Here is a 220634-nt window from a genome sequence, read left to right as displayed (position 1 = left end):
GAACGCCTGATCAGCCGTTACCGGCTGACACAATCCTTAAGAATAACCTGCTCGCTGGCGGCATCCCCTGTCGCCAGATAGCTGACGGTCGCGTTCCAGCCCTTGGAACGCAGGATATATTTTCCGCTCGAGCCGATGGACTCATAGCGGATACCAGACCCGCTTGCCTCCTGACGCATGGGCACAAGCGAATTATCCACCAGCATTGCTGCCGCTCCGGGCCCGTCGGATGAGTTGAAATATGTCACCGGCAGAGGAATGTTGTTTTCGCAGGTGAATGTCACTGACAGAATGTCGATTTCCGCCATTGCCGCGGACGCTGGAACCATCACCAACACGCCGCAGACAAAACTACGCAAAATCCTCATTTCCCAGACTTCTCCTCAACAACCGAAGCCAGAGCCTCGGCCCGCGCGGCAAGTTCCGCCAGCGTGTCTGTCACCGAAGGCGGAACCACGGCGACTTCTACCCGCTCAGGTTCCGGCGGCGGTGCATTACGAAGACGGTTCAGTTCCGCCTCCATATCTGCCAGCTTTGCCTCAACTGACTTGACTCGATCGTCCGCCGCGGCGGATTTATCGGCAAGCATCAACCCCGCCATCAGCAACATGCGCGCCTCGGGCATACGCCCGATCTGATCCGACAGAACCTGAGCTTCATCATCCAGCAATTTAGCTGCGGCATGCAGATAGCTTTCTTCGCCTTCCTGACATGAGACTTCGAATCCACGACCGCCGATATGAATGGTAACTTCGGGCATCACTCAACCTCCCCTTCCGTCAGGTTGGCACGGGCAAGCAACGGCTCCAGCCGCGCCAGAACAGCATGCGCTTCTGCCGCGTCGGTCGCGCGCGCCGCGCGGGTAGCCTCCAGTTCCGCAGCGGTGGCCCGGTTCAGCAAATTGGCATCGGACAATCCGTCGGCGGCTGCCGCACGCAATTCTTCGACAGACGTGCGCAATTGTTCGTTGGCCTTGCGCAAACGCTGCAAATCCCCGTCCAGTCGAGACATGGCCGTTCCATGGCTGGCCCGTTCCGCGCGCAGCATTTCCAGCTCTGCGCTCAATTCTTCGATGCGTTCACTGTCTGCAAGTTCCGATGTCAGCCGGTTGTTTTCAGCGCGCAGCCGATCCAATTCCTCGGTGTTTCCCGCCTGTTGCCGCAATGTTTCCAGTTCGACCATCAGGGGTTCGACATCCTCAACCGCATCCAGTTGATCGCGCAGCGCCTCGATTTCGGCCTTTAGTGCGGATGCCTCATTTTGGTCTTCCAGCGCCGACTTGGCGGCTGCCAATTCCGCTCGCGCCGCTTCGACTGTTGCCAGTTTTGACGAGGCTTCGGCAAGTTGCGATCGCAAATCTTCCGCTACGCTGGCGTCAACCGAACTTGCGCGAAGCTCTTCAATCTCAGATCGCAAAGCTGCGCTGTCCCCGTTAGTCGCGTTCTCTTGGCGCAGCGTGTCGATTTCCGCTTCATGACGCTCTTTCAGCGCCCTGAGCCTTTCTTCCAGTTGCGCGTTGGCAAGCTTTTCCTCGTCCAAGGCTTCGCGCAATGCCGAATCTTCACCACCAGAAGCCGGGGATTTTTCGCTTAGTACATCCACGCCGACGCTGATCCGCTCCATCGCGGCAGTAATCCGACGCTGCAATTCCTCGATCTGACTCATGCCCCTGTCACCTGTTTACCAAGGTTCATTCTGTTGCGCAGCCGCCCCGAATCGGAATTGGCTGCGATCAGCATTAGTTTAGCGGAATGCTGCGGGAAATACCCCCCTCTTTGCTTTCAACCACTTGGCCACAACTCTTGAAGCACACATGACCTGTCACGCCGGGTTCCACTTGCACTTTGGAGGGTGGATGGTATTGAGCGCGCAATCTGCCTGTAATCCAAAGGAATAACGCCCGTGGACCTGACTGCGCTGCGCAATGCCAACCCTGAACACTGGGACAAGGCTGCGGCTATCCGCACCCTGACCCTTGATGCTGTCGCCGCCGCCAATTCCGGCCATTCCGGTATGCCGATGGGCATGGCCGATGTTGCGACCGTGTTGTTTGAAAAACACCTGAAATTCGACGCCTCGGCCCCGAACTGGCCGGACCGCGACCGGTTCATCCTGTCTGCGGGTCATGGCTCGATGCTGGTATACTCGCTGCTGTATCTGACCGGCCACGCGGATGTGACACTGGAAGAGATCAAAAACTTCCGCCAACTGGGTGCAAAAACCGCGGGCCACCCCGAAAACTTTCTGATCGACGGGATCGAGACCACCACTGGCCCACTGGGTCAGGGTATTTCGAACGCCGTTGGTTTCGCCATGGCCGAGGAAATCCAGCGCGCCCATTACGGCAAGAAAGTCGTCGATCACTATACCTACGTGATTGCGGGCGACGGCTGTCTGATGGAGGGCGTCAGCCAAGAGGCGATTACGCTTGCAGGTCGTCACGAGCTGAGCAAGCTGATCGTATTCTGGGATAACAACAACATCACCATCGACGGCACCGTTGATATCGCCGACCGCACCGATCAGGTGCGCCGCTTTGCTGCCTCGGGCTGGCATGTGATCGAGATTGACGGACATGATCCCAAGGCTATCGACGCCGCCATCGTTCAGGCGAAAAAGTCGAACAAGCCGACCATGATCGCCTGTGAAAGCCACATTGCCCTGGGCCACGCCGCTCAGGACACCTCGAAGGGCCATGGCGCGCTGACCGATCAGGGTCAGTTGAAGGATGCCAAAGACGGCTATGGCTGGCCGCATGATGCTTTCGAAGTTCCGGCAAACGTGAAAAATGCATGGGAATCCATCGGTTCCCGCGGCGCGGCCGAGCGCGCCGCGTGGGAAGAGCGTTTCGCGCAATTGTCCGAACGCAAGCAGGCCGAGTTCAACCGTGCCTATTCGTTTGAGGCCCCCAAGAAACTGGCCGGTGCCATTCGCGCGTTTAAAAAGCAGATGTCGGAAGATCAGCCAAAGCTGGCCACCCGCGCGTCGTCCGAAAAGGTTCTGAATGTCGTGAACCCGATCATGACCGAGACCGTCGGCGGTTCGGCCGACCTGACCGGGTCGAACAACACAAAATCCGCCGATATGGGTGTGTTCCTGCCGGAAAACCGCAAAGGTCGCTACATCCACTACGGTATTCGCGAGCACGGCATGGCTGCCGCAATGAACGGTATGGCGCTGCACGGCGGCATCCGCCCCTATGGCGGGACCTTTATGGCCTTCACCGACTATGCCCGTCCGTCCATGCGCCTGGCGGCCCTGATGAAGGTGCCTTCGGTGTTCGTCATGACCCACGACTCGATCGGGCTGGGCGAAGACGGCCCGACTCACCAACCGGTCGAGCATCTGGCCATCTCGCGCGCGACGCCGAACACCTATGTATTCCGCCCTGCAGATTCCGTTGAGACTGCGGAATCGTGGGAACTGGCGCTGACATTCAAAGACAGCCCTTCGGTCCTGTCGCTGACCCGTCAGGGCGTGCCGACCGTACGGACCCAGCACAAGACCAAAAACCTGACTGCTCAGGGCGCTTATGTTCTGGCCGAGGCCGAAGGCAAACGTCAGGCCATCCTGATCGCCACCGGTTCCGAGGTCTCGCTGGCGATGGAAGCCAAAGCCATGCTTGAGGCCGAAGGCGTCGGCACTCGAGTTGTGTCCATGCCTTGCATGGAACTGTTCGCCGAACAGGACGAAGCCTATCGCAAGCGCGTCCTGCCCGCAGGTGCAGTTCGCGTTGGTATCGAAGCCGCAGTTCGCGCTGGCGGCTGGGACCGTTGGCTGCTGGGCGAGCGTGGCCGGGAGGCCAAAGCAGGCTTTATCGGCATGTCCAGCTTTGGCGCATCAGCCCCAGCAAATGAGCTGTACAAGCATTTCGGCATCACCGCCGAAGCGACCGTTGCCAAAGTCAAGGAACTGCTCGGCTAATATCGGGTTTACGGAATCAAAAAGCCCCGGCATCGCCGGGGCTTTTTTTGTCATACGAAAATTATGACTGATTGCATGCCATCAACGACAAGATCGCCTTGGGTATTCCAAACTCGCATGACCTGAGAACTGTATCCGTTGTGACCTGCGGTCAGTTCATGTTCCAGCATCCACCAGCCGTCCCGCGTGTGAACATCCTCGGACAACACGTTGAAAATCCAATTCATTGACGAATTTACGCCGGGCTTCTTCAGAGTTGGATAAATTGCCGGGGGCGGCAGATCGGCTATGGAAATCAACCCTTCAAGCGTACCGTGCATCCTCTCGTCCCGGTGGCGTGCCCAGAGACGAACGTAACCCCGCTCAGCACCTTCGAAAGGACGCGCGCCTTCGATCAGCCTGACGTCGAAGTTGTCCAAAAAAGCGACAGGTGGCCGGGGCAATCCGGGCGGAAAATAGTGTTCAGTCTGCTCCGGATCCCCAGCCGGTTTCGGCGGGCGAGAGAAGGCCACGTGACTGTCTTGCGGCGCCCCAAAGGAAAAAGTCCCAACTGCTGCGGCATTCCCATCGATCTCGGCCCGAGCGCTGATGATCGTGACATTGCGGCCCTGCCGCAGGATTTCCGATTTGATCGTGGGGGACGTGCCGATTGGCGCAGTAAAGTTGATCAACGCCGATCGTAGTGGTGGTAAGCCGTCCACCTGCGCGCGTGCAGCAGAAAGCAACAAAGCTGATGAAAACCCGCCATAGGTTGTCCGGCCCTGCATCCAGTTCGCAGGAACAGGATAGCCCAGACCGTCTTCACGAGCCTCAACTGCATCCAGTACATCGGACAAATTTGGTTCTGACATGATCATCCCGTCACTTACTTCGCAGGCGATCATATCCTGCCGCTCAGCGCGAACTACTGCGACCCCACGTCACGAATGATTTTTGCCTCAGTGCTCTTTTTTCGTCCCGGCCAGACTGTTCCAAACAGGCGCGATGACATTGATCACGAGCGGTATCAAAATTAGCCCCAGCGCAAGGCCGAATATCCCGTCCATCGTCGCTTTGGCAATCCACTCGACAACGCCGGTCCACTGTTCAGACACGGCATGCCCTGCGGCATAAGCCCAGTCGTGAATGTGGTGGCCCAGCCAGCCAAAGCCTAACACCTCCAACCCATGAACGATGATCGATCCGCCAACCCAAAGCATCGCTGCCGTGCCGACCACGGACAGCAGCTTCAGCAGATATGGCATTCCCTTGACCAGCCCACGCCCCAGCGATTGCGTAATGCCGAGTTTTCCGTTCTTGGCCAGAAACAAACCCACATCATCCATTTTCACGATAATTCCGACTGATCCGTAAACGGCGACCGTGACCCCGATCCCAACAACAGCCAGCGTTGCAGCCTGCATCCAGACATTGGGTGCTTCGATGGCCGCCAGGGCAATCGTCATGATCTCGGCCGAAAGAATGAAATCGGTTTTAATCGCCCCCCTGACCTTTTGTTCTTCTAGATGACCGGGATCACGGATGGTCATGTCCTCTTCGATCACATGACTGCCGTGGGGAAACAGAACGTGAAAGATTTTCTCGGCCCCCTCGAAACACAGATACGCCCCGCCGATCATCAGTAGCGGGGTGATCAGCCACGGCGCAAAGTTCGCAAGCAGCATCGCGACGGGCAAAAGCAGAACCAGCTTGTTGAAAAACGAACCGCGCGCGATGCGCCAGATAATCGGCAACTCCCGCGCTGGGGCGAACCCCTGAACGTATTTCGGTGTGACGGCCGCGTCATCGATGATTACACCGGCGGTCTTGGCCCCGGCTTTGCCAGCTGCCGCTGCCACATCATCGATCGAGGATGCCGCAACCTTTGCGATGCCCGCCACATCATCCAACAAAGCCAGAAGACCACTCATCCGCGTTCCTTTTTGCTCATCCTGCCGCAACAGGAACCTAAACGATCCGACGCTTAGCGCAAGCGTTAGCGCAATCGTCGAAAGTTTGCGCTACCATATTCATTTTAGGGCGATTTTCCCCTTTCTGAGCCATCAGGCCGGGTCTATACGGCCTGCAAGTTTCACGTCTTTCGGAGTCGCATAATGACCATCAAGGTTGGCATCAACGGATTTGGCCGTATCGGCCGCTGCACCCTGTCCCACATCGCAGCCTCGGGGCGCGACGATATCGAAGTGATCAAGGTTAACGCCACCGGTCCTCTGGATACTGCTGCCCACCTGATCAAATACGACAGTGTTCATGGCCGCTTCCCGGGCGAAGTGACCATCGGCGACGGAACCATGAATTTGGGTCGTGGCGATATGCAGATGTTCTCGACCTATGACATGGGCGAACTGGATTGGGACGGCTGTGATGTCGTTCTGGAATGCACCGGCAAGTTCAATGACGGTGAAAAGGCCAAGGCCCATCTGGAACGCGGCGCAAAGAAGGTTCTATTGTCTGCTCCGGGCAAAAACGTGGACAAGACGATTGTCTTCGGCGTGAACGACGATCAGCTTGAAGCGGGCGACAAGATGGTCTCGAACGGTTCCTGCACCACCAACTGCCTTGCGCCTTTGGCCAAAGTTCTGGACGACGCGTTTGGAATCGAACATGGCATCATGACCACGATCCATGCCTATACCGGCGACCAGCCAACTCTGGATCGCCGCCACAAGGACCTGTATCGCGCCCGCGCTGCAGCGATGTCGATGATTCCCACAAGCACAGGTGCCGCCAAAGCGCTAGGAGAAGTGCTGCCGCGCCTCAAGGGTCGCCTTGATGGATCTGCGATCCGGGTCCCTACCCCGAATGTTTCGGCCGTTGACCTGACCTTCCGCGCGGGCCGTGACGTCAGCGCCGAGGAGGTAAATGCAGCTGTGAAAAACGCAGCCGAAGGAAAGATGAAGGGTGTTCTGGGGTACGAGCCCGCACCCCTGGTGTCGACCGATTTCAACCACACCAACGAAAGCTCGATCTTTGCACCGGATCAGACCCGCGTCGTCGAGGACCGTATGGTACGGGTTCTGGCCTGGTATGACAACGAATGGGGTTTCTCCGTCCGCATGGCAGACGTCGCGGTCGCCATGGGAAAACTAGGCTGAATTCTGCCTAACCCCTTGAGAGACAAAGCCCGCTCAGGTTATCTGAGTGGGCTTTTTTGTGCTTCGGGATAGACATGACCAATCAACTCGCAATCTGGCTTGCTGTTCTGATTCTGGGTGCCGTGATGCTCGACTACGCACTTTACGGCACAGAGCATCTACTTTTTCTTGGAAAAAAATTCTACGAATTTTTGGATTGGCTCGCCTTTTGGCGCTGACAAATAATGCCTGTTGACATTTTTCCAGTAATTGTGATGTTAGCGCTAACTTTTTGCTGAACTGCACAAGAAAGGCTGCGCTATGACACTCAGACTGGCAATCAACGGCTTTGGCCGGATCGGGCGCGGTGTGCTGCGTGCGGCTATGGAAAGCGGTCGCACGGATATAGAAGTTGTCGCCATAAACGACCTGTCCCCGCCTGAGATGAACGCCCATCTGTTCGAGTTCGATAGTGTGCATGGCCGCTATCGCGCACCGGTGACATTTGCACAAAGCCAGATGGATGTTGGCGCCGGGCCCATCCGGCTGAGTAGCCATCGAAACCCCGAAGATCTGGACTGGTCAGATGTTGATGTCGTTTTGGAATGCACCGGCGCGTTCCGCACCTACGAAGACGCTGCCCGGCACCTGAAAAATGGCTCGGGCAAGGTTTTGATATCCGCCCCTGCCCGCGGGACAACACACGTAAAAACGGTCGTATTCGGCGTTAACGATCACGAGTTGACCGCAGATCATAAGATCGTTTCAAACGCGTCCTGCACCACAAATTGCCTGGCACCGGTTGCTGCGGCGCTTGATGCAGCCCTTGGCATCAGACACGGCTCGATGACGACCGTCCATGCCTATACCGTCAGCCAACCCGTTCACGACACCGCAACCAAAGACCCCTATCGTTCGCGGGCCGCAGCCCTTTCGATGATCCCCAGCACCACGGGCGCGGCTGCCGCAGTTGGCCTTGTACTTCCTCAATTGGCCGGAAAATTGAACGGCCAGGCAATACGGGTACCGACGCCCAACGTTTCTGTTGTGGACCTTGTTGTCGAAGTGTCCCGGAAGACAAGCGTCGACGAGGTGAATGCTCTGCTTGCCAGTGCAGCCGTTAAGATACCGGGCGTTCTTGCCGCAGAAAACCGGCCTTTGGTCTCGGTGGATTTCAACCACGACCCGCACAGTTCAACCGTTTCGCTGCCGGAAACCACCGTGACAGACGGGACGCTGGTGCGCGTCCTTGCCTGGTATGACAACGAATGGGGGTTTTCCAACCGGATGCTAGACACCGCCGCAGCGATGGGAGGTTTATCCCAGTCTTTCCAGCAAAGCGGTGTTCACGCGCGGCGTGACGAACTTGGACACGTCCCCGCCTAGACGGGCGATTTCCTTGACCAGTTTCGAGGCGATGGCCTGATGCCGTGCCTCGGCCATCAGGAACACCGTTTCCACGGTATCATCCAGCGCGCGGTTCATGCCGACCATCTGGAATTCGTACTCGAAATCGGCAACCGCGCGCAAACCGCGCACGATAAGCTGCGCACCCACGTCATGAGCACAGTCAATCAGCAGATTTTCGAACGGATGGGCCACAATCTCGGTGCCGGTTTGTTCCGTCAGCCGGGCGCATTCCGCCTCGATCATTGCCACTCGCTCTTCCAGCCGGAAAAGTGGCCCCTTGTCGCGATTGATGGCCACTCCGATCACCAACTTGTCCACCAAAGCGGTAGCACGACGGATGATGTCGATGTGACCCAATGTAATCGGATCGAAGGTTCCCGGATACAATCCAACCCGCATGGTGCACTCCTGCGCAACAATATTTCTGCGCAAGCAAACACATCTTTGCCGCAGGTGCAAGAGGCGGGAATGGTCAGGCCGAAATCAGTGGCCCATGATCATGCCCTGCAAGGCATCCTTTTCCATTGCAAGTTCAGTGAGTTGCGCCTTAACAACGTCCCCCAGCGTCACGATGCCGACAAGCTTGCCTTCTTCTACGATCGGCATGTGGCGAAACCGCCCCTGGGTCATTTGCGCCATAATGTCCTGAACCGAAGCCTGACGGGTCGTCGTAACCAGTTCTTTCGTCATATAGGCGCTGACAGGCTGTGACAGGCAATCTCCGCCACTTGCCGCCAGTTCCCGAACGATGTCACGCTCGGACAAAATGCCAACTGCCGTCTCACCCCCATCTTCTGAGACAACAACCGTACCGATCCGTTTCTCTGCCAGTATTTTAGCTGCTTCGGAAACGCTTGCCGACGGGCTTACCGATACCACGCCCACAGCCCCCTTGGACTTCAGAATGGCCTGAACAAGCATATACAACACCTCCGAAATTATTTTACGTTTTCCAAAGCGTTGCCCGATTGTGGCAGCCTGTCAAGGTGAAGCCTCGGCCTCAAGCCGCGCCACTTCATCGCGGATACCTCTTGTCAGCGCATTCGCGAAACGGTTCAACCGTTCGTTGCGCTGGTCCCCCTGATGGCGTACCAGATAAAAACTACGCGTCAGACTGACTTGATCCGTCAGTATTTTCCGCAGTTTCGGATGGAACGGCAGGGTAAAGTCGTGGGCCACGCATACCCCTGATCCATGTGACACCTGCCGCAACTGAACGGAGACCGAATTCGATGCAAGCGCGACACGGTCAATTCCAATGTCATTGAGATAATCAAGCTCGCGATCAAAGATCATATCCGGAATGTATCCAATCATGCAGTGACCCTTGAGGTCCGCAAGGGATGTAATTTCAGAATGACGGTCCAGATAGTCCTGCGTCGCCACCATATGCAATTTGTAATCGCTTATTTTCTGAACCAGCAATTTCCCGGCTGTCGGGGCACTGACTGTCACGGCCATGTCCGCCTCGCGCCGGGACAGGTTGATAATGCGGGGAAGCGCCAGAATCTGAATATCCAGATCAGGGTTTGCCTCGCTGATTTTTGCACACACCTGCGGCAGCAAATAATTTGCACTTCCGTCCGGTGCTCCGATCCGGATCTGGCCGCTAAGAGACTTTGTCGGCCCCTCCATAGCTCCGGCGGCGGCACGCATGGCCTCTTCGGCCTGCATTCCGTGTTCCAGCAAACGTTCACCGGCCGGGGTCAGTACATATCCTTGCTGAGATTTGACAAAAAGCGGCGCATCCAGAGCTGACTCAAGTCGCCCGATCCGCCGACCGACGGTTGCGGGGTCCATCTTCAGCAACCGACCCGCTGCAGAAAGGCTCTCTTCACGCGCGACAGCCAGAAACACCCGCATATCATCCCAGTTGGGTTCCACTCTTGCATCCTTGCATTTTTGCAAAACACTTTTGGAACATTGCCTCTGTTCAGGGGATTTCTGCAAGCCTATGGTGCGCACAAATTTACCGGAGGAGATTGAGATGCAGGAACTGTCCCACTTCATCAATGGCGAGAATGTCGCCGGTACGTCCGGCCGTGTCGCCGATGTCTTTAACCCTGCGACTGGCGAAGTGCAGTACAAATGCCCGATGGCCAGCGCTGCCGAAACCACGGCCGCGATCGAACAGGCCGCTGCGGCGCAACTGGCGTGGGGCGCGACAAACCCCCAAAAACGCGCGCGCGTCATGATGGCAATGGTTGGCCTGATGAACCGCGACATGGACAAGCTGGCCGAAGCTCTCAGCCGCGAGCACGGCAAGACCCTGCCCGATGCCAAGGGCGATCTGCAGCGCGGTCTGGAAGTGGTTGAATACTGCATCGGCGCACCGCAGATGCTGAAAGGCGAGTTCACCGACAGCGCAGGCCCAGGTATCGACATGTATTCGATGCGTCAGCCGCTGGGCGTTGTCGCGTCGATCATGCCGTTCAACTTCCCCGCCATGATGCCGCTTTGGCATGTCGGGCCTGCCCTGGCTTGCGGTAACGCAGTGGTTCTGAAACCTTCCGAACGTGACCCCTCTGTCCCGCTGATGCTGGCGGAACTGTTTGTTGAGGCAGGTCTGCCCAAGGGTGTGTTCCAGGTCGTGAACGGCGATAAAGAAGCTGTGGACACACTGCTCGACAGCGAAATCATTCAGGGCGTGTCTTTCGTGGGCTCGACCCCGATTGCGCAGTACATTTACGCCCGCGCCACTGCGAACGGCAAACGTGCACAGTGCTTTGGCGGCGCAAAAAACCACATGATCGTCATGCCGGATGCCGATTTGGATCAGGCTGCCGACGCTCTGGTCGGCGCTGGCTTTGGCGCGGCAGGCGAACGCTGTATGGCGATTTCCGTCGCAGTTCCGGTCGGTGAGGAAACCGCAGACGCCCTGATCGAGAAACTGATCCCCCGCGTCGAAAAGCTGAAGGTTGGCCCCTATACAGCAGGCGACGATGTAGACATGGGCCCCGTAGTTACCGCCGCCGCCAAAGAGCGCATTCTGGGTCTGATTAATTCCGGTGTGGAACAAGGCGCAAAGCTGGTCGTAGATAACCGTGACTTCTCGCTTCAGGGCTATGAGGACGGCTTTTTTGTCGGCCCGCACCTGTTCGACAATGTGACGCCGGAGATGGATATCTACAAACAGGAGATTTTTGGCCCCGTCCTGTCGACTGTTCGCGCGGGTTCGTACGAAGAGGCGCTGAAACTGGCCATGGACCATGAATATGGCAACGGCACCGCGATTTTCACCCGCGACGGCGACACAGCCCGCGATTTCGCCAGCCGTGTGAACATCGGCATGGTCGGCATCAACGTACCGATCCCGGTTCCGCTGGCCTATCACACCTTTGGCGGCTGGAAGAAATCCATGTTTGGTGACCTGAACCAGCACGGCCCGGATTCGTTCAAATTCTACACCCGTACAAAAACGGTTACCTCGCGTTGGCCCTCGGGCATCAAGGAAGGTGGCGAGTTTAACTTCAAGGCCATGGACTGACCGTAGTTCCAACAGTTCAAACAAACAGATCAAATCCCGGCCTAGCGGCCGGGATTTTTTCTAAGCGGGCTTTTGCCGAGTAGAAGACTGCAAAAGCTGCCTCACAATAAGTTCAGTCAGTGAGGGCTGGAAAAAACCGGGTAACGTGCTTAGTTATGCTGCCAAAATTGCAAATTGAGCAGAATTACCGGAGGCACCCTTGTCCCAGTCCCGTATGACCCGTCGCGCCGCATTGTTAGGCGTCGCATCAACACTGGCAACGCCCGCGCTTGTCCGCGCGCAAAGTCTGGATGCCTTTCCCGAAAGCGAAGACGCAATCGGCACTCAACTACCGGTGCGGAGGAACGTTTCGTCCTTTTCGCAACAAAACTGGCAGGATCACTTTGACAAGTTGGGTGTCGGATGTTTGCTCGCCGACATAACCAGCCGGGCAGTGCACTATTGGGGCGCTGACGGAACCTATAGGCTGTATCCAAGCTCAGTACCTCAAAGCGAAGAGTTGACCAAGCGCGGCTACACCGAAGTTGTTCGCAAGCGTGAAAACCCCAGCTGGACGCCAACAGCGGCAATGCGGGAACGCGATCCGTCGCTTCCGGTCCGTGTCGAAGGCGGAGAAACTAACAATCCGCTTGGCACACGCGCAATGTATCTGACCTGGCCTGCCTATCTGGTTCACGGAACTCATGATACGCGCAAGATTGGCCGCCAAAGCTCATCCGGCTGCATCGGTCTTTATAATCAACATGTCGAGGAACTGTACGAGCTTGTACAGATCGGAACTCAGGTCCGACTGGTCTGAATGCAAAAGCCCCGGCCTGATACAGGACCGGGGCTTTTCATTGGCTACTTTGAATTATTCAGGCAGCAGCACTTTGTCGACAACGTGAATTACACCGTTGCTTGCGACGATGTCTGCTTGCACGACATCGGCATTGTCCACCTTGACGCCGTTACGCGCATTAACGCTGAGCCGTTCGCCCTGAACAGTCAAAACCTTGGCGCGCTTGCCAGCAATATCCCCGGACATGATTTTTGCCGGCACCACATGGTAAGTCAAAATGGATACCAGTTGATCCTTGTTCTCGGGCAGCAACAATGTCTCAACAGTGCCTTCCGGCAATGCAGCAAAAGCCTCGTCCGTAGGAGCGAAAACCGTGTACGGCCCCTTACCCTTCAGGGTGTCGACCAGTCCGGCCGCCTGAACCGCTGCGACAAGTGTATTGAACGAGCCTGCTGAAACGGCTGTATCAACAATATCCTGATTTGCCTGCGCCTTCAGTGGCAGTGCAAGGGCCATTGCAGCGGCGGCCCCGATAAACGTACGACGAAACATTTCAGTGATCTCCTCTGGTGCTTGTTATGCAGAGAGGTACGGCATGACCGGAGATCCGGATCACTTTGGGTGCAATTTTACTTTTTCTGAACCCAGATACTCTGCGCCCGCCCTTCTTTCAGGAACGGCAGCGCTTCCATCGCGTCGGGGCGGTCTTGCTGCAAATAGTACCCGGGCCACAACATTTCATAATCACCCGATTGCAGCATCGCGTGAAGCACATACTGTTCCCCCCATCCCGGGCAATCGTAGAAGAAACGCTTGGGATATTCGTAAGGCAGAAACACATCGTGGACGTGGATGACAACGCCGGGCTTGAGTGAAGGAATGATGCGGCAGAACAGGTGCGCCACATCGTTGCTCATCCGCACGACGTGGCTGGAGTCGATAAACAGAACATCCCCCGCCTCCAGCTGATCAAAAAGGGCGGGATCAACCTCTTCCAGCCGCTTCTGTTCAAACTGATCAACAACGTGCGCGATGTCTGCGCGCGGAAACGGGTCTACTGCGGTGATGCGGGTTTCAAGGCTGCCATCAATCACTGCCTGCCGCGTGACCCGTGTAGAGTTCCCGCAACCGACCTCGATCACATGTTGCGGCCTGAACCGCCGGATCATCAGATACAACGCATCAGCATCGGGGCTGTCGTAATAGCCGTTGTTTACGCGGTACCCTGTCTGGTTTTGTTGAGGGTCCTTGAGGGCCGAGAGCGCCCCGGCGTGAACCTGATATTCCTCGACCAGTTGACCGAGATCGAAACCGTCCATCCCGGGCGACAAAGCATAGGCCGGGCGGGTCAATCCCCCTGCCCGCTCAAAGGCGCTCAACCGCTCGTGCTCATCCCGTTCTGTAACCCGGTCGATCAACTTGACGCCAAACCGATCGAGGAAGGCATTTGTACGTGGAAATTTCCTGGGTTTCACGCGACGGCTCCATTGCGACGATTGCATCTGGTCCTTACCGCCGCTTGCCCTGCAACTGCAAGCATCTGTACCGCAAACCCTTGGCAAAAAGAAAAATTCCGTATTCACTGGTTCAAATTCCAGACGGGAGGCGGAAGATGCAAAAGGACTTCACCCTGGGAATCGAAGAGGAATACCTGCTTGTCGACAAGGATTCCCTTCAATTGTCCGAGGCGCCCGAGGGCCTGATGCAAGCATGTCAGAATGACTTTGAAGGTCAGGTCAGTCCGGAATTCCTGCAATGCCAGATCGAGGTGGGAACCCGCCCACATTCCACGATAAAGGGCGCTCGCGAAGACCTGAAGCGATTGCGTTCCTGCGTTTCAAAACGTGCCTCCGAATACAATCTGGCCCCGATTGCAGTATCCTGTCATCCTTTTGCGAACTGGAAAGATCAGCACCACACCCGCAAGGAACGGTATGACGCCTTGCAACACGCATTGGGCGGCGTCGCGCGTCGGATGCTGATTTGCGGGATGCACGTTCACGTTGGTGTCGAGGACAAATCCCTGCGCGCTGATCTGGTGCCCCAATTGTGCTATTTCCTGCCGCACCTTCTGGCCTTGTCTACCTCCTCGCCTTACTGGAATGGCGAGGATACGGGGCTTTCTTCGTACAGGCTGACGGTTTTCGACAATCTTCCGCGAACCGGCCTGCCACCGGTTTTCACAAGTTGGGCCGAATACGAACGCACAACCGGCATACTTGTCGAATTGGGCGTAATCGAAGACACGACCAAAATCTGGTGGGATCTGCGCCCGTCGCACCAATTTCCAACGCTTGAGACACGGATCATGGATGTCCAGCCCCGGCTGGAACACGCCCTGTCGCTGGCCGCGATGGTTCAGGCGCTTACGCGGATGCTCTGCCGCCTGAAGGCCCGCAATCTGCGCTGGCGTTCCTACGACCGCTTCCTGATTGGTGAAAACCGGTGGCGTGCGCAGCGTTATGGTGTCGGCGAAGGTTTGATTGATTTCGGGGACCGTTCAATCAAACCGATGTCGGAACTGATGGACGAACTCATGGGAATGCTGGCTGAAGATGCCGAGGCGTTGGGCACTATGACAGAACTTGCGCGCCTGCGGCAGATCGCAAATAACGGCACCTCGGCCACCCGCCAGCGCCGCGTACACGCCGAAGCCGTCGCAAATGGTGAAGACCCCGGCAAAGCCGTGGTGAAACATCTTATCGAGGAATTTCATATGGATCTGTGATCGCGCTCAGATCACACGCAACATGTTTTTGATCTTGCGGCCAACCGGTTCATAGAAATCAGGATCCTTCCAATACCCGTTGTGCGAAAGCGGATTCCACGACGTAAAGATGTTTCCGGAATTTATCGAAACGTCACGAAGTTCGTTATTTGCTTCCAGTTGATCATAGGCCGGTGCGCAATCGCGCAGCGGATAACCCAGCACGTCGTGCTTGTCGAAAAAGTTGTACCACCACGTCCTGGGCTTTAGCGCATGCGGCAGTTCGGAATTCGGCGGATCAATCGGTTTGATCAGGTTTTGCGGATAGGCAAAAAGAAAAATCGGAATATTGCAGCCAAAGGTCATGATCCCTGCAACTGTCTGCATATTTCGGACGGGCGTATTGTGCAGGGTTTGCCCGGTGTGCCGCAGGTGGCTTTGCAGATCGTAGATGTAATTCGACATGATATGCCCACCAAGGGAATGGGCCAGCAACAGCACCGGTGCACGATCGCCTACCTGCGTTCTTACATCCTCCATCACCCGGTCGATCTCGGCATGAATGGCCTCGTAGGTTTTGTCGCTTCCATCCTGTGTTTTGCGATACGAAGCCGCATCCGACAAATTGTGAACCACGAATTCCCGGACGTCATCATAACCGGTTCGCCGTTTTATTTTTCGGAGATAGCGGTTCTGGCGCGGTTGCAGAACATGGGCCCAGACGATTTCACGCCACGCAACACGGTTCAGATCCGGCCCAACAAACCGCCCGACCTGTTTGTGAAGATCGCGGGAAAATGTCACGGCAGACGATGGCAGAGGCGTTCCCGTAAATTGACTGCCCATGCCGTGAATAATCACAACTGCCATTTTGAAATGCGACATACCAATTCTCCTCAAAAAACTCCCCAAAATATACGTCAGACCTCGGCAAACACCAAAACACCCCTTTGGTAAGAGGCTGTCCGATTGCTGCCGCTGCAAAATTTCTGTAAGGATTGCGAAATAAACAATCGTTCAATTCATACGCTGCAAGGGAGAGAGGCCATGGATTTCGCGCTGACCGAGGAACAGACAGCCATATTCGACATGGCCTATGCGTTTGGGCAGGAAAACATCGCGCCTTTCGCCCGTCAGTGGGAAGCTGAAGGAACAATCCCCAAGGATCTGTGGCCGAAGGTGGGCGAACTTGGGTTTGGCGGTCTGTATGTGTCCGAAGAAGGCGGTGGGTCCGGTCTGTCCCGGCTAGACGCAACTCTGGTATTCGAGGCCCTTTCGATGGCTTGCCCCTCAGTCGCGGCGTTTCTCTCCATCCACAACATGTGCGCGAAAATGCTGGACAATTTCGCCGATGATGACCTGAAATCCCGCATCATGTCGGATGTGCTGAGCCTGAATACGGTTCTCAGCTATTGCCTGACCGAACCCGGTTCTGGTTCCGATGCCGCGGCCCTGAAAACCCGTGCGGAACGCTCCAACGAAGGATACACGCTGAACGGAACCAAGGCGTTTATCTCGGGCGGCGGGTATTCCGATGCCTATGTCTGTATGGTGCGCACGGGCGAAGATGGCCCCAAAGGCATTTCGACGGTCTATGTCGAGGACGGCACGCCCGGTCTCAGCTTTGGCGGGCTTGAGCAGAAAATGGGATGGAAAAGCCAACCCACCGCTCAGGTTCAGTTCGACGACTGCAAGATTCCATCCGGAAACCTTGTCGGTGTGGAAGGCGACGGGTTTAAGTATGCCATGATGGGTCTGGACGGTGGGCGTCTGAACATCGCTTCATGTTCATTGGGTGCTGCGCAGGCCGGACTGGACATGACACTGCAATACATGTCCGAGCGTAAGGCTTTCGGAAAATCCATCGACCAGTTTCAGGCCCTTCAGTTCCGCCTTGCCGACATGGAAATCGAAATGCAGGCGGCGCGCACATTCCTGCGTCAGGCCGCCTGGAAACTGGATCAGGGAACGCCAGACGCGACAAAATTCTGCGCCATGGCCAAGAAATTCGTGACGGAAACTGGATCAAAGGTTGTCGATCAGTGCCTTCAACTACATGGCGGATACGGGTATCTCGCCGATTACGGGATTGAAAAGCTGGTCCGCGACTTGCGTGTGCATCAAATCCTTGAAGGCACCAACGAGATCATGCGAGTGATCGTTTCGCGCAACATGCTTGCCAACCGCTGAGGACATCATGGCTGACATTGATATCCGCGTTGCCGGTCGCGCCGGTCGCATCACGCTGACCCGGCCACATGCTCTGAACGCGATGAGCTATGACATGTGCATGGCGATCGACACCGCAATGCGCAATTGGCGCGAGGATGACGACATCGATCTGATTGTGCTGGATGCCGAAGGCGAAAAGGCGTTCTGTGCGGGCGGCGATATTGCCGAGTTGTACGAGACAGGCACCAACGGCGACTTTGAGTATGGCCGCACCTTCTGGCGCGATGAATATCGTATGAATGCGATGATCTTTGAGTATCCCAAGCCAGTGGTCAGTTTTCTTCAAGGCTTCACGATGGGCGGCGGCGTCGGTATCGGCTGCCATGGGACGCACCGGGTCGTCGGGGAAAGCTCAAAAATCGCGATGCCCGAATGCGGAATTGGTCTTATCCCGGATGTTGGCGGAACACTGATGCTGGCGCTCGCGCCCGGACGCAGCGGCGAATATCTTGGAATGACGGCAGGCCGAATGGGTCCCGATGACGCCATTTTTGCGGGCTTCGCAGATCACTACATCCCGCAGGAGAATTGGGGCTCCCTGATTGCAATGCTTGAGGCATCGGGTGACGCGAGCCATATCGAATCCCACGCGCAAAAAGCCGACCCGGGCAAACTCCGGGACGAACAGCCAATGATAGACAAGCATTTCTCAGGTGAAACACTCGGTGATATTCTGAATTCTCTGCAAAACGATCAAAGTGAATTCGCTCAGAACGCGCTTAAAGCGCTAAACCGAAACTCGCCTATATCCATGGCCTGCACCGCCGAAATGCTTCATCGCCTGCGCACGCCATCGCTGACCATCCGCAAATCTCTGGAACTTGAGTACCGGTTTACGCACCGTGCGATGGAACACGGAGATTTTCTGGAAGGAATCCGCGCTCAGATCATTGACAAAGACCGCAACCCTGATTGGCAATACGCCGACATGGACGTGCCCGGCGTGGCCGTTTCCAAAATGCTGCAACCCCTTGGCAAAGATGCCCTGACATTCGAGGAGGATTGAGAGATGAAGATAGGTTTCATTGGCCTTGGCAACATGGGTGCGCCAATGGCGGCCAATCTCGCAAAAGCGGGCCACGAAGTCATCGGTTTTGATATGGCGGATATCTCGATCGATGGCGTCGCGATGGCAGAAACTGCAGCAGGCGCAGCGGCGGGTGCTGACGTTGTAATTACGATGCTACCTAATGGCCGCATCCTCCGCTCAGTCGCCAACGAAATCATCCCCGCAATGGTTCAGGGCGCCGCATTTGTCGATTGTTCGACGGTGGACGTTGAAAGCGCACGAGCTGTCGCCGACCAGGCCACTTCCGCCGGATTACTTTCGGTGGATGCCCCGGTTTCCGGCGGCATCGGAGGCGCTGCAGCGGGTACACTGACCTTTATGGCCGGTGGCTCAGACGACGCATTCGCCAAGGCGGCCCCGCTTTTCGACATCATGGGTCAAAAGGCAGTTCATTGCGGCGAGTCGGGTGCGGGTCAGGCTGCCAAAATCTGCAACAACATGATCCTTGGCGTAACCATGATCGCCACATGCGAAGCATTTGCGCTGGCTGACAAACTGGGCCTTGACCGGCAGAAAATGTTCGATGTCGTCTCAACCTCTTCCGGCTACAGCTGGACCATGAATGCATATTGCCCTGCTCCGGGTGTCGGACCACAAAGCCCGGCCGACAATGAATATTTGCCGGGATTTGCCGCAGAACTGATGCTCAAGGATTTACGCCTCAGCCAACAGGCAGCCGAAAGCGCCGATGCGGACACACCGATGGGTCAAGCAGCAACCACGCTGTACGAAACTTTCGTCGAGCAGGAAGACGGACAAGGTATGGATTTCAGCGCCATGCTGCCAAGGTTCGAAAAACGCGGTCGCAGCTAACGCGGTCGCTCTGGCGGTTTCTTGCCTGCCGGTCGAAAACCGCTGCCCGGCGCCCTATCTTTCCTTTGTGAATACGCACTAAACCTGCGTAATCCGTCGATGCAAAGGAGTATGGGAAATGAAGGCGCTGGTCCGCACTTTGATGGTTGTTGTTCTTGCCCTTGGTCCGGCTGCCAGTTGGGCAGGTAACGGGAATGGTAAGGGAAAAGGCAAAAACAAGAACAGCCTGAAAGTGGAGCGCGTCTCACCGGGCTATAGTACCGTCGGCAAGCAAGCCTATCATTGCCCGCCGGGCCTCGCGAAAAAGGCTGTTCCATGTGTTCCGCCCGGACAGGTGAAACAGCGCTACCGGGTTGGTGACTATATCACGCGGGATTATGTCTGGATCAATGATCCCTATCGGTACGGGTTGCGCCGCGACGGGTATTACGTGCGGGCCGGGGACTACGTCTACAGTGTTGACAGCGACACGCACAAGGTTCTGAACCTCATAGGCGCAGTGGCGGATATCCTCAACTGAGGAAGCTGAAATCCAGACCGTGCCATAGCGAGAATTTCCGAAATGGCACGAACTGGAAAGCTGTCACTATTCCGCAGCTACGCGTTCCGGATTCAACATCGACTTTAGATAGTGCCCGGTATGGCTGTGTGTACACTCAGCGACATCCTCAGGCGTGCCCTCAGCTACAATCTGCCCTCCTCCGTCACCACCTTCGGGGCCGATATCAATGATATGATCCGCCGTTTTGACAACATCCAGATTGTGTTCGATCACGACAACCGTGTTCCCTTGCTCGACCAGTTCGTGCAACACTTCCAACAGCTTGCGCACATCTTCAAAATGCAGCCCCGTGGTCGGCTCGTCCAGAATATACAGCGTGCGCCCCGTAGACCGCTTGCTGAGTTCCTTTGACAGCTTCACCCTTTGCGCTTCACCGCCCGACAGCGTCGTCGCCTGTTGGCCCACCTTGATATACCCAAGTCCGACGCGTGCCAGCGCATCCATTTTGTCCCTGATGGACGGCACCGCCTTAAAGAACTCCTGCGCATCCTCGACTGTCATATCCAAAACATCGGCGATGGATTTTCCCTTGAACTTGATCTCAAGGGTCTCGCGGTTGTAACGCGCGCCCTTGCAGGTTTCGCAGGTCACATAGACATCGGGCAGAAAGTGCATCTCGATCTTGATGACACCGTCCCCCTGACAGGCTTCGCATCGTCCGCCTTTGACATTGAAACTAAAGCGGCCCGGCTTATAGCCGCGCGCCTTGGCCTCTGGCAGCCCCGCAAACCAGTCCCTGATCGGGGTAAACGCCCCGGTATATGTCGCAGGGTTTGATCGGGGGGTTCGCCCAATCGGGCGCTGGTCGATATCAATGACCTTATCCAGATGCTCCAGCCCCTTGATCGTCTCACAGGGTGCAGGCGTCTGACGCGCCCCGTTCAGGCGCATCGAAGCCGTCTTGAACAACGTCTCGATGGTCAGTGTGGATTTTCCACCACCGGACACGCCCGTGACACATACAAACTTGCCCAAAGGGAAGTCTGCCGTGACATTTTTGAGGTTGTTGCCCGTGGCCTTGACCACCGACACCTTCTTGCCATTCCCCTTTCGCCGGGTTGCGGGCACTGCAATCTCACGTGTTCCGGCCAAGTATTGCCCGGTGATCGACGACGTGTCCGATGCAATATGTTCGGGCGTTCCGTGGCTGACGACCTCGCCGCCATGCACCCCTGCCCCCGGCCCGATGTCGAACACATAATCCGCCTCGCGGATAGCTTCCTCGTCATGCTCGACCACGATCACGGTATTGCCCTGATCACGCAAGTTCTTGAGCGTTCCCAGCAGTCGATCATTATCGCGCTGGTGCAATCCGATCGAAGGCTCGTCCAACACATAAAGAACGCCGGTCAGACCTGAACCGATCTGACTGGCCAGACGAATACGCTGGCTTTCGCCACCTGAAAGGGTCCCGCTGGACCGGGACAGCGTAAGGTATTCCAATCCAACGTTATTCAGGAATCCCAGTCGTTCGCGTATCTCCTTGAGGATGGCACGCGCGATCTCGTTCTTTTGCGCGCTCAGGTGGTTTGGCGCATCTTCGATCCAGCTCAACGCCTCACGAATGGACATTTGCACCACGTTACCGGCGTGCATCCCTGCAATCTTGACGGCCAGCGCCTCTTCCCTCAGGCGGTGACCCCGGCATGTGCCGCAGGGGCGGTTATTCTGATACCTTTCGAACTCTTCACGAATCCAAGCGCTGTCCGTCTCACGGTAACGACGTTCCATATTCGGGATGACGCCTTCGAATGTACGGGTCACCTGATAAACCCTGCCGCCCTCGTCATAGCGGAACTGGATTTCCTCATCCCCGGACCCGTACAGGAAAACCTGCTGCACTTTCTCGGGCAGGTTCTTCCACGCAGTGTTCTTGTCGAATTCATAGTGCCGGGCAATCGCTTCGATGGTCTGGAGGAAGTACGGCGACTTGCCTTTGCGCCATGGGGCCAAAGCGCCATCATAAACTTTCAGGGTCTGGTCCGGCACCACGAGGCGCTCGTCAAAAAACAACTCAACGCCCAGCCCGTCGCAATCCGGACATGCCCCAAACGGAGCATTGAACGAAAACAGACGTGGTTCGATCTCTGGAATCGTGAACCCACTGACCGGACAGGCAAAGTTCTCTGAGAATGTAAGCCGCTCTCCCTCGCCTTCACGTGGTGCGGTCTCCAGAATCGCAATGCCATCCGCCAGATCCAAGGCGGTGCGCAAACTGTCGGCCAGCCGGGTTTCCATGCCTTCGCGCACGACAAGACGGTCAACAACAACGTCAATGTCATGCCGGAATTTCTTATCCAGCACAGGTGGCTCGTCCAGTTCATAAAACTCGCCATCGACCTTGACCCGCTGGAACCCCTGTTTGCGGAGCTCAAGGAATTCTTTTTTGTATTCGCCTTTACGGTCGCGCACGATGGGGGCCAGCAGATAACCCCGTGTCCCCTCCTCCATCGCCATGATTCTGTCGACCATGTCCTGAACCTGTTGTGCCTCGATCGGCAATCCGGTTGCAGGGCTGAAAGGTGTTCCCGCGCGCGCAAAAAGCAGGCGTAGATAGTCATAAATCTCGGTCACCGTGCCAACGGTCGAGCGTGGGTTTTTTGATGTGGTCTTTTGTTCAATCGAGATTGCCGGGGAAAGGCCGCTTATGTGATCCACATCCGGCTTTTCCATCATATCCAGGAACTGGCGTGCATATGCCGAAAGGCTTTCGACATAGCGGCGCTGCCCTTCGGCATAGATGGTGTCAAACGCAAGTGACGACTTGCCGGAACCGGACAGGCCAGTGATCACCACCAGCTGATCGCGCGGGATATCCACGTCGATATTTTTGAGATTGTGCTCGCGCGCGCCGCGCACCTCAATATTCTTCAGCTCAGCCATTTCGGCCCCCAACAAACAAGTGTCCTAGAGATAGGCGAGCTGAGCCGAGACTCCAACCGAAAAATGCGAACGAATGGTGAACAAGCAATAATTCACCCGGTTTGCCTCATTCGTGGCTTTTCCGAGCCAGCGCCCAGGCGACGATCGGAAAGTTCGGGTCATTGTCCAGAACATCCGTGTCCGGTTTGAAAACAGGTGGCCATTCAGGTTCCAAGTTTCGAAGGGCCGCCTGGCGATTCCCCCATTGCTCGGCCTTTATTGCGGATGGATCAAACCCTGCTTCAAGCAGAAGGTTCTTCAATCCTCGCGCCGACCAGCGCGAGCAATCCTGTGGAGCCGCATGAAATGGCACAAAAAATGGGACAGCCAGCCAAAAGTATCCGCCAGGCCGAAGCATCTCAAGAACGTTCAGCGTGGCCTCATACGGTCGGTCCAGATGTTCCCACACCTGATTGGCGACAATCAGATCAAACTTCAGCACCGCACCCCGTTCATCCAGAAATGGGCCCACGCAGATATCATGTTGCGGCAAGCGGAACTGACGATAGCTTTGAAATCCGAATTGCTTGCCCCACTTTCCCGAGATTTCAGCAACCTCCAGATTCTGCGGCCCTAGGGAACGGATCATTCTTTTACTACGCCGCGCCATCACGACGCGATTCAAACTGGCCAAAACTCACCCCTGACATTTTGCGTTTTCGGAAATAGCCGCCACGTGGTGGTCAGACGTTTTCCAGAGGATGGAATGCAGCAGAATACCGGTGATTCAAGATTTTCCGAAACGATTCACGCCAGATTGGGGCCGCTTGTTGGCAAAATCACCACGAAGCGCCCGGTATGGGCAGTATTTTTCGCTTCTTTGAGGAAAGTGGCGCGGTTGACGGGGCTCGAACCCGCGACCCCCGGCGTGACAGGCCGGTACTCTAACCAACTGAGCTACAACCGCGCATTAGGGTCTTTTCCTGATCCATTTGCCCGGATCAAAGGCTGACAGTGTGGCGCGGTTGACGGGGCTCGAACCCGCGACCCCCGGCGTGACAGGCCGGTACTCTAACCAACTGAGCTACAACCGCTCACTGTCCGTTCATCGCTGAACGTTTGGGTGTATTATGGCTACACCCCGGCATCGTCAAGCGGCGTTTCCAACTTTTTTCGCGTGTTCCGCTTTTTTCCTGATCACCGGTTCTTTCCATCCCAGTGTGAACGGCATGCCAATGGCGGAAAAAATCAACTCTGGCCGGCAAACAGATAAGATGATGATGTCGCTGGTTCAGGCAAATTTTGAACGATTGCAGCAAAAGCACCAAACAACCATGGCATGAGTCAGCCCGTAAAACCGTCAGACATTTGTTACGTTTCGAGAATGTCACAACCTCACTGTTTGCAGCTGCAATAAACGCGTCGGGCCTGTCGAAAGTATCAAAAAAATACATTGTGACACAAACGCCAGCTCATTCCCTCACAATTGCCGCATCTGGCACTATGTTCTTGCATCGAAAGAAAATAGAAGGTTTAGACCCATTTGGGGGCGTATCACTCTGGAACTAACAGACTTTCTGCAGGTTGCCTGAGAAACAGTTTGCAGACAGCCAAGCCGCAGAAAACTATGGACTTTTGAGGTGCACATAGATGTCAAGTACGGTAAATGATTTTGGTTCAAATCTTACTGGTAAAGCATATGTTGATGGATTGATCTGGGGATCATCCTGGAACATGAACACAAATTTCGGCGGTGCAGCTGGAACACTAACGTATTCGTTTGACCCAGGGCTGCATACTTTTCAAACTTGGGAAAAGAACGCCTTTCGGGAAGCCATTGCAACGATCGAGACGATCATCCCCGTCGACTATGTCGAGGTTCCTTCCGGAAATCCCGGTTCAATCTACGCCGAGAATTTTAGGTACGCGCTCGTACCATCCAACTTTTTTCCCGTCCCGGGTGTAGCTGGCGCTCATGGGGCACCGGGAAGCAAGCTTCTCACAATTGGCGGCAAAGATACGTTGTATGGATTGTTTTCATACGACTCGTTTGTGTGGACACCCGCCTCTCTGCAAAAAGGCGGCCAAGGTTTTGAAACCATCATGCACGAGATGCTTCATGGGCTCGGGATCGCCCATCCGCATGACAACGGTGGCACATCATCTGTGTTTCCCGGCGTTTCGTCGTCTTTTGGTGACTATGGCACAGATGGGCAAAACCAGGGTGTTTACACCATCATGTCATACAACGCGGGCCACCCGACACATATTCAAACCATTTCAACCGCGTACGGACACTCCTCAACTCCGATGGCGTTGGACATAGCCGCGCTGCAAGCCATTTACGGGACAAAGGCACACAACACAGGAAACAACGTCTATACACTTGACGACATTAACAAGGCCGGGACCTCGTGGTCCTGCATCTGGGACACCGGCGGTACAGATACAATTTCTGCTCAGAACGCGAATCGGGGCGTTTATATCAACCTGAACGATGCTGACCTGACGGGAAGCGATGCCGGGGGCATCCCCTCATACGCAAATGGCATCATTGGTGGTTTTACAATTGCCAATGGGGTCAAAATCGAAAATGCGATCGGCGGAAACAGAAGTGACGTGATCGGCGGCAACGAGCTTGGCAACCAAATCAGCGGCAACGGCGGTAACGATACGCTTCGTGGCAACGGCGGCAATGATACCCTGCGTGGCGGCAGCGGTCATGACAATCTGTTGGGCGGCACAGGGTCGGATAGAGTCTATGGTGATAGCGGGCACGACAAACTCTACGCCTCCACTGGCAATGATTTCCTGCAAGGTGGCGCCGGGCTGGACTGGTACATAAACAACACCGGCACACGATCCTCCGTGAACCTCAACATTTCCACAGCGCAGAATACCGGGCTAGGAAACGACACCATCCAGGGTATTGAAAACCTGCAGGGGGGAACAGCCTCGGATGTCTTCATCGGCACCGGAGCAGCCAACATCCTCAAAGGGGCCAAAGGAAAAGATCACCTGTTCGGAAAGGCCGGTGAAGACCATTTGATTGGCGGTTTGGGCGATGACATCGTTAACGGTGGCGCCAACAATGACACTCTGTACGGTCAGGATGGTCAGGATTTTCTGGTTGGTGAACAAGGCCGGGACAAGTTGTTTGGTGGACAAGGTGCGGATCATTTTGTCTTTAAAGACATCGGCGACAGCGCCAGCAACAGCGTTCAGGCTGACGTGATCCGTGACTTTAAGTCCGGTGTGGACAAAATCAACCTGCGTCAAATAGATGCCAGCACAGTCTTGTCCGGTGACAATTCATTTACCTTTGATGGTCAAAGAAAGACTGGAACTGACGACGAAGGTGAAATCTACTTTAGAAAATCCGTCGCCGACAATCACACGCTGGTCTACATCGACAACGACAACGATACTGACGTTGAGATGGTCATCAGACTTATCGGTTTACATAACCTTACAGCGGATGACTTCATCCTCTAACCGGCTGAATGGAGCCATATTGCCAATTCGGCAGGCACCAAACACAACATCCGCATCTGATAGCTGCCCCAACTTAATAATTGGGGCAGCTGATCAACCGGTTTCATGCTCCTGTTTCCTGCGAAGTTTCAGGGCAGCAATTCACTTCTTATTTCCTATTGCTGCCCTTCAACATTCGCCTACGCACCCCCTTGCAGCACTCTACAAGTAGCTGTAAGACCCCCGATCAAGGGTGATTAGCTCAGTGGTAGAGCGCTTCGTTCACATCGAAGATGTCAGGAGTTCAAATCTCTTATCACCCACCATTTAACCCACTGTTTTTCAACAAAATAAAACAAGAAACCATTTCGGGAAAAAAGTGTTCTTTGGTCCCGAGAACCTAATTGACCCTAATTTGGATTACTTGCCTTTTGCTCTGGACGCTGGGGTAATCTCTGCGGGGCTGGCACATCATGACGCTCCAACCACTCTTTGATCACTGCCCAGTGGTCCTGAGCTCCTGCCGTGAACCGCATTGAATGCAAGTCATTCATCCGGCGCTGCAGCTGCGCAAACCACTGGATCTTGAGCTTCAGCCCGTGGGACTTAGCCCAGGCGCGCAATGCCGATTCCCAGTCATCCACGCGGCGCTCTTCAAGCGCGATTCGCAAATCATGGGGAATTGTGTTGGGCCAGATAGGCATGCGCGCTCCTGTTTGATAATCATCTGCGATACTCAAGTCATCTTGAGCATCAGATTTTCCGTTTCGCTATACTCAAGCGACACTTGCGCAGGGCCCTTATTGTTTGTCCAGCCGCGCCAACAAGGCGCGCTCAATTTCCAAATTCTGCTCCAGAACCGCGCGGCGCTCATCGTCCTGACACGCTTCAAGCTCAGCCTCAAACTTGGCGATCTGGCGAACATAGGATTCACGGACTGCAGGCTTCATGGTCGCTCCTAATTAATCTTACGCAGATCGGCCTCAAGCTGAGATCCACGACGAGCCTTCCAAAACTGGAAGGGCCCCACGTAGACCGCAAAAGATGAACGGTCTATCTCGAAACCCAACAGCCACATGCCCGGCCTGAAATCAATGTGCATCGCTGCTGCTCCTTTACTGGGGCTTCCATTCTTTAAGTGCGGTTGTTGAACTAACGGATCGAGAACGCCAGGCGCCGCAGCAAACGCACACCCACCAACCGGCCATCATCTCTTGATCGTGCGCTCGATCATCAACCTGGGTGCCCCAATGATGCAGCCCAAACCAGCAACGTATGCGCATTTCATCCGCTCCCTTATGTGGTCATTTGGGTGACAACCCATGCCAACATCAGCCGGCAGAACGTTAGTGTTTCGGAATCATCCCAATGTGCGGGCGGATCCTTGAGGACTTCGACCAACGCTTGAACTGGCCAGCTATCAACCAAACAGCGCTCATAGAACTGCTCTGCCGTTTCGCCATCGTTTACAAATCCAATCGGCATGTGGCCGCTCCTTATTGTGAACTTCAAAATGGGGGGCGGTAGGTCCAGTTCCGCCTTGCAGCCTGTCGGTTTTGATGAGTCGGTCGGCGGCCAATCCCCGCACTGGTATTCCTTTTAGCGCCAGTGTCGCCCCCATTATTCCTTTTTGTTAATACCGCGCGTCCCGACGCATCCGGTCACGCTCATATCCCGCCACATCACCAATCCCCTGGGAATAGCAGTGCCGCAACGGGGTCAGCAAAGCCGAACAAGGTCCAGTAGAGTTCAGTCGACACGTGCAGTGACCATCGGTGATCTCGTCGCAAAGAGCCCAGCCCTCACTGCGGCGCGGCTTGTATCTCTTGACCTCTCCCCGCGTCGGCATCGCGCCAGCCTCCCTATTGTGAATCTCAGAACCTATCCAAAAAAGGCGAAACGAAGGGCCAAAGAAAATTGGATGTCATATTGATTAATACACCCAAAACCACACCCCAAATAACTTGAAATTTGGACAGCGCGTGAGTTTTCCGCTCCCGCCAGCCATATGTGCGCAGCCACCGAAGCCCTTTGTCCGTTAGAAAGTATGTCCCAGGCTGTACTTGCTTCAAAGACGCGGCCACAAAAGTGAGGTGATCCACGAGACCAGCGGCAACTAGTTTATCTATTGTATCTCCAACGTCTTGGTTTTCATTCCTAGTTTTTATTTCGTGAGGTGCTTTGCCTTGATGAATTTGCCTCATGATCGGGCGAATAATTTCCACATCAAGAAGCGACCTCGGCTGTATACCTTGCTGATCCATTAATCCCTCATTTCAATTTTCTTGCCGCCGAACCAGTAGCCTTAATAACTTGATCCCGCACCCAATGATCGGGCACCTCAGCGCCCACTATTTCCCTAACGCGCGCAACGACAGCGCTACGCTTCATCTCCGGCGTGCGCCACAGTGAAACAATTGTCTCGATCTGCTGGGCCGTGGGAACCGGCCAGACCGGCTTTGCTCCCCGCGCCTCTTTCTTTTCTACCGTGACGTTTACCGGCTCAAGCTTGCGCAGATCCCGGATGCTGTCATCAGTCGGGCATGTCCGGGGTTCGTGCCCTGGGATTTCGAACGTGACACCCCGCTTGGCGATGGCCTTCATCGGCACGATCGGCAGCAAGTTCGACTGCACCAGAATGACGGTATCGCCCTGACGGAACACGAAGTCAGCTAAATCCTCGTCTTCAAGAACCCCGTCGAGTTCGTTGTGCGTGATGACCTTTTCAGCCCCAGCCGCAAACAACGCTTTTTTCTGCGCAGGTGTCCCGATTCCCATCTTCATGGGCGGACGTTGCCCCGAATTATCTACAGGTTCCACTTTTTTCTACACTTCCGTAGTGAATAGGTCTTGTTATGTAGATATTAAGTACGTAGATTGTAGTCAATGTTTTTGTAGATAATTAGGGAACGACGATGGCGCACAAGCTGATGAAACCTGCCGTAAAGGTCGCTGAAACACTTGCGCCCCTTTCGTCTGGGAAAGTGCCGCAAGAAATAATTGTGCTGGATGCCGAGACGGTCAGCGTCGTCGCCGAGATCGATGGCGTGGACTACATCCTGACGATGATGCGCGTGCCCCGCCAACGCCAAAAACCAGCAACACAATAAGGAACCATGATGGCTGACCACTTAAAAACGATAGGAGAAATCTGCGACACACTGCGCAACGATATCGGGCAAACTTTCAGCCCTCGCGTTGTACGCCGCGCCGAATTTGACCTGTCGAATTTCGAAGCGCAGGAAAGCGATATACCCGGCATCAAGACCGAGTACGTCAATCAAAGTGGCCCCGGAATCTGCGGCGACGATTTTACCGGTGTGATGGCATACCCGCTGGGCGACCATCTGTTTGTCATCGAATACGCCACTTAACAAAAGGGAACCCAGCGATGACCGAGACGATGATTATCGGATCACCCGAACACAAAAAATATATGCGAGATCAAGCTGAATCTCATGTCCGTGATGCCATGAAGAAGATCGAAGACGCTGGCGTGTTCTCGGACGATCAGAAAGCCGCGCTCAGATCGGCTTTCTGGGATATTTTTCACGCGATTACACGCACCATCTAAAGGGACACATTCGCCCTAATATTATTGGAAACTTCCTCAATAAGATGCACATTTTTAACCCATCAGGGTTGACTTTTTGCACATTTATGTGCATATTAAGAATGTGCAGAGGGGGCGGGATGGTCCCGCCCCGCACAGGAGGAAAGAGAAAGATGAAACTTCAAATCGTCTCAATCGTCCTCCAGATCATCACAGTGGTGGCTCTGGTTGCCAACATCATCCACCACTGGTGATTTGGGTGGTCGCCCCCGGAAACGGGGGCGGCTATCCCCAAGATAGGGGTTGCGCTATGAAAGCACAAGATTTTCTGGCCTGGACCAAACAAACCGGCCTCACCTCTGCACGTCAGGCGTCCGAGGCTCTCGGAGTGCACAGGAATGTCACCCAGCCGATGTATTCAGCTGCAAACAAAGGTGACGATGTGCCCGTGAAGCGTACCGTGGCCCTCGCGATGTCAGCAGTGGCGCAAGGCCTGCGGCCCTGGGATGAATATGAAAGGTGACAACATGCCGAAAAAACTGACTTACGTATCAATAGCACTATCTGTGCTTATCCTGATCCTGATCGTCGTTAATTTCGCGGTTCAGTGATCTGCCAAAACGAAAAAAGCCCGCTGACAAACGTCAGCGGGCTTTAAGTTACAGGGACAAAGTTTCCACCCTATTCGGCTGAATGAGTGAAGCTTATGCGCCTCCTTTACGCTGATATACGCCGCGCCCCGGCGCGGGGATTACACATCGTCGCCGATGTGAATCTCGATAAAGCCATTGTTCGGAAAGGTTTCGATTTTGCTGTCGGCGAAAGTGACCACGAATTCTGACCGGTAGATCGCAGGCGTATCTGTATCGCCCTGCTGCCAGTCGTATTGCAGAGTACCTGCGGGGCCATCGACGCTCGCATCCCGCTCAAACAGCAATTCGTTGGTAAAATAGTCCCTCACATTGAATTTGGCATTCGCCCCATTCAGCGTGCTGCCGGACGGCAAGACAACCTGGTACCGGATTGCGGGACTCGTGTCCCCTTTCTTCAGGAAAAACTGTTGGTTCATTGGATTAGGTTTCCGCTATTGTGTTAAGAGACGATCGCGCCTGAATTCAGGCTATCGTTCAATGATCCGTCGTTTACGCTTTCGCTGGGGAATGCGACGCGGCCGCGGCTGGATGAATCCCCAAGGACAAGCCCGGAGCCGATGATGTCTGGGTCCACAAAGAGGTTCCCAGATAGGACCACGGGACCAGTGGCGATAGTGCCGGACCCGAACAGATCCGCGTCGACCACCTGCAGGCCGGTGATCTCTACAGCGCCCGCAGAAACCAGTCCCGCAGTGAAAGCATCAATGTCGATATGCGTGGCACCCGTGATGCCTTGCGCAGGGCCAGCGCCGAGATTGACAGATCCCGCTTCAAACGTGTCCGCGTCATTATGGGTTGTCCCGCCGATGTTCTGGGGTGGTGCGCTGCCCTGACTGACCGCACCTGAACCGATACCATCCGGATCGACGTACAGCGCGCCTGTGATCGTCACACCACCGGTCTGGATGCCGCCTGACCCGGTCGAATCCGGATCGATGTGAACCGTGCCTATGATGGTTACAGCGCCAAGCGAGATAACACCCGCCCCGAAGCTGTCCGCGTCTGAGTGCCCTGCCCCAGTGATGTTCTGCGATGGCGCTGAGCCCTGAGACACCGTTCCGCCGCCAAAGGCATCAGGATCGGCATATTCGGCCCCTGCAATCGATACCGTTCCCGGAACAATCAAGCCGCTTGGGAACACATCCGGATCGAGGTGCAGCCCGCCGGTGATGGTGACTGCGCCTGGTGACACATCCCCAGCCCCGAAGCTGTTGGCGCTGCTGTGCAGGCTGCCAGTGATCGTGACCGGCCCCGCGCTGATCGACCCTGCCGGGAAGGTATCAGCATCGCTATATGCCGCGCCCGTGATCGTCTGCGCGCCGGAACCGGGCGTTTCCACGCGGATGATGACAACACCGTCGCCACCCTTGCCGGAATCTGCGCCCCATGTGGAACCGCCACCGCCGCCACCGAGGCCATCCGTACCCGGATTGCCTTCGTTCGGTGCGTAGTCGGAGCCAGCGCCGCCGCCGCCCTGACCGCCATCGTTGGTTGCTGTTGCAGCAGCACCCCAGAGGGCACCGCCACCGCCACCGCCGCCATACCAGTCGTTTGAGCCGGTGATATCGTCTTGAACACCGTCGCCACCCTGCGCGGCTTTCGTTGCGTGGTCCCAGTCGTGACCCGCTTCACCTGCGCCACCGCCACCACCGCCGGTACGTTCAACCGCCGCTGGCTCGAATCCTGCACCGCCACCGTAACCGAGCCCCGGCGAAACTGCCGTGGATGAACCACCGGTCCCGCTGCTGGATGAACCACCGCCACCGGACCCGCCGTCCTGACCATCACCGGAGCCACCACCGCCGCCACCACGCGCACGATCTAGCTCCGCGCCGCCCTGCTTGGTGATCGTAGAAGCGCCGCCATCTGTGCCCGCGTTGTTGCCGTTTACCGAAGCACCGCCAAGGCCGACAGCGACATCATAGGTCGCCGCGTCGACGGCTTGTGCCGCGCGTGGCAGGACTTCACCGGCCCCGCCGCCACCTGCAGCGCGGTAGTCGAGCGAACCGCCGGCACCACCACCGCCGACCAGCAATTCCCGGATATCGCCCGCCGTGCTGAATGTAATCGTGCCCGCGCCGGTAAACTTGTAAACGTCGTGATCGGTGCCGCCGATATTGACCGTAGTTTTCGAGAATGAACCGGTCGCGCCACTAACAACCGCAGAGGGCATCAGACGGCCCCAACCGCCTCAAAGGCCGCAATCAGGTCCGCAAGTGCCTGGGATGTCCGGAATGGATCAGCCTTTGCCGCAGGAATAAAGTGCTTGTGACGGATCAGACTGAAGGTCAGCGGGGCGGTTCCGTTGGTTTCCATCCCGATCAGATCATCCGCCGTCAAGCTCGACAGCAGCGCGGCCATTTCCACATTCCACGCTGCCGCCTTGACCTCGATATCGACAGCCGCCGCCTGATAGGCAGCGAGTGTGGCAGGCCCGCCGAGAGATGCCATGAACGCCTCAGCCCCCGCCTTTTGCTTGGCACCTTCGGCCAGAGCTTCCGCAGTGGTGATCTTGGCGGTTGCGAGACCCTCCTGAACTTCGTGCAGTGCCTTGTAGGTCAGATCGCCAGAGGTATCGCGGACATGGCGCAAAGCATCCGCCGCCGCGATTGAGGCGTCGACGGCTTTGGGCATGATGGTAGGGAAGCGGGACAGCGCCATGGGTTCACCTCGATAGGTTGTCAGGGGGAAAGAAGCCCGCGCCGTTACAGCGCGGGCGGTTCGGCAGGTCAGCCGCCGAAGAAATGCGCGAAATCAGGATCGGCCTTAGCCTGCGCCATGATTTCATCCGGCGTCAGGTCAGCGACGCGGTTGCCGTTTCTGGTTGAATAGTCCGCACCGTTCCAGCTGATGCTGGGAACCTTGGCCGATGGCGCAATGTTGTCCCGGATATCAGCAACATCCGAGAACACGTTGATGCGCGGAATTTCGATCCCCGGATGCGCTGGAGGCACACGGGGGAATTTCACCAGCGTGTTGCCGACGATTTCCATCTGCGAAACGCCAAAGGCACCAATGCCCCAGATGTGCGAATTACAGATGAGGTTTTCGACGATCCGGATCAGCCCGTGTTTTTGAACCTCTGAGCGACCGTCGCCACCGATCCACAGGGATTGCGAAACACTGTCATTCGCGCCATAGCGATTACCCTGGAAAATGAAGTTCTTTCGCAGGGTAATCAGGGGCGTGACCGCACCGCCAGAGCCTATGATCTGGATCGCGTCACGATGATCATGGTTTCCGGCCACACCGCCAAAGTCGTGCAGGAAATTCAGTTCAACCAGCAGGTCACCCACCTCATGCGGGTTGATCCCGTCCGACCGGATATCGTGTATCTCATTCAGGCGGATGACGCCACTCTTGCCGCGCGTGATGTATATCCCGCGCGTGTGTTTGCGGAACTGGTTTTTCTCCAGATGCACGCGATCCACATCGATGACCCGAAGCGCAGTAGCCCAGAAACCGGCAGCGCCATTCTTGTCGCCTTCCAGATCACTATTGATCAGCTTCAGGTCGGAGCCATTGGACAGCCGGTTTGCCTCATGCCACTCATATTCACCGCCATAGGCGTATCTGGAACGCAGCCCGTCGAACGTGATGTTGTCGCAGTTGTCTGCATAGATGCCTGCAAACCGCGCTTTATTGCTGAAATCAGCCGACCGAACAACAACTTCGCCGGTATACTTGAAGTTCTTCGCGTGCAGCGGGCCGTAATCAACCGGAGCCAACAGCAGCACGTCGCCGGGAACCGCAACATTCAGCGCCTGCTGCAACTCGGCCGCATCACGAACGTTTGGCGTCGTCGGTGTCGGTTTGGGAGGAACGGGGGTTGGGGTTGGGTCTGGCTTCGGTTCTGGCTCAGGCTCAGGGTCCGGCACTGGTGTGGGCTCAGGGTCGGGTTGAGGATCTGGCGTCGGTTCCGGTTCAGGTGTGGGCTCTGGTTCGGGAACCGGTTCCTCTGATGCGTCCAGATCGACAATGTAGAATGGCTTCCAGTCGCCGGAGTCGTTGGACACGTAATGGATGCCGTCCTTTTTCAGCATGGCATTGTCACCCTCCCGGATGACCCGACCGTTTTCAGCATCGCGAATTTCGAAGTTCGTGATTTTCTTAGGCATGACTGCCTCCGATATGAGGGGGAAAGAGGGTGTGGCTCACGCTTTACAGCGTGAACCAGCCTGCGCCATCGACCGTGTAGGTGATGTCGCCCGAGTTCGGCGTGACCGGGAATCCGGTCTGATTGGTATCCAGGAACAGAACCAGCCGCGACGTGCCCTCGACACCGGTGTCGATGTAGAGAATGACGGCCTCGCTTTCGTCACCCGTCGCGCTCGACCAAGTTACGTCGGCGGAATCGAAGGTGCCGTTTGTCGCGCTCTTACCGGTCAGGTTGGCCGATGTTTCGACGCGCGCCGCAGCAGGCAGATCGGACAGAAATTCATGCGCGGCAGAATAGGTGTAATCGGCCAGATCGACCAAAACAGCCTTCACGTTGCCACCGATCATGTCGATGTTCGCAGCGCCGCCGAGCAACGCCTCCTTGTATTTCGGATAGATGGCGTTTGCCATGTCCGCTCTCCTTTGATGGTGTTGTGATAAACGGCGTACCCCGCCGCCGGGTTACATCGGGCTGCCAGCCGGTTCTTCACGCGGAACAGCTTCGAAAAAGTCAGTGCCAGCCGCGACGATGCAGCTGATACCATTGGGATTGGTCAACAGGACGGTATAGGTGCCGTTTTCATCCGAGGCCCACACCTCCAGCACGGTCTGCGCACCCCGTGATTTCTGCAAGCCACCGAACCGTAGGCGCTCGCCATACTTGCTTTCGAGATTGGCAATGACGTCACCGCGTTGGGCGCAGCTTGCCGCAAAGGCGGGCTCCGCGAACACAAGCAGTGAGGCCACCAACCATTTCACGACGGACACCCGTGATCTTCGCAGGCTTTCGCCATCTCCAGCGTCCATTCAGCGAATGGCCTGTCATTCTGAACCAGCCAATCGACTGTTGGCTGCGTCAGCGGTGGGGTGCGCGCCACATCCTTGAACTGTACGCCATCACTTCGGGCCGGATCGCACCCTGTCAGTAAGTTCGCGGTGCAGAGCATCACCGCTAAGGCCGTGAACCTCATTGCGTCTCTCCCTTGCTTTCAGAATGGTTTCGATACGGCGTTCGCTGGCCTTGGCGCGGTCATCCTCAACCGCGTCCGCGCGCAGCCAGTAGATGGCCCCCGCGATGACCAGAGCCGCCGCAGCCCAAAGACCCAGCCGCCGCCATGGAAGCGCACCCAGTAGAGCGGGCATCAGCCTCGCTCCCTGACCGAGTACCCGGCCAGCAATGGCATTAGCGCCGCGATCCATTCCTCCGCAGGAATCTCGACCGTTGCGCCCGGCAGAACAGTATCCAACACGAAATGGATGGCCGCGATTGCGCCGTGCACAAGGAAAGTTGCCAGAATGACTGCCAGCATCTTGCGCGTTGGCATCTTTCCGGACTGTGTAACCAGAGTCTGTTTCATTGCTCAGTCCTTTCGATTGAACAGGCTGCGAAAGAGGTTTTGAAGGACGGCAAACCAATTGACTTTAACGGCTTTGCCCGGTGCCGACTGTTTCGGTGCTGGGATGCTGGCGGCTTCTGCGTTGGCCCGGGCCATCCGAACGGCACGATCAATCACGCCAATATCTCCGGTCTGCACGCCGGGCTGATCCCCCATGACGCGCCGGGTCCAGCCCTTTCCGAAGCTCGACCAGTGGCGAAGGCCCCGAAGGAAGCGCATGCGACGCTGGCATAGAGCAACGATCACTTCTTGCGGGTCGGCCATGTCCAAGGCCTCAAGGGTGTTCAAGCCAATCACGCCATCCGCTGCCACGCCAAGAACCCTCTGCAACTCCTTGATCGCGCGGGCTGGTCCGGAATTCACCGCATAGTCTGCCATTGCGTAATCGAGCCCTGACGGAAGTTGCGCGGCCCGAACTGCGTCAAGGTACTGAAACTGGATGATCCGTTCCGCCACTTCCTTAGAAATGCCCCGGACGTTCTTTTTCGGTAGCCCCTTGCGCCGGTTCCAGGCGTCATAGGTCCGCTGCGTGATGCCGCGGTCCGTTGCCCCGCCGGGGTCGTTCGGGTGGTTCACATAGCCGCCCTCAGAAAGGCCGATCCAGTCCAATATTTGCCTGTAATTCCCTCGCATGGCTTACCCCCAATCCAGAAAGCCCCGCTGGCGGGGCAGTTCGGTGAAATGTCGGATTCAATCAGCGCTGGAAGAGGTTCTTGATATCGTCCCGAGTTTCTTTCTGAGCATCCTCCAGACGCTTCAGGGAACTCCGAAACTCTGCCATATCGCGCATTCTCTGTTCATCCCGGCTTTTCAGCGCGGTTTGAAGCGCCGATATTTGTGCTTGATTGGTGAAGATGCGCCGGACGCACCAGAATGCGCCGCCGAGAACCGCAACCACCACCCAGTTCACGACGCTCTGCGCGCCGCCTTCGAATGCCTCACGAAATGTCATGCCTGCCCGTACCCTTTGCCATCAGTAGGTTGCGGGCTTTGCTAGCCCCTTGTTGACCAGTTCATCATTGATGCTGACCACGCTCTTTTCGTCGCGATAGAGTTTCCCGAGCCAACGCCCGTATTTCCCCTTGCCAGTGCCATCCTTGTAGGTGTGCATGACGATCTCTTTGCCGAGGATCTGTTCACGCAGCCAATTGCGCGAGATTTTACCCTCAACCTTTTCCGACCCGCGAACCTCTGGCGCATTGATGCCATAGAGGCGCACCTTCACTTTGCGCAGCCAGGAATGAAAACCAAGATCGACGTCGACGGTGATGGTGTCCGCGTCGTATACGTCGGTCACCTTTGCTCGATAGGTGTACATGGGCATATCACTCCTTCGGCCAATACGTGTCGTCGTTGAAGTTCTCGGGAACCGGGGTCATCGCCTCAATCGCATCGGAAGCAACGCGGATTGCCTTTGCTTTTGCCCAGAGCGCCATCCCGGCATCCCATTCTGCAAGCTCTTCCGACGTCCAGTTCGGGCGCTGCTTGTCGTTCAGTTCATTTGCCCGGGCATTCAGGTTTTGCTGCTTCCACTCGGGGATAATCTTGAGAATTCGACGCCGGGCCTCTGCCTTGACCAACTGGATGATCTCCAGATCCTTCTTGCCCTGCTCGACGGCACGTTCAGCCATGATTGCCGCTTCTTCCTCGGCAGAAATCGCGACTTCCTGACCCTTGTCCATACGTGTGAGCGCCATCTTAGTTTCTCCCGTACAGATAGAATTTGCCGCTGATGTTGCCGGTGCTGGCATAAAGCTGAATGGCATCGAATGCTGCATCCGCTTCACGCCGACCACCGCCATGCACGGTGACCATACCGCCGGTCGTGTCCCGGTGGCGCATGACGGTGGTGATTTGGGTGCGCTCCGCAGAGCCCGGATTGAAGACGAAGATTTCGCCGCTGATTGATCGGATCAGCGTGTTACCAGCACCGCGCGTAAACTGCATTTTGCTGTCGGATGCATCGAATTGACCAATGCCCGTGCCGTCGTTCGTGCCGCCGAAATCCCAGGAATAGTCAGAAGGTCCGGAATCTTTGTTCGCGCCTCCATCCGTCGAGGTCCGGCCAGCCAGATGATCGCCTGAATTCTCGAAAATTACGTTCTCGCACCGGATTAGAGCATGGTCGAAACCCGCAAGATCAACCGGAATGATGACATCGGCCTGATCGGTGACGTCATAAATCTGGATCAGTGAATCTGTGGCGCCATACCACCGGCCCCAGCCATTCCCGTCCGTGGTCTTGGTGCGCGTTTTCCAGACTGGCACGCCCTGATCCAGCTGGACCGCCTTTTGCCAGATGTACTGACTGGCGGTGCCCTCATTGGAATTCCCGACCAACAAGCCAAAGGAGCCATCCAGATCTGGAAAAGGATTGTCGCCCGCAGTGGCAGATGCGTGCGCCCCGCCATACCCAAAATACTGACCCGCCAAATACAGCGTATCAAGATTGACTGCGTCGAACGCAGTACCCATCCCGATCGGAATATCGTTCGACCCGTCATAAAGCATCAGGGTCAAGGTGCCGGAGACATCCCGCACCCACATCCCTCCTGCCGAAAGGTATGACGGTCGCGTTGCCCCGGAATGAGTGGATATCAACGTCGCCCAGAGATTATTCAGAATAACGGCCAATGCGCGGCCGTCCGGATCGTCGACCACAATATCCGGAAATTGATGTTGCGCCATTTTGTCCTCTTAGTTTTCCCGTCCGTAACCCTTGGCGATCCAGTCAAACGTGCCGGCAATCCCGGCTGCTGCTGCGTCGACAAACTGAAGATGAAAGCCCGTGCGGCTCACGTTGGTAATTTTCTCGATCGCACCGGACGGCAAATCTTGACCGGTGACGTTGATCGCCGGGCGTTCCTTGAACGCAGGCTGGAATGTGATCTGGATGCCGGTATCCGGAATGGCCAAATCGCTGCCGCCTTCCACCCGGTCCGGCATGTCAATCAGCACCGACAAGCGGCTGACCACGACCTGAACCTGCGGATCGAAGCTTTCGACCACCAGCTTGAACTTGTATGCTCGCGCATCGTGATTGCCTGCCCGAAATTCCTGCCATGCCGACCAGACAGGCGATCCGGCCGGATCATCATTCGTGCTCTGCATCATCAGCTTGGCCGACCAGGACGCATCACTGACGTCACCGGTCAACGACCCCAGCTGAGACAGGTTCGGCCATGTGGACAGCTTTGCACCGCCGATATAGCCGTTCGCCTGCACGTCGGCGCTGATCCGGCTGGTGAAAATGCCGGTCAGGTCAACAACCTCTTCGAATTCGTACTCGCCGATCGGGACCACGCCGCCCTGTTTTATGATCTGGCCAACCTGAGACAGTGCCGGCCATGCCGAAAGCGGATCAACTGCCCCGAGGTATAGGCGGCCGCCATAGGGAACCAGATCGACCACCGTCGCGCTGGAAAACGCTGGATGCTCGATCAAGGATTTGACCACGTTCAGCCCAAGCACATTGCCGTCCGAAACCGTCACTGCCATGGCATTCGGGCTCTGTTGGTCGAAATGACCGATGCCCCTGATCAGGTAGGAGCCGGTCAGAACCGGAACCGTCACGGATCCACCCTGAACGGATGTCACCAGTTTCGAGGCTCCGGACCAGCCGCCGGTATTCCCGGGCGCCAGGTGGCGGATCTCATAGTGCTTGACCAGCGGGTCATTGGCATCCCACGTCAGCGTCACACTTCCGGCCACTGCATCCGCCCGGAACTCCTGCACGTCCAGCGGCTGCGTCAGAACTGAATCCCAGGAATCCTGATAAACCGCAGGCGGCGATATCAAGCCAGCGGTGTTTTCCCGCAGCAGCTCGATCGTGTAGGGCCCGAGGTTCGGAACCGGTACATCGAACTCTTCGGTCTGAAACAGGCCGTGATTGGTGACGTTTCCAGCGGCATCCTTGAGCGCCACGTGATACTGCGCCGTATCGAACCGATCGTGCTGCGCGATCGTGATGCGAAACACGACCCGGGCCGGGCCGTACAGGACAACCGGATCGATCGCGCTGGCAACAGGCGAGGCTGGCAACAGGATCTGGCGGGGCTGCACATTGGTGATGTTTGGCACATAGGCCGGGATCGTACCCTTATCCGCGCCCAGCACCGCCGGCGCAGCCGGAACGCCGGTCAATGTCGCCGTCAGGTCACTGTTATGGCGAATGGATGTGACGAGGATTTCCATACTTTCCTGCGCCATATCTTCGATCAGCACCAGATCATCGGCGGCAACCCCAGATGCGTCGCCCGATGCGCCCTGTGCCACAGTCCATATGCCATCGACTGCAACAGGCGGCGCACCATCGAAGATCAGTTCTTCCCCAAGTTTCGTGCGAATGATCACACGATAGCTGGACCCTGCCAGCGACAGGAACTCGTCCAGAACAAACGTCGCAACCGAATTATCCGGATGCAGCGTCAGAGTTTTGATCCGGCCAGACCCAACGCCAATCAATGGCACGTCGTGAACAAACCGAACCTTGTCGCCCATGGTGACCTTCAGGTGATCGATATCAGTTTCCCATGTGAACTCTTCGGGCCGTAGAACCCCCTGCGCCAAGTGGTACCTGCCCAGACGCCAGGCATTGCCGCCATTAGTCGCATTCTTCGGCAGTACGACGCCTGGCAGCTCCAGCGTTTCCATGTTCGTGGCGTTGGATGCGTTGTATCCGTCCGCATAGACCGGGATTTCATCCTGCTGCCAGTCCAGAGCCTCAGAGGCACAACGCACCAGAAACCCGTGAATCTGCTTCGGAAAGCTGATCTTGCCGTTAAAGCCTCTTGAATTGTTCGGGCCAAACTGCTGGATAATCCCCCCCGCCCCACCGTCCCGCACGATCGAGTATTTCAGATCCCGCATCGTGCGCCGCGCGCGGCCGCTGGCACAAATCAGGTCCAGCACGTCCGCAACGGTTGTAGGCTGATCTATCACCGCGTCGCAGGTCCAATGCGGCTCCTGGTCCGCCCAATCCGTAAGATCAGCCTTATGGATGCGATCGCTTGCAACCGGGTCGCGCAGCATCGGCCCCATCAGCGCCCGTGCATACACCCATGCCGGATGGCGAACCGGCTTCAGGACGGACCAGGCCCCTCCGCTCCACGTCCGCCCAAGCTGCTGCACGATGCCGTTCAGGTTGTCGATCTGCCCGTTCAGCTGCTCGCTGGCTTTCACGCGGATCGCCACTTCGGCAATATTGTTGTGACTTGGCAGCCCGCCGGCCTGCACGGACTGGATGCCTGTCAGATAGAGATCGTCTTGGATCTTATTGTCATTCAAATCCTCATCAATTCGGGTAACTTCAATTTCGTACTCATCCGGTGATGGCAGCGGGAACGAATGTGTGAAACGGATTGAGGATGTCGATTTTCCCCAATGCTTTTCAGTACCAACATCAGTCCATTGTGCTGTGCCCTTTTTCCGGTACCGGTACCGGACCCGACCGAAATGCGGGTGCCTGTATCCGCCATCGTCAAAGCGCACCAAGCCCTGAAACGTCACATCAACAGTGACATAGGCCGTGTCCTTTCGGGTGAACCGACTCACCGGCTGGGATGTGTTCAGCCGCACACTATAGGCGTCTTCTGCCACATCGTGCGGATAGAGGGTCAGTTTCTCCGCGCCGGATCGCCACGCCTTCACCAGCGGCGCGATCTCCGGCATGTTCTTGAGCGTCTCTGTCGCGTCCACATTGATGAACTCGATCTCAACGTTGTCGAATTCCCATATCGGGGTTGTGCCAATCTTCAGGCTTTCCAGCGCAACCGGGCCATAGCCGAACGTGTAACGCCCCCGGTAGTGGATGTTCTTGCCTTCGCCTTCCGTGAACCCCTGCGCCGTTTTGGGCGGGAACATCAGATGGCGGCCCAAAACTGTCGGATAGACACCATAGGGGTTTTCGGCATTGGCCGACCCGGTGATCGTGTAGTTTGGCGTCTCAGCCAAGGGGCCAGTATTCGTCTGGTTGGGTGGGCGGATCAGGGCGTTAATCGCAAGTGATCCGACCACTGTTACCGCTGCATATGTAACGGCATAACCAACTGTACCAGCGGCGAAAAATGAGCCCGCGAAAGCTGCCGCTGCTTTCGGCAATACTGCCGCCAGGACAAGCCCCAGTACTTCACCCTGAACCTTCGGCCCAATCAGAACATGGCTACCCGCCTTCGGACGCACCCGATGCCACTGATCCATCGGAACAACGCTGGAATTGATGCCGCGGCTGATCACCACTTGAACCGACATCAGAAAGCGCTTGTCGATATCCGACTGCCGAACGATTTCAGCAACAGTCAGTCCCTCAGCGGCTTTTGAAGCCACGGGCCTTCCGCGCAAGGGGTGCTGATAGGCTGCAACCTCAAACGTGTCAGCCGCCATAGACATAAATCCCTTCCAGCCGGTCGCCCCAATTGGCTGACCGGAAATCTTCAATCAGGCTTTCGCCGGTTTCCTGTGAGGTGTGCAGCATCAACCGCCCCCCAAGGGCGTAGCCGACATGCAGCTCGTAGCCACGTACCCTGAAAGACAACACCGCACCCTCTATCGGCGTTTCCACTGGGCGCCAGTCCCGCCTCATGCGGGCCGCAACATCCATGCGGGCCGCAACGGTCATCGGGCACAGAGGGTCAAACAGGTCGCGACCATGACGTTCCCGCTGCAGAGCCAGAACCAATCCGAGACAGTCATAAGTCTCAGGCCCCCGCCCCAGTTCCTGGTACGGAAGGCCGATCCAGTCATCGGTCCACATGATGTGTCTCTCAGAACAGCCCGGGCGCATTTGAAGGGTTCATGGTCATGTGGCCGAACGGGGTCTCCAATATCGGCTCAACCCCTAACGTGCCGCCAATCCGTACCGCATCATATTGGGCTGCGCGCATCTCTACGTTAATAGGCCCGATCTCGATCTTATCCGGCGTCGACGCCAGAACCCAAACGATTTGCGCCTGCACAAATCCGGTGACACCACGCAGTGCTGCGACCAGATCCCGAACTACGTTATCTGCTGTCCAGTTGATCACCGGGATCCCTTCAGCCTCTTCATCCGGCAGGCTGATTTCAAATGCCCAAGGCTGATAGACTTCACCCTGGTGGGTGATCGGCTCCCAGTTCGGCACAAGGTTGGTGGAACCAGTCCAGTCTGCTTGCGTCAGCTTGATCAGCGGCAGTACAACCTCATCGGTTTCCTGCCCATGCATCGCGCCCAGCATGCGATTGCTGAGTGTCGACCTCATGGGAGCATCTCCAGATCAATCTGAATGACAATGTGTTTCCCGGCCTTGGACGCCCGATACGGCTTTCGAAACCGGAACGTCTTCAGATCACCGGTAATCGGATGCGTCGCATCGAACGACAACGCCCCACGACTTAGATCGGTTTCGAACCAGGTTCGAAAAACGGCAAACTCCGCGCCTGTCAGCCAGGGTAGCGCAAACTGAATGTTTGTCGGGACCGCCGTGAAACGATTGCGGGTTTTTACGGGCCCCGAGTCAAATTCAGTTCTGACCACGGAATCCACCGGCTCTTCGCTATATGTCCCGTCAACCGGGCAGAACCGGATACTTGCAGGCCAAGTCGGCATTATGCACCTCGCGCCTTATCCCGAATACCAAAGCGCTGCTGAAACGCCTTTGAATACCGGCCGCTGAGCAGATCGTCATTCACCACTTCACTGATCATGACCCGCAGACCGCGACCGTCATCCGATCGCGCGGTCTGAACACGCGCGCTTGAATGGTTTTCGATCGTGACGCTGATCGGGACATTCACATCCCCACCACCATTGGCACGCACCCCAAGGTCACCTCCCGGCATGCGAACCAGCGGCATGATTGCCTCTGCACCTGCCTCCCCCATCAACCCGGTGCGGCCGCCTGCCATTGGAAACAGAGTAGGGCTGCTGACAACGCCGCCCTTTGCAAAAGCGGTGACTGCCGATCCACCGGAAAACACGTTGCCCTTGGCGCTGGGGAAAATGCCATTGAACAGACCATCGAACACGCCGCTATCTGACAGCTGCCTGAATGCGGTCTGCGATGCCATGCGGATCAGATCTTGCGTCAGGGCCCGGGCCGCATCACTTGCATTGCCGGATCCTGTCACGAAGCTGGTGAAGGCACTTTCAAAACTGCTTTCAAGGTTTTTCGCCATACCCTCCAGCTTGTTGACGCTTTCATCAAGAGCCTTGATCGCGCGATCCTTGACTTCGTTGGTGATGATCTCCGGGAACTGTCGGTGCAATTCATTGATGCGTTCCAGCTCCTGCGCATACCTTTCTGCTTTGCTGAGGGTTTCCTGGTAAAGGCGCTTTGCCTCATTCAGGTCGGGGTTGGAGCGCGAACCTCTGCGCCGAGTGCGTGGCGGCTTATAGCCTGGGCGGTTCTCTTTAGGGACCGCACGGTCTTCTGTAATTCGCCCGGCATTTCCGCTTTCATTCCGAGGATCGAAAAAATCAACATTGCCACCGGTGATCCGGTCAAAGCTTTCCGATCGGGCGATTTCCAAAGCTTCCGCCAACTCATCCTTAAAGGCTCTGGCCGCCTCGGTGCCGTCATTCAGATTTGACTGATAATCGACCGCCGACAACTCAAGGGCTTTTAGAGAAGCCTCGACGAGCTGGTCATAAAACTCTCTCCCCTCATCCTCGGCATCGGCAAGGTTTTCTGAGGCTGTCTTGATGAAATCAGCCAGCTCGATCATCAATTCGGCTTGCTGGCGCGCACCCTCTGCCTGTCCGATCTCTGCAAACCGGGCCACAACCTCACGGGCCTGATCATCCGTAATACCAAGAATATCTGCCAGATCATCGAACCTACGGCCTATGGGTTCAAGGCCGTCGAGTCTCCCCTGAAGGTCCGTTATTTTTTCAGTAAGAGCGTCCAGCTCTTCAGCTGGTGTATCCGAGCTGAAGTTCAGAGCCGAAAAAAATGCCTCGCGAACACCTTTCAATTCCTCTTCCAGCGAACTTACAGCATCCTCATAGCGCCGAATGTCTTCCGGCGCCAAGCCAAACACATCGGACACTCCCAATTCCCCGGCGATGCCGCGTGCTGTGTCATCCAGCGCACTCTGCGCCCTGATTTGCGCCATTTGCTGATTGATTTCGAAGATCGTCCGGGCTTCATCTGCCAAGGAACCGTAATCATTCAAGAGTGAAGCCGGACTGGCCGCAATCAGGGATTGTGCATCCTTGAGAGATTTGATCGCGTCGGTAAGTTCCTTGATACCGTCTTTCGCCGTTTTGGCGCCGCCACCAAAATCAATCAGATCAGTCGCAAGCGGAAGCAAAATGCCAGCCAGAACACCAGCCGCAATGCCAGCCGTGCCGAAACCCAAGGCGAGATCAGGCAGCTGAATGGCCAGCGCCTTTACGAAATCACCTGTTGCAGTGGTTTGCTGGGCAACCTGAGAGAGTTGCAAGGAGACGTTGCGCAAGCCGCCGTTGGCGAAGGATTTTGCGCTTGTATCGGCCTGCTGAAACCCGCGTTCGATCGCACGCTGTGGCCGCTTGAACTTCTGTTCGATGTTCTTCGCAGTTTTGTTCATACGCGCTTCTGCAGTCGCAAGCTGCTTGGTCAGCTTGTTCAGCGTAATGCCGATTTCGGCCTGAAGGCCCGCTTCATCCAAAGGCATCAGAACCCCTCAATCCCCATTTCCGCCAGGCGGTCATCATCGATATCCGCCTCAGCCTTTCGCGGTTTGCCGGAATACCCATCCGAGCAGGCGACGAATTCCCAAAGGGACATCTCATCGATCTGCCGCGGCGTGAAACCCATCACTGCGCCTGATCCGTAGAACTTGCTGAATCGCCATTTTCCGGGGGGCTTTCCGCCCCCTGAGGCTCCCCCACGGGGTCATCTTCCACCCCCAGAAGAGCAGCCGCCAGAACCTGCAGCGCCACCACCTTGAACCCGATGATCGGGTGAAGTTCGATCATGTCCAACACGAGTTTCTTGGCTTCTTTCTCATCCATGCCCCCGCCGATCAGACCGAGGCGAAGAACATGGACAATGTCATCAACCCGCCAGCTTCCGATGCGCAAACGGTTGAGAACTTCTTCCGGCCCGGAATCGAGCGCGTCCTGCAACGCCCGAAGCCGACCGATTGGAAGGGCAAACTTGTGTTCGCCCCCATTCCAGCTCAACTCGATCATTACGGTTTCTGGGTCCGCGTTGGCGTGCCGTCGAACTGAATATCCAGCGAGGCTGTGACCTTCTGGCCCTTGGTCCGGGCATTGCTCAGATTGGCCAGCAGCGCGGCGCCCTGCTCGTATTCGGTGTCACCGGATGCTGCATTCAAATGCCCAATGCGGATGTTTTTCGTCGCCGACGAATAGTACCAATCCAACATCTCTTCGTGGGATTCCTGCGCCCAGACGCCGGTTCCCGACACGCTGACCTCGATGCTACGCACCTGCTTTTCGACCGAAAGCGGCAGGCTTTCGTCGGCACAGTCCGGGATCTCAGCCGAGTCGATCTGCGCAGTGCGAGTGATATCAACATCGACCAGCCCGCAAATGCGCGCGTACTGACCAGGTGTTGCGGTTTCCAGTTCAAGAACCAGTTCCTCGAACTTTGCTGTTGTGGCCTTTGCCATAGGTTAGGCTCCTTCTGAGGGAATTGGGCGCTTCACAGCGCTCGGTCACGGCCTTGCCCAAGGGCCGGGATATGGGCCACGGGCTATTTGCCCGTTTTCTTTTCAACCAGCGTCGCCGTCTTGGCCGCGATCGCTGCGTCGATCAGCTCTTGCGGGTAAGTTTGAGGCTTTTCGCTTGCCTTCACTGCCCATCCGGCATTGGTTTTGCGAGAGCTGTAGTTGAAGTCCTTCTGAAAGATCGCTTTTGCCATTTTCTAAGCCTTTTTCATTGCCCGGTTGACCGACGCCCGAATATTGCCTCTTACGCGAGACTTGTTTGCCCGAAAGACAGGCCAAAAGTACGGATTTGCCGAGATCTGCCCTGTCGACTTGCCGCTTTTGTGAAACCGGGGCGCAGTGCCAAATTCAAACCACCGGGCGACAGCTGGGAACCCATCAATGTCGGAATATTCTTCGGTCCGGGCAGTGGCGTAGATGGTAATCGAGATCTTGCCGAACTCTCGCTTATTGACGGTTCCGATTGTCAAGCTGCCTTTTGGGGCCTCACCCCATGTCCAATCCACGTCAATCTCAGGGATTGGCTTGAGAGTATTCATCTCGGCAACGATCTTCGTTGCTTCCTTTTCGAGTTGCTTCCTCAGTTCCTTACGGACCAGCTTCGGTACCTTCGCCAGCCTTTTCCGCAGATCGGCTGAACCCTTGACCATGCGCCTATTCCTCGACCAGTGCAGTGACGACAACGACACCATGCGTGGTCAGCGGATCCTGATCCGGAAATACCCGCGTCTGCTCCACCCGGATCGTGTTCAACACATATGGCGAAGGCAGGCTCAGCGCCTGTTCGTGCAACGACCTGCGCACGGCGTCCACCAAAGCCCGGCAGGGATGCGTATTCCCTCCATCACGCGACCAGCAGTCGACCTGCTGTGTCGCCCTGATCCCATCCACGCAGTCCGCCTCATCAGGGATGGTGTCTCCCGGCCCCATTGTTATCCGGGGGAACGGATCGCTCGACGGGGGGTAGTCAAATACATCCGTTCCGACGATCGCAGCGACAGCGGCATCGGCCTTGAGCGTGTCAATGATGAGTTTTTGCAGCTCAGCCGTGACAGACATCAGACAGCCACCCCGCTTTCGGCAACGATGTAGATCCACAGCCGATCTGTGAGATCATCGATTTCCCGAATGTTGTAATCCACTCCGCGACGCACATCGCGCATCCGCCAATCGGTTGTGATCTGCCGCGCATCCCGGCTTTGCCGGATCTTGATCTTGAAAATGGACCGGCCCTGCAACCGGGCAGCGTCCACCGCTTCGGACCCTCGCGAATAGATGAAATCCGCATGGCAGCGATATTTTTCTTCGAACCCAGTGCCGACGCCACCATAACTGTCCGGATTCTCAATCGGCTTGCCGAACGCAACCAGATGCCTGAGCCCACCGCTCATATGCGTACCCAACGATAGGGGCTGATCAGGTTTTTGACCCAGCTGTTCATTTCGGGCGAACCCTGCCCGCCCCGATCGTCAAACATCTGGCGCACCATCTGCATGACCGCCAGTTTCAGGGCCCACGGCACATCCTTGGCGGCCCCGAAGCCTGCAGTAAAACTGACCGTCACCGGCGCCGGATGATTCTGACTGGTAGCCGGAAGTGTGAAGTTGCGATCGATCAACACCATCGTGCCAAGTTCGACGGAATGGAAGTTCACCTCCTGCGCCGGCAGAATCTGCTGCGTGTCGCTTTCATCCAGGTATCGGATTTCCACATTGGTGACATCCGGAACCGGCAGAACAAAGCAACGCTCAAAACAGGCGGCCTCCACCTTCCACGTCTGGCTAACCATGCACCGACCGAGCACCCCCCGAAACCCGTCCAGATGATCGGTCGCCGCGCGGATGTACTGCTCGATCAACAGATCATCCTCATTGTGATCGATCACGCCGTTCCGTTTGCACTCATCTCTTGTGACGGGCCTTTCGGTCGCTTTGGTTTCGAGGGTTGGTCGGAACATGGTGGATTACTTCTTCGCGGTTGCTTTGCCGTAAGGCTTGGGGTCGAGACCCATTTTCTTTGCCGCTTCCGGCGTCATCGACTGACGTCCTGCCACAGAAGGTTTCTTCGCGGCTGGTTTCGCGGCTGGCTTGTTCTCTGGTGTGGTCATGGCGACCTCCTCTCTGGTTTAGGGACACGCTGACGATGCCAACCACAGGGGTTCAGCATCGCAAGCGTGTCCGGCGTTTCCACCGGACACTCTTTGCGACCAAAGGCCGCCTTATGCCATTTGAAGAACCTTCAGCGCCTCAGGGTTGTTGACCCCGCCGCCCACGCGCTTCGTGGTGTAAAAATGCACATAAGGCTTGTTCGTGAACGGGTCGCGCAGAACCCGCACACCTGACCGATCAACGATCAGATAGCCACGCTGGAAGTCACCAAATCCAATCGGCAACGCAGTCGTCGCAACATCGGGCATACCCGGCAATTCTGTGATGGGATATCCGAGCAACTGGGCTGGTTGACCTGCCGCAAGAGATGGTTGCCAAATCATGTTGCCATCCGCGTCTTTCAACTTGCGGATCATCCCCTGCGTGGTGCGGTTCATCGTGAAACGTGCGTTCATGGTGAAGGCCGTCGGCAGCGCATAAACCAGGTCGATCAGATCATCTGTCGCGATCGCAGCGGCGCCCGCAGCCGCAATGGCTTCGATGGAACCCAATGGGTTCGTGTTCGCATTGGAACCGCCAGTTACAAACGTCAGGAAACCGGCAGGCTTATTTGCCCCGGTGCCAGCGATGAAGGCCAGGCCTTCCTGAAGTGCGAACTCGGTTTCCACCTCACCAGCGATCCACTGCTCCAGATCGATTTCACCATCGTCCAGCATTTGCTGCGTAGCCGCCGGGTTTGCATAGATTTCACCCGGATTGTAGGCCATGGGCCCAAACTGCGGTGTACCGGTTTCGCCCCGGGTTGCAGTCTCACCAACCCAACCGGAAGCCGTACCACGCAGGTTGTAAAGCTTGGTGAACCCTGCGGTCGAAATCGTGATCATTCCCGCGATCTGACGCATTGCGGAAACTTCGATCAGCTTGTCGGTGATCGTGCGATCCCATTCTTTGGGTGCGACGTAGCCACCCTCTGCATCCGCGCCTTTGTTCAGCGAGGCCTGAACATCACCTCGACGAACATGCGCACGGAACGCATCGGTATATTCTGGGTCCGGTGCGGCCCGGCTTTCACCGCTCAGCATCTCCATCGCGGCAATCTTGGCATTGTATTCATCGACAGACGCCTGCAACGCCGACACACTGGTGTTGATCTTTTCCAGTTTGTCCGTGGTCACCACGTCGTCAAACTTCGAGGCGATCTCCTTGTCTTTTTCGTCCAGAGTCGCCTTGAAATCAGCGAAATCGCCCTGCAGCGCTGACAGAAGCGCCTTGATGTCACCGGGCGCTTCTGCACGCACAGCGACGATCCCCCGCGCCTTGGCGGGAACCTTGAAGTGTTTCATCTTTTCGTCCTTGTCAGGTTTTGATGATGTCGCGCAGCCCGTTGATCATGGCTGCGATTTCGTCAGCGTCGTGCGTGACGGTTGGGGCAGCGCCTGGCATGCCCCCTTTTGCATCGGCCAGAAGCGCGCGGCGTTCTGACCTCGGCATTCCCGATTTGGCGAGTTGCACGTCAAGCCGCTTGGTTGCGTTGACATTGCGCAATGCTTCCGCCTTTGTTTTGTCTTCTGTCACTGCATCAGCAGGCAGGAACCCGTCCGCGAGACCGTTTTCCACGGCACTCTCGCCATTGAACCAGGTCTCGCCATCCATCCATTTCACAGCTTCTGCCTTTGTGGCACCAGATCGATCAGAATAGACGGTGGCCATGGCATCATCGAACGGTTCGAGCGTTTTAGCAGCTTCGGCGAGATCGTGGCGATTGCCGATGGTCACCGCCCACGCATTGTGCACCATCAGGAAACCGGCTTTTCCGATCTGGATGTCATCACCGGCCATGGCAATGACGGACGCCGCTGACGCAGCCAGTCCCAGGACGCGCACAGTCACTTTATGAGGGTGCGCGCGCAGCATGTTGTAAATCGCAACGCCCTCGAAAAAATCACCGCCCGGGCTATTCAGGTCAACAAATACCTCCTGATCACCGATCGAGCGCAAGGCGGCGGAAACCCGTTTGGCAGTAACCCCGCCACCAGTCCACCAATCCTCACCGATAACCTCAAGCATCGAGATCGTATTGTCCGGTTCAGATTTAGCGCTGATGCCGGCGTTCCATTTAGCCAGCGCATCCGGATCCGGTTCAAATGCGCAAACAGACGGAAGGCGCCCGGCCGTGATCTCAGGTAGCTGTCGAAGTGTCATCGTTGCCTCCTTTGCCGACCAGCCCCGGAGGCGGCGGCGGTGCTTCATCAAGTTCTTCCAGATCGGACAGTTCGCGGACCTCTTGCCACTTCATCCACGGCTGGTGTCCACCAGCGCCCAATGCCTTGGAGAAGAATTCGGCCTGATCGGTCATTGAACCTCGCAGCAGCGCGCCGGCATTGAACTTGGCCTCGTATTTGTCAGCGTCTGCTTCACTCAAAAGATCGCGCTCAATCGCCTGCTCCCAGGCAACAAACCATGGATTCAGGCCAAAGCGGACGAACAGTTGACCCAGCACATCGATGCCGGAGCCCCAGGACGTATCGTCAAGGGCCAGAAGCGGGCGAGGCACACCGAACGGGCGCGCGATATCCTCAATCTGGAATTTCCGGTTCTCGATGCCCTGACTGTCCCGGCCAGTCTGGGCCACCCCCTCCATCGTCATTCCCTCTTCCAGAATCTTCCAGCCATGGGCACTCTCAGCCCCCTGACCTTCATCCATACTGGCTTGCAGGCGCCCGTATGCTTCGGGCGACAACTGCCCCGGGTGCTTCAACACACCGCCAACGATCATACCGTTCCGGAACAAACGGGCAGCAGCTGTCTGGGCTTGAATGGCCAATCCAATTGCTTCCGCCGACTGCTTAACTAGCGAAAGGCCAGTTTTGCCGTCCTCCGACAGGCCGAACCGCACGTGAAAAACCTCACGCTGCTGCAGCACCAGCTTGCCGCCGTCCGGCTTTGTGAACGTGTATCGCAGCGTAAAATCGGTGTTCTGGTCGATTTTCGGCGTCCCGAAGTTAAGCGGGATCAGCTGGGAAACCCGGTCGCCCCCCCAAATGATGCGCGCAAAGGCGCTGCCGTTCTGCAGCGCGATCTGCTCCATGAACGATTTGAATTCAAAGGCAGTCTGCCAGGCGTTCGGCTTTCGGTGCAGCACTCGATACAAAGGATGATCTGTCGCGTTCTTCTTTGTGCCCTTGATCTGCAGATGCAGCGGCAACATGCCAATCGAGAACGACAGCAGCGATACACACCGCATGACGGTGGTGTTCTTCATGGCGCTTTTAACCGAAACGTTTGCCCCGGATTCCGTCATTGTCCCCGAACCGTTCCGGATGAACTCATAAAATGCCGGATCGTTCAGGCCGTAAAACGCCCCCGCTTCACCTGCCATTGCCCGAACCGACTGCTGAACCGACGCATCCGGCGAGGCTTTGCGAAGGAAGTCAAAAAATGCCATATTCTCCTGCCTACACCGTCAGAATGCCGCGTTCCTGATAGACGGATTTCCCTTTTCCGACGGGATTCCAGCTCATCAGCTGTACGCAGTTGAAAAAAGCCATGAGTGGATCGATTTTTGCCGATCCGCTTTGGGCCTTCGTTACGATCACCGCGTTACCGCGGGGCTCTGTTTTTGCGTTGCCGACGCACCATTCCATGATGCGCTGCCCGCAATGGATCAGCGTTCCGTTCTTCAGTTTGACCGGGGCGGCCTTGATTGCGGCGTGCAACTTATAGCCCTGCGGCACCGCCCTGATGTCTTCAATCGCGAACCCGACCTCGATCAGCGCGTCGATGATCTTCGCCACGCCCTCCGGATCCATTCCGATTCCGTCTTCATCGGGAAGGAGCCCGGCCGAACGAAACTGCAAGCACCAGTCGACGATTTCGGGAATTGCCTCATCTTCTAGGTTGTCGACAAAGGTCAGATCGCCGGTCCGTTCCAACGCTTCCAGTTCAGGCGCGATCACTTTGCGAAGCTCCAGCACGTCCCGATCGGCCCAAGCCTTGCCCCAGAACTGCCATTTCTTTGTTTCGCTATGGCGCCCCATCACACCAAAGCCCAGCAAATCGTCCAGCCCGCCACCATCAACGCCAACAACACAGACATCCGAGGTGGCCATGATCGATTCCAGCGTCATGTCCTTGCCAGCCTGGGCCCAATAGTCGGCACCAACCCACCGGCCCGTATTCAGGCCCACGCCGATCTCGACATTCAGGTGCTGCGAAGCAAAGAGCGCAACACTCTCCATCCCCTCACGCTCGGCCTTCCGAAGGTCGTTAACCAGATCCTCCAAAAAGACCGAGCGCCCGAGGTTCGGATTGACGAGATGCCATGTGTTCGGATCTCGCCATTTCTCCTTTTCCGCCATTTCGCGCGGCAATTCGTACATGACCGCCAGCATCGGCAGTCGGATCTCACCGTCGCGAACGGCGCGGGCCGTTTGCAGCTCCTTTTCGAACTGGCCGGTCGGACGTTGCTTCGACTGCGTCGTGATCTGAAGGAAGAATCCCTCAGGTCGCGATTTCAGCCCGCCCCGCAACTCGATGAAGATATCGGGCGCTTTGTGCTGGCTGCCCAGAACATGGGTTTCGTCGACAAGGATGTAACACCCCTTCGATCCCGTCACGACGCTGCCATCCGCCGACAGGATCATGATCACTGCCTCTGTTATCAGATGCGTGATCTGTTTCTGATGCAGTTGTGGCTTGAACAGCTTCGACAACTGATCATCCAGCGCGATAATGCCTCGGATCGTTTTGAATGCGATGCCCGCGATCTTTTGCGTCGGCGCAATCAGATATAGTTCCGCCTGCGGACGCTCATTCATGATCGCCGCCGTCAGGATTATCCCGGCCGAGATGGCTGATTTGCCGTTCTTCTTCGGCACCAGCAGGAAGAATTCCCGCAACATTCGCCGCTTCGTTTCGGGGTCATAGCTTCCGAAAATGACCCGAACGAAATCGAACACCCAATCGTCGCAAATCTCGCCGAAAGTCGGCGTGCCTGGTAGATCTGGAACCTTGAACCGCTTGAAGATCCGCAGAGCTTTTTCCGCAACCTCATCAAAAAGCGGAAGATCCGGGATCATCGAAAGCCCATTCAGGATTCGATCTTCCCAGTCCGGAACGGACGTGTCCCATTCAGGATCAACGCCCATATCCTCGAATTCCGCAGCGAAATCCAACATTAGTGCTGCATTCCCGGTTTCAGATCATCACCCCAGCCATCGCTGGATCCGTCAACAACCTTACCGGCATCTTTCAGCGCCTGTTCTTTCTTACCCAGAGGGGGCGATTTCTTGGTTTGCTCCTGGGCATCCTTGATCCGGCCAGCCGTCAGCATCAGATCGTTTTTCTCGATCATCTGGTTCAGAAGCCGCATTGCGCCGACGTTTCCGGCCTCGGCCTGCTCGATGACCTTCTCAAAGCGCATGGCATCGAGGCGATCCCGCTGGATGTCACGACACTTAAGCTCGGAAAAATAATACCGTCTCAGCGTGGGCCCCGAGCAGTGAATGGCGTTGGCAATCCTTTCATTGGACCAACCGAGAGCAAGTAACACCATGACTTTATTGCGGTTTTTCTGGGTCGGCTGATGTGCTGGCCGCCCCCTCTTACCGTTGGGCAGCCGAACAGGATCGCCAAAGAGGTCGAATTCTTCGTCGGCCAAGAAAAAAATCTCCGAATGATGGGGAGGCGGGTCTGGGCGGAAAGCCCTTCCAGACTTTCGACCCCCCCTCCCCTTTAGAGGTCGCCGCGCTTCTCGCGGCTCTGCTTCACCTTGTCGTGCCATGCCTTCGACACGACCTGCCAATTACCTCGATCCCAGAAGAGTTCGAGGTCACCACGGTCTGGCTCTTTGTGATCAACCACAGGACTGTCAGGCGCCGGGTGTTTTCCCAACAGCGGCACACCAGTCTGCGCGCATCGCAACATGTCGCCACGATCCACCGCTTCCTGCATCTTCTCTTTGATGAACTGGGCCCGCGCCCGCTGCCAAGCAGCCGTGTTGATCGGTCGATCTGATCTGCGCGGAGATCCTTTTCCCGTTTCCGGTCGATCCCGATGCAATCGTGACCTACCCTTTCGCAAACGCGATGGAAGGCCACGCCCTTTCAAGGCGCCCATTTACATCTCAACTGTCCTGATAAAGAGAAACGCCCGAGGCGGGTTTCTCCGCTTCGGGCGCACGTTTGGTGACTGCAATATGTCAAGAGGGCTAGAATTTCGTCAAGTCTTTTTTTGCCAGGGCTGTCTGTCTGGCATCATGTCATTCAGCACAAATGCCGTCAGGTGCGTTATTTTCAATGCCTCCCTGAGTTCCAACAATGCACCGTACCAACCCAAATAGGCACGGCGCGATCGAGCCACTGCATCTACCGATGGCCAAACAACGCAAGGGCAATACCTGATCTCATCATATACAACCACGCCTTTGCGGTTTCTTCTGGGCTGGGCTGGCCAGCCTTGAGCGCCAAGCTTGGCTGAGTTTTCAGTTTTGGCCCTTTTCCCATACCGGTTTTCTGTGGTCGACACAGGGTAGTAGTGAGGCTTTGCATCCGGCATCCAGTCCGGTTGCTGGCCAGCTCTAGCCAATTCCGCAACATTGATAGCCATGCGTCTGCCGCCACAGTATTCCGGCAGGGCAGCGACAGTCGAAGCCACTATTTCAGCGTCATGATGAGGATAAGATTGACCGCCTCCCTGAACACGGCACCCAAGCTCAGCCTGCACCATCATCCTGTAAATCGGATCGACCGCCGTATAACTCAACGAACTTGCGATCTCATCAAAGTCGAGGCTGGCCAATTCCCTTTGGAACGCCCATTCCAGCAAAGCCTGAATGCCGATTTCCTGCTTACCTTTGCCTTTTGCAGCCAGCGCAGTCTGCGATCTGGCCGCCTGCAAGCCCATATCATGCATCATTTTCCCTCACCTCACTGCCCGTAACACTCAACCGTCTACCGTTTCGATATCGTTTCGCTTTTCGTTTCGCCCCAAGTCCCTATTTTCATTAATCTTTCTTTGTGAAATAGAGTTATGTAACAGTGAAACGGTAATTTTCTAAACTGATTACACACGCGCACACTTAGCGTGTGTACCGCCCAGAGCGTTACGCCGTTACACCTCAATTTCGGGAAATTATTATTGCGTAATATCAACGCCTTTCCCCCGTAACTTAAAGCGAAACGATAGCGAAACGCTTAATACCAAACCGTTACGCATATTCTGGCCCTTCCTCTTGCGCCGGTGATGTTTCTTTCCATCCCGGAAGGAGCCGCGCGGGAACGACAAGGCCACGAACCGGCCTGCCACTCACCCGCACGGTCCCGGGTGCTGGATGTACGTCTGTGATGGTGTCCAGCGCTGCCCTATGACCGCCGCCACGCCATCGTGTCCCGGCCAGCGCGCGATCCAGCAGCGGGTTCTGACCGTTTGCGATGAACATGTCGTGCTGGTTGTTTTTGCCTGCCAGCAATCGAATACCGAGACGCCCCAGCAGCTTGTTGTCATAGGGCTCCGGATCACCATCCACGTCCTGCATCCGCTCCAGCAGTTCGGACACGGTGACAACGCCACCATGGTCTTTATGCAGAAGTGCCGAGAATATGGTGCGCAAGCAGCGCTCACCCTCACCCTCTTCCTCTGCCTCTTTGGACTGCGCGATCAGCGGCTGCGCCAGTTCCTTTGCAGACTCCAGACGGGCGAGGTCCGCCTTTCCCGTCGATGGGTCGACCAAAGGCGCGTCAAACAGCATCAAATCCCATCCCGCCAGGATGGCTCCAATCGTATCGCCGGAACGGGCCCGCGCGCCGAGGCCCTGAACCAATCCGTTATACACCCGGAACGTCTCATCCCATCGTGCCGGTGCCAATTCCAACATTCGGCGCCAGACTGCGGGACCAATCTCTTGCGCATCGTGCTGCAGCTCAGCCAGCAAAAGCGCCTGGTCAGCCGGTTCCGAGCTTTCTTCACGCTCACCAAGGGTCAGGATTACAAACCTCGATCGATCTGCACTGGTCATGGGCGCAGGAATGATCGACGCCAGAAACCCGGCCCCGTAAAGCTCGAACCGAATGCCGGAATGATCAGACGTCCCGCGCTCAACCTGCGCCCCTTCAGCATCGGACATCAAACGGAACAGGGCGATAACCTCGGAAATCGCACCGGTATCATCAGCTTCGGCCTCATCGAATATCCGCGCCACAGCCATTCTGTTGGTTGTCTGTCGGATCGCGGCCGCACTGGTCGAGTTCTTGACGCCAGTGGACATTCCACCCAACAACGCCGAGACGACGCGCGTCGCTGCTGTTTTACCGGCACCATGCTTGCCCTTGACATACATGTGCGTACGCCAGCTGGGGAATTGCCCCAATGCCGCCTGCCCGACCCATCCGATCAGGGCATCTGCATCGCGGGATCCGCTCCAGTTCCAGAACCTCTGGATTCTGTCGCGCACCCATTTGAGGTCATCAATCGCAGCAGGCTGCGCCGCAGGGTTGGTTCGCGATGGAACCGCCGGGTAAAGGGCCCGGGCGATCATTCGGCCCTTGCGGTCCTGGTCACCGGGCGCCTGAATGCTTTCACCAAGGTGAACAATCGGGCTTTCGCTGCGACCCCGCCATGTTCCAAAATGCCGGATGGACATGGACGGGTCGAACAACGGCAATGAACTGCAGGCCTGCATCAACTGGTCTGCGGCGTTGGCGACATTGAACCCGTGATCCCGCTTACCCTCAGGGCGCCCGATCCGCGCCAACTGCCCAACCGGATCTTCGCACCCGGCCACAAGGGCCACCAGATTGGCGCGATTATTCATCGCCCCGGCTGATAATTCGGACATTTCCCCGCGGGCCGTCAGGAAATGGAATTTCCCGGCTGCCATTCCCAATGGATGAACCGGAAAGCCGTCCGGCAAACCCACATCCCCGGATTCATCGATCAGATCCGGGCCGCCACCCTCACTATCCGAGGCGTCGCCTTCCCCCCGAGGGGTGAAACCCGAAGGCGCGTCATTTTCGACCTTTTCAGCTGCTTGAAAGGCCTCTCGCACTTCACCGATATTCTGATCCACTCGATACCCCTCTAATTCGCCTGTTGCGCGGGTTCGTCCCGCTGTGATTTCAAGATGTCATTGAGATCCCGACCTTCACCGGCCGGCACGATCAGACCTTCCAGCCCCGGACGCAGCGCCATGGCGCGCTTTATCCCGCATTCGAGCTTGGCCCGTGTCATTTTCGGATCTGAATCACCGTCCATGATGAACACCAGGCGCTTGCACCATTCCGGCGGCACAAAGGCCTGTTCATCATCCATTTCCGGCAGGCCGGACCAGCGCATCCCCTTTTGCTTCAGCATGCGCCCGGACATGTTGCCCAGACTGATGCCAGCCCAAAAGGCTGCGTTTTCGTATGGTCGCGCGACCATCGCGGTCAGAGTGGTTTCGATCCCCTCACCCACTACCAGTGTTTCCGCACCAATCGGCGTGAACAGCCGGATCGCGCCGCCTTTCATGGAACCGCGAACCAGCTTGGATTTAAGTTCCTGATCATTCCAAACGATCCGCGCCTTGCCGTTGGGCTGCGCCAGGTCGATCCACGTCCGGTGCACGGCAGAACCGTTGCCGTCTGGGCCCTGAATGACGGCCACCATGGCGGGCCCGGTGTGGGGGTTGCGCATCTCACCGTCGATCCATTTCAGATAGCGGTGCTGCGCCTGAAACCTGATTACCTTCGGAATACCGGGCAACAGATCTTCAGTGATACCCCTGCGGGCCAGATAGTCCCGGATGACCTGGGATTGGTCGCCGCTGGTCGAATTTCGCCAGATTTTCCGGGCATCGCGCCGGGCTTTTGCCCGGGACTTTTCCGCGTATTTGGCATCACGCCGGGCCTTTTCCTCGATCAGGCGCTTTCGTCTGGCCGCTTCTTTTTCATCAATATCGGCAGGCCGCGCGCCGCAAAGAACATCGAGAGATTCAAGAAATCCAACCTGCAGAACCTCGCGCACAAGCGATATCTGGTCATTTCCCTTGATGCCGCACTGCCGGCACCCGAACAGAAAGGTCGTCAGGTTGATCCCGAACCTATCCTTGCCACCACACCGCGGACAGGGTCCGATCAGTTCACCGGATTGCCGGATCAGTCCTTCGATGCGCAGAAGGTCGACAACTTGCTGAACAGGTATCTGCTTGGCCTCGAACAGCCGGGGATCCTCACGGCGACTCACAACCGCACCCCCAGTTCTTTCGCCCGATCGCGTAGTGCTTCCATCTCCCCCGGGAACCATGGCCGATCATCGAATTTACGGGCCTTCAACCACCCGGAAATCTCCCCCGCATCCAGTAGCCGGATCATTTTCAACTTGGCCTTTTGCTGGACCGCTGACATGACGCGTCGATTGACGTCCCCGATCGGTTGAAATGCGCCGGCCTTTGGCTGGAAGAGGTCATTCATGGTCAGTCTCCAGCCTCCGGCCTGCCCAGATAGTCCAGCCACCCATCCTTTTGCGTCCAAACACGCAGATGCTTCAGGTCACGAACCAGCTCATCGGAGCTTTCCGGAAAGCCATTCTGACGCAGCAGCTTGCAGGCCAACTGGATCTTCTCTTCTGCCTGCGCAATCTGCACGCGCACTGCGGGAAGGATATCTGCGGTAGCTTTCCGGCTCATGGGCGCACCACCCAAACCGGGCTGTTGCACTGCAACGCACTGCACACGTCATTCCAGACCGTCTTGGATTGAAACGATGCCGCACCCGGCAGAACAAACACACCGCTGGAAACCGCGCGAAGCCCTGCCCGCCAACGCATCCACTGTTCGGAACTTGGCTCACCAAGGAAGGCGCCCGCCTCGATCTGCGCGATCACCAAATCCGGAGACCAGGCAACAACACCCTTGCTGGCGAACAATCGCACCAGTTCAGCCAGTTCTGCCGGCGATCCGTCAGGCGGTGATGAAATGTACAGAACACGGCCGCCGAATTGCTTAGCAACATCCGAAGCACTGTCGACACGACGCAACAGGTTGCCGCTATATTGACGTTCGAGGTCGCGCCAACTCAGGGATGTCTCCTGCAGGAACCGCCAGCGCGCTTCGTGCTCAGCCGCAGATTTATTGCACCTGATTTCCGCTTGGCGAAGTGCTTCAGAGTGGCGTTCAAGTCTCTGCTTGACATCACACGACATTTCGACCTCCAAACTGACGCAAAGCTTGCGGTGCGCGTCGGAATGGTCGCAAATGAGCGCACACAATTATTAGGAGAAATTTGGCGTGCAAATTCTTACTTGGCTCTTTCGTCGCGCCCCAAATGAGCGCACCCCGGCCCCCGCCATTACCATTCCGGAAAGCCTGCCCCCGCGACCCGCACCAACAGATGATTATCAGGATGACGAGTTTGAGCTCGCTACGATCGATGATGAAATCCAGTTGGAAGAGATCTACTGCACTATCGACTACAGGGCCGCTGACGGCATCGAAACCAGACGCCGGATTACACTTCTCAGCGTCGCACCCGGGGCCAAGGGATCGCTTTTGCACGCCGTCTGTCACGAACGGCAGGCCCTGCGGAAGTTTCGCTGTGACCGAATAATCTGCTTCATCGACATGGATGGCGTGGTCGAAGAAGCTGAGGACTTTTTCCGCGACACTTTGTACATTGATCTGGCCTCCGGCAGGCGCAGCTATACCGACAGCAAGGAAAAGATTGCGGACTTCAAGGAGTATCTGCGCCCGGCCCTGGCTGTCATGGTGCTTGCCGCCAAGTCCGATGACGAGTTTCATGCAGAGGAGTTGGACATAATTTGCCAATACATCGAGGCCGAAGCCCTCACCAAACAGGCTGAGAATTTCGATATTGGTCTGGACGAACTCAATGCGATGACGTCGATTATCAGGCGCATGCGCCCGCAGGCCAGAATGCTGCCGGAACACGTCAGCAGAATCGGCCGCTTCAGCGACGAACGCTACAAGAGGTTTCGAAAATTCCTGTCCCTTTTGATCATGGCAGATGGGCGGATAACCCCGGAAGAAGAGGACTTCCTCAGGGAATTTGACCAACTGCAATCGGGAGAAGCAATTCTGCAGGAATGATGATGACAATGCGCTGGAGGTCATTTGCACTTCTCCTCCAGCGCAGCCCGATAAGACAAAAGCGCGTAAAGCAGCTCATCGGTTTCCGCCAACGCGTGCCGCGCCTCAGGCTTCGTGAAATCTGACGGATCTTCTGATCGCTCCGAATGTGCCTTTGCATGAACATCCAGCACGTCGGAAAACTCACGCATCAACGTGTTGATGTTGGACAGCAGCGGCCCCTTGTCCGGCAGTGGTTGAAAGACACCACCGGCCAATCGGGCAAAATGGATTGCGACAGGCTCAGCCGACGCCGGCGTTATTCGGCCCAGCATGTGAAGGTACTTGATCCCCAATCCACCGGGACGATCCTTTTCAGCGCCTGATGCCTTCGAAAGGGTCGGAACTGACAGCCCGAGATCATCGCTGGCCTGCTGCAGGCCGCCATGGGCCTCGATCGCCTTTCGCGTAGTCTCACCGATGGAGCCCGGAGGATTGTTTCTCACGGAAAAAGCCCCCTGATCATTTGCCGTGCAATATCAAAGCCAAGGCCGCAGGCTGTCGGGCATGTTGATGAGCGCAGATTTGAGAACGTATGAATTTGGGCGGAGGTCATTGTTCGGTGACCTCCGCTGGATCCTTGGTCGCGTCATCCAGCCAAACACGAACCGGAACCTGATTGTTGGTCGCGTCTTCAATTTTGACAGCCAATTCCAGGCTGGGTTTGAAGGCGCCCGCCTCAAGTTTAGAAATTGCTGCCTGGTCGACACCAAGATCCTTGGCCAAATCCGCCTGACGAATGCCGTTCTTTTGGCGATATGATTTTAGAGAGTGCATAGCCACGTTATTCCTGACAGTCATATGATTGTCAAGAATAACTATTCCACAGCCGACTTTGCCTGATTAGGGGCGACATGAGAAACTGAGGATATGGAAGCCATGAAGCGTCTCAGAAAGCTGAAAGGTTGGAACCAAACCATGCTGGCCGAGGCCTCTGGTTTGGAGCAATCCACGATTTCTAAGATCGAGAACGGATGGGATGGCGCCACTCTAAGAAGCCTGAATTATATCGCTCAGGCTTTGGGCGTGCCCATGTATCAGTTATTTCTGGATGAAGGTACGGACGCCGAAATCAAAATCATCGAGGTGTACCGGTCTCTTCCTGACGACCGAAAGCGTGGTTGGCAGGATATGGCTCAATCGGTACTAATTGGCTCTCAAACAGAAGATCGATCAACTCTGTGAGTTGCTGTTTGTTCATCTGTTTGACCGCGGCCTCAAAACCGTCTTCCACCTGACTGCCTTTAACGAAATGCTGATCTGGAGCTTTCCTGAGAACCCCACTTGTCACCGCATCGCCCTGCTTCTTCACTTTTATAAACCCCTGTTAAAAATAAATCTTTTCCCACCTCACTGCGAGACAATCTCACCGTGACACCATAGGGCGTCACACGCCAAGATTGCAAATACCCTTTAAAAACATCCACTAATCGGAGTGGCCGGATTCCGGCCACTCTTGTAGACACTTCACAATTACGTCGCGATGGAGCCCAATATCTTGTGACATTTGCCTTTGGCTGGTCTCACCATTTGCACGAATAAACTCGTGCACCAGGGCGCAGTTCAGGCTGCCGTAGTGCTTTTTCAACTGCAAAAGGATTCGCAGATTCGTTTCCGCATCGCCCAACATGGGCCCGACCACCACCCCCGTTTCGATCCGGATTACTCCTTCACGTATTAGCATATTTTATGCTTATTGGCCTAAAATAGCAGTCTAAGCAAACTTTGACAAAACCCAGAGAGAAAACGCTACCTGGAACAGTTGTCGCATTCTCCCGCCTGTGGTTCCATTCATAATCAAGTTTATTCGTAAGGAGATATTATGCTCACCACCCTCGCAGCCAGATACCCAGTTCCAACTTATTTTTTGTGCTTTACAGCCCTTACATTGTTGGCCAGCTGCGCACCGCCCAAGGCTACCGGTGTTGGGGAATGGGACGGTAGAAAGCACACGATCACTGCCGAGACCAAGCCGGGGAAAGGTTTCTCAGATATTTATTACATTGTGGCAATTGATGGCGACAACGTTATCAACGCCCATATTCCAAGATCAGATCAAGTAATTGAGAATGGTAGCCTATCTGCAGTAGCTCATGGCACACACGCTGGCCATCGCGTGGATGCGAAGTTCACCCAAACCGCAAATTTCGACCGAACCTACTTTAGTCATCAGATCCGTATCGATGGTGAGCTTGTAGCTGTCATTTCACCCTAACCATCAGGGCTCAAAGCGGCGCGCATTTTTGATCCCAATCGCTGTACTTCGAAGTTGCTTGCTTTAGGGCGGTCGGCTGCTCGATTTTGCGTTATTCCTGATGGTCATATTTATTCTTGACACATATATTCCTGTCAGTCATATTGCCTCCAAGAACCCCACGGAGGTGACCGATGAACAACGTAGAGAAATTCAGCCGACTGACAAAGGTCATCGCCAATCCGAGTGCTGATCATCCCTCGGCACTGACCGAAGGCGTCTGGCTCGCAGCCAAGGAACTGCAGGGGCACCCCCTTTCACTTGAACGTATGGAACGCGTCGGCGCAACGCGGGAACGGCTGGACGCCGACCTCATACATGGCGCCGTGACCATGAAACGAATTCGCGAGCGTGTCCGTGCATGCGCTCAAAAGATGGGCTTCAGCGGCCCTGCCCCGCTGATCTTAAAAAGCTCAACACCGAACTCTCCCTGACCACCAGCCTCAAACAACGGTGGCAACTGGCCGGGGATTATACCGTCACGATCCCCGGCCACCTTTTCAGGGCTAGAACAACCAGCGGCCTTGCAGGCAGGCCGCCGGGGCGCGCACCGCACACTCACAGGAACAATAAACCGGTAGCGCGCCCTGCAAATTCAAAGAGGGTCAAGACATGGCAAAGCACTTAGCGGACTCTTTCTTCTGCCCGGACTGGCCGATGTGCGGCTGCCCGAAAGAAGCCGTGAAGCCCGGGTGCCCCGGCCTGAAGATCCTCTACAACTCAGACTTCCGCACCGACCCCCATGCAGGCGCGGAATGCGGGCGAGGCCAGCATCCCCAGTGCCCCGTACCTCGCCCGCCCATTTCTACCACCGCAGCTGAAGGAGCATCATGATGGACTGGGTTTCTTTCCTATGTGGTGTGCCCGTCGGCATGATCCTGGTGCACAGCTGGATCGTACTGGCAATCCGTCGCTCGAATGACGCTTACGCCCGCGCGCGGGACATTTACATCGCGGCTATGAAGGCCAAACGAGAGGCTGGACTGCCGGACTACGGCATTCCGATATCTGAGGAAGGGCAGTAAATGGCAATCTACAAGATCGATGTCGGCGAATTTGAAGCAGTTACTCCATTCACGGGTGCTGCGCTGCCGGAACTAAAATTTATCCCAATCAACCAACTTATCATTGACGACAGATATCAGAGGTCCATCGAGAGGCGCGGTAAACAGAATATTTTGAAGATTGCCCAAAATTTCGATTGGTCGAAGTTTTCGCCAGTCGTCCTCTCGCGCCGCGCTGAAGGAACGTACGCCGTCATTGACGGCCAGCATCGAACACATGCAGCGGCCCTTTGTGGGATTCAGGAAGTCCCGGCGATCATTACCAGCATGACTATTGAGCAGGAGGCTTCAGCCTTCAGTTGGGTCAACGGAAGCGTCACAGCGCTCACGCCAAACTCCCACGACCAAACTCTCTGCCCTGTACCGACTGCGGGGGGCGTGTATGAGGAAGGCGGGCCTCGCCACGAGTACGACCACCATTTGGGGTATGCGTCTGAGCACCACGAGAGCGTTGAAGCTGTTTGCAGCTCTTGCCATGCCGAGCGGGAGAAAAAACGCGGAACCTACGACGGAGTTCGTGAATCCAACAAAAGCAGATCGAACCGCGAACACAACGGTTTCCCCAAGCAGTTGGGAGGGGAAGGATGAGGACGCCCGAACAGATTATTGGGCACGACGCCCATCTGCAGCTCATTTTTGAGGGGTATGATGTTCTTCCAGCTTCTGAAGTTGCTGAGCTTCGTCGTCGTCTAGGTGGCGGATGCGACGCAAATCAAGGCGGCGACCACACTGTCCGATCTGACGGGAAATACAAGTTTTGCGGCGATTGCGGCGAGAGTTTGCGCGGCATTCGGTATTGCCATGAGCCGCGCGTGAAAGGCGGTGACGCATGACCCGCCTGTCCTGCTGCATCCCCTTTTGCGCCCGCACTACGGCTGAGCCCTATGACGAATGGATATGCGGCAAGCACTGGTCGGCCACGTCGAAGAAACTCCGCCGGATCTGGTTCAAGCGCAAACGCCGCTGGAAAGCCGGGGATCAATCCCAAGGCCGCCACCTCACCCGCATCTGGGAAAAGCTCAAGAAGCAGGCAATGGAAGGAGCCATGTTCCAATGACCACGCCCCGCAGAATTCAACTGAGCCGCAAGAAAGGCTGGCGCAAACCGGATAACACAACCGTTGTCGCCCGCCCCGGCCCGTGGGGAAACCCGTTCAAGGTCGGGGAACACGGGGACGCTGATGAATGTGTCCGCAAGTACCGGCGCCTGCTTGGCGGTCTTATCGACGTCGCCCAATGGCCCTGCCCGTCATATGCCGAACAGTCTGCGGCCCTCGATCACGCGCGGGAACAGATTCACACCCTGCGCGGCCGCAATCTCGCATGCTGGTGCGGTCTGGATAAGCCCTGCCACGCGGATGTGTTGCTCAATCTCGCGAACGAGGTGAAATCATGACCGACCTATCCACCCTACCCGAACGCGCCCTTTCGATCCGCCAGCCGTGGGCATGGGCCATCATCAATGCCGGGAAAGATATCGAGAACCGGACGCGCCGGTTCGGCTATCGCGGGCCGATCTGCCTTCATGCGGGTCTGAATAAAGACGCAGGGCAATACACAATTGCATCGCACGATATCTTTGCAGCGGGAAAGATTGATGCCCCTTCACTGCTAGACGTTCAGCGCGGCGGGATCATCGGCACAGCCGAAATCGTTGACTGCATCGATACCAGCGACAGCCCGTGGTTCTTCGGGCCATACGGCCTTGTCCTGCGCAACGTGCAGCCCGTCCCGTTTACCCCCGTCAAAGGCGCGCTTGGCTTGTTCCGCTGGCGCAAGAACATCGACCGCGGCTCTGCATGACCACCCCCATGCGTACAGGCGGAGACGGCAATAACAGGAAAGGAACGGACGATGAAATCAAAAAAGTACGAAATGGAAGTTGAGATTTGTGGTGAATACGGAACCCACACAGAGGATGTGCCAGATGAACTGAACTACAAAGGTGCCCCTAATTTAGTCGGTCTGACTGCCGTAGATCGGGCCAAGAACACCATTCAGTGGTTCAATGGTACCCGCAGAGAACACGAAAACCAGCGCAAGCTAATTCGTGTCGTGGAGGTCACCCGCAAAACGATTTTCGACGCAGCCCAATAGCCCCCGAGTGGGCACCGCGCGGGTCAAAGGAGATAGAGAGATGCACCTACAGAAGTCACCAAAGGGCCAACACTACACCAGCGACGGCTTTGTGATCCTGAACGCGGAAGGCGAACCTTGGACGCCGCAATGGTTCATCACCGAGCATGCGGCCCGTCGCTACTTGAATCGCATGGCGCGCAGCCAACCCAAATGGGATCTATCGAAGCACACGATTGTGCCCGCGAAATTTACCTTGAAGCCCAAAGTGTGAGCGGAGGCAGTCATGACCAATACTAGTGCAGAGGCTGTTGAGACACTTGTTGATCGTGTCGCAAACTACGACCCCCACTCAGAAACATACCAAGCCCCAGTACGCGCCGACACAATCGCGACACTTCTTGCCCTCGCCGCCGAACGTGACGCCCTCTCAGCCCGCGTAGAGGAGCTTGAAAAGGAGCGCACAAAGTTAGCCTCTGAAATAATGGAATGTGAGAATGAAGTGTATTTGGCCTCTGTGAGCGTAGACATGTTGGTCGAGAGGTTAAACCACACTGTATCAAACGCCCGAAAATTCGGTGTGCATGATGGACTGTCGATGGCAATCGGTAGTCGGTGGACAGCGACATTGGATCGCTGTGGTTCGGAAATAGAAGTTGTCTCTGTGTCCGATATCGAAGCACTCAAGGAGGCAGAGGAATGAAGCCTACACCTGAACAGGTCGAACAAGCAGCGGTTAAATGGTGCGGTCAAAAGGATCGCGAAACGTTTCCCGAGGACTTGGAATACTTCCGTAACCAATGGCCGCATCTGCCCGGACTGCGAGCGTATGTCGAAGCCGAAGTGAAGGAGGCAGGGGAATGACAGAACAACTGAACGCACCGGAGCGCCATTCAAACCAATCGCGCAACCTGATCCTGAATAAAACCGTGACGGACTTGGACAGGATTATTAATCAGCACGACCCGGAGATTGACGTTCCTATCAATCAAGGTGTCTGGGATCGTCTGGATAAGATGGCAATGCAAATCGAGGCATTGTCCCGCGCCGACACGCAACCCACTGTGAAGCCGTTGGTGTGGGATGAGCACCCGGACGGGGAAGGTTTTTACGCCTTTCAAAACGATAATGGCGATGCGCTGTACATCATTGACTTAATGGATAGCGGCCAGTGGCGTTTATTTATTGGTGGTGCCTTGGCAGGGAATCCAGATGACGACTGGAAGCCAATGCTTTGGGACAATGCCGATGATGCAAAAAAGTTCGCTCAGGATGATTTGAATGGACGCTTGCATTCACTACGCACCCCAGCGCCTATGGCCGATGCTAATCCAAACTCAGCCGCTTGGACGCAAATTGCTTTTAATGACGGGCTAGAGACCGCCGCAGAGCTTGCCGATGAATTAGAGACAAAAACCAACAGGCCGTCTGTAGTTGCCGAAAAAATCAGGAAACTTATCGATCAACAGCGACCATCGCCTATGGCCGGGTGGCGGACTATGGATAGCGCGCCGAAGGATGGGACGTGGGTTTTAGGGTTTCAACCTCGCAGCAGCGCAGAAGATCAAATAGAGCCGTGGCAGTGGTTCGAAAGCTCGGGATATACGGGTTGGATAAACGCTGCTGACAATAACGAAGAAGATCAGCAGCCCACCCACTGGATGCCCCTTCCCCCATCCCCCACCGACCAGCCCGCGCAGCCGGGAAATCCCGTGCAGGAGGCGGCGAATAGCGTTGACCACCATCAGCAAACAGGACGCGCTTGGGACATAATCACCGAGGCCATAGCGGAATACGACAACTGGATGCTGGATGACGATTATGAAGCCGGGCCAGTACTGGAGCGAATAGTCAAACGCATGAAAGACCGCCGCGCCCTCGCAGGACAGGAGGCCCCCAATGACTGACAAGCTGATAGAGCGGTTCGAGCCAATTGTTGTTCCTGCATTTGACGTGGAAGCGCTGGGTGACACCCACGAAGCGGAAATGGCCCCCCACCATTTAGGGCATTGGGTTCGGTACAATGATTATGCCGACGCCCTAGAAGCACAACAAAAGCGGATAGCGGAGTTGCAAGAAACAGTGGTCCCGTTCCTGCTTGTTCATGCGGCCCGATATTCCCGAGAACACGAGCTTCCGGATGGCCACCTGCACTACAAGCACTACGACATCCTTAAATCTTGTGGGGCTCGAATGGATGATTTTACTCGCGCCGCACTCGCACGGGAGGGGGAAGGATGACACCAGCCAAACCCTATACACCTGAGAAACTTGCTGAACGTTGGGCTTGCTCTGATGAAACTGTTCGGCAAATGGTAAAACGAGGTGAGTTGCGCGGTTTTCGAGTCGGGCGCATGATCCGCATACCAACGGACGCAGTAGAGGAATATGAATCATGCCAGACATCAAAATCGGCAGATTGCGAGGGGGACTCTGCGCATACTGGACAGGACCGGACGGGAAGCGAACCCGCCATCAGCTTAGCGCACGCACGCGAAAGGAAGCCGAAGCGGAGGCAATAGACCTCTACCGCCGTAAGGCCCCTACCCAGACGAGCCAAACTATCAAGGACCTGTGGAAAGCTTACGTTGCTGAGCGAAAAGGTCGATCGATAGCAGAGACCATGAAATACACGGGGAAAGCGGTGTTGCCCCATTTCGGTGCACTGCGACCCGATCAAGTGACCGTCAAAGACAGTCGGGAATATGCAGCCAAGCGGCGAAAGGAAGGCATCAAGGACGGTTCGATCTGGACGGAACTTGGCCACTTGCGCTCGGTGGTGAATTGGGCGGCCAAACACGGAATGATCGAAAGGGCGCCTGTCGTTGAGCGGCCATCAAAGCCTGCTCCGAAGGAACGCTTTTTCTCGCGCGATGAGATTGACCGGCTTCTTGCGGTGAAGTGCGAGCCGCACATTCGTCTCGCCATGATCCTAATGTTGTCCACTGCTGGACGAGTTGGCGCCATTCTCGAATTGACCTGGGATCGTGTGGATCTCGAACGTGGCCAAATCAATCTAAGAACGGGTGACAGCGAAACGCGCAAAGGTCGCGCAGTCGTGCCGATCAACGCCGGTTTACGCGCTGCACTTCAGGAAGCCAGAGAAGCTGCCTTGAGCGACTATGTGATCGAATGGGCTGGCGGACCAGTTAAGAGCATACGCAAAGGCATCGTGAATGCGGCGGCTCGGGCAGAGGTGCCCAACGCAAGCCCGCACGTATTCCGGCACACATCTGCGGTTCACATGGCCGAAGCCGGTGTTCCCATGAGCGAGATCAGCCAATACCTCGGACACTCAAACGTGCAGATCACCGAGCGCGTATATGCACGCTATAGCCCTGATCACCTGCGCAAAGCTGCAGACGTGGTCGATTTCACTAAGGTTCGTAGCGTTCGCTGATACCAAAAAAGAAGTGTTCCTAAGTTCAGTGAACTTGGACACACGGGACAAACCCGGAATTATTGGCGAACAATTCGTATAAGAAGTTGGCCCTTGACGAGAAATCAATATCTTGGCGGAGGCCATCTTTTTTCACATCGAAGATGTCAGGAGTTCAAATCTCTTATCACCCACCATTTTCTTTCTGCATCCGACGATTTCTGTAACCGGTTCTCTGCGACCGAAAGGCTTGTTTAGCCTTGCAACCCGTGTAGGCTGCTCATTCTGATCAGTATTTTCTTAAATCCATAAACGGGTCGCAGAATGGCAAAGATGAAGCGGGAAATCGGCCTGATTGGACTTACCTTCATTTCTGTCGGCGGCATTATCGGATCAGGCTGGCTGTTTGGACCATTGCTTGCCGTTCAACAAGCAGGCCCGGCGGCAATCCTGTCATGGCTTTTGGGCGCGGCGGCCATGTTTATTCTGGCCATTACATTCGCCGAGATATCGGCCATGCTTCCAATCCCCGGTGGAATTGCCCGTGTGCCCCAGTTTTCGCACGGAAATATCGTTTCCATGGCAATGGGTTGGAGCGCCTGGATCGGCTATAATACCACGGCCCCGATCGAAGTTGAGGCCATGCTAAAGTATCTGGCCCCCTATGCCCCATGGCTTCACGTAGCGGATACTGGAGATCTGACCGGGGCCGGAATTGCCATCGCATTGCTGCTCATGTTGATTTTCGTCGCTATTAATGCACTTGGAGTCAAATTCTTTGCCCAAGTAAATGCAACGTTAACTTGGGCAAAAATAGGCATTCCGATCCTGCTTTCGATCCTTTTGATCTCAACGCGGTTCAATGGGGCTAACTTTACCAATACCGGTGGATTTGCTCCATATGGACTGCATGGCATCATGGCCGCGGTGTCGACCGGAGGTGTTATTTTTTCTTTCATCGGATTCCGGCACGTAGTGGATATGGCCGGTGAAGCGCGCAATCCCAAATTTACCATTCCTGCCGCCCTGGTTCTGTCCATTTTGCTCTGCGCACTCATTTATCTTGGCCTGCAGATCGCTTTCATAGGCGCGTTGGACAGCGACGCCCTGAAAAACGGATGGGCCAGTCTGAGTTTCGGCGGCGAAGGTCCTCTGGACGGTGTTATCATGTCCGTTGGTCTGGTTTGGTTTCTAAGTCTGCTCAATGTTGGCTCTGTCATAGGGCCATTTGGAAACGGGCTGGTCGCCACCGGCTCCAACGCCCGAATTGCACTTGCATTGTCCAAAAACGGCTTCCTGCCCGGTATGTTGCAGAAATTATCGTCCTTCGGCGTTCCACTATGGGCTTTGGGCCTCAATTTTCTGGTCGGGGTTTTGTTTTTGCTGACCATCCCGTTCAACGAGGTCATTGCACTGAACGGGGCGGCAATTGTTCTGTCATTCGCAGTCGGCCCGATAGCAGTTGTGTGCTTGCGGGACTTGCTGCCTGATCACCCACGCTCGGTTCGTCTACCGGCCGTTCGCCTGGTCGGGGTTCTGGCCTTCGCCATAGCGACATTAATTGTGTACTGGAGCGGCTGGGACACTGTTTGGCGGCTTGGTTTAGCGCTGATCGTTGGTTTGTTGCTTTTGCTGGCTCGATTTTCCGGCAAGCTAAGGGAAATGGACATCACCGAAGCGCTGTGGCTGATACCATATTTTATTGGCATCGGCCTGATATCCTATCTCGGTCAATTCGGTGAGGGCGCGCAAAAACAAATCCCGTTCGGATGGGATATTGCTGTCTGCGCAGTCTTTTCGGTCGTTATCTTTGTTCTGGCCGTGCGGTCTGCACTGCCACAGGACAAGTTTCAGGAATACATCGTTGAAGAGGAAATCCTTGATCCGACCAAACCGGTCGTCGGCTTTTAATCGACAAAAAAACGGGCCCTAAGGCCCGCCTTTATAAACTGAACTTCGCGGTCAATGCGCCGTTGCCGACCGCCCGCTGCCTTCTGCAGATTTGGCGGCTGCGGCTGCGGCTTCTTCCGCAGCCTCATCCCATTCAATCGGCTCGGGCTCGTGAACCAACGCAAGCTTCAGGACTTCGGAAACATGACTGACCGGGATGATCTTAAGTCCCTCTTTCACATTGTCGGGAATCTCGGGCAGATCTTTTTCGTTTTCCTGCGGGATCAACACAGTTTTGATACCACCGCGCAGCGCCGCAAGCAGCTTCTCTTTGAGGCCGCCAATCGCCAGCGCATTCCCGCGCAGGGTAACTTCGCCTGTCATGGCAATATCTTTGCGCACCGGGATTCCGGTCAGCACCGATACAATTGATGTCACCATTGCCAGACCAGCCGACGGACCATCCTTAGGTGTCGCACCTTCAGGCACGTGCACGTGGATGTCCCATTTGTCGAACTGCGGCGGTTTGATACCCAGGCTGGGCGAAATCGACCGCACATACGAGGACGCAGCCTCGATCGATTCCTTCATCACATCGCCAAGTTTACCAGTGGTTTTCATCCGCCCTTTGCCCGGCAGGCGAAGCGCTTCGATGGACAACAGTTCGCCGCCGACCGAGGTGTAGGCCAGACCGGTTACAACACCGACTTGATCCTCGAGCTCTGCCAGACCAAAGCGGAACTTGGGCACACCCAGAAACTCATCCAGATTTTCAGGCGTCACCGTCACGGATTCGGCCTCTTTCTTGATGATCTTGGTCAGCGATTTCCGCGCCACCTTGGCAATCTCACGCTCCAGATTACGCACACCCGCCTCGCGGGTGTAGGTACGGATGATCGATGTCAAAGCTTCGTCGGTCAGCTCGAATTCCTTGGCCTTCAGGCCATGGTTCTTGACCTGCTTGCTGATCAGGTGCTGCTTTGCAATCTCACGCTTTTCATCCTCGGTATAACCGGCCAGCGGGATGATCTCCATCCGGTCCAGCAGCGGTCCGGGCATGTTGTAGCTGTTCGAGGTGGTCAGGAACATCACGTTCGACAGGTCGTATTCAACCTCAAGATAGTGGTCCATGAACGTGCTGTTCTGTTCGGGATCCAACACTTCAAGCATCGCCGACGCCGGATCACCACGGAAATCCTGCCCCATCTTGTCGATCTCGTCGAGCAGGATGAGCGGGTTCGTAGTTTTCGCCTTTTTCAGCGCCTGAATGATCTTGCCGGGCATTGACCCGATATAGGTCCGACGGTGGCCACGAATTTCGGATTCGTCGCGCACACCACCCAACGAGATGCGAATGAATTCGCGTCCGGTTGCACGGGCAACTGACTTACCCAGCGATGTCTTACCCACGCCCGGTGGTCCGACGAGGCACAGGATCGGCCCCTTCAGCTTTTTCGAACGCTGTTGCACAGCCAGATATTCGACTATCCGCTCTTTAACCTTTTCAAGGCCATAATGGTCGTCATCCAGAATGTCCTGCGCCTTACCCAGGTCCTTTTTCACGCGGGATTTGGTGCCCCATGGCAGCGCCAGAATCCAATCGAGGTAGTTGCGCACCACCGTGGCCTCGGCAGACATGGGCGACATGTTCCTGAGCTTTTTCAGCTCGCCCTCGGCCTTTTCGCGCGCCTCTTTCGACAGCTTAGTTTCGGCGATTTTCTCTTCCAGCTCGGCAACTTCGTTCTTGCCGTCCTCGCCATCACCCAATTCCTGCTGAATGGCCTTCATCTGCTCATTCAGATAGTATTCGCGCTGGGTCTTCTCCATCTGGGATTTGACCCGCGTCTTGATCTTTTTCTCGACCTGCAGAACAGACATTTCGCCCTGCATCAGGCCATAGACCTTCTCCAACCGCTCGCTGACGCTGAGGGTTTCCAGCAGGTCCTGCTTCTGCTCGACCTCAATCCCCAGATGGCCAGCAACCAGATCGGCCAGCTTTGCCGACTCGGTTGTTTCACCAACCGCGGCCAGCGCCTCTTCGGGAATGTTCTTGCGAACCTTGGCATAACGCTCGAACTCGTCCGTGACGGTTCGCAGCAGCGCCTCGGTGGTGGTGACATCGCCGGGGATTTCCGTGAGGTATTCCGCACGTGCCTCGAAAAAATCTTCGTTTTCAAGGAATTCAGTGATTTTTACGCGGGCCTGACCTTCGACCAGCACCTTGACCGTGCCATCGGGCAGCTTCAGCAACTGCAGCACATTGGCCAGCACACCCGCTTTGTATATGCCGTCTGTATCGGGATCGTCCACGCTGGGGTCGATCTGGCTTGATAGCAGGATCTGCTTATCGTCCTGCATCACCTCTTCCAGCGCGCGAACCGATTTGTCGCGGCCCACAAAAAGCGGCACGATCATGTGCGGGAACACCACGATATCGCGCAGCGGCAGTACGGGGTATGAGGAATTCAGAGGCTCTTGCATGCTCTATCCTTATCGTTGGCAAGACGACACCGGTCCCTTATCAAGGCAACCCTCGGCCATCTCCTGTCTTGGACGGTAAAGGTGGGGCGCAAACACGGCCTTTTCAACCTCACCATCGGCTTTGTGTGCGGCAGCATGGCTTGAGTACTCGGGGACTGCAAGCCATGGCACGCCAGATTCCTGTCTTTTGGCCTCAGAATTTCAAACAGGACAGCAGGCTGGGCGATCTCAGCATCGATGCGGGCACGGTGGCCAATCAAGCTCAGCGTCAAAAGATCATCTGAACAGCGCGGGACAGAAAGAAACCGTGTCCATCCCGGTTCCGACAATCCAGTCCTTTGCGTGACGACTGGCAAACAAACCCGCCGAACCTTCCGGTCACGCCATATTCCGCGCGGTCGAAACCATCCCGGTTACGGTTCAATGGTTCGCACAGTATTGTGGCCGGGCCGGTATCACGCATGAAAAAACTGTGCCCCCAATCCGAAATACAATCGGCAGGACGAGGCGCGGCTGGCTGGCCGTGTCGTTCAATGATGGTGCAGTAGATATCCGAGAAATTGGCCTCTTGCCCGACCGAACACTGGATATTCTCTGACGGTGTTTCGAACGTCCAGACGTCCGAATAAGTTGGCGATGCGGTAACCAAAAGGGCAATGAACCAAGCTGAGCGCGACATACTCGTACTCCAAATGCAAATTACGAAAACTGCGGACTAAAATCGGCTTTAGCCTACATTGTTTCGCGAAATTTGTCACTGAAGCACAGAAGGCTCACAGAGGTTCGATATCCCCCTGCTCCCGCTGCGCATGAAATTCCGCCTGCCACACCTGAAACGTCCCGGCGGCAATCGCTTCGCGCATTCCCTGCATGATTTCCTGAAAATAGTGCAGGTTATGCCAGGTAAGCAGCATGCCCGAGATCATCTCGTTAGCGCGGAAAACGTGGTGCAGATAGGCGCGGGAATAGTTGGAACAAGCCGGACAGGTGCATTGCTCGTCCAGCGGGCGCGGATCGTCGGCGTGGCGGGCATTCTTGATATTGACCACCCCAAAACGGGTAAAGACCTGCCCGGTGCGCCCGGAACGCGACGGCAGCACACAATCCATCATATCGATTCCGCGTGCGACCGCCCCAACGATGTCATCGGGTTTCCCAACGCCCATCAGATAGCGCGGCTTGTCTGTTGGCAGCATGTCAGGGGCAAAATCCAGAACTCCGAACATGGCCTCCTGCCCTTCGCCCACGGCCAGCCCCCCAACTGCATAGCCTTCAAAACCGATCTCTTTCAGCGCCTCTGCGGATTCTTCGCGAAAATCCTGCTCCAAACCACCTTGCTGGATTCCAAACAGCGCATGGCCGGGGCGGTCTCCGAAGGCATCACGCGACCGAGCAGCCCAACGCATCGACAGGCGCATCGACTCGGCGATACGCTTTCGGTCAGCGGGCAAAGCCGGGCATTCGTCAAAACACATTACGATGTCGGATCCCAGCAAACGCTGAATCTCCATCGACCTCTCTGGAGTCAGTTCATGTTTGGAGCCGTCGATGTGCGATTTGAACGTCACGCCTTTTTCGGTCAACTTCCGCAGCCCGGCGAGCGACATGACCTGAAACCCGCCCGAATCCGTCAGAATGGGGCGATCCCAGTTCATGAACTTGTGCAATCCGCCCAGCCGATCAATCCGTTCAGCAGTCGGGCGCAACATCAGGTGGTAGGTGTTGCCCAGCAGGATATCGGCGCCGGTGGCGCGCACGCTTTCCGGCATCATTGCCTTGACCGTAGCGGCAGTGCCGACCGGCATGAAAGCAGGCGTTCGCACCTCTCCGCGCGGGGTGTGAATAACCCCGGTGCGGGCTTTGCCGTCAGTGGCTTTCAGATCAAAGGAAAAACGCTCGGTCATGTCATCGCCTCGGGTCGCTGAACCGCGCAGGATTTGCCCGATCTGCCCGGTCATTGCAACCCGTCAAGGCAGCGATGCTACCCGGTCGGTAAACAGGCGTACAACCCCTGCCCCGTCCACATTGCGGCAAACCTGTACCGGTGGACGGGATACATCCGGACGGGTTGCGCCCTTTTCCGGTCCAGCAACTTCAACACGCAGCCCTGTTTCTGCCGTTTCGAACATCTGCTCGTGCGTGCAAGCGATAACGGCCGTTGAATCGTGCAAACCACACCCCTCCAGCCCGCCAACATCCTTGTAGAACCTCAGATAGAAACGCGAAATGTCACGCAGAAACGCACCCATGTCGGGTGAGCGTTCTGCCAGCGCCTGAAAGTCAGCAGTCTCGTAAAGCGTCTTGAGCGTCACATCCAACCCGACCAGAACGGTTTCCGGTGGCGCGGCAAAGACCACATCGGCTGCATGCACGTCGTGATAGATATTCGCCTCGGCATATTCGGTGACGTTGCCGGGGCAAAAAACGGCCCCTCCCATAATTACAAGACGGCCAAGGTTCGACGCGAATTCAGGGTCCAATCGCATTGCATCAGCAATGTTGGTCAGCGGACCGACCGCGCAAACCACAAGTTCCCCCTTATACTGGCGCGCCATGTCTACCAGAAACTCGGCCGCGCTCAGCTGGTCGTTTTCGCCGATGTCCGGGATATCGATCACGTCCCCAAAACCTTCCGTGCCGTGAACGTGATCCGAGGGTTGATGGTTGTCCGCCCCGTGTGCAACAGCCGCGCCTTGCGCAACTGGCACGTTTAGATTGAGCCTGTGCAGCAGATAACGGGCATTGCGGCTGGACTGATGAACATGGGTGTTCCCAAATACGGTGGTAAGACCCAGCAACTCGATTTCAGGTGCCGCAGCAGCGTAAGCTATGGCCATGGCATCGTCGATGCCTGGATCGGTGTCGATTACAAGTTTCATCCGCGCCCGATAGCGCAATCGGGCAAGGATGCAAAGCAGTCACACGCCGGGTATTGCATGACACCTGCCTACACGGACAGACTTGCGCCACGCACGCTCCATTCATACCAGAGTTGAAAATCGACGACTCAACCCCCAAATGTATACCGTCGTACACAATAATGAGGACAGACATGACCGAAGACCAGATCATCGGATTGATTTCATCGAACATCATATTCCTGTTGGCGGCGGTATTTATCGTTGTCATCATTCTGAAAGGCATCAAGATCGTGCCGCAATCCGAGAAATTTGTGGTCGAACGGTTCGGGCGCCTGCATTCGGTGCTTGGCCCCGGCATCAACTTTATCGTGCCGTTTCTGGATGTTGCGCGCCACCAAATCTCGATTCTCGAGCGCCAGCTGCCCAACGCCACCCAGGATGCGATCACCAAAGACAACGTTCTCGTCCAGATCGACACCTCTGTCTTTTATCGTATTCTGGAACCGGAAAAGACTGTCTACCGCATCCGTGACGTCGATGGCGCGATTGCAACCACCGTGGCCGGTATCGTCCGGGCAGAGATCGGTAAAATGGATCTTGATGAAGTTCAGTCAAACCGGGCTCAGTTGATCTCACGCATTCAGGAAAGCGTTGAAACGGCTGTGGATGACTGGGGCATACAAGTGACCCGCGCCGAGATTCTGGATGTGAATCTTGATCAGGCCACCCGTGACGCGATGCTGCAGCAGTTGAACGCCGAACGGGCGCGTCGCGCACAGGTGACCGAAGCCGAAGGTCAGAAACGATCAGTCGAATTGCAGGCCGACGCCGAACTCTATGCCGCGGAACAGACTGCCAAAGCCCGGCGTATTCAGGCCGAGGCCGAAGCCTATGCAACAGGTGTTGTCGCCAAAGCCATTCAGGACAATGGTATAGAAGCGGCGCAGTATCAGGTTGCGCTGAAGCAGGTCGAATCGCTGAACGCCCTTGGCAACGGTACGGGTAAACAGACCATCGTCGTGCCTGCCAACGCGCTGGAGGCCTTTGGCGATGCGTTCAAGATGCTGAAGGGAGGCAAGTAATGGCAGACCCGTTTTGGTTGACATGGTGGCTCTGGCTGGCTGGTGCACTTGTTCTGGCCATTCTTGAGGTTGTTCTGCCGGGCTTTATCTTTTTGGGATTTGCTATCGGGGCTGCAATTACAGGAATTTTGTTGGCGATCCCCGGAATAACGCCCTCGCTGCCGGTATTGTTGCTGATCTTTGCGGCACTGTCGCTTGTCGCCTGGCTGATCCTGCGACGGATGTTTGCTCTGCCTCATGGGCAGGTGAAGACCTTTAATCACGATATCAACGACTGAAGAAATTGGCGTGGCGCGCGTTGCTGCGCGCCATTGCCCCTCTGGACGCTGACGCAGGGGTTCCCTATATAATCGCTCAGGTAACTGATCCGAGGCTTGAATGACCCATCCCAGTGAACAGCTTGAAGGCACACCACTCATCGCGCCTTCGACCGTTGAACACCCCTTGTACGAACAAGTGGTCGAAGCTTGCAGATCAGTGTTTGATCCTGAAATTCCAGTCAATATTTACGACCTCGGTCTGATCTACACGATCGAAATCAGTGACGACAGCGCCGTTAAGGTGATCATGACACTGACTGCCCCCGGATGTCCGGTCGCAGGCGATATGCCCGGCTGGATCATGGAGGCAATCGAACCCGTTGCCGGTGTCAAAGAAGTCGACGTCGAACTGACCTGGGAACCGCCCTGGGGTATGGAGATGATGTCGGACGAGGCGCGCCTTGAACTGGGCTTTATGTAAGGCCCGGGTTTCCTCCTGAAACCAAGGACTTGTCGCAAATCATTCGTCTTACTGTTACCTATCGGTTAACAGCCTGACACATTGGCACGCAACAAATGCGCCACATCAACATTTACGGGGGTGGGAAAAGCTAAGCAGCACGCGTTAGCTGCGGCAGTTTAATCACTTCCGTGAAATGAGCTGTATGTATGGGCTTTTGACCTTCTGTCGTCCCCAAATACTTCAGGCCCAGAATTGGGGCCGCTCTTGCCCGAGGGCGGCCCACTTTCATTAAGGAGCGGGTGACGAAACACCGGCCGTCAGGAAATTCCGCATTGTTCCTTTGTTTCCGCGATCCTCGCATCCAATGACTTGACGTAGTCACCGGACAACATCTGTAGCTTTTGTTGTTCGTCACCCTTGATCAGGCCCAGAAGTGCTCCGGCGGGGGTTATCGCGGTGACATCCAGCAGCTGTTGCTGTTCAGCATGTTCTTTTTCTGCGTTCAGTGCCCGCAAATCCCCCTCAGCCGTGGCACAGTTGACGGGATGCGTTTTCTGGCCCGTTTCAGACAGCGCGGGACTTTGCATCCCCAAAACAAGCAAAAAGGAAATGGCCGGGATTGCTTTTCCCGTAAAGTTCCAAACAGGCTTCAGCCTCATGACGATGTTCCCCTTTTTCACCAAATAATCCGGTGATTTGAATTAAATGAATGGTCAACAACCGGCAGCCTATCGGGTGAAAGGATCGGGATGCAAGAACTTGCACGTGTGAAACAACAGTGCAGTTCGGCACCTGAACCTAACAAAAGGTGTATTTGATTGACCAACTTCCCTTGAGCCCGCCGCAAGTCGGCCTTAAATTGTTGGCAACGCGCGAAAACGGAGAACACGATGTTCGGCATTCCCGGCAAACAGGCCGTGACCATTACGCCCAAGGCCGCAGAGCAGATTATCCGCCTGATGAACAAGGGCGGCCATGCAGGCTTGCGTATCGGTGTGAAAAAAGGCGGTTGCGCCGGAATGGAATACACCATGGAATATGTCGATCAGTCCGACCCGCACGACGAAGTTGTCGAGCAGGACGGCGCGCGCGTCATGATCGCACCGATGGCACAGATGTTCCTTTTCGGAACCGAGATCGATTACGAGGTTTCATTGCTCGAGTCCGGTTTCAAATTCAAAAACCCCAACGTGGTGGATGCTTGCGGCTGCGGCGAGTCCATCAAGTTCAAGGAAGCTGATCAAAGTCCGGGTATTCAGTAACCTTCCCGATGGGTTCTGACGTAAAACTCCAGATTGCATATGCCGACCGAATATCGCATCAGTTCGGCTGAATGAAGGTGCCTGCGATTGTCTCTGACCCTGTCGGATGTTATCGGGTTACAAAACACGAAACTCAAAAAGGGACGGTCGAATGCGGCGCAAGTTGGCGGCAGGTAACTGGAAAATGAACGGTGTAAGCGCAGCCCTCGGAGAGCTGGATGCGCTGGCCCGCAACCACCCTTCCCCATCCATCGACATACTGATCTGTCCTCCGGCGACCCTTTTGGATCGGGCGGCAAGAAGCCTGAGTGAAACTTCTGTTTCTGTTGGCGGTCAGGATTGCCATGCCGCTGCTTCGGGTGCACATACCGGTGATATCAGCGCCGACATGCTCAGCGATGCCGGTGCAAACGCAGTTATTGTCGGCCATTCCGAGCGGCGCGAAGACCACGGAGAACGGGACGAGGACGTCCGTGCCAAGGCCAAGGCCGTCATGAACGCAGGCATGACCGCGATCATCTGTGTCGGTGAAAGCCTGGAACAGCGCGAAGCGGCCAACACGCTGGATATCATCGGCGGGCAAATGTCGGGCTCGATCCCCGACCAGTCGACTGGAGAGAACCTTGTGATCGCCTATGAACCTGTGTGGGCCATCGGCACGGGCAAAGTGCCGACACTTGACCAGATAGGCGAGGTTCATGACTTTATCCGCGCTCGGCTGGAACGCCGCTTTGGCGAAGGTGTTGGGCGTTCCGTTCGATTGCTCTATGGGGGATCGGTCAAGCCGGACAACGCTGCCGAAATATTTGCTGTGCACAATGTCGATGGCGCACTGGTCGGCGGTGCAAGCCTAAAGGCTGCTGACTTTTCTGAGATTGTGAACGCCCTAGAATCCGTCTGACGCGCCTATTCGGCAATATCTTCGGCCCACAGTTCGGGTTTTTCTTCGATAAACCGTTTCATCAACGCAATACAGTCGGGGTCGTCGGCAACAACAACCTCGACCCCGTTCGAACGCAGGAAATCCTCATTGCCGCCGAAATTTTGGGTATCTCCAATGACGACGCGCGGTATCCCGAACTGAACAATTGTTCCGGCACACATCATGCAGGGGGACAAAGAGGTATACAGAACCGTATCGCGATAGGTCTTTTGCCGCCCCGCCGTTCGCAAGGCATCCATCTCACCATGAGCAATGGGATCTCCATTCTGAACGCGTCGGTTTCGGCCTTGTGCCACCACCTGACCGTTACGCGCCAAGACTGATCCGATCGGGCACCCGCCTTCGTCAAATCCGGTCTTTGCCTCGCCATACGCGACGCGCAACAATAATTCGTCGATTTCATTCAGCATAAAGTTTCACCAACGTTCTGCTTATTCTAGCAGCAGGTTAGCTGTCCGTACCGCCCCTGCCCAGCCCTTTGTTTTGACATGAAAAAGCGCGGAATATTTGGGGATGGGGGACCAGCCTACAAAAAACGAAACTGCCGGGCATGAACTGCCCGGCAGTCTCATTATTTCTCGGAGATCAATTGGTGATGATTTCCGGCCCCATGATTGCGTTGGGCAGCACCGTCGAAAGCCACGGGATGTAGGTCACCATAATCAGGAAGACAAACAGTACCGCAAGGAATGGCAGTGCGGCGCGAACGACCCTCATCATTGGCATTCCCGCTACACCGGACGTGACAAACAGATTCAGGCCGACCGGAGGTGTGATCATCCCGATCTCCATGTTCACCACCATGATGATCCCCAGATGGATGGGATCGATACCCAGCTCGATGGCAATCGGGAATACAAGCGGTGCGACGATGACCAGCAGGCCCGAAGGTTCCATGAACTGGCCGCCGATCAACAGGATCACATTAACCACCACCAGAAACATGACCGGACCGAAACCAGCCGACAGCATCGCCGAGGCGATATGCTGTGGCACCTGCTCATCCGTCAGCACATGCTTGAGGATCAGCGCGTTCGCGATGACAAACAGCAGCGTTACAGTCAGTTTGCCTGCTTCGAACAGCGTGTGCTTGGTATCGGGGTGGAAAAATGCCGTGACCAGTGCATAAGGCTTTTTGACCAGCGGAATGTTCGGCGCATCACCCTCGGAACACAGCGGTCCCATATCCTTGTAGACAAAGCTGGCGATCAGAAAGGCATAGACGGCGGCCACGGCTGCGGCCTCGGTCGGTGTAAAGATGCCGCCATAGATGCCGCCAAGAATGATGACAATCAGGAACAGACCCCAACCGGCCTCGCGCGCTGAAGCAAAAATCTCGCTCCAACCTTTCCAGTCCCCTTTTGGCAGGTCCTTGACCTTGGCCATGACATAAATGGTGACCATCAGCATCAGCCCCGCCAGCAGGCCGGGAATGACGCCTGCAAGGAACATCCTGCCGACCGAGACCTCGACCGCTGCGGCGTAGACGACCATCACGATAGAGGGCGGGATCAGAATGCCCAGCGTACCGGCGTTACAGATCACGCCTGCGGCAAATTCCTTGGAATATCCGACCTGACGCATACCAGCGATGACGATTGAGCCAATGGCGACCACAGTCGCCGGAGAAGACCCCGAAAGCGCGGCGAACAGCATACAGGCAAACACGCCTGCTATTGCAAGACCGCCCGGCAAGTGACCGACGCAGGCAATCGAAAAGCGGATGATGCGTCGCGCAACCCCGCCTGTCGTCATGAAGGACGACGCGAGGATGAAGAATGGAATGGCAAGCAGTGTGAAATGGCCTTCGAACGCCTCAAACAGAGTACCTGCGACCGAGGCAAGCGAACTGTCCGAATAGACCAGAAGGAACAGGGTGGAACTCAGGCCAAGCGCAACCGCGATCGGCACACCGATCATCAGCAGGCCGATGACCATTGCAAACAGGATGACAACGTCCATCAGTCATGCTCTCCCTGCTGGGCGCGAACCTGTTCCAGTTCGTCCTCGACTTCGTGGCTGGCGACGATCCGGTCGGTTTCTCCCCGCAAAATCTGCAGACCGACCTGCGCAAATCGAATGACAAGCAACAACATCGAAAGAGGCAGCACAAAGTACGGAACCACCTTGGGGAGCTTTTCGTAGGTTTCGCCGTAGTTGATCAGGTCTTCCAGAAAGCGCAGCGGTGCGACCATCGGAATATCGTCTACCTCGTAAAAGCTCTGACTGCGCGCGCTGGTATCAAACCCCGTCGGGAACCAACGCCCCGAAGTCGGCGGTAAATCTGCGAAGACAGCCCAATAGTCATAGGTGCCCTTGAGCATCAGCAACGAAAACACAAGACAACAGGCGACGGCAACCAGCGCCATAATTTTGCGAGGACCCGGTGCAAGCAAGTTCAGAATGGCATCGACACCCAGATGCGCATGTTTCTTGACCGCGTAAGACGCCCCAAGCAAAACCAGCCAGCCAAAGGTGAAAACGGTCAGTTCCAGCGCCCACAGGATGTTGGAATTAAACACAAACCGCGCGATAACGTTGGCAAAAGTGACGACCGTCATCAGGCCAAGAAGCAACGCGATCAGAGTTTCTTCGATTTGGTCGCCCAGCCCTGACGGGCCGGATTTCGCACCAGACATCTGAATATCCCCGCAATGTTATGAGTTATTAAAGGCGGCGGGCCTGTAGCGGCCCGCCCGGCGTGCTCGTCCGTGTTACTCCCCAGCCCCCGGACTGCTACGCCTGTTACGGGGCTTAGTACCCGGCGTTGATTGCCTGTGCGGCGTCGATCTTGTCCTGACCCACGTCACCAGCGAACTTGTCCCAGACCGGCTTCATCGCATCGACCCAGGCCTGACGCTGTTCGGGATTCAGCTCGCGAATGATACCGCCCGCATCAGTGATCGAGGCTTTGGCCGCTTCGTTCACGGCAAAGGCTTCCTTGTTCCGTGTCTCGGACACCTCGGTCAGAATGGTCAAGAACTGCTCACGCACTTCGGGGTCAAGGCTGTCCAGCCAGTCCACCGAGGTCACCACCAGATAGTCGATGATGCCGTGATTGGTTTCAGTCACACCATCCTGAACTTCAAAGAACTTCTTGCCATAGATGTTCGACCAGGTGTTCTCCTGCCCGTCGACAACACCCTGCTGAAGAGCGCCATATACTTCCGAGAATGCCATTTTCTGCGGGCTGCCACCAATGGCTTCCATCTGGGCCACCAGAACGTCCGAGGACTGAACCCGGAATTTCAGGCCATTTGCGTCCGTCGGCTCGATAAGCGGCTTGTTGGCCGACATCTGCTTCATGCCATTGTGCCAGAATGCCAGCCCCTGAAGGCCACGACGCTGCATGCTGTCCTTCATTGCCTGCCCGTCATCCGACGCCTGGAATGCGTCAACCGCTTCAATGTTCTTGAACATGAACGGCAGGTCGAACAGACGGAATTGCTTGGTGAACTTTTCGAATTTGGACAAAGATGGCGCGGCCAGTTGCACGTCGCCCTGCAGCATCGCCTCCAGCACTTTGTCATCGTTGTACAGCGTCGAGTTCGGATACACCTCCATGCACATCACGCCATTCATCTCGTCGTTGACGCGCTGTTCCAGCAGAGATGCTGCGATGCCTTTGGGATGCTTGTCGGTGTTCGTCACATGCGCGAACTTGACCACGATCTCACCGTCGTCACATGCCGCCATACCGGCAGTAGCGGTAACAGACAGTGCCAGAGCGGTGGCTGCGGTTGTCAAAAGTTTCATTTCTTTCCTCCCCAGATTTTGAGACGTACTGCAATTCGCCAGTTGCGGCGTCGCGATGAGCGGAGTGAAGCGAATCACAACTTCTCGCTCAACACTTTGCTTTCGGAAGCTTAGGGAGTAAAAATTCTTTTATATATCAGTTCTGTATGGAAGTTATTTAATCTGCATTTCAAACATGGAATTTGAGGTGTGCGAAATTCCGCACAGTCCCAAGCTACATTGTGCGGATTTTCGCACGGTTTTCGAATCGCGAAACCGAATCAGCCGATTACAAGTTGCTTCGGAAGAGTATCAGGCTGAATACCGGTGACCTCTGGGTTCAAGCGCCCCTGCGGTCGGAGTATTTCGATACGTCAACGCTTGTAATCTTCGGGCCGAATTCCGTATCGCGCCAACTTGTCGTAGAACGTTTTCCGCGGCAATTTCAGCGCGCTGGCCGCTGCCGACGCTTTCCCATTGTGACGGCCGAGTGCAGCAATCAACAAAGATCGCTCTACCCTCGCCATTTGTTCGGCCAAACCAAGATCGGTTGCCTGTGCAACGTCTTCGGGCATACCCAGCACAAAGCGCATCGCGGCGGACATCAGTGATCGCGCATTTCCCGGCCATTCCTGGGCCATCAACTCTGCCAGATGATCGGGCGTAACCTCTGGTGCAGCAATGCCAGCCTGCTCGGCCGCTTGTGATACATACTGCCGAAAAATCACCGGAATATCTTCGGGACGTTCAGCCAGAGACGGAATTCGCACCCGCATGACATCAAGGCGATAGAACAGCTCGGCATTGAAAGAACCTTCCGCGACCAGACGCCCAAGATCCGCCGTTGTACCCGCGATGATGCGGGCATCTGCTCCCTTTTCGATCAGATCCAGCGCCGCGTACTGCGTCGCTTCCGGCATCGAAGACACTTCGTCCAGAAACAGGGAACCGCCAGAGGCATCCTCACAAATTTCAGCCAGTTCCGCCGCCTCAAGACCGGCTGTCGATCGCTTCACGAACGGCCCTTGTCCGACGGGCGACATCAGGTGCACCACTTCGGCCACCTTCGAAATACCACTGCCCGGGGGGCCGGTTACCAGCACCTCGGCCTGCGTTGGGGCCACATTGCGCACCCGCTCGCGCAAATCCTCGGCCTGAGGCGATAAGCCGAAAAGCAACCGCGCTGCGGGGTCTCCGCGTTCCAGCTCATGTTTCAACGCCCTTTGTTCAAGTACATGCGCCCGGGCGGCAAAAGCACGATTGAGCACGGCAAGCAAATCGGATGCCGCACACGGCTTTTCCAGAAAGTCGAACGCACCCTGCCCCATCGCCTGCACGGCCATCGGAATATCGCCCTCACCCGTCAGCAGAATAACGGGAAGCTCGGAATCCACATCCGTCGCATAGGACAAAAGATGAAACCCGTCGCGGCCCGGCATTCGCATGTCAGACAAAATTACGCCGGGAAAGTCAGGTTTGATGTAATCCTTGGCCGCAACGAAGGAACCGACGGCAACCGGGTCGCAATCCGCCAGTTCCAACGTCTGGCTCAACGCCTCTCGCACAGCTGCGTCGTCATCGACCAGTAAAACCTTACGGATCATGCGGCCTCGTCCTCTCTGTACGGGTCAAGTTCAACGGTGAATTCCGCACCTTCCGTGGTGTTTGCGCCCCGAATCTCACCCCCAAAACTCTGCACCAGCCCGTAAGAAATCGACAAACCAAGCCCCATGCCTTCATCGGCACCGACAGATTTGGTGGTATAAAACGGTTCGAACATCCGCTCGGGGTCCTTGATCCCCGGTCCGGTATCGCGCACTGAAACCGTCAACCGGGCACCATTTCGGAGCTCTATGGAAATGCGTTTGCCGACCTGCCCTTCCATCGCATCGGCAGCATTATTGATCAGGTTGACGAAAACCTGAACCAGTCGCACTTCTCCTCCCCATGCAAAAACCGGACCTTCCGGAGGTGTCCAATCCAGTGCCACGCTGTCTGCGCGAAGCTTCGCCTCGGTCAGCTCAACCGCAGCGTTCAGAACCTGCACAAGATCGACCTTGCCCATGGGTTCGCTTTCATTTCTGGCAAAAGCACGCAAATTCTTGATGATCCGTGCCATACGGGTCGCCATTTCAGAAATTCTGCCTAGGTTCTCACCAGCCTTCTGTTCTTTTCCACGTGCCAGAAAGGCCGCACCGTTATCCGCGAACTGGCGGATCGCCATCAGCGGTTGGTTTAGCTCGTGACTGATGCCTGCCGACATCTGCCCCAAAGCGCTTAGCTTGCCAGCCTGCACCAGATCAGCCTGCGCCCGCTTCAGCGCTGCCTCAGCCTCTTGCCGTTCCGCAACCTCGTGTCGCAATGCGGTATTCGCGGCCGTCAGAGCGCGGGTTCGCTGGGCTACCCTGCTTTCCAAAACCGCGTTCGCATCAGCTAACGAGCGTCGTCTCTCCATCGCAAGAAACAAAAAAGCGCCAAAGGCAAGGCAGATCGCGGCGACCGCCGCCGCCTGTAACGCCGCAAGCCGACGTGCCGGTGCCACATCCATCAACACTTCGCCCGTCATTCCGATTACGGGCAGGTCGCGGGTCAGATGCAACGCCCGCTCTGGCAGATATGGCCCCCAACCCAGCCGCCAGATTTCATGCTGACCAACATAGCCGGATGCAAATTCTGGCGCGTCTCGGTCCAACGGCGCCAATCCAATGCCATTCTCCGGTCGTTTCCAGAACAAGAGCTCGGATCGATTGGTGATAAACACATGGCCGGGCCTGTCGACAAAAAAGACAGCTTCGGTACTGCTGCGCCAAGTGCGCTCAACATCCTCGATATCCGCAACCATCATCAAAGCGCCAAATATTTGGCCATCCGGTCCAAATGCGGGCGCGGCATATGAAAATATCCGGTTGCCTTCGGATTGCAGAATCCCGTGCGAGCTTCCAAGCGCGCCCTGCATGGCACGCCTGAAGGCTGGATCGTTATCAACCGTTCCGGCCCTCACACCCTGCGCCGAGGCCAGCACCTGCCCGTTGTTGTCAGCAAACAGAACATCGATTGCGGCAGTCTTGTCTGCAACTTCCAGCAAAAGCGCCTGCGCGTCGTTCCGTCTTTCAGGATCGATCAGTCCACGTAAACCGGGGTGATCAGCCATCAATACGGCAAGTTCCTGATAAACCTGCAACTGCAGGCTCAACCCGTCTGAGGCCAGTTCCAGATCGGCCTCGGCCTGTTCGCTCAACTGATTAAGTGCCTGCCGATAGCCATAAGACCAGACGGCAGACGACAGCAGGCCGACAGCCAGCAGGAATCCAGCAATTGTCCAAACGCGACGCATGACTATGGGTCTTGCATTCACGGCGCCTCATGGCAAGTCTGCGTGCATGAAGAGATTGAGCCAAGACCCGACAGACCCGTCATTTGTTCAGCATCCCTACGAATTCTACGCCAAGGCCCGGGATGCGGGCCCACTATTCTTCTGGCCCGAATACAACATGCCTGCAGCGGCCTCGCATGCGGCGGTGCAGGCGCTATTTCGGGACAAACGCTTTGGGCGCGAAGTTCCGAAGGAACTCGCATCCGAGGGGCCCAAACATCTCTCCCCATGGCTGGAGATCGAAGCGCATTCCCTGCTGGAAGCGGAACCACCGCGCCATACCCGTCTTCGCGGTTTGGTTCTTCGGGCGTTCACGTCACGCTCTATCTCGGCACTTGCGTCCGATATCGAAAAACTATGCCATCAGCTGATCGACGCTTTTCCGGATACGGAATTTGATTTGTTGCAGGCCTATTGCACGAAAGTTCCGGTAGTCACCATCTGCCGCCTGTTGGGTGTTCCCGAAGACAAGGCGCCACAATTGCTTCGCTGGTCGCACGCAATGGTCTCAATGTACCAGGCGAGCCGAACGCGACAAACCGAGGACGATGCCGCCCAGGTGTCAAAAGAATTCGCGGATTTTCTGCGCAGCTACGTCGATCATCGCAGAAATGACCCGCGCCCCGATTTGATAACCCGACTGATTGCCGCCGAGGAGGAAGGTGAAAAACTCTCTGGCGAAGAACTGATCTCCACCTGCATTTTGCTGCTGAACGCCGGGCACGAAGCGACGGTTCATGCCATTGGAAACGGCGTCAAAACTCTGCTGGAAACAGGTGCCGACGCACGGGTTTTCAGGCCTGATCGCATAGACAGAACGGTTGAAGAGATACTGAGGTTTGATCCACCGCTTCATATGTTCACCCGCTACGCCTATGAAGATGCTGAACTTTTCGGCCACAAATTTCAACGCGGCGACCAGGTTGCCTTGCTGTTGGGTGCTGCGAACCGTGATCCTGAAATCTGGGCTGATCCGAGTACCTTCAACCCGGCTCGGGACATTCAAACCAATACGAGTTTTGGAGGAGGCCTGCATTTCTGTGTCGGCGCACCACTCGCCAGATTGGAAATGCGCATAGCTCTGCCAATCCTGTTCGAGCGCTGCCCGTCGCTTCGGCTCGCGTCAGAACCGGAATACGCAGACAGCTATCACTTCCACGGATTGACCAGATTGCAGGTTTCACTCTGATCATCAAACCCGGAGAGTAGCCATGGGTAACGGGGGCAACGCCCTCCTACGCAAACGTCATGCCTCAGCCAGCGCGTTCAGAGGCAGCATCGTAGTCGATTTGATTTCCTCCATCGACAACAGTGCGGTTACATTGTGCACCCTGACTTCGGAAATCAGAGCCTGATAAAAAGCATCATAGGCACGTGCATTTTTTACCCGCACTTTAAGAATATAATCGATGTCACCAGCCAGCCGATGAGCCTCCTGCACTTCGGGTCGATCACGCAGCGCCTTTAGGAAGCGTTGCTGCCATTCGGCCTCGTGTTCTGAGGTACGTATAAGGACAAAGAACGTCGCTTCGAAACCCAGCGCTTCGGCATCCAGAAGAACAGTCTGCTGACCAATAACGCCGGCGCTTTTCAACTTGCGGATTCGATTCCAGACAGGGGTCTTCGAACTGCTCACACGCGAGGCGATTTCATCCAGAGACTGGCTGGCATCCCTCTGCAGCTCGGCCAGAATTTTCCGATCTGTGTCATCTATCCGAACCGACATTCCCTTTTTACCTCTCATTTGAAACCAGCGTCCCTTTGCAGGGCAACGTTGGAACGTATGTTCTTATTTAAGCGCCAGTATGGCGGTTGGTAGGGAATATTTCCTATATTGCAGATCAAGTCAAACCAACCCGAGACGAAACATGCAGCTTACGCATTCACATGATGGCATTGGGCACGTCGACTTTGTCGGCGCGGGTCCCGGCGATCCGGAATTGCTGACGCTCAAGGCGCTGAACGCCTTTGGGCGCGCTGATGTCGTGCTGCATGACCGCCTGATCAGCGCCGAGGTTCTGGAACTGGCTGGCAAGAATGCCTCTCTGCTAGATGTTGGAAAAGCCGGTTTCGGCCCATCCTGGAAACAGGAAGACATAGACGCCCTGCTGGTAAAATACGCCTTGAAGGGCCAGCGCGTGGTGCGTCTGAAATCCGGCGACCCGACCGTGTTCGGGCGTCTGGATGAAGAGATTGAGGCAGTCGAGGCCGCAGGCATTCCATGGCAGATCGTTCCCGGCATCACGGCGGCTTCGGCGGCTGTTGCGGGAATTGGCCAAAGCCTGACACGGCGCGGCCGCAACTCCTCGGTTCGCTTTCTGACCGGCCACGACATGAAAGGCTTTGCCGATCACGACTGGACCGCACTGGCGAGGCCCGGTTCGGTGGCCGCGATCTATATGGGCAAGAAATCTGCCCGCTTTATTCAGGGTCGACTGATCATGCACGGCGCCGACCGGGATACGCCGGTGACGCTGGTGGAAAACGCCACGCGCTCCGATCAACGCATTCTGACCACCACGCTGGACCAGCTGCCCAGTGATTTGAACGCCGCCGAAATGGACGGCCCCACCCTGACCTTTTATGGCCTCGCTCCGCGACAGGCGGCTCAGGCCCTGACCGAATTCAAGAAGGAGCACGCCTGATGGCCCGCGCTTTTACCCCCAAAGTGGTAACCGCCAACGACCTGTTGGAAGGTGACGTTGTCTATCTGACCGCAGACGACCGCTGGTCGCGCGAGCTGTCCGAGGCCGAGTTGATCACCGACGAAGCCCACGCGCAGGTCCGCCTGCTGGATGCCGAACGTCAGGCAAGCAAGATCGTCGGTGCCTATCTGGCCGACGCGGTTGCCGGCGACAATGGCCCCGAGCCCACCCATTTCCGGGAAGACTTCCGCCGGACTGGTCCGTCCAACTATGCCCACGGCAAACAGGAAACTTCCCCGCAGCCCCGGGCCTGACCTCTGGCCCTCTCTCTCCCCTTCAAGGCCCCAAGGTTCGGGGCTGCAACTAAGGACAGCTAATCATGTATCGCTACTCCGAGTTCGACACAGCATTTTTGGCAGAACGTAACGCGCAGTTCCGCGCGCAGGTCGAGCGCCGCATTGACGGCTCGCTGACCGAGGATGAATTCAAGCCCCTGCGCCTGATGAATGGCCTTTATCTGCAGCTGCACGCCTATATGCTGCGGGTTGCCATTCCTTATGGCACGCTCAACAGCGCGCAGATGCGCCAACTGGCCCTGCTGGCTGAAAAGTGGGACAAGGGCTATGGCCACTTCACCACGCGTCAGAACATCCAGTACAACTGGCCGAAACTGAACGACGTGCCGGATATGCTGGACGCGCTGGCCGAGGTTGGCATGCACGCCATCCAGACCTCGGGCAATACCATCCGCAACGTGACGGCGGACCATTTCGCCGGTGCCGCCGCGGATGAGGTCGCCGACCCGCGCCCCTATGCCGAACTGCTGCGCCAGTGGTCCACCGACCACCCTGAATTCCAGTTCATGCCGCGCAAGTTCAAGATCGCCATCACCGGCAGCGAAAATGACCGCGCCGTGATCAAGGCGCATGACATCGGCCTGCAACTGGTCGAGCGTGACGGCGTTTTGGGCGCCCGCGTCATCGTGGGCGGCGGTCTGGGCCGCACCCCGATGATCGGCAAAGAGCTGTCCGAGTTCGTCGCCTTTGACGACCTGCTGGCTTACCTCGAAGCCACAGTTTCCGTGTGGAACCAGATCGGCCGCCGCGACAACAAGTACAAGGCGCGCATCAAGATCACCGTGCACGAGCATGGCATCGACGCGATCCGCGCAAAGGTGAACGAGCGCTTCCTGAAGGTCCGCCCGCAGTTCAAAGGCGCGGATATGAACCTGTTGGAGGAAATCAAAGGCCACTTTGCTCCGCCCACCTTCCGTGAAGGTTCGGTTGCCTCGTTCGAGAGTGCATACACCAACGATCCGGTCTTCCGCTCGTGGGTCGACACCAACATCGCGCCGCATAAGAACGCGGATCATGCGATCGTCACGATCTCGATCAAGAAGCACGGCCAGACGCCGGGTGATGCGACTGCCGAGCAGATGCGCGTAATGGCTGATCTGGCTGAAGAGTTCGCCTATGACGAGCTGCGCATCAGCCACGAGCAGAACGTGATCCTGCCGCATGTCCACAAATCGGACCTGCCCGCGATCCATGCGAAGCTGAAAGAGCATGAGCTGGCCACCGCAAATATCGGCCTGATCAGCGATATCATCGCCTGCCCCGGCATGGATTACTGCGCACTGGCGACCGCCCGCTCGATCCCGGTTGCGCAGCAAATCGCAACCCGCTTTGAGAACCTCAAGCTGGAGCATGATATCGGCGAGTTGAAGATCAAGATCTCGGGCTGCATCAACGCCTGTGGCCACCACCATGTCGGTCACATCGGCATCCTGGGTCTGGATCGCGCAGGCGTCGAAAACTACCAGATCACGCTGGGTGGTGACGGAACCGAAACCGCGGCCATTGGTGAACGTGCTGGACCCGGCTTTTCGTATGACGAAATCGTCCCGGCGGTTGAGCGTCTGGTCGAAGCCTACCTCGAACACCGCGAAGGACCTGAAGAGACATTCCTGCAAACCTATCGTCGTCTGGGTATGGCGCCATTCAAGGCGGCCCTCTACCCCGAGGCACAGGCCAATGCCGCTTGACCTGATCCAGACCGAACTGGGCAAGGACCGCCGTGAACTGACCGAAAAGGTCGAGGCGCTCAATGCCCGGTTCCGCCACCACAGCGCCCATGATGTAATGCATGGCGCGCTGGAGGCGGTGGATAACCTGGCGCTTGTCTCAAGCTTTGGGGCAGAATCGGTTGTGTTGCTGCACATGGCAGCGGTGGTCGACAAGGCAACGCCGGTCCTGTTCATCGACACGCAGATGCTGTTTACCGAAACGCTGACTTACCAGCAGGAGGTCAGCGAACGGCTGGGGCTGACGAATGTCCAGATCATCCGCGCGGATGACGAGGATGTGCAGCGTGACGATCCCTACGGAGCCCTGCGGCTGCGCGATACCGACGCCTGCTGTAATTTACGCAAGACCTTTCCGTTGCAAAGGGCGCTGGCAGGGTATTGCGGCTGGATCACCGGTCGCAAAAGGTTTCAGGCGGGCACACGCGCCGCGCTCGATTTCTTTGAAGTCGAGGACGGTACAGGCCGGATCAAGGTCAACCCGCTGGCCCACTGGGCGCCCGAGGATGTGCGCGCCTATATGGACGAAAACCGCCTGCCCCGGCATCCGCTGGTGGCCAAAGGATACCCTTCGATCGGCTGTGCGCCCTGCACCTCACCGGTCAAAGAGGGCGAAGACCCCCGCGCCGGACGTTGGCGCGACCAGAACAAGGAAGAATGCGGCATTCATTTTGTCGATGGCAAGATGGTGCGCGCCGGAGAGAAAACATGAACGTAATCGTAACGGATGAGGGGTTTGCCCCTGATGACTGGACCGACGGCTATGTCACGCTTGACGATGCCGCCAATGACGTGGTTGCGCTGGACGTGACCTCGGATACTGACCCGGATGATCTGGTGGATCGTCTGGGCGGCGTGAAAATGGTGCGGGTGGATTTCCCCTCGTTCGCCGATGGACGCGGTTTTACGATCGCGCGCACGCTGCGGCTCAAGGGGTTCACCGGTCGTCTGCGGGCCAAAGGCCACGTTCTGGCGGATCAATACGCCATGGCGCGCCGCAGCGGCTTTGACGAAGTTGAAATCGATCATGCTCTGGCAGCCCGCCAGCCCGAAGATCAATGGCTGGCCCGCGCCAATTGGCAGGGTCACAACTATCAGGCCCGCCTGCGCGGATAATTCCGCCGATCGCCAGCTTGTGACGGGATGGGGGCAATCTGCCCCCTTTTCCTGACTTGAATCAAAGATTAAACGGAGATGCCGGTTTAGTTGATCGGCAGTGAAACGATGACAGAGATGAAATCCGTGACCGAAGCAACCGCCGTCAAAGCCCCCGTCCTGCCGGACGCTCAAACAGTATTGGACGTGAAACACTGGACCGACAGCCTGTTCTCGTTCAAGGTGTCGCGCCCCGCCAGCCTGCGTTTCCGCTCGGGCGAGTTCGTGATGATCGGCCTGCTGGGCGACAACGGCAAACCGCTGCTGCGTGCCTATTCCATCGCCTCCCCCAGCTGGGACGAGGAACTTGAATTCTATTCGATCAAAGTGCAGGACGGCCCGCTGACCTCGAAACTGCAGCACATCAAGCCGGGCGATCAGATCATCCTGCGGCCAAAGCCCGTCGGCACGCTGGTGCATGACGCGCTGCTGCCCGGAAAACGTCTGTGGTTCTTTGCCACCGGAACCGGCTTTGCCCCCTTCGCTTCTCTGCTGCGCGAGCCGCAGACCTATGAGGATTATGACGAGGTCATCATCACCCATACCTGCCGCGAAGTTGCCGAACTGGAATATGGTCGTCAGTTGATTGACAGCATCCGTCAGGACGAACTGCTGGCCGAACTGATCGGCGAGGGCTTCGCCGACAAGATTCGCTATTACCCGACAACAACCCGCGAAGAGAGCCCGAAGATGGGCCGTATCACCGAATTGCTGAAAGACGGCACTGTCTTTACCGACCTTGGCATCGAAAACGGCATTCAGGCCGAAACTGATCGTGCGATGGTGTGTGGTTCGCTCGCTTTCAACCACGATATCAAAGCAATTCTGGAAGAGTTCGGCCTGCGTGAAGGCGCAAACTCGGACCCGAAGGAATTCGTGATTGAAAAGGCTTTTGTCGGCTGAACTGCCTTGCCGGTTGGGGGCGATGGTGCTCAACCGGCAAAAACCGATGCGATTCCCAAGATTTTCAGGCGCCCCAATGCGGATGGCGCTTGAAACGCTTTGAGCGCCAGTCTAAATTCCAGCCTCGAATTTCTGCAATTATCAAAGGAATGAACCCATAGCCCGCAGACCTCACAACGCGCCGCCGCAACGAGATACTGGCCCGCGCGTCAATGACAAGATCCGTGCCCCCGAAATCCGCCTGATCGGCGCAGAAGGCGAAAATGTCGGGGTGGTTCATCCCGCCAAAGCTATGCAACTTGCCGATGAGGCTGGTCTGGACCTTGTCGAGATCTCGCCGAATGCCAATCCTCCTGTCTGCAAGATCATGGATTTCGGCAAATTCAAATACGAAACGCAAAAACGCGAAGCCGAAGCGCGCAAGAAACAAAAGATCATCGAGGTGAAAGAGGTCAAATTCCGACCCAACACCGACACCCACGACTATGACGTCAAGATGCGCAACGTGGTCAAGTTTCTGGAAAACGGCGACAAGGTAAAGGTCACGCTGCGGTTCCGTGGCCGCGAGATGGCACACCAAAATCTCGGGCGCGAACTGCTGGAACGTGTCGCCGAAGACATCAAGGAAATCGGCAAAGTCGAAAACATGCCGAAGATGGAAGGCCGTCAGATGATCATGATGATCGGCCCGCTGCCGCAGAAATAGCCCATCCCTTGATAAACAGACGAAGCCCTGCCAGCACCCAAAAGGCGGGGCTTTTTTTATCAGATTTCGTTTCATCCGTTCATGAACGGTTTCGCCAGTTTCCAGTACTAATTGACAGGTAGCCTCAAGTGACAATCCGGGATGCGAACAAAGGCGACGCCAGCAGTCTAGCGGCACTCAGTATCGAGGTGTGGTTGGGGACTTACCTTCGCCAGGGCATCAGCGGTTTCTTCGCGGACTACGTTCTGTCCGAATACACCGCATCCCGGTTCGAAAACCTTATCGCTTCGGGCGACGATTTTCTGGCTGTGTCAGAAGGCCACGATGGGATCGAAGGCTTTATTCATGTCTCGCGCAACTGCCCAGCACCTGCAGGTGTACCGTCGGAGACCGAAATTCAGACACTGTATGTCCGGCCCAACCAGCACGGCAAAGGAATAGGCAAAAAGCTACTTCTGTCTGCGGTTGCCTATTGCAATACCGTTTCTGCCCCATCGGTCTGGCTTACCACCAACTCAGAAAACACCCCCGCAATAGCCTTTTACCATTCGCAGGGGTTCACCGACGCAGGAACAACGCATTTCCGCATCCAGGATCAGGCATACCCGAACAAGGTATTCCTGCTGGATCTTTCCCGCGCCGAAACCTGAGAATCCGGCGTCTCCGAGAGTATCCCCGGCACTCTAGCGAGCTACTCAGGCAGAGCCTCGGATATTGCGCCGGACAACTTGGTGACCAGTTCATCAATCTGAGCATCTTCGATGATGAACGGCGGCGCCAAAAGGATGTGGTCGCCGTTTCTGCCGTCCCGCGTGCCGGACATCGGGTAACAAATCAGCCCCGCAGCTACTGCCGCTTTCTTGACCTTGGCAGCAACACCCAATGACGGGTCAAACGGCGTCCGCGTTTCGCGATCAGCCACCAGCTCCACACCACGAAACAGCCCCCTGCCCCTGATATCACCCACATTCGGGTGCTGGCCAAAGGCCGCTACCAACGCTGATTGCAGCTTTTCCCCCATGACACCTGCGCGTGCCGGCAGATCACGGCCTGTCAATTCCCGAACTACCGCCAGGGCAGCCGCCGTTGCGACAGGGTGACCGATATAGGTGTGGCCATGCTGAAAGAACCCCGATCCATCCCGGATCGCGTCAAAAATCTTACCAGTACACAACATCGCACCAATCGGCTGATATCCGGCGCCCAACCCCTTGGCGATACACAGAATATCCGGCGCCACACCATCATGGTCACAAGCAAACAGATGCCCCGTGCGCCCCATGCCGCACATAACTTCGTCCAATATCAGCAGCACGCCGTATTGATCGCAAATCTCACGGATGCGCTTGAAATACCCCTCAACCGCCGGTACGGCACCCAGCGTCGCGCCGACCACCGGTTCAGCCATGAACGCCATTACGGTGTCCGGACCAAGACGCAGAATTTCGGCCTCCAACTCGTTGGCGACACGCTGACCATAGTCAAAACTGCTCTCACCATCAGGCTTTTCTGCATACTCATAGCAGGGTGCGATATGGCTCATTTCGATCAGAAGCGGAGCAAACTGTGCCCTGCGCCACTCATTCCCTCCAGCCGAAAGCGCCCCCAAAGTATTGCCGTGATAGCTTTGCCGACGCGCAATCACGCGGCGCCGTTCTGGCTGGCCGGTCTCAAGAAAGTACTGCCGCGCCAGCTTGATCGCAGCCTCTGTCGCCTCGGACCCACCGGACACGAAATATACACGGTCCAGATCCCCCGGCGCATGTTTGATCAACAGGTCCGCTAGTTCTTCCGCCGGCTCCGACGTCATGAAACCGGTATGTGCAAACGCGATCTTCTCTACCTGTTCCTGAACCGCCTTGATCACCGCCGGGTTCGAGTGACCGAGACAGGACACCGCAGCATCACCACAGTCCAGATACTGCTTGCCATCGGCATCAATCAGATAACATCCATCCCCGCCTGCGGCGACAGGAAGAACCGATTTGGTATGGCGTGGAAATACGTGACTCATTTCAAATTCCTTTCAAGCGCGCTTGTCAGTGCCGCGACCGAAGAGGCATTGTCCGGCCAGGGATTTCCGTCAGCATCGGTCAGGCTGTTCTCGAATCCAACCCGCAAATCTCCGCCCCGTTTGGCCGCCTCCAGCAAACAGGCATGTTCCTGCGCCCCAAAGGCGCACACCATCCAGTTGTCCCGGCTTGCCGGAAACCGGTCCAGATCACCGGGCGACGACGCCATCCCCTCGGAATAGCGCCCAAGAACCAAAAGCCGTTCGGACTGAAGCGCCCGAACGATGCCCTGTTCCTGCCAGTCTTTTAGTTGAATCGCATCATCCGCGTCATACAGAATATGCTGCACCCGGGTACCCTGATCTTCACAAAGGCCATAGATACGATCCGCCAGTTCCGGTGACCGCGCAACTTCCCGCACAGATATCGATGCCCAAGCAGGCCGGACGCCTTTCAGGCAATCGAGCTGTGCCTGCACGTCGTAAATCCCTGCCGCCTCGGTCGTTATCTGAATTTGCAAATCAGGAACCGCACCCCCCAGTTCCCGGATAACTTCCCGATACAGCCCGGAATCCAGACTGTGTCCGCCATCTTCCTCTCGGACATGCAGATGAAGCCCCTGAGCGCCCGCCAAAAGACAGGATTTCGCAGTCCGGACGATTTCTTCTGTCCCAACCGGCAACGCTGCGTGATCGGTGTGTCCCCACCTCGCACCATTGGGTGCAACCAGAATGAAAGGTTGCCTTACCCTACCGTTCTCTTGATCCTTCAGCGCTGAAATTTCCACGGCATCAAACATACGCAAGCCCTGTTCAAAGTTCATCCGGGACACTTGCAGCGGCAAGAGGGCGTTTTCAATTCATACAGTCAAGAACATTTGTTCTTTTTTCACAAAAAAACCCCGGCTTTAAACCGGGGTTCGCAAGAAACAAAGCGGTTCTTCAGCCGATAGCCTCGACTGCGCGGCGCGTCATAACACTGACTAGATGCGCACGGTATTCTTTGCTGCCATGCAGATCGCCAATCATGTTCATCGGGTTGATCTGCAGCCCCATCAGTGCATCAGGCCGGAATTCCTTAGCCAAGGCCTGTTCGGCCTCGGACCAGCGAAACACGCCATCTTCACTGGCACCGGTTACCGCAACCCGAACACCATCCGCGAACCGAGCCACAAATACCCCAACCAGAGCAAAGCGTGAGGCCGGTTGCAAAAACTTCTGATAGCTTGCCGCCTGCGGCACAGGGAACCGAACAGAGGTGATGATTTCACCCTCGTTCAGAGCCGTCGTGAACATTCCCTGAAAATAATCATCCGCAGCAATCTGGCGCGTATTGGTGATGATTGTCGCCCCGGACCCCAAAGTCGCGGCGGGATAGCACGCCGCAGGGTCGTTGTTGGCCAGCGAACCACCCAGTGTTCCCCGATTACGCACGGCAGGATCACCAATGTGCCCCGCCAATTCCGATAGCGCCGGATACTTGTCGGCGGCTTCAGCGGAAACCGTCGCATGGGTTGTTGCCCCGCCAACGGCCAACGAACCGTCATCTTCTACGCAGACGCCTTGCATCTCCGCGATCCCACTCAGCGAAACCAGTTTAGACGGCGCCGCCAGGCGCTGCTTCAGCGTCGGGATCAGGGTTTGACCACCTCCCAGCGCCTGCACGTCCTCCCCTCCTAGCGCCGCGGCTGCATCCGCAATCGTCGCCGGTTTTTCAAACTCGAAATTGTACATTTCGTACTTCCTTTCCGAAGAACACCGATCCGTTCTTCATCTGGCTATAAATACTCTGGGGGTCTGGGGGCATTGCCCCCAGCCTCTCAGCATTCATTCAGCTGTTCATTGCCGCCCAAACACGTGACGGGCTAACTGGCATGTCGATATGATCGACCGCCTTGCCTCCCGATTGCAGCGCGTCGACCACCGCATTGACCACAGCCGGCGGTGACCCGATTGCTCCGGCCTCGCCACAGCCTTTCACGCCCAGCGGATTGTGGGTGCATGGCGTTTGGCTGGAATGATCGACACCATAGAACGGCACGTCATCCGCACGCGGCATCGCGTAGTCCATGAACGAAGCACTCAGCAGCTGACCATTCTCGTCATAGGCACAGTTCTCCAGCAGTGCCTGACCGATGCCCTGACCGATGCCACCATGGACCTGACCATCAACAATCATCGGATTGATAATGTTGCCAAAATCATCCGCCGCCGTGAACTTTTCGATCGAGACCTGCCCGGTTTCCGGATCAACCTCGACTTCGCAGGCATAGGCACCCGCTGGGTAAGTAAAGTTCGCCGGATCATAGAATGCCGTCTCTTCAAGCCCCGGCTCGGTGAATTCCAGCGGATAGTTATGCGGAACATAAGCTGTCAGGGTCACGTCCCCCCAGGCCACAGACTTGTCGGTGCCCGCCACAGTGAACTGGCCATCCTTCAACTCGATATCAGCTTCTGAGGCTTCCAACAGGTGCGCGGCAATCGTCTTGGCCTTGTCGATGACCTTTTCGGTCGCCTTGACCATGGCCGAACCACAGACCGCCAGCGACCGGGACCCATAGGTGCCCATGCCAAAGGGAATCTTGGACGTATCGCCATGCACAATCTCGACCATCGACTCGTCAATACCGATCATGTCCGCGACAATCTGCGGGAACGAAGTTTCGTGTCCCTGTCCGTGGCTGTGCGCCCCGACCATCACACTGATTGAACCGGTCGCATTCACCCGAACGGTCGCCGCATCATAAAGACCCGCGCGCGCGCCCAGCATGCCGACGATGTTCGATGGCGCGATGCCGCAAGCCTCGATATAGCAGTTGACGCCCAGACCGCGCAGCATGCCATTGGCCTCGCTTTGCGCACGACGACCGGCAAAACCTGCCAGATCCGCAGCCTGCTCCAGCTTATCCATCGTTCCGTTATAATCGCCGGTGTCATAAGTCAACGCCACCGGAGTGTCATACGGGAACTGAGTGATAAAGTTCTGCCGACGCAAAGCTATTGGATCAACGCCCAGCTCACGCGCGGCTTTGTCGATCACACGCTCGATCTGATAGGTCGCCTCGGGCCGTCCGGCACCGCGATAAGCATCGACAGCGACAGTATTGGTGAACATCGCCTTCACGTTCACCTGAATGACCGGCGTCTTGTAGTTGCCTGCCATCAATGTCCCGTGCAGCCAGGTGGGAACCGAGCTGGAAAAGGTCGACAGATACGCACCAAGGTTGGCATAGGTATCCGTACGTAGGCCGACAAAATTGTTATCCGCATCCAGCGCCAGTTCAATCTTGGTCACATGATCACGGCCCTGCGCATCCGACATGAATGCTTCGCTGCGGCTGGATGTCCACTTCACCGGCCGGTTACAGGCTTTGGCCGCAAAGGTACAAAACGCCTCTTCGGCGTAATGGAAGATCTTTGTTCCAAAGCCGCCGCCGACATCCGGGGCCACCACGCGTACCTTGTGTTCAGGCAAACCCAGAACAAAGGCGCACATCAGCAGGCGGATCACATGCGGATTCTGCGACGTGGTATAAAGCGTATAATCCTGAGTGCCCCTGTTGTATTCGGCCACCGCCACGCGGGGCTCCATCGGGTTGGCAACAAGACGGTTATTGACCAGTTCCAGCGTGGTGACATGCGCCGCGTTGGCGAACACTTCGTCCACCTTGGCATTGTCCGCCTCGCCCAGCATCCAGTCATAACAGATGTTGTTCTTTAGGTCGTCATGGACAAGGGTGGAACCCTCCTGAGCTGCCGCCTTCATATCCATTACGGCGGGCAGTTCCTCGAGGTCCACGTCAATCGCCTCGGCAGCGTCCCGCGCCTGCTCCAGCGAGTCCGCAATCACTGCTGCAATCGGATCGCCGACATGGCGCACTTTACCCTGCGCCAGAATAGGGTGCGGCGGTTCCTGCATCGGCGCGCCGTGACGGTCGGCAACTTCCCAGCCGCAGGGCATCCCGCCCACGCCTTCAAAGTCCTTACCGGTAAACACCCGCACAACCCCCGGCATGGCTTCGGCCGCCGAAGTGTCAATGCTCTTGATACGGCCATGCGCCATATCTGATCTCAGAAAATGGACATACGCCTGACCATGAACGTTAATGTCGTCTGTATAGTTGCCTGCTCCGGTCAGAAAGCGCACGTCCTCGCGGCGCTTGGAACTGGCTCCGATGCCACTGTCTTTGGGCATTGCTTGTTCTCCTCCCTGGAAAAGAATTTTCTCAGAAAATTCTCTGTGGCCGCTTTACGCGGCGGCGATGTGACTCACGTCCTGACCGGATGCGGCCATGATCGCCTTGACGATATTGTGATATCCGGTGCAACGGCACAGGTTGCCCTCAAGATACTTGCGAATTTCGGCCTCGGTCGGGCGCGGGTTATCTTTCAGCAGCGCTGCCGCGCTCATCACCATGCCCGGTGTGCAGAATCCGCATTGCAGGCCATGGTGGTCCTGAAACGCCTGCTGGATCACGTTCAGCGACCCATCTTCGTCGGCCTGTCCTTCGATCGTCCCGACATCAGCCCCATCAGCCTCGAGCGCAAGCATGTTGCAGGATTTGACCGCCTCGCCATCTACGTGAACAACGCAGGCACCGCACTGGGCCGTATCGCAACCGACATGAGTTCCGGTCAGCGATAGATGTTCGCGCAGAAAACTGGACAGCAGGGTCCGGCCTTCGACATCCCCGGTCACGGCCTTCCCGTTCACGGTCATTGAGACCTGTGTCATGAGATCCTCCCTTTTGATTTTCTCCCTTGGCCCTGAGTTAAACATGGGAAAATTCGTTTGAGAACAAAAATATTTACCGAATTTTCCTTCGACTGCAGCGCCCGACTTTTTAAACCTATGGCACTGGGTCTGACGGACAAAAATGCCGTTGCGTCACTTTACCCTGCCCGCGCGCGGTTGCGGTCTGGTGGGAATTTCCTTGAGCAATCCCCCGACGCCCATGCCGGCGATATCTGCGCCAGTTGTTTCAATGCCGCAGGCCACCCGGGACAAAACCCAGTCAGCACCGTTAAGCGCGGGCGAGCGTGCGCAACCGGGCAGACCAATGACCGGTCGCTCGCCAAGAGCGCCAAGAAACAAAAGGTTTCCCGGGTCAACCGGCATTCCGAACCGGTCGACACTGCCGCCCGCAGCACGCACAGCAGTTGGCGCAATATCGGCCGGATCGGACGTGGCTGAACCGGTCAGGATCATTGCAACCTCGCCTTTCAGATCAGAAATCGCCCTTGCTAGATCAGGAATTCGGTGAGGTACAACCTGAACGTCGCACAAATCCATGCCCAATGCCTCAACCCGGGTCCGGATCGCTGCAATGCCCTTTTCATTGGACGGCCCACCCGGGATATCGGTGACCACAAGGCCCGCCGTATTGTGAACCGGCGGTATCAGCCGAACAGCATCACGCGCCAGATTCGCGGCCCGCAATACGTCCGCCCGAGGTACGGCATAGGAAATGATCTTGATCGTCGCCACCATGCCCCGCGGTCCCATCTGCTGATATTGCGGAACCGTGGCCACCGTGATCATGGGGTGCACCTGATTGAATTGCTGGATCGCCGGGATATCCAGAACCACAACACCCGGCCCGTCAGCCAGAATATTCACCCGGCCCGTAAACGCTTCGGTCACGTGCAGGTTTACTTGCTCGGGCTCGGGCACAAGTGCTTTGGCCAGCATCCCGGCCGCTTCATCCTCGTGGCAGTCGCCGGACTCCATTCGTGCCACTATGACTTCGGCAACGCCCCCGGCCATCAACTTCGTGATATGCCGGGCGTCCAGCATTACGCCCTTTCGGATCTTCTGCTCACCAACCGTGATAGAGTGAGCCAGAATTGCCCCTTCGGCTTCATCAACCGGAACAGGCCCGAATTTCATGCTTTACCCCGCAAAACGGCGGTCATCTCGGCCAAAATGGCAACGGCAATTTCCGATGGTCCAGCAGCACCGATATCCAGACCAACCGGACCATGAATGCGCGCTATTTGCTCGTCCGAGAAACCGGCCTGCTTCATCCGGTCCACGCGCTTGGCGTGCGTTCTCTTAGACCCCAGCGCTCCGATATAGAACACTCCGGCACTCAGAGCAGCCTGCAATGCGGGATCATCCAGCTTGGGATCGTGGGTCAGCAACACCAGCGCGGTCCGCGAATCCAACCCCAAGCGCGCCACAGCCTCGTCAGGCCAATCCGTCAGAATGCGTTCCCCGGGGAAGCGCGCGTTCGATGCGAAGGTCTCGCGCGGATCAATGATCGCCGGATCATAGCCCGCGATCCGTGCCATCGGAACCAGCGCCTGCGCAATATGAACCGCTCCGACAACGATCAAACGTAGTGGAGGATTATGCACAGCGACAAATGTCTGCCCGTCCTCTTCGAAGCCGGATCGATCGGCCCTCAAACGGTCCGAATAAGCATTGCGACGCAGGGCTCGTTTCCCGGTCTCAATGTTAACCTCATAGGCTAATGGCTCACGGTTGGCTCGGGCTGCGACCAGTTCTGCCAGCATAGCCTCCGGCAGGACGGATCCCACAGGCTCAACCAGCACGCGGATCGTTCCACCACAGGCCAGCCCAACGGCAAATGCGTCTTCGTCACTGACGCCAAATTCAAGTAGCCGGGCATCGCCCTCCTCTATGGCTTCGATCGCTTCGACGATGACCGCGCCTTCGACACAGCCGCCTGAAACGGAACCTTCGATCCGCCCATCACCACCTACAACAAGTTGCGCTCCCACCCGCCGGGGCGCGCTGCCCCAGGTTTCGACAACGGTCGCAAGTGCTGCACCGGTTCCGTCGCGGTACCAGTCCAGCGCGGTTTCGGGGCTGCTGTCGAATCGATCCATGGAACCCTCCGGGAATGTCTGGGATCAACATAGGGAGGTTTGGCGCAATGAAAAGCGGCCCGGCGGGAACACGGATCGCCGGGCCGCAACGCGCGGCACATGATAGCGCGAGTTGCCGCGCGCATTCTTGTGCCTATTCGGCTGGCTGAGGCTGCGATGGACGCCCTGCAAGGCGCCCCGGCAAGGCAAATGCAACTGCGATCAGGGCCAGGCCAAGGACAATGCCCAGAACATCACCGGGAATTGCCGTCAGCCCATCATAATCCGCATCCGGAACGGTTCCCAAGGTGACTTTGCCGCCAGCGATTTTGTTGAGAAGCCCGGTTGATTTCCAAAAGGGATAAGAAATCATGTAAGCCGCCGCTCCCAACAGTCCGCCTGCTATGAAAAACAGCGCATCCTTGCGGCCCGAACTGGCGGCAACCAAACCGGTGCCGGGACAATAGCCGGAAAAGGCCCAGCCGGCCCCCAGCAAAACTCCCCCCAAAAAGACGCCCGCGTAGGCTGTCTTGACCGACATATGCCCCACATCAACCAAACCCAGCATCTGGCCGCCAAACATAAGGACCGAGCCCACGCCAATTGCCAACAGTATCGATTTGGCAAGATTGAGGTTAGTGAGGTTCAACATCGAGTTAATGTAGGATGGGTTAGAGGCACCAACGCGATCCAGAACCGCGCCAAAGGCCGCTCCGATCACCAGTGCAAGAAGGATCGAGGTCATGGATCACGCCTCCTTTCTGAACATCAAAAGAGAAACCGGGATGGCTGCGGCGAATGCTCCGGCTGCGAAGATGTATCCGCTGACCGCAGTCTGCATCATCCCCGACATCATATGGCCCGAGGTGCAGCCACCCGCCAGACGGGCGCCGTAAAGCACTACAAACCCACCCAGAAATGCCGCCGCATACCGTTTGGCCGGGCTGTCCCCGAAATTGGCGCGCCACAGGGCCGGTATCTGGCGTTCGCTGCTTGAAATACCGCCGCGCACCTTCGCAGAGACCAAACCTCCGATCATCATCGCAATCACAAATACAAACGAATAATTCAGAGGGTTCGAGACGGACTTGGCATACTTTCCATTCGACTTGGCCAGATACGCATTGCTCGATGTGTATCCGCCCTCGTCGGTTGTCGTCACGAAGTCTGGGTTAACTGTATCAGCAAGGAGGCCATCCAGAATCACGAACTGCGTCGATACGCCGATCGGCTTGACCAGCAGGACTGCAGCAAAGAAGACCAATCCCAGTAACAGCCCTCCGATTTTCCAGTTCAGAGGCATGAGGTGTCCTTTCGGCGAGGTTACATTCTGTTTTCGGAATACATTACATATTCCAAATCTCGCATGACATAGATCAAAGTCACATTCAAAAAACACAAAGGATTGATTGTAAGGGGTTTCGACCCTAGCTTGCCGATGACCAAAGGCGCTAAGCGCTTGCATGGTTGGGAAATTTTTAAAACGGAGACTATGACTTGAAACGTTTTCTTGCGATTGGCACAGCACTTGGCCTTCTGGCATCCACTTCGGCGTGGGCCGACACTTTCGAGCGCTACGGAGAGGTCGAAGGCTGGAAGGTCTTCATAGATAATGAAAAGAAATCCTGCCTGATCGAGGCCGTCGACGACGCTGAAAACGTTGTACAGATGGGCCTGACCAAAGATCGCGCCGTAGCTTATGTCGGCGTCTTCACAAAGGCCAAGACAGACATCAAAAAAGGCGAGAAGGAAGGCGTGGCGATCCTGCTGGGCGACCAGCTTTATGTTGGTGAGGCAACCGGGATGCGCGGAAATATCACCAAAGGATATTCTGGTGGATATGTCCTGACTGACGACCCCAGCTTTGTCGATGCTGTGGCCAAGGAAAAAGTCATGGCTGTTTTTCCTGAAAAAGAGTTCGGCTTTACCGTCGATCTGACCGGCACCTACAAGGCCATCGAAATGGCCCGCGAGTGCAACGAAAAGCAGTTGTCTTAATCTCTAACGGGAAAGCGCGGCCATCAGTCGGGCTTTCTCACCCACATCATCTGGGGCCGAAATAGCAGCCGCCAGATCTTCCAGTGAAGCGATCGAATGTCCCGCGCGGAAACTGTCAACATGCGGTAGCATGGCCGCGACGCCTTTGGCTTTGGGTGCGAACCCATCCCACCGAAGCAACGGATTTAGCCAGATCAACCTGCGCGCGGACAGATGCAGACGCTCCATCTCACGTTCAAGGCTCTGCGTATCGCCACGCTCCAACCCGTCCGAAATCAGCAACACGACGGCCCCCTGCCCCATGACGCGCCGCGACCAGTCACGGTTAAAGTCATGCAGGCACTCTCCGATCCGAGTTCCACCTTCCCAGTCCTGCGCTTCTGATCCGGCGGCAGCCAGCGCCGCGTCAACGTCGCGCTGGTTCAGATGGCGGGTGATATTAGTCAACCGCGTGCCAAAGGTGAACGCATGGACCCGGGCCCATCCCGCCCCCTTGTTGTTTGAAACGGTGTGTAGAAAATGCAGGATGATGCGGCTGTATTGGCTCATCGAACCAGAGATATCGCACAGCACCACCAGATTGGGCCAGCGCGGTCTGGGCTGCATCCGCGCAATGTTCCGCAACTCCCCTCCCTGGCGCATGGCCGCGCGCAAGGTCCGGGCGCGGTCGATCCGGTGCCCCAGATGACTGGCCTGGCCGCGGCGGGATTCGATGGGCTTTACCGGAAGCGATAATCGTGCCAGCAAGCGTTTGGCCTGCGCAACTTCTTCGGTGCTCATCTGTTCGAAATCCAGCTTTCGCAACCGCTCTTCGGTCGAGGCGGTCAGAGAGGCGTCGATATCCAGCTCGGTTTCTTCGTTCTCCTGTTCCGGAATGTCGGGAAGATCCCGTTCGACCCCATCCAGCAACGCCTCGGCTGCGCGCTTTTCCCCGGCATCCGCCTTGCGTTCTTCCTGCACGCCGCGAATGGCAGGCAGCATCATGGACATCATATGTTCAAGATAACGCGGATCGCGCCAGTACAGCCGAAAAACCTGAGCAAATACGGTGCGATGTTCCGGACGGCTAACGAAACAGGCGTGCAGCGTCCAGAAGAAATCCTCTTTCTCGGTAAATCCCGCCGCCTCTACTGCCCGGATTGCATCCACCACCCTACCCGTGCCGATGGGCAGACCCGCTTTGCGCAAGGCACGTGCAAAATGGGTGATGTTCTGCGCCAGTTTGGGGTCTTCGGGGATATCCAGCGGAAGTTGCTCTGCCATTTCCCAGCTTCACCCACGCAGCCAAAAAGCAAGTAAGACAGCAGTTATCACCGTAGCAACAGGAATATAGTAATGCCAGAAATAACAATAAAATACAGCAAATCGACCAAAGCTAGAAACTGTCCTTTGAAAATCCGGAAGGTATGCTTCTAGTGCTTCCAAGGCCGACTGAGCCCTTAAGATTTTGTTTTCATCGTTTGCGTCAAGTTTGAGAACCCTATCCAAATCCTGCCCAAAGGCTTCAAGCTTTGATTTTGAGTTCTTATCATTCAAGTATTGGAGACCGACCACTTTTCGCCCGGCTATGTTCCAGCCTTGAAAGGAGCGTAGATCACCTAGCCACTGCACGGTGTGAGCGAAAACAGCAAACAATGCGAATATCATCAAGGCGCCATCCAAGTGAGACTTGCCAAATTTCAAAGGCCCAACTTGGCCATCCGCAAATTCCACCCAACCAAATTCTCGCGAAAAAAGCAAAACAGCTGCAAACCAGCAAGTCCGCCCTGTAACTCTAGTCGCACGAGAAATTGCCTGCTCACCGACAAAGTTCATGCGGTCTCCAGATTTTGCCTAGCCTGATCCAGAATGCGTTTTGCCTCGGACCCTTGCAGTTTTTGTATGTCGTCCTGATATTTCAAAATCGCGCCAAGCGTGTCTCCGATCACCTCTGGGCTAAGGTTGATGACATCCAGTGCCAAAAGGCACTTTGCCCAGTCGATGGTTTCGGCAACACCCGGCTTCTTAAACAGATCCTCGGTACGCAGTCGCTGGACAAATGCCACCACCTCGCGGCTGAGCGTCTCGGCTGCCTCTGGTGCGCGGGCGTGCAAGATCTCGATTTCGCGGTCGAAATCCGGATAGTCGACCCAGTGATAAAGGCACCGCCGCTTAAGCGCGTCATGCACTTCGCGTGTGCGGTTGGACGTCACGATCACGATTGGCGGCTCAGGGGCGTGGACAGTTCCCAGTTCGGGAATCGTCACCTGAAAATCGCTGAGCGCCTCCAGCAGGAATGCCTCGAACGGTTCGTCGGTGCGGTCCAACTCGTCAATCAGCAGAACCGGTGCGCCATTCTCATCCGGGCGCATGGCCTGCAAAAGCGGACGTTCCACCAGAAACTCGTCCGAGAACAATTCGGTTTGCAGCGCGGCGCGATCAGCACCTCCCGCAGCCTCAGCGGTTCGGATCGCCACCATCTGAGCCGGAAAATTCCATTCATAAACGGCCGAAGACGCATCCAGCCCCTCATAGCACTGCAACCGGATCAGCCGGCGTTCAAGACCAGCGGCCAATGCCTTGGCGATTTCGGTTTTGCCTACCCCTGCTTCGCCCTCCAGAAACAACGGCCTGCCAAGCTTGAGCGAAAGGAACACAACCGTGGCCAGCGCCCTGCCGCATACATAGCCTTGTGAACCAAGCAATTCCTGCACGGCGTCGATGGTTTGTGGTTGCGTCATGTGATGGTTTCTCCCTTGGCACAACAGGTCACGGCGGCGAGCGGACGTCAAGTCCGTGATCTTTCGGGGATTTACGCCTGACTGTTCAGTTGGCAACCCTGACGCGCGCCTTTCTTTGATCAGATGGACAAATCGACCGCGTTTCACTGACGGGACTTTCCCGCCCGCACAGGCTGTGCTAGCGGATGCGCCATGACCCACAGCCTTACGATCCGCCGCCCCGACGACTGGCATCTGCATCTGCGCGATGGCGCCATGCTGCAGGCCGTTCTGCCCGAAACCGCACGCCATTTCGCGCGCGCGATCATCATGCCCAATCTGGTGCCGCCCGTGGTAACTGGCGCACAGGCTGCCGACTATCGCGAACGTATTTTGGCCGCGCTGCCCGACGGCATGACGTTCGAGCCGCTGATGACCCTGTACCTGACCGAGGACACGGACCCCGAAGATATGGCCGCCGCCCACGCCACTGGGTTGATCAAGGCAGTAAAGCTGTATCCTGCCGGGGCGACAACAAATTCGGCCTCAGGTGTGCGCGATTTCGACAAGGTGCGCGGCGTGCTCGAGAAGATGGCCGAGATTGGTCTGCCATTGTGCGTACACGGCGAAGTGACCGACGCCGAAATCGACATTTTCGACCGCGAGGCGGTATTCATCGACCGGGTCCTTGACCCCATCCGTAAGGCCACTCCGGGGCTGCGGGTTGTGATGGAGCACATTACCACCTCGAATGGCGTCGACTACGTCAGGTCCAACGAATCCGATTTGGGTGCAACGATCACGACCCATCACCTGATCATCAATCGCAACCACATCCTCGTTGGCGGGATCAAGCCGCACTATTACTGCCTGCCCGTTGCCAAACGCGAAGAACACCGGCTGGCCCTGCTGACTGCGGCAACATCGGGCGATACCCGGTTTTTCCTTGGTACGGACAGCGCACCACATACCGACGCCAACAAGGAAATGGCATGCGGTTGCGCCGGTTGCTTCACCGCCACCAACACCATGTCACTACTGGCCGAGATGTTTGAGCGGGTGGATGCGCTCGACAAGCTTGAAGGATTTGCGTCGCTACACGGCCCTGCCTTCTATCGTTTGCCGGTGAACGAGGAAACGATCACGCTGACCAAAGGCCAGCCCGTGACCTATCCCGACAAGATCAACACCGATGATGGACCCGTGACCGTCTTCGACCCAGGCTTCCCTCTGCACTGGAGTGTAACTCTCTGACTTCTTTTCGTTTTCAAATACGGACGGCGATAACCAACTTCCAGCGAAAGCGCCCGGGCTTTGGGTCTCCGGCGGCCGAATTTGAACCAAGAAGAAGACCGCTTTCATTCAAGGATGACACCGATGATCCCCAGTTCTTACCCTGACGCCACGGAAATCGCCCGCCTCACGGCGCGGATGCTTTTGGAAATCAAGGCCGTGCATTTCAACGCGCGCGAGCCATTCACTCTGGCAAGCGGCCTGCCCAGCCCGACCTATATCGACTGCCGCAAGCTGATCTCGTACCCGCGTATCCGTTCGACCCTGATGGACTTCCTGACCGTCACCGTGATGCGCAATGCGGGTTTCGAAGCGTTCGACAACATCGCCGGGGGGGAAACCGCAGGCATTCCTTTCGCTGCGATGGTGGCCGAACGCATGGCCCTGCCCATGACCTATGTGCGTAAGAAACCCAAAGGCTACGGTCGCAACGCCCGCATCGAAGGCGCGATGAGCGAAGGTGAGCGGGTGCTGCTGGTCGAGGATCTGACCACCGACGGCGGTTCGAAACTCAGCTTTGTCGATGCCATCCGCGATACCGGTGCGACCTGCGCCCACACCGCCGTGATCTTCTATTACGGCATCTTCCCGGAGACCGAAAAAACACTGGGGGATCATGGTGTTCAGTTGCATCACCTCTGCACCTGGTGGGATGTTTTGGCCGAGGCCAAGGCACAGGGATCATTCGATCAGGAAACCCTGGATGGGGTCCAGGCGTTTCTGAACGACCCTCGTGCATGGCAGGAAGCCCGCAAATCCTGACGTGACGAAAACTGTTGCAAAAACGGAAACGCTTCGCCCTCGGCTGGCGTTTCCCACACAATATGTTGACGCAATGCCCCTCGATCCTTCAATATGAGGGAAGTTAGAGATATGCACAGCATATCCCCAGAAAACATACAATTTGCGCCGACTCATGGCGCCGCGTTATGGCCTCTGTCCAAGGGACGGTGAGAGCAGCAATGAACGAGATCAGCAGTATCGAGCAGGCGGCAGCTCGGATTCAGAATGCCGAAACCATGCCGCATTCCATTGAGGCCGAGCAGCAGCTTCTGGGTGCGATCCTTACAAACAACGACCTGTATGACCGGGTTGCGTCAGTCATCGGGGCCGATCATTTTTATGATCCGGTTCATGCCCGCATCTATGAGGTTGCCGCTGCCCGCATCGCCAAGAATGCGCTGGCCTCGCCGGTGACGCTGAAATCCTTCATGGCCGAAGATGAGGGCCTTAAGGAACTGGGCGGGCCCGCCTATCTTGTCAAACTGGCGGGCGCGTCGATCAGTGCCTTTGCCGTGCATGACTACGCCCAGATGATCTATGACCTTGCCATCCGGCGCGAGCTGATCCGGCTGGGTCGGGACATCTCGGACAAGGCGGCGCGGGTTGAAGTTTCCAGCGAACCAAAAGAACAGATCGTCGAGGCCGAGCAGCAGCTTTATCAGTTATCCGAGCAGGGCCAGACCGAACAGGGTTTTCAATCCTTCCTCAAGGCGGTCACAGAAGCCGTCAACGTCACCAACGAAGCGTACCAGCGCGGTGGCGGCATGGCGGGGATTTCCACCGGTCTGGCCGACCTCGATAAGCAGTTGGGTGGCCTGCATCCTTCGGACCTGATCATCCTTGCGGGGCGCCCGTCGATGGGGAAAACCTCGCTGGCGACCAACGTGGCGTTCAACGTCGCCAAAGCCTACAAGCGTGGCCTGAAACCGGACGGCACCGAGGGTGCGATTGACGGCGGCGTGGTTGGCTTCTTTTCTCTCGAAATGAGCGCCGAACAGTTGGCGGGGCGTGTTCTGGCCGAAGCGTCCGAGATTTCCAGCCACAAGATCCGTCAGGGTGACATGACCGAGGCCGAGTTCCGCCGCTTCGTCGATGCCGCCAAGGAACTCGAGGCCTGCCCCTTGTTTATTGACGACACCCCGGCCCTGCCGATCTCGCAGCTTGCCGCGCGGGCGCGCCGGTTAAAGCGGACGCATGGGCTGGACCTTCTGGTGATCGACTATCTGCAGCTCTGCCGTGGCATGGCAGACAACCGCGTCAACGAGATTGCCGAGATTTCAATGGGTATGAAGGCCATCGCCAAGGAACTGAACATCCCGGTGATTGCTCTGTCCCAGCTCAGCCGTCAGGTCGAAAACCGCGACGACAAGCGCCCGCAGTTGTCTGACCTGCGGGAATCGGGCTCGATCGAACAGGACGCCGACGTGGTGATGTTTGTGTTCCGCGAAGAATACTACAAAGAGCGGGAAAAGCCCGGCGATCACGAGCTGGAAAAGATGGAAGAGTGGAAGCAGGCCATGGAACGCCTGCACGCTAAAGCCGAAGTTATCGTCGGCAAGCAGCGCCACGGCCCCATCGGCACGGTCGAACTGTCCTTCGAGGCCCAGTTCACCCGATTTGGCAATCTGGTGAAACCCTGGCAGCAAGGCGGTCAGATCGAAGGCTATTAACCGGTCAGAAAATAATACCCGGTCAGCAGCGCACCAAAGGCAATCACGATCAGCCTCAAGGCCTGTTGCGGCACGCGTCTGGACACGGCCCCGCCGCCATATCCACCTATCGTTGCACCAATCATCATGATCAGCGCGTGTGGCCATGCAATGGCCGCACCAAGCCCATAGATTCCGACGGCCAAAACGCTGACCCATCCAACCACAGCATTTTTTAGCGCATTGGCGCGATGAAAATCGTCGTAGCCCGCAAGGATAAGGGCCGCCAGCATAACTTGCCCCAGCCCTGCCCCGAAGTACCCTCCGTAGACCGAGAAAAGAAACAGTGTGGGCCAGATTACGGCCTTTCCGGCCGCCTGACCCGAAATTCGGCGACGCAAGGCAGGCGCCACTGCAAATAGAAGGGTCGCAAAACCCATCAACCAAGGAACAAGGTCTTCGAACACACTGTTCCCAAACCACAAAAGAGCAATTGCCCCGATAACTCCTCCTCCACCGCAGACGAACAGAAACGGCAGGATGGCAGTGCGCATGGCTTTCAACTCGACCCGAAACGCAGGTAAGGCGGCAAGATTTCCCGGTACCAAGGCAACAAAATTTGTGGCGTTGGCAGTCATTGGCGGCAAGCCAACGGCCATCAGCGCGGGAAAGGTGAAAAACGTTGCCCCTCCGGCCACAGCGTTCAGGGCACCGGCCAGAATGCCGACTGGCAGCAGGATCAAAGCAGTGGCGATGTCCATCGTTTCCATCCCGGCATCTCACTTTGTTACCTAGGGACGCGCAATCCCCTTGACCTGATTTGAACGCTGCGGCACAGAACATCCCATGATGATGTATCTTTCCCCTTTGCCGCGTCGCGAAATTCTCGCGCGGCATTTCGGCCACCGCCGGAAACGCTTTGCCGGATAGCCCGGGGGCGCAAACTGCCCCTGCGACAATCCAATTCAAAGCGAGAAAGACATGACTGAATTCACAGAAATCCCCGTCATTCGGTTGGGTGACCGTACCGACTCCGAAATCGCCGCCGAGTTTCGCGCGGCCTATGGCACCACCGGTTTTGGCTATATCGAAGACCACGGCATAGATCCGGCTCTGGTCGAGGCCGTCTATGACGCATCCCAGCGGTTCCATGCGCTGCCATTGGAAAACAAGATGGCGATCACCGTTGACCGCAGCCATCGCGGTTACATCCCGATCAACACTTCCACGGACGTCAACTCAACCTTGGCGGATGTTACCAAACCAAACCAGTCCGCAAGCTTCATGATGATGCGCGAGGACGAAAAGGCCGACCCGGACGTCTATCTGTCAGGCCCGAACCGCTGGCCCGATCTGCCCGGGTTCCGCGAAACGTTGCAGGTCTATACAGACGAGATGTCGAATCTGGGCCGCAGATTGATGAGGATCGCCCTGCAGGCCGCTGATGTTGCGGATACTTCCACGCTTGACGCCTTCGATGAACCAACGATCTGGCTGCGCCTGCTTCACTATCCACCCCAGCCGGATGCCAGCCCCGACGATCTTTTCGGCTCGGCCCCGCACACGGATTTCGGCTGCCTGACATTGCTGTCGCAGGACAATGTGGGCGGTTTACAGGTCAAAACGCCTGCCGGTAACTGGGTCGACGTGCCCACCCGTCCCGGTGCGTTTGTCGTTAATGTCGGCGATATGCTGCACCGGATGAGCAACGGGCGGCTTCTGTCCACCCCGCACCGCGTCATCAACCGTTCCGGTCGTGAACGATATAGCGTTCCGTTCTTCTTTGATCCTCATGTGAATACAATGATCGAACCCTTGCCCGGAACCGGGGAACCCCGCTTTGAGCCCTTATTGTTTGCGGATTTTCTAAGGGGTGAGCTGGAAGCAGCTTATGACGCGCACAAACCCTCTGGAAATTGAGGCTTTCCCTCTTGACCTGCAGCGTTGCGATGTCATGAACGGGGCATGAGTACTGCACGTTTGACGATCAATCTTATGGCGCTCGCCCAGAACTGGCGGGCGCTTGACGCGAAGACGGGTGTCGAAACCGGCGCCGTGGTCAAGGCCGATGCCTACGGTCTGGGCGCCGGACCGGTTTCCAGCGCCCTTGCCGAAGCTGGCGCACGCAAGTTTTTTGTTGCCGCCGCCGAAGAAGGCGTTGCCGTGCGCGACGCGTTAGGTCCTGGCCCTTTGATTGCCGTTTTCTCGGGTCATATGGAGGGCGACGCCGATCTTTTGCGTCAGCATGACCTGACGCCGCTGATCAACTCTCCGGCGCAGTTTCAGCGACACTTCGAAGCTTTGCCGGATCATCCATTTGGTATACAGCTGGACAGCGGAATGAACCGGCTGGGGCTGGAGCGCGCCGACTGGGCCGAGTTGCGCCATAAGGCCCTGCCGCTGAATCCCAAGGTCGTCATGTCTCATTTGGCCTGCTCTGACGAACCAAACCATCCGATGAACCAGCAGCAATTGCATGCGTTCCGGGAAATGACCCACGGTATTCAGGCGCCGCGCTCTCTGGCGGCGACAGGTGGCACATTGCTTAGCCCTGAATTCCATTTTGATTTCTGCCGCCCGGGTATCGGCCTGTATGGCGGCTTGCCATTTGCCGAGGCCAAGACCGTCGTGACAGTGGACCTGCCAGTCATTCAGGTCCGCGACGTCGCTGTGGGCGAGACTGTTGGCTATGGCAACACATGGACTGCGCGCCGCCCGTCCAAGATCGCCACGGTTTCAGCCGGTTACGCAGACGGCCTGCATCGCGCAATCGGTGGCGGGATTGACACCTTCGCAGGCGATCACCCCTGCCCGGTCGTCGGCCGCATCTCGATGGACCTGATCACCGTTGACGTAACCGACCTCGACTATGAACCGGACCGGCTCCGCATTCTCAACGGGCACCAGACCGTCGACGATTTGGCCGAAGCGGCGGGCACGATCGGCTATGAAATCCTGACGTCGATGGGCGCCAGGTATTCACGGGGCTACGTGGAATGAACCCTCTTGCCGCGCTCGCCGGGCTTGGCCGGACGGTGCTGACCGTTCTGGCCGCCTTTGGTCGGGTTGCCCTGTTCGCCCTGGATGCGGTCTCGCACATCTTTCGCCCGCCGTTTTATCCGCGTGAATTCGGCATGGCCCTGCTGAACATCGGCTGGCTGTCGCTGCCGGTGGTCGGGCTGACCGCAATCTTTACTGGCGGCGCATTGGCCCTGCAGATCTACGCCGGCGGCGCACGTTTCAACGCCGAGGCGGTGGTGCCTCAGATCGTCGCCATCGGCATGGTGCGTGAACTTGGCCCTGTTCTGGTCGGTCTCATGATCGCCGCCCGCGTCACGTCATCAATCGCGGCGGAAATCGCGACGATGAAAGTGACCGAACAGATCGACGCGCTGGTCACCCTGTCCACGCATCCGATGAAATATCTGACCGCGCCCCGCGTTCTGGCCGCGCTGATCACAGTACCGGTGCTTGTCGGCGTCGGCGACATCATCGGCATCGCCGGAGGGTATGTCGTGGCGACCCAGAACCTCGGCTTTAACCCGTCGGCCTATCTGCAGAACACCGTGGATTTCCTTGAAACCCGCGACATCGTCTCATCCTTGGTCAAGGGCGCGGTATTCGGCATGATCGCCGCCATTATGGGCTGCTATTACGGCATGACCTCAGGCCGCGGTGCGCAGGGCGTGGGCCGGGCCACCAAAGGCTCGGTCGAGGCCGCCGCCGTGCTGATCCTTGCCGCCAACTTCGTGCTTACGGGGGTGTTCTTCTCGCTATGATCCGGATGGAGAACGTACATAAAGCCTTTGGCGACAACCATGTCCTGCAGGGTATGAACCTTGAGATCCCCAAGGGCACCTCGATGGTCATCATCGGCGGGTCGGGCACGGGCAAGTCTGTTGCGCTCAAGTGTATTCTGGGGCTGATCACACCGGACAGTGGCAATATCTATGTCGACGGCAAAGACGCATCCAAAGGCGACCGCGACGCCTTTCTGGCGCGCTTTGGAATGCTTTTTCAGGGCGGTGCCTTGTTCGACTCGCTGCCCGTCTGGCAAAACGTCGCCTTCCGCCTGCTGCGCGGGTCGCTGAAACGCCCGGTGGACGAAGCACGCGAGATCGCCATCGACAAACTGCGCCGTGTGGGCCTGCGCGCCAAAGTGGCCGATCTGTATCCATCGGAACTGTCCGGCGGCATGCAGAAACGTGTGGGCCTTGCCCGCGCCATCGCCGCCGAGCCCGAGATTATCTTTTTCGACGAGCCCACCACCGGCCTCGACCCGATCATGTCGGGCGTCATCAACGACCTGATCCGAGAGATCGTGACCGAGATGGGCGCCACCGCAATGACCATCACCCACGACATGAGTTCCGTCCGTGCGATTGCCGACAACGTGGCGATGCTGCATGACGGGGTGATTCAATGGACCGGTCCTGTGGCACAGATGGATGCCTCGGGCGATCCGTATCTGGAGCAGTTCATCAGTGGGAGTGCGGAAGGGCCGATTGAGGCGGTGCGGTGAGTAGTATTGGTGGCAATCTACTTAGTTCTGCCTCTGGTTTGTACGGGATAGTTGTATTTTTCTCTTGGATCACAATAAACCGCTTACAAGTTGGGATACTTTTTCAGAAGCCAGTGTACGTTTTTGCACTCTTCGGCTTAGTTGGAGTGGCGCTTGCACATCTCGTTATCTTTGCATTTCCGAACGCAAAATTTGCAGCGGAAGGTGTTGCGGCATTGGGCGTATCTATCGGCGCGGCACAGATGCACAAAAAGCTCCTTGAAAGAGTTCAGTCACCTAAGAAATGGAACTTAGCCATTTCGGCTATCTGGATAGTTTTCTTTGTGGTTTTATTGCTGGGCAATATTTGACAGCATCAGCGCAAATCACATGCTTCGCATCGCCACACTCTCGCTCCTGATCCTCTACCCCATCGCGTGGTTCGCCCCGTTGATGCGCGCAGGTTTACTGCCGATCTTTGGCCTCAGCGAGATCAGCGTGATCACCGGCTTGCAATCCCTCTGGCGCTCGGATGTTTTCCTTGCGTTGGTCGTTACCGCTTTTGCCCTTTTTGCGCCCTATATGAAAACCATCGGCACCGCGCTGATCCAATGGGATCTGCTGGACGCACGGGTTCAACCCGCCCTGCACATCCTCGGTAAACTCGCCATGGCCGACATTTTTCTGATCGCGCTTTACATCACCCTGGCCAAGGGCATTTCCTACGCGACCATCGAAACCGCATGGGGTCTGTACCTGTTTACAGGATGCATTCTGGCCTCCATCGCGCTGGGTCACATTACGGAAATGCAACTCAAATCACGAAATGATCAGGCCTGATTGATCGAATTCAATAATTTGAGTACGATCATCCCTATTCGAGCAGCTGTTTATTATTAGTTATGGATCCGTCGCGGATCGTATTGTTTGGCACATGCACTCTCCGCTCCGGGTCCGGTTCAAAGCCGGTTTCGAAAGGAGAAGGACAGCTATGGCCGCCTTCCACACAATGACACTGCAGCTTCAAAGCATCTTCCTACGCATAACATTCTTCCTCATCTGCGCCGCCGCTCTGTTTTCCGTGACGGCCACGTTTCTCTCGGCAATTGGCATCTGGCCATGGCTTTCGATGCAGGCCGGGATCGGAGAGACCGCAATACCCAATGCGGGGGCCTATGTTCAGATCGGCGTGACCTGCCTGATCCTGATGCTGGCCTTTTATCTGCCTGCCAACGGGCGAATGATGGCGCTGGAAAATGCGCACCGAAAGTTTGCCCTGCAAATGCAGGACGTCGTGAATGCCTATCAGGTGGCTCATGCGGCTGACCGCAGTGGTGTGTTCTCATTGGCATCCGAATTCGACGCGGTGAAAGAGAGGATGGCCTTCATGCGCGATCACCCCGACCTGCAGGGGCTGGAACCCGAGGTGCTGGAACTGGCGGCACAGATGAGCCAGATCAGCCACGAACTGGCTGACGTCTATGGTGAAACCAAAGTGAACCGGGCACGCACGTTCCTGAAGCAACGGCAGGAAGAAATCGAACTTTTCAAGGAGCGTATCGAAGAGGCGCAGATCATCATGCACGAATTGCGCCAGTGGACACGGGATGTCGAGATCGAGGAATCGATCGCGAAATCGCAACTTGGCCGTCTCAGGGAGGAGTTGTTCGAGCTTCTTCCGGAACTGTCGGCTCAGCTTCAGCCGCCGCCAGACGGTACCGATCCCACAGCCGCCAGCATCATTGCAATGCCATCCCCCCGCGCGGCTGAATAGATCGCGCTCGGCCTGAGAACGTACCGCCCGCAAGGGCTTGAAGAACAGCCCTTCCTCGTGCACCAAGGGCCGCATGGCTAAGACAAAATCCTTCTCCTGCTCTGCCTGCGGTGCGGCGCATTCCCGATGGTCCGGACGATGCGACGCATGCGGCGAATGGAACACCATTTCACAGGATGTTCCCCTATCCTCAGGCCCCGCGTCCAAATCCCTTGGCGCCAGGCGCGGCCAGCCTGTGCCGCTTGGCGATCTGTCCACCGAAGAGGCCCCGCCACCGCGCACAATCTGCGGCGTGGATGAATTGGACCGGGTGCTGGGCGGTGGCCTGGTTCCTGCCTCGGCAATATTGGTGGGGGGTGATCCGGGTATCGGCAAATCCACCCTTTTGCTGCAGGCTGCGGCGCGGTTCGCGCGGTCCGGCCTCAAAACGATTTATGTGTCCGGAGAAGAAGCCAGCGCTCAGGTCCGTATGCGGGCGCGGCGATTGGGTCTGACCGATGCACCGGTCCAACTGGCCGCCGAAACCAACCTGCGCAACATCCTCACGACGCTCGAGGCCGAAAAGCCGGGTCTGGCGATCATCGACTCGATCCAGACGATGTGGGCCGACAATGTCGACAGCGCCCCCGGCTCAGTCAGCCAGGTTCGCGCGGCGGCGCATGAGCTGACCACGTTTGCCAAACGACACGGGGTTTCGATCGTCATGGTCGGCCATGTCACCAAGGAAGGCCAGATCGCCGGACCACGCGTGGTGGAACACATGGTGGACACCGTCCTGTACTTTGAAGGCGAGCGCGGGCATCAGTTCCGCATCCTGCGCGCGGTCAAGAACCGCTTTGGTCCCGCTGACGAAATCGGCGTCTTTGAAATGACCGGCGGCGGGCTGACCGAGGTTCGCAACCCTTCGGCCCTATTTCTGTCCGAACGCGGTGCGCCCAGCCCCGGCTCGGCCGTTTTTGCAGGGATCGAGGGCACGCGCCCGGTTCTGGTCGAATTGCAGGCGCTCGTCGCACCCTCTCCTCATTCACAGGCGCGGCGCACCGTCGTGGGCTGGGACAGCGGCCGACTGGCCATGATTCTCGCCGTGCTCGAAGCCCGCTGCGGCATCCCTTTTGCGGGGCTGGATGTATATCTAAATGTCGCTGGTGGTTTGAAAATTTCTGAACCTGCTGCCGATCTGGCAGTCGCCGCCGCCCTGTTGAGTGCACGAGAAGACACCGCCTTGCCCGCTGATACCGTGGTTTTTGGTGAAATTTCACTCTCAGGTGCCCTCAGACCCGCCCCTCAGACCGAAAACAGGTTGAAAGAAGCGCAAAAACTTGGTTTCACAGCGGCAATCGCTCCGGCAGGCGGTAAGACCGGTACTGTGGCAGGTCTGTCACTTACCCGGCCCAGCGATTTGGTGGGGTTTGTTGGCGAAACCTTCGGAGCGGGGTAGTATCCCGTCCGAGGGGCAGAAAAAGAACAGGCGAGGGCCATGGAAGGTTTTACAATAATTGACGGGGTCGTTGCCCTGATCGTCGTCGTATCGGGCCTGCTGGCCTATTCCCGCGGCCTCGTTCGTGAAGTTCTCGCGATCGCCGGATGGGTGGCGGCAGCCGTTCTTGCGTTTATCTTTGCGCCTCAGGCAATGCCTCTGGTCAAGGAAATACCGGTTGTCGGAGAGTTCCTGCGTGACAGTTGTGAACTGGCCGTCATTACCTCGTTCGCGGCGGTGTTTGCTGTTGCCCTGATCGTTGTCAGCATCTTTACGCCCCTGTTTTCTTCACTGGTGCAACGTTCCGCGCTTGGCGGCTTGGATCAGGCGCTCGGGTTCTTCTTTGGCATCGCACGCGGCATTCTTTTGGTGGCTATCGCGTTCTTTGTCTACGACACCGTAATGACCGGTCAGAATTACACGATCGTTGATGACAGCCGTTCCGCTCAGGTCTTTCAGCAAATGAGCGACAAGATCGAAGAGCAGAACCCCGAAGCCGCCCTTGGCTGGGTCACCCGCCAGTACGAAGAACTGGTCGGCAGCTGCAACGAAGGCCTTCAGGAACAATAATCACAGTCGGAACCGACAAACACGCCATCGCAGGTTCTTTGTTGTTTCACAAATGCCCGGCATTTCGCCGGGCATTCTCATTTGGACCCAAGACGTTTTGCCCAGCCGTCCTGTCGTTCAACTGTTGATGAATCCTTCACCACCACAAATCGAACACCGGGTGCTCTTCAGCCCAAAACAACCGCTGCATTGATTGTATTGCCTGTTGCCATAGATATCCGTGCCCTTGAACACCTGCCCGGTTCCATTGCAAATCTGACAAGGAGCGCGTCCCGACCCGCGACACCGATGGCACCGCCTTTTTACCGGCTCGTCCTTACGTCCTTGCGGCTTGTGTTCCCACATCGGTACGTCCCGCCTGCCCGCTGATCACCCGTTCAAGACCACTTCCACAATATGACAGCACATACCGTCTGTTTTGTCATTATTTGTTGGCAAAGCCTTCGCATTATCGGCTTTCGCGCATGTTGCGGCTGCAACAAATGTGATCCTTTGGTGACACGGGCCGTCTGAGGCATTATGTGAGTGCCAAACCCGCCACGGAATCGGAGCTGCCGGTCTTGTTCTTTCTGTTTTCATGTGCGCTCGTCGCAGTGATATCAGTTGTCTGGGCATGTGAAACAGCCCCACTTGCAGGCAAGGTCCCTGACGGGTGGACAAACCGATCCGAAATGCCGGTCAAACTCAGCGTAACAACGTCATAGAAATTGGAGCCCGTATATGTGTGGGATTTTGGGGATCGCAAACAGGACAGATGATGTCTTTGCGGAAATCTATGACGGGCTGCTGATGCTGCAGCACCGGGGTCAGGACGCCTCGGGTATCGTCACCTATACGGGCGAGTTCTTCCGGGAACGCAAGGCCAACGGTCTGGTCAAGGACGTGTTTGGTGCCAGCGACGCCGAAACGCTATTGGGCAAGGTCGGGATCGGGCATGTGCGCTATCCCACCGCAGGCTCGCTCAGCGCGTCCGAGGCACAGCCGTTCTTCGTCAACGCGCCCTATGGCATCTATCTGGTCCATAACGGCAACATCACCAACACCGAAGAACAGCGCGAGAAGGTCACTGCAAAATACAGCCGCCACCTGCGCACCACCTCGGATTCCGAGGTTCTGCTGAACGTGCTGGCCGACAAGGTGGCCGATGCGATCAAGGTGAACGGCAATGCCGACCCGATCCGCAACCTGTTTGCGGGCGTCAAGATGACGATGGAGCGGGTGCAGGGGGCCTATTCGGTGATCTGTCTGGTCGCTGGCGTCGGCATGTTGGCCTTCCGCGACCCCAACGGCATCCGCCCGCTGTCGGTGGCCCGGCGCGAGGCTCCGGGGGACGGTGACGATTACGCCTTTGCGTCCGAGGACGTGGCATTTGGCATCAACGGATTCGACAAGCTGCGCGACCTGAACCCGGGCGAGGCGATCCTGATCGACCTCGACGGCAACATGCATGAATTCCAGGCGGTCGAAGGCAAGCTGACCCCCTGCATTTTCGAATATGTCTATCTGGCCCGCCCGGATTCGCTGCTGGATGGTGTGTCGGTCTACAAGACCCAGATGCGCATGGGGCAGACGCTGGCGAAGCAAATTCAGGATTCGGGGCTTGAGATCGACCGGATCATCCCTGTCCCCGACAGCGCCCGCCCCGTCGCGCTGGAGGCCGCCAAGATCACCGGCATCCCCTACCGCGAGGGTTTGGTAAAGAACCGTTACGTTGGCCGCACCTTCATCATGCCCGGTCAGGAGGAACGGCAGAAATCCGTGCGCCGCAAGCTGAACGCCGTGCCGCTGGAATTTGCTGGGCATAATGTGCTGCTGATCGACGATTCCATCGTGCGCGGCAACACGATCAAGAAGATTGTGCAGATGTGCCGCGAGGCCGGTGCAAAGAAGGTCTATATCGCCAGCGCCTCTCCCCCCGTGAAATATCCCAATGTCTATGGCATCGACATGCCCACAAGGCATGAACTGATCGCCAATGGCAAAGAGATCGAGGATATCCGGCAGGAACTAGGCGCGGATGCGCTGTTCTATCAGAACCTAGACGATCTGATCTGGGCCGCCAAGGAAGGCAACCCCGAGATCGAGGCCTTCGACTGCTCGTGCTTTGACGGCAATTACGTAACCGGCGTCACCGACGACTATCTGGACAGTCTGGAAAACAGCAGCCGCGCAAGCAAAAAGAAACAAGACATGCAAGTTGTCGGCGGGTCGTGGAACGCGGCGAAACTGGCCTCTGGTTGAAACGGTCTACCAATAACCGGATTTCGAGGCGTCTGCCGGAAATTCCAGTGGTTAGGACCTGATTCAAAGACGGCGAATCGACATCCCGAACGGGCGTTGGAACACTCTGACGCCCGTTTTCTGTAATACCTGTTGAGTACCTTTCGGTACATTCCCGCCTACAACTCTTCGATGAACAGATTGCAATTGCAAAGGCTTCCCTGCGCGCTCACCGCGTGGTGTCCTACCGCCCCCGACAGGACTTTTGTTCCCCTGCCCGATTTGATAACCGGCGGCTAACACCACTCATAAAACAAGGGGTCCGAATGCTTTTCGGGCCACGAACCATGTCAAACGCCACCGTCAAAAGCGCGGCCACACAAAAGGGCGCGCTCAAGAAGAGCTCGGTTTCCGTTTTGGGAGTCTTTGGCTCAAAAACCAACATGCGGGCGCTGATGCGCCTGTCATCTGGCCGAGTAAAAGAGGTTAAACCGGGCAGCCGCGTGGCTTCGGGCACAGTCGTTGCGATCGATGAGCACGGCGTCATGCTGCGACAAAGCGGCCAGACAAGGCGGATCGCCATCCCGGGACGCTGATCCTGACTTGACGCTTAGCGCGCATCGGTTCAAACCCCGCCTATGACCGATCAGACCAAACTTGCCCTCATCACCGGGGCCTCACGCGGATTGGGCGCAGCCCTGGCCGAGGCGCTGGCACCCCAATACCATATCATCGCCGTTGCCCGTACCACCGGCGGGCTGGAGGAACTGGACGATCGCATTCAGGCGAAAGGCGGGTCCGCGACACTTGCACCGATGGATATTACCGACCCCAACGCGATGGCCACGCTGTGCCGTGGTATTCATGATCGGTGGGGCAAACTGGATCTGTGGCTGCATACGGCTATCCACACCGCCCCCCTGACCCCTGCGCCGTTTATCGACCCCAAGGACTGGAAAAAGTCGGTGGACGTGAACGCGACGGCCACATCTGTTCTGATCCCCTATGTCGCACCGCTTTTGGGCGAAACGGGACAGGCTGTGTTTTTTGACGACCCGAAGGCAGGCGAGAAATTCTTCAGCACCTATGGCGCAACCAAGGCTTCGCAGATGGCGCTGGCACGCAGCTGGGCCGCTGAAACGGTACGCACCGGCCCGCGCGTGAAGATCGTCGAACCAGAGCCCATGGCGACTGCCTTGCGAGCCCGTTTCCATCCTGGTGAAGACCGATCGGTTCTGGCCAAACCGGCTGACGAGGCACAGCGCATTCTTGAACTGTTGTAGGATGGCCCGTTCCGGGCCATGCCTCTGGCAGCCGTAACTGGAACGACAAGAAGTTGCAGGTCGCGCTGCCCCTTCGACTTTTTCTATTGGATATGAACGCCGTTGCGCCCTGCCAGATCGACAAAGAACTGCCAGGCCACACGTCCTGAACGGGCGCCGCGCGTTGCCTGCCATTCGATGGCTTCGGCGCGGAGGGCTTCTGGTTCGACTTGCACACCATACGCCGCACAATACCGGTCGATCATTGCCAGATATTCATCCTGATCGCAGGGGTGAAAACCCAACCACAGGCCAAACCTGTCCGATAGCGACACCTTCTCTTCGACCGCCTCAGAGGGATTGATGGCGCTGGAGCGTTCGTTTTCGATCATGTCGCGCGGCATCAGGTGGCGACGGTTTGAGGTGGCATAAAACACCACGTTTTCGGGCCGCCCTTCGATGCCCCCGTCCAGCACGGCCTTTAGTGACTTGTAATGCTGATCATCGTGACTGAATGACAGGTCATCGCAAAACAGAATAAAGCGATAGGGCGCGGCGCGCAGATGGTTCAGCAGACGCGCGACCGAACCCATATCCTCGCGCTGAAGCTCGACCAGCTTCAGATTGGGGTGTTCGGTCTGAAGTGTTCCGTGCACGGATTTGACCAGACTGGATTTCCCCATACCGCGCGCACCCCAGAGCAGCGCATTATTGGCCTTGAACCCGGCTGCAAACCGCCGCGTGTTATCCAGCAAAGTATCGCGGGACCGGTTGATGCCCACCAGCAGGTCCAGATCAACCCGGTTGACCTGCACCACCGGTTCCAGCCGATCCGGTTCAACATGCCACACGAATGCCGGGGCGGAATTGAAATCAGGCGCGGCCAGAGGCGCCGGGACCATCCGTTCCAGTGCTTCTGCGATACGGTTCAGGGATTGGTCGTCCATTCGCTCCTCCGGTCTGACTGGCGGGTTTCAAACCACGTTCCGCCGCTCACAACAAGGGTTCAAAAGAAAAAGGCGCACCGGGAACGGTGCGCCTGCTTTCTGATTTTCCGAATTGATTACTTGTCAGATTCGGACTCTGCCATCATGGCCTCATCCTCGGCCTCTTCATCGTCATAGTAGCCGTCGGCCCGCAATTGCGCCTCACGCTTCTTTTCGACCCGCGCGACAAGGAAGATCGACACTTCGTAAAGGCCATAGACGACAACAAACAGGATGATCTGAGTGATCACATCCGGCGGCGTAACAAGTGCGGCCAAGACCAGAATGCCCACCATCGCATATTTTCGAACACTGCCCAGCCCCTCGGCGCTGACCAGCCCGGCCTTGCCCATAAGCGTCAGCAGAACAGGCAACTGAAAACACAAACCAAAGGCAAGGATGAACTTCAGGGTGATATCGAGTGACTCGTTGACCTTGCCGAAGAACGTGATCTTCACACCTTCAGTGGTTTCCGGAACGACCACGATCTCTTCCGGAACATCACCGGTTGTCGCCGACAGAAGATTGGCAAAAATCGAACTGACGTCCGCAAAGCCCAGAAAGAACTGCATCGCCAACGGCGTGACCACAAACTGAGCAAAGGCAGCACCCAGCAGGAACATGAACGGTGACGCGATCAGAAACGGCAGAAACGCGCCCTTTTCAGACCGATACAGCCCCGGCGCCACAAAACGCCACAGCTGATACGAAATCACTGGAAACGCCAATGCAAACCCGAAAACCATGGAAATCCGGAACAGCGTAAACAGGTATTCCTGCGGTGAGGTGTATTGCAGTGTCGGTGATGGATCACCCAGTTCGCGCAACGTTGCCTCGATCGGCTGCACCAAAAACTGCAGGATCGGTTCCGCAACTGTGAACGCCACAACGATGCCGACAATAAACGCAATGACCGCGCGGATCAGCCGCGTGCGTAACTCGGCCAGATGCTCAATCAATGGGGCCGAGGAATCCTCGATCTCGTCGGTGTTGGTCATGTCTTGCTTTCAGTGTTCAGCGCGGCCTCGGCTTCTTCGGCCTTGGCTAGCGCATCAGCGGCTTCCTGGGCCTTCCGTTCCGCAGCGGCGCGGGCAGTGGTGGCCTGAATTTTCTTGGCTTGCTCGGCCCGTTCAGCGGCCAGCTTGCCGGTCTCGCTTTCCGAGTCGAACTTGGTTGGATCAATGCTTTTCGCCATGTCCTGCGCCGCTTCCTTGACGCTGTCCATTGCAGTACCGACCGGATTCGTCGCCGCGTTCAGACCCTTGCGGATCTCGTTCACACCAGCCTCGTCCGCCGCTTCGTTCATCGCGTTGCTGAACTCGCGCGCCATACCCCGGGCTTTGCCTACCCAGCGGCCGACGTTGCGAAACAGCACCGGCAAGTCCTTTGGCCCCACCACAATCAGGGCGACGACGCCAATGACCAGAAGTTCGGTCCAGCCCAGATCAAACATGCCGGATCAGACCTTGTCCTTGTCGGTCTCGGGCGTAACGTCCTTGGCCAGCTCCGAAGCATCCTGCTCCAGCTCGTCCGCGCCTTCTTTGACGCCTTTCTTGAACGAGGTGATGCCCTTGCCCACTTCGCCCATCAGCGAACTGATTTTGCCACGGCCAAACAGAACCAGCACCACAACGGCGATCAGCAGAAGACCGGGAAGACCGATATTGTTGAGCATGTCTTTTCTCCTTTTGCGTCGGCGCTGAGCGCGCCGGGAATTCGATTTCGACCTGTGTTTACGCCCCCATGGCCGCCCACAAAAGGGAAGCAGATCAAATTGGTGTTCAAAATTGATGTGATTGCGCGATTTTTGGGGACTCGCTTTCCTCAACTGACAGGTTTATGTCAGTTGAAGGTGACTAGGAAGAGGCATCGAAACCTGGTCAACGGAGACTCAAATGACCCACGTCGCAGAAATCGTCACCTTTACCCTCGCCAATGGGACCACCCCGGAGGAGTTCGTTAAACTCAGTCAGGCGTCCGAGGCTTTTGTCCGCGCCGCCCCCGGTTTTGCCCATCGCCAGTTGAGCCAGGGTGAGGATGGCCGCTGGACTGATTATGTCATCTGGAAAGACATGAAGGCCGCGCAAGATGCCGCCGCGCAATTCCCGCAACAGGACTTTGCCCCGGCCCTGATGGCGGTAATCAACCCCGACAGCGTCCAGATGCGTCATGAGAACGTGCTATGGAACATGACCGCCTAAAGGCGGTCCGGACGGCGTTTCATGCGCCGCACTGACCGTCTGTTCGATATCATCCAGATTCTGCGCGACGGCAAACTGCACCGCGCGCAGGACATCGCGGACCGGCTTGAGGTTTCGGTCCGCACGATCTATCGCGACATGGACACACTTGTCGCTTCGGGTGTCCCGGTCGAGGGCGAACGCGGTGTGGGCTACATGGTGCGCGAACAGATCACCCTACCCCCGCTCAATCTGACACCGGCCGAGTTGGAGGCGCTGAACCTCGGGATGGCCATTGTGGCCGAGGCCGCCGACCCGGACCTCAAAGCTGCAGCAGAATCTTTGGCCGACAAGATTGATACCGTCCTGCCGACACAGGTTGTCGCCGAAGCTGATGCCTGGAAATTCGCGGTCTACCCCTTTGCCGATGCCGCGCGTGGACTGGCCCACATGGCCCCGATCCGGGCCGCAATCAAATCACGCCAGAAATTGCGTCTGTCCTACCGCCGGATCGACGGGGTTTCCACAGACCGGACCATCCGTCCGCTGCACATGGAATATTGGGGCCGCGTCTGGACACTGACCGCGTGGTGCGAGTTGCGTGACGCGTTCCGCGTATTTCGGATTGATCTGATCGAGGCCGTCGCACCATTGCCCGAGGTCTTTGCTGATGAGCCCGGCAAACGTCTGGCCGACTATGATCCAGACGCCTGACGGGCATTAGACCCGGCATGCCCTCGCAAGAGCAATGGCCCCGATATTTGCTACTTCAGATAGGGCTCGGGGTCGACTGACTCGAACCCCTGACGCACTTCGAAATGCACATAGGCGTTGTCACCTCCGCGCAGCGACGCGATCTTTTGCCCGCGCTTGACCCGATCGCCCTTTTTGACCGAGATCGCATCGACGTTGGCATAAACCGTCAGCAGGTCGTTCTTGTGCCGCACCACGACGATCGGCACCTGATCCGCATCAGCAGTGATTGCCGCCACGGTTCCCGCTTCGGCTGCGGTCACTGCGGTACCCGGCGCTGCCGCGATGTCGATGCCTTCATTCTTACCCTTGCTGTATGGCCGAACGATCTTGCCGGACACCGGCAGAGCCAGCGCCGAATTTGCCGCGCCACTGGGCGCCTCTGCGGTCACATCGGGCGCAGGTGTAAGCGGCGCGATATTTTCATCGGGCAATGGTTGCGTCGCACTGGGTGGCGTCGGCGTCTGCGACCCCTGCCCCGGCTGCGACGTCGGTTCAACCACCGTCGGGGCCACGGTTGCTTGCGGCGCGGCCTGATTCTTGACCGGGATCAGAAGGAACTGCCCTTCGCGTACCATGAAATCCGAGCTCAGCCCGTTCCATTCCGCCAGGGATTCGACCGGCACCTGATAGAGGCGCGCAATGGTATAGGCCGTCTCTCCGCGTTTGACCTTGTGTCGAACGGGTTCCGGGCCGGCCGCAACCGGCGCAGGCGCGGGTTTGGCCGGTTCCAGCGTTGTCGTCTGCACCGCTTCCGTGCCCGGAGCGGAATCGATGGCTGTAGTAGCGATAGTCTCAATATCGACAGTGCCTGCCGCTCCGCCGACCGAGCGCGGCAAGGCAAGCACTTCACCCTCTCGCAACGCATCGTCTGTGGACAACCCGTTGAATCGCGCCAGTTCCCCTTCGGGCAGACCAACGCGCGCCGCGACATCTCTGACGGTGTCACCGCTTTTTGCGACCGCAACCTGATAGTTCGGATACGTGATCACACCACGCGCATCCGGTGCCGGTCGGCTGGATGTGCTGGCGGTCTGCGCAGCGTTGGTGGTGGAAAAACCACCCAGCTGACCGCGCAGGTCGTAGTCCAGCGGCCCTTCGCAAGCAGCCAGAACCATCAATGCCGCGACCGCGGTCGCAGGGCGAAAAATACCTGATTTTGAAACTGCTCTCATCTCTCTATCCTCAAAGGCCGCCCCTGTTGGCCGGGGTTTCGGCACATAAAGCAGATACTTTCTAGACCTCGTCCTTACCCAGCCCCTCGATCAGGGGAACAAAGCGGACGGGCAACAATTCGTCATAGTCCAGACCGGTTTCAGTGCGTCTGACCCTGATCAGGGTCTGCACCGCATCCGACTGGCCCACGGGCAAGACCATGATACCGCCGATTTTCAGCTGCGCCAAGAGCGGCCCGGGCGGATCTTCGGCGGCCGCAGTCACGATGATACGGTCAAACGGCGCCTGTTCAGGCAAACCATGTGAGCCGTCGGACAGCATTGCCGTAATATTCGTCATCCCAAGGTCCCGAAACAGCTGACCGGTTTCGCGCACCAGCCGCTTGTGACGCTCAACCGTGTAGACCCGGCGCGCCAGCTTCGACAGGATTGCTGCCTGATAGCCCGAGCCCGTACCGATCTCCAGAACCGTATCTCTTGGGCGCACTTCCAGGGCCTGCGTCATCAGTCCCACCACAGACGGCTGGCTGATCGTTTGCCCGCAGGCGATGGGCAAAGGTGTGTCCTCATAGGCGCGTTCAGAAAACAGCCCTTTGACGAACTGACCGCGGTCTACCTGCTCCATCGCGGCCAACACGCGCGCGTCAGTCACCCCACGCGACCGCAGGGCAAACAGAAACTGCATTTTTGTTTCAGGGCTTGGTCCGCTCATTCGATCGTCTTCAGTGTCTCCAGCGCGTCATACGCGGTCAGATCCGCCCGCATCGGCGTCACCGAGATATAGCCTTCAAGGTTGACTGCGGCGTCTGTTCCCGGCGCAGTCGGGTTGTGCTGATAGCCACCCTTTATCCACAGGAAACGACGGCCCGATGGCGAGCTGTGTGGTTCAACCCCGAAATGCGTGTCCCGGCGGAAGCCCTGCGGAACAACGCGCGTTCCCAGAACCTCACCAGCGGGAACCGGCGGGAAATTGACGTTATAAAACAACCGGTAATCCGATTGCTCCTCGGGTGTCGCGTCCAAAATGCGCCGGATCAGATCCGCCGCATACCTCGTCGCGGTTTCGAACGGATCTTCCAAACCCAGATTACGTGGGCCGAAATATTGCGAAAGCGCGATCGCGGGCAAACCTTGCAGCGCCGCCTCCATCGCGCCGCCGATCGTACCGGAATACAGAGTATTCTCGGCCGAGTTATTGCCCCGGTTGACACCCGAAAGAACCAGATCCGGCGGATTGTCTTTCATCACGTCATGCAGCCCCGCCAAAACGCAATCGGCCGGAGACCCTTCGGCGGCATAGCGGCGTTCACCCAGTTTGGCGATCATCATCGGATGGGTATAGCTGATGCAATGCCCCACACCGGATTGTTCGAACGCAGGCGCAACGATCCAGACTTCGCCGTCCGGACCAGCCAAATCATGCGCAATACCTTCCAGCGCAGCCAGCCCCGGTGCGTTGATACCATCGTCATTTGTCAGAAGAATTCGCATAAAGCCTGCTCCACCCGCGGTTTGGCCCTTGATAGACCCGCCCCCGCGTCGCGGCAAGCTGACCCTGCCCGCAATATGCGGCATTCGCGCACCACTTGCCGGTAAACTACATAATGCTCTGTCTCAGGCTGGAAACACGAAACAACGGTTGCGCCGCACCGTCAGCCACATCACCCGCCCCGGCTGCGGCACAAAGACGTTCGGCACAGTAGCTTTCAGGATCGAGCCGTCGAAATCCATCCGGAATTCCACAAGGCTTTCGTTGCCCAGAAACCGGGCGCGCTCGACAACACCCCGTGCAGGCACGCCATCGCTCGGCGTGGGCATCGGGCCCTTACCGTTGCGGTCGAAATCCAGCTTCACGTGCTGAGGTCGAAAGACGATCTCGACATCCGTAGCGTCCGGAACGCCCGGCGCCAGAAACTGTCCAAACGGCGTGTCCGCCAGGGCTCCGTTAACTTGCGCCTGCAAGACATTAAGATCACTGAAGAATGCGACAGCTTCCTTGTCCACAGGGCGAGTATAGACGTTGTAAGGTGCGCCCTGCTGAACGATCTTGCCACGCCGCATCAACGCGACCTCGTCGGCCATGCGCATGGCCTCTTCCGGTTCATGCGTGACCAGTAGAACAGCGGCATCCTCTTCTTTGAGAATGGCCAGCGTTTCATCCCGAATGCCATCACGCAAACGGTTGTCGAGGCCCGAAAACGGCTCGTCCATCAACATGATCCGCGGGCGTGGCGCCAGAGCACGCGCAAGGGCAACCCGCTGTTGCTCCCCCCCAGACAACTGATGCGGAAACCCGTCGACAAAGCGCATCAGGTCGACCTTGGCCAAAAGTTCTTCGACCCGCGCGCGTTTTTCATCCTTGCCGCCTTTGAGGCCAAAGGCCACGTTGTCGGCAACACTCAGATGAGGAAACAGGGCAAAGTCCTGAAACATCAGGCCAATTTCACGCCGCTCGGGCGGCACACGAAACACCGTGTCGCAGACAAGCTTGCCGTCCACATAGATTTCGCCGGAATTCTGCATCTCGACTCCGGCGATCATCCGCAGCGTCGTCGATTTGCCGCACCCGGACGGGCCCAAAAGACAGGTTACCTGACCGGCCTGAATGCTGAGCGAAACGTCGTCAACGACTGTGCGCCCGCCAAAACGGCACACAAGATTGCGGATTTCCAGACGCGGAGGAATTGCCTTATCCGTCACCGATGGACCCCATTGCCTTTCCCGATCAAATCCATCGGGCTTGCGCGGGGATAACAACCCATCCCCTCGGGCGCAAGGCGTCAGCAGCAACCGAACCACGGTGCGCCACCTGATCGCGAATTTGCAACGATGGCCGCGTTAGTCTCACCTGAGCAGAAACTCGTCGCCTTCACGGAAACACATATCGTGCAATTTCGGACCGGATCATTCCAAAAGTTCGAAATCCAGGCCTGCGCGCACCCGTCCGTTGACCTGTATCTCAAGCCGGTGTGACCCCGGGACCAGCCTGAACGTCGTCGCATCACCCTTCAGCTTGTGCCGTTTTCCCAGCCTCAGGCCGCCGCCCTTTACCTTGGCTTGTTTCAGTTTGTGAACCTTGGCTGAGGTTTTTCCGCCAGGGCGCTGAAAATAAATAATATAATCGACCAAAACTGGCTGTTCATCCTGCCCCTCGATGTCGACCGAAAACTCCAGCGCATCACCGATCCGGGCCTCTCCGTCCAGACTGATCGAAACTGTCAGATCAGCATCAGGGTCAAAACCAAGCAGTTTCATCGCTTCGGGGTGGCCGGCCTTCACTAACCCGCGCAATGCATGAGAGGTCATCCATTGCAACTCGTCCGGGCGCTGGCGATTTCCGTCGCGCCATCCCTTTAGACGATCCAGAACAAGATCTGGGTCCTTCTTTGCTATGTCGTTCAAGTGGTTTGCAATGGACCGCGTGACATATCGCGTCCCATCTCCGTGCAACTGGTCCAGCAACGGCAGCGGATCGCTCAGCTCCAATCCAACGGCCATTCCCCAGGGAAGGCGCGGCCGGGTACCTTCGCTGACCAGCCTGCGCACGTGGTAACTGGAATGCAGGCACCATTCCTGCATCCGCGCCATCACTACATCCGGCCATTGGTTCAGAAACGGACGGATCGCCCACTCCATCGAAAATCTCTGGGTCAACTCTTCGATCACATCCAGCGCCAGCGCAGGATGCTCAAGACCAACCGCTGCAACCCAATCCCCCAGCGGCGCAAAGATAAAGTCACCGAAATCGTCATCCGTCTTGTTTGGGTCCAGCGGCGGCGGCAGGGCGCGCAGGATCACCGGGGCGACCTCTGGCAATTCACCCGGAACTGCCGCCTGCAGACAGGTGGCGATCCACGCCATCCTTTCCTTCAACTCAAGCTCCGGCAGGCGATCCATGACCTGTGCCTCAAACCCTGCGGCATCAAACCCAGGTTCGCCCTCGGCGAAAAGCCCCGCCAGATAGCGGGTCTTTTCAGCATTAAACAATTGATCTTTAAGTGAAAAATTTTGCGCCATCATCACATCGTCAAGTTTGTTCCGCCACCATCCAACAGAATGTTCTGCCCGACGATGAAACCGGCATGTTGCGAACACAGGAACGCACAGGCCGCACCAAATTCCTGCCGCGTGCCATAGCGGCGCGCAGGGATCGTCGCGGCACGTTCCGCGCGCGCCTCATCCATGGAAATCCCCTTTTGCGCCGCCACACCGCCGTCCAGCGAATCCGCCCGGTCCGTGGCGTGAATGCCCGGCAGCAGGTTGTTGATCGTCACTCCATGGGGCGCCACCTGCCGCGAGGTACCCGCGACATACCCGGTCAGCCCTGTGCGTGCCGCATTGGACAGGCCAAGCGCGGCAATCGGCGCGCGCACGGATTGCGAGGTGATATTCACCACCCGACCCCAGCCCTTGTTCATCATCCCCGGCAACAATGCCTTCATGAACGCAATCGGTGTCAGCATGTTGGCATCCAGCGCCTTGATGAAATCGTCTCGATCCCAATCCGACCACAGTCCGGGCGGTGGACCACCGGCATTTGTGACCAGAATATCAACGCCCTGCGCAGCTTCGATCACCTGCGCCTGACCTTCGGCCGAAGTTACGTCGCAAGCGACAGTCTGCACCTCAACCCCGTGCTCGGACCGCAACCGCGCCGCTTCGGCCTCCAGCGCCTCGGCGCCGCGCGCGTTCATCACAAGATCTACACCCGCGGCCGCCAGCGCCTCGGCGCAGCCAAGACCCAACCCCTTGCTGCTGGCACTGACCAGCGCACGTTTTCCTTGAATTCCTAGGTCCATCTGACCCTCCCTGACAGTCGTTGCCCGCATGTCTAACACCGCCCCGTCAAAGAAGGCCAGAATTGCAGTCAGCTCTTAATAAAAGAACTCTTCCCGGACGATCTTGCCATCGGCGACGTGGTAGACACCCACTTCACGCATATCGAATGCCTCGCCGGTTTCCTTAACCTTTCCCTGCACTTCAAAGATCACGGCAAAGCGGTCATCGCCATGGGGAAACGGATCGCTGACCGATGCGCCCGACACCTCATGCGCGCTTTCCCACCACTCGTGCTTGCCACGAATAGCGTCGCGCCCATGGATTTCGCGCCCCATGCCTGCCATCTCCATCGCCTCGACCGAGACCGCATCCGGCGCATAAAGCTTTTCAAGATTCTCTTTGGCCCGGTTTTCGCGGCAACCAGCCACCAGCTCGTCAGCGATTTCTTTCAAATTCATTGGTCCACTCCATCATTTGTTCACTATATGTTCTTATTGCCATAGCCACATGATTCGAACCACCCCCCTTTGTCTTGCCTCGGCAGGATTCCACGCCTATACGCGCGCACATGCTTGATACCGCCACGAACCAACCCGTATTGCCGCCCGAGATTGCGCGGCGCAGAACATTCGCCATCATCTCGCATCCGGATGCGGGCAAGACGACGCTGACCGAAAAGTTCCTGCTGTACGGCGGCGCCATCCAGATGGCCGGCCAAGTGCGCGCCAAGGGCGAGGCTCGGCGCACGCGTTCGGACTTCATGCAGATGGAAAAAGATCGCGGTATCTCGGTCTCGGCATCAGCCATGTCGTTCGACTATGACAACTTCCGGTTCAATCTGGTGGATACGCCCGGTCACTCGGACTTTTCCGAGGATACCTATCGCACGCTGACGGCGGTGGACGCGGCGGTGATGGTGATCGATGGCGCGAAAGGTGTCGAAAGCCAGACGCAGAAACTGTTCGAAGTCTGCCGCCTGCGCGATTTGCCGATCCTGACCTTCTGTAACAAGATGGACCGCGAAAGCCGCGATACGTTCGAAATCATCGACGAAATTCAGGAAATGCTCGCCATCGACGTCACACCAGCCGCGTGGCCCATCGGCGTGGGTCGCGATTTCATCGGCTGCTATGACATGCTGCGCGACCGGTTGGAGCTGATGGACCGCGCCGACCGCAACAAAGTGGCGGAAAGCATCGAAATCAACGGGTTGGACGATCCGAAACTGGCCGAACACGTACCCGAGCATCTGTTGGAAAAACTGCTGGAAGAGGTCGAGATGGCACGCGAATTGCTGCCCAAACTCGACCCGCAGGCGGTGCTCGAGGGGCACATGACCCCGATTTGGTTCGGCTCGGCCATCAACTCGTTCGGTGTCAAGGAACTGATGGAGGGTATCGGCGCCTATGGCCCGCAACCACAAGTTCAGTCCGCTGAACCGCGTCAGATTTCACCTGACGAAAAGAAAGTTGCGGGCTTTGTTTTCAAGGTGCAGGCCAACATGGACCCCAAGCACCGCGACCGCGTGGCTTTCGTGCGTATGGCAAGCGGCCATTTCAAGCGCGGCATGAAGCTGACCCATGTGCGGTCGAAAAAGCCGATGGCGATTTCGAACCCGGTGCTGTTCCTCGCCTCCGACAGGGAACTGGCGGATGAGGCTTGGGCCGGTGACATCATAGGCATCCCCAACCACGGCCAGTTGCGCATTGGCGATACCCTGACCGAGGGCGAGGCGCTGCGCGTCTCGGGCATCCCGTCCTTTGCACCTGAACTGCTGCAAGGTGTGCGTGCGGGCGATCCGATGAAGGCCAAGCATCTGGAAAAGGCCTTGATGCAGTTTGCCGAAGAAGGTGCTGCCAAAGTGTTCAAACCCTCATTCGGTTCTGGCTTTATCGTCGGCGTCGTCGGCGCGTTGCAATTCGAAGTGCTCGCCAGCCGGATCGAGATGGAATACGGCCTGCCCGTGCGGTTTGAAGCCTCGCAATTCACCTCGGCCCGCTGGGTCAGCGGAGAAAAGGCCGAAGTCGAAAAATTCGTCAACGCCAACAAGCAGCACATCGCCCATGACCATGACGGCGACATCGTCTATCTGACCCGCCTTCAATGGGACATCGACCGGGTCGTCCGTGACTATCCGGACCTGAGCCTGACCGCGACCAAAGAGATGATGACCTAGTCAGACCCGTTTAAGGATCAATTGCCTTCAGAAACGTAGAGTAAACGTACCCTACAAACCCCTGCCGGGTGCGGACGCGCCACCACGCGCCGTCAACACCCAGACGCTCCACGATTGTACGCTCGGGCAATGCGCCGACCTTTTCACCGCCGGGCGACCTGCGGAAATTCAGATGTGCGGGCGCTACACCCGACACGCGGTAACGTGGCGCCTTCATCTCGGCCGGCATGTCGTCAACGGAGTGGTTGGGGCCATCGTCCATCTCGGCCGCCACGCTGGAGCGCAGCAATTCGCCCACTTCACGATGTCCGACAACCGAAGGGTCAAAAGCCAGTCGGATGATATCCCACTTGTTGTTCTGAGGAACATTCAGGTTCGGCTCGACTTCGGCGTGAGTCAAAATCTTCGTTGGCGTCACAATGATCCCGTATTTCTCGGCTAGATCCGCCACAACCAACATGGCCCGATCCCATTGGACCTGTGTCATGGGATGCGAACCCGCATCGAACGGAGACCGCCTGGCACCTGCCATGCAGCACAGCGACACCCCGATCGCCGCGGTATTTGCACCCTTGGTGTGGCGGGCATAGTTGGAGCTCATGGGGCGTGCGTTGTCGGCAATTGAACGGGTTCCGCGCACAAGCTCTCCATCGCCTTCCACCAGAATATGGTAGGCTTTCTTGTCGACACTGTTGGCACGATGCGCTCCGGCGGTCCAATGCAGGTGAATACGATCCATCTCAACGTCCGGCATCCACGAGGCAGGTACGATACGTGTCATTGTAATCTCCTTAAAAACAAAGGTATGAACTGATTAAAGTGGCGCGATTGTATCACAATTCGGCACAGCCCCAAAACAGACCCCGTCGCGATGACCCAAGCCCCATCAGCCCCCCAGGACCGCGTGACCACCCCGACATGGGGCATCGTGTCGACAATCCGCGGACAGGTCCCAGACATCCTGAAATTCGCGGCCTATCACCTGGAAATGGGCGTAGACCGGATGTACCTGTACCTGGACGAGCCCAACCAACAGGCGTTCGATGCGCTGCGCGCCCATCCCAAAATCCACGTGCGTGTCTGCGACGATGCCTATTGGGACAGCCGACGACGCAAACGTCCGGAAAAACATCAGGTTCGCCAGACCGATAACGCCACGTTCACCTATCGGAACACCGATCTGGACTGGCTGACCCATATCGACATCGACGAATTTCTGTGGCCCCTAACCCCCATAACCGACCTTCTGGCCGCTGTGCCTCCCGAAGTCCCAGCCGTTCGAACTCGCCCGCTAGAGGCCCTGGCGGGCGGTGAGGAACTGTACAAAGCCTTCATTCCAGCCGGCCCCGAACGCGCGGCGCTGGTTCAGTCGATCTATCCAAATTACGGTGAGTTCGTTCGGGGCGGCTTTTTCAGCCATCTTCAGGGCAAACTGTTCGCCCGAACCGGATTGCCGAAGCTGAGCTATCGCATCCACAATCTGTACCAGTTCAGACAGCCCTTGCCCTGCGACACCGAATTGCCGCAGGTAGACCTGTGCCACCGGCACGCCCCTGACTGGGATCATTGGCTGGCGCATTACCGGTTCCGTCTGGCGCGCGGATCCTATCAGGCTGATATGGCCCCCAATGTCCCGCGCGAATCCGGCGGTTTGAACATGAATGAACTTCTCACCGGGATCGAAGAAGACGGCGGCGAGGCGGGTTTGCGCAAATTCTACGATGAGATCAGCGGTGCCAATCCAGACGTCCGCACCCGGCTTGAGGACCTCGGCATGATCCGGCACAGACCGCTGAGTTTGGACCGGAAAGTGGCGAAACACTTTCCCGAAAGCGTCTGAATTGTTGCGAAAAATCTCAAACAGAGGCGATGCCAATCAGGTTAAGTGGTCTTCATTTGACCCTGCCCTACGTTTTTGTTATGTCCCGCCCAAGCCGAAACGCGCATGGGGCGCATGGCCATCCGGGCCCGGCACTTTTCAGACGCGCGGGCCAGGTCAGTGTCCGCATGAACCGGACATACATGACAAAATTTAACGAACTGAACCTGAACCCGAAGGTCCTCAAAGCCATTGAGGAATCCGGCTACGAAACACCCACCCCGATTCAGGAAGGCGCAATCCCTCCGGCCCTTGAAGGGCGCGATGTTCTGGGGATCGCTCAGACCGGAACGGGCAAGACCGCCAGCTTTACGCTACCGATGATCACCCTGCTGGCGCGGGGACGCGCGCGGGCGCGCATGCCGCGCTCGCTAGTACTGTGCCCGACGCGGGAACTGGCGGCACAGGTGGCGGAAAACTTCGACACCTACGCCAAGCATCTGAAACTGACAAAGGCGCTGCTGATCGGTGGCGTCAGTTTCAAGGAACAGGACGCGCTGATCGACCGCGGCGTTGATGTCCTGATCGCCACGCCTGGTCGCCTGCTGGATCATTTCGAACGCGGTAAGCTGCTGCTGACCGGCGTTCAGATCATGGTGGTGGACGAAGCCGATCGCATGCTCGACATGGGTTTCATCCCGGATATCGAACGCATCTTCTCGCTGACGCCGTTTACACGTCAAACCCTGTTCTTCTCGGCCACCATGGCGCCCGAGATCGAAAGGATCACCGACACATTCCTGTCCGCCCCGGAACGGATCGAGGTTGCGCGTCAGGCGACTGCCTCGGAAACCATCGAACAGGGTGTCGTGATGTTCAAGGCCGGACGCCGTGATCGCGAGGCCAGCCTCAAGCGCAAGGCGCTGCGGGCACTGATTGATGCCGAAGGCGACAAATGCACCAACGCCATCATCTTTTGCAATCGCAAAAGCGATGTCGATATCTGCATGAAGTCGCTTAAGAAATATGGCTACAACGCCGCTGCAATCCACGGCGATCTTGATCAGTCGCAGCGTATGAAAACGCTGGATGGTTTCCGCGACGGATCATTGCGCCTGCTGGTCGCCTCGGACGTGGCCGCGCGCGGTCTGGACATTCCGTCTGTAAGCCACGTCTTCAACTTCGACGTTCCCGGCCACGCCGAGGATTACGTGCATCGCATTGGCCGCACAGGTCGGGCCGGACGTGAAGGCAAGGCCATCACCATCTGTTCGCCGCGGGATGAAAAGGCACTGGACGCGATTGAAAAGCTGATCCAGAAGGTCATCCCCCGTCTGGAAAACCCGGTGAAGGAAGAAGAAAAGAAGGCTGACGCGCCCAAATCTGACACGTCCAAGTCTGACAAAGCCGCCAAGCCGGAAAAAGCACCGAGATCCCGAAAGGCCGCCGAAGGCAGCAAAGGCAAAGAACCCAGAGGCCGCAACCGGGATCGAAACGATAACGGTGGCGGCGGTGTGGTCGGCATGGGTGATCATCTGCCCAGCTTCATCGCCCTCAGCTTTGATGAGCGCCGCGCGGGTTAAATCGCCAGAACAAGCACCAGGATAGACAGACCCAGCAGCGCGATCCCTGCGATCTCGCGCCGGGTGATGGATTCCCTGAACACCAGGGTCGAGGCCATGAGGCTAAAGATCAGCTCCACCTGCCCCATCGCCTTGACATAAGCTGCATTCTGCAAGGTGAAGGCGAGAAACCAGCAGAATGACCCGCCAAGACTGGTCAGGCCGACAAAGACCCCGGTGCGGCGCGTGTCCCAGACCGCGCGCAATTCGGCGCGATCCCGCCACAGCAACCAGAGCCCCATGCTGAACAGCTGGAAAGAGGTCACCGCCGCCAGGGTCACCAATGCTCGGAACCACGCATCGATATCACCCAGTTGCAGGGACGCCCCACGATAGCTGACCGCAGAGAAAGCAAACAGGACGCCCGAACCAAGCCCCAGTTGCGAGGCGCGATTGGTCAAGTGCCGCCACCAGACACCGTCGCCTCCGGGTGTTTTCGACAAAAGCAGAACGGCCAGCAGCCCAAGAAGAATGGCAGCAAATGCCCCCAGCGAAATGCTGTCGCCCAAAATCAAAAAGCCGACTATGGCGGTCTGGATGACTTCGGTTTTCTTAAATGTGATACCGACCGCGAAGTTACGCTGTTTGAACAGGGCAACCACACAGATGGTGGCAAGGATCTGTGCTGTACCGCCGATCGCCACAAACAGCCAGAACCGCGCAGACAGCGGCGGCAAATCCATATCACCTGTGCTCAGAACCACTATTAGCCCCAGCATCGCCAGCGGGGCTGAATAGGCAAACCGCGCAAAGGTGGCGCCGGCGGCGGACAGTTTGACGGTACTAAGCGATTTCTGAAGCATAAACCGCACCGTTTGAAACAGTGCGGCTGCGATGGTGACGGGAATCCATAAACTCATGGCTTCCCTTTTGTCGTCAAATCAACCCTTTGGCCAGAGAGGATGTGCAACCGGGTCCTTGGCCCGCCAGAAATAACGGCGGAAAATCTCGCCATACGAGCGATAGACATAGGCCTCGTTGCAGGTCAGGTAGCGTTCCTTGCCTTCGCGATAAAGTGCAGGCAAACGGTACCACGGGGCGTTGGGGTTCATGTGATGAACAACGTGCAGGTTGTTGTTCAAAAACAGAAAAGCCAGTAGGCCGCGATCTTCGACAACAACCGTGCGACCCCGCACCTTTTCATGCGCGCGATGCTCAAGGAAGGTGCGGATCTTGACCAGACCAAGACCGATATACGCGGATACGACGAACGCCCAGATCGGCATGGCTGTTTGAGCTACGATCCACAGCACCACCACCACGCCCGGTATGTGCAATGCCCAGGCAAGCAGGATGTCACGATCCCCGCGGATCGCACCGCGCCATTCGTCCCTGAAAAACGCCACTTGCCCAATGGCAGGCCCAAGAACCATGCGCCCCAGCAAAGTGTTGTTGGCGGCATATAGCGCTTTTTTACACCCTGGCAGAGTATTCCAGACCACCGGATCAAGATAGTTCGACTCGGGATCGTCATAAGGATCGGTCAGGTTGGAATCCCGGTGGTGGGCCAGATGCAGGTCACGAAACCGGTTGTAGGGAATGCAAAGTGTCAGCGGCAAAGCCATCAACGCTTCGTTGATCCATCTGGTGCGAAACGGATGCCCATGCAGCGCCTCATGCGTCAGCGACGAATGCAAGGCCGCAACCAACCCCATGACGGGAATGGCCAGCCACAAACCGATGGTCGACAGCCAGAAGGCCACCAGCAACCACGCGGCATAGCAGGCAATGATCAGCAGAAAGGTGCCCCACTCTGGGGTGTTATGCACAGGGCGCTCAGACATTGCGCCCCCAGCTGATGCTTGCCCAGACACGCTCGTACACGATGTACATGGTCAGGCCGATGGCTGTATTTACAAGGGCCAGCGTTCCGCCGACTGCGGCAGAACCTGTGGCAATCAGACCCACAAGGGTCATCATTGCCAAACCCATCACATTCCAAACGATTGCTTTCACGACTGATCTTCGCCGCGTTTCCATTCCGGACCCCTATTTTTTTCTTGTTGTAAAACAAGTGTTACGCGCCAACCGGGGCGTTGAGAATTCTGAATATGATTAACAAAACTCAGCAAAGGTGATATTTATCACCATATGTTGGACAGAATCGACAAACGTGTCCGCGCGGCACAATTTCGCCTGCGACTGGCGCGCGCAATGGAAGAACGGCATGTCAGCCAAAGCGCCCTTGCCCGCAGTATCGGGGTTGACCGATCAACGGTCTCCCAATTGCTGACAGACGACGGTGCGCGCCTGCCGAATGCACATGTGATCGGCAGTTGTGCAGAAACGCTTGGCGTATCCGCCGACTGGCTGCTCAGCATCTCGGATCGTCCGGAAAGTGCGGCGGAACTTTTGGCCAGTTCGCTGACCATGACTGAAGCGCCACGCGCGCTGGTCGATGAAAAGATATTCGAATGGCATCAACAGGCCGCGGGCTACAAGATCCGTTATGTCCCGGCCACCCTGCCCGACATGCTTAAGACACGCGCGGTTCTGGAATGGGAATACACTCCGCATCTGGGCAGAACCGCCGATCAGGCAATCAGGGCGTCCGAAGACCGGCTTGCATGGATGCGCAGCGCACAATCTGATTACGAGATTGCCATGCCCCTGTTCGAACTCGACAGTTTTGCCAACGCGACCGGCTATTACCATGGCCTTCCGCTGGATGTACGGCTGGAACAGATCGATCACCTGCTGGCTCTGTGCGAACAGCTTTATCCCCGCCTGCGCATCTATCTGTTCGACGCCAAACGCCTGTATTCGGCTCCGGTCACGATTTTTGGGCCGTTGCTGTGCGTCTTTTATGCAGGCAGCCACTATATGGCGTTCAGGGACAGGGATCGGGTCGAGGTTTTTACCCGTCATTTCGACACGTTAGTACGCGAAGCTGATCTGACCGCCAGACATTTACCCGCCCACCTGACGCAGCTTCGGGCAGCCATAACCAAACCCTGATACCGTCTGACGTGCAGAGTGAACGGTCTTGTAGTATAGTCCTCGGGCGCGAACCCTTGCCACATCCATCCACTCGGAACAGAAACGGAGGATCAAAGGAATGGACGCACTCAAGACCGCAGAGTATGCGCGGGCGCTCTATACCGCACACGGCGACAAGGCCGAGGCTGAAGCGGCCCAGAAAATGCGCGAATGCGAGGCTGCCGGAAATGCGAGCGAAGCACAGGATTGGGAAGCGGTGCGCCGCGCAATCCGCCAGATTCGCGGCCCCAATCAGGGATGATCCGTACACCCGGCCCCTGAACGGGCCGGGTATCTCAATCTAAACTTTCGGGTCGGGGTTCACCGTATGCCCGTCCACCGCGATCACCTGCCCTGACACCAGACGCGCGGCGTCAGATGCAAGGAACACGGCCATATTGGCAATGTCCCGCCCCTCGACGAAACGCCCCATCGACGTACCGGATGCATAGCCGTCATAGACCTGATCACGGGTCATACCCTTCGCTGCTGCTTCCCGCTGCAGGACACCCTCCATGCGGGGGCCTTCCACAGCTCCGGGGCAAATCACGTTGCACCGGACGCCATGCGGCCCCAATTCCATGGCCAGAGTTTTTCCCAGCCCGACCATCCCCCATTTAGCCGCCGCATAAGGCGACCGATTGGGATACCCGTACTGACCGGCGGTAGAGGATGTGATGATCACGCTTCCACTGCCCTGACGCTTTAACATCCTGACCGCGTATTTCGAGCACAGAAATGCACCTTCCAGATTGACCGACAGACAGAACCGCCAATCGTCCAGTTCCACATCCTCAACCTGCGCGGTGGGCCCCGCGACCCCGGCATTGGCGCAGAGTGCATCCAACCCACCCCATGTCGCCTCAATCTCGGCAAACAGCGCTGCAACCTGCGCTTCGTCCGAGACATCTGCGACAGACTGCTGCCAATGTCCGGGGCACGCTTTCAGAGCCTCGTTGTCCACGTCCGCGACCCATACCGAAGCCCCTGACGCATCAAAGGCTTCGGCCATCGCCCGACCGACACCCGAAGCACCGGCAGTGATCAGTACGCGCTGGTTCACGCCGGCTTCCGGATCGCGCGGCCCGCCCCTTCTGGATAAGGCAACGCGGCCTGTGCTTCGGTGATCCGTGCCAATGCGGTCAGGATGTCTGCCGAAGGTGGGCTGGACTGGCGGGTTTCCAGACTGACATGCAACAAAAAGCTCTCGGTCGTGGCCAGCAGCTTGTCATCCTCAAACATGCTGTGGAAAAGGTGCAGTTTTTTACCTTCACCCAACAGCATCTGGGTCCGCACTTCAATTTTCGACCCGGCATGGGCCTCATCCAGATAGCGGATATGGTTTTCGGCGGTAAAGTAGCTGCCACCCGACGCGATATACTCCGCATCACATCCGATGATTTCCATGAACCGGTCCGTGGCCAGCGAAAAGGCTTCCAGATACTTGGCCTCGTTCATATGCCCGTTGTAATCGGTCCAATCCAGCGGCACAGCACGGGCAAGTGTCAGGATTGGCTGACTCAGATCCGCCTCATCAAGCGTCGGCAATGCCCCGGACCGCAACCGTGTGTCATGCTGGTTCAGAACCGCACCCGCGCCATAATCCTGCTTCTTGAGCGCGCGCATCATTCCGACCAAGTTATTGTCCCTAATACGCTCCAACTCCCGGATCGAATGCATCCCGGATTGCGCGTCCGACTGGTCCGCAATCAGGTCCACCAGTTCATCGGTGAACTCGGGCACATCCATCAGCTTGGTCCAGGGCCATTTCAGCGCCGGGCCAAACTGCGCCATGAAGTGCCGCATCCCGGCCTCGCCCCCGGCCACGCGATAGGTTTCAAACAGACCCATCTGCGCCCAACGGATGCCGAATCCCATGCGGATTGCCTCATCCACCTCTTCGGTCGTGGCAATGCCGTCACTTACCAGCCACAGCGCCTCGCGCCAGACCGCCTCGAGGAACCGGTCGGCAATATGTGCGTCGATTTCTTTCTTGATATGCAGCGGGAAGAACCCGACCGAGGTCAGCAGTTCCTTGGCGCGTTCAACCAATTCGGGTGCATTCCTGTCGGTTGGCACCAGTTCGATCAGTGGCAACAGGTAAACCGGATTGAACGGGTGCGTTACCACAATCTGTTCCGGGCGCAGCGCGCCTTCCTGCAACTCCGACGGCTTGAACCCGCTGGTGGAGGAACCAATGATCGCATCCGGTTCACAAGCTTCCTGCAAGCTCTTGTAAACCTTCAGCTTCAGATCCAGCCGTTCCGGCACGCTCTCCTGAATCCAGACAGCGCCGCGAACTGCATCTGCCATGTCGTCATGAAAGCTCAACGTGCCTTCCGGTGGCAACGGGACGTCGCTCAGTCCCGGCAGCGACCGGCGTGCATTGTCCAGAACCTCGCCAATCTTGCGCTCGGCCTCCGGGTCCGGGTCAAAAACCCGTACATCCCAGCCGCTAAGCAAAAACCGCGCGGCCCATCCGCCGCCGATCACACCACCACCGATGATTGCTGCTGTTTGCATCCGAATTCCTCTGAGAACCGCCCGGTTCTTCCTCTTGCCCAAAATATCCCGGGGGTTTGGCGGCTGGCCCCCAATTTCCCCCGTGGGATTGGTTTATTTCGCCACCGGCGCCCGCTTGGTCAGACCCAGCTTTTCGCGAACTTCCTGCGGGCCGATCACCCGCGCGCCCATGTTCGAAACAACGGTGTTCGCCCGCTCGACCAGTTGCCAGTTCTCGGCCAGAACGCCCTTGTCCAGCCACAGATTGTCTTCCAGCCCCACACGCACGTTTCCACCAGCCAGAACCGATGCCGCGGCAAACGCCATCTGGTTGCGCCCCAACGCAAACGCGCTGAAAGTCCAGTCATCGGGCACGTTGTTCACCATCGCCATAAAGGTGTTCAGATCATCCGGCGCACCCCACGGCACACCCATGCAAAGCTGCACCAGTGCATTGGGCTCCAGAATGCCCTCTTTCACCAGTTGCTTGGCAAACCACAGATGGCCGGTATCGAACGCCTCGATCTCGGGCTTCACGCCAAGATCGGTCATCATCTGACCCATAGCCCGCAACGCGCCGGGCGTGTTGGTCATTACATAGTCAGCCTCGGCAAAGTTCATGGTGCCGCAATCCAGCGTACAGATCTCGGGCAGGCATTCCGCGATATGCGCGACGCGCTCGGAGGCACCGATCATGTCGGTAGCCGCTTCATTCACCGGGAAAGGGCTCTCGACGCCGCCAAATACAATGTCGCCGCCCATGCCTGCGGTCAGGTTCAACACCACATCGACCTCCGCATCGCGGATACGGTCGGTCACCTCGCGATACAGGTCCAGCCGACGGCTGGGCGCACCGGTTTCCGGGTCGCGCACATGGCAATGCACCACCGCCGCACCGGCTTTGGCGGCAGCAATCGCGCTGTCGGCGATTTGCTGAGGCGAGCGCGGCACATGAGGGCTGCGATCCTGCGTTCCACCCGAGCCGGTGACGGCGCAGGTGATAAAGACTTCGCGGTTCATTTCCAGAGGCATGACGTTTTCCCCAAGTTATACCCGGATTCGCCCAGAGTTTTCCCCAGGCTTCTCCCCGGATTCCGATTTGCTTCACGATCGACTCTGGCGCAGCCTTAGGGAAACAACTTGTCAGAATGCGAATCGAACTTGATGAAATCCGCAAAAAACATACTCCAGCCGGAACACCGCGCCCTTAAAACGGCGGTGCTGGTGCTGGACGATTGCAACACGCTCAGTTTCGCGTCCGCCGTTGACCCCATGCGTGCGGCGAACCGGCTGGCGGACCGTCCCGCCTTTGATTGGGACTATGTGACCGCCACCGCGCAGCCCGCACAACTGACCAGCGCCCTGACCGTTCCGGGCATTCCGCTGGCGCGGGTTGATTCCTGTGAACTCATGATCGTTGTGGCGGGGTTTCACCTGGCCCGCCACGCCACCCCCAGCCTGCTTGCCGGACTGCGCCGCATTGCCGCCACGGGCGCCACGATGGCCGGAATAGACGGCGGCCCCTGGCTGCTGGCCGAGGCCGGGCTGCTGAACGGCCACACCGCGACCACCCACTGGGAGGATCTGGACAATTTCGCCGGCCGCTTTCCCGATGTCACCGTCCTGCCCGACCGTTTCACCGTCTCTGAAAACCGGCTGACCTCCGGCGGTGCGATACCGGCGATAGAAATGATGCTGCACATCATTGCCGCCCGCCATGGAGCAGGCTTTGCCGCCCGCGTATCCGGCCTTTTTCTGTACGACGGCGCGCCCGAGCCCACAAAACCGCAAAGCCGCACCGGCGCTCCGCACCGTCACAACGCACTGACGGCAAAGGCAAACAAACTGATGGAGGCGGCGCTGGACGATCCTATGCCGCTTGCGGAAATTGCCAACACTTTGGGCACCAGCCCCCGAACTCTGCAGCAGCAGTTCCGCCTGCGCCTCGACACCACACCACAGGATCACTATCTGCAACTACGTCTGGCCGAGGCCCGCCGTCTTGTTGCCGACACCGACATGCCGCTGATGGAGGTCGCGCTGGCCACGGGCTTCACTTCACAATCCAGCTTTGCCCGAGCCTTCCGCACTACACATGGCCTGTCCGCTCGCGACCTGAGACAGGATCGCCGACAACCCACGCACCACTGACACTTTTACGGTTTGCAAATACTTGGGGGAATCGCGGACTGCCGCGATACCCTCAAAAGGGCATCGGATGCGTCCGATGGGCTGCAGTGATCTCGGCCAGCACGTCCTCGGACAGCTCCATTCCGGCTCCCTCCAGAACGTGCTCCAACTGCGCAAGCGTTGTCGCACCAAAGATGGCCGACATCATAAAGGGTCGTGTGCGGCACCATGCCAAAGCCATGTGAACTGGGTCTAGCCCGTGACGCTCAGCAACTTCAAGATATGCCGAGACAGCGCTGAAAACACGATAAGATTTACGACCGCCCATCTCTGGCACCAGGGACATTCGCGATCCGTCAGGCACCGCATCATTCTGATATTTCCCCGTCAGAAATCCTGCCGCCAAAGGTGAAAAGGCCATCAGGCCCACATCCTCATGCACGCTCAGCTCGGCCATGTCGGTGTCAAAGAACCGGCACAGAAGCGAGTATTCGTTCTGCACCGACGCAACGCGCGGCCATCCGTTTGCTTCCGCCAACCGCAACCATTGCGCGGTTCCCCATGCGCTTTCGTTCGACAATCCGAACGCGCGGATGTTGCCCTTGTCCACCTGATGCTGAAGGGCCTCCAGGCACTCCTCCATATTCGCCAACGTGTCCGCCCTATCCTGCCGGGACGGATCATAAGTCCAGTTCTGCCGGAACATATAGCTGCCGCGATTGGGCCAGTGGAACTGGTACAGATCGATGTAATCTGTCTTCAACCGCTGCAGAGAGCCCTCAATTGCCTGCGGAATTGTCTCTCCCGAGATCGGCGCCCCATCGCGCGCATGCATGAACCCGGCACCCGAATGCTTGGTCGCCAGAATATAATCACCGCGGCGAGAAGCGTTTGCCGCATTCCAGTTGCCCAGAATTTCCTCGGTCCGACCAATAGTCTCTTTCGAAATCGGATTTACCGGATACATCTCGGCCGCATCGACAAAGTTGATACCGGCGGACAGCGCCAGATCCATCTGCGCATGGGCCACCGGCTCTGATGTCTGCGTGCCGAATGTCATCGTGCCCAGACACAAATCGGACACCATCATGCCGCTGCGGCCCAAAGGCTTCATCTTCATATCAGGTTTCTCCTGCAAGTCTTTGTCGGGTTTCGATTTTCAGGCCTCAGCCTTCTTCTCCCAACGCCCCGATTCCTCGGACCAGTATTGCGCCGCACACCCCGCACCCGTCAGCGCCTTCCACTGGCCTCGCGCATGTTGAACGGCCTGCGGGTCGGTGCCATCGAACAGAATACAGACCCTCTCCAACGCGGTAACTTCTTCCGGATCGACCCCGGCACCATCAATGGCCATCACGCACGAGGGCGCATTGGCCGCCTGCTTGTCGGTCGTCAGCAAGACGGGCTGCATTTGGTCATGCGGCCCGCCCGCCCGGCCATGCGGCAGGAACCCTTCTTCGGGTCCCAGCCACAGCTTTTCGTCCAGCCAATCCAGCCGTCCGGGGTCGACGCCCCGGACTGCAATCCGCCACCCAGCCTGCCGCGCCTTGTCCAGCAGTACCGGCAGGGTCTGCTCCAGCGGTCGTTGGGTCAGATGGTAGAAATAGACGGCCCCCATGGTTATTGCTCGAAGTTATCCTGCACCATGCGGCTGAGCGCGCGAACACCCCAGCCAGTGGCACCCTTGGGCGCATAGGCGGTTTCGGACGAGACCGAGGCGACACCGGCGATGTCCAGATGAATCCACGGCGTTTCTTCCTTGACGAAGCGCTGCAAAAACTGCGCGGCAGTGATCGACCCGGCCGGTCGCCCACCCACATTTTTCATGTCGGCAATCCGCGACTTCAGCATATCATCATAGGCCTTACCCAACGGCATCCGCCACGCACCTTCCCCTTCGGTCTTTGCCGCACTGAGGAACGCATCGCAAAAGGTGTCATTGTTCGAGAATACGCCAGCGTTTTCATGCCCCAGCCCAATGATGACCGCGCCGGTTAGGGTTGCCAGATCGATCATACCGACGGGGTTGAACCGCTCCTGCGCATACCACATGACGTCGCACAAAACCAAACGGCCTTCGGCGTCGGTGTTGATGATCTCGACGGTGTCACCCTTCATCGACTTCACCACATCCCCGGGACGGGTCGCGGTTCCCGACGGCATGTTTTCCACCAGCCCAACAAGGCCAACGACATTTGCCTTGGCCTTACGCAGCGCCAGCGCCCGCATTGTACCGGCCACAACACCCGCGCCGCCCATATCCATGGTCATGTCTTCCATGCCGGCCGACGGTTTCAAGGAAATGCCACCGGTATCGAACACCACACCCTTGCCGACCAGCGCCAGCGGTGCATCATCCTTGTCGCCACCGTTCCAGTGCATCACTACGACCTTCGAGGGGCTCTCGGACCCCTGCCCGACGCTCAGCAATGTGCGCATGCCCAGCTCGGCCAGCTTATCCTCTTCCAGTACCTCGACCTTCAGTCCAAGCGCCTCCATCTCTTTCAGGCGGTCGGCGAATTCGGTCGTGGTCAGAACATTTGCAGGCTCGTTGACCAGGTCGCGCGTCATGTGGACACCTTCGGCCACCGCCTGCAGCGGGGCAAAGGCCGCCTCGGCGTCATCCGGCTTGCTATGACAGATTGTCACCACACCACGCTCTTCCGGTTCTTTGGTCTTGTGAGCGTCAAAATCATAGGTACGCAACGCGATACCGGCGGCCAGATCTTCGATCCGGGGCTGATTGCCCGCCATGACCAAAAGCGGCTTTGCACCCGCAGCCTTGGCAAGCGCCGCACCGGCCTTGCGACATTCTTCGCTATCGGCACGACGCGGCAAAACCAGAACATCCAGCGCCTCGGCCGCCATTCCGCCCGGCCACGCCAACGAGATCACCTGCCCAGCCTTGGCCTTTTCGAACCGCTCGCTCTCCAGCAGTCTGGCAACGGCACCCCGTGTCAACCTGTTGGCCCTGCGCGCACCGGGGTCCATCTTGCCCTCGGGTGGTATCACAATGGCAACGCGCCCCTCGGCAGTGGCCATCTGATCAAGGTCTGTCGGTTGAAAACGGATCGGGATCGAACTGCTCATCGCTTGCTCCAGAAATGTTGTTTGCACCAGAGGTAGCCTGCCCCGCCCGACTTGACCAGATAGCAGTTTTCCCCGCCAGACAATTCGATTATGGTCGCCGCAAAATAACTGGCAGGCTCCGGGGAGATCGCATTGGCACCATACGGCAGGCATATGCCGTCGCGCAGTATTTGCCGCTGTAGCGATTGTTCTGTGATTCCCGCGAACTGCAATGTGGCGGAGGTCGCCCGGTGATCCTCGACCGCTACTTCGCCCGCAGATTCATACAGAGTTTTCTGATGATCGGCGGCGTTTTCCTGACCCTCATCATGCTGATCGACCTGATCGAACAGGTGCGCCGATTCAACGAGGCCGACCTCGGCTTTGGACAGCTGGTCCAGCTGACCCTTCTGAATACGCCGGCAGCAGTCAGCGAAATGCTGCCGCTGCTGATGATCCTGTCCACCATCGCCCTGTTCATCGGATTGGCCCGCAGCTCGGAACTGGTGGTGACCCGTGCCATCGGGCGCTCTGGTATTCGTGCCCTGATTGCGCCTGTTGTGGTATCTCTGATCATCGGGGCGCTGTCCGTTGCGCTTTTGAACCCAATCGTGGCGGCCACCTCGGAAGAGTTCCGAAAGCTTTCCGAAGGGTACCTGAACGGCGGCGGCTCCACACTGTCCATCAGTCGCGAAGGTTTGTGGCTGCGGCAGGGCACCGAATCCGGCCAGTCGGTGATTCATGCAACCGGAACCGGTGATCAGGGTGAATTCGAACTGCACGGGGTAACCATCACCGCCTTCTCGCCAGACGGCAAACCGACCCGACAGATCGCCGCGAGCCGGGCACGCCTTGGTGATGGCGTGTGGATTCTGACGAATGCCAAATCCTGGCCGCTGCAGGATGGTCTCAACCCCGAGGCCAACGCCACGCGATACAAACAACTGGAACTGCCCACGTCGCTAACGCGTGACAGGATTCTGGACTCTCTGGGGCAGCAAGACGCAGTGTCAGTCTACGACTTGCCCCAACTCATCAAGGATCTGCGGCAGGCCGGGTTCACCACCAAGCAATATGAGGTATGGCTGCAGGTCCAGCTGGCCAGACCGCTCTTTCTGGTTTCAATGGTTCTGATCGGAGCGGTATTTACCATGCGCCACGTCAGATTCGGGGGCACCGGCATTGCCGTTCTGACCGCCGTTCTTTTGGGTTTCGCGATCTATTTCGTCCGCAATTTCGCGCAAATACTGGGGGAAAACGGACAGCTTCCTGTTCTGGTTGCCGCATGGGCACCTCCGGTTGCGGCCATCCTGCTGTCACTGGGCCTGCTGCTTCATGCGGAGGATGGATGATGCGGCGGCTGGTATCCCTATTGCTGTCGGGGGTCGTATTTGTGACCCCGATCTCTTCTGCCCTTGCGCAGAATGCCAATCCGCGCAGCGCGGCAGGTGACGAAACCGAACAACCAGCAGACCCGCCGGCCCTGCTGGTGGCCGACAAGGTTTTCATCACCAGAGAGCGCAAGCTGATCGCCGAAGGCAACGTCGAGGCCTATCAGGGCGAAACAAAACTGACGGCCCGTAAAATCACCTATGACAGAGAAACCGGCCAACTGACGATCGAAGGGCCGATCCGCATTGACGAACGTGGTACGTCGACCCTGCTCGCGGATTCCGCAGAACTGGATTCAGGGTTTCAGAACGGCATCCTGAAAAGCGCACGGTTGGTTTTTGAACAGCAGGTTCAGATCGCATCCGTACAAGCCACGCGGGCCGGCGGGCGCTATACGCAATTCAGCAAAGTGACGGCCACGTCCTGCCATGTCTGTGAAAACGGCAAACCGCCCCTTTGGCAGATCCGTGCACGCAAGGTCACGCACGATCAGGTCAAACAGCAGCTTTATTTCGAAGGTGCTCAGTTTCGCGTTCTGGACGTACCGCTATTTTACTTTCCGGTTTTGCGTTTACCGGACCCGACGCTGGACCGCGCCACCGGGTTCCTGGTTCCGTCGATCCGAACCACGTCGCAGCTGGGAACCGGCGTTCAGGTGCCCTATTTCTTCAAGATTGGCGATCACAAGGACCTGACGCTGACGCCCTATGTCTCGGACAAAACAACGACATTGGGCTTTCGGTACAGGCAGGCCTTTCGAAACGGCCGGATCGACGTCGAAGGCGCCTATACTCAGGATGACCTGCTGCCCGGTCAGGATCGTGGTTACCTGTTCGCGCGCGGCCGGTTCAACCTGAAGAACGACTTCAAACTGCGGTTCGATCTGCGAGCCACGTCCGACGACTCGTATCTGGCTGACTACGGGCTTCCCGACTTGGACCGCCTGCGCAGCGAAATCTCTCTGGAGCGGATCAAACGTGATACCGCATTCCGCACCAGATTCATCCACTACAAATCCCTGCGCGATCGCGAACCGCAGGATCTGATCCCATCCCGGGTATTCGATCTGGACTATCGGAAACGCTATTTTCCCACTCAGTTAGGCGGAGAAGTTCGACTGGGCTTTATCGCGCACAATCATGAACGCACCAGCGATCAGGACATCATCGGACGCGACGTCGCGCGGGCAACCTTTGACGCGGAATGGCTGAAAAGCTGGATCTGGAACTCGGGCCTGCGTGCAGACTGGCGGATCGGCGCCTCGGTCGACACATTCAATATTCGCGACGACAGCCAGTTTCCGGATCGCATTACCCGATCCACTCCAAGAACGGCCTTTACGCTCCGATACCCGATGGTGAAACGCGAAAAGTCCGGGGCCACGCAGCACCTCGAACCTATTGCGCAAATCGGCTGGACACACGTGACAAACACGGATGTGCCCAATGACGAAAGCAACTTTCAGGAATTCGATCAGGGCAACCTGCTGTCCCTTTCGCGTTTTCCGGCCGAGGACCATCGCGAAGACGGTTCGACGGCCGTCGTGGGCCTGAACTGGGCGCGCTACAATCCCGATGGCTGGGAGGCATTCGCCACAATCGGTCAGGTTTTTCGAAACAAAGCGGACCCCGAATTCACATTGACATCCGGCCTTCAGGGCACATCCTCTGACCTGCTGCTGGCCGGTCAGCTCAAACTGAACAGAAAATTCTCGCTGGCCGCCCGCGGCATCCTCAACGGTGACATGAACTTTACCAAGGCAGAAGTGCGCAGTACGTGGGGGAACGAAGTAGTGCGCCTGTCAGGCAGCTATGTCTGGCTCGAGGAAGACCCGGATGAGGCCCTGACGGATGAGATTTCCGAAGTCCGCGTAGCCGGGCGATATCAGATCAATCAAAACTGGCTTACCAGAGCAAGTGCACGCTACGATCTCAGCGAATCCGAACCGATCAGGCTCGGATTCGGTTTGACCTATCAAAATGAATGCGTAGCAGTAAACATGAACGTGAATCGGCGCTATACGTCCAACTCGAGTATTGAGCCGACAACGGAATTCGGCTTTACCATTGCCCTGACTGGATATGCCGTTAACGGTGGTGGCAAGAAGTATAAAAAATCATGCAGCTAATCTCAGGACTCTCAAAGATCACTCTTTCCCGCTGGCTGAAACCGGCAATGCCTGTGCTGACCGCAGCTCTTTTTGCGTGCACATCATTGCCTGCCACCGCTCAAAGCCTGTTTTCACCGGCAATCCGGGTCAATCAGGATATCGTGACATGGTATGAACTGGACCAGCGTCTGCAGTTTATGCAGATACTGCGCATACCGGGCGGTTCCGAGGCCGAGGTGCGTCAGGCGTTGATCGACGACCGCCTGCGGCAGCAGGCAATCCGCGATGCCGGTATCGAAATCCCGCCCGAAGACGTTCAGGTCGGAATCGACGACTTTGCCGCCCGTGGTCAGTTGTCGACCGAGGACTTCCTGAGGCTTCTGAACAATGAAGGCATTGCAACGGAAACCGTTCGGGATTTTGTTAAAATTCAGATGGCCTGGCGCGACTACGTAAGCGCGCGCTTCATTTCCCAAGCCCGACCGACCGAGGCCGAAGTCGACCGCGCTATGGGTCAGGCGGGCGGTGGCGGCCTGCAGGTTCTGCTGTCTGAAATCATCATTCCGGTAACCCCGCAAACGCTGGGTCAGGCCGAGGCGCTGGCGGAAGAGATCGCGCTTTTGCCCGATTACGACTCGTTTTCTGCCGCCGCCGCGCAATATTCCGCGGCCGACACCCGGGCCAATGGCGGTCGGCTGGACTGGCTGCCGCTCAGCAATTTGCCCCCGGCCCTACAGCCTGTGATCCTTGGTCTCAACAAAGGTGAGATCACGTCGCCGCTGACCCTGCCCAATGCCGTGGCGCTGTTTCAAATGCGTGGCTTGCGCGAAGTCTCGACCGGGGCTCCAAATTTCTCGAAAATCGACTACGCAACCTACTATATGGCAGGCGGTCGCAGCCCGGAAACGCTCAAGCAAGCCGCCGAAATTATAGCGACCGTTGATACTTGCGACGACCTTTACGGCGTAGCCAAGGAACAGCCCGCCGAGGTTCTCGACCGGGTCTCAGCCAGCCCGTCGGAAATTCCCCGCGATATCGCGTTGGAACTGGGCAAGCTTGATCCGGGCGAAATCTCGACCACTCTGACCCGCAACAACGGTCAGACACTGGTTCTCCTGATGCTGTGCAACCGAACCCGCGATCTGGGCGAGGAAACATCGCGCCAGGATATCGCCAACGCCCTGACTCAGCAGCGCCTGCAAGCCTTCGCCGAAAGCCAGCTGGAACAGCTGCGCGCGGATGCCCACATCGTCGAACAATGATCCCGCCTATCGCACTGAGCTGCGGTGAGCCCTCAGGCGTCGGCCCGGAAATCGCGGGAAAGGCGTGGGAGCAGTTGCGGGACACCTGCCCCTTCGTCTGGATTGGCGATCCGCGGCATCTGCCCGCGGCGACGCCGATCACACTTGTGCACGACCCTGCCGAGGCCACCGCGCGCTGCGCCGATGCGATGCCGGTACTGCCCTTAACCTTCTCGGCTCCGGTGCAACCCGGTCTGCCAGACCCGGTAAACGCACCCTTTGTCATAGAGGCCATCGAAAAAGCGGTGACGCTGGTTCAGTCCGGCAAAGCCTCGGCTGTCTGCACCGCGCCAATTCACAAGAAAGCGCTGATCGACGGCGCAGGCTTCCCGCACCCGGGACACACCGAATTCCTTGCCTTTCTGGCCGGGAAAAAGCGCGTGGTCATGATGCTCGCAAGTGACCAGCTGCGTGTCGTTCCTGCCACCATCCACATCGCCCTGTCCGACGTCCCATCTGTCCTGACACCGGAACTGCTGCGTGAAATCACAGAAATCACGATACGCGGACTTCAGGATCAATTCGGCATACCAACGCCCCGAATTGCCGTTGCCGGTCTCAACCCCCATGCAGGTGAAGGCGGCAAGATGGGGAACGAAGAAATCGACTGGATCGCCCCCCTGCTTGAAAACATGCGGGCCGAAGGACTGTCAGTGACCGGCCCTCATCCCGCCGACACCATGTTTCACGCGGCAGCCCGGGCGCGATACGACGCAGCGATTGCGATGTACCACGATCAGGCGCTGATCCCGATCAAAACGCTGGATTTCGACCGGGGGGTAAACATGACACTGGGATTGCCCTTCATCCGCACATCGCCTGATCACGGCACAGCCCTCGATATCGCCGGACAGAACATCGCCAACCCTACCAGTCTGATCGAGGCGCTGAAACTGGCCCAACAGATGGCGCAAAGGGCTTGATCCTTCCTCTTGCCGGAAATATCCCCGCCGGAGGCAAAAAATCTATGGCGCCCCCCTGCCGTTCCACGCCACGATGATCAGACCATGAGCGCAATAGACAACCTTCCCCCCCTTCGCGAAGTGATCGCGACCCACCAGCTTTCCGCGCGCAAGTCGCTTGGGCAGAATTTCCTGTTGGACCTCAACCTGACCGCCAAGATCGCCAGACAGGCTGGCAACCTGACTGACTGCGACGTGCTGGAGATCGGCCCCGGTCCCGGTGGTCTGACCCGGGGCCTTCTGGCCGAAGGCGCGCGGAAGGTGGTTGCGGTCGAAAAAGACACACGCTGCATTGCCGCTCTCGAAGATATCGCCGCCGCTTACCCCGGACGGCTTGAGGTCATCAACGGCGATGCTCTCGAAATCGACCCGTCACAACACCTGACGCCACCTGTCCGCATCGCCGCAAACCTGCCCTACAACGTGGGGACCGAGCTTTTGGTGCGCTGGCTCACGCCGCCGCAATGGCCGCCGTTCTGGCAAAGCCTGACCCTGATGTTCCAGCGTGAGGTGGCCGAACGAGTCGTGGCCAGACCCGGCTCCAAGGCCTATGGCCGCCTTGCTATTCTCGCACAATGGCGCAGCGAGGCGCGCATCGCCATGTCATTGCCACCGGGCGCGTTTACCCCGCCCCCCAAGGTGTCCAGCGCGGTTGTACACCTGACTGCCCTGCCTGAACCCCGCTTTCCGGCGGATGCAGGCACACTCTCGCGGGTCGTGGCGGCCGCCTTCAATCAAAGGCGAAAAATGCTGCGCGCCTCACTCAAGGGTATCGCACCGGATATCGAAGACCGCCTGCGCGCCGCCGGTATTGCCCCTACAGACCGGGCCGAGCAAATTCCACTGGAAGGGTTTTGTGCTCTGGCCAGGGAAATTCAAAAGCCATAACGCCCAAAACGCATTCCCGGCGATCGGCACGAAAAATCCCGGCCAAAAGACCGGGACTTCACATTTTTCGCAATACAGTTTGCTAGCAGTTATTCAGCCGCTTCCGGTGCATCACCGTCGCCTGAAACCTCAGCCTTTTCCGAAGGTTCAGGCGCGGCCTTGGGCTTGCGCGTGCGCGGACGGCGCGCAGGTTTTTCCTTGCGCTCCTTGGGTTCAGCCGCCTCTGGCTCTGGGCTTTTGCTCTCGGGGGTTTCGACCAGCCCCGTATCCGCCCCGCTGGGCTGATCGGCAAAGCCAAGAACGTCAGGTTGCGGCGCTTCCGAAGGATCGGCCTGTCGTGCAGCTGTGGCCGCCGACTCGCGTTCCTGCTTCTCGGCCCGTTCACGGTCACGCTCGGCCTGCCGTTCACGGTTCTGCCGTTCCTGTTCTTCCCGGCGCGCATCAATCTCGCGCTGAGCATCGCTTAGCATACGCAGGTAATGCTCAGCATGTTGCTGAAAATTCTCTGCGGCCACGCGGTCGTTCGACAGCTGTGCGTCGCGCGCCAGTTGATTGTATTTGTCTATGATCTGCTGGGGCGTGCCGCGCACCTTACCTTCGGGTCCCGAGCTGTCGAAGACCCTGTTCACGACGTTGCCGCCAGAAGGACGATTGCGGTTGTTCTTTGCCCGCGAGCGGGATTTGGAAGATCTCATCTTATTTAACGTCAGCCTTGTAATTCACTGTCGATCAACCCGTACATTGCGCCATTTCGAGGCCGATTTCGTGACTCGTTGTCGACTTTTTTGGGCTTGGCGTCGGAGGTTCGCTGTTAAAGCGTCGCCCTCACCGACTACTCTGAGTAAGCACGTCCTGACGACGCAGACAAGAGGGTTGCCGAAATTTTCGCAGCTTTTTTACCTGAATTGGCGTTTTTCGGCCTCAATCCATCCCGTCACCCCGGCATACAGGCGCCGACAACCCGGTCGCGACCATCAAGATCTGCGATAACGCGGATTCCCGACAAACCGGACGCGTCAAACAACGCCGCCACCTTTCGTGCCTGCGTCGGGCCGATTTCCACCAGCAACCGCCCACCCGGCATAAGAAAATCCGGCGCCTCGGCGGCAATACGCCGAAAGGCGCCCAGCCCGTCGCCCTCATCCGTCAACGCCATGCGCGGTTCGTGCTCACGCACTTCCCGCGACAGGCTTTCCATCTCGTCCGCCGATATGTAGGGCGGGTTAGACACGATCAGATCAAACTGGCCTTCAACATTTTCAAACCAGTCCGACTGCACGATCTCCAGCCGGTCCTGCACCTGATTCTGAACGGCATTAGCACTGGCCTGCAGACAGGCTGCCTCGCTCAGGTCCACGCCGACCCCGGTGGCGCTGGTCCGTTCTGCCAGCAGTGTGATCAGGATACACCCCGACCCCAGCCCCAGATCCAGCACGTGGTCAAAGGGATGGCTCAGCGCCGCCTCGATCAGCGTTTCCGTTTCCGGGCGCGGGTCCAGTACATCGCGGCTTACACGGAAACGGCGGCCGTAAAACTCGCGCTCACCCAGCAAGTGCGATACCGGCACCCGGATTGCGCGCAGTGAAATCAGCTGGTCATAGCGTTCCACGATTTCCGCCGACAGCTCGTCCGGTGCAATCAGGGTGACGCGGCTGGCCTCGATCCGCGCCGCGTGCGCCAGCAGCAGACGCGCATCACGTGCCGGGTCATCAACCCCTGCCGCCCGCAACCGCGCGGTTGCCGCAACCATGGCCTGCGCCGCTGTCAAAGCCCCGGTCATTGTGCCATATCGGCCAGCAGCCGGGCCTGATCATCCGCGGTCAGCGCATCGATTACTTCGTCCAAATCGCCCTGCATAACCTGATCCAGCTTATAAAGCGTCAGGTTGATCCGGTGATCCGTCATGCGGCCTTGCGGGAAATTGTAGGTGCGGATGCGTTCCGATCGGTCACCCGAACCCACCTGACTGGCCCGATCCGCAGACCGTTCACTGTCAATCCGCTGCCGCTCAAGATCGTAGAGGCGCGTTTTCAGAACCTGCATTGCGATCTCGCGGTTGCGGTGTTGCGACTTTTCGGAACTGGTCACCACGATACCACTCGGGACATGGGTGATCCGTACCGCCGAATCGGTCGTATTCACGTGCTGACCGCCCGCGCCCGAACTACGCATCGTGTCGATACGCAGGTCATTGGCGTCTATCTGAATATCCACGTCCTCGGCCTCGGGCAGAACCGCCACTGTGGCCGCCGACGTGTGAATGCGCCCGCCGCTTTCCGTTTCCGGCACCCGCTGGACGCGGTGAACACCAGATTCGTACTTCATCCGGGCAAACACGTTGTCACCCTTGATATGGGCCACCACTTCCTTGATGCCGCCCAGATCCGAGGCCTGCTCCTCGATAATCTCGAACTGCCAGCCCCGCGTTTCGGCATAGCGTTGGTACATCCGCAGCAGATCACCTGCAAACAGCGCCGCTTCGTCCCCTCCGGTACCTGGCCTGATCTCCAGCATCGCCGGGCGGGCATCCGCCTTGTCCCGTGGCAGCAGCGACAGCTGCAGCGCATGCTCAGCCTCGGGAATGCGGGCCTCAAGCTCGGGGATTTCCTCCTCGGCCAGTTCCTTCATGTCCGGGTCGTCCAGCATCGCCTGCGCTTCGGACAGATCGGCCATCAGTTGCCGCCAGTGCTGGATTTGTTCAACCACGGGCTTGAGCTCGGAATATTCCTTGGCCAAAGCCGCAATATCCCCGCCCGATGCGCCATCTGCCATGGCAGCTTCGAGGTATTGGAATCGTTGAGTGATCTGTTCAAGACGTTCTTCAGGGACCATCCGCGCGGTGTCTATCATCCCGAGGCTTTGGTCAAGGGCCGCCTCGTGCTAAGCTGATCCCATGAAACGGCTTGTTCTTGTCCTGATCCTCTGCGCCTCGCCCGCATTTTCGGACGTCACCGGCCCCGGCGGCAAGGTGCAGGATTGTTATTGCACCGATAAATCAGGCACCCGCGTCGAGTTGGGGGAAATGATCTGCCTGCAGGTCGATGGCCGCATGTTCATGGCACAATGCCAGATGTCGCTGAACGTCCCGATGTGGCGCGAAGTACAGGAGGGGTGCCTGTCCTCAAGGCTGCATGAGGGCGATCCACCCATCAACCCTCTGCTTGTTTACCCCGAAATCTGACCGCCCAAAGCGCAACCGCCCATAGATACGCAACGTGTCACCATCCTGCTGCACCGTTGTGTAGTCCGGGAAACCAATCACCTTGGTGCGGGTGACATAAGTGATCATCCCCTCGTCCACTGAACCTGCCAGAACCGTGGTGCGCGGGGAGTTGCTGGCAATGGCATCCAGTCGCGCCAGACCGTCCGGCCCGGTGTCGATCACACGCAGAACACCTGCCTTGAAATCCCGACTTTCATCGCCTCTGGGCGCTATATGCCAGCGCGCCGTATCGGATGGGGCCAGCCGAACATAACCTGCAAGGCCAGCGACCAGAACAATCAGCACCAGAAGTAAGGTCATTTTCCATCCCATAACAGCCTGATCCCGACCCTAACCTGCACCGTCACCCGCGCAAGCCACGCAAAGCCCGGTTACCGTGACGTCACACCCGGCAGAACGCACAGCAGTTCATACAGCAGGTTCGCCCCTGTCAGCGCCGTGTTCCCGGACGGATCGTATGGCGGGGAAACCTCGACCAGGTCACATCCCACGATGTTCAGCCCTTTCAGCGCCTGAATAAGCTGCAGTGCCTGCGGAGTCGTCAGCCCTCCGATCTCGGGCGTGCCCGTGCCCGGTGCATAGGCCGGGTCCAGGCTGTCGATGTCATAGGTGACATAGACCGGATGATCCCCCACCACGCGCCGGATCTCATCTCCGATCGGTGTCAGGTTCTGGTGCCACAACTCCCACGCAGGGAAGTGACGAAATCCCCAACCCTGTGCCTCGGTAAAATCCGTAGCCGCATAGCCCGAGCCGCGTATGCCGATCTGAAAGGTCTTGTCCGCGATGATCGCCCCTTCCTCATAGGCGCGACGAAAGACGGTTCCGTGCGTCTCACGCTCGCCGAACATCTCGTCGTTGACGTCGGCATGGGCATCTACATGGACCAGCGCAACAGGCCCGTGTTTCGCAGCAATCGCCCGTAGAATCGGCAGGGTGATCGAATGATCGCCCCCCATCGCCACCGGGATCACGTCCTGCGCCAAAATACCGTCATAGCTTTCTTTGATGATCTTCAGACTATCGGCCAGAGAGAACGTATTGATCGCCAGATCACCGATATCTGCGATCTGAAGGCTGTCAAACGGGGCCGCGCCTGTGGCCATGTTATAGGGCCGGATCATCGCACTTTCGGCGCGGATCTGTTTCGGCCCGAACCGCGTCCCGGAACGCCACGAGGTGCCGATATCCATCGGAATGCCCAGCACCGCCACATCCAGCCCCGCAAGCGAGGCCGCCTGCGGCAACCGCATGAATGTATTCGGTCCGGAAAACCGAGCCAGATCGTTGCCGCTGATCGGTTGGTTAAAATCTGTCATTCCCGTCGTCTCTCCCGTCCCGTCATTTGACCAAGCACATATCGATGATATGGCTAACCAATCGTTAAGCTGGGACTAGCTTGTTCCACCCCAACAGACAAATGATCTGCGTCGCCACATGTGCCCCGGCAATGGCGGTCGCGCCCGAAGTATCAAATGGCGGCGACACCTCGACCACATCACCGCCCTTGATGTTGATCCCGGCAATGTCACGCAGAATGATCTGCGTCTGGATCGAGGTTAGACCTCCCCATACGGGTGTCCCGGTACCCGGTGCAAACGCGGGGTCAAGACCATCAATGTCAAAGCTCAGATAAACCGGGCTGTCGCCCAGAATACTTTTGATTTTCTGCGCCACGGCGGCCGGTCCGGCCTCGTACACTTCACGTGCGTCGATGATATTGACGCCCAGCGTATCCTCGTTGCTGGTGCGTATCCCCACCTGAACGGATCGCTTCGGGTCCACAAGCCCCAGCTTCACAGCCTTGTAGAACATGGTGCCGTGATCCACGCGGGACATGTCATCGTCAGCCCACGTATCCGTATGCGCATCGAATTGCAGCAGCGACATCGGCCCGAATTTTTCGGCATAGGCTTTCAGTATCGGAAAGCTGATGTAGTGATCCCCACCCAGCGTGACCGAGGCCACATCCGCCGCCAGAATGGTGCGGATGTGTTCGGTCAGCGTGTCAGGAAAAGCCGGGATGTTGGCATAGTCATAAGCCATGTCGCCATAATCGATGATCGCCAACTCGCTCAGCGCATCGAAAGGCCAGCCATAGGGCGCATCGGGCGATTGCAGGGCGCTGGCCTCGCGGATCGCGCGGGGCCCCAGACGGGTGCCGGGCCGGTTGGTGACCGACTGATCAAAGGGCACACCGGTCACGGCAATATCCACGCCCTTCAGCTCCTTGGTGTACAAGCGGCGCAGAAACGATGTCGCCCCGCCAAATGTATTCTCAAAGGACAGCCCCTTGAGGTCAGGGTTGGTGAACGCCTCGTCCACCTGTGTCTTTGCATCTTCCAATGCCATTTCGGGTTCTCATCCTCCCAATGTTCCCGGTGGGTAGGCGACGCGCGCTAACGTCAAGCCATAGGCAGCGCCTTTTCCACGATCCTCGCGAAAAAGGATGCACCCACCGGCGCGATGTCGTCGTTAAAGTTGTACTTCGGATGGTGCAGGCCCGCACCCTCACCCTGTCCCAGAAACAGATAGGCACCGGGCCGCTCCTGCAGCATGTATGAAAAATCCTCGGCCCCCATCTCGCGTCCCGTATTGGCGATCACGCGTTCTGGGCCGGAAACCTCCCGTGCCACGTCTGCGGCAAAGGCCACTTTGTTCGCATCGTTGATCGTGGCCGGATAGCTGACGTGATAATCCAGACGCGCCTCGACCCCATAGGACGCCGCCTGCCCCTGCACGATCTGCTCCATGCGCTGCATCACCATCTTCTGCACATTCGGGTCAAAGGTGCGCACAGTGCCGTTGATATAGGCCGTATCGGGGATCACGTTGTTCACCGTACCGGTGTGTATCTGCGTGACCGAGACAACCAGATCGTCAAGTGCATAGTGATTGCGGCTGACGATGGTCTGGATCGCCTGCGCAATGCCGCAGGCCGCCATGACCGGATCGCGGGTTTCGTGCGGCATGGCCCCATGTCCGCCGACACCTTGAATATGCACCTCGAAGGTGTCCACTGCCGCCATGATCGGACCGGGCGTTGTATAAAACGACCCTTCCGAAAACCCGGGCGCATTGTGCAGCGCATAGACCTGAGAGATATCGAACCGGTCCATGATGCCTTCCTTGACCATCACACCGGCCCCGCCACCCTCTTCCTCGGCGGGCTGAAAGATCAACGCTACCCGTCCCCGGAAATTGCGCGTCTCGGCCAGATAGCGTGCCGCGCCCAGCAACATCGTTGTATGCCCGTCATGCCCGCAGGCGTGCATCTTTCCGGGGTTTGTGGAGGCATACTCCACACCGGTCTCCTCAGGAATCGGCAGCGCATCCATATCGGCGCGCAGGCCAATCGTAGGCCCTTCGCCCTGCCCGTTAATGATCGCGACGATGCCCGTGGTGGCGATCCCTTCGTGCAGTTCATCCACGCCAAACTCGCGCAGACGCTCGGCCACAAACGCCGCCGTTTCATGGCATTCGAACTCAAGTTCAGGGATCGTATGCAGGTGCTGGCGCCACGTGGTCATATCGGCGGCAAAGTCGGCAATTCGGTTCACGACGGGCATCTGGGGTGGACTCCTGATCCAAGCTGCGGGATGGATGCATCTGACACCGGAACAAGGGGCTTCGCAATGGCTGAAAATCCGCTGATCCACGACTCTGACGCAGGGATTGAGCGCCTGCTGGAGATTATGCGCCGCCTGCGCGACCCGCAGACGGGCTGTCCGTGGGATATCGAACAGGATTTTGCCACCATCGCCCCCTACACGATCGAAGAAGCCTATGAGGTCGCCGACGCCATCGAACGCGAGGCGTATGATGAACTGAAGGGCGAACTGGGCGACCTGCTGTTCCAATCCGTGTTCCACGCGCAGATGGCGCAGGAGGCCGGGCATTTCACCTTTCAGGACGTGGTGCGCACCATGTCGGACAAGATGGTGGACCGGCACCCGCATGTGTTTGGCGATGAATCCCGCGACAAGTCCGCCGAACAGCAGACGCTGGACTGGGAAACCATCAAGGCCGCCGAACGCGCAGGCAAGGAACAGAAAGGCGCGCTGGACGGCGTGGCAGCCAACCTGCCCGCCCTGCTGCGCGCTCACAAGTTGCAGAAACGTGCTGCCCGCGTAGGCTTCGACTGGCCCGACGCCAGCCATGTCCTTGCCAAGATCACCGAAGAAGCCGCCGAGCTGGAAGAGGCGCGCGACAGCATGAATGCTGACGCGCTAGAGGATGAATTTGGCGATCTGCTGTTTGTCATCGTCAATCTGGGGCGTCATCTCGGGATCGAGCCCGAGGCCGCGCTGCGCCGAACCAACGCCAAGTTCACCCGCCGTTTCGAACAGGTCGAGGCGCGTCTCGCCGCGCGCGGCAAAACCCCGTCGCAAAGCGATCTGGCCGAGATGGACGCGCTTTGGGACGAGGTCAAAACCGAGGAGCATCGCGCCAATGGCAAACTCCCGCCGGTGGATGCGCCAACTGACGCCTGAAACCGCTGGACAAGTGAGGCAGCGCTTGCCAGTCTCCGCCCTTCAACACTTCGGAGGCCGTCCATGACAGCGCGCAAGATCATCATCGACACCGACCCCGGACAGGATGACGCCGTCGCCATCCTTCTGGCGCTGGCCAGCCCCGAAGAGATCGAGGTTCTGGGCATCACCGCTGTTGCCGGAAATGTGCCGCTGGAGCTGACCGCAAAAAATGCGCGCATCGTCTGTGAGCTGGCAGGCCATCCCGAAGTGCCCGTCTATGCCGGTTGCGACCGCCCGCTGAACCGCCCCCTGATCACTGCCGAACATGTGCACGGCAAAACCGGTCTGGACGGGCCTGTTCTGCCCGACCCGCAGATGCCTCTGACAGAAGGCCACGCCGTCGATTTCATCATCGACACCCTGCGCGCGCATGAAGCCGGCACCGTTACCCTCTGCCCACTCGGCCCGCTGACCAATATCGCGACAGCCTTTCAGAAAGCCCCCGATATTGTTGATCGCGTTCAGGAAATCGTTTTGATGGGTGGAGCGTATTTTGAAGTTGGCAACATCACGCCAACAGCAGAGTTCAACATTCACGTAGACCCGGAAGCCGCTGATATCGTGTTTAAATCCGGCAGACCCATTGTCGTCATGCCGCTGGACGTGACCCACAAGGCACTTGTTACCAAACCCCGCAACGACGCTTTCCGCGCGCTTGGAAACAAGGTTGGCGTCGCCGTGGCGGAAATGACTGATTTCTTCGAGCGGTTCGACAAGAACAAATACGGCAGCGAAGGCGCCCCCCTGCATGACCCCTGCGTTACCGCTTATCTCATCAAACCCGAACTGTTCTCAGGCCGTCATGTCAATGTCGAGATCGAAACCCAATCCGATCTGACCCTTGGCATGACCGTCGCAGACTGGTGGGGGGTCACCGACCGACCACCCAACGCCATGTTCATGGGTGATCTGGATGCGGACGGCTTTTTTGCCCTGCTCACCGAACGGCTGGCCCGGCTATGACCGCCGCCCTTCGCCTTGCCCGCCCCGACGATCTGGACCGGCTGATGGCGCTGGTCGCCGCCTTTCACGCCGAGGCCGGTATCGAACAGGATCACGATCAGCGCCGCGATGCCCTTCTCCCGCTGCTCGAAGGCATTCCGCATGGTTGCGTCTACCTGATCGGCCCCTCTCGCGCTCCGCTGGGATATATCGTCATAACCTTTGGCTGGTCGGTCGAGTTCGGGGGCATGGACGCCTTTGCCGATGAAATCTACATCCGCCCCGCCGTGCGCGGCCGCGGCATCGCTACCGAGGTTCTGCTGGAATTGCCCAAGGCGCTTGCGCAGGCCGGTATCCGCGCCATCCATCTTGAGGTGGACCGCGACAACGAAACCGTTCAGCGACTGTATGCGCGCACCGGATTCAGGGCGCGAGAACGCTACATGCTCATGAGCCGAACCTTGTAGCGCATTCCGACGGAATGGCTCTGCACCCGGCCCCATTCGAATAACAGGACCGGGCGGTATTTGTCAGGCGTTGCCAATCAGCGCAGGATCGAACGTCCCGCGTATTCCGCAACTTCACCCAGCGATTCTTCAATGCGGATCAGCTGGTTATACTTGGCCAACCGGTCCGAACGCGCCAGCGAGCCGGTTTTGATCTGACCGCAGTTGGTGGCAACCGCCAGATCGGCAATCGTTGCATCCTCGGTTTCGCCCGAACGATGCGACATCACGTTGGTATAACGCGCGCGATGGGCCATATCGACGGCCTTCAGCGTCTCGGTCAGCGAACCGATCTGGTTCACCTTGACCAGCATCGAGTTGGCGCAGCCCCGCTCGATCCCCTCGGCCAGACGCGCCGGGTTGGTCACGAACAGATCGTCACCCACCAGTTGCACCTTGTCACCGATGGCGTCGGTCAGTGCCTTCCAGCCGTCCCAGTCATCCTCGGACATGCCATCCTCGATCGAGATGATCGGATAGTCGGCAACCAGTGCCGCCAGATAGGCCGCGTTTTCCTCGGACGTCAGGGTCGTGCCCTCACCCGACAGAACGTATTTTCCGTCCTTGTAGTATTCGGTCGCCGCGCAATCGAGCGCCAGATGAATGTCGTCGCCCGGTTTGTAGCCCGCTTTTTCAATCGACTTCAGAACGAAATCCAGCGCCTCGCGGGTCGAGGCGATGTTGGGTGCAAAACCGCCTTCGTCACCTACCCCGGTGGCCAGACCTGCTGCCGACAACTCTTTTTTCAGCGTGTGAAACACCTCGGCCCCCATGCGCACCGCTTCGCGGATGTTGCTGGCCGAGACAGGCATGATCATGAATTCCTGAATGTCGATCGGGTTGTCCGCGTGCTCGCCGCCATTGATGATGTTCATCATCGGCACCGGCAGAACACGGGCCGAGGTGCCGCCCACATAGCGGTAAAGCGGCTGCGTGGTGAAATCCGCCGCCGCTTTGGCGGTTGCCAGCGAAACACCCAGAATGGCGTTGGCGCCCAGACGACTTTTGTTCTCGGTCCCGTCCAGTTCGATCATGGCGCCGTCGATGGCCACCTGTTCGGTCGCATCAAAGCCTACCAGTTCCTCGGCGATCTCACCGTTCACGGCGGCCACGGCCTCCAGCACGCCTTTGCCCAGATACCGATCCTTGTCGCCATCGCGCTTTTCAACTGCCTCATAGGCCCCGGTTGACGCACCCGAAGGAACGGCGGCGCGGCCCATTGTTCCGTCTTCCAGAATCACGTCCACCTCGACGGTGGGATTGCCCCGACTGTCCAGAATTTCGCGCGCGTGAATGTCGATGATGGTGCTCATGAGGCCCGTCCCTGAAGATGCTTTCGGTTGCAGGCGTCTTAGCAGCACCCGGAGAAAAGTAAACCGGCACCGTTACCGCTAACGTGCCTGTTTTTACGACTTTAGGGCTAACATTGCGGTGTTTGCGCGAACATTCGCAGGGATTTCCTTAGACCTGAGACAGCAGGCCGCGCCTCAGGCCGCGACGGCAGCCATCTCGCGCGCAAGCCGCCGCTCACGCACGAAAGTATACAGTCCGGATCCGATGATCAGGGACGCCCCCATCAGGGTCGGCAAATCGGGGCGTTCCTCAAATACCAGCATGCCTGCCAGTATTGAGAATAACAGTCTGGTATAGCGAAACGGCGTGATCGCCGACGCCTCGCCGATACGCATGGCGGTCACGATGCCATAGTACCCCAGAACACCGAACCCGATGGCCCCTACATAAATCCCGATCTGCGGGGCCTGCAAAGTGGCAACCGGCGCAGCGGTCACGGCCATAAGCACTAGACCGGTCGGGATCAGCGCAAGATAGGCCTGTGACGCAACAACGACCGACGGCACGCGGTGATCGATGACCCGCGTCAGCAAATCCCGTGCCGCAATTGCAACCACGGTTGCCACCACAAACAGCGATTCCGGCTGGAACGCATCCGTTCCGGGCCGGATGATCAACAGCACACCGGCAAAGCCCACAAGAATCGCACTCCACCGGCGCCAGCCGACCTGCTCACCCATGAACAGCGCCGCGCCCATGGTGATCGTCAGCGGCAACGCCTGAAACACCGCCGCAACAGTGGACAGATCAACCAGCGACAGCGCAGTCACAAAGGTCAGTGCGCCTACAGCCTCCAGTCCCGCCCGGATCAGCGGCAGTGGCGCCCAGGCCTGCGGCAGAAAAATGGGTTTACGTGTAGCAACTGCCAGAATCAGAAAAATGGCCGAGCAGAATGTGCCCAGCACCGCCAGAATCTGCCCGGTCGAAACATCGACCGACAATTGTTTGATGAACATGTCCTCAAGCGTAAAGGCCGCCATCGAGGCAATGATCATCAGGATGCCGTTGACGTTGTTCATGCGCGTATCCAATCTCTGCCGTCCACCATCGGTACGGCCAATGCGATCAGCAAAATCGCATGATCGCGGCTACGGCAAGGACTTTCGCATTAACTTCGATGAATAGACGTGACCCCACCCATCGCGTTTCGTGATACTTCCCACGCCAGCGCGACGTACAGCCTGAAGATTTTCGGCAAGTTCTTTGATCCTTTTCCCCAGGATCGACGTACCCCTTCATGAGTTTGGAGGAGAGAATGAAACACGCAATCTTTGCCGCAGTCTTGTTTTCACCGGCTCCAGTTTCAGCCGGTTATGCCGTTCTTTACGAAGTTCATCCATTGGACGGAGGCGCTTTCGAAGTGATCGCAACCCAAGGCCCTGCCTCAGGGGATTTTTGGTGCGGCGCGGCGCAATATGCGCTCGCGGATCTTGGTAAAGGTGCGACACAACGCATTTACGTCACACGCGGCCGAGGCCCTAGTGTGAAGAAGGGCGACAAGCAAGCGGTGCAATTCACGTTCAGTCCGCCGGCCAGTGGTGCTGTCGAAAGCCAATCTACTTCAGTTGATATCGTCGGAAACGGCATGAGCGCCGCTCAGGCGCAGGCCTTCTGCTTTGACCGGACGATCAAGGATTAACGCTTGCGGATCGGAACCCCGTAAAGCTCCAACTTGTGACCGCGCAGTTCATAACCCAGCTTGGCGGCGATCTTTTCCTGCAGCGCCTCGATATCTGGATCGACGAATTCGATCACCTCGCCCGAGTTGATGTCGATCAGATGGTCGTGATGGTCCCGCTCGGCATCTTCATAGCGTGCGCGCCCGTCACCGAATTCAAGCCGCTCAAGAATCCCGGCCTCTTCGAACAGTTTGACCGTCCGGTACACCGTCGCGATCGAGATACCCTCGTCCAGCGCCGAGGCTCGCGAATACAGCTCCTCAACATCCGGATGGTCATCGCTCTGCTGCAGCACACGGGCAATCGTCCGGCGCTGGCCGGTCATGCGCAGCCCTTTGGCTTCGCACCGGGCGATGATGGTATCCGACATGATGACCCCCAAATCCTTTCAGGACCTCTGTCTTAGTACGTCTTTTTACCGCCTGCCACCGTGAATCGCGCCGGGGTAAGTTCAGGATGCGTCAAAATTTGCTCAGGCAGAAGCGCGAAGATCAGCCCAGACAGGCAGGTGATCCGACGCGATATGCGCCGGACGTTCCGCGTGAACGCCGTGGGCAAGCGCCTCCAACCCGTCACTCAGCGCAATCCGGTCCAGTGCCCCCAACGGCTGGGCGGCCGGAAAGCTGGGTATCGGCGGCAGAAACCGCATGTCAGGCGCCAGCCGGTCCAGAACGGGCTGGCGAGACCACTCGTTGAAATCCCCGGCCCAGACCGTCGGCATCAGGTTCAGGTCCCGGCTGTCCTGCCGCATGTGCCTGATCTGCCGGTGGCGTGAATGGGTCAGCAATCCCAGATGCATGCCAAGAATACGAAGAGGGCCAATCGGAGTGTCAAACTCGACCCGCACCGCACCCCGCGGCTCGAACCCCGGCAGATCGTGATGTTCGGTCCTCCGGACCGAGATATGATCCCCGCGCCAGATCACGGCATTTCCATGCCACCCCAGACTGCCTGCACCACCAAGGTTCGCAACCTGCCACCCGGCCTCTTCCAGCATGAAATGCGGCAAGGCGGCGGGACGTGGCGGCAGACGCTTGTCCGCCTCCTGCAGCACGACGATTTCCGCGCCCATCCGGTCCAGCACCTGCAGAATGCGCTGCGGCTGCCTGCGCAGATCCAGCCCCACACATTTCTGAATGTTATAGCTGGCAATGCGCAGGGACAAAGGCTGAAGCATGAGTTCCGTGATCAACTGGGCTCTCTGAGGAATACCCTAGATTGCCACGCCACACGCCGCATTCAAGCCCGAATATTCAATTCGGGGTGAACCGGATCGGGCGGAAGGCATCAGCTGCAAGACAGACGTTCCGGAAAACATCAGCCCCTCGGCGCAAACCCTTGATAACTTTGACATGTCAAAAAAGGCCGACCCAATTGGATCGGCCCTAAGAACTAAGCGGCGCTTAGAGGTTCGGGAAATAGTCTTCGCAGTCCCCATCGCGATAGACATCGGCGGTGCAGCAATGCAACCCGCCGCCAAAGGCATATGCGTCGCGCAATTCGACCTCGACCACTTCCATGCCCAGCTTGTCCATCTGTTCGGCCTGATAGACTTCGGATTTTTCCACACAGACGGTTTTCGGGTCCAGCACCAGCACGTTCATCGACAGCCAGGTCGACGAATAGCACAGCGGCGGCGGTGTGTTGTGGGCGGGCTGTGCCGCATCCACGATCTCCCATCCGTTCCGCTCGAACATGCCGCGCTGTTCCTGCGGCAACCGCCGCTGCGGGTTGTTCAGGATCAGGCCGGGACGCAGAGGGGTAAAGGTGGCGTCGATATGGATCGGATAGGGATCACCCGGAAAGTTCACCGTGTGAACGCGGTGATCCGGGAAGTGGCGCCGCAGCCACTCAATCCCCTTGAGGTTGGTGGTGAATCCATGCTGCACCACCAGATCACGGCCAAAGCGCAGCACGTCTGCCGCATCGAAAAGCGGCTCTTCCTCGGTAGTGACAAAGAATTTCTCTGCCGCCCATTGCAGGCGTTTCTCGACGCCGATCTTGTCGCTGAGATAATCGGGATGATAGTCCGCATCGGTCAGGCGCGGCTTGGGCGCGGCCTCGTGGCGGAAATTGGGGTCTTCGTCCCAGTACTGCTGCATCAAAGGGCGATAGTTCAGGTATTCGAACCAGCGACAGCGGTACGACATCGTCGCCTCAAGCATCTCGTGCCCGACGGTCAACAGAACATCCCGCGGCGGCATGCAGCCAAACTGACTTTCGGTATGAAAATCCGGAGTGGTGGCCGGTTGCGAGTGATCAATGGATGTCGGGCGATCCACGCGAATACCGCGTTTGCGCAGCTGGTCGGCGAAATTGTCGAGCAGTTCATTGGCCCGGTCGATGGTTTCCTGAGGCCGCCTGCCCCACTGGCCGCGCATATCACTGTCTTCCGGCACCTTCGCGTCCAGCGCAGGCTCTTCCGGCGGAATATGACAGTCATCCGCGCGGCCAACGATCACGTGGCGCAGGGTGTCCCATTCGTTCCAGCTTTTGACTTCGGTTTTATCCGGTGACCAGGCCATGGCCGACTCCTGTTGCTAGGGAGACAAGGCAGGGCCCTCAATCTCCCGATTGAAAGTCCCGGCGTACAGGATCTGTGTTGTACGATAACTACCCCCGGCGACGCCATCGCCAGAGTGCCTGACCGGGGGCATAGCATTGCTGGCGGGCGTTGGGAAGAAGGGGTTTTCGAGTATGCCCCGGTTTTCCGACATCGCACGCATGACGCGTCCGCCCGGGTTGTATCTTACCTGATCCATCTAACCCGCAGGCAAGTTGGCACTGGTATTTCAATGGCGTGTGAAACAATGAGCTGACGGTCAATCAACAGCCACATTTCAGCTCAATCCGTAAAACCCCGCCATTCGCCGAAAACGCTCCACACTCACGTCCCGCAAAACGTCGCATGAACGATTTCACCTTCGGTCGGAGGCCGGGTGAGATCCGAATTTTCTTCTGCCCACACATATGGCGCAGACAGGACCGCGTTCAGCCTGTTGAAGGGTGCATAATCCCCGTGTACGGCAGCCTGAATCATCTGCTCCACCCGATGATTGCGCGGAATAAAGGCCGGGTTTGCAGACATCATCGTCTCAACCGCATTCGCCTCATGCCCGGCGCGCATCTGCCATTTTTCCTCCCACGCATCATAGGCAGTGGGGTCCGTGAACTGATCCCGCGCCTTGCCAGCGCCCAGCGCATGGAACGTATTGGTAAAGTCCGCCTGATTTTGCGCCATGCGCGTCAAAAGGTCGGTGATCAGTTCAAGATCGCCCTTCTCCGCCCGGCTCAGACCGATCTTGGCCCGGAACCGCCTCAACCATTCGTCCTGCAAAAGCCCGGGCATCGCGTGAACGATTTCCGTCGCCTCCTCGACGGCGGCCTCTTTGTCCTCGATCTGCTGGATCAAAGATGTCGCCAGTTGCGCAACATTCCAGACCGCGATGTCCGGCTGATTGGAATAGGCATATCGCCCCATCCGGTCGATCGAACTGTAGACCGTGTTCGGATGATACGTGTCCATGAACGCGCAGGGGCCATAGTCGATGGTCTCTCCCGCGATCGAGCAATTGTCCGTGTTCATCACACCATGGATGAACCCAACGCTCATCCACTGGGCAATCAGTCGGGCCTGCACGTCCCGCACCGCCCGCAACAGCCCCATCGGCCCCTCGACCTCGGGATAGTGGCGCTGGATGGCGTAATCCGTAAGCCGTTTCAGGTTGGCTATCTCGCCCCGCGCGGCGAACACCTGAAACGTACCGACCCGCAAATGGCTTTGTGCCACCCGTGTCAGCACCGCTCCGGGCATCGGCGCTTCACGCAGAACGATCTCGCCGGTTTCCACCGCAGCCAACGCCCGCGTTGTCGGAATGCCCAGCGCATGCATCGCCTCGGAAATCACGTATTCCCGCAGCACCGGCCCCAGCCAGGCCCGGCCATCCCCCTGACGCGAAAACGGAGTCCGGCCTGAGCCCTTAAGCTGTATGTCGCGCCGCACACCGTCCGTCCCGACGGTTTCACCCAGCAGGATTGCGCGCCCGTCCCCAAGCTGAGGGTTGTAGTGGCCGAACTGATGCCCCGAATACAGCTGCGCCAACGGCTCGGCTCCGTCGGGTACTGCATTACCGGCAAAGGTGTTCGCCATATCCTGAACATCGCCCTCGGTAATCCCCAGCACACGGGCCAGATCGGAGTTAAAGGCAATCATCCGCGGTGCACTCACCGGTTCGGGGTTCTGGCGCGCGAAAAACCCGCTTGGCAGACGGGCAAACGAATTGTCGAAGGGGATCATCATGGTCATGGGACAAAGATAAAACCCAAACCCATGATTGCCATAGCGGAATGCGGCACCTCGTGCATAATCGCGCCAAACGAATGAGGCAGACATGACACCCCAACAGATCATCGATCACCTGAAACTGGAACGGCACCCCGAAGGCGGCTGGTTCAAGGAAACCTGGCGCGCCGAAAATCAGGGTCGTGCCACCGGCACCTGCATTTACTTCCTGTTGCAAGAAGCCGAGCGCAGCCACTGGCACCGGGTAGATGCCACCGAGATTTGGCACTATCACGCGGGTGCGCCGCTGATCCTGTCGCTCAGCGGTTCAGATACCGGGCCTGCCACCGATCACCTGCTGACGCCGGACCTGACCAAAGGCGCACCGCAACTGATCGTTCCCAAGGGCCATTGGCAGGCCGCGCAAACTACCGGTGCTTACACTCTGGTCAGCTGCACCGTTTCTCCGGGCTTCCAGTTCGAAGGATTTGAACTCGCTGAACCGGATTTCGACATCCCAAGGGCTTGATCGGCGGCCTTTCCTGCGTAGGGTGAGCGAATGGATCACCGCGCGCTCATCTCCTCGCTGCCGCCGCAGACCAAAGCCAACCTGCTGGAACGGTCGGATACGGCTGGCCTGAAGCACCTGATTGGTTACTTCGCCGCTCTGACGCTGACGACAACCGGAATCCTGATGCAGGTTCCGTTCTGGCAGGCGTTGATCCTGCCACAGGGCCTCCTGCTGGTGTTCCTGTTCACGCTCAGCCACGAATGCACGCATAAGACACCGTTCCGAACCAGTTGGCTGAACGAAGGGGTCGGACATCTGGTCGGCCTGCTGATCCTGCTTCCCTTCACGTGGTTCCGGTATTTTCACCTGGCCCACCACAAATGGACGAACGATCCCGAGCGCGATCCCGAACTGGCCGGAAAACCGCGGCCCAACAGCTGGCTTTCCGTCGCGATCTACCTGACAGGCTGGTTCTACTGGACCGGGATGGCGCGGGTACTTGTCGACAACGCCATGGGCCGCATCGATGCCCCTTACCTGCCCGAACGCCAACACGGCGCCTTGAAAACCGAGGCGCGCGTGCTGCTCGCCCTCTACGCCCTCGCTGTCATAAGCCTGTTCTTCTCGCCAGTAATGTTCTGGGTCTGGCTGCTGCCCCTTCTCGTCGGGCAACCGTTTCTCAGGCTCTACCTCCTTGCCGAACACGGCCTCTGCCCGCCTGTCGCAAACATGCTGGAAAATTCCCGCACCACATTCACCAACCGGATCGTCCGCTTTCTGGCTTGGAACATGCCCTACCATGCAGAACACCACGCCTTTCCGAACGTCCCCTTCCACCAGTTGCCCGCCTTTCACGACTGGACCCAGAAGCACCTGAAATCCACCTCGAACGGTTACGCGGAATTCACCGCTGACTACGCCCGCTCCCTCACGCGCTGAGGTCCGCACTTCATCTGGCCCAAAATACTCTGGGGGAGAGGCCGTAAGGCCGAGGGGGCAAAGCCCCCTACCCGGCCACCGCGCCATCCGGCGCCGGTACACTGATGATCCCGCCCCCCACCAGCGCCCGCACTCCTGTCGTGCCGGGGCATGAGGTCGGCAATCCCCGCGCGACCCGCACCGCGAGATAGGCAAAGGCCTGCGCCTCCAGCATGTCGCCATCCAGACCGACACTTTCAACAGGCTCCACCGGACAATCCAGCGAGACCCGCAGCATCTCCATCAGCACCGGATTGTGCCGTCCCCCTCCGGTCACCAGCACCCGCGAAGGCGGCTTGGGACAGTGTTCCATCCCCTGCGCAACCCCGGCGGCGCACATCCCGGTCAGCGTGGCAACAGCATCCGAGTCATTCAGCTCCTGCACCAAACCGATCATCTCGGCAAAATCGTTGCGGTCCAGCGATTTGGGCGGCATCCGGTTGAAAAACGGCTCGGCCAGAAACAGCTCCAGTGCCCCGCTTTCCACCGTACCACCCCTGGCGACGGCTCCGTCCCGATCCATGGACTTACCCAAGCGCGCCTGCATCAGATCATCCACCGGCGCATTGGCTGGCCCAGTGTCAAACGCCAGCAGCGCACCTGGGTCTTCTGGGCGCGCAAAAGACGGATCGACATAGGTCAGGTTTCCAACTCCGCCCAGGTTCAGAAAACACAAAGGCTCTTCCGCGCCGATCCATTTGGCACAGGCAAAGTGAAAAAACGGGGCCAAAGGCGCACCCTCACCCCCCATCGACACGTCATCCGATCTGAAATCCCAAACGACCGGCACATGCAACTCCCGAGCAAGCCGGGCCCCGTCGCCCACCTGCAAGGTCCCTCGACCGCGTGGCTCATGTGCCAATGTCTGCCCGTGAAAGCCGATCAACTCGGCCCCTTCGAACCCGGACAAAGCCTCGGCATGTGCTTGTGTGATCAGATCACCCGCGACGGCAACCGCATCGCCGTTCCAATGTCCCAGTGCTGCGCGCAGCGTGTCCCTCTCGTCACCCGAATATCCGCGATACCCGGTTTCGCCAAACTCCTGAATGCGCTCCCCGTCGGTCACGACCACTGCCGCATCGACCCCATCCAGAGATGTGCCCGACATGGCCCCAAGGGCCCGGATCGGTCCGGTTTTTCTGATACCTGCCGCCATGCCCCGTACCTTCGGTTTCTCTTTGTCGCTCTTGGGTGGCCAAATCTTGCGAACTTGCCGCCCCGACGCAAGGCCGTATCCTTCCCGGAGACATGATTTTTCACAAAGTGACAATCGCGCAGCGTGTTCTGTCAGCACTCAAGCCCGCCCGGACCTCAATTGCCTTTGCCATCCGCCTGCAGTTTCACCTATCTTTCCCGAAAGTGACACCGCACCCGACGGGCCAGGATGCAATAACGCGCTATGGAACGATCTGACTCACAGACCCCGCCCGAGACCCACCAGAGGCGAAACCACCGGCTGATCTTTCTGTCGGGTGCGCTTTCGACGATCGGCGGGCAACTGGCCAATCCGACCATCGTTTTGCCGTTCCTCTATCTGGCGCTTGGTGCACCGACCGTCATCGCCGGGCTGCTGCTGCCCTTCGTTACCGGCTCGCGCCTTATCTCTGAAATCTTCGTCTCTCCGTTCGTCAACAACATCGTCCGCGCCAAGGTGGCGGTCTATGCAACGGACATTCTGACGGCGCTTGCTCTGGCGCTTGTTGCCATCTTCGCAACCAGCCTGACGCAGGTGCTGATCGTCCTGCTGTTTCTGATCACCGCGATCGTCATGGGCCTGTGTCAGGGCGTCAACACGATCGGAACCAATCAGGTCTACGGAACCACCGTGGCCGAAAACATCCGCAACCGGATGGTTTTTGCCCAGGCCACGATATCCGGCATACTGGCAATTCTCGTCGTCTGGCTGACCCGGGATCTGATGGCCTCGGACCAGCCAATGCAACAGCATATCGTCGTGCTGTGGTGCGGTATACTGGCGCTGACAGTTGCCGGGCTCAGCTTTGTCGGCGTGAAGCTTCTGGAGGGCAGATTGTCCTCACCTGCGGCCGAGGCACCAGCCCGCCCTCTCGACGCGCTTGCAAGGGGCTTCAAAACCGGCATGGCCTATGGCTGGTTCCGACAGTTCCTGCTGACCCGGGTCGCTTTCATATCCGTCGAACTGGCCATGCCCTTCTACACCATACACGCCGCGACATTTCACATCGGCACCCACAACGCGCTCAGCTATTTCGTGATGGCCTCGAGCGCGGGGATCGTGTTCGGATCGCTCGTCTGGAACTGGATCAGTGGCCGTTACTCGGTGAACCTGTCGATGGTTCTGGGCTGCATCGTTTCAGCCGCTTCCGCGGTTCTGGCGCTTGCCTTCACGTTCACCGGAATGGCGCAAGAGGTCTGGTCCTATGCGCTGGTCATCCTGCTGCTGTCATTTGGCAGCAACGGCGTCATCTATGGCCGCTACCTTTATTTGATCGAGATGACCAACAAGTCCGAACGCCCTTATCTTGTCGCCATGGGGGATGTCACCGCCGGGATGGTCGGCATGGCCTTTGCCGCAGTGCTCAGCCTGCTTGCCCACCTGCACGACCCGGTCACGCCCCTGTTCGTTCTGGTTGCGCTGAATGGGCTGGCGGTTCTGGCAGGCCTCAAGCTGCCCCGATCCGGCAATTCCACCCCTGCCGCGGGCTAAAGCTCCTGCAGTCAAAGGAACCTCTGGACTTTCCGCCCGTTTTGCGACAGTCCCTCTGTCCGTGCGCCGGGCTGCAACTGCAGATCCCGAAACGCCCAAAACATCAATTCCCCTTCCGGCAAGGGCACCTGACAGACGGACAGCATCAACCATGGCTTACCATCCCAAATCGGATTTCATCGCAGTGATGATGGAGCGCGGCTTTCTCGCCGACTGCACCGATTATCAGGGCCTCGACGAGGCGCTGATCAAAGGGTGCCAGCCGGGTTATATCGGCTTTGACGCAACCGCCAAATCGCTGCACGTCGGCAGCCTCATTCAGATCATGATGCTGCGCTGGCTACAAAAGACCGGTCACAAGCCGATCACCCTGATGGGTGGCGGCACCACCAAGGTGGGCGACCCGTCCTTTCGTGCCGACGAACGCCCCCTGCTGGGGCCGGAACAGATCGACGCCAACATCGCAGGCATCAAAAAGGTCTTCGCCGCCTATATCGACTATGACAGCGGTGCCGAAAACGCGGCCCTGATGCTGAACAATGCCGAATGGTTGGACGGCTTGAACTACCTCGATTTCCTGCGCGATATCGGGCGGCACTTCTCGGTCAACCGGATGCTTGCCTTTGAATCGGTGAAATCGCGGCTGGACCGCGAACAGTCGCTGTCGTTCCTCGAATTCAACTACATGATCCTGCAGGCCTATGACTTTCTCGAACTGAATCGCCGCTATGGCTGCATCCTGCAGATGGGCGGCAGCGACCAGTGGGGCAATATCGTCAACGGTATCGACCTGACCCGCCGGGTGCTGGATCACGAAATCTATGGCCTGACATCCCCCCTGCTGACCACATCGGACGGCAAGAAGATGGGCAAATCGCAGGACGGCGCGGTCTGGCTGAACGCCGACATGCGCTCGCCCTATGAATTCTGGCAGTTCTGGCGCAACACCACGGACGCCGATGTCGGCCGGTTCCTGAAACTCTACACCGAACTGCCGGTGGACGAATGCGACCGCCTCGGCGCGCTGCAAGGGTCCGAGATCAACGAGGCCAAAATCCGCCTCGCCAACGAGGTTACCACCCTGCTGCACGGGGCCGAAGCTGCGGCGAACGCCGAGGCCACAGCCCGCGAAGTGTTCGAAAAAGGCGGTATCGGTGGCGACCTGCCCACCCTGACACTCAGTGCGGATGATCTGCCGATTTCTATCGTTCAGGTTCTGGTCAAATCCGGCCTCGCCAAATCGGGCAAAGAGGCAAAACGCCTGATCGCAGAAAACGGCGCCAGACTGGACGACGCTCCGCTGACCGACGCGGGCCTGATGCTTGACGCGGGTGCGCTGTCTTCACCGATCAAGCTGAGTGCGGGCAAAAAGCGCCACGCGCTGGTGCAACTGGGCTAACGGAGCGCACCCGGGTTTTCGATCAGTCGGCCACCGGCCACGTGCCTGCATCCGCCTGACTGTGCGAACAGGTGGGCGCAGGCGCTGTCAGACTGATTGAATCATGGGGCATCCGTTGTTTCATGGCTGGCTATTGCGCTGCAATGCAACCCATAGTGGGCAAACTGCCAAAGCCACCCTTACTCACGTTTGTTTCCGAACCCTCAACAATGCGATACATAGTTACAAATTAGACACAACTTATGCGCGTTTAGCCGTTCACTCCTGCAAACCTTTGCCGAAACCGGGGTAACTTGCCCATCCTGATGTTTAATCCTGACGGATCAGGACGATTGAATTTTAGTTACAAGCCATAATCACTAGGTGGTTCAGCAAGTACGATGGGGCAGGTAATTTCCAGAAGGAAGGAACTCGCGTTCCTTTTGTGCATTACTCTCGCCATGGTAGCAGCGCGATTGACCCTGCTCGCAACGGGCTTTGATCCGGCCTACGACCAGTCGATGCTTCTGTCCAATTTCCCTCTTGAACATCCGACTGATGTGTTCAGACCGCTTCCCTATTTCGAACAGACCACGACACTTGGCCACGGCGTGCTCATGGATGGGCTTGCAAAGATGTTCGGTCCCGAAGACATGGCACGCGTCCATGCGATCCGGCTGCTGACCATCCTTGTCTTCTCGGCCTCGCTGTTGTGGCTCTATTTTCTGCTTCGTCGATTTGTGACCATGCCCGAGGCCATGCTGTCTGTTGCCGTAATCGGCAGTTCGCCCACCGCTCTGACCTTTGCGGTAAACTCCAAGCACTACGCGTTCGAGTTCTCCGCAACCATCATGATGATTGCGGCTGCGTTGCACTATATCCGACGACCGGGATTGCAAAGCGGGATGGGCGTGATTGCCGCCGGCACAATCGCGGCCTTGTTCGCCTTTGTTACGCCGATCATCATTGCGTCGGTTGGAATTGCCACCCTGACTGCCCAAACCATTCAGTTCAATACTCACCGGACTTCCCCGCAGCAGGTATGGAGGCACTTGGCAGGCACGCTGGCCGTGGGCGCGGTCCTGATCCTGATTTCCGCCGTATTTTACTTTGGCTACACCAGTATCGTCACAGTGAATGATCTGGCGGCCTATTCGGAGCGGGATGCAAAAAAATACATTGAGATAAACAACTTGCTCTCCCCGCAATCGGTTCGAAACGCGTTGGAGTATTCAACCTACCTGTTCAAACTCGTCGAGATAAATGTGATTGAATTCGAGTCCCCCTGGCTCAGGGACTATTTGCCCTTCACCATCCCTGTCCTGATTTTCTATGTCACCGGCATCGCCAGCCTTTGGCAAAGATCGCCGTTCTGGGTCACTGCCGCCATAGCTGCGCCGCTGTTAACGCTGGCACTCAATCTCGCCCAGGTCTTCCCATTTTCGGGTGTGCGCCAGCACTTGTTTGCAGCGCCTCTTGTCGTGCCCGTTGTGGTCATCGGATTTACAAGCAGCATTCAGTGGATCGCCAGCAAAATGTCGGTCCCAAAGGCAGCAAATGCCATCATATCCGGGCTTGTGCTTACGGCAGTTCTGTTTTCTGTCCTCGGTTCTCTGCGCGGGGACAGCGCCGTTGCACGACTGGCTGACAAAATCGAAGACTCCGGCGACCCGGTCTGGGCCTATTACGGGGCGCAACCGATCCTCCGCACGCTTCGCCCGGGCTGGATGGACCGTGACGAGGTCCCTATTCACGGGCTTTTGCCACATGAAAGCAGCAACCGGCGCTGGGTCCTCCCTGCCCGGGTCGAGGACGACACGGGTATGCTGCCTCAATATTACCGATCAGCATCCGCGGCTATCGCGCAGCACGACAAATTGTGGTTGGTGTTTTCGATGTGGTATTTCGACGTTGCCCACATCCAAGGGCTCGAGGTTTTCCTGCAACATGCGCGCGGGCCTGACAAGGATTGCGCCGTCTGGAGAAACCAGCACAAAACACTGGTCGCGTATTGCGGTCCGGCCGCTGACGTGGAAGCCCTGCGCGAACAAACACCCCGTGACCATACCCCTGAATGGAACCGATGGGTCGGTTCCGGGGATTGGATACGGTATATCAAAGGAGAAACCGGCAACCTGCTGCGTGGCGAGGAATACACGCCCGCCCCGGAAAACACATTGGCCGCCAAATCCTGAAACGCTCTGCACACCACGTGTAGGTCCAAGGCCGGACAGGTGATCTTCCTCTCTGTGATCGCTGCTATTTCAACATCTTTTTCTGCTAAAGCAATCGTCTGCCCAGCGGACTTTGCGAACTTTGGTTGCACCTCGTTGGAAGGTCTGTTTTGCTGCAGAAACAACGGCCTAACGGCCAATAAATACACATCACATATACGCCAACTGGAAGAGCAGCCAGAGTTAATGCGCCAATTATTTAACATTGCCCAATACCTCGCACCCATTGTCGGAATTGCAGGCATCATCATGATCGTCATCGGAGCAAAATCGGATCCGGTGAACTGGACACTGATTCAGCAGAGTATTCCGCTTGTGATCCTGTCGTTCATCTTCAAACCGCGTAAAGATCACCCCATGGCAAAGCTGATGGGGATGGACCGCCGCCGCTCAACCTCACGCTCCGGGACAAGCCGCAACGATCCCCTGTCCACACCTATCTCCTCCTCCGGTGAACCTGCGCTGCAGGACCAAACGCCCGAGTTCGAAGGCGCGGGATCCGTAGATTACCATGCAGATCAGGTTAAGTTGGTGCCGCTCCTGCCCGGGCAATCCGGCAGCGGACGCAGCTGGATTGGAGGGGCGCCCATGCTGCCCTCGGTCATGGGCTGGCCTCAGGTCAATGGATCACCAAGTTGGTTCATCGCCCAGATCGCGTTGGAGGAACTACCGGCAGGCATATGGGGTGGCCTCGGTCCGCGCGAAGGCTGGCTGGCATTCTTCGTTCCAACCGAAGGTGGCATCGACAAAAATTTTCAGGTCTTTCATTTCAGCGGCCCTGTCGCCACGCGCCCCTGGCCAGAAGTTGATCGTACATTCTACTTTGGTACCACTGGTGACGGGGCGAGAAAGGTACTGACCCGAGCTGGCCTTTCTGTGGCACCGCATCCACCCCGTTTTTCTCTGGAAGTTCAGCCCAATGACAGGACGGATGAGTCTCAGAAACCCAGTGTGCCCGCTGAGCGACCGCGGGCGGCGATCTATAACGACTATGATCCCAGATCGCCAGAATTCCGCCCCTTCAATCGATCTGGCGCACGGGCTCTTGTGTCTGCTCTTATTGCAGCGCAGGCGCGTGGGATAGAATCTCAGGAAAGCACAATCTCGAATTGCGAACGCGCGCTGAAGGAACCCGAAACCAGCGGGGCCTTAGCGGCAGCCCCTGCACGCATGGCGCTTGCCCAGAAAGTGAAGGACTCGCGCCTGGCTGCCATAGGCCTGCTTGAATCTATCGCAGCACGGCTGGCGTCTGAGCCGGACATGATTTTTGGTCCGGCCGAAGTGGACGACCTTTTGGCCGAGCTCGACAACATCAGGTTCCAGGACAGCGAATTCACCGGTGAAGGCGGCGGACAAAAAAAGTTGGGCGCGCCGCGTCCGGTGTTTGACGATTATTGGTTCGCTTCCCAGGCTGTGGTGGCGTTCGAGATGCTGGTCAAAGACGCAATGGTCAGTGACCCGGGGAGCGTTCCCGAAGCCACTCGCACCCTCTATGAGGCGGTGTGGCGCTCAGATCAGACGAGCGAATATCTCACGATGGGGGGCAATCTGGATGGCGGATTCTCTTCCTCAAGCCTTACAGACCCGGTGTTTCTGTTGGAAGTTCCCAGCAGTGATCTTGTGGGCTGGATGTGGGGCGATGTCTCTAGTCTCGGCGTGTTCATTTCACCTGCAGACTTGGCCAATGGCCGTTGGGACAAGGCTTGGGGGGACATCCGGCACGGCTAGTTCAGCCCGTGTAGGATTCAGTACCCCTGCCAGGGGCAATGGCGCAGCCTTGCGAGGAGGTTAAGCCGCATTTTTGCGTTGAGACCATCCGTCAATATTGGCGGAAAGCAAACACTCAGAAGATGGCTTTCTATTCACACGGCTGGACATACGCACCGGCAATATATTATTTGAACACATGTTCATATTATGGGAGAGGAACCCGCCATGCAATTGTCCACCACAGCCGCGATCATCACCGGCGGCGCTTCGGGGCTGGGTGAGGCCACCGCCCGCTACTTTGCCGAAAACGGCGCACAGGTCACAATCCTTGACCGTGATGCCGAACGCGGCCCCGCGGTTGCCAAGGAAATCGGCGGACATTTCGCGCAAACCGACGTGACGGATGAAGCTTCGGTTGCTGCCGCAATCGCGCTGGCTAGCGAAAAGATGGGCAAGATCACCGCAACCGTGAACTGCGCCGGGATCGCCTATGGCATCAAGACTGTCGGCAAGGACGGCCCCCACCCTCTGGACGCCTTCCAGCGCACGATCGACATCAACCTTGTCGGCACCTTCAACGTCTCGCGCCTTGCGTCTGTCGAAATGGCAAAGAACCAGCCCGAAGCGGACGGCGCGCGTGGGGTCATCATCAACACCGCTTCGATCGCCGCCTTCGACGGTCAAAAAGGACAAGCCGCCTATGCTGCCTCCAAAGGCGGTGTCGTCGGCATGACCCTTCCGATGTCCCGCGATCTGGCCTCAAGCGGTATTCGGGTGATGACCATTGCGCCCGGTATCTTCATGACGCCGATGCTGGCCGGTCTGCCCGAAGAGGTTCAGCAACAACTGGCAGCCGACGTACCGAACCCCGCCCGCCTTGGTGATCCGCGCGAATACGGCCGTCTGGCCGGGTTCATCGTCGAAATGGGATACCTGAACGGCGAGGTCATCCGCATCGACGGCGCATTGCGGATGCGGTAATTCCACCACCTGTTCCGGCTGGCATCGTGACCACAGATGGCAGCCGGTCGAGGTGGCTCCGATCCGCGCTTTGGACAGTTACACGTCGCGCCCAAAGGGTCCGAGGTTTTGTACAAACCAGACAAACACCCCCGTTCGGGATGTACAAATCATAACTTTTCGGCCTCAGCCTTCTCTTCCAGCGTCAGCCACTCCTCTTCCGCGGCGGCCAGTTTTTCCTGCCGTTCTACCAACGCGTCGGTCGCCTTCTGAAACTTGACCGGCTCTCGGGTGAACAATTCAGGATCAGACATCAGCTCTTCGAGTTTACCGATCTCGGCCTCCAGTCGTGCAATCTCGGCAGGCAACTTTTCCAGCCGGTGCTTTTCCGAAAAGGACAAGCCGGTTTTCGGCTTCGCCTCCTGCTTTATCTTCGGCTTTGACTGCTTTGTTTTTTCGTCTTTTTTAACGGTCTCGTCGCCGCGCTGCGCAATGTAGTCGGACCATCCGCCCGCATAAACCGTAGCGCGCCCGTTGCCTTCCATGGCGATAGTTGTCGTTGCCACGCGGTCCAGAAAGTCCCGGTCGTGGCTGACCAGCAGAACACTACCGTCATAGTCGTCCAGCAATTCCTGCAACAGGTCCAGCGTCTCGACATCCAGATCGTTCGTCGGTTCATCCAGAACCAGCAGGTTCGAACTGCGCGCCATCAGTTTTGCCAACAGCAAACGCGCCTTTTCACCCCCTGAAAGAGACCGCACCGGTGCCCGCGCCTGCCGCTCATCAAACAGGAATTCCTTAAGATAACCAACGACATGCTTGGGTTGGCCGCGCACCATAACCTGATCGGCCTTGCCTGACACCCGCATCGTGGGATCACCGGTCAGACTGTCCCAAAGGCTCATCTCGGGGTCCAACTGCGCGCGCGCCTGATCGAACACCACCGTCTCAAGGTTCGTTCCAAGCGCCACCGAACCCTCATCCGGCGCCACCTCACCCAGAAGCATTTTCAACAGCGTCGTCTTACCCACTCCGTTGGGCCCGACAAACGCCACACGGTCGCCACGCTGCACCAGCAGGTCAAAGTTCCGAACAATCTGTTTGCCATCGAAACTCTTGGCCAGTCCTTTCGCCTCGATCACCTTTCGGCCGGATTTCGGGCCGGATTCCAATGACATGGCGGCAGAACCCTGCCGTTTTATCTGCGAGGCCCTCTCGGCCCGCAGCGCCTGCAATGCCCGAACCCGCCCTTGATTTCGCTTGCGCCGCGCACTGATGCCCTCAACTGCCCATCGCCCCTCGGATTTGATCAGACGATCCAGCTTGTGCCGCTGCATATCCTCGTCTTCCCAAACCTTGTCACGCCACGCTTCAAAGGCCTCAAAGCCCTTCTCCTGCCTACGCACCACACCTCGGTCGATCCACAAGGTCGCACGGGTCAGCGCCCGCAGAAAGGCCCGGTCGTGTGAGATCAGAACAAAGGCCGCCCGGGTGGCGCCCAATTCCCTTTCCAGCCACGAAATCGCTTCGATATCAAGGTGGTTGGTGGGTTCGTCCAGCAGCATCAGATCGGGCGCTTCGGCCATCAGCTTGGCCAATGCCGCGCGACGCCGTTCTCCGCCCGAAGCTGTCCCGACCGCGCGCGAAGGGTCAAACTTCAACCCTTCTCCAGCGCGTTCAACCTTGTAAAGCTCGCCCGGCTCCAGACCGCTGGAGGCGTAGTCGCCCAGCGTCGCAAACCCCTCCATTCCGGGGTCCTGCTCCATGTATCCCACTGATTTGCCCGGCGGAATGACAATATCGCCCTTATCAGGTTCGACCAATCCGGCCATAACCTTCATCAGCGTGGATTTTCCTGATCCGTTTCGCCCAACCAGCGCCACCCGGTCACCGGGCTGGACCACCAGTTCAAGTTCGGAAAACACCGGATCACCCCCGAAAGTCAGGGAAATGCCGGACATCTGTAGCAAAGGAATTCGAGCCATGCCCGCCAGCTAAACCGGCTGGGACGAAGCGTCAACGCCCTGATCTTCTTCTCGTTCCAAATACGGGCTCTACCCGACCACTGAACGCAGCAAACGCTTGCGTTCCGGGGGGATTGCCCCGATTTCAAGCCCGGTGAACACGTGAAGCGTGTTCATGTGACGGTCCACAACCGCATGGTCGCTGACCCAGCCCCCCATCAACAGATAGGTCCGCAGCAATGGCGGCATCCGCAACATCGCCTTTTTCATGTCCGGCCGACGGCGCAAGCGCGCCGCAAAACGGAAAACGTCCGGCGCCTTCACCCGCGGCAACCACTGCTTTGGCCCCAAATGCCGGTCTTTGAGCACGGCAAAGGCATCCAGATATTCACCGGTCTCTGTCCCGGCAAATGAAGAGCAGCCAAACAGCATCCTGATCCCGTTGCGATCCACATAAGCCGTCATTGCCCCCCAGGCGACACGCAGGATGTCAGGGTCCTTCCATTCCGGATGAATGCAGAAACGCCCCATCTCGACCATGGGGCCTTGGTAATCCGCCATTGCCGACAGGTCATAATACTGCGCGGAATAGCTGCGCTGAATGTCGCCGCCATCCGTCAGGGTCAGCATCCGGAAACAGCACACCGGCCGCCCCTGCTGCAAATCTTCGACAAGCACATGTGCGCACAGATCATCGAACCCGTCCCGATCAGTATCAGGTGTTCCGAAGGCCAATGTACGCAGCGCCTGAGCTGCCTCTACATCCTTTGCAGTATGCGCCACTCGGGCGCGATACCGACCCTTTTTTAGCAACACTGTTCCTGCCAAGGTCTGATCCTCCGCAGATTGCATCCGGTACCCTAGTGACCGCACGCCTAGCATACAAGATGTGACCAGCGTGTGACGAGCCGTGAGAGAATGCGGTATCAGTTGCCGGTGACCGTCGCCGGGTTAAACGTACCGATGTTGCCCAGAAGCTGACGCAGGAACGTCTTGTCCTGAACGCTGGAGCTGGTCACACGACGCTCAAGCGGCACGACGATTCCGTCTTCCAGCCCATAGCGCTCGACATTGCGGACCACCCCGCGCTGGTCAAAGCTGATTGCCACAAGCTCACGCGAGACAACCTGAGGCTCTTTCGGGCCATAGTGGCGCATCCGGGATGCGACATAATAATATCCCGAATCCTTCAGGACACCCGAAGAACTCGGCGCTCCGATCGTTTCGATCACGCTGTCGCGGGTATCCACACCAACCTTCACTTCGGCCAGTTCTTCCGATGACGGAACATATCCGTGGTTTCTGTAGATCGGAGTGCAGGCCGCCGCAGCCGCAAGACATGTGCCGAACGCAATGATTCTGACCGCCGGTTTCAACTTGTCTTCGATCTTCAACATCTGCATCCTCTTGCGTTGCCGCCAATCGGCTTCTATCCGATTATAGAAACCGCCGCTTTGGTTCAACACACGAAAGACCCCGCATGACACTCAGTTCCGCGTTCCGGGTGGCCGATCTGCCCCAAAACACGCCGACCACCTTTGATTTGCGCCCAAATACTGATCAATTGAACACGCTTAGGCAAGAACTCGATCTGCTGGGCTTACGAAAGGTCAGCTTTGTCGGCGAGGTCACCGGACAGGGTAAACAGGACTGGGTTCTGACCGGCAGGTTGGGCGCGACGGTGATTCAGCCCTGTGTCGTCACGCTGGAACCGGTCACCACCCGCATCGACACACAGGTTCGCAGGGTCTACCTCGCGAAATGGACCGAGCCGGACGAGGCCGAGGTGGAAATGCCGGAAGATGAGGAAACCGAAGCCCTGGGTCCGGAAATCGATCCCGGAGCGGTCTTGGCCGAAGCTCTGTCACTGGCTCTGCCACAGTACCCGCGCAAGGACGGCGCGGATCTGGGCCAGGCGATCTATACCGAACCCGGAAAACAGCCGATGACGGATGAGGAAACCAAACCCTTCGCCGGGTTGGCGGGATTGCGCGATACCCTGAAAAAAGACGAGTGACAGAGGCCTGATTTCCTGTCATAGCACGCGTTCAGAAAAATCTCTTGAACCTGTCGAGAATCGCAGTATTTTCGCGCGCTCATCGGATTTTAGGTTGGACATAGCGTGGGCGGTGCCCTAAACGCGCGTCACGCCACGAGAAAAACGAAGAATGTAACCCGGCCCGGCGGCGAATCCGCAGGCCCCAGTCAGACAAAGGTTGAGACAATGGCTGTCCAACAGAACAAAGTTTCCAAGTCGCGCCGCAACAACCGCCGCGCGCACGACGCTCTGGTTGCTGCAAACCCGAACGAGTGTGCGAACTGCGGTGAGCTGAAGCGCCCGCATCACGTATGCGCGTCCTGCGGCCACTATGATGATCGCGAAGTCGTCGCACAGGCCGACGAAATCGACCTGGACGAAGACGCGGCCTAAGCCCATTCGAGCGCAGGCCACGGCATGACGGCACAGCCCGATCAGACCGGACAGATTGTCATCTCGGTTGACGCCATGGGCGGGGACGCGGGTCCCTCGGTCGTTGTGGCTGGCATTGCGCAATCCGCGAAGAAGAACCCGGAAATCGGATTCATTCTTCACGGCAAGGAAGATGTGCTTCGCAAGCTTGTAGCAAAACGGCGTGTCCTGGATGGACGCGTCGTTTTTCGCGATTCTCCGGACGTCGTCACGATGGAGGACAAGCCCAGCCAGGTGGTTCGCAACGGCAAAGAGACCTCTATGTGGTCGGCACTGGAATCAGTGCGCGCGGGTGAGGCCCACGGTGCTGTATCCTGCGGCAATACCGGCGCGCTGATGGCATTGTCGATGATGCGCCTTCGCAAACTGCCGGGCGTGAACCGGCCTGCTATTGCCATTCTCTGGCCGTCCCGAAATCCGCAGGGCTTCAACGTCATGCTTGATGTCGGCGCCGACGTACGCGCCGATGCCAAGGATCTTCTGCAATTCGCGCTGATGGGAGCATCCTACGCGCGCAATGGTCTGGCGCTTGCAAGACCTCGGATCGGCCTGCTGAATGTCGGCACGGAAGAACACAAGGGCCGCGCCGAGCTTAAGGAAGCACACGGCATGATCGCGGAATTTGCAAACACAGCAAATTTCGAGTTTGTGGGCTTTGTGGAAGGCAGTGACATCCCCGGCGACAAGGCTGACGTGATTGTGACCGACGGTTTTACCGGAAACGTGGCAATCAAAACCGGTGAAGGGACTGCCAGTCTGATTGGCGATCTGCTGCGTCAGGCCTTCAAATACTCTCCGCTTTCCCGCCTGGCATCTGTGCTGGCGATTACCTCGTTGCAGCGGCTCAGAAAACGCATTGACCCCCGCCGTGTGAACGGCGGTGTTTTCCTTGGCCTCAACGGAACAGTGGTCAAATCCCACGGCGGTGCCGACGAGACGGGCGTCAGTGCTGCGGTCAAGCTTGCGTTCACGCTGGCGCAGTCCGGCTTTGCCGAAAAATTGGCCGCACGGGTTGCATCCACGACCGAGCTTGCCCAAGATGCCGCGCAAGCTGCGTCGCAGACCGAAAAATAACAATAAAGGCAGTACCAAAAATGGCAGGCCGCTCAGTCGTTGTAGGTGTTGGACATTATTTGCCAAAGCGCATAGTCCCAAATGCCGAATTCGAGGCAACACTCGAAACATCCGATGAATGGATACGCTCGCGTTCGGGAATCGAACGCCGCCATTTTGCGGCCGATGATGAAACAACATCAGATCTGGCCACCAAAGCCGCCGAGGCGGCACTTGAGGATGCGGGCCTGACAGCCGATGACATCGATGCAATCGTGCTGGCGACATCGACTGCCGATCTGACCTTTCCTTCGGCAGCGACGATGGTTCAGGCGCAACTGGGCATGACCAAGGGCTTTGCTTTTGACGTTCAGGCCGTGTGTGCCGGATTCGTCTATGCGCTGAGCAATGCAAACGCGCTGATTCTGTCTGGTCAGGCTAATCGAGTACTGGTGATTGGCGCTGAAACCTTTTCCAGGATCATGGATTGGACCGACCGTTCAACCTGCGTTCTGTTCGGCGATGGCGCAGGTGCGCTGATTCTCGAAGCGCAGGAGGGCAATGGTACCTCGGAAGATCGCGGTATCCTGTCCACTGATCTGAACTCGGATGGGCGATACAAGGATTTGTTGTACGTTGACGGCGGTGTCTCGACCCAGTCAACGGGGCATCTGCGTATGCAAGGCAATCAGGTATTCCGTCACGCCGTAGAAAAACTGACCAAAACGGCCGAAACCGCGCTGGATAAGGCCGGGCTGGGCGCATCGGACGTGAATTGGATCGTACCGCATCAGGCCAATATCCGCATTATTCAGGGCACAGCAAAGAAAATGGGCCTGCCGATGGAACAGGTTGTCGTGACGGTTCAGGATCACGGCAATACCTCGGCGGCATCGATTCCACTCGCCCTGTCGGTGGGCAAGCAGCGTGGTCAGATCAAAGACGGCGATTTGATCGTAACCGAGGCAATTGGTGGTGGCCTCGCCTGGGGCGCGGTTGTCCTGCGCTGGTAACTGGCGCATTCCAGCTTACAGAGGCGACTGCAATTCATTGATATTGACAGTGAATTTCCCCTCACCCTATGCTCTGATATCAACAGGGGAAATGGTATGGGCGAAAAAACACTGACCCGAATGGATCTGAGCGAGGCCGTCTTTCGTGAGGTTGGTCTGTCACGCAATGAAAGCGCGCAACTGGTCGAAAGCGTTCTGAACCACATGTCCGACGCCTTGGTGCGCGGCGAGCAGGTAAAGATATCTTCTTTCGGTACGTTCAGCGTTCGGGACAAAACAGCCCGTATCGGCCGCAACCCCAAAACCGGAGAAGAGGTTCCCATTCAGCCGCGTCGCGTGCTGACCTTCCGTCCTTCGCATCTGATGAAGGATCGTGTTGCCGCTGGGAATCGCAAGTAAGTCTGAGGTCGCGCGGATATGAGCAAGTCCCCCGACGCGTTTCGCACAATTAGTGAAGTTGCGGATTGGCTCGGTGTTCAGGCCCATGTCCTGCGATTCTGGGAAAGCCGATTCAGCCAGGTAAAACCAGTCAAACGCGCGGGCGGACGCCGTTATTACCGCCCAAATGACATGCGCCTGCTGGGTGGCATTAAAAAGCTGCTGCACGACGACGGCATAACCATAAAAGGCGTGCAGCGTATTCTGCGCGAACAAGGCGTCGGTCACGTATCGTCCCTGTCCCAAGGCCTTGATGAAACCTCTGCCGTCCAGCCGGTGGTGGACGAGACGGTGGTACCCTTCTCGCCCAAACCTGTATCTGCTGACAGCGGGCAGTTCGACATGGATTTGCATGTACCACCCGCACAGAAAGCGAACGGCACAGGCGCTGCGAGTGAATCAAATGATCATCCGGCCGAGGAAACGCCCGAGCTGGAAGAGATTAGCACCGCCCCACTGTTTGGCGGAATCGCTTCACAAGCATGGCAAACAACGGATTTCGACGACGAGGTTCTGCGAAAAATCGAGCCGATCGCCAAGGACTTGCGGGCTTGGTTGAACCGGGTCGAAAATCGACCGGCGGGATAAGAAAAAAGGCAATGTTTTCCTCTTGCCCCTGCCGGGAAAACCTTTATGAACAGCCCAACGTCGGGCTATGGCGCAGCCTGGTAGCGCGTCCGTCTGGGGGACGGAAGGTCGCAGGTTCGAGTCCTGCTAGCCCGACCAAATCACACCGACGTATCCGGAAGACAGGCCAGATCCTCTGGCGCGGAGGGGGATCAGAATGACAGGCGTGTGTCCGAACCAGCAGATCGAAGCGATGATTGAGCGTGGTGAGATCACCGCGAGCCCCGATATACTTGACGCGCAGGTCCAACCTGCCAGCTTGGATTTACGCCTTGGAACAGTAGCTTACCGTGTGCGCGCCTCATTTCTGGCGGGTGAAGGGCGTTCCGTATCCGACCGGCTTTCCGAGTTCGAGATGCATCGGATCGACATAAGCGATGGCGCTGTACTGGAAAAAGGCTGCGTCTATCTGGTTCCGTTGATGGAATCGCTGGCGCTGCCCCAGGACACAAGCGCAGTGGCAAACGCAAAAAGTTCGACCGGCAGACTGGACCTGCTGACAAGGACAATCACCGATGGCGGGGCCGAGTTCGATCGCATTCCTGCAGGATATTCCGGCCCGCTATATGCCGAGATTTGTCCAAGATCCTTCTCAGTTCTGGTGCGCCCCGGAATGCGTCTGAACCAGATTCGCTTTCGTCAGGGACAAGCTGTGCTGAGCGATTCTGAACTGTCCGCTCTGCATCAGGAAATGCCCTTGGTTGACGGGCCGGCGGTCATTCAGGACGGGCTGGGCTTTTCTGTCGATCTGCGCCTTCCCAATACCGATTTGGTCGGATATCGCGCCAAGCCGCATACCGGGGTGATCGATCTGGATCGCATTGGTGCCTACGATCCACAGGAATACTGGGAAGAAGTGCGAACCCGCGACGGGCGCATCATTCTGGACCCCGGTGCATTTTACATTCTTGTCAGCCGAGAGGCCGTGCACATTCCACCCATGTATGCAGCCGAGATGGCCCCCTATCTGGCCATGGTAGGTGAGTTTCGTGTTCACTACGCAGGTTTTTTTGATCCCGGTTTCGGCCACGCCGCCGCTGGTGGTGCCGGATCGCGTGGCGTTCTGGAAGTGCGGTGCCACGAAGCGCCGTTTGTCCTTGAACACGGACAGGTCGTAGGCCGGCTGGTCTATGAAAGAATGGCGGAAATGCCGACACAGCTATACGGTGCGGGCATTGCCTCGAATTATCAGGGACAGGGGCTGAAACTGTCCAAACACTTCAGAGTGCCTTCGTAACCCGCTGAATTAAAACCGAATAAATCGGCGCATTTGGCGGGCCACCCGCTGTGCTTGCCGGGTGTTTTTCTGTTGGCCTGACGTCGCCACAGGCTTTTTGTTGCTTTGGCTACCATCGTTTTTTTGTGACATGCGGCCTGCGACTTCAAATCCTTTGTCGACACCCCGAGTCACAAGTCGGCGCATGACCTGACGTACGATCATGTCGATGATCCGGTTTGCGTTCATTTCAGCCTCCAGGTTGCTCACAATCATATGGACGATGGAAAAGGAAATAATAAGGCGTCACCGATCACTCTTCTTCAAAAAGTTCCGATTGATCATCACTGTCTTCGCCTTCGTCACGCCCCTCGGCCAATGGCATCGCGCCCGGCGGTGGGCGGTTTTCCAGCAGACCAGCTGCGCGCAGTTCCTTGAGCCCCGGCAAGTCGCGCGCGCTTTCCAGACCGAAATGATCCAGAAACTGTGGTGTCACGACAAAGGTCACCGGGCGGCCCGGCGTCATGCGGCGGCGGCCAAGGCGTATCCACTCCATTTCCAACAACTGGTCGATTGTGCCGCGCGAAACCGAAACACCGCGGATTTCCTCGATCTCGGCGCGCGTGCAGGGCTGATGGTAGGACACAATGGCCAACGTTTCGATGGCCGCACGGCTTAGCTTGCGGGTTTCGACGGTTTCCTTCTGCATCAGAAACCCCAGATCAGGGGCGGTCCGAATGGCCCAAGCCTCACCGACCTGAACAACGCGAACGCCGCGCCCCTCGTACCGTTTCCTTAGCAATTCAAGCGCTTGCCCGGCATCGCTGCCATGCGGCATACGCGCTTCGAGGTCGGCAACACTCACGGGTTCTGCACTGGCAAACAGGACTGCCTCGACCATTCGTTCCTGTTCGGCCAGAGGTGGCGCCTCGAACAGAGTGCCGGTGCCGTCGTCTTGGGTGGCGTCAGTCACGTTTTTCGGTCCTCTTGCGCAAATGGATCGGCGCAAAGGTATCGCTCTGCCTGATCTCCATGTGTCCCTCTTTTACCAGTTCCAGCGAGGCGGCAAAAGTTGCAGCCGTGGCCGAGCGCCGCCGCATGGGGTCGGCATGCCAGCCATCCGGAAGATAGCTTTCCATGTCGGTCCACGTCCCGGCAAACCCGATCAGCGGCCGCATCCGGTCCAGTGCCTGCTCCATCGTGAACACCGAGTCGCGGTCCATCACAAAGGGGCGGAATTCGTCACGTGTGCGGATGCGCGCATAGCCCTGCATAAGATCCAGCAGCGTGGCCGAATAGGTAACGGTTCTGATGCGGGTGACATCCTCGGCCTGTCCCCGTTTGAAGAAATCACGCCCCAACTGGTCACGCGCCATCAACCGTGCAGCGGCATCACGCATCGCCTGCAGACGCTCAAGCTGAAACGCCAGGTGCGCGGCCAGTTCTTCACCTGTTGGTCCTTCTTCATCGGGATCAGGCGGTAGCAACAAACGGGATTTCAGGAATGCCAGCCAGGCCGCCATCACCAGATAGTCGGCGGCCAGTTCGATCCGCAACGCCCGCGCCTTTTCAACAAAAGCCAGATATTGCTGGGCCAAAGCCAGAACCGAGATTTTGCGTAGATCGACCTTTTGTGTCCGGGACAAAGTCAACAGAACATCAAGTGGACCTTCAAAACCATCCACATCGACAATCAGCGCCTCAGCCGCAAGGCGATCAGCGACCGAAATGGGATCTTCGCTGAAAAGGTTATCCGTCATACACCTGCCCGCCCATCAGGCGGGATAGTTCCGCTTCGGCGGCGTTGATGTCAAGTTCCTGCGGCGCTTTCCGCATGGCCAGTGCACGCTCGGCACGTTGTTGTGCAACGTCTGTCATCTCACCGGCAACCTCCAGGACCTCTTTTCGATCAGCAAATGAGCCGTTGCAATGCAGAGCCACATCGCAACCGGCATCCAGTGCTTTCCGTGAAAGTTCGCTGGCTGTGCCGCTCAACGCTTTCATTGAAATGTCATCGGTCATGATCAAACCATCAAAGCCGATGTTTTCCCGGATCACTGTCATCATCACGGCCGAGATTGTCGCGGGCAAACTGTCAATCTGATCAAAGACCAAATGCGCACTCATCCCCATCGGCAGGTCGTTCAGCGCACGGAAAGCTGCAAAATCGCTTTGCTCCAGCTCGGACAGAGGCAAATCAACATGCGGAAGGTCAAAATGTGTATCAAGCGTCGAACGTCCATGTCCCGGCATATGCTTTATTACCGGCAACACGCCGCCATCCAGAAGCCCCTGTGCCACGGACCGGCCAACCCGTCCAACCGTCTCGGTGTCGCGGCCATAACAACGGTTGAGGAGGAACGGATGCGTTCCCTCTTGAGCGACATCAACCATTGGCGCGCAATTGCTGTCGATCCCCAAAGCATGCAGCTCATGCGCAATCAGCCGATAGCGCAGGTACATGGATCGTTCGGCGTTCTCCCACGCCCGATCCACATGATCCAGCGGAGGCAGCCAGTTCCGGGCAAGCGGCGCACGCAGACGCTGCACGCGCCCGCCTTCCTGATCGATGGTGATCGGGCAATCGCGCCCGACGGCCTCGCGGAAGTCATCACATAAAGCGCTCACCTGATCCGCGGATTCAACATTGCGCGCAAAAAGAATGAACCCGAACGGGTTCATATCGCGAAACAGCGCCTTTTCCTCGGATGTCAGCCGCAATCCTGCTGCGTCAGTGATGACCGCGCCGAACTTCACCGGACAGTTACCGGGATGCAATCAGCCCCGCGCGCCACCAGAGCGGCACAAAACTGGCGCGAGTCGCTCAGGTCTTCGAACCCAAGGGCGCGCAGGCGAAAAAACGTACGTCCGCCGCTTGAGGTTTTTTGGATAACCCTTTGCTTACCATCCAGATATTCGCCAAACTGACCATTGATCCGGCTCCATTCAGCCTGAGCAACTTCGGCACTTTCAAAGGCGCCAAGCTGCGCCAGCCTTGTCCCAACAGGCAGTGTATCCGGATCGACATCAAGTCCGGCAGCAGCTTTCACCGCCGCATTGATTGCATCTTCGGAAACCTTGACCGGCGTTGCACGAGCGGGCCGATCAATTGGGCGCAGCGAACGCCGGACACCGGGTGCCTCAAGCAAGGCCGGGTCAGGCAATTGCGCCATCAGGTCGGCGGGATCGATCGCCGGTTCTTCTTCGGGCGTGGTAAGTGAGGCCAGTTGCACGCCTTCAGCCTGTTCACCCCTGTCCGCAATGCTCTCACCCGCCAACTCTGCAACCAGCGCATCAACCGCATTTTGCCGTAAATCCGCTGCTTCCTGGTTCGAGATTTCTTCTTCGACCACGTGCACAGCCTTTGTGGGCTTCAGCGCGGACATCGGCGTGTCTTCGTCGGTCAGTGACACGGGCTTTGGCGCCAGAATCAGGCGATCGGCTGGCGGTGCAGCAGTGCCCTTGGCGGCAACGGCGTTTACGGCCAGTCCCTGATGGTCGGCGGGCGTTCCACCGGGACTTTCCGGTTGAATACGCATCGGCCCTTCTACGGCCCGCACCACCGGCACTCCGCTGACATCGCGCATCACCAGTTTAAAACCCCAGACGCCGATACCGGCGACCAATGCAAGCGAAGCCGCCGCACCCAGAACATTGACTATTCGACCGAATCCGCCCGCACTGCGTGGCGGCAGGTCGTCATATCCTTCAGGATCGTTCTGAAACTCATAGGCATCCTGTGGATGCATCTGATTCTGGTAATGCGTATCCCCGGGGCCTGTGTGCCCCGAGTAATTATAACTCGCCATATCCGCCTCACTGCCCGATTGCGCCTAAACAATTGGCGCGCGGGTCATTTCTTGTCTGCCTCGGACCGGCGATTTGGCTGTCTTGTTAACGCAGCTCCTGCGCCGGAGTGACGCCAAGAATACCCAAGCCCGCGGAAATCACAACAGAAACGGACCGGGCCAATGCGATTTTCGACTGGCTTGTGGCAGCATCGCCATCCTGAATGAATCGCAGCGATGTTTCATCGTTGCCTTTGTTCCAAAGTGCGTGGAAATCTCCTGCCAATTCATAGAGGTAGAAGGCCACACGATGCGGTTCGTTGGTGCGGGCCGCTATCTCGACCAGACGGGGCCACTCGGCCAATTTCTTGGCTACGACCATCTCGGTTTCGTGGCTGATATTGCTCAAATCCACTTTGCCGAGGGTCTCGTCATCGGCCGCAATTCCCGCTTCCGCGGCCTTCCGCAAAACGCTCATGACACGCGCATGGGCGTATTGCACATAGAACACAGGGTTCTCGCGGCTTTGCTCAAGCACCTTGTCGAAGTCGAAGTCCAACGATGCGTCGTTCTTGCGGGTCAGCATAACAAAACGGGTCACATCTGGACCAACCTGATCGACCACGTCGCGCAGGGTGACAAAGTTCCCCGCCCGCTTGGACATTTTGAATGGCTCGCCGTTTTTCCAGAGCTTCACCAACTGCGTTAGCTTGATGTCCAGCGGCACCTTGCCATCTGAAAGCGCCGAGACCGCCGCCTTCATCCGTTTGACGTAACCGCCATGATCTGCACCAAACACATCAATCAGCTCGTCAAACCCACGGGTCACCTTGTCATAATGATAGGCAATATCGGGCGCGAAGTAAGTCCAGCTGCCGTCTGACTTCTTGACCGGGCGGTCCACGTCATCGCCATGCTCGGTCGATTTGAACAACGTCTGCTCGCGCGGTTCCCAATCTTCGGGCTTCTTACCCTTGGGCGGTTCCAGAACACCTTCGTAAATCAGACCTTTGTCGGTCAGTGACTGCAAGGCAGCCTCGATCCGTCCGGTGCCGTAGAGCGATTTCTCGGAAAAGAAAACGTCCATCTCAACGCCCAGCTCTTTCAGGTCGGCGCGGATCAGATCCATCATCGCATCGGTCGCAAAGTTCCGCAGATCTTCCAGCCACACACTTTCCGGCTGGTCTATCAAGCTATCGCCATACTTTTCCTTCAGCGCCTCACCGATCGGGATCAGGTAGTCACCGGGATAAAGCCCTTCGGCAATCTCGGGGCTCAGCCCGTTTGCTTCGCGGTACCGCTCATAAGCGGACCGGGCCAATACATCGACCTGCGCGCCACCGTCGTTGATGTAATATTCACGGGTCACATCGTATCCGGCATAGGCCAGCAGGCTTGCCAGTGCGTCGCCAAAAACCGCGCCCCGTGTATGCCCGACATGCAACGGGCCGGTGGGATTGGCCGAGACGTACTCCACATTGACCTTCCGCCCCTGCCCCATGGCCGAGCGACCAAAATCCGTGCCGTTTTCCAGAACGGTCGCCAGAACGCCCTGCCAGACCGAATTCGCAAGCCTCAGGTTCAGAAAGCCCGGCCCCGCCACCTCGGCGCTGGTCACCCGGGCATCGGCCGCCAGTTTCTCAGCCAGCACTTCGGCAATATCGCGTGGCTTCATTTTGGCCGGTTTCGCAAGAACCATCGCCGCGTTGGTCGCCATGTCACCATGGGCGGGGTCACGCGGCGGTTCGACCGCAACGTTATCAAAGCTCAGCCCTTCAGGCAGGGCCCCTTCGGCTTGCATTTGCCCCAGTGCATCCAGAACAAGGCTGCGGATCTCGGAAAACAGGTTCATCTTGGCGTCCTTTTGCTTGCCCGGCGGTTTATCACGCAAGACGGTAAGGTCAATGCAGCCCGTCAGTTTGGGGTTGGCTGGTCGCCTCTCCTGTGTAGGGTTGGGCGAACCACTGATACTCGGAGATATTGATGCGCCTCGCCCTACCCCTTTGCCTTGCCCTGCTCGCTCCTTTGTCTGTTTCTGCAGAAATCGCCTTGCCTAAGGGCCATGTGCTGATCACACTCGGCGGCGCGGTAACAGAGGCAAACCTACCCGCCAGGGATGTCGATGACGGCGGTCTTTTCAGCTTCCTCGAAGTTGACCACCCTGCCGCAGCCGGTTTCGATGCCGCCATGCTGGATGCTTTGCCACAGATGGAAATCACCATTCCTTACGGCCCCGAGGGAAAGGAGCGGACGACCACATTCTCCGGCCCTCATCTGGCCGTCGTTATGGAGATGGCGGGCGCTGCAGGTAAAACCGCCAGACCAATGGCCATGGACGGCTATCAGGCCGAGATTTCGTGGCAGGAAATATCGGACCACAATCCCATTCTGGCCACCCATGCAGATGGCAAACCGATGGGAATAGGCGCATATGGCCCGACCATGATCGTGTTCCCGCCAACTGATGACGATGAATTGCGACAGACTCAGTCCAGCCAGCAGGTCTGGGCGCTGGCCTATATCGGAATTGAATAGTCAGGCCCTTTTTTGGCCAACACCTGTCAATCGGGCATGATCCTGTAACGCAAACCGGTCAGTCATGCCCGAAACATAATCCGAAACGATCCGTGCAAGCGCAGTTTCGTCTGGCGCAGCTTCGATATCGGCGTGCCAATGCGCAGGCATTTGTTTTGGATCGCTCAGGTAGACCGGAAACAACTCCTCCACCACCTTTGCAACTTGCTCTCGGACCGCCATCACCGACGGTGCGCGGTACATTCGCGTAAACAAGAAAGAGCGGATTTCCTTCAGGCTGGCCCAAAGATCTGACGAAAACTGAATGACCGGGTAGCCAATTGCACGCACTTCCTCGACCGACTGTGCACCCGATTGACGCAACAAAGTGCGCGAAGTATCGATCACATCGGACACCATGACGCCAAAAACCCGCCGCAACGCCTCGTGCCTGCGACGGTAGGGGTCGATATCCGGATAGGCGCGGTCTACCTCTGCATAGCAATCACCGACAATGGGAAGTTGCGCGATCTCGTCATCCGTGAACAACCCAGCCCGCAATCCGTCGTGCAGATCGTGGTTGTTGTATGCGATATCGTCCGACAAAGCGGCCACCTGGGCCTCGGCACTCGCATGTGTGTGAAGCTCAAGATCGAACGCTTCATTGCATTCGGACAACGCCCAGGGCAGCTCTCCCACCACTGGACCGTTATGTTTGGCGATCCCTTCCAGAGTTTCCCATGTCAGGTTGCAACCATCGAATTCGGCATAATGCCGCTCCAACTTGGTCACGATGCGAATCGCCTGCGCGTTATGATCAAAGCCGCCATAGGGCTGCATCAACTCATGCAGCGCATCTTCTCCGGTATGACCAAATGGCGTGTGACCCAGATCGTGGGCCAACGCCACCGCCTCGGTCAGTTCGCCGTTCAATCCAAGCGCACCCGCGATCGTCCGCGCCACCTGCGCCACTTCGATCGAATGTGTCAGACGTGTGCGGTAACTGTCACCTTCATGTTCGACAAACACCTGCGTTTTGTGCTTGAGACGCCGGAACGCACTGGCATGGATTATCCGGTCGCGGTCGCGCTGAAAGCATGACCTGAAACTGCTTTCCTCCTCTGGCACCAGCCGCCCCCTCGCGCGGCCTGGGTCCGAGGCAAAACCCGCTCTTTCCAAAGGTCTTGTCCTTGTCGCCTGTCCTTGTCTTTTCTATATGGTATAATGCTTTGGAAAGAAACCATCGGAGTACGGCATGAACCTGCCTCCAAAAGTCACCGACCGCGCTTTTGACCGCCTTGCCGAAATAGGTGCATCGGATCAGGGTCAGGCCCTGCGTGTCGCTGTTGAGGGTGGCGGATGTTCCGGATTTCAATACGAAATCGCGCTGGACGCCCCGAAAGACGATGACCTCGTTCTTGAAGGAAAGGGCCAGAAAGTCGTTGTGGATTCGATTTCACTGCCTTTTCTGGAGAATGCGACGATAGACTTCACCGAAGAACTGATCGGTGCGCGTTTCGTGATTGAAAATCCGAATGCCACGTCGTCCTGCGGCTGCGGCACCTCATTTTCGATGTAACCTCGAACGGTGCCCTGCTTCTTGGGGGCTTTGCCCCTGCCGCGGTAAGCCGCGCCTCCCCCCAGAGTTATTTGCCAGATGAATAACGGATTCCCTGTTCATCTGGCCCCAAATACTCCGGAGCGCGAGGCAGAGCCTCGCATATCCTGAACTGCTGCTCTTGCTGCACGTTGGAATCTAGGCGATAGGTTCTCACAAGAAGATCGGAGGGCCGCGCATGAAAATCGCCACGTTCAACATCAACGGCATCAAGGCGCGAGCCGAGGCCCTGCCCCGTTGGCTGGATGACGCACAGCCCGATTTGGTGCTGCTGCAGGAAATCAAATCTGTAGACGACCTGTTCCCGCGCGAGATTTTCGAGGAACGTGGATACAATGTCGAAACCCATGGACAAAAGAGCTTTAACGGCGTTGCCATCCTGTCGAAGCTGCCGCTTGAAGACGTGACACGTGGTCTTCCCGGGGACGACAGTGACGAACAAGCGCGCTGGATCGAGGCGACTGTCGTCGGCAAAAAGGCCTTGCGCGTCTGTGGCCTCTATCTGCCCAACGGAAACCCGGTTCCCGGTCCGAAATACGACTATAAGCTGGCCTGGATGGAGCGTCTGTACGACCGCGCGCGTGCATTGTTGGCGACGGAAGAGCCTGCGCTCATGGCCGGAGACTATAATATCATTCCGCAGGCTGAAGATGCCAAAAGGCCAGATGCATGGCGGGAAGATGCGCTGTTTCGTCCGGAAAGCCGCGCGGCATTCCGGAAAATCCTCAACCTGGGTTTTACCGAAGCCTTTCGGGCGCAAACCCAGGGGTCAGGACATTATTCGTTCTGGGATTATCAGGCAGGTGCATGGAACAGGAATGACGGCATTCGCATCGACCATTTCCTGCTGTCGCCACAGGCCGCCGATCTGATGCGAGATTGCCGGATTGATGCCGACGTGCGCGGCCTGGAAAAGCCCTCGGATCACGTCCCGGTCTGGGTTGAGCTGGACGTTTAATCAGTTTTCGGCAGTTGCATCATAGCTGTAAATCCATTCGTATCGGCGGCCCAGCCTCGGCCCGATTGCCGTAAGCGCCATCTGCGCGGCAATCCGCATCGGTCCGCGTAAATGGAAATTGCGTGCATTGGCCGAAGCGGCGGCGACGACACGTCCCGCACGAGGGAGCCGGGACGCTTCGTAAGCACTCAGCGCGCTGGGAACATCCGGATCCGCAAAGGATCGCGCCAAAACCCATGCATCCTCAAGCGCCAGACAGGCCCCTTGCGCCATGTAAGGTAAGGTCGGGTGCGCCGCGTCCCCCAACAACGCAATCCGGCCGTTTTGCCATTTGCGCGCCACCGGGCGCAGGAACAGGGCCCAGAGATGTGTTTCGGTAACATCCTGCAGAACCTCCGCAGTCTTGCCGCCGAAATCCGCAAACCGCGCGCGCAGATCATTAGGATCGCCCTTCAGACGCCACCCCTCTTGCTGCCAGTCCGAGCGTTCTTCGATCGCGACGATGTTCAGAAGGCTTTGGTCGCGCAGCGGATAGGTCACGACATGCCGCCCCGGCCCCATTGTCAAATGCGCCTTCGGCTCGTCGGATTTGCGGGTCCAGGGAATTGTTGCCCGCCAGGCGACCTGATGGGTGAAGCCAAGGAGTTCTTCACCGTTCAACTGTGGACGCGTGTTGCTGCGCCCGCCATCTGCCGCGACAACACAATCTGCAATCAAGGTTTCGCCATTGCTCAGATCAACAACCGCGCAATCGGCTTGGTCCGCTACTGATTGCACCTGCGCGCCCAGACGAATGTCGACGCCTTGCCGTATGGCAGCCTTGTGCAACAGATCGATCAGGTCTGCCCTGTGGTAATAGTAGGTTGGCCCCGCGGCGGGCTCGGAAATACGGCTGATGAACCGTCCGTTTCTGTAGTCTCGTAAAATGGTGCCGTATGACCTTTGCCCCGCTTCGGGCACATCACCGACCACGCCAAGCGCACGTAAAACGGATATCCCGTTGGCGCTGATTTGCAATCCGGCGCCAACCTCGGTGATTTCCGGCGCCTGTTCCAGCAGTGTGACCTGCGCCCCCTTCAGGCGCAGCGCCAATGCCGCCGCCAAACCACCGATACCCGCGCCAATTACGCAGAACTTCAGACCGTCGATATTCATGGGAACGGCTTAACGTAAAAACGCCAGGACAACAGGCCCGGCGTTTCCAATTTCTTCATTTGATCCAGCGATCAATCGTCGCGGTGAACCTTTTCGCGGCGTTCGTGACGTTCCTGCGCCTCAAGCGTCATGGTCGCGATCGGGCGGGCGTCCAAACGTCTCAGCGAAATCGGATCACCCGTCATTTCGCAATACCCGTACTCGCCCTCGTCGATCCGACGCAGCGCCGAGTCGATCTTGGCTACCAGTTTGCGCTGACGATCCCGCGTACGCAATTCAAGCGCCCGGTCGGTTTCCTCGCTCGCGCGGTCGGCGACATCGGGAATGTTGCGGGTATTGTCCTGAAGCCCTTCGATCGTATCGCGGCTTCCCGCCAAAAGTTCATTTTTCCAATCAATCAGCTTGCGGCGGAAATACTCAAGCTGTCGTTCATTCATGAAAGGTTCATCTTCGGCCGGGCGATAATCCTCCGGCAGAAAAACTTCCTGCTTCATATTTGCTCCCTCGGTATGGCCTGAAACGTCGGTCGCACTTGTTTCACCTGACATTCGGCACCCCCTTCTGCGGAGCGTTTATCCGACGGGACCGGGAATGTCACTACACAAACGTAGCCCCGCCAGATCAAAGCTCTAACTAGTCTAAATAAGAGACTTTATTCAGCAAAACCTTGTTTTTCTGTGAAATTCACCGGGCCATTTTAAGGCAGTGCGCAACCAATAGAAGAGTGCCACAGACGCGAATCATGCCAAGCCGGTTGTTGTCATTGAATAATTTCAAAATCGGACGACGCAGCGGCTTACTTGCCATTTATTTGCCCCATATGTAACCCGTCTGCACAGCTTCAACGACAACACCATGGCCCGAGACTCATATGACCGCACGTTTTCAAGGTACCGCCGAATATGTCGCAACAGACGACCTGACCATTGCAGTGAATGCGGCAGTAACGCTGGAACGGCCACTGCTGGTCAAGGGTGAGCCCGGCACAGGTAAAACCGAGCTTGCCAAACAGGTAGCCGGTGCACTGGGCCTGACCATGATCGAGTGGAACATCAAATCCACGACCCGCGCGCAGCAGGGTCTGTATGAATATGATGCCGTCAGCCGCCTGCGCGATAGCCAGCTGGGCGACGAGCGCGTGCACGACGTGTCGAACTACATCCGGAAGGGCAAGCTGTGGCAGGCGTTTGAAGCGGACGAAAAGGTCGTTCTGCTGATTGACGAGATCGACAAGGCCGATATCGAGTTTCCCAACGACCTGCTGCAGGAACTCGACAAGATGGAGTTCCACGTCTACGAAACCGGCGAAACGATCCGTGCCAAACACCGCCCCATCGTTATCATTACTTCGAACAACGAAAAGGAACTGCCGGACGCATTCCTGCGCCGCTGTTTTTTCCACTACATCCGCTTCCCGGATGAGGCGACGATGCGCAGAATCGTTGACGTCCACCACCCGGGCATCAAGGAAGCACTGCTGACGACCGCCCTGACCCAGTTCTATGAAATCCGCGAAACCTCGGGGCTGAAAAAGAAACCGTCCACATCCGAAGTCCTGGATTGGCTCAAGCTTCTTCTTGCAGAAGACCTGACGGCCGAGGACCTCAAGCGGGACGGTGCATCCGCATTGCCGAAACTGCATGGGGCATTATTGAAGAACGAACAGGATGTGCATCTGTTCGAAAGACTTGCCTTCATGGCACGCGGCAAACGCTGAGGTGACACAAGCGGTCTTCAGTTACGGACGGCTCGCGGCTTGCTTTGATCAGGTCTGAGTGTAACCATGTGGGCAATGTTCGATTGCCCGCCAACCCGCATGTACGATTGCCGCAACAGGAGATAGTCAGTTGAATGACAAGGTTGTCATCCGGGGTTTGCGCCCAGAGGACAGGCCCGAATGGGCCGAGATGTGGCGCGACTATCTGGCGTTTTATGAAACCTCCGTCACGGATGAGGTTTATGACACCCTCTTTGACCGTCTGTTGAGCGACGATCCGCAGAATTTTTCGTGCTTCGTGGCCGAACTGGATGGCAAACTGATCGGGCTGACGCACTACTTGTTTCATCGTCACGCGTGGAAAGTTGAAAACGTCTGTTATCTGCAGGACCTTTTTGCCCGCCCCGAAGCGCGCGGAACAAGCGTTGGCCGCGCACTAATCGAGGCGGTCTATGCCGAGGCTGATCGCATGGGCGCACCGGGTGTTTATTGGCTGACGCAGGATTTCAATCATACGGCGCGTAAGCTTTATGATCGCATCGGAAAGTTGACGCCTTTCATCAGGTACAACAGGCCATGATCAGAATAGGCGCGCTGATACTCGCATTTGCATTGGCTGGCTGCACTACCGTGGAAACGGTCGAAGTGCCGACGCGCGCGCAGTTTTCTGAAACTGCGCTGCCACCGATGAAAACCTTCACCACCGCCCGGCCCTCGCCGCCGGTTCGGTCGAATGCCAATATCGCTGCGGATTTCCTGTCGCTGCATTTCGAACTGGAAAGCGGCCGCGAGTTGCAGGTGTTCACCCGGTTCGAAATGCCGATCACCGTACGGCTGACCGGCACACCGCCGCCCACGATGCAGGCGGACCTGAGCCGGTTGCTGTCAAGGCTGAGGCGCGAGGCTGGTATCGACATTCAGCAGGTTTCGACCGACAACGCAAACATTACCATCGAGGCGGTCAGCCGCGATCAGATTCGTCGCACGCTGCCGCAGGCCGCTTGTTTTGTGGTTCCCAATGCCTCGAGTCTGGCCGAGTACCGTCGAGACCGACGCAAAGGCAAAAGCAACTGGTCGCTTTTGCGCAGCCGTGAACGGTTGGGAATTTTCATTCCCTATGACGTAAGCCCACAGGAAATCCGGGATTGTCTGCACGAGGAACTGGCACAGGCGCTGGGGCCGCTCAACGATCTGTATCGTCTGCCGGATTCGGTGTTCAACGATGATAACGTGCACACCGTTCTGACCGGGTTCGACATGCTGATCTTGCGGGCAACCTACTCACCAGAGCTTCGAAACGGCATGACGCGGCCACAGGTGGCTGCCGCGATTCCCGGCATTCTCAGCCGATACAATCCGCGGGGCAATGCGATCGCAGCGCAGCCTGTTTCCGAGACTCCTCGCAATTGGATTGATGCCATCCAGAGATCGTTGGGGCCAAACGCGGACGTGGCTCAGCGCCAACGGGCTGTCCAAAAGGCCGCCCGCATCGGAGAAGGCCAAGGATGGACGGACCAACGCCGTGCCTTCCCCCATTATCTTATCGGTCGCATGACGCAGTTTGAGGATCCGGAAGAAGCTCAGAAGCATTTCGGCACTGCCCTGCACTATCTGTCCCGCACACCCGGAACCGAGTTGCATCGTGCCTATGTCACCACGCAAACCGCAGCCTACGCCGTTGCGCGCGGTGACGGGGCCTCGGCGCTCAGACAGATCAACCCTGCCATTGACGCGATGACCCGCGCAGAAAATGCGGCCATGCTGTCCACTTTGATGCTGCTCAAGGCCGAGGCGCTGGAGCTGACCGGACGCCCCGAACAGGCACGTTCGGTCAGGCTGGACAGTATCGGATGGGCGCGCTACGGGTTCGGATCGGACTGGGCGGTTCGATCGGTAATGCAGGACATTGCCTTGCTGAACCCCCGCAACAGAACAGGCGGATGACGTAGGAATGATAGTTGTGGCGATGGCTCTGCTGGGCGCAATTTTGGGCGGATTGACTGCGCGTAAAAGAAAGGGCTCGGGCGCCGATATCGCTCAGTACGCGGTGGTATATGCAATCGCGTTCGGGTTGCTTGGCATGATCGCGACGTTGTTGCTGCACAGAACGATGGTGTGACGTCATGTTTCTACCCTTCTACGAAAACCTCAGAAAATCAGGCATTCCGGTTTCGCTGCGCGAATACCTGACCTTTCTGGAAGGGATGAAGAAGGGGCTGGCCACCTATGACGTCGAAGCGTTCTATTACCTCGCCCGCGTCTCGATGGTGAAGGACGAACGCAACATCGACAAGTTTGACCGCGCCTTTGCCGCCAGTTTCAAAGGTCTGGAAGAGATCAGTTTCGAACAGGTTCTCGAAGCCGTGGATATCCCTGCCGACTGGTTGGCGAAAATGGCGGAAAAACACCTGTCGGATGAGGAAAAAGCCGAGATCGAGGCGCTTGGCGGCTTTGAAAAACTGATGGAGACATTGCGCGAACGCTTGCAAGAGCAGCAAGGCCGCCATCAGGGTGGAAACAAGTGGATCGGAACCGCCGGGACCTCGCCCTTCGGCGCATACGGATATAACCCTGAGGGCGTGCGGATCGGGCAAAAGGAAAGCCGCCACCAGCGCGCTACCAAAGTCTGGGACAAGCGCGAATTCAAGAATCTGGATGACACGGTCGAACTGGGCACCCGAAACATCAAGGTGGCGCTGAAGCGTCTGCGCCGTTGGGCGCGCGAAGGTGCGGCAGAAGAACTGGATTTGGACGGCACGATCCGCGCAACTGCCGAACATGGCTATCTGGACGTCAAGACACGACCCGAACGCCATAACGCTGTGAAAGTATTGCTGTTTCTGGACGTCGGCGGGTCGATGGATCCGCATATCAAGGTTGTCGAGGAGCTGTTTTCGGCAGCACGCGCCGAATTCAAACATCTGGAATACTACTACTTCCACAACTGCCTGTACGAAGGCGTCTGGCGCGACAACCTGCGACGGTGGGACCAGCAAACGCCGACTCACGAAGTGCTGCGCACCTACGGCCCCGACTACAAATGTATCTTCGTGGGCGACGCGTCGATGAGCCCTTATGAGATCGCCTATCCCGGCGGGGCAAACGAGCACTGGAACCAGGAGGCCGGTCAGGTCTGGTTGCAGCGCGCGCGCGAGCAGTGGTCGTCGAACTTGTGGATCAATCCGGTGCCGGAAAAATACTGGGATTACACGCACTCGATCGGCATGATCCGCGAAATATTCGAGAACCGCATGGTTCCCATGACGCTGGCGGGTTTGGAACAAGGCATGCGAGAGCTTACGCGCTGAAAAAATTCACTTTGGTGATCCGTTACATGATGCAATAGTGAATTCGAATATTTGCAATAAATTTCGGAGTCACCCTCATGCTACGCACGGTATCCTTTGTTGCGCTTACTGCTTCCCTTGCCTCTCCTGCACTTGCACAGTTTGTCCCGTCCAGTGAATCCCTGAGCGGCCTGTACCCCGGCAAGGCGTATTCGCCCTACGCTCAACGCGCGTTTCCCAGTCAGGTTTTCTGGGGCGATACTCATTTGCACACCGGATACTCCATGGACGCAGGGCTGTTCGGCAATACGACAGGCCCGGATATCGCGTATAAATTCGCGCGCGGCGAAGAAGTGACATCGGCCACAGGTCAACCGGTCAAGCTGGCCCGCCCGCTGGACTGGCTTGTCCTGACCGAGCATTCCGATGGTATGGGCATGATCTTCGACCTCAAGGATGGTGCGCCCAACATCCTGAAATCCGAACAGGGCAAGCGCTGGAGCGAGGCGATCAATCAAGGGGGCGACGCGTCGGCCGAGGCGGCATTGGACCTGATCACGAATTTCTCGCAAGGCACGATGGACCCCGACCTGATTAAGGACTATTCGCCGGGTTCGCCTATTTACGGTTCGGTTTGGGAGGATCTGGTCGATGCCGCCGAGACCTTCAACGAGCCGGGGCGCTTTACCGCGTTTATCGGTTACGAATGGACCTCGCTGGAAAAAGGCAACAACCTGCACCGCAACGTGATTTTCCGTGACAACGCCGATCGCGCCTTGCAGGTTCAGCCGATGGTCACGCAGCCGCCTGTCGGCAGCAACGATCCGATGAAGCTGTACGAGTGGATGCAGAACTACGAGGACACCACCGGCGGTCAGGTGTTTGCACTGGCCCATAACGGTAATCTTTCCAACGGGGTCATGTTTCCGACCCAGACCCGCTTTACCGGCGACCCGGTCGACGAAGACTATGTAATGGCCCGGGCAGAGTGGGAACCGCTGTACGAAATCACCCAGATCAAGGGTGATGGCGAGGCACACCCCCTGCTTTCCCCGGATGACGAATTTGCCGATTACGAGAGCTGGGACGCCGGAAACCTTGATCTTACAGCCGCCAAAACGGACGACATGCTCAAGGGCGAGTACGCCCGCGAGGCGCTGAAGCAAGGTATGCTGCTGGAACAGAAGTTTGGCGTAAACCCGTATAAATTCGGGTTTTCCGGTGCCACGGACAGTCACACGTCGCTGGCCACTGCTGACAGCGACAACTATTTTGGCAAGGCCTCGAATGCAGAGCCTTCTCAAACCCGTGCAACCCATCCCTTTACAAAAACCGATCAGGGCGAGTTTCCCGGATGGGCGTTGGTTGCATCAGGATACACAGGTGTGTGGGCCAAGGAAAACACGCGCGAGGCCCTGTGGGACGCCATGGTGCGGCGCGAGGTTTACGCAACAACCGGCCCACGTATTGCCGTGCGATTTTTCGGCGGCTGGGAGTTTGACGAAAACGATCTGAGATCCCGCCAGCCTGCATTCGTGGGTTATGAAAAAGGTGTGCCGATGGGTGGTGATCTTGGTGGCGCTGCGTCAGACGCACCCACGTTCATGGTCTATGCTCTGCGCGATCCGATTGGCGCCAATCTGGACCGCATCCAGATCGTGAAAGGTTGGGTCGATGGCGATGGCAACCTGCAGGAAAAGGTCTTCGATGTCGCGTGGTCAGACGCACGCGAACCGGATGCTGACGGCAAGATACCAGCAGTTGGCAATACTGTAGACCTGGACGCTGCCAACTATACGAACACAATCGGCGCATCCGAGCTGGCCGCTGTCTGGAGCGACCCTGCCTTTGATGCCAACCAGCAGGCCTTTTATTACGCACGGGTTCTGGAGATTCCGACACCACGCTGGGTTCTCTATGACAAGCTGCGCTTGGGTGCTGAAATCCCCGAAGGTGCTACCCTGACCGGACAGGAGCGCGCCTATACTTCACCGATATGGTACGCGCCTGAAGGCTAAGCCCTCAGGCCTTTGTTCCATCACTGGTCGATTCTCAGGCTCTCGATCAGTGATGGAACCGCCCCACTGGTCTCGGGCAGAACGATGTCGGCCAATATCAGTCTTTTGGCTGATGGCTCTCCACGGCGACCCGAGAACACAACGATGCGATGCGGGCGGAACGTCGTATTGAGCTGCAGATAATCAACAGACTGAGGCATGTGACTGCCCGAGGTCATGTCCGCCTCAAGCCGAAGCTCCAACTGGTGATACTGCGCCGCCGCCTGCTGAATCGCATTGGCCTGTTCCTGAGACATAGGTATTTCCGTCACTTGCGGGAAAAACCCGGCCTCGGCGCTAAACCCCATATCCATGGTCTGAAACTGCCCGTGTTGAGGGTAATAGTTCTGTATCGGCAGGACCTTTCGGACAGGATCATAGGTTCCGAAACTGGCGTTACCCCCAAACTTCAGCCGTGTCGGCCCTTTAACTTCACCGAATTCAGCCAGCACCTGAGCCGCAGGTTTTGGAGGATGATGCCCACTGCGCTCGTAAGCCAATGCCATCGCAACCGCGGCTGCGTCGCTGTCATTCAGGGTACCGATTGCGCGCACGAAATCCTCGCCTCCGGAAATCGGGCTCTGCAAGTAGTCGAACGCCAGATCAGCCTCGGCCTGAAGATCCGCCAGAACCGGAGTGTAGTCGAACAGTATCTGCGTTAACCCCTGATCAGCAAAAAGCGCGATCTGCTTCACCTTGGGCCGCCCGTTCATCTTTCCCTGATTGGAATGATGTGTGACCGATGGCGGAACACCCGGATCAATCTCGGCAAAAACGGCAAGATACAACCTGTTGTCGTTTCGCTGCCTCAGGTAATTATCCAGTTGTCTGGCCTGTTCGACACTGGCCGCAAGACTGGTAGGAAGCACGATCGAGTCAAATGCATTTGTGATCTGAACGTTTTTCCATCGGGGCGATGGATGTTGCCGCACCCTTTCCGAATCCAGCGGAAAGGAGCTTGTGCTGAAGTCATATTCACCAAGCTGGATCGGAACGGAATGATACACGTTGATGGGCCCGGTCTGGCGGCGCCCTTCTAATCCGGGCGCAAGCTGTGTGCGGATTCTATTGGCAAGGTCCCTACGTTCGAATACCGACCACTGATTCATGTGTTTACCGGCCAGTGGTCCCTTGAGTTGCTGCATTTCCACCGGCGTCAGCAACTGTTCGACAAGCTCTAGCGCGATGGCATCGTCCTGCAGCAGTTCCGGACGTTCGGCAAACGCGCGCGCCGCAAGTACCCGCGGCCAGAGTTCGCGATTGTCCAATGGCAGGTACCCGCGCACGGTAGCAACCGGCCCGAAAATCTGCATGAACTGTTCAATCGGTATGCCGGGTTTGATTTCGGGCTTTGGCGGTGCCGGAGGAGCCGGCGTTGGCGCCGGGTTTTTCGCGGCTACCTGATCCTGTGAAACCTCTTCTTCCTTCGCGGGTTCTTTTGGCGGTTCCGATGGTGCATCCAGCATCCACTCGTTGTCGCGCTGAATTTCAAAAGAAAAGCGAATACCCCGTTCTTCGCCGGAAACCATAAGGCTATCAACGTCAGGGCAGCTTTGTGCCAACCCCTTTGCCATTCGAGAAACGATGGAGTTCACGGCCGAACGTTCGCTGGAAAACAGCGCCCCTCCGGCGCCTTCTAGCGTGAATTCGGGTGGGTTTTCGCAGGACACAGAGGACGGTGCAGAAATCGTCATCCCTCCTTCGGAAATTTCAATACGCTCCTGTGCAGAAGTGCTGAAAGCGGTACTGGTAAGTACAAAAACCGAAGCTGTACCCCTGAAAAGAAAATTCATTTTGAAACCCCGAAAAACCTCTGCTTCAATTTTTGAAGTGGCCCAACGATTTGTCAAGAAATTGACGCCATATCTTGGTTCAAAGACACGTGGCGTGTGACATGGGTTGCCCTTCCATCGGATGCGCCCCATATCTGTCTTATGTTGCGCATCACTCCGATACTTCTGGCGGTTCTATACGCTGTGGTGATGTACCGGATTTCCGTCTGGCGCACCCACAGGGAACTGGATGCCAAGTCGACAGAGCTTGCCGATCCCGCCTTGAAACGCATGACAGACCGTCTTGCGGCGGCGTTGGATGTCGCCCGGATACCGGTATACATCTATGAGATTGATCCGGTGAACGGGTTGGCGGCTCCGGATGGTCGGATTTTCATCACCCGCGGGTTCTATCGCAAATTCAGAAGTGGTGAGGTGTCGGCTGAGGAGATGGCATCGGTCATCGCGCATGAGCTTGGGCATGTAGCACTGGGTCACGCGCGCCGCCGGATGATTGATTTCTCAGGTCAGAACGCCTTACGAACTGCGCTCATCATCCTGCTGAACCGGTTCATACCGCTGATCGGCGTCTGGATTGCCAATGGTTTGACAGCGCTGCTTGCCTCGCGCCTGTCGCGGGCGGATGAGTATGAGGCCGACGAATATGCCGCCGCCTTGCTGACCAAAGCCGGAATTGGTGTCGGCCCGCAGAAGTCGTTGTTTCACAAGCTCGAAGATCTGACACAACAGCGCGCGGGCGTCGTTCCCGCTTGGTTGATGAGCCACCCGAAAACGGATGAGCGGATCGCCGCGTTGGAAAAGCTTGAGCAGCGTTGGAGCAAGGTCTGAAAGCACGTGGCGAGGGGTCAACCCTTCGCACTGCCCGGGATATTTCAGCAAGAGAAAAAAAGGGTCAGGCAGATAGTGCCTTGGCCAGTCGCGGCAGGCGGGCCTTTTTGAGTAAGGCGCGTATGGTCCATTGATCGCCGGACAAACGGTTGGCTTCGGACAGGACCTGATCGGCCAGGCTTGCGATTTTTATAGGCTCTTGTAGCCAGAAACCGTGAAGCAATGTATCCGGGTCGATCCGCTTCAGCCCTTCTTCGGCTAGGATTTGGCGCGGAAAATCCTTGGCGTTCACCGTGACGATCGTATCTGCCGAAGTTGCGACGGCCGTTGCCAGAACGTGGATATCGGCGGGATCAGGCAACCACAGGCGCGCCTCGGTACCCGGGTTGGGTTTAGCCTCGGACTCAGGCCAGTTTGCGCGGATCAGAGCAATTTCGGCCCGTGCCTGCGCCTCGCCCTCGGGCCCGAGTTTGATTGCTGCGCGCGCCCACTCCTCGAGGATACGGGCAGACCAGATGGGGGTGAAACAGCCCTGTCGCGCCGCACCCAGCAGCATTTCCCGCATGACGGTCGGATAGATGACGCAGGTATCCAGAACGGCTTTCACAGGCGGAAGAACACTGCTTTGAGGTAGCCGCTTTCCGCCAGCTGCGGCAGTTGAGGATGGTCAGGTCCCGCAAACCCGGTATGAAGGAGTTGCGCCTGACGCCCGGCCCGGCCAATACCCCGGGAAGAGGCATCGCGAAAACGCCCCAGATCAGCGGCGTGCGAGCAGGAACACACCCCCAGATATCCACCGGGCTTGACCAGTGGCGCGGCGAGGCGCGCGATCCGTTCGTACGCGCGCAGACCAGCGTCCAGTGCCTGTCTGGATGGTGCAAAAGCAGGCGGGTCGCAGATTACGACATCGAATGCCTCGCCCTCGTCTGCCAATGCCGCAAGCACATCAAACGCGTCCCCTTGTCGGGTGGAGAAACGATCGGCAAAACCGGATACCTGAGCACCTTTGTTTGCCAGCTCCAGTGCGGCGGCGGATCCATCTACCGAGATCGCCTGCCCTGCGCCGCCTGCCAGCATGGCCAGGGCAAACCCGCCCACATGGCTGAAAACATCCAGCACCCGCGCACCCGGCTGCACCAGCCTTGCGGCAAAGGCGTGGTTGGGACGCTGGTCGTAGAACAAACCTGTCTTTTGGCCGCCTGTCAGATCGGCCAAATACGTCGCTCTGTTCATCGGGACTGGCAGCGGCTCTTGTGGTGCCTGCCCATGCAGGGTCAAACTCAGATCATCGAGCCCTTCCAGGCTGCGGGTTCGTCCCGATGCGTTTTTCAGGACGACGGTCACCCCTGTGATCTTCACCAATGCGTTTACGATCTGCTCAAGATGTGTTTCGGCCCACGCGGCATTGGGCTGTATCACGCAAGCGTGCCCAAAACGGTCGATGATGACACCCGGAAAGCCATCTGCCTCGGCATGTATCAAGCGATAGTATGGCGCGTCGAACAAGCGCTCACGCATTTCCAGAGCCCGCGCCAGCCTGGCTTCGAACCAGTCGACATCAAGGATTGCGGCCGGATCACGGTCCAGAACGCGGCACATGATTTTGGATGTCGGATTCACGGCAACGAGCGCAACGGGATTGCGATTGTCGTCCTCGAGCACAGCCAACGCACCCGCCGGAATTTTGCGCGTTCGACGATCCGTCACAATGTCGTTTGCATAAACCCACGGAAAGCCATGGCGCACACCGCGCGCGTTGGCCTTGGGTTTCAGGCGGACTCGGGGGCGTTCGATGGAAGGTGCTTCGGTCATGGCCGCTCTCATAGTCCTGATGCAGCCGATGCGAAACCCCCTGCTTGGGTCACGCTACTAACCACGCGGGCGCGATCGCCATCCACCCCTACGTTTTGGAGCCTTGGCCGATTGCATTCCATCACTCAGAACCTGCGTCATCGGATGGTCCGGCGCCTCTGCGGAATAGGCCAGGTGCAGATCTTTCAGGGCAGAGGACTGATCCCGGTCATCCGGCAGGCTGAGCGCCCAGTCCAGAAAAATGCTGCGGCACTCGGGCGGGCCGATACCTTCGATGCGATAAGCCTCGCGGATCAACCCTTTGGGATCGTTGGGATCATTGCTGCGCGCCATTTCTGCCCTCCTCAACCGCTGCCTCAATCAGTGAGGCCGCCGTGGTATAATTGTCCTGCAGCGCAACCTGAAGCTCTTCGATACGTTCGAAGCCGGTGGCCCTGCACAAAAAGGCCGCCCCCCCATCGCCGATCTTGTCCGCCTCGATCACCTTGCCGGACAAAAGCCGTGCCGCGCTTTGCACCGACCAACATAGATCATAGCAGTCTTTGAGGGTTTGAGCCTGTGCGACGTCAAAAAGCCCGGCTGCGACCGCACCATCCAGACCTGAATGGACGTCACGTTCGGGTCGGCCAGCCAACAGGGCTCCGGTTTCGGCGATCAATTCGATGTCCAGCAAGCGGCCAGAGCCGGTTTTGGCATCCCAAACCCCTGCCGGCGATTTTGCGGCAGCCAGACGGTCGCGCATCTCGGCCACTTCCCGCAGAACCTGATGTTTGTCCCGCGCGCGCGAAAGGAATCTGACGCGGAACTCTTCGATATCTGATGCAAGCCCCTCATCCCCGGCGACCACATGCGCCCGCGTCAGGGCCAGATGTTCCCAAACCCAGGCTTCTTCCTGCTGGTAGTGGGTAAAGCTGGCCCAGCTGGTTGCAACTGGCCCCTGATTGCCGGACGGACGAAGCCGCATATCGACTTCGTACAGCCGCCCCTGAGACATAGGTGCCGAAAGCGCCGTGATCAGGGCTTGGGTGAATCGTGCATAGTAGGTTCGTGTTGCAAGCGGGCGCGGACCGTCCGACATATCCTGATCCAGCGGATCGTAAATCACGATCATGTCCAGATCGGACTGCGAGTTGATCCGCCCGGCACCGAGCGATCCCATTCCCAGAACCGCGGCCCCGCGACCAGGCATTGGCCCGTGTTTGCGAGCAAATTGGGCAACCACACAAGGCAGAACAGCAGCAATTACGGCCTGTGCAAGCTCGGCATATTGTCTGCCGGCCTCGGCCCCGTCGATAAGCCCGCGCAAGTGGTGCACACCGATGCGAAAGTGCCATTCCTTGCACCAGCGCCGGGCCATATCCAGCTGGGTTTCGTAGTCCTGTTCCGCGGCAAGTGCTTCGGACAACTCGGACTGCAAGGTCACCTGCCCCGGCCAATCGGCAAAAAATCCACCGCCGATCACTGCATCGAAGACAGACGAGTTGCGTGACAAATGTGCCGCCAACGCATGCGAGGTTCCCACGATATCGACCAGCAGGTCGATAAGTTGCGTGTTGGCCTCGAACAGTGAAAACAGCTGTACCCCCGCAGGCAACCCCGCAAGGAAGCCATCAAGGGCCAGCAATGCCTCGTCTGGCTTTGCGGTTTTTGCAAGCCGGGACAGCAATTCTGGTTTCAGACGCTCGAATATCCGCGCACCTCGCTGCGAACGCAGTGCCGGATATGTTGGCCAACGCGCAAGAACGCTTGCATCAAAGGTCACCTCTTGCGCCGGAACGGGTGTGGGCCCCGGACCGGGGGCAAAAAAACCTTCTGTCAGCTCATGAACTTCGGTCAAACGATGCTTGAGATCGGTTATCAGCTTTTCCCGGTCGGTGCCCATCAAACACGCGATCCGTTCGATCCCGTCTTCGGACTGTGGAACCTTGTGCGTCTGCGCGTCGTGCACCATCTGAATGCGGTGTTCGACCTCGCGATGAGCGCGGTAGTGATCGGTCAGCTTCGATGCAACGTCTTCCGGCACCCACCTCTTTCCGGCCAGCGCAGCCAGCCCGTCAACAGTCCCCCGGACGCGTAGATCAGGGTCGCGCCCCCCTGCGATCAACTGGCGGGTCTGGGTAAAGAATTCGATCTCACGTATCCCGCCCTGCCCCAGCTTCATATCGTGGCCCGGTATCGACAGCGCCCCGCCGGTTCCTTTGTTTTCGCGAATGCGCAGACGCATGTCATGAGCATCCTGAATGGCTGCAAAATCCAGATGCCGACGCCATACGAACGGGCGCAGCGCCTCAAGAAAACGCGCCCCAGCCGCGAGGTCACCAGCGCAGGGGCGCGCCTTGATATAGGCGGCGCGTTCCCATGTTCTTCCGAGGCTTTCATAGTAACGTTCCGCTGCTTCTGTCGCCAGGCAGACCGGTGTTACGGCCGGATCGGGGCGCAGTCGCAGATCAGTTCGGAAAACATAACCATCAGCGGTTTTGTCGCTTAGCGTTGCACAGAAATTGCGTGTCGCACGCACCATGCCCTGCCGCGCTTCGTAAAAATCATCGGGATCAAACCGGGTCTCGTCGAACAGCACGATCAGATCGATGTCCGAGCTGTAGTTCAGCTCATGCGCGCCCATCTTGCCCATGGCAAGGATCACCATGCCGCCTGCAGTATCGACATCTTCTTCGGTCAAACCGGGCAACTTGCGGCGCCGGATCAGGTTCGCAATCTCGGATTTGGCTGCCACATCCGCCGCTAAGGCCCCGAAATCCGTCAGGATCGCCGTCACTTTCTCCAGCGGCCATGCACCCGCCAGATCCGCTAGTGCCGTCAGCAATGCCATCCGACGTTTTGCCTGACGCAACCCCGGTTTTAACTGATCCGGCGGCAACACCCGGGCCACTTCCATAACGGCCGCCATGGCAAGATCCGGCTGCGCCAAAGCTTCGGGCAGCCACGCCGCCTCATGCTCGATCAGTCCTTTGAGGTATGGGCTTGATCCAGCTGCACCAGCTATCAGTTCACCCTGCTCGGGTGTCAGATTTGGTACCAAATTGCGCGCGTCTTCACCCAGCGAGGCATCAAAGGGGCGCGGCAGTCGGGAAATGGCAAGAGTTCCGGTCATGCCCGCAGGTTGTGCATTGCCAGACTGCAACGTCAATGGGGCAAACCTGTCATCCTTCGGTAACAGGTGTATCCTGACTGAAGGTATTCAGCCAATGCTCTCCGCGTCGTTCCCAAAGCGAGGAAATGAGCATGGTTTCCCACTCACTCGCTCCCGGGCGCAGATAGTCCGCCCGGTAAGACAAAAGTACGGCGTCCGCAGACAGGACCCTCAGTTTTGTCTCGCTTAACCGGAATTCGGCCATTGTAGGCGCGTCGGCAAACTGCCCTACATGTTCGTCCCTGTTGGCGAAGCCGCTGGGGTAAACACCCAGAAAATCAGGGCTAAGCAAGGCACGATCGGTGGTCGCATCCCCTTCGACCAGCGCCCTCCACACCCGCTTTTCAAGCTTGAGGATTTCGTCGTTTGACGGGGCGGTTTTGTAGTCGCTGACGTCCATTGTCGTTTGACACCTATTGTTACCGTAACCCTGAACAGGCCGGATGATGTAGGAAGCACGCAGGCGGGTGTTTACGATAAGGCTTCAACGGAAACTCCTGCGATTCTAGCCTCATTCAACCTATTGCGTTTCAAATGACCTTTAAACCGGCGTTATCGGGAATATCGGAATATCTATATGCCCGAACAATGCAAATCCCGGGACAAACAGAACATTGAGGAAACTACAGCAGAGGGTGATTGAAGACCTAGCGCCGTCTCTTTGGAGACAACGCTATATGGGATGGCTTGAGTGTCTGTCCTGTCAGCGCGGCAAAACGCCAAAGTGCGATCCATTTGCTTGTTAATGTTCTGCCTGCTTCTTGTTCAACCACCCCAATCTGCATAGGCTTTGTTCATGTGTGGAAAGTATGCAGCCGGACACCTGACACAGCGCGAGATGCTGGCGATTTTGGAGTATTTTCTGGACGGGAAAATCTCTCCTCATCTGCCCAATCCCCCTCCTTCAGGTGGATACAATGTTTCGCCCACCAATCAGGTCAGCATGGTCCGCTGGGATGGCAATTGCGCCGAGCTTACATCGGCCCGCTGGCAAATCAGAGATCCCCGTAGCAAGAAGCCCCTGATCAATTCCAAAATCGAGAACGTTGATTTTTGGCGGGACTACTGGGACTACGGTCGCTGCCTCATCCCTGCAATTGGTTATTATGAATGGCCAAAGGATCAGGGCCACGATTGCCCTGTATACGTAACAGTAAAGCGCAATTCTCCTACGATGTTCTTTGCGGGATTCTATCGGGCGAAGGACGGTAGCCACAGTTGCAGCATTATGACCCGCAAGCCCAGTTCGCAGATCGCTCACATCCACAGCCGGATGCCGGTCATTTTGACGCCGGAAGAGATAGAAAATTGGTTAAAAGGCGCCACAACCCCAACGGAAGCGCAGGAAACACTTGGAACGAAATACGAAGGCCGGTTCGAGTATCATACTGTAAAGCCGATCAAATCGGGAGCGGAAGGCCAGGAATTGCTGGAACAATATACGCCACCTGTTCAGACTAAATTCGAATTCTGAACTGGCTGGCTGCAAACATCGGCATCAGATTTTGATAGATGCCCCAGCGCTACTTCCGGCAAAAATGCACCCGATCCCCGCCAGCTCTGGTCAAAGCTGCGCCATTCCACAATGTAAATCTTTTTCACATTACCCCTTGCAACCTGAAACCACGTCCCCCATCTAGATCAATGTGAAAGGCATTTACATCAACCTGGAGAAACCCAATGACCGCACTGTCCGAACCTGCCACTCCTGCAAATCCGGGATGGCTTTATCGTTCCGAAGCCTGGCTTGACAGCAAGGGCAAAGGCGCATGGATCGCCGCGATGGTCCTCGGCTTTGTATTCTTCTGGCCCGTTGGTCTGGCCCTTCTTGCCTATATGATCTGGAGCAAACGTATGTTCAGCAAGTCCTGCAGCCGCCGCAAATCCTGGCAAAGCCACATGAGCGCCATGAAGCCATCCGGCAACAGCGCATTTGACGCCTACAAGTCGGATACTCTGGCCCGGCTGGAGCGTGAACAACAGGAGTTCGAAGCGTTCCTGCGCCGTCTGCGTGAAGCCAAGGACAAGGCCGAATTCGACGAATTCATGGAAGAGCGCGCGCGTGCGAACCACGAAGATGAAGGTGAGCGCAAAGACGACGCCTGATAAACAGTCGCCCTGCCCCGGCTCCGGTGCAGGGCATTTCCCAAATACAGAACCGGACTATCTGACATGAGGCATTTGCCCGACCCCGATCGCCAGCCCGAATTCTACCAGTCTGTCGCGTTCAAACGCTTCTTAGCCTGGATTTTCGATGTCGCCTTCATCTCATTGCTCTGTGTGGTGGCCGTCATCATGACCGTTGGGCTGGGCCTGTTTTTCGTAGCCCTCATCTATATGGTTGTCAGTTTCACCTATCGCGTTGTTACCATTGCCAATGGCTCGGCAACGCTTGGTATGCGGTTCATGGGGATCGAACTCCGCGACGCCTTTGGCGCTCGCATGGACACCGGCAAGGCCATCGCTCACACTGCCGGGTATTTTATCAGCATGGCGTTTCCCGTCATTCAGGTGGTCTCGGTGATCATGATGATGACCAGCGCGCGATGCCAGGGGCTGACAGACGCCTTCCTTGGTACCGTCATGTTAAATCAACGCGCTATAGCCTGAACCGGCATGTGAATCACTTGGCGGGTCCCGAAACCGTTGTTATCA

Annotated in this window: 248 protein-coding genes and 4 tRNA genes (1 of these 252 only partly in view); 114 read left to right on the top strand and 138 right to left on the bottom strand. The window is 57.5% G+C overall.

Translation table 11 applies throughout. The features are described 5' to 3' along the window. Positions 1-10 carry the 3' end of a Grx4 family monothiol glutaredoxin gene (gene grxD, locus ACR0D6_RS08470; protein ID WP_170652380.1) on the top strand. It extends 353 nt beyond the left edge of the window, so 10 of the gene's 363 nt are visible here — the last part of the coding sequence; its start codon lies beyond the left edge, outside the window; it ends in the stop codon at positions 8-10. 7 nt (positions 11-17) lie between these two features. On the opposite strand, the gene ACR0D6_RS08465 is transcribed toward grxD, so the two are convergent. Genes ACR0D6_RS08465 through ACR0D6_RS08455 form a run of 3 tightly spaced genes read right to left on the bottom strand, consistent with a single transcriptional unit; the run spans position 18 to position 1665 of the window. Beyond that, the gene (locus tag ACR0D6_RS08465) at positions 18-368 is read right to left on the bottom strand and encodes an MliC family protein (protein ID WP_480765178.1); all 351 of its coding nucleotides are present in this window, start codon (positions 366-368) and stop codon (positions 18-20) included. Next, positions 365-760: a cell division protein ZapA gene (locus tag ACR0D6_RS08460; RefSeq protein ID WP_480449715.1), complete on the bottom strand. Its 396-nt coding sequence runs from the start codon at positions 758-760 to the stop codon at positions 365-367. The genes ACR0D6_RS08465 and ACR0D6_RS08460 overlap by 4 nt, the downstream gene beginning before the upstream one ends. Continuing rightward, the gene (locus ACR0D6_RS08455; RefSeq protein WP_480765177.1) at positions 760-1665 is read right to left on the bottom strand and encodes a hypothetical protein; all 906 of its coding nucleotides are present in this window, start codon (positions 1663-1665) and stop codon (positions 760-762) included. Before ACR0D6_RS08455 ends, ACR0D6_RS08460 begins: the two co-directional genes overlap by 1 nt. Positions 1666-1902: 237 nt before the next feature. On the opposite strand from ACR0D6_RS08455, the gene tkt reads away from it, so the two are divergent. Continuing rightward, positions 1903-3924 carry a transketolase gene (gene tkt / locus ACR0D6_RS08450; protein ID WP_480765176.1) on the top strand — a complete coding sequence of 674 codons (2022 nt, stop codon included), beginning with the start codon at positions 1903-1905 and terminating at the stop codon, positions 3922-3924. Positions 3925-3974: 50 nt separating this feature from the next. Here the strand turns inward: tkt and ACR0D6_RS08445 are convergent, their stop codons facing one another. Both ACR0D6_RS08445 and ACR0D6_RS08440 read right to left on the bottom strand, forming a co-directional pair. Then, a complete protein-coding gene (locus ACR0D6_RS08445) occupies positions 3975-4775 on the bottom strand; it encodes a thioesterase family protein (RefSeq protein ID WP_480765175.1) in 801 nt (266 codons plus the stop codon). Between the two features lie 87 nt (positions 4776-4862). Next, the gene (locus tag ACR0D6_RS08440; protein WP_480449719.1) at positions 4863-5834 is read right to left on the bottom strand and encodes a DUF808 domain-containing protein; all 972 of its coding nucleotides are present in this window, start codon (positions 5832-5834) and stop codon (positions 4863-4865) included. A 183-nt stretch (positions 5835-6017) separates the two neighbouring features. On the opposite strand from ACR0D6_RS08440, the gene gap (ACR0D6_RS08435) reads away from it, so the two are divergent. The 3 genes from gap (ACR0D6_RS08435) to gap (ACR0D6_RS08425) all read left to right on the top strand — a co-directional run bounded on the left by gap (ACR0D6_RS08435) (position 6018) and on the right by gap (ACR0D6_RS08425) (position 8384). After that, positions 6018-7019, top strand: coding sequence for a type I glyceraldehyde-3-phosphate dehydrogenase (gene gap, locus ACR0D6_RS08435; protein ID WP_480765174.1), 1002 nt, complete (start codon positions 6018-6020; stop codon positions 7017-7019). A 74-nt stretch (positions 7020-7093) separates the two neighbouring features. Beyond that, complete coding sequence (locus ACR0D6_RS08430; protein ID WP_170652365.1) at positions 7094-7237, top strand: hypothetical protein; 144 nt, start codon at positions 7094-7096, stop codon at positions 7235-7237. Between the two features lie 82 nt (positions 7238-7319). Next, positions 7320-8384, top strand: a complete 1065-nt coding sequence (gene gap / locus ACR0D6_RS08425; protein WP_480765173.1) for a type I glyceraldehyde-3-phosphate dehydrogenase — start codon at positions 7320-7322, stop codon at positions 8382-8384. Here the strand turns inward: gap (ACR0D6_RS08425) and coaD are convergent. From coaD to ACR0D6_RS08410, 3 genes are all read right to left on the bottom strand, one after another. Further along, on the bottom strand, positions 8316-8807 hold the full coding sequence (coaD, locus tag ACR0D6_RS08420; protein ID WP_170652361.1) for a pantetheine-phosphate adenylyltransferase: 492 nt from the start codon (positions 8805-8807) through the stop codon (positions 8316-8318). The two genes, gap (ACR0D6_RS08425) and coaD, sit on opposite strands and share 69 nt — an antisense overlap. An 84-nt stretch (positions 8808-8891) precedes the next feature. Next, the gene (locus ACR0D6_RS08415) at positions 8892-9329 is read right to left on the bottom strand and encodes a CBS domain-containing protein (protein WP_170652627.1); all 438 of its coding nucleotides are present in this window, start codon (positions 9327-9329) and stop codon (positions 8892-8894) included. A 60-nt stretch (positions 9330-9389) separates the two neighbouring features. Then, positions 9390-10292: a LysR family transcriptional regulator gene (locus ACR0D6_RS08410; RefSeq protein WP_480449723.1), complete on the bottom strand. Its 903-nt coding sequence runs from the start codon at positions 10290-10292 to the stop codon at positions 9390-9392. A 103-nt stretch (positions 10293-10395) separates the two neighbouring features. On the opposite strand from ACR0D6_RS08410, the gene ACR0D6_RS08405 reads away from it, so the two are divergent. Together ACR0D6_RS08405 and ACR0D6_RS08400 are read left to right on the top strand one after the other, a co-directional pair. Beyond that, positions 10396-11895: a CoA-acylating methylmalonate-semialdehyde dehydrogenase gene (locus tag ACR0D6_RS08405; RefSeq protein ID WP_480765172.1), complete on the top strand. Its 1500-nt coding sequence runs from the start codon at positions 10396-10398 to the stop codon at positions 11893-11895. 214 nt (positions 11896-12109) lie between these two features. After that, positions 12110-12694, top strand: a complete 585-nt coding sequence (locus ACR0D6_RS08400; RefSeq protein WP_480765251.1) for a L,D-transpeptidase — start codon at positions 12110-12112, stop codon at positions 12692-12694. Between the two features lie 54 nt (positions 12695-12748). Here ACR0D6_RS08400 and ACR0D6_RS08395 read toward each other — a convergent pair whose 3' ends face one another. Together ACR0D6_RS08395 and ACR0D6_RS08390 are read right to left on the bottom strand one after the other, a co-directional pair. After that, on the bottom strand, positions 12749-13228 hold the full coding sequence (locus tag ACR0D6_RS08395) for a fasciclin domain-containing protein (protein ID WP_170652355.1): 480 nt from the start codon (positions 13226-13228) through the stop codon (positions 12749-12751). 77 nt (positions 13229-13305) lie between these two features. Beyond that, positions 13306-14151 carry a class I SAM-dependent methyltransferase gene (locus ACR0D6_RS08390; RefSeq protein ID WP_480765171.1) on the bottom strand — a complete coding sequence of 282 codons (846 nt, stop codon included), beginning with the start codon at positions 14149-14151 and terminating at the stop codon, positions 13306-13308. Positions 14152-14288: 137 nt separating this feature from the next. On the opposite strand from ACR0D6_RS08390, the gene ACR0D6_RS08385 reads away from it, so the two are divergent. After that, positions 14289-15404, top strand: coding sequence for a carboxylate-amine ligase (locus ACR0D6_RS08385; protein ID WP_480765170.1), 1116 nt, complete (start codon positions 14289-14291; stop codon positions 15402-15404). A gap of 6 nt (positions 15405-15410) precedes the next feature. Here ACR0D6_RS08385 and ACR0D6_RS08380 read toward each other — a convergent pair whose 3' ends face one another. Continuing rightward, entirely contained in the window at positions 15411-16268 is an 858-nt protein-coding gene (locus ACR0D6_RS08380) for a hypothetical protein (RefSeq protein WP_170652349.1), read from the bottom strand. Between the two features lie 162 nt (positions 16269-16430). Between ACR0D6_RS08380 and ACR0D6_RS08375 the strand changes: the two genes are divergently transcribed. The 4 genes from ACR0D6_RS08375 to ACR0D6_RS08360 all read left to right on the top strand — a co-directional run bounded on the left by ACR0D6_RS08375 (position 16431) and on the right by ACR0D6_RS08360 (position 20017). After that, the gene (locus ACR0D6_RS08375) at positions 16431-17573 is read left to right on the top strand and encodes an acyl-CoA dehydrogenase family protein (protein WP_480765169.1); all 1143 of its coding nucleotides are present in this window, start codon (positions 16431-16433) and stop codon (positions 17571-17573) included. A gap of 7 nt (positions 17574-17580) precedes the next feature. Beyond that, complete coding sequence (locus ACR0D6_RS08370) at positions 17581-18621, top strand: enoyl-CoA hydratase/isomerase family protein (protein ID WP_480765168.1); 1041 nt, start codon at positions 17581-17583, stop codon at positions 18619-18621. A 3-nt stretch (positions 18622-18624) separates the two neighbouring features. Continuing rightward, positions 18625-19497, top strand: coding sequence for a 3-hydroxyisobutyrate dehydrogenase (gene mmsB, locus ACR0D6_RS08365; RefSeq protein WP_480765167.1), 873 nt, complete (start codon positions 18625-18627; stop codon positions 19495-19497). Between the two features lie 118 nt (positions 19498-19615). Further along, positions 19616-20017 (top strand): hypothetical protein, encoded by a 402-nt coding sequence (locus ACR0D6_RS08360; RefSeq protein ID WP_480765166.1) that lies wholly within the window; start codon positions 19616-19618, stop codon positions 20015-20017. Between the two features lie 66 nt (positions 20018-20083). Here the strand turns inward: ACR0D6_RS08360 and uvrA are convergent, their stop codons facing one another. From uvrA to ACR0D6_RS08340, 4 genes are all read right to left on the bottom strand, one after another. Then, complete coding sequence (gene uvrA / locus ACR0D6_RS08355) at positions 20084-22942, bottom strand: excinuclease ABC subunit UvrA (RefSeq protein WP_480765165.1); 2859 nt, start codon at positions 22940-22942, stop codon at positions 20084-20086. A gap of 106 nt (positions 22943-23048) precedes the next feature. After that, complete coding sequence (locus ACR0D6_RS08350; protein WP_480765164.1) at positions 23049-23570, bottom strand: methyltransferase domain-containing protein; 522 nt, start codon at positions 23568-23570, stop codon at positions 23049-23051. A gap of 241 nt (positions 23571-23811) precedes the next feature. After that, positions 23812-23888: transfer RNA gene (locus ACR0D6_RS08345), tRNA-Asp, on the bottom strand. 50 nt (positions 23889-23938) lie between these two features. Continuing rightward, positions 23939-24015 (bottom strand) — tRNA-Asp (locus tag ACR0D6_RS08340). A 36-nt stretch (positions 24016-24051) separates the two neighbouring features. On the opposite strand from ACR0D6_RS08340, the gene ACR0D6_RS08335 reads away from it, so the two are divergent. From ACR0D6_RS08335 to ACR0D6_RS08325, 3 genes are all read left to right on the top strand, one after another. Next, positions 24052-24264, top strand: a complete 213-nt coding sequence (locus ACR0D6_RS08335; protein ID WP_480765163.1) for a hypothetical protein — start codon at positions 24052-24054, stop codon at positions 24262-24264. A gap of 307 nt (positions 24265-24571) precedes the next feature. After that, positions 24572-26416, top strand: coding sequence for a M10 family metallopeptidase C-terminal domain-containing protein (locus tag ACR0D6_RS08330; protein WP_480449734.1), 1845 nt, complete (start codon positions 24572-24574; stop codon positions 26414-26416). A 230-nt stretch (positions 26417-26646) separates the two neighbouring features. After that, positions 26647-26721, top strand: a tRNA-Val gene (locus tag ACR0D6_RS08325). 84 nt (positions 26722-26805) lie between these two features. Here the strand turns inward: ACR0D6_RS08325 and ACR0D6_RS08320 are convergent. From ACR0D6_RS08320 to ACR0D6_RS08300, 5 genes are all read right to left on the bottom strand, one after another. Further along, positions 26806-27099 (bottom strand): hypothetical protein, encoded by a 294-nt coding sequence (locus tag ACR0D6_RS08320; protein WP_480765162.1) that lies wholly within the window; start codon positions 27097-27099, stop codon positions 26806-26808. A gap of 96 nt (positions 27100-27195) precedes the next feature. After that, entirely contained in the window at positions 27196-27345 is a 150-nt protein-coding gene (locus ACR0D6_RS08315) for a hypothetical protein (RefSeq protein ID WP_480765161.1), read from the bottom strand. A 346-nt stretch (positions 27346-27691) separates the two neighbouring features. Beyond that, positions 27692-27880 (bottom strand): hypothetical protein, encoded by a 189-nt coding sequence (locus tag ACR0D6_RS08310; protein WP_480765160.1) that lies wholly within the window; start codon positions 27878-27880, stop codon positions 27692-27694. A 389-nt stretch (positions 27881-28269) separates the two neighbouring features. Beyond that, positions 28270-28659, bottom strand: coding sequence for a hypothetical protein (locus ACR0D6_RS08305; protein WP_480765159.1), 390 nt, complete (start codon positions 28657-28659; stop codon positions 28270-28272). 7 nt (positions 28660-28666) lie between these two features. After that, a complete protein-coding gene (locus tag ACR0D6_RS08300; protein WP_480765158.1) occupies positions 28667-29173 on the bottom strand; it encodes a hypothetical protein in 507 nt (168 codons plus the stop codon). Positions 29174-29310: 137 nt separating this feature from the next. Here ACR0D6_RS08300 and ACR0D6_RS08295 point away from each other — a divergent pair, with 137 nt between their 5' ends. From ACR0D6_RS08295 to ACR0D6_RS08280, 4 genes are all read left to right on the top strand, one after another. Then, complete coding sequence (locus ACR0D6_RS08295; RefSeq protein ID WP_480765157.1) at positions 29311-29505, top strand: hypothetical protein; 195 nt, start codon at positions 29311-29313, stop codon at positions 29503-29505. 9 nt (positions 29506-29514) lie between these two features. Then, the gene (locus tag ACR0D6_RS08290; RefSeq protein WP_480765156.1) at positions 29515-29769 is read left to right on the top strand and encodes a hypothetical protein; all 255 of its coding nucleotides are present in this window, start codon (positions 29515-29517) and stop codon (positions 29767-29769) included. A 17-nt stretch (positions 29770-29786) separates the two neighbouring features. Continuing rightward, the gene (locus ACR0D6_RS08285; protein WP_480765155.1) at positions 29787-29969 is read left to right on the top strand and encodes a hypothetical protein; all 183 of its coding nucleotides are present in this window, start codon (positions 29787-29789) and stop codon (positions 29967-29969) included. Positions 29970-30258: 289 nt separating this feature from the next. Further along, positions 30259-30471, top strand: a complete 213-nt coding sequence (locus ACR0D6_RS08280) for a hypothetical protein (RefSeq protein WP_480765154.1) — start codon at positions 30259-30261, stop codon at positions 30469-30471. 228 nt (positions 30472-30699) lie between these two features. Here ACR0D6_RS08280 and ACR0D6_RS08275 read toward each other — a convergent pair whose 3' ends face one another. From ACR0D6_RS08275 to ACR0D6_RS08085, 39 genes are all read right to left on the bottom strand, one after another. Beyond that, positions 30700-31017 carry a hypothetical protein gene (locus ACR0D6_RS08275; RefSeq protein WP_480765153.1) on the bottom strand — a complete coding sequence of 106 codons (318 nt, stop codon included), beginning with the start codon at positions 31015-31017 and terminating at the stop codon, positions 30700-30702. Between the two features lie 23 nt (positions 31018-31040). Further along, on the bottom strand, positions 31041-32774 hold the full coding sequence (locus tag ACR0D6_RS08270; RefSeq protein WP_480765152.1) for a glycine-rich domain-containing protein: 1734 nt from the start codon (positions 32772-32774) through the stop codon (positions 31041-31043). Next, positions 32774-33262, bottom strand: a complete 489-nt coding sequence (locus ACR0D6_RS08265; protein ID WP_480765151.1) for a hypothetical protein — start codon at positions 33260-33262, stop codon at positions 32774-32776. The genes ACR0D6_RS08270 and ACR0D6_RS08265 overlap by 1 nt, the downstream gene beginning before the upstream one ends. A 68-nt stretch (positions 33263-33330) precedes the next feature. After that, on the bottom strand, positions 33331-34719 hold the full coding sequence (locus tag ACR0D6_RS08260) for a right-handed parallel beta-helix repeat-containing protein (RefSeq protein WP_480765150.1): 1389 nt from the start codon (positions 34717-34719) through the stop codon (positions 33331-33333). Between the two features lie 43 nt (positions 34720-34762). After that, positions 34763-35170, bottom strand: a complete 408-nt coding sequence (locus ACR0D6_RS08255) for a hypothetical protein (RefSeq protein ID WP_480765149.1) — start codon at positions 35168-35170, stop codon at positions 34763-34765. A 51-nt stretch (positions 35171-35221) separates the two neighbouring features. Continuing rightward, the gene (locus ACR0D6_RS08250; RefSeq protein ID WP_480765148.1) at positions 35222-35566 is read right to left on the bottom strand and encodes a hypothetical protein; all 345 of its coding nucleotides are present in this window, start codon (positions 35564-35566) and stop codon (positions 35222-35224) included. Positions 35567-35656: 90 nt separating this feature from the next. After that, complete coding sequence (locus ACR0D6_RS08245) at positions 35657-35902, bottom strand: hypothetical protein (protein WP_480765147.1); 246 nt, start codon at positions 35900-35902, stop codon at positions 35657-35659. Next, a complete protein-coding gene (locus ACR0D6_RS08240; protein ID WP_480765146.1) occupies positions 35902-36117 on the bottom strand; it encodes a hypothetical protein in 216 nt (71 codons plus the stop codon). The genes ACR0D6_RS08245 and ACR0D6_RS08240 overlap by 1 nt, the downstream gene beginning before the upstream one ends. Before the next feature lie 3 nt (positions 36118-36120). Next, the gene (locus tag ACR0D6_RS08235) at positions 36121-36765 is read right to left on the bottom strand and encodes a glycoside hydrolase family 108 protein (RefSeq protein ID WP_480765145.1); all 645 of its coding nucleotides are present in this window, start codon (positions 36763-36765) and stop codon (positions 36121-36123) included. Between the two features lie 85 nt (positions 36766-36850). Then, entirely contained in the window at positions 36851-37108 is a 258-nt protein-coding gene (locus ACR0D6_RS08230; protein ID WP_480765144.1) for a hypothetical protein, read from the bottom strand. Positions 37109-37129: 21 nt separating this feature from the next. After that, on the bottom strand, positions 37130-37474 hold the full coding sequence (locus ACR0D6_RS08225; RefSeq protein WP_480765143.1) for a thermonuclease family protein: 345 nt from the start codon (positions 37472-37474) through the stop codon (positions 37130-37132). Between the two features lie 7 nt (positions 37475-37481). Beyond that, positions 37482-37853 carry a hypothetical protein gene (locus ACR0D6_RS08220; protein ID WP_480765142.1) on the bottom strand — a complete coding sequence of 124 codons (372 nt, stop codon included), beginning with the start codon at positions 37851-37853 and terminating at the stop codon, positions 37482-37484. Between the two features lies 1 nt (position 37854). Further along, positions 37855-38844, bottom strand: a complete 990-nt coding sequence (locus ACR0D6_RS08215; protein ID WP_480765141.1) for a hypothetical protein — start codon at positions 38842-38844, stop codon at positions 37855-37857. Positions 38845-38853: 9 nt separating this feature from the next. Further along, positions 38854-42543 (bottom strand): TipJ family phage tail tip protein, encoded by a 3690-nt coding sequence (gene gpJ / locus ACR0D6_RS08210; protein ID WP_480765140.1) that lies wholly within the window; start codon positions 42541-42543, stop codon positions 38854-38856. After that, positions 42527-42907, bottom strand: a complete 381-nt coding sequence (locus ACR0D6_RS08205) for an NlpC/P60 family protein (RefSeq protein WP_480765139.1) — start codon at positions 42905-42907, stop codon at positions 42527-42529. Before ACR0D6_RS08205 ends, gpJ begins: the two co-directional genes overlap by 17 nt. A 10-nt stretch (positions 42908-42917) precedes the next feature. Beyond that, positions 42918-43391, bottom strand: a complete 474-nt coding sequence (locus ACR0D6_RS08200; protein WP_480765138.1) for a DUF1833 family protein — start codon at positions 43389-43391, stop codon at positions 42918-42920. Continuing rightward, complete coding sequence (locus ACR0D6_RS08195; RefSeq protein WP_480765137.1) at positions 43388-43738, bottom strand: hypothetical protein; 351 nt, start codon at positions 43736-43738, stop codon at positions 43388-43390. The genes ACR0D6_RS08200 and ACR0D6_RS08195 overlap by 4 nt, the downstream gene beginning before the upstream one ends. Next, positions 43738-45789 (bottom strand): phage tail tape measure protein, encoded by a 2052-nt coding sequence (locus ACR0D6_RS08190; protein WP_480765136.1) that lies wholly within the window; start codon positions 45787-45789, stop codon positions 43738-43740. The genes ACR0D6_RS08195 and ACR0D6_RS08190 overlap by 1 nt, the downstream gene beginning before the upstream one ends. Continuing rightward, positions 45789-45932: a hypothetical protein gene (locus tag ACR0D6_RS08185; RefSeq protein ID WP_480765135.1), complete on the bottom strand. Its 144-nt coding sequence runs from the start codon at positions 45930-45932 to the stop codon at positions 45789-45791. The genes ACR0D6_RS08190 and ACR0D6_RS08185 overlap by 1 nt, the downstream gene beginning before the upstream one ends. Next, positions 45932-46309: a gene transfer agent family protein gene (locus ACR0D6_RS08180; RefSeq protein ID WP_480765134.1), complete on the bottom strand. Its 378-nt coding sequence runs from the start codon at positions 46307-46309 to the stop codon at positions 45932-45934. The genes ACR0D6_RS08185 and ACR0D6_RS08180 overlap by 1 nt, the downstream gene beginning before the upstream one ends. After that, positions 46309-46752 (bottom strand): phage tail tube protein, encoded by a 444-nt coding sequence (locus ACR0D6_RS08175; RefSeq protein ID WP_480765133.1) that lies wholly within the window; start codon positions 46750-46752, stop codon positions 46309-46311. The genes ACR0D6_RS08180 and ACR0D6_RS08175 overlap by 1 nt, the downstream gene beginning before the upstream one ends. An 83-nt stretch (positions 46753-46835) precedes the next feature. Continuing rightward, positions 46836-47003 (bottom strand): hypothetical protein, encoded by a 168-nt coding sequence (locus ACR0D6_RS08170; RefSeq protein WP_480765132.1) that lies wholly within the window; start codon positions 47001-47003, stop codon positions 46836-46838. Between the two features lie 3 nt (positions 47004-47006). Beyond that, on the bottom strand, positions 47007-47459 hold the full coding sequence (locus ACR0D6_RS08165; protein ID WP_480765131.1) for a hypothetical protein: 453 nt from the start codon (positions 47457-47459) through the stop codon (positions 47007-47009). A gap of 4 nt (positions 47460-47463) precedes the next feature. Further along, positions 47464-47868 carry a DUF3168 domain-containing protein gene (locus ACR0D6_RS08160; RefSeq protein WP_480765130.1) on the bottom strand — a complete coding sequence of 135 codons (405 nt, stop codon included), beginning with the start codon at positions 47866-47868 and terminating at the stop codon, positions 47464-47466. Further along, a complete protein-coding gene (locus ACR0D6_RS08155; RefSeq protein ID WP_480765129.1) occupies positions 47868-48200 on the bottom strand; it encodes a head-tail adaptor protein in 333 nt (110 codons plus the stop codon). Before ACR0D6_RS08155 ends, ACR0D6_RS08160 begins: the two co-directional genes overlap by 1 nt. Then, positions 48197-48766, bottom strand: a complete 570-nt coding sequence (locus tag ACR0D6_RS08150) for a head-tail connector protein (RefSeq protein ID WP_480765128.1) — start codon at positions 48764-48766, stop codon at positions 48197-48199. Before ACR0D6_RS08150 ends, ACR0D6_RS08155 begins: the two co-directional genes overlap by 4 nt. Positions 48767-48772: 6 nt before the next feature. Then, the gene (locus ACR0D6_RS08145) at positions 48773-48916 is read right to left on the bottom strand and encodes a hypothetical protein (protein WP_480765127.1); all 144 of its coding nucleotides are present in this window, start codon (positions 48914-48916) and stop codon (positions 48773-48775) included. Between the two features lie 111 nt (positions 48917-49027). Next, positions 49028-50260, bottom strand: coding sequence for a phage major capsid protein (locus ACR0D6_RS08140; RefSeq protein WP_480765126.1), 1233 nt, complete (start codon positions 50258-50260; stop codon positions 49028-49030). A gap of 13 nt (positions 50261-50273) precedes the next feature. Then, positions 50274-51119 carry a head maturation protease, ClpP-related gene (locus tag ACR0D6_RS08135; protein WP_480765125.1) on the bottom strand — a complete coding sequence of 282 codons (846 nt, stop codon included), beginning with the start codon at positions 51117-51119 and terminating at the stop codon, positions 50274-50276. Continuing rightward, positions 51097-52362, bottom strand: coding sequence for a phage portal protein (locus ACR0D6_RS08130; RefSeq protein WP_480765124.1), 1266 nt, complete (start codon positions 52360-52362; stop codon positions 51097-51099). Before ACR0D6_RS08130 ends, ACR0D6_RS08135 begins: the two co-directional genes overlap by 23 nt. Positions 52363-52372: 10 nt before the next feature. After that, positions 52373-54094 (bottom strand): terminase large subunit, encoded by a 1722-nt coding sequence (locus ACR0D6_RS08125; protein WP_480765123.1) that lies wholly within the window; start codon positions 54092-54094, stop codon positions 52373-52375. Continuing rightward, positions 54094-54576, bottom strand: a complete 483-nt coding sequence (locus tag ACR0D6_RS08120; RefSeq protein ID WP_480765122.1) for a resolvase — start codon at positions 54574-54576, stop codon at positions 54094-54096. Before ACR0D6_RS08120 ends, ACR0D6_RS08125 begins: the two co-directional genes overlap by 1 nt. Before the next feature lie 74 nt (positions 54577-54650). Continuing rightward, complete coding sequence (locus ACR0D6_RS08115; protein ID WP_480765121.1) at positions 54651-54869, bottom strand: hypothetical protein; 219 nt, start codon at positions 54867-54869, stop codon at positions 54651-54653. A 267-nt stretch (positions 54870-55136) separates the two neighbouring features. Beyond that, positions 55137-55832, bottom strand: a complete 696-nt coding sequence (locus tag ACR0D6_RS08110) for a hypothetical protein (RefSeq protein ID WP_480765120.1) — start codon at positions 55830-55832, stop codon at positions 55137-55139. Positions 55833-56124: 292 nt separating this feature from the next. Then, positions 56125-57981: a hypothetical protein gene (locus ACR0D6_RS08105; RefSeq protein ID WP_480765119.1), complete on the bottom strand. Its 1857-nt coding sequence runs from the start codon at positions 57979-57981 to the stop codon at positions 56125-56127. Between the two features lie 11 nt (positions 57982-57992). After that, on the bottom strand, positions 57993-59135 hold the full coding sequence (locus ACR0D6_RS08100) for a DUF7146 domain-containing protein (protein WP_480765118.1): 1143 nt from the start codon (positions 59133-59135) through the stop codon (positions 57993-57995). Further along, complete coding sequence (locus tag ACR0D6_RS08095; RefSeq protein ID WP_480765117.1) at positions 59132-59362, bottom strand: hypothetical protein; 231 nt, start codon at positions 59360-59362, stop codon at positions 59132-59134. Before ACR0D6_RS08095 ends, ACR0D6_RS08100 begins: the two co-directional genes overlap by 4 nt. A gap of 2 nt (positions 59363-59364) precedes the next feature. Further along, positions 59365-59577 (bottom strand): hypothetical protein, encoded by a 213-nt coding sequence (locus ACR0D6_RS08090; protein WP_480765116.1) that lies wholly within the window; start codon positions 59575-59577, stop codon positions 59365-59367. Beyond that, positions 59574-60092, bottom strand: a complete 519-nt coding sequence (locus ACR0D6_RS08085) for a hypothetical protein (RefSeq protein WP_480765115.1) — start codon at positions 60090-60092, stop codon at positions 59574-59576. The genes ACR0D6_RS08090 and ACR0D6_RS08085 overlap by 4 nt, the downstream gene beginning before the upstream one ends. An 85-nt stretch (positions 60093-60177) precedes the next feature. Between ACR0D6_RS08085 and ACR0D6_RS08080 the strand changes: the two genes are divergently transcribed. Then, positions 60178-60996, top strand: a complete 819-nt coding sequence (locus ACR0D6_RS08080) for a WYL domain-containing protein (RefSeq protein ID WP_480765114.1) — start codon at positions 60178-60180, stop codon at positions 60994-60996. Between the two features lie 20 nt (positions 60997-61016). On the opposite strand, the gene ACR0D6_RS08075 is transcribed toward ACR0D6_RS08080, so the two are convergent. Continuing rightward, on the bottom strand, positions 61017-61481 hold the full coding sequence (locus ACR0D6_RS08075; protein WP_480765113.1) for a hypothetical protein: 465 nt from the start codon (positions 61479-61481) through the stop codon (positions 61017-61019). Positions 61482-61587: 106 nt separating this feature from the next. Then, positions 61588-61812 (bottom strand): helix-turn-helix transcriptional regulator, encoded by a 225-nt coding sequence (locus tag ACR0D6_RS08070; RefSeq protein ID WP_480765112.1) that lies wholly within the window; start codon positions 61810-61812, stop codon positions 61588-61590. Positions 61813-61905: 93 nt separating this feature from the next. Here ACR0D6_RS08070 and ACR0D6_RS08065 point away from each other — a divergent pair, with 93 nt between their 5' ends. The 17 genes from ACR0D6_RS08065 to ACR0D6_RS07985 all read left to right on the top strand — a co-directional run bounded on the left by ACR0D6_RS08065 (position 61906) and on the right by ACR0D6_RS07985 (position 71718). Beyond that, positions 61906-62220 carry a helix-turn-helix domain-containing protein gene (locus ACR0D6_RS08065; RefSeq protein ID WP_480765111.1) on the top strand — a complete coding sequence of 105 codons (315 nt, stop codon included), beginning with the start codon at positions 61906-61908 and terminating at the stop codon, positions 62218-62220. Positions 62221-62857: 637 nt separating this feature from the next. Then, positions 62858-63250 carry a hypothetical protein gene (locus tag ACR0D6_RS08060; protein WP_480765110.1) on the top strand — a complete coding sequence of 131 codons (393 nt, stop codon included), beginning with the start codon at positions 62858-62860 and terminating at the stop codon, positions 63248-63250. Between the two features lie 173 nt (positions 63251-63423). Then, entirely contained in the window at positions 63424-63723 is a 300-nt protein-coding gene (locus ACR0D6_RS08055; protein ID WP_480765109.1) for a hypothetical protein, read from the top strand. A gap of 399 nt (positions 63724-64122) precedes the next feature. Continuing rightward, positions 64123-64314: a hypothetical protein gene (locus tag ACR0D6_RS08050; RefSeq protein WP_480765108.1), complete on the top strand. Its 192-nt coding sequence runs from the start codon at positions 64123-64125 to the stop codon at positions 64312-64314. Continuing rightward, positions 64315-64941, top strand: coding sequence for a ParB N-terminal domain-containing protein (locus ACR0D6_RS08045; RefSeq protein WP_480765107.1), 627 nt, complete (start codon positions 64315-64317; stop codon positions 64939-64941). 241 nt (positions 64942-65182) lie between these two features. Continuing rightward, positions 65183-65410 (top strand): hypothetical protein, encoded by a 228-nt coding sequence (locus tag ACR0D6_RS08040; protein WP_480765106.1) that lies wholly within the window; start codon positions 65183-65185, stop codon positions 65408-65410. Beyond that, the gene (locus tag ACR0D6_RS08035) at positions 65407-65748 is read left to right on the top strand and encodes a DUF4326 domain-containing protein (protein ID WP_480765105.1); all 342 of its coding nucleotides are present in this window, start codon (positions 65407-65409) and stop codon (positions 65746-65748) included. The genes ACR0D6_RS08040 and ACR0D6_RS08035 overlap by 4 nt, the downstream gene beginning before the upstream one ends. Beyond that, a complete protein-coding gene (locus ACR0D6_RS08030) occupies positions 65745-66155 on the top strand; it encodes an ASCH domain-containing protein (RefSeq protein ID WP_480765104.1) in 411 nt (136 codons plus the stop codon). The genes ACR0D6_RS08035 and ACR0D6_RS08030 overlap by 4 nt, the downstream gene beginning before the upstream one ends. A gap of 51 nt (positions 66156-66206) precedes the next feature. Continuing rightward, positions 66207-66449 (top strand): hypothetical protein, encoded by a 243-nt coding sequence (locus ACR0D6_RS08025; protein ID WP_480765103.1) that lies wholly within the window; start codon positions 66207-66209, stop codon positions 66447-66449. 40 nt (positions 66450-66489) lie between these two features. Then, entirely contained in the window at positions 66490-66702 is a 213-nt protein-coding gene (locus ACR0D6_RS08020; RefSeq protein WP_480765102.1) for a hypothetical protein, read from the top strand. Between the two features lie 12 nt (positions 66703-66714). Beyond that, positions 66715-67131 (top strand): hypothetical protein, encoded by a 417-nt coding sequence (locus ACR0D6_RS08015; protein WP_480765101.1) that lies wholly within the window; start codon positions 66715-66717, stop codon positions 67129-67131. Next, a complete protein-coding gene (locus ACR0D6_RS08010) occupies positions 67128-67292 on the top strand; it encodes a hypothetical protein (RefSeq protein WP_480765100.1) in 165 nt (54 codons plus the stop codon). The genes ACR0D6_RS08015 and ACR0D6_RS08010 overlap by 4 nt, the downstream gene beginning before the upstream one ends. Beyond that, a complete protein-coding gene (locus ACR0D6_RS08005) occupies positions 67289-68335 on the top strand; it encodes a DUF551 domain-containing protein (RefSeq protein ID WP_480765099.1) in 1047 nt (348 codons plus the stop codon). Before ACR0D6_RS08010 ends, ACR0D6_RS08005 begins: the two co-directional genes overlap by 4 nt. After that, positions 68328-68669 carry a hypothetical protein gene (locus tag ACR0D6_RS08000; RefSeq protein WP_480765098.1) on the top strand — a complete coding sequence of 114 codons (342 nt, stop codon included), beginning with the start codon at positions 68328-68330 and terminating at the stop codon, positions 68667-68669. The genes ACR0D6_RS08005 and ACR0D6_RS08000 overlap by 8 nt, the downstream gene beginning before the upstream one ends. After that, positions 68666-68950, top strand: a complete 285-nt coding sequence (locus ACR0D6_RS07995; protein WP_480765097.1) for an excisionase family DNA-binding protein — start codon at positions 68666-68668, stop codon at positions 68948-68950. Before ACR0D6_RS08000 ends, ACR0D6_RS07995 begins: the two co-directional genes overlap by 4 nt. 101 nt (positions 68951-69051) lie before the next feature. Then, the gene (locus ACR0D6_RS07990) at positions 69052-69828 is read left to right on the top strand and encodes a tyrosine-type recombinase/integrase (RefSeq protein WP_480765096.1); all 777 of its coding nucleotides are present in this window, start codon (positions 69052-69054) and stop codon (positions 69826-69828) included. 303 nt (positions 69829-70131) lie between these two features. Continuing rightward, positions 70132-71718 (top strand): APC family permease, encoded by a 1587-nt coding sequence (locus ACR0D6_RS07985; RefSeq protein WP_480765095.1) that lies wholly within the window; start codon positions 70132-70134, stop codon positions 71716-71718. Positions 71719-71769: 51 nt separating this feature from the next. On the opposite strand, the gene lon is transcribed toward ACR0D6_RS07985, so the two are convergent. The 4 genes from lon to ACR0D6_RS07965 form a co-directional block, all read right to left on the bottom strand. Next, positions 71770-74178 (bottom strand): endopeptidase La, encoded by a 2409-nt coding sequence (lon, locus tag ACR0D6_RS07980; RefSeq protein WP_480765094.1) that lies wholly within the window; start codon positions 74176-74178, stop codon positions 71770-71772. 268 nt (positions 74179-74446) lie between these two features. Next, positions 74447-74857, bottom strand: a complete 411-nt coding sequence (locus ACR0D6_RS07975; protein WP_480765093.1) for a DUF6636 domain-containing protein — start codon at positions 74855-74857, stop codon at positions 74447-74449. A 94-nt stretch (positions 74858-74951) separates the two neighbouring features. Then, a complete protein-coding gene (tgt, locus tag ACR0D6_RS07970) occupies positions 74952-76082 on the bottom strand; it encodes a tRNA guanosine(34) transglycosylase Tgt (RefSeq protein ID WP_480765250.1) in 1131 nt (376 codons plus the stop codon). A gap of 63 nt (positions 76083-76145) precedes the next feature. Continuing rightward, complete coding sequence (locus ACR0D6_RS07965) at positions 76146-77057, bottom strand: nucleoside hydrolase (protein ID WP_480765092.1); 912 nt, start codon at positions 77055-77057, stop codon at positions 76146-76148. 173 nt (positions 77058-77230) lie between these two features. Here ACR0D6_RS07965 and ACR0D6_RS07960 point away from each other — a divergent pair, with 173 nt between their 5' ends. The 3 genes from ACR0D6_RS07960 (at position 77231) to ACR0D6_RS07950 (ending at position 78862) form a co-directional block, all read left to right on the top strand. Then, on the top strand, positions 77231-78121 hold the full coding sequence (locus ACR0D6_RS07960) for an SPFH domain-containing protein (protein ID WP_170652323.1): 891 nt from the start codon (positions 77231-77233) through the stop codon (positions 78119-78121). Continuing rightward, complete coding sequence (locus tag ACR0D6_RS07955) at positions 78121-78399, top strand: NfeD family protein (protein ID WP_480449738.1); 279 nt, start codon at positions 78121-78123, stop codon at positions 78397-78399. Before ACR0D6_RS07960 ends, ACR0D6_RS07955 begins: the two co-directional genes overlap by 1 nt. Positions 78400-78499: 100 nt before the next feature. Then, entirely contained in the window at positions 78500-78862 is a 363-nt protein-coding gene (locus tag ACR0D6_RS07950; protein ID WP_170652319.1) for an SUF system Fe-S cluster assembly protein, read from the top strand. 299 nt (positions 78863-79161) lie between these two features. Here the strand turns inward: ACR0D6_RS07950 and ACR0D6_RS07945 are convergent, their stop codons facing one another. Then, positions 79162-79503 (bottom strand): hypothetical protein, encoded by a 342-nt coding sequence (locus ACR0D6_RS07945; protein WP_480765091.1) that lies wholly within the window; start codon positions 79501-79503, stop codon positions 79162-79164. A gap of 231 nt (positions 79504-79734) precedes the next feature. On the opposite strand from ACR0D6_RS07945, the gene ACR0D6_RS07940 reads away from it, so the two are divergent. Both ACR0D6_RS07940 and tpiA read left to right on the top strand, forming a co-directional pair. Further along, complete coding sequence (locus ACR0D6_RS07940; protein WP_170652315.1) at positions 79735-80106, top strand: HesB/IscA family protein; 372 nt, start codon at positions 79735-79737, stop codon at positions 80104-80106. Positions 80107-80257: 151 nt separating this feature from the next. Further along, positions 80258-81007 carry a triose-phosphate isomerase gene (gene tpiA / locus ACR0D6_RS07935; protein ID WP_480765090.1) on the top strand — a complete coding sequence of 250 codons (750 nt, stop codon included), beginning with the start codon at positions 80258-80260 and terminating at the stop codon, positions 81005-81007. A gap of 5 nt (positions 81008-81012) precedes the next feature. Here the strand turns inward: tpiA and ACR0D6_RS07930 are convergent, their stop codons facing one another. The 6 genes from ACR0D6_RS07930 to ACR0D6_RS07905 form a co-directional block, all read right to left on the bottom strand. Next, entirely contained in the window at positions 81013-81459 is a 447-nt protein-coding gene (locus ACR0D6_RS07930) for a nucleoside deaminase (protein WP_480765089.1), read from the bottom strand. Positions 81460-81634: 175 nt separating this feature from the next. Continuing rightward, a complete protein-coding gene (locus ACR0D6_RS07925) occupies positions 81635-83011 on the bottom strand; it encodes a TRAP transporter large permease (protein WP_170652309.1) in 1377 nt (458 codons plus the stop codon). Next, the gene (locus tag ACR0D6_RS07920) at positions 83011-83688 is read right to left on the bottom strand and encodes a TRAP transporter small permease (RefSeq protein WP_480765088.1); all 678 of its coding nucleotides are present in this window, start codon (positions 83686-83688) and stop codon (positions 83011-83013) included. Before ACR0D6_RS07920 ends, ACR0D6_RS07925 begins: the two co-directional genes overlap by 1 nt. A gap of 115 nt (positions 83689-83803) precedes the next feature. After that, on the bottom strand, positions 83804-84805 hold the full coding sequence (locus ACR0D6_RS07915) for a DctP family TRAP transporter solute-binding subunit (protein WP_480449743.1): 1002 nt from the start codon (positions 84803-84805) through the stop codon (positions 83804-83806). 353 nt (positions 84806-85158) lie between these two features. Continuing rightward, a complete protein-coding gene (locus ACR0D6_RS07910) occupies positions 85159-86388 on the bottom strand; it encodes a sigma-54-dependent transcriptional regulator (RefSeq protein WP_480765087.1) in 1230 nt (409 codons plus the stop codon). Then, positions 86385-88118 carry a sensor histidine kinase gene (locus ACR0D6_RS07905; protein WP_480765086.1) on the bottom strand — a complete coding sequence of 578 codons (1734 nt, stop codon included), beginning with the start codon at positions 88116-88118 and terminating at the stop codon, positions 86385-86387. Before ACR0D6_RS07905 ends, ACR0D6_RS07910 begins: the two co-directional genes overlap by 4 nt. 46 nt (positions 88119-88164) lie before the next feature. Between ACR0D6_RS07905 and ACR0D6_RS07900 the strand changes: the two genes are divergently transcribed. Further along, positions 88165-89346, top strand: a complete 1182-nt coding sequence (locus ACR0D6_RS07900; protein ID WP_480765085.1) for a cytochrome P450 — start codon at positions 88165-88167, stop codon at positions 89344-89346. 57 nt (positions 89347-89403) lie between these two features. Here ACR0D6_RS07900 and ACR0D6_RS07895 read toward each other — a convergent pair whose 3' ends face one another. Beyond that, positions 89404-89883 (bottom strand): Lrp/AsnC family transcriptional regulator, encoded by a 480-nt coding sequence (locus ACR0D6_RS07895; RefSeq protein ID WP_170652297.1) that lies wholly within the window; start codon positions 89881-89883, stop codon positions 89404-89406. A 142-nt stretch (positions 89884-90025) separates the two neighbouring features. Here ACR0D6_RS07895 and cobA point away from each other — a divergent pair, with 142 nt between their 5' ends. The 8 genes from cobA to ACR0D6_RS07855 all read left to right on the top strand — a co-directional run bounded on the left by cobA (position 90026) and on the right by ACR0D6_RS07855 (position 96299). Beyond that, positions 90026-90802: a uroporphyrinogen-III C-methyltransferase gene (gene cobA / locus ACR0D6_RS07890; RefSeq protein ID WP_480765084.1), complete on the top strand. Its 777-nt coding sequence runs from the start codon at positions 90026-90028 to the stop codon at positions 90800-90802. Beyond that, positions 90802-91116 carry a DUF2849 domain-containing protein gene (locus ACR0D6_RS07885; protein ID WP_170652293.1) on the top strand — a complete coding sequence of 105 codons (315 nt, stop codon included), beginning with the start codon at positions 90802-90804 and terminating at the stop codon, positions 91114-91116. The genes cobA and ACR0D6_RS07885 overlap by 1 nt, the downstream gene beginning before the upstream one ends. A gap of 65 nt (positions 91117-91181) precedes the next feature. Then, on the top strand, positions 91182-92846 hold the full coding sequence (locus tag ACR0D6_RS07880) for a nitrite/sulfite reductase (RefSeq protein ID WP_480765083.1): 1665 nt from the start codon (positions 91182-91184) through the stop codon (positions 92844-92846). After that, on the top strand, positions 92836-93597 hold the full coding sequence (locus tag ACR0D6_RS07875) for a phosphoadenylyl-sulfate reductase (RefSeq protein WP_170652289.1): 762 nt from the start codon (positions 92836-92838) through the stop codon (positions 93595-93597). The genes ACR0D6_RS07880 and ACR0D6_RS07875 overlap by 11 nt, the downstream gene beginning before the upstream one ends. Beyond that, on the top strand, positions 93594-94001 hold the full coding sequence (locus tag ACR0D6_RS07870) for a DUF934 domain-containing protein (protein ID WP_170652287.1): 408 nt from the start codon (positions 93594-93596) through the stop codon (positions 93999-94001). The genes ACR0D6_RS07875 and ACR0D6_RS07870 overlap by 4 nt, the downstream gene beginning before the upstream one ends. 108 nt (positions 94002-94109) lie before the next feature. Continuing rightward, positions 94110-94943 (top strand): ferredoxin--NADP reductase, encoded by an 834-nt coding sequence (locus tag ACR0D6_RS07865; protein ID WP_480765082.1) that lies wholly within the window; start codon positions 94110-94112, stop codon positions 94941-94943. A 115-nt stretch (positions 94944-95058) separates the two neighbouring features. Continuing rightward, positions 95059-95649 (top strand): translation initiation factor IF-3, encoded by a 591-nt coding sequence (gene infC, locus ACR0D6_RS07860; protein ID WP_480765249.1) that lies wholly within the window; start codon positions 95059-95061, stop codon positions 95647-95649. A 128-nt stretch (positions 95650-95777) separates the two neighbouring features. Continuing rightward, positions 95778-96299: an N-acetyltransferase family protein gene (locus ACR0D6_RS07855; RefSeq protein ID WP_480765081.1), complete on the top strand. Its 522-nt coding sequence runs from the start codon at positions 95778-95780 to the stop codon at positions 96297-96299. Between the two features lie 41 nt (positions 96300-96340). Here the strand turns inward: ACR0D6_RS07855 and ACR0D6_RS07850 are convergent, their stop codons facing one another. The 9 genes from ACR0D6_RS07850 to ACR0D6_RS07810 all read right to left on the bottom strand — a co-directional run bounded on the left by ACR0D6_RS07850 (position 96341) and on the right by ACR0D6_RS07810 (position 105797). After that, the gene (locus tag ACR0D6_RS07850; RefSeq protein WP_480765080.1) at positions 96341-97663 is read right to left on the bottom strand and encodes an aspartate aminotransferase family protein; all 1323 of its coding nucleotides are present in this window, start codon (positions 97661-97663) and stop codon (positions 96341-96343) included. Continuing rightward, on the bottom strand, positions 97660-98484 hold the full coding sequence (locus ACR0D6_RS07845) for a beta-keto acid cleavage family enzyme (protein ID WP_480765079.1): 825 nt from the start codon (positions 98482-98484) through the stop codon (positions 97660-97662). The genes ACR0D6_RS07850 and ACR0D6_RS07845 overlap by 4 nt, the downstream gene beginning before the upstream one ends. A 118-nt stretch (positions 98485-98602) precedes the next feature. Continuing rightward, positions 98603-99394, bottom strand: coding sequence for an FAD binding domain-containing protein (locus ACR0D6_RS07840; RefSeq protein ID WP_480725222.1), 792 nt, complete (start codon positions 99392-99394; stop codon positions 98603-98605). A 97-nt stretch (positions 99395-99491) separates the two neighbouring features. Further along, on the bottom strand, positions 99492-101855 hold the full coding sequence (locus tag ACR0D6_RS07835; protein WP_480765078.1) for a xanthine dehydrogenase family protein molybdopterin-binding subunit: 2364 nt from the start codon (positions 101853-101855) through the stop codon (positions 99492-99494). 54 nt (positions 101856-101909) lie between these two features. Further along, a complete protein-coding gene (locus ACR0D6_RS07830) occupies positions 101910-102395 on the bottom strand; it encodes a (2Fe-2S)-binding protein (RefSeq protein ID WP_480765077.1) in 486 nt (161 codons plus the stop codon). Positions 102396-102548: 153 nt separating this feature from the next. Then, positions 102549-103550 carry a molybdopterin-binding protein gene (locus ACR0D6_RS07825; protein WP_170652273.1) on the bottom strand — a complete coding sequence of 334 codons (1002 nt, stop codon included), beginning with the start codon at positions 103548-103550 and terminating at the stop codon, positions 102549-102551. Further along, positions 103547-104515, bottom strand: coding sequence for an XdhC family protein (locus tag ACR0D6_RS07820; RefSeq protein WP_480765076.1), 969 nt, complete (start codon positions 104513-104515; stop codon positions 103547-103549). The genes ACR0D6_RS07825 and ACR0D6_RS07820 overlap by 4 nt, the downstream gene beginning before the upstream one ends. A gap of 133 nt (positions 104516-104648) precedes the next feature. Then, a complete protein-coding gene (locus tag ACR0D6_RS07815; protein ID WP_480765075.1) occupies positions 104649-105239 on the bottom strand; it encodes a DUF6691 family protein in 591 nt (196 codons plus the stop codon). Between the two features lie 3 nt (positions 105240-105242). Further along, on the bottom strand, positions 105243-105797 hold the full coding sequence (locus ACR0D6_RS07810; protein WP_480765074.1) for a YeeE/YedE thiosulfate transporter family protein: 555 nt from the start codon (positions 105795-105797) through the stop codon (positions 105243-105245). A 194-nt stretch (positions 105798-105991) separates the two neighbouring features. Between ACR0D6_RS07810 and ACR0D6_RS07805 the strand changes: the two genes are divergently transcribed. After that, positions 105992-106492 carry a hypothetical protein gene (locus ACR0D6_RS07805; RefSeq protein ID WP_170652266.1) on the top strand — a complete coding sequence of 167 codons (501 nt, stop codon included), beginning with the start codon at positions 105992-105994 and terminating at the stop codon, positions 106490-106492. A gap of 3 nt (positions 106493-106495) precedes the next feature. On the opposite strand, the gene ACR0D6_RS07800 is transcribed toward ACR0D6_RS07805, so the two are convergent. The 3 genes from ACR0D6_RS07800 to ACR0D6_RS07790 are packed head-to-tail and all read right to left on the bottom strand — an operon-like array spanning position 106496 to position 109212. After that, the gene (locus ACR0D6_RS07800) at positions 106496-107755 is read right to left on the bottom strand and encodes a vWA domain-containing protein (protein WP_480765073.1); all 1260 of its coding nucleotides are present in this window, start codon (positions 107753-107755) and stop codon (positions 106496-106498) included. A gap of 9 nt (positions 107756-107764) precedes the next feature. After that, positions 107765-108307 (bottom strand): hypothetical protein, encoded by a 543-nt coding sequence (locus ACR0D6_RS07795; protein ID WP_480765072.1) that lies wholly within the window; start codon positions 108305-108307, stop codon positions 107765-107767. Then, entirely contained in the window at positions 108304-109212 is a 909-nt protein-coding gene (locus tag ACR0D6_RS07790; protein WP_480765071.1) for an AAA family ATPase, read from the bottom strand. The genes ACR0D6_RS07795 and ACR0D6_RS07790 overlap by 4 nt, the downstream gene beginning before the upstream one ends. A 192-nt stretch (positions 109213-109404) precedes the next feature. Here ACR0D6_RS07790 and pyrC point away from each other — a divergent pair, with 192 nt between their 5' ends. The 3 genes from pyrC to ACR0D6_RS07775 all read left to right on the top strand — a co-directional run bounded on the left by pyrC (position 109405) and on the right by ACR0D6_RS07775 (position 112937). Next, the gene (gene pyrC / locus ACR0D6_RS07785; RefSeq protein ID WP_480765070.1) at positions 109405-110445 is read left to right on the top strand and encodes a dihydroorotase; all 1041 of its coding nucleotides are present in this window, start codon (positions 109405-109407) and stop codon (positions 110443-110445) included. A 123-nt stretch (positions 110446-110568) separates the two neighbouring features. Next, on the top strand, positions 110569-111246 hold the full coding sequence (locus ACR0D6_RS07780) for an orotate phosphoribosyltransferase (protein WP_170652258.1): 678 nt from the start codon (positions 110569-110571) through the stop codon (positions 111244-111246). A gap of 200 nt (positions 111247-111446) precedes the next feature. After that, complete coding sequence (locus ACR0D6_RS07775) at positions 111447-112937, top strand: replicative DNA helicase (RefSeq protein ID WP_170652256.1); 1491 nt, start codon at positions 111447-111449, stop codon at positions 112935-112937. On the opposite strand, the gene ACR0D6_RS07770 is transcribed toward ACR0D6_RS07775, so the two are convergent. Further along, positions 112934-113686 carry a sulfite exporter TauE/SafE family protein gene (locus ACR0D6_RS07770; RefSeq protein WP_480765069.1) on the bottom strand — a complete coding sequence of 251 codons (753 nt, stop codon included), beginning with the start codon at positions 113684-113686 and terminating at the stop codon, positions 112934-112936. The genes ACR0D6_RS07775 and ACR0D6_RS07770 overlap by 4 nt on opposite strands. Before the next feature lie 211 nt (positions 113687-113897). On the opposite strand from ACR0D6_RS07770, the gene ACR0D6_RS07765 reads away from it, so the two are divergent. The 12 genes from ACR0D6_RS07765 to ACR0D6_RS07710 all read left to right on the top strand — a co-directional run bounded on the left by ACR0D6_RS07765 (position 113898) and on the right by ACR0D6_RS07710 (position 124741). After that, entirely contained in the window at positions 113898-114836 is a 939-nt protein-coding gene (locus ACR0D6_RS07765) for an isopenicillin N synthase family dioxygenase (RefSeq protein ID WP_480765068.1), read from the top strand. A gap of 45 nt (positions 114837-114881) precedes the next feature. Continuing rightward, complete coding sequence (alr, locus tag ACR0D6_RS07760; RefSeq protein WP_480765067.1) at positions 114882-115916, top strand: alanine racemase; 1035 nt, start codon at positions 114882-114884, stop codon at positions 115914-115916. Beyond that, the gene (locus tag ACR0D6_RS07755) at positions 115913-116695 is read left to right on the top strand and encodes an MlaE family ABC transporter permease (RefSeq protein ID WP_170652248.1); all 783 of its coding nucleotides are present in this window, start codon (positions 115913-115915) and stop codon (positions 116693-116695) included. Before alr ends, ACR0D6_RS07755 begins: the two co-directional genes overlap by 4 nt. Beyond that, a complete protein-coding gene (locus ACR0D6_RS07750; RefSeq protein WP_170652246.1) occupies positions 116692-117438 on the top strand; it encodes an ABC transporter ATP-binding protein in 747 nt (248 codons plus the stop codon). The genes ACR0D6_RS07755 and ACR0D6_RS07750 overlap by 4 nt, the downstream gene beginning before the upstream one ends. Further along, positions 117435-117788 (top strand): hypothetical protein, encoded by a 354-nt coding sequence (locus ACR0D6_RS07745; RefSeq protein WP_480765066.1) that lies wholly within the window; start codon positions 117435-117437, stop codon positions 117786-117788. The genes ACR0D6_RS07750 and ACR0D6_RS07745 overlap by 4 nt, the downstream gene beginning before the upstream one ends. Positions 117789-117807: 19 nt before the next feature. Then, positions 117808-118257 (top strand): paraquat-inducible protein A, encoded by a 450-nt coding sequence (locus ACR0D6_RS07740; protein WP_480765065.1) that lies wholly within the window; start codon positions 117808-117810, stop codon positions 118255-118257. Positions 118258-118426: 169 nt separating this feature from the next. Beyond that, entirely contained in the window at positions 118427-119191 is a 765-nt protein-coding gene (locus tag ACR0D6_RS07735; protein WP_480765064.1) for a DNA repair protein, read from the top strand. A 73-nt stretch (positions 119192-119264) separates the two neighbouring features. Continuing rightward, positions 119265-120629 carry a DNA repair protein RadA gene (gene radA / locus ACR0D6_RS07730; protein WP_480765063.1) on the top strand — a complete coding sequence of 455 codons (1365 nt, stop codon included), beginning with the start codon at positions 119265-119267 and terminating at the stop codon, positions 120627-120629. Positions 120630-120668: 39 nt separating this feature from the next. Further along, the gene (locus tag ACR0D6_RS07725) at positions 120669-121238 is read left to right on the top strand and encodes a CvpA family protein (RefSeq protein WP_170652236.1); all 570 of its coding nucleotides are present in this window, start codon (positions 120669-120671) and stop codon (positions 121236-121238) included. Positions 121239-121958: 720 nt separating this feature from the next. Then, complete coding sequence (gene purF, locus ACR0D6_RS07720; RefSeq protein ID WP_170652234.1) at positions 121959-123479, top strand: amidophosphoribosyltransferase; 1521 nt, start codon at positions 121959-121961, stop codon at positions 123477-123479. Positions 123480-123805: 326 nt separating this feature from the next. Next, positions 123806-124054, top strand: coding sequence for a hypothetical protein (locus ACR0D6_RS07715; RefSeq protein WP_480725268.1), 249 nt, complete (start codon positions 123806-123808; stop codon positions 124052-124054). Positions 124055-124096: 42 nt separating this feature from the next. Then, on the top strand, positions 124097-124741 hold the full coding sequence (locus ACR0D6_RS07710; protein WP_480765062.1) for an SDR family NAD(P)-dependent oxidoreductase: 645 nt from the start codon (positions 124097-124099) through the stop codon (positions 124739-124741). 83 nt (positions 124742-124824) lie between these two features. On the opposite strand, the gene ACR0D6_RS07705 is transcribed toward ACR0D6_RS07710, so the two are convergent. The 4 genes from ACR0D6_RS07705 to ACR0D6_RS07690 form a co-directional block, all read right to left on the bottom strand. After that, positions 124825-125667 (bottom strand): ATP-binding protein, encoded by an 843-nt coding sequence (locus ACR0D6_RS07705; RefSeq protein WP_480449771.1) that lies wholly within the window; start codon positions 125665-125667, stop codon positions 124825-124827. 116 nt (positions 125668-125783) lie between these two features. After that, positions 125784-126704, bottom strand: coding sequence for a twin-arginine translocase subunit TatC (gene tatC, locus ACR0D6_RS07700; RefSeq protein WP_170652226.1), 921 nt, complete (start codon positions 126702-126704; stop codon positions 125784-125786). Continuing rightward, complete coding sequence (gene tatB, locus ACR0D6_RS07695; RefSeq protein ID WP_170652223.1) at positions 126701-127159, bottom strand: Sec-independent protein translocase protein TatB; 459 nt, start codon at positions 127157-127159, stop codon at positions 126701-126703. The genes tatC and tatB overlap by 4 nt, the downstream gene beginning before the upstream one ends. A 6-nt stretch (positions 127160-127165) precedes the next feature. After that, positions 127166-127381 (bottom strand): twin-arginine translocase TatA/TatE family subunit, encoded by a 216-nt coding sequence (locus ACR0D6_RS07690; protein WP_074734275.1) that lies wholly within the window; start codon positions 127379-127381, stop codon positions 127166-127168. 220 nt (positions 127382-127601) lie between these two features. Between ACR0D6_RS07690 and ACR0D6_RS07685 the strand changes: the two genes are divergently transcribed. Further along, positions 127602-127907 (top strand): hypothetical protein, encoded by a 306-nt coding sequence (locus tag ACR0D6_RS07685; RefSeq protein WP_480449772.1) that lies wholly within the window; start codon positions 127602-127604, stop codon positions 127905-127907. 21 nt (positions 127908-127928) lie between these two features. Then, entirely contained in the window at positions 127929-128600 is a 672-nt protein-coding gene (locus tag ACR0D6_RS07680; RefSeq protein ID WP_480765061.1) for a helix-turn-helix transcriptional regulator, read from the top strand. A gap of 50 nt (positions 128601-128650) precedes the next feature. Here the strand turns inward: ACR0D6_RS07680 and ACR0D6_RS07675 are convergent, their stop codons facing one another. The 7 genes from ACR0D6_RS07675 to ACR0D6_RS07645 all read right to left on the bottom strand — a co-directional run bounded on the left by ACR0D6_RS07675 (position 128651) and on the right by ACR0D6_RS07645 (position 135051). Then, positions 128651-129814: a LysM peptidoglycan-binding domain-containing protein gene (locus ACR0D6_RS07675; protein WP_480765060.1), complete on the bottom strand. Its 1164-nt coding sequence runs from the start codon at positions 129812-129814 to the stop codon at positions 128651-128653. A 61-nt stretch (positions 129815-129875) separates the two neighbouring features. Next, positions 129876-130526, bottom strand: a complete 651-nt coding sequence (locus ACR0D6_RS07670) for a protein-L-isoaspartate(D-aspartate) O-methyltransferase (RefSeq protein ID WP_170652216.1) — start codon at positions 130524-130526, stop codon at positions 129876-129878. Next, positions 130523-131305 (bottom strand): 5'/3'-nucleotidase SurE, encoded by a 783-nt coding sequence (surE, locus tag ACR0D6_RS07665; RefSeq protein WP_480449775.1) that lies wholly within the window; start codon positions 131303-131305, stop codon positions 130523-130525. Before surE ends, ACR0D6_RS07670 begins: the two co-directional genes overlap by 4 nt. A 123-nt stretch (positions 131306-131428) precedes the next feature. After that, entirely contained in the window at positions 131429-132487 is a 1059-nt protein-coding gene (locus ACR0D6_RS07660) for an ABC transporter ATP-binding protein (protein ID WP_480765248.1), read from the bottom strand. A 231-nt stretch (positions 132488-132718) separates the two neighbouring features. Then, a complete protein-coding gene (locus tag ACR0D6_RS07655; protein WP_480765059.1) occupies positions 132719-133831 on the bottom strand; it encodes a DNA alkylation repair protein in 1113 nt (370 codons plus the stop codon). Positions 133832-133833: 2 nt separating this feature from the next. Beyond that, entirely contained in the window at positions 133834-134613 is a 780-nt protein-coding gene (locus ACR0D6_RS07650) for an SDR family oxidoreductase (RefSeq protein WP_480765058.1), read from the bottom strand. Between the two features lie 75 nt (positions 134614-134688). Beyond that, on the bottom strand, positions 134689-135051 hold the full coding sequence (locus ACR0D6_RS07645) for a nuclear transport factor 2 family protein (protein ID WP_480765057.1): 363 nt from the start codon (positions 135049-135051) through the stop codon (positions 134689-134691). 110 nt (positions 135052-135161) lie between these two features. Between ACR0D6_RS07645 and ACR0D6_RS07640 the strand changes: the two genes are divergently transcribed. Then, complete coding sequence (locus ACR0D6_RS07640) at positions 135162-136769, top strand: peptide chain release factor 3 (RefSeq protein WP_480765056.1); 1608 nt, start codon at positions 135162-135164, stop codon at positions 136767-136769. Between the two features lie 10 nt (positions 136770-136779). On the opposite strand, the gene ACR0D6_RS07635 is transcribed toward ACR0D6_RS07640, so the two are convergent. Beyond that, positions 136780-137550, bottom strand: a complete 771-nt coding sequence (locus tag ACR0D6_RS07635; protein ID WP_480765055.1) for an N-acetylmuramoyl-L-alanine amidase — start codon at positions 137548-137550, stop codon at positions 136780-136782. A 90-nt stretch (positions 137551-137640) separates the two neighbouring features. Between ACR0D6_RS07635 and ACR0D6_RS07630 the strand changes: the two genes are divergently transcribed. Both ACR0D6_RS07630 and ACR0D6_RS07625 read left to right on the top strand, forming a co-directional pair. Beyond that, positions 137641-138609 carry a glycosyltransferase family 2 protein gene (locus tag ACR0D6_RS07630; RefSeq protein WP_480765054.1) on the top strand — a complete coding sequence of 323 codons (969 nt, stop codon included), beginning with the start codon at positions 137641-137643 and terminating at the stop codon, positions 138607-138609. 182 nt (positions 138610-138791) lie between these two features. Continuing rightward, entirely contained in the window at positions 138792-140171 is a 1380-nt protein-coding gene (locus ACR0D6_RS07625; RefSeq protein ID WP_480765053.1) for a DEAD/DEAH box helicase, read from the top strand. Here ACR0D6_RS07625 and ACR0D6_RS07620 read toward each other — a convergent pair. The 3 genes from ACR0D6_RS07620 to ACR0D6_RS07610 are packed head-to-tail and all read right to left on the bottom strand — an operon-like array spanning position 140168 to position 142190. After that, complete coding sequence (locus tag ACR0D6_RS07620; protein ID WP_480765052.1) at positions 140168-141070, bottom strand: EamA family transporter; 903 nt, start codon at positions 141068-141070, stop codon at positions 140168-140170. The two genes, ACR0D6_RS07625 and ACR0D6_RS07620, sit on opposite strands and share 4 nt — an antisense overlap. 21 nt (positions 141071-141091) lie before the next feature. Further along, a complete protein-coding gene (locus ACR0D6_RS07615) occupies positions 141092-141994 on the bottom strand; it encodes a fatty acid desaturase (RefSeq protein ID WP_480765051.1) in 903 nt (300 codons plus the stop codon). Then, on the bottom strand, positions 141987-142190 hold the full coding sequence (locus ACR0D6_RS07610; protein ID WP_170652193.1) for a DUF2061 domain-containing protein: 204 nt from the start codon (positions 142188-142190) through the stop codon (positions 141987-141989). Before ACR0D6_RS07610 ends, ACR0D6_RS07615 begins: the two co-directional genes overlap by 8 nt. 111 nt (positions 142191-142301) lie before the next feature. On the opposite strand from ACR0D6_RS07610, the gene ACR0D6_RS07605 reads away from it, so the two are divergent. Continuing rightward, positions 142302-143168 (top strand): helix-turn-helix domain-containing protein, encoded by an 867-nt coding sequence (locus ACR0D6_RS07605; RefSeq protein ID WP_480765050.1) that lies wholly within the window; start codon positions 142302-142304, stop codon positions 143166-143168. 100 nt (positions 143169-143268) lie between these two features. Beyond that, complete coding sequence (locus ACR0D6_RS07600) at positions 143269-143451, top strand: hypothetical protein (protein WP_170652189.1); 183 nt, start codon at positions 143269-143271, stop codon at positions 143449-143451. Positions 143452-143490: 39 nt separating this feature from the next. Here the strand turns inward: ACR0D6_RS07600 and ACR0D6_RS07595 are convergent, their stop codons facing one another. The 3 genes from ACR0D6_RS07595 to bcoG all read right to left on the bottom strand — a co-directional run bounded on the left by ACR0D6_RS07595 (position 143491) and on the right by bcoG (position 146723). After that, positions 143491-144252, bottom strand: coding sequence for an SDR family oxidoreductase (locus ACR0D6_RS07595; RefSeq protein ID WP_480765049.1), 762 nt, complete (start codon positions 144250-144252; stop codon positions 143491-143493). Further along, positions 144249-145712 (bottom strand): carnitine 3-dehydrogenase, encoded by a 1464-nt coding sequence (locus tag ACR0D6_RS07590; protein ID WP_480765048.1) that lies wholly within the window; start codon positions 145710-145712, stop codon positions 144249-144251. The genes ACR0D6_RS07595 and ACR0D6_RS07590 overlap by 4 nt, the downstream gene beginning before the upstream one ends. A gap of 93 nt (positions 145713-145805) precedes the next feature. After that, on the bottom strand, positions 145806-146723 hold the full coding sequence (gene bcoG, locus ACR0D6_RS07585; protein ID WP_170652183.1) for a 3-dehydrocarnitine:acetyl-CoA trimethylamine transferase BcoG: 918 nt from the start codon (positions 146721-146723) through the stop codon (positions 145806-145808). Between the two features lie 132 nt (positions 146724-146855). On the opposite strand from bcoG, the gene ACR0D6_RS07580 reads away from it, so the two are divergent. Further along, positions 146856-147842, top strand: coding sequence for a GlxA family transcriptional regulator (locus ACR0D6_RS07580; RefSeq protein WP_480765047.1), 987 nt, complete (start codon positions 146856-146858; stop codon positions 147840-147842). 52 nt (positions 147843-147894) lie between these two features. On the opposite strand, the gene ACR0D6_RS07575 is transcribed toward ACR0D6_RS07580, so the two are convergent. From ACR0D6_RS07575 to ACR0D6_RS07565, 3 genes are read right to left on the bottom strand one after another with little or no spacing between them, the layout of a single operon-like run. After that, entirely contained in the window at positions 147895-148941 is a 1047-nt protein-coding gene (locus ACR0D6_RS07575; RefSeq protein ID WP_480765046.1) for an aldo/keto reductase, read from the bottom strand. 39 nt (positions 148942-148980) lie between these two features. Continuing rightward, entirely contained in the window at positions 148981-149439 is a 459-nt protein-coding gene (locus ACR0D6_RS07570) for a DNA polymerase III subunit chi (RefSeq protein WP_480765045.1), read from the bottom strand. A gap of 2 nt (positions 149440-149441) precedes the next feature. Next, on the bottom strand, positions 149442-150911 hold the full coding sequence (locus tag ACR0D6_RS07565) for a leucyl aminopeptidase (protein ID WP_480765044.1): 1470 nt from the start codon (positions 150909-150911) through the stop codon (positions 149442-149444). 230 nt (positions 150912-151141) lie between these two features. On the opposite strand from ACR0D6_RS07565, the gene lptG reads away from it, so the two are divergent. From lptG to rsmA, 5 genes are all read left to right on the top strand, one after another. Beyond that, on the top strand, positions 151142-152242 hold the full coding sequence (lptG, locus tag ACR0D6_RS07560; protein ID WP_480725327.1) for an LPS export ABC transporter permease LptG: 1101 nt from the start codon (positions 151142-151144) through the stop codon (positions 152240-152242). Beyond that, positions 152242-154410, top strand: coding sequence for an LPS assembly protein LptD (locus ACR0D6_RS07555; RefSeq protein ID WP_170652171.1), 2169 nt, complete (start codon positions 152242-152244; stop codon positions 154408-154410). The genes lptG and ACR0D6_RS07555 overlap by 1 nt, the downstream gene beginning before the upstream one ends. Beyond that, on the top strand, positions 154401-155654 hold the full coding sequence (locus ACR0D6_RS07550; RefSeq protein ID WP_480765043.1) for a peptidylprolyl isomerase: 1254 nt from the start codon (positions 154401-154403) through the stop codon (positions 155652-155654). Before ACR0D6_RS07555 ends, ACR0D6_RS07550 begins: the two co-directional genes overlap by 10 nt. Then, entirely contained in the window at positions 155651-156616 is a 966-nt protein-coding gene (pdxA, locus tag ACR0D6_RS07545; RefSeq protein ID WP_480765042.1) for a 4-hydroxythreonine-4-phosphate dehydrogenase PdxA, read from the top strand. The genes ACR0D6_RS07550 and pdxA overlap by 4 nt, the downstream gene beginning before the upstream one ends. An 84-nt stretch (positions 156617-156700) precedes the next feature. Further along, positions 156701-157543 carry a 16S rRNA (adenine(1518)-N(6)/adenine(1519)-N(6))-dimethyltransferase RsmA gene (gene rsmA, locus ACR0D6_RS07540; RefSeq protein WP_480765041.1) on the top strand — a complete coding sequence of 281 codons (843 nt, stop codon included), beginning with the start codon at positions 156701-156703 and terminating at the stop codon, positions 157541-157543. A gap of 89 nt (positions 157544-157632) precedes the next feature. Here the strand turns inward: rsmA and ACR0D6_RS07535 are convergent, their stop codons facing one another. The 3 genes from ACR0D6_RS07535 to prfA all read right to left on the bottom strand — a co-directional run bounded on the left by ACR0D6_RS07535 (position 157633) and on the right by prfA (position 160375). Beyond that, positions 157633-158238, bottom strand: coding sequence for a DUF4167 domain-containing protein (locus ACR0D6_RS07535; RefSeq protein ID WP_480765040.1), 606 nt, complete (start codon positions 158236-158238; stop codon positions 157633-157635). A gap of 239 nt (positions 158239-158477) precedes the next feature. Then, positions 158478-159323, bottom strand: coding sequence for a peptide chain release factor N(5)-glutamine methyltransferase (prmC, locus tag ACR0D6_RS07530; protein ID WP_480765039.1), 846 nt, complete (start codon positions 159321-159323; stop codon positions 158478-158480). After that, positions 159320-160375, bottom strand: coding sequence for a peptide chain release factor 1 (prfA, locus tag ACR0D6_RS07525; protein ID WP_480765247.1), 1056 nt, complete (start codon positions 160373-160375; stop codon positions 159320-159322). Before prfA ends, prmC begins: the two co-directional genes overlap by 4 nt. A gap of 61 nt (positions 160376-160436) precedes the next feature. Here prfA and ACR0D6_RS07520 point away from each other — a divergent pair, with 61 nt between their 5' ends. Next, complete coding sequence (locus ACR0D6_RS07520; RefSeq protein WP_170652159.1) at positions 160437-160724, top strand: hypothetical protein; 288 nt, start codon at positions 160437-160439, stop codon at positions 160722-160724. On the opposite strand, the gene ACR0D6_RS07515 is transcribed toward ACR0D6_RS07520, so the two are convergent. From ACR0D6_RS07515 to ACR0D6_RS07500, 4 genes are all read right to left on the bottom strand, one after another. Beyond that, a complete protein-coding gene (locus ACR0D6_RS07515) occupies positions 160665-161066 on the bottom strand; it encodes a DUF1499 domain-containing protein (protein ID WP_480765038.1) in 402 nt (133 codons plus the stop codon). The genes ACR0D6_RS07520 and ACR0D6_RS07515 overlap by 60 nt on opposite strands. Positions 161067-161137: 71 nt before the next feature. Next, entirely contained in the window at positions 161138-162085 is a 948-nt protein-coding gene (gene speB / locus ACR0D6_RS07510) for an agmatinase (protein ID WP_480449799.1), read from the bottom strand. 64 nt (positions 162086-162149) lie between these two features. After that, entirely contained in the window at positions 162150-163118 is a 969-nt protein-coding gene (speB, locus tag ACR0D6_RS07505; protein ID WP_480765037.1) for an agmatinase, read from the bottom strand. Positions 163119-163171: 53 nt separating this feature from the next. Then, the gene (locus ACR0D6_RS07500) at positions 163172-164335 is read right to left on the bottom strand and encodes a M20 aminoacylase family protein (RefSeq protein WP_480765036.1); all 1164 of its coding nucleotides are present in this window, start codon (positions 164333-164335) and stop codon (positions 163172-163174) included. Positions 164336-164401: 66 nt separating this feature from the next. Between ACR0D6_RS07500 and mazG the strand changes: the two genes are divergently transcribed. From mazG to ACR0D6_RS07485, 3 genes are all read left to right on the top strand, one after another. After that, positions 164402-165259 carry a nucleoside triphosphate pyrophosphohydrolase gene (mazG, locus tag ACR0D6_RS07495; RefSeq protein WP_480765035.1) on the top strand — a complete coding sequence of 286 codons (858 nt, stop codon included), beginning with the start codon at positions 164402-164404 and terminating at the stop codon, positions 165257-165259. A 63-nt stretch (positions 165260-165322) separates the two neighbouring features. Beyond that, a complete protein-coding gene (locus ACR0D6_RS07490; RefSeq protein WP_480765034.1) occupies positions 165323-166264 on the top strand; it encodes a nucleoside hydrolase in 942 nt (313 codons plus the stop codon). Next, positions 166261-166710, top strand: a complete 450-nt coding sequence (locus ACR0D6_RS07485; RefSeq protein WP_480449804.1) for an N-acetyltransferase family protein — start codon at positions 166261-166263, stop codon at positions 166708-166710. Before ACR0D6_RS07490 ends, ACR0D6_RS07485 begins: the two co-directional genes overlap by 4 nt. A 77-nt stretch (positions 166711-166787) precedes the next feature. On the opposite strand, the gene eno is transcribed toward ACR0D6_RS07485, so the two are convergent. Together eno and ACR0D6_RS07475 are read right to left on the bottom strand one after the other, a co-directional pair. Continuing rightward, positions 166788-168062, bottom strand: coding sequence for a phosphopyruvate hydratase (eno, locus tag ACR0D6_RS07480; protein ID WP_480765033.1), 1275 nt, complete (start codon positions 168060-168062; stop codon positions 166788-166790). A 174-nt stretch (positions 168063-168236) separates the two neighbouring features. Continuing rightward, entirely contained in the window at positions 168237-169121 is an 885-nt protein-coding gene (locus ACR0D6_RS07475; protein ID WP_480765032.1) for a DMT family transporter, read from the bottom strand. Between the two features lie 236 nt (positions 169122-169357). Between ACR0D6_RS07475 and ACR0D6_RS07470 the strand changes: the two genes are divergently transcribed. After that, complete coding sequence (locus ACR0D6_RS07470; protein ID WP_480765031.1) at positions 169358-169741, top strand: hypothetical protein; 384 nt, start codon at positions 169358-169360, stop codon at positions 169739-169741. On the opposite strand, the gene ACR0D6_RS07465 is transcribed toward ACR0D6_RS07470, so the two are convergent. From ACR0D6_RS07465 to ACR0D6_RS07450, 4 genes are all read right to left on the bottom strand, one after another. Beyond that, positions 169738-170151 (bottom strand): Fur family transcriptional regulator, encoded by a 414-nt coding sequence (locus ACR0D6_RS07465; protein ID WP_170652136.1) that lies wholly within the window; start codon positions 170149-170151, stop codon positions 169738-169740. The genes ACR0D6_RS07470 and ACR0D6_RS07465 overlap by 4 nt on opposite strands. Before the next feature lie 102 nt (positions 170152-170253). Continuing rightward, entirely contained in the window at positions 170254-170958 is a 705-nt protein-coding gene (locus ACR0D6_RS07460; protein WP_480765246.1) for an endonuclease/exonuclease/phosphatase family protein, read from the bottom strand. A 226-nt stretch (positions 170959-171184) separates the two neighbouring features. After that, positions 171185-172306 (bottom strand): serine/threonine protein kinase, encoded by a 1122-nt coding sequence (locus ACR0D6_RS07455; protein ID WP_480725364.1) that lies wholly within the window; start codon positions 172304-172306, stop codon positions 171185-171187. 362 nt (positions 172307-172668) lie between these two features. Then, complete coding sequence (locus tag ACR0D6_RS07450) at positions 172669-174087, bottom strand: protein adenylyltransferase SelO (RefSeq protein WP_480765030.1); 1419 nt, start codon at positions 174085-174087, stop codon at positions 172669-172671. Positions 174088-174172: 85 nt separating this feature from the next. Between ACR0D6_RS07450 and ACR0D6_RS07445 the strand changes: the two genes are divergently transcribed. Next, on the top strand, positions 174173-174592 hold the full coding sequence (locus ACR0D6_RS07445; protein WP_480765029.1) for a cupin domain-containing protein: 420 nt from the start codon (positions 174173-174175) through the stop codon (positions 174590-174592). 30 nt (positions 174593-174622) lie between these two features. Next, positions 174623-175513, top strand: a complete 891-nt coding sequence (locus tag ACR0D6_RS07440; RefSeq protein ID WP_480765028.1) for a fatty acid desaturase — start codon at positions 174623-174625, stop codon at positions 175511-175513. Positions 175514-175580: 67 nt separating this feature from the next. Here ACR0D6_RS07440 and ACR0D6_RS07435 read toward each other — a convergent pair whose 3' ends face one another. Then, positions 175581-176708: an anhydro-N-acetylmuramic acid kinase gene (locus ACR0D6_RS07435; RefSeq protein WP_480765027.1), complete on the bottom strand. Its 1128-nt coding sequence runs from the start codon at positions 176706-176708 to the stop codon at positions 175581-175583. A 92-nt stretch (positions 176709-176800) separates the two neighbouring features. On the opposite strand from ACR0D6_RS07435, the gene ACR0D6_RS07430 reads away from it, so the two are divergent. The 6 genes from ACR0D6_RS07430 (at position 176801) to ACR0D6_RS07405 (ending at position 184541) form a co-directional block, all read left to right on the top strand. Beyond that, complete coding sequence (locus ACR0D6_RS07430) at positions 176801-176965, top strand: hypothetical protein (protein WP_480765026.1); 165 nt, start codon at positions 176801-176803, stop codon at positions 176963-176965. Next, a complete protein-coding gene (locus tag ACR0D6_RS07425) occupies positions 176952-178238 on the top strand; it encodes an MFS transporter (RefSeq protein ID WP_480765025.1) in 1287 nt (428 codons plus the stop codon). The genes ACR0D6_RS07430 and ACR0D6_RS07425 overlap by 14 nt, the downstream gene beginning before the upstream one ends. A gap of 151 nt (positions 178239-178389) precedes the next feature. Continuing rightward, positions 178390-179637: a tyrosine--tRNA ligase gene (gene tyrS, locus ACR0D6_RS07420; protein WP_170652112.1), complete on the top strand. Its 1248-nt coding sequence runs from the start codon at positions 178390-178392 to the stop codon at positions 179635-179637. Positions 179638-180077: 440 nt separating this feature from the next. After that, a complete protein-coding gene (locus ACR0D6_RS07415) occupies positions 180078-181811 on the top strand; it encodes a hypothetical protein (protein WP_480765024.1) in 1734 nt (577 codons plus the stop codon). A 225-nt stretch (positions 181812-182036) separates the two neighbouring features. Next, positions 182037-183578, top strand: a complete 1542-nt coding sequence (locus tag ACR0D6_RS07410) for a DUF1963 domain-containing protein (protein ID WP_480765023.1) — start codon at positions 182037-182039, stop codon at positions 183576-183578. 207 nt (positions 183579-183785) lie between these two features. Continuing rightward, positions 183786-184541, top strand: coding sequence for an SDR family NAD(P)-dependent oxidoreductase (locus ACR0D6_RS07405; RefSeq protein WP_480765022.1), 756 nt, complete (start codon positions 183786-183788; stop codon positions 184539-184541). Positions 184542-184690: 149 nt separating this feature from the next. Here ACR0D6_RS07405 and ACR0D6_RS07400 read toward each other — a convergent pair whose 3' ends face one another. The 3 genes from ACR0D6_RS07400 to ACR0D6_RS07390 all read right to left on the bottom strand — a co-directional run bounded on the left by ACR0D6_RS07400 (position 184691) and on the right by ACR0D6_RS07390 (position 187881). After that, a complete protein-coding gene (locus ACR0D6_RS07400) occupies positions 184691-186505 on the bottom strand; it encodes an ABC-F family ATP-binding cassette domain-containing protein (RefSeq protein ID WP_480765021.1) in 1815 nt (604 codons plus the stop codon). A gap of 69 nt (positions 186506-186574) precedes the next feature. After that, positions 186575-187336 carry a GNAT family N-acetyltransferase gene (locus ACR0D6_RS07395; RefSeq protein WP_170652104.1) on the bottom strand — a complete coding sequence of 254 codons (762 nt, stop codon included), beginning with the start codon at positions 187334-187336 and terminating at the stop codon, positions 186575-186577. 74 nt (positions 187337-187410) lie between these two features. Next, entirely contained in the window at positions 187411-187881 is a 471-nt protein-coding gene (locus tag ACR0D6_RS07390) for an outer membrane protein assembly factor BamE (protein ID WP_480765020.1), read from the bottom strand. A gap of 83 nt (positions 187882-187964) precedes the next feature. On the opposite strand from ACR0D6_RS07390, the gene ACR0D6_RS07385 reads away from it, so the two are divergent. The 8 genes from ACR0D6_RS07385 to ACR0D6_RS07350 all read left to right on the top strand — a co-directional run bounded on the left by ACR0D6_RS07385 (position 187965) and on the right by ACR0D6_RS07350 (position 193322). Continuing rightward, a complete protein-coding gene (locus tag ACR0D6_RS07385; protein ID WP_480765019.1) occupies positions 187965-188501 on the top strand; it encodes a YceD family protein in 537 nt (178 codons plus the stop codon). 207 nt (positions 188502-188708) lie between these two features. Beyond that, positions 188709-188915, top strand: a complete 207-nt coding sequence (gene rpmF, locus ACR0D6_RS07380; protein WP_037316137.1) for a 50S ribosomal protein L32 — start codon at positions 188709-188711, stop codon at positions 188913-188915. Between the two features lie 24 nt (positions 188916-188939). Further along, positions 188940-190028 carry a phosphate acyltransferase PlsX gene (plsX, locus tag ACR0D6_RS07375; protein ID WP_480765018.1) on the top strand — a complete coding sequence of 363 codons (1089 nt, stop codon included), beginning with the start codon at positions 188940-188942 and terminating at the stop codon, positions 190026-190028. A gap of 20 nt (positions 190029-190048) precedes the next feature. Then, the gene (locus ACR0D6_RS07370; protein ID WP_480765017.1) at positions 190049-191020 is read left to right on the top strand and encodes a beta-ketoacyl-ACP synthase III; all 972 of its coding nucleotides are present in this window, start codon (positions 190049-190051) and stop codon (positions 191018-191020) included. A gap of 96 nt (positions 191021-191116) precedes the next feature. Continuing rightward, positions 191117-191419 carry an integration host factor subunit alpha gene (gene ihfA, locus ACR0D6_RS07365; RefSeq protein WP_170564321.1) on the top strand — a complete coding sequence of 101 codons (303 nt, stop codon included), beginning with the start codon at positions 191117-191119 and terminating at the stop codon, positions 191417-191419. 18 nt (positions 191420-191437) lie between these two features. Beyond that, positions 191438-192046 carry a MerR family transcriptional regulator gene (locus ACR0D6_RS07360; RefSeq protein ID WP_480765016.1) on the top strand — a complete coding sequence of 203 codons (609 nt, stop codon included), beginning with the start codon at positions 191438-191440 and terminating at the stop codon, positions 192044-192046. A 61-nt stretch (positions 192047-192107) separates the two neighbouring features. Beyond that, positions 192108-192184: transfer RNA gene (locus tag ACR0D6_RS07355), tRNA-Pro, on the top strand. Between the two features lie 58 nt (positions 192185-192242). Next, positions 192243-193322: a 2'-deoxycytidine 5'-triphosphate deaminase gene (locus ACR0D6_RS07350; protein ID WP_480449821.1), complete on the top strand. Its 1080-nt coding sequence runs from the start codon at positions 192243-192245 to the stop codon at positions 193320-193322. A 292-nt stretch (positions 193323-193614) separates the two neighbouring features. Here the strand turns inward: ACR0D6_RS07350 and scpB are convergent, their stop codons facing one another. From scpB to argS, 5 genes are all read right to left on the bottom strand, one after another. Then, a complete protein-coding gene (scpB, locus tag ACR0D6_RS07345; RefSeq protein WP_480449822.1) occupies positions 193615-194274 on the bottom strand; it encodes an SMC-Scp complex subunit ScpB in 660 nt (219 codons plus the stop codon). Next, positions 194267-195061 carry a segregation and condensation protein A gene (locus ACR0D6_RS07340; protein WP_170652088.1) on the bottom strand — a complete coding sequence of 265 codons (795 nt, stop codon included), beginning with the start codon at positions 195059-195061 and terminating at the stop codon, positions 194267-194269. Before ACR0D6_RS07340 ends, scpB begins: the two co-directional genes overlap by 8 nt. Beyond that, positions 195051-196058: a beta-N-acetylhexosaminidase gene (nagZ, locus tag ACR0D6_RS07335; protein ID WP_480765015.1), complete on the bottom strand. Its 1008-nt coding sequence runs from the start codon at positions 196056-196058 to the stop codon at positions 195051-195053. Before nagZ ends, ACR0D6_RS07340 begins: the two co-directional genes overlap by 11 nt. Then, the gene (locus ACR0D6_RS07330; protein ID WP_480765014.1) at positions 196055-197110 is read right to left on the bottom strand and encodes an SPOR domain-containing protein; all 1056 of its coding nucleotides are present in this window, start codon (positions 197108-197110) and stop codon (positions 196055-196057) included. The genes nagZ and ACR0D6_RS07330 overlap by 4 nt, the downstream gene beginning before the upstream one ends. An 85-nt stretch (positions 197111-197195) precedes the next feature. Continuing rightward, positions 197196-198941, bottom strand: coding sequence for an arginine--tRNA ligase (argS, locus tag ACR0D6_RS07325; protein WP_170652609.1), 1746 nt, complete (start codon positions 198939-198941; stop codon positions 197196-197198). Positions 198942-199072: 131 nt separating this feature from the next. Between argS and ACR0D6_RS07320 the strand changes: the two genes are divergently transcribed. After that, the gene (locus tag ACR0D6_RS07320; RefSeq protein WP_480765013.1) at positions 199073-199624 is read left to right on the top strand and encodes a putative pterin-binding protein; all 552 of its coding nucleotides are present in this window, start codon (positions 199073-199075) and stop codon (positions 199622-199624) included. Here the strand turns inward: ACR0D6_RS07320 and ACR0D6_RS07315 are convergent, their stop codons facing one another. Continuing rightward, positions 199625-200782, bottom strand: coding sequence for a deoxyguanosinetriphosphate triphosphohydrolase (locus tag ACR0D6_RS07315; RefSeq protein WP_480449827.1), 1158 nt, complete (start codon positions 200780-200782; stop codon positions 199625-199627). Positions 200783-200858: 76 nt separating this feature from the next. Between ACR0D6_RS07315 and ACR0D6_RS07310 the strand changes: the two genes are divergently transcribed. Next, on the top strand, positions 200859-201182 hold the full coding sequence (locus tag ACR0D6_RS07310; RefSeq protein ID WP_170652078.1) for a HesB/IscA family protein: 324 nt from the start codon (positions 200859-200861) through the stop codon (positions 201180-201182). A gap of 217 nt (positions 201183-201399) precedes the next feature. Continuing rightward, on the top strand, positions 201400-202179 hold the full coding sequence (gene xth, locus ACR0D6_RS07305) for an exodeoxyribonuclease III (protein WP_480449828.1): 780 nt from the start codon (positions 201400-201402) through the stop codon (positions 202177-202179). Here the strand turns inward: xth and ACR0D6_RS07300 are convergent, their stop codons facing one another. Both ACR0D6_RS07300 and dksA read right to left on the bottom strand, forming a co-directional pair. Further along, complete coding sequence (locus tag ACR0D6_RS07300; protein ID WP_480765012.1) at positions 202180-203334, bottom strand: FAD-dependent monooxygenase; 1155 nt, start codon at positions 203332-203334, stop codon at positions 202180-202182. A gap of 71 nt (positions 203335-203405) precedes the next feature. Next, a complete protein-coding gene (gene dksA, locus ACR0D6_RS07295) occupies positions 203406-203828 on the bottom strand; it encodes an RNA polymerase-binding protein DksA (RefSeq protein ID WP_170652072.1) in 423 nt (140 codons plus the stop codon). Between the two features lie 377 nt (positions 203829-204205). Here dksA and ACR0D6_RS07290 point away from each other — a divergent pair, with 377 nt between their 5' ends. The 6 genes from ACR0D6_RS07290 to ACR0D6_RS07265 all read left to right on the top strand — a co-directional run bounded on the left by ACR0D6_RS07290 (position 204206) and on the right by ACR0D6_RS07265 (position 210356). Next, entirely contained in the window at positions 204206-205051 is an 846-nt protein-coding gene (locus tag ACR0D6_RS07290) for an AAA family ATPase (RefSeq protein WP_170652070.1), read from the top strand. A gap of 130 nt (positions 205052-205181) precedes the next feature. Further along, entirely contained in the window at positions 205182-205631 is a 450-nt protein-coding gene (locus ACR0D6_RS07285; RefSeq protein WP_480765011.1) for an N-acetyltransferase family protein, read from the top strand. Then, positions 205628-206995, top strand: coding sequence for a DUF2927 domain-containing protein (locus ACR0D6_RS07280; RefSeq protein WP_480765010.1), 1368 nt, complete (start codon positions 205628-205630; stop codon positions 206993-206995). The genes ACR0D6_RS07285 and ACR0D6_RS07280 overlap by 4 nt, the downstream gene beginning before the upstream one ends. A 7-nt stretch (positions 206996-207002) precedes the next feature. Next, on the top strand, positions 207003-207170 hold the full coding sequence (locus tag ACR0D6_RS07275; RefSeq protein ID WP_170652067.1) for an apolipoprotein acyltransferase: 168 nt from the start codon (positions 207003-207005) through the stop codon (positions 207168-207170). A 4-nt stretch (positions 207171-207174) separates the two neighbouring features. Beyond that, positions 207175-208359, top strand: coding sequence for a vWA domain-containing protein (locus ACR0D6_RS07270; RefSeq protein ID WP_480765009.1), 1185 nt, complete (start codon positions 207175-207177; stop codon positions 208357-208359). A 77-nt stretch (positions 208360-208436) separates the two neighbouring features. Then, complete coding sequence (locus ACR0D6_RS07265; RefSeq protein ID WP_480765008.1) at positions 208437-210356, top strand: DUF3604 domain-containing protein; 1920 nt, start codon at positions 208437-208439, stop codon at positions 210354-210356. A gap of 20 nt (positions 210357-210376) precedes the next feature. Here the strand turns inward: ACR0D6_RS07265 and ACR0D6_RS07260 are convergent, their stop codons facing one another. Continuing rightward, positions 210377-212089 (bottom strand): hypothetical protein, encoded by a 1713-nt coding sequence (locus ACR0D6_RS07260; protein WP_480765007.1) that lies wholly within the window; start codon positions 212087-212089, stop codon positions 210377-210379. A gap of 240 nt (positions 212090-212329) precedes the next feature. On the opposite strand from ACR0D6_RS07260, the gene ACR0D6_RS07255 reads away from it, so the two are divergent. After that, entirely contained in the window at positions 212330-213016 is a 687-nt protein-coding gene (locus ACR0D6_RS07255; RefSeq protein WP_170652605.1) for a M48 family metallopeptidase, read from the top strand. A 64-nt stretch (positions 213017-213080) separates the two neighbouring features. Here ACR0D6_RS07255 and ACR0D6_RS07250 read toward each other — a convergent pair whose 3' ends face one another. From ACR0D6_RS07250 to ACR0D6_RS07230, 5 genes are read right to left on the bottom strand one after another with little or no spacing between them, the layout of a single operon-like run. Beyond that, on the bottom strand, positions 213081-213623 hold the full coding sequence (locus ACR0D6_RS07250) for an RSP_2648 family PIN domain-containing protein (RefSeq protein WP_480765006.1): 543 nt from the start codon (positions 213621-213623) through the stop codon (positions 213081-213083). After that, the gene (locus tag ACR0D6_RS07245) at positions 213620-214828 is read right to left on the bottom strand and encodes an RSP_2647 family RNA methyltransferase (protein WP_480765005.1); all 1209 of its coding nucleotides are present in this window, start codon (positions 214826-214828) and stop codon (positions 213620-213622) included. Before ACR0D6_RS07245 ends, ACR0D6_RS07250 begins: the two co-directional genes overlap by 4 nt. Before the next feature lie 57 nt (positions 214829-214885). Continuing rightward, positions 214886-215161 carry a hypothetical protein gene (locus tag ACR0D6_RS07240; RefSeq protein ID WP_480765004.1) on the bottom strand — a complete coding sequence of 92 codons (276 nt, stop codon included), beginning with the start codon at positions 215159-215161 and terminating at the stop codon, positions 214886-214888. Then, positions 215145-217940, bottom strand: coding sequence for a [protein-PII] uridylyltransferase family protein (locus ACR0D6_RS07235; protein WP_480765003.1), 2796 nt, complete (start codon positions 217938-217940; stop codon positions 215145-215147). The genes ACR0D6_RS07240 and ACR0D6_RS07235 overlap by 17 nt, the downstream gene beginning before the upstream one ends. A 49-nt stretch (positions 217941-217989) precedes the next feature. Next, the gene (locus ACR0D6_RS07230; protein WP_480765002.1) at positions 217990-218379 is read right to left on the bottom strand and encodes a DUF4440 domain-containing protein; all 390 of its coding nucleotides are present in this window, start codon (positions 218377-218379) and stop codon (positions 217990-217992) included. 396 nt (positions 218380-218775) lie between these two features. Between ACR0D6_RS07230 and ACR0D6_RS07225 the strand changes: the two genes are divergently transcribed. The 3 genes from ACR0D6_RS07225 (at position 218776) to ACR0D6_RS07215 (ending at position 220589) form a co-directional block, all read left to right on the top strand. After that, positions 218776-219453, top strand: a complete 678-nt coding sequence (locus tag ACR0D6_RS07225) for an SOS response-associated peptidase (protein ID WP_480765001.1) — start codon at positions 218776-218778, stop codon at positions 219451-219453. Between the two features lie 206 nt (positions 219454-219659). Then, on the top strand, positions 219660-220085 hold the full coding sequence (locus ACR0D6_RS07220) for a DUF2852 domain-containing protein (protein ID WP_170652049.1): 426 nt from the start codon (positions 219660-219662) through the stop codon (positions 220083-220085). A gap of 66 nt (positions 220086-220151) precedes the next feature. After that, positions 220152-220589 (top strand): RDD family protein, encoded by a 438-nt coding sequence (locus ACR0D6_RS07215; RefSeq protein ID WP_480765000.1) that lies wholly within the window; start codon positions 220152-220154, stop codon positions 220587-220589. Positions 220590-220634 lie beyond the last annotated feature (45 nt).

It is taken from the genome of Ruegeria sp. BJ6 (genome assembly GCF_056537885.1).
The sequence above is the reverse complement of the archived record's forward strand: the minus strand, read 5'-3'. Positions and strand labels throughout refer to the sequence as shown.

Excerpts from the sequence above, each read along its gene's own strand:
- ACR0D6_RS07680 (WP_480765061.1), top strand. The coding sequence starts at position 127,929 with ATGCGCCGCACTGACCGTCTGTTCGATATCATCCAGATTCTGCGCGAC.
- ACR0D6_RS08265 (WP_480765151.1), bottom strand. The coding sequence starts at position 33,262 with ATGGCGCTGTCCCGCTTCCCTACCATCATGCCCAAAGCCGTCGACGCC.
- ACR0D6_RS08250 (WP_480765148.1), bottom strand. The coding sequence starts at position 35,566 with ATGGACGCTGGAGATGGCGAAAGCCTGCGAAGATCACGGGTGTCCGTC.
- ACR0D6_RS07400 (WP_480765021.1), bottom strand. The coding sequence starts at position 186,505 with ATGGCTCGAATTCCTTTGCTACAGATGTCCGGCATTTCCCTGACTTTC.
- ACR0D6_RS07625 (WP_480765053.1), top strand. The coding sequence starts at position 138,792 with ATGACAAAATTTAACGAACTGAACCTGAACCCGAAGGTCCTCAAAGCC.
- ACR0D6_RS08415 (WP_170652627.1), bottom strand. The coding sequence starts at position 9,329 with ATGCTTGTTCAGGCCATTCTGAAGTCCAAGGGGGCTGTGGGCGTGGTA.
- ACR0D6_RS07940 (WP_170652315.1), top strand. The coding sequence starts at position 79,735 with ATGTTCGGCATTCCCGGCAAACAGGCCGTGACCATTACGCCCAAGGCC.
- mazG (WP_480765035.1), top strand. The coding sequence starts at position 164,402 with ATGGCTGAAAATCCGCTGATCCACGACTCTGACGCAGGGATTGAGCGC.
- ACR0D6_RS07550 (WP_480765043.1), top strand. The coding sequence starts at position 154,401 with ATGCAGCTAATCTCAGGACTCTCAAAGATCACTCTTTCCCGCTGGCTG.
- ACR0D6_RS07870 (WP_170652287.1), top strand. The coding sequence starts at position 93,594 with ATGAACGTAATCGTAACGGATGAGGGGTTTGCCCCTGATGACTGGACC.
- ACR0D6_RS07520 (WP_170652159.1), top strand. The coding sequence starts at position 160,437 with ATGAAACGGCTTGTTCTTGTCCTGATCCTCTGCGCCTCGCCCGCATTT.
- ACR0D6_RS07675 (WP_480765060.1), bottom strand. The coding sequence starts at position 129,814 with ATGAGAGCAGTTTCAAAATCAGGTATTTTTCGCCCTGCGACCGCGGTC.
- ACR0D6_RS07590 (WP_480765048.1), bottom strand. The coding sequence starts at position 145,712 with ATGCAAACAGCAGCAATCATCGGTGGTGGTGTGATCGGCGGCGGATGG.
- ACR0D6_RS08090 (WP_480765116.1), bottom strand. The coding sequence starts at position 59,577 with ATGAGCCGGAAAGCTACCGCAGATATCCTTCCCGCAGTGCGCGTGCAG.
- ACR0D6_RS07880 (WP_480765083.1), top strand. The coding sequence starts at position 91,182 with ATGTATCGCTACTCCGAGTTCGACACAGCATTTTTGGCAGAACGTAAC.
- ACR0D6_RS07300 (WP_480765012.1), bottom strand. The coding sequence starts at position 203,334 with ATGAATATCGACGGTCTGAAGTTCTGCGTAATTGGCGCGGGTATCGGT.
- ACR0D6_RS07605 (WP_480765050.1), top strand. The coding sequence starts at position 142,302 with ATGTTGGACAGAATCGACAAACGTGTCCGCGCGGCACAATTTCGCCTG.
- ACR0D6_RS08190 (WP_480765136.1), bottom strand. The coding sequence starts at position 45,789 with ATGCCTTTGGATGAAGCGGGCCTTCAGGCCGAAATCGGCATTACGCTG.
- ACR0D6_RS08280 (WP_480765154.1), top strand. The coding sequence starts at position 30,259 with ATGAAAGCACAAGATTTTCTGGCCTGGACCAAACAAACCGGCCTCACC.
- ACR0D6_RS08035 (WP_480765105.1), top strand. The coding sequence starts at position 65,407 with ATGACCACGCCCCGCAGAATTCAACTGAGCCGCAAGAAAGGCTGGCGC.
- ACR0D6_RS08240 (WP_480765146.1), bottom strand. The coding sequence starts at position 36,117 with ATGAAACAGACTCTGGTTACACAGTCCGGAAAGATGCCAACGCGCAAG.
- coaD (WP_170652361.1), bottom strand. The coding sequence starts at position 8,807 with ATGCGGGTTGGATTGTATCCGGGAACCTTCGATCCGATTACATTGGGT.
- ACR0D6_RS07580 (WP_480765047.1), top strand. The coding sequence starts at position 146,856 with ATGAAATCCGCAAAAAACATACTCCAGCCGGAACACCGCGCCCTTAAA.
- ACR0D6_RS08230 (WP_480765144.1), bottom strand. The coding sequence starts at position 37,108 with ATGACATTTCGTGAGGCATTCGAAGGCGGCGCGCAGAGCGTCGTGAAC.
- ACR0D6_RS07475 (WP_480765032.1), bottom strand. The coding sequence starts at position 169,121 with ATGAACAACGTCAACGGCATCCTGATGATCATTGCCTCGATGGCGGCC.
- ACR0D6_RS07340 (WP_170652088.1), bottom strand. The coding sequence starts at position 195,061 with ATGACGGATAACCTTTTCAGCGAAGATCCCATTTCGGTCGCTGATCGC.
- pdxA (WP_480765042.1), top strand. The coding sequence starts at position 155,651 with ATGATCCCGCCTATCGCACTGAGCTGCGGTGAGCCCTCAGGCGTCGGC.
- ACR0D6_RS08185 (WP_480765135.1), bottom strand. The coding sequence starts at position 45,932 with ATGGGTTTCACGCCGCGGCAGATCGATGAGATGTCCCTTTGGGAATTC.
- mmsB (WP_480765167.1), top strand. The coding sequence starts at position 18,625 with ATGAAGATAGGTTTCATTGGCCTTGGCAACATGGGTGCGCCAATGGCG.
- ACR0D6_RS08305 (WP_480765159.1), bottom strand. The coding sequence starts at position 28,659 with ATGGATCAGCAAGGTATACAGCCGAGGTCGCTTCTTGATGTGGAAATT.
- ACR0D6_RS08020 (WP_480765102.1), top strand. The coding sequence starts at position 66,490 with ATGCACCTACAGAAGTCACCAAAGGGCCAACACTACACCAGCGACGGC.
- ACR0D6_RS07985 (WP_480765095.1), top strand. The coding sequence starts at position 70,132 with ATGGCAAAGATGAAGCGGGAAATCGGCCTGATTGGACTTACCTTCATT.
- ACR0D6_RS08135 (WP_480765125.1), bottom strand. The coding sequence starts at position 51,119 with ATGACACTTCGACAGCTACCTGAGATCACGGCCGGGCGCCTTCCGTCT.
- purF (WP_170652234.1), top strand. The coding sequence starts at position 121,959 with ATGTGTGGGATTTTGGGGATCGCAAACAGGACAGATGATGTCTTTGCG.
- ACR0D6_RS08460 (WP_480449715.1), bottom strand. The coding sequence starts at position 760 with ATGCCCGAAGTTACCATTCATATCGGCGGTCGTGGATTCGAAGTCTCA.
- ACR0D6_RS08010 (WP_480765100.1), top strand. The coding sequence starts at position 67,128 with ATGAAGCCTACACCTGAACAGGTCGAACAAGCAGCGGTTAAATGGTGC.
- ACR0D6_RS07260 (WP_480765007.1), bottom strand. The coding sequence starts at position 212,089 with ATGACGATTTCTGCACCGTCCTCTGTGTCCTGCGAAAACCCACCCGAA.
- tyrS (WP_170652112.1), top strand. The coding sequence starts at position 178,390 with ATGGCTTACCATCCCAAATCGGATTTCATCGCAGTGATGATGGAGCGC.
- ACR0D6_RS08200 (WP_480765138.1), bottom strand. The coding sequence starts at position 43,391 with ATGAGGTCGACACTCAGCAATCGCATGCTGGGCGCGATGCATGGGCAG.
- ACR0D6_RS08320 (WP_480765162.1), bottom strand. The coding sequence starts at position 27,099 with ATGCCTATCTGGCCCAACACAATTCCCCATGATTTGCGAATCGCGCTT.
- ACR0D6_RS07650 (WP_480765058.1), bottom strand. The coding sequence starts at position 134,613 with ATGGACCTAGGAATTCAAGGAAAACGTGCGCTGGTCAGTGCCAGCAGC.
- ACR0D6_RS07240 (WP_480765004.1), bottom strand. The coding sequence starts at position 215,161 with ATGGCGCGCAGCAATGATCCCAACGATCCCAAAGGGTTGATCCGCGAG.
- ACR0D6_RS08110 (WP_480765120.1), bottom strand. The coding sequence starts at position 55,832 with ATGATGCATGATATGGGCTTGCAGGCGGCCAGATCGCAGACTGCGCTG.
- ACR0D6_RS08205 (WP_480765139.1), bottom strand. The coding sequence starts at position 42,907 with ATGTGGACCGATGACTGGATCGGCCTTCCGTACCAGGAACTGGGGCGG.
- ACR0D6_RS07735 (WP_480765064.1), top strand. The coding sequence starts at position 118,427 with ATGACACTGCAGCTTCAAAGCATCTTCCTACGCATAACATTCTTCCTC.
- ACR0D6_RS07715 (WP_480725268.1), top strand. The coding sequence starts at position 123,806 with ATGTCAAACGCCACCGTCAAAAGCGCGGCCACACAAAAGGGCGCGCTC.
- ACR0D6_RS07255 (WP_170652605.1), top strand. The coding sequence starts at position 212,330 with ATGTTGCGCATCACTCCGATACTTCTGGCGGTTCTATACGCTGTGGTG.
- ACR0D6_RS07755 (WP_170652248.1), top strand. The coding sequence starts at position 115,913 with ATGAACCCTCTTGCCGCGCTCGCCGGGCTTGGCCGGACGGTGCTGACC.
- ACR0D6_RS07920 (WP_480765088.1), bottom strand. The coding sequence starts at position 83,688 with ATGTCTGGTGCGAAATCCGGCCCGTCAGGGCTGGGCGACCAAATCGAA.
- ACR0D6_RS07460 (WP_480765246.1), bottom strand. The coding sequence starts at position 170,958 with ATGCTTCAGCCTTTGTCCCTGCGCATTGCCAGCTATAACATTCAGAAA.
- ACR0D6_RS08275 (WP_480765153.1), bottom strand. The coding sequence starts at position 31,017 with ATGAACCAACAGTTTTTCCTGAAGAAAGGGGACACGAGTCCCGCAATC.
- ACR0D6_RS08315 (WP_480765161.1), bottom strand. The coding sequence starts at position 27,345 with ATGAAGCCTGCAGTCCGTGAATCCTATGTTCGCCAGATCGCCAAGTTT.
- ACR0D6_RS07915 (WP_480449743.1), bottom strand. The coding sequence starts at position 84,805 with ATGAAACTTTTGACAACCGCAGCCACCGCTCTGGCACTGTCTGTTACC.
- ACR0D6_RS08350 (WP_480765164.1), bottom strand. The coding sequence starts at position 23,570 with ATGATCCGTTCCCTAGGGCCGCAGAATCTGGAGGTTGCTGAAATCTCG.
- ACR0D6_RS08170 (WP_480765132.1), bottom strand. The coding sequence starts at position 47,003 with ATGGCAAAAGCGATCTTTCAGAAGGACTTCAACTACAGCTCTCGCAAA.
- bcoG (WP_170652183.1), bottom strand. The coding sequence starts at position 146,723 with ATGCCTCTGGAAATGAACCGCGAAGTCTTTATCACCTGCGCCGTCACC.
- ACR0D6_RS08220 (WP_480765142.1), bottom strand. The coding sequence starts at position 37,853 with ATGGCGCTCACACGTATGGACAAGGGTCAGGAAGTCGCGATTTCTGCC.
- ACR0D6_RS08130 (WP_480765124.1), bottom strand. The coding sequence starts at position 52,362 with ATGGCATTTTTTGACTTCCTTCGCAAAGCCTCGCCGGATGCGTCGGTT.
- ACR0D6_RS07435 (WP_480765027.1), bottom strand. The coding sequence starts at position 176,708 with ATGGCGGCAGGTATCAGAAAAACCGGACCGATCCGGGCCCTTGGGGCC.
- ACR0D6_RS07910 (WP_480765087.1), bottom strand. The coding sequence starts at position 86,388 with ATGATCCGTAAGGTTTTACTGGTCGATGACGACGCAGCTGTGCGAGAG.
- ACR0D6_RS08285 (WP_480765155.1), top strand. The coding sequence starts at position 29,787 with ATGACCGAGACGATGATTATCGGATCACCCGAACACAAAAAATATATG.
- ACR0D6_RS07990 (WP_480765096.1), top strand. The coding sequence starts at position 69,052 with ATGAAATACACGGGGAAAGCGGTGTTGCCCCATTTCGGTGCACTGCGA.
- tpiA (WP_480765090.1), top strand. The coding sequence starts at position 80,258 with ATGCGGCGCAAGTTGGCGGCAGGTAACTGGAAAATGAACGGTGTAAGC.
- ACR0D6_RS07385 (WP_480765019.1), top strand. The coding sequence starts at position 187,965 with ATGACACTCAGTTCCGCGTTCCGGGTGGCCGATCTGCCCCAAAACACG.
- ACR0D6_RS07450 (WP_480765030.1), bottom strand. The coding sequence starts at position 174,087 with ATGACCATGATGATCCCCTTCGACAATTCGTTTGCCCGTCTGCCAAGC.
- ACR0D6_RS07215 (WP_480765000.1), top strand. The coding sequence starts at position 220,152 with ATGAGGCATTTGCCCGACCCCGATCGCCAGCCCGAATTCTACCAGTCT.
- ACR0D6_RS07575 (WP_480765046.1), bottom strand. The coding sequence starts at position 148,941 with ATGAAGATGAAGCCTTTGGGCCGCAGCGGCATGATGGTGTCCGATTTG.
- ACR0D6_RS07265 (WP_480765008.1), top strand. The coding sequence starts at position 208,437 with ATGCTACGCACGGTATCCTTTGTTGCGCTTACTGCTTCCCTTGCCTCT.
- ACR0D6_RS07765 (WP_480765068.1), top strand. The coding sequence starts at position 113,898 with ATGACTGAATTCACAGAAATCCCCGTCATTCGGTTGGGTGACCGTACC.
- ACR0D6_RS07810 (WP_480765074.1), bottom strand. The coding sequence starts at position 105,797 with ATGCCTCTGAACTGGAAAATCGGAGGGCTGTTACTGGGATTGGTCTTC.
- ACR0D6_RS08360 (WP_480765166.1), top strand. The coding sequence starts at position 19,616 with ATGAAGGCGCTGGTCCGCACTTTGATGGTTGTTGTTCTTGCCCTTGGT.
- ACR0D6_RS07820 (WP_480765076.1), bottom strand. The coding sequence starts at position 104,515 with ATGGATCGATTCGACAGCAGCCCCGAAACCGCGCTGGACTGGTACCGC.
- ACR0D6_RS08140 (WP_480765126.1), bottom strand. The coding sequence starts at position 50,260 with ATGAAACACTTCAAGGTTCCCGCCAAGGCGCGGGGGATCGTCGCTGTG.
- ACR0D6_RS07390 (WP_480765020.1), bottom strand. The coding sequence starts at position 187,881 with ATGTTGAAGATCGAAGACAAGTTGAAACCGGCGGTCAGAATCATTGCG.
- ACR0D6_RS07690 (WP_074734275.1), bottom strand. The coding sequence starts at position 127,381 with ATGCTCAACAATATCGGTCTTCCCGGTCTTCTGCTGATCGCCGTTGTG.
- ACR0D6_RS08145 (WP_480765127.1), bottom strand. The coding sequence starts at position 48,916 with ATGACCACACCAGAGAACAAGCCAGCCGCGAAACCAGCCGCGAAGAAA.
- ACR0D6_RS07705 (WP_480449771.1), bottom strand. The coding sequence starts at position 125,667 with ATGGACGACCAATCCCTGAACCGTATCGCAGAAGCACTGGAACGGATG.
- ACR0D6_RS07350 (WP_480449821.1), top strand. The coding sequence starts at position 192,243 with ATGACAGGCGTGTGTCCGAACCAGCAGATCGAAGCGATGATTGAGCGT.
- ACR0D6_RS08150 (WP_480765128.1), bottom strand. The coding sequence starts at position 48,766 with ATGTTCCGACCAACCCTCGAAACCAAAGCGACCGAAAGGCCCGTCACA.
- ACR0D6_RS07280 (WP_480765010.1), top strand. The coding sequence starts at position 205,628 with ATGATCAGAATAGGCGCGCTGATACTCGCATTTGCATTGGCTGGCTGC.
- ACR0D6_RS08175 (WP_480765133.1), bottom strand. The coding sequence starts at position 46,752 with ATGGCAAAGGCCACAACAGCAAAGTTCGAGGAACTGGTTCTTGAACTG.
- ACR0D6_RS08030 (WP_480765104.1), top strand. The coding sequence starts at position 65,745 with ATGACCGACCTATCCACCCTACCCGAACGCGCCCTTTCGATCCGCCAG.
- ACR0D6_RS07615 (WP_480765051.1), bottom strand. The coding sequence starts at position 141,994 with ATGTCTGAGCGCCCTGTGCATAACACCCCAGAGTGGGGCACCTTTCTG.
- ACR0D6_RS07845 (WP_480765079.1), bottom strand. The coding sequence starts at position 98,484 with ATGAACTTTGAACAGGGCTTGCGTATGTTTGATGCCGTGGAAATTTCA.
- ACR0D6_RS07645 (WP_480765057.1), bottom strand. The coding sequence starts at position 135,051 with ATGAATTTGAAAGAAATCGCTGACGAGCTGGTGGCTGGTTGCCGCGAA.
- ACR0D6_RS08195 (WP_480765137.1), bottom strand. The coding sequence starts at position 43,738 with ATGCCGACTTGGCCTGCAAGTATCCGGTTCTGCCCGGTTGACGGGACA.
- ACR0D6_RS07270 (WP_480765009.1), top strand. The coding sequence starts at position 207,175 with ATGTTTCTACCCTTCTACGAAAACCTCAGAAAATCAGGCATTCCGGTT.
- ACR0D6_RS07725 (WP_170652236.1), top strand. The coding sequence starts at position 120,669 with ATGGAAGGTTTTACAATAATTGACGGGGTCGTTGCCCTGATCGTCGTC.
- ACR0D6_RS07840 (WP_480725222.1), bottom strand. The coding sequence starts at position 99,394 with ATGTACAATTTCGAGTTTGAAAAACCGGCGACGATTGCGGATGCAGCC.
- ACR0D6_RS07425 (WP_480765025.1), top strand. The coding sequence starts at position 176,952 with ATGGAACGATCTGACTCACAGACCCCGCCCGAGACCCACCAGAGGCGA.
- ACR0D6_RS07960 (WP_170652323.1), top strand. The coding sequence starts at position 77,231 with ATGACCGAAGACCAGATCATCGGATTGATTTCATCGAACATCATATTC.
- ACR0D6_RS07490 (WP_480765034.1), top strand. The coding sequence starts at position 165,323 with ATGACAGCGCGCAAGATCATCATCGACACCGACCCCGGACAGGATGAC.
- ACR0D6_RS08180 (WP_480765134.1), bottom strand. The coding sequence starts at position 46,309 with ATGATCGAGTTGAGCTGGAATGGGGGCGAACACAAGTTTGCCCTTCCA.
- ACR0D6_RS07235 (WP_480765003.1), bottom strand. The coding sequence starts at position 217,940 with ATGACCGGAACTCTTGCCATTTCCCGACTGCCGCGCCCCTTTGATGCC.
- uvrA (WP_480765165.1), bottom strand. The coding sequence starts at position 22,942 with ATGGCTGAGCTGAAGAATATTGAGGTGCGCGGCGCGCGCGAGCACAAT.
- ACR0D6_RS08070 (WP_480765112.1), bottom strand. The coding sequence starts at position 61,812 with ATGCACTCTCTAAAATCATATCGCCAAAAGAACGGCATTCGTCAGGCG.
- ACR0D6_RS08085 (WP_480765115.1), bottom strand. The coding sequence starts at position 60,092 with ATGTCGTGTGATGTCAAGCAGAGACTTGAACGCCACTCTGAAGCACTT.
- ACR0D6_RS07360 (WP_480765016.1), top strand. The coding sequence starts at position 191,438 with ATGAGCAAGTCCCCCGACGCGTTTCGCACAATTAGTGAAGTTGCGGAT.
- ACR0D6_RS08310 (WP_480765160.1), bottom strand. The coding sequence starts at position 27,880 with ATGCCGATTGGATTTGTAAACGATGGCGAAACGGCAGAGCAGTTCTAT.
- ACR0D6_RS07830 (WP_480765077.1), bottom strand. The coding sequence starts at position 102,395 with ATGACACAGGTCTCAATGACCGTGAACGGGAAGGCCGTGACCGGGGAT.
- ACR0D6_RS08385 (WP_480765170.1), top strand. The coding sequence starts at position 14,289 with ATGCAAAAGGACTTCACCCTGGGAATCGAAGAGGAATACCTGCTTGTC.
- ACR0D6_RS08165 (WP_480765131.1), bottom strand. The coding sequence starts at position 47,459 with ATGGTCAAGGGTTCAGCCGATCTGCGGAAAAGGCTGGCGAAGGTACCG.
- ACR0D6_RS07750 (WP_170652246.1), top strand. The coding sequence starts at position 116,692 with ATGATCCGGATGGAGAACGTACATAAAGCCTTTGGCGACAACCATGTC.
- ACR0D6_RS07945 (WP_480765091.1), bottom strand. The coding sequence starts at position 79,503 with ATGAGGCTGAAGCCTGTTTGGAACTTTACGGGAAAAGCAATCCCGGCC.
- ACR0D6_RS07710 (WP_480765062.1), top strand. The coding sequence starts at position 124,097 with ATGACCGATCAGACCAAACTTGCCCTCATCACCGGGGCCTCACGCGGA.
- ACR0D6_RS08290 (WP_480765156.1), top strand. The coding sequence starts at position 29,515 with ATGGCTGACCACTTAAAAACGATAGGAGAAATCTGCGACACACTGCGC.
- ACR0D6_RS07395 (WP_170652104.1), bottom strand. The coding sequence starts at position 187,336 with ATGCAATCTGCGGAGGATCAGACCTTGGCAGGAACAGTGTTGCTAAAA.
- ACR0D6_RS08155 (WP_480765129.1), bottom strand. The coding sequence starts at position 48,200 with ATGAGCGGTGGGCTCAGGCATCTGGTTGCGTTCGGCAAGCCGATTGAG.
- surE (WP_480449775.1), bottom strand. The coding sequence starts at position 131,305 with ATGCGAATTCTTCTGACAAATGACGATGGTATCAACGCACCGGGGCTG.
- ACR0D6_RS07320 (WP_480765013.1), top strand. The coding sequence starts at position 199,073 with ATGCGCCTCGCCCTACCCCTTTGCCTTGCCCTGCTCGCTCCTTTGTCT.
- ACR0D6_RS07455 (WP_480725364.1), bottom strand. The coding sequence starts at position 172,306 with ATGGCCTGGTCACCGGATAAAACCGAAGTCAAAAGCTGGAACGAATGG.
- ACR0D6_RS08335 (WP_480765163.1), top strand. The coding sequence starts at position 24,052 with ATGGCTACACCCCGGCATCGTCAAGCGGCGTTTCCAACTTTTTTCGCG.
- ACR0D6_RS07815 (WP_480765075.1), bottom strand. The coding sequence starts at position 105,239 with ATGACCTCGATCCTTCTTGCACTGGTGATCGGAGCGGCCTTTGGCGCG.
- ACR0D6_RS07405 (WP_480765022.1), top strand. The coding sequence starts at position 183,786 with ATGCAATTGTCCACCACAGCCGCGATCATCACCGGCGGCGCTTCGGGG.
- tgt (WP_480765250.1), bottom strand. The coding sequence starts at position 76,082 with ATGACCGAGCGTTTTTCCTTTGATCTGAAAGCCACTGACGGCAAAGCC.
- ACR0D6_RS07245 (WP_480765005.1), bottom strand. The coding sequence starts at position 214,828 with ATGACCGAAGCACCTTCCATCGAACGCCCCCGAGTCCGCCTGAAACCC.
- prfA (WP_480765247.1), bottom strand. The coding sequence starts at position 160,375 with ATGGTCCCTGAAGAACGTCTTGAACAGATCACTCAACGATTCCAATAC.
- ACR0D6_RS07430 (WP_480765026.1), top strand. The coding sequence starts at position 176,801 with ATGATTTTTCACAAAGTGACAATCGCGCAGCGTGTTCTGTCAGCACTC.
- speB (WP_480765037.1), bottom strand. The coding sequence starts at position 163,118 with ATGGCATTGGAAGATGCAAAGACACAGGTGGACGAGGCGTTCACCAAC.
- ACR0D6_RS07415 (WP_480765024.1), top strand. The coding sequence starts at position 180,078 with ATGGTAGCAGCGCGATTGACCCTGCTCGCAACGGGCTTTGATCCGGCC.
- ACR0D6_RS07330 (WP_480765014.1), bottom strand. The coding sequence starts at position 197,110 with ATGGCGAGTTATAATTACTCGGGGCACACAGGCCCCGGGGATACGCAT.
- ACR0D6_RS07290 (WP_170652070.1), top strand. The coding sequence starts at position 204,206 with ATGACCGCACGTTTTCAAGGTACCGCCGAATATGTCGCAACAGACGAC.
- ACR0D6_RS07600 (WP_170652189.1), top strand. The coding sequence starts at position 143,269 with ATGGACGCACTCAAGACCGCAGAGTATGCGCGGGCGCTCTATACCGCA.
- ACR0D6_RS08255 (WP_480765149.1), bottom strand. The coding sequence starts at position 35,170 with ATGGCAAACGCCATCTATCCGAAATACAAGGAGGCGTTGCTCGGCGGC.
- tatB (WP_170652223.1), bottom strand. The coding sequence starts at position 127,159 with ATGTTTGATCTGGGCTGGACCGAACTTCTGGTCATTGGCGTCGTCGCC.
- ACR0D6_RS07465 (WP_170652136.1), bottom strand. The coding sequence starts at position 170,151 with ATGTCGGATACCATCATCGCCCGGTGCGAAGCCAAAGGGCTGCGCATG.
- ACR0D6_RS08060 (WP_480765110.1), top strand. The coding sequence starts at position 62,858 with ATGCTCACCACCCTCGCAGCCAGATACCCAGTTCCAACTTATTTTTTG.
- ACR0D6_RS07410 (WP_480765023.1), top strand. The coding sequence starts at position 182,037 with ATGCGCCAATTATTTAACATTGCCCAATACCTCGCACCCATTGTCGGA.
- ACR0D6_RS07370 (WP_480765017.1), top strand. The coding sequence starts at position 190,049 with ATGGCAGGCCGCTCAGTCGTTGTAGGTGTTGGACATTATTTGCCAAAG.
- ACR0D6_RS08055 (WP_480765109.1), top strand. The coding sequence starts at position 63,424 with ATGAACAACGTAGAGAAATTCAGCCGACTGACAAAGGTCATCGCCAAT.
- dksA (WP_170652072.1), bottom strand. The coding sequence starts at position 203,828 with ATGAAGCAGGAAGTTTTTCTGCCGGAGGATTATCGCCCGGCCGAAGAT.
- ACR0D6_RS07740 (WP_480765065.1), top strand. The coding sequence starts at position 117,808 with ATGCTTCGCATCGCCACACTCTCGCTCCTGATCCTCTACCCCATCGCG.
- ACR0D6_RS07225 (WP_480765001.1), top strand. The coding sequence starts at position 218,776 with ATGTGTGGAAAGTATGCAGCCGGACACCTGACACAGCGCGAGATGCTG.
- ACR0D6_RS07440 (WP_480765028.1), top strand. The coding sequence starts at position 174,623 with ATGGATCACCGCGCGCTCATCTCCTCGCTGCCGCCGCAGACCAAAGCC.
- tatC (WP_170652226.1), bottom strand. The coding sequence starts at position 126,704 with ATGACCAACACCGACGAGATCGAGGATTCCTCGGCCCCATTGATTGAG.
- ACR0D6_RS07900 (WP_480765085.1), top strand. The coding sequence starts at position 88,165 with ATGAAGAGATTGAGCCAAGACCCGACAGACCCGTCATTTGTTCAGCAT.
- plsX (WP_480765018.1), top strand. The coding sequence starts at position 188,940 with ATGACGGCACAGCCCGATCAGACCGGACAGATTGTCATCTCGGTTGAC.
- ACR0D6_RS07445 (WP_480765029.1), top strand. The coding sequence starts at position 174,173 with ATGACACCCCAACAGATCATCGATCACCTGAAACTGGAACGGCACCCC.
- ACR0D6_RS07780 (WP_170652258.1), top strand. The coding sequence starts at position 110,569 with ATGATCCCCAGTTCTTACCCTGACGCCACGGAAATCGCCCGCCTCACG.
- prmC (WP_480765039.1), bottom strand. The coding sequence starts at position 159,323 with ATGACCGGGGCTTTGACAGCGGCGCAGGCCATGGTTGCGGCAACCGCG.
- ACR0D6_RS08295 (WP_480765157.1), top strand. The coding sequence starts at position 29,311 with ATGGCGCACAAGCTGATGAAACCTGCCGTAAAGGTCGCTGAAACACTT.
- ACR0D6_RS08045 (WP_480765107.1), top strand. The coding sequence starts at position 64,315 with ATGGCAATCTACAAGATCGATGTCGGCGAATTTGAAGCAGTTACTCCA.
- radA (WP_480765063.1), top strand. The coding sequence starts at position 119,265 with ATGGCTAAGACAAAATCCTTCTCCTGCTCTGCCTGCGGTGCGGCGCAT.
- gap (WP_480765174.1), top strand. The coding sequence starts at position 6,018 with ATGACCATCAAGGTTGGCATCAACGGATTTGGCCGTATCGGCCGCTGC.
- ACR0D6_RS08160 (WP_480765130.1), bottom strand. The coding sequence starts at position 47,868 with ATGTCTGTCACGGCTGAGCTGCAAAAACTCATCATTGACACGCTCAAG.
- rsmA (WP_480765041.1), top strand. The coding sequence starts at position 156,701 with ATGAGCGCAATAGACAACCTTCCCCCCCTTCGCGAAGTGATCGCGACC.
- ACR0D6_RS07800 (WP_480765073.1), bottom strand. The coding sequence starts at position 107,755 with ATGGCAGAGCAACTTCCGCTGGATATCCCCGAAGACCCCAAACTGGCG.
- ACR0D6_RS08440 (WP_480449719.1), bottom strand. The coding sequence starts at position 5,834 with ATGAGTGGTCTTCTGGCTTTGTTGGATGATGTGGCGGGCATCGCAAAG.
- ACR0D6_RS07515 (WP_480765038.1), bottom strand. The coding sequence starts at position 161,066 with ATGACCTTACTTCTGGTGCTGATTGTTCTGGTCGCTGGCCTTGCAGGT.
- ACR0D6_RS08025 (WP_480765103.1), top strand. The coding sequence starts at position 66,207 with ATGAAATCAAAAAAGTACGAAATGGAAGTTGAGATTTGTGGTGAATAC.
- gpJ (WP_480765140.1), bottom strand. The coding sequence starts at position 42,543 with ATGTCTATGGCGGCTGACACGTTTGAGGTTGCAGCCTATCAGCACCCC.
- ACR0D6_RS08455 (WP_480765177.1), bottom strand. The coding sequence starts at position 1,665 with ATGAGTCAGATCGAGGAATTGCAGCGTCGGATTACTGCCGCGATGGAG.
- ihfA (WP_170564321.1), top strand. The coding sequence starts at position 191,117 with ATGGGCGAAAAAACACTGACCCGAATGGATCTGAGCGAGGCCGTCTTT.
- ACR0D6_RS08330 (WP_480449734.1), top strand. The coding sequence starts at position 24,572 with ATGTCAAGTACGGTAAATGATTTTGGTTCAAATCTTACTGGTAAAGCA.
- ACR0D6_RS07310 (WP_170652078.1), top strand. The coding sequence starts at position 200,859 with ATGAACCTGCCTCCAAAAGTCACCGACCGCGCTTTTGACCGCCTTGCC.
- ACR0D6_RS07950 (WP_170652319.1), top strand. The coding sequence starts at position 78,500 with ATGACCCATCCCAGTGAACAGCTTGAAGGCACACCACTCATCGCGCCT.
- ACR0D6_RS08125 (WP_480765123.1), bottom strand. The coding sequence starts at position 54,094 with ATGTTGGATTTCGCTGCGGAATTCGAGGATATGGGCGTTGATCCTGAA.
- ACR0D6_RS07965 (WP_480765092.1), bottom strand. The coding sequence starts at position 77,057 with ATGAAACTTGTAATCGACACCGATCCAGGCATCGACGATGCCATGGCC.
- ACR0D6_RS08065 (WP_480765111.1), top strand. The coding sequence starts at position 61,906 with ATGGAAGCCATGAAGCGTCTCAGAAAGCTGAAAGGTTGGAACCAAACC.
- ACR0D6_RS08465 (WP_480765178.1), bottom strand. The coding sequence starts at position 368 with ATGAGGATTTTGCGTAGTTTTGTCTGCGGCGTGTTGGTGATGGTTCCA.
- ACR0D6_RS07685 (WP_480449772.1), top strand. The coding sequence starts at position 127,602 with ATGACCCACGTCGCAGAAATCGTCACCTTTACCCTCGCCAATGGGACC.
- ACR0D6_RS07485 (WP_480449804.1), top strand. The coding sequence starts at position 166,261 with ATGACCGCCGCCCTTCGCCTTGCCCGCCCCGACGATCTGGACCGGCTG.
- ACR0D6_RS07620 (WP_480765052.1), bottom strand. The coding sequence starts at position 141,070 with ATGAGTTTATGGATTCCCGTCACCATCGCAGCCGCACTGTTTCAAACG.
- ACR0D6_RS07865 (WP_480765082.1), top strand. The coding sequence starts at position 94,110 with ATGACAGAGATGAAATCCGTGACCGAAGCAACCGCCGTCAAAGCCCCC.
- ACR0D6_RS08260 (WP_480765150.1), bottom strand. The coding sequence starts at position 34,719 with ATGCCTAAGAAAATCACGAACTTCGAAATTCGCGATGCTGAAAACGGT.
- xth (WP_480449828.1), top strand. The coding sequence starts at position 201,400 with ATGAAAATCGCCACGTTCAACATCAACGGCATCAAGGCGCGAGCCGAG.
- pyrC (WP_480765070.1), top strand. The coding sequence starts at position 109,405 with ATGACCCACAGCCTTACGATCCGCCGCCCCGACGACTGGCATCTGCAT.
- ACR0D6_RS08015 (WP_480765101.1), top strand. The coding sequence starts at position 66,715 with ATGACCAATACTAGTGCAGAGGCTGTTGAGACACTTGTTGATCGTGTC.
- ACR0D6_RS07885 (WP_170652293.1), top strand. The coding sequence starts at position 90,802 with ATGGCCCGCGCTTTTACCCCCAAAGTGGTAACCGCCAACGACCTGTTG.
- ACR0D6_RS07995 (WP_480765097.1), top strand. The coding sequence starts at position 68,666 with ATGACACCAGCCAAACCCTATACACCTGAGAAACTTGCTGAACGTTGG.
- ACR0D6_RS08115 (WP_480765121.1), bottom strand. The coding sequence starts at position 54,869 with ATGCAGGAAGCGGTGGATCGTGGCGACATGTTGCGATGCGCGCAGACT.
- speB (WP_480449799.1), bottom strand. The coding sequence starts at position 162,085 with ATGACAGATTTTAACCAACCGATCAGCGGCAACGATCTGGCTCGGTTT.
- ACR0D6_RS08095 (WP_480765117.1), bottom strand. The coding sequence starts at position 59,362 with ATGAATGACCTCTTCCAGCCAAAGGCCGGCGCATTTCAACCGATCGGG.
- ACR0D6_RS07795 (WP_480765072.1), bottom strand. The coding sequence starts at position 108,307 with ATGAACTTTGTCGGTGAGCAGGCAATTTCTCGTGCGACTAGAGTTACA.
- ACR0D6_RS07670 (WP_170652216.1), bottom strand. The coding sequence starts at position 130,526 with ATGAGCGGACCAAGCCCTGAAACAAAAATGCAGTTTCTGTTTGCCCTG.
- ACR0D6_RS07630 (WP_480765054.1), top strand. The coding sequence starts at position 137,641 with ATGACCCAAGCCCCATCAGCCCCCCAGGACCGCGTGACCACCCCGACA.
- ACR0D6_RS07895 (WP_170652297.1), bottom strand. The coding sequence starts at position 89,883 with ATGTCGGTTCGGATAGATGACACAGATCGGAAAATTCTGGCCGAGCTG.
- ACR0D6_RS08040 (WP_480765106.1), top strand. The coding sequence starts at position 65,183 with ATGACCCGCCTGTCCTGCTGCATCCCCTTTTGCGCCCGCACTACGGCT.
- ACR0D6_RS07535 (WP_480765040.1), bottom strand. The coding sequence starts at position 158,238 with ATGAGATCTTCCAAATCCCGCTCGCGGGCAAAGAACAACCGCAATCGT.
- ACR0D6_RS07790 (WP_480765071.1), bottom strand. The coding sequence starts at position 109,212 with ATGACGCAACCACAAACCATCGACGCCGTGCAGGAATTGCTTGGTTCA.
- ACR0D6_RS07955 (WP_480449738.1), top strand. The coding sequence starts at position 78,121 with ATGGCAGACCCGTTTTGGTTGACATGGTGGCTCTGGCTGGCTGGTGCA.
- ACR0D6_RS08215 (WP_480765141.1), bottom strand. The coding sequence starts at position 38,844 with ATGGCGCAACATCAATTTCCGGATATTGTGGTCGACGATCCGGACGGC.
- ACR0D6_RS08400 (WP_480765251.1), top strand. The coding sequence starts at position 12,110 with ATGACCCGTCGCGCCGCATTGTTAGGCGTCGCATCAACACTGGCAACG.
- argS (WP_170652609.1), bottom strand. The coding sequence starts at position 198,941 with ATGAACCTGTTTTCCGAGATCCGCAGCCTTGTTCTGGATGCACTGGGG.
- ACR0D6_RS07230 (WP_480765002.1), bottom strand. The coding sequence starts at position 218,379 with ATGGACGTCAGCGACTACAAAACCGCCCCGTCAAACGACGAAATCCTC.
- ACR0D6_RS08050 (WP_480765108.1), top strand. The coding sequence starts at position 64,123 with ATGGACTGGGTTTCTTTCCTATGTGGTGTGCCCGTCGGCATGATCCTG.
- ACR0D6_RS07275 (WP_170652067.1), top strand. The coding sequence starts at position 207,003 with ATGATAGTTGTGGCGATGGCTCTGCTGGGCGCAATTTTGGGCGGATTG.
- ACR0D6_RS07640 (WP_480765056.1), top strand. The coding sequence starts at position 135,162 with ATGCTTGATACCGCCACGAACCAACCCGTATTGCCGCCCGAGATTGCG.
- gap (WP_480765173.1), top strand. The coding sequence starts at position 7,320 with ATGACACTCAGACTGGCAATCAACGGCTTTGGCCGGATCGGGCGCGGT.
- cobA (WP_480765084.1), top strand. The coding sequence starts at position 90,026 with ATGCAGCTTACGCATTCACATGATGGCATTGGGCACGTCGACTTTGTC.
- ACR0D6_RS07875 (WP_170652289.1), top strand. The coding sequence starts at position 92,836 with ATGCCGCTTGACCTGATCCAGACCGAACTGGGCAAGGACCGCCGTGAA.
- ACR0D6_RS08430 (WP_170652365.1), top strand. The coding sequence starts at position 7,094 with ATGACCAATCAACTCGCAATCTGGCTTGCTGTTCTGATTCTGGGTGCC.
- ACR0D6_RS08000 (WP_480765098.1), top strand. The coding sequence starts at position 68,328 with ATGACTGACAAGCTGATAGAGCGGTTCGAGCCAATTGTTGTTCCTGCA.
- ACR0D6_RS07555 (WP_170652171.1), top strand. The coding sequence starts at position 152,242 with ATGCGGCGGCTGGTATCCCTATTGCTGTCGGGGGTCGTATTTGTGACC.
- rpmF (WP_037316137.1), top strand. The coding sequence starts at position 188,709 with ATGGCTGTCCAACAGAACAAAGTTTCCAAGTCGCGCCGCAACAACCGC.
- ACR0D6_RS08370 (WP_480765168.1), top strand. The coding sequence starts at position 17,581 with ATGGCTGACATTGATATCCGCGTTGCCGGTCGCGCCGGTCGCATCACG.
- ACR0D6_RS07825 (WP_170652273.1), bottom strand. The coding sequence starts at position 103,550 with ATGAAATTCGGGCCTGTTCCGGTTGATGAAGCCGAAGGGGCAATTCTG.
- ACR0D6_RS07905 (WP_480765086.1), bottom strand. The coding sequence starts at position 88,118 with ATGCGTCGCGTTTGGACAATTGCTGGATTCCTGCTGGCTGTCGGCCTG.
- ACR0D6_RS07500 (WP_480765036.1), bottom strand. The coding sequence starts at position 164,335 with ATGCCCGTCGTGAACCGAATTGCCGACTTTGCCGCCGATATGACCACG.
- ACR0D6_RS08445 (WP_480765175.1), bottom strand. The coding sequence starts at position 4,775 with ATGTCAGAACCAAATTTGTCCGATGTACTGGATGCAGTTGAGGCTCGT.
- ACR0D6_RS07975 (WP_480765093.1), bottom strand. The coding sequence starts at position 74,857 with ATGTCGCGCTCAGCTTGGTTCATTGCCCTTTTGGTTACCGCATCGCCA.
- ACR0D6_RS07610 (WP_170652193.1), bottom strand. The coding sequence starts at position 142,190 with ATGGAAACGCGGCGAAGATCAGTCGTGAAAGCAATCGTTTGGAATGTG.
- ACR0D6_RS07570 (WP_480765045.1), bottom strand. The coding sequence starts at position 149,439 with ATGGGGGCCGTCTATTTCTACCATCTGACCCAACGACCGCTGGAGCAG.
- ACR0D6_RS08375 (WP_480765169.1), top strand. The coding sequence starts at position 16,431 with ATGGATTTCGCGCTGACCGAGGAACAGACAGCCATATTCGACATGGCC.
- ACR0D6_RS08405 (WP_480765172.1), top strand. The coding sequence starts at position 10,396 with ATGCAGGAACTGTCCCACTTCATCAATGGCGAGAATGTCGCCGGTACG.
- ACR0D6_RS07220 (WP_170652049.1), top strand. The coding sequence starts at position 219,660 with ATGACCGCACTGTCCGAACCTGCCACTCCTGCAAATCCGGGATGGCTT.
- ACR0D6_RS08395 (WP_170652355.1), bottom strand. The coding sequence starts at position 13,228 with ATGTTTCGTCGTACGTTTATCGGGGCCGCCGCTGCAATGGCCCTTGCA.
- ACR0D6_RS08300 (WP_480765158.1), bottom strand. The coding sequence starts at position 29,173 with ATGGGAATCGGGACACCTGCGCAGAAAAAAGCGTTGTTTGCGGCTGGG.
- ACR0D6_RS07635 (WP_480765055.1), bottom strand. The coding sequence starts at position 137,550 with ATGACACGTATCGTACCTGCCTCGTGGATGCCGGACGTTGAGATGGAT.
- ACR0D6_RS07565 (WP_480765044.1), bottom strand. The coding sequence starts at position 150,911 with ATGAGCAGTTCGATCCCGATCCGTTTTCAACCGACAGACCTTGATCAG.
- ACR0D6_RS07655 (WP_480765059.1), bottom strand. The coding sequence starts at position 133,831 with ATGGCGCAAAATTTTTCACTTAAAGATCAATTGTTTAATGCTGAAAAG.
- ACR0D6_RS07930 (WP_480765089.1), bottom strand. The coding sequence starts at position 81,459 with ATGCTGAATGAAATCGACGAATTATTGTTGCGCGTCGCGTATGGCGAG.
- ACR0D6_RS07470 (WP_480765031.1), top strand. The coding sequence starts at position 169,358 with ATGAAACACGCAATCTTTGCCGCAGTCTTGTTTTCACCGGCTCCAGTT.
- ACR0D6_RS08005 (WP_480765099.1), top strand. The coding sequence starts at position 67,289 with ATGACAGAACAACTGAACGCACCGGAGCGCCATTCAAACCAATCGCGC.
- eno (WP_480765033.1), bottom strand. The coding sequence starts at position 168,062 with ATGAGCACCATCATCGACATTCACGCGCGCGAAATTCTGGACAGTCGG.
- lon (WP_480765094.1), bottom strand. The coding sequence starts at position 74,178 with ATGCAAGAGCCTCTGAATTCCTCATACCCCGTACTGCCGCTGCGCGAT.
- alr (WP_480765067.1), top strand. The coding sequence starts at position 114,882 with ATGAGTACTGCACGTTTGACGATCAATCTTATGGCGCTCGCCCAGAAC.
- ACR0D6_RS08380 (WP_170652349.1), bottom strand. The coding sequence starts at position 16,268 with ATGTCGCATTTCAAAATGGCAGTTGTGATTATTCACGGCATGGGCAGT.
- ACR0D6_RS08245 (WP_480765147.1), bottom strand. The coding sequence starts at position 35,902 with ATGCCCGCTCTACTGGGTGCGCTTCCATGGCGGCGGCTGGGTCTTTGG.
- ACR0D6_RS07775 (WP_170652256.1), top strand. The coding sequence starts at position 111,447 with ATGAACGAGATCAGCAGTATCGAGCAGGCGGCAGCTCGGATTCAGAAT.
- ACR0D6_RS07850 (WP_480765080.1), bottom strand. The coding sequence starts at position 97,663 with ATGAGTCACGTATTTCCACGCCATACCAAATCGGTTCTTCCTGTCGCC.
- ACR0D6_RS08225 (WP_480765143.1), bottom strand. The coding sequence starts at position 37,474 with ATGTACACCTATCGAGCAAAGGTGACCGACGTATACGACGCGGACACC.
- ACR0D6_RS07925 (WP_170652309.1), bottom strand. The coding sequence starts at position 83,011 with ATGGACGTTGTCATCCTGTTTGCAATGGTCATCGGCCTGCTGATGATC.
- ACR0D6_RS07770 (WP_480765069.1), bottom strand. The coding sequence starts at position 113,686 with ATGGAAACGATGGACATCGCCACTGCTTTGATCCTGCTGCCAGTCGGC.
- ACR0D6_RS07835 (WP_480765078.1), bottom strand. The coding sequence starts at position 101,855 with ATGCCCAAAGACAGTGGCATCGGAGCCAGTTCCAAGCGCCGCGAGGAC.
- ACR0D6_RS08270 (WP_480765152.1), bottom strand. The coding sequence starts at position 32,774 with ATGCCCTCTGCGGTTGTTAGTGGCGCGACCGGTTCATTCTCGAAAACT.